The following is a 228,530-nucleotide window of genomic DNA, read 5'->3' as shown; positions in this document are numbered from 1 at the left end:
GGGCGGCCCTGGACCGGGTGGCGGTGCTGCCCCGGATGCTGGCCGGGGTGGACACCCCGTCCACCGAGGCGGCCCTGCCCGGCGGCCGGTTCGCCCTGCCGGTGGCGGTCGCGCCCATGGCGTACCAGAAACTGCTGCACCCCGACGGCGAGGTGGGGCTCGCGGCGGCGGCCCGCGCGGCCGGCGTGCCCTACGTCGCCAGCACCCTGGCCAGCACGCCCGTCGAGGACATCGCCGCGGTCGGTGGCACGGTCTGGTTCCAGCTCTACTGGCTGCGCGACCGCGGCATGGTGGCCGACCTGGTGGGCCGGGCCCTGGCGGCCGGCTGCGCCGGGCTCATGGTGACCGTCGACGTGCCCGTGCTCGGCCGGCGGCTGCGCGACGTGCGCAACGGCTTCGCGCTGCCGCCGCACGTCGCCGCCGCGAACCTGCCCGGCGGCCGGGACGACCTGGCCCACCAGGGCACCCCCGGGGTGTCGGCGGTGGCCGTGCACACCGGCGCGGTCTTCGCCCCGGCGCTGAGCTGGGCCGACCTCGCCTGGCTGCGGGAGCGTACCCCGGTGCCGCTGCTCGTGAAGGGCATCCTGGACCCGCGCGACGCAGTCCGCGCGGCGGAGCTCGGCGTGGACGCCGTGGTGGTCTCCAACCACGGCGGCCGGCAGCTCGACGGCGCGCCGGGCAGCGCCGCCGTGCTGCCCGAGGTGGTCGCCGCGGTGGGGGAGCGCTGCGCGGTGCTGCTGGACAGCGGCGTGCGTGGCGGCACGGACGTGCTGCGTGCCCTCGCCCTCGGCGCGGCCGGCGTGCTGGTCGGCCGGCCGCTGCTCTGGGCCCTGGCGGCCGGCGGGCGGGCCGGCGCGGAAGCGGCCCTGGCGCTGCTCGCCGCCGAGCTGCGCGACGCGTTGATCCTCAGCGGCTGCGCCGACCCGGCCGCCGCCCGCGAGCTGCGCACCCTGATCGGAGGCTGACGTGGAGCCGGTGGACCTGGCCGTCGCGGCCCTGCACCCGAGCGTGGACGACCCCGCGTTGAACTCGATGAACTTCCTCAACGAGGTGGCGCAGCACTACCCGGACGCGGTGTCGCTGGCCGCCGGCCGGCCGTACGAGGAGTTCTTCGACTCGGCCGTGCTGCACCGGCACCTGGACACCTTCCGCCGGCACCTCGCCGAGGATCTGGGCCTGAGCCGCGAGCAGGTCGACCGGACGCTGCTGCAGTACGGCCGGACCAAGGGCATCGTGCACCACCTGATCGCGCGTCACCTCGCCGCCGACGAGCGGCTCACCGTCGACCAGGAGGCGATCGTGGTGACCGTCGGCTGCCAGGAGGCCATGTTCCTGGTGCTGCGGGCGCTGCGGGCCGGGCCGCACGACGTGCTGCTCGCGGTCGCGCCCACGTACGTGGGGCTGACCGGCGCGGCCCGCCTCGTGGACCTGCCGGTGCGCCCGGTCACCGGCGGCCCGGAGGGCGTCGACCTGGCCGACCTGCGCGCCCAGGTGCGGCGCGCCCGGGCCGAGGGGCTGCGCCCGCGCGCCTGCTACGTGATGCCCGACTTCGCCAACCCGTCCGGCGTCAGCATGGACCTGGCGCAGCGGCGGCGGCTGCTCGACCTGGCCGCCGAGGAGGACCTGCTGCTCGTCGAGGACAACCCGTACGGGCTCTTCCCGGCCGCCGGTGTCGAGCGGCTGCCCACCCTCAAGGCGCTGGACACCCGCCGCCGGGTGGTCTACCTGGGCTCGTTCGCCAAGACCGTGCTGCCCGGCGCCCGGGTCGGCTACGTGGTCGCCGACCAGCGGGTGGCCGGCTCCGACGGCACGGTCGGCCCGCTCGCCGACCAGCTCGCCAAGATCAAGAGCATGGTCACCGTGAACACCTCGCCCATCAGCCAGGCGGTGATCGGCGGCGCGCTGCTGGCCCACGACTGCTCGCTGGTGGCGGCCAACGCCCGGGAGCGGGCCGCGTACGCCCGCAACCAGCGGCACCTGGCCGACGGGCTGGCCCGGCGGTTCCCGGCCGGCGGGCCGGTGCGCTGGAACGTCCCGGCCGGCGGCTTCTTCGTGGTGGTCACCGTGCCGTTCGGCGTGGACGACGCGCTGCTGCACCGCTCCGCCCGGGAGTACGGGGTGCTCTGGACCCCGATGGCGCACTTCTACGACGCCGGCACCCCGGTCAACGCGCTGCGGCTGTCGGTGAGCGCGGTCACCCCGGAGCAGATCGACCTGGGCCTGGACCGGCTCGCCGCCCTGATCACCGACGAACTCGCCGCGGTGGGCGCCCCGGCCTGACACCGCACTGTCGTCGTTCCGCCACCACCCGTGTTCCCGTGCGGAACGGCCACCGTTGATAATGGACGGATGGTTGCCTGGGAATACGCGTTGCTGGTCCGCCGCTATCAGGGGCAGGGCCGCAATTTCCACGTCACGTTCGTCTGGTACGGCCCGGACGGGTCCCGCAACGACGTGACCGCCTACGGCGACACCGCGATCGCGCACCTCAACCGCGTCGGCCGGGAGGGCTGGGAGCTGGTCTCCGCCGCCGAGGACGTCAACAACGTGCAGGGCAGCACCGAGGTGCACCGCTACCACCTCAAGCGCCCGCTGCGCTGACCGGTTAGCGTGATCCTCCCAGTTCAGGGGGAGGAGCAGCGGGTGGGCCGGTACGTCGTCGGGGTGGACTTCGGCACGCTCTCCGGCCGCGCCGTGGTGGTCGACGTGGCCGACGGCGCCGAGCGGGGCAGCGCCGTGCACGCGTACCGGCACGGCGTGATCACCGAGCGGTTGCCCGGCGGGCCGGCGCTGCCGCCCGGCTGGGCGCTCCAGGACCCGGCCGACCACGTCGAGGTGCTGCGCTCCGCCGTGCCCGCCGCCGTCCGCGCCGCCGGGATCGACCCGGCCCGGGTGGTCGGCATCGGGCTCGACGCCACCTCCTGCACGGTGCTGCCCACCCGCGCCGACGGCACCCCGCTCGCCGAGCTGCCGGAGTTCCGGGCCCGGCCGCACGCCTGGCCGAAGCTCTGGAAGCACCACTCGGCGCAGCGGCAGGCCGAGCGGATCAACAGCCTCGCCGCCGCCCGCGGCGAGCCCTGGCTGGCCCGCTACGGCGGCCGGGTCTCGGCCGAGTGGCAGCTCGCCAAGGCCCTGGAGGTGCTGGAGGAGGACCCGGAGGTCTTCCGCCACGCCGAGCGCTGGGTCGAGACCGCCGACTGGCTGGTCCGGCGGCTCTGCGGGCGGGAGACACGCAACGCCTCGGCCGCCGGCTTCAAGGGGCTGCGCCAGGACGGGCGCTCACCGGCGCCCGGCTTCCTCGCCGCGCTGCACCCCGAACTGCCCGACCTGCTGCCCAAGGTGGACGGCCCGCTGCTGCCCCCGGCGGCCCGGGCCGGCGCGCTGAACGCCGAGGCGGCCGGCTGGACGGGCCTGCCCGCCGGCATCGCGGTGGCCGCCGGGGCGATCGACGCCCACGTCACCGCGGCAGCGGCCCGCTCGGTCACGCCCGGTCGGATGCTCGCCGTCCTCGGCACCTCCACCTGCCTGATCATGAACGCGGACACCTGCCACGAGGTGCCGGGCGTCTGCGGCGTCGTCGAGGGCGGCGTCACCGCCGGCCGGTGGGGCTACGAGGCCGGCCAGAGCGGGGTCGGTGACATCTTCGCCTGGTACGTCGACCGCGCCCTGCCCGCCTCGTACACCGAGAAGGCCGCCCGGCGCGGGATGTCCGTGCACGAGCTGCTGGACTCGCTCGCCGCCGACCAGCCCGTCGGCGGCCACGGGCTGCTCGCGCTCGACTGGCACAGCGGCAACCGGTCGGTGCTCATGGACCACGAGCTGAGCGGCGTGCTCGTCGGTCTCACCCTGGCCACCCGGCCCGAGGAGATCTGGCGGGCCCTGCTGGAGGCGACCGCGTTCGGCGCCCGGACCGTGGTCGAGGCGTTCGAGGCCGCCGGCGTACCCGTCGACGAGCTCACCGCCGCCGGCGGGCTCACCGCCAACCGGCTGCTGCTGCGCATCTACGCCGACGTGCTGCGCCGCCCGCTGCACGTGGTGGACGCCGCGCACCCGGCGGCGCTGGGCGCGGCGATCCACGCGGCGGTGGCCGCCGGGGCGTACCCGGACGTGGAGAGCGCCTCGGCGGCGATGGGCGCGGCGCGCCGCGAGACCTGGCACCCGGACCCGGCCCGCGCCGACGCCTACGACGAGCTGTACGCCGAATACCGCGCCCTGCACGACCACTTCGGCCGCGGCGGCACCGACGTCCTCCACCGCCTGAACGCCCTCCGCCACCGCACCCGTCCGACCCCCTGACCCGGCGCCGCCGGCCGCGCCCGCCCCGCGTCGCCCGCCCCCGCGGCGTTGATCAAGAGCTTTGCGTCAGGGAACGCGCTTGCCCCAGACGCAAACTTCTTGATCAACCCGGGGGAGGGGCGCTGCCGGCTGTCGGGCAGGTTGATTCACCCCAGCTCGGCGAGGTGGCGGCTACGTGGGCCCATTGGCGGGTTGATCATGAGGTTAGCGGCAGTGGAAAGCGCGTTCCAAGGCGCTAACTTCATGATCACCGGGGCGGGGCGGGGCGGGGCGGGGCGGGGCGGGGCGAGGGGAGGCGGGGCAGGGTGGGGCGGGGCAGGGTGGGGACGGGGACGCCCCGCTCGGCTCGGCCGGGCGGGGCGTCGGGGCGAGCGGGCGGGCCGTCAGCCCAGGTCCACCGCCGGGTAGAGCGGGAAGCCGGTCAGCAGGTCGCTGGCCTGCTTGCTGATCGTTTCGGCCAGGGCCGGGTCGAGCACGTACTTGGCCTTGGACGGGGTGCCGTCCGCGTTCGCGCCCGGGGTGGTCTGGCTGAGCACGGTGTGGATCAGCTCGGCCGTGGTGTCCATCTCGGTGCCGCGGAGGCCGCGGGTGGTCAGCGCCGGGGTGCCGATCCGGATGCCGGAGGTGTACCAGGCGCCGTTCGGGTCCTGCGGGACGGCGTTGCGGTTGGTCACGATGCCGGAGTCGAGCAGCGCCTGCTCGGCCTGCCGGCCGGTGAGGCCGTAGCCCGAGACGTCGATGAGCACCAGGTGGTTGTCGGTGCCGCCGGTGACCAGCTTCGCGCCCCGGCGCAGCAGCCCCTCGGCGAGCGCCTGGGCGTTGTCGACGATGCGCTGGGCGTAGTCGGCGAAGTCGGGGCGGCGGGCCTCGGCGAGGGCGACGGCCTTGGCGGCCATCACGTGCGGCAGCGGGCCGCCGAGCACCATGGGGCAGCCCCGGTCGACCTGGTCGGCCAGCTCCGGACCGCAGAGCACCATGCCGCCGCGCGGCCCGCGCAGCGACTTGTGGGTGGTGGTGGTGACGATGTGCGCGTGCGGCACCGGGTCGAAGTCGCCGGTGAAGACCTTGCCGGCGACGAGGCCCGCGAAGTGCGCCATGTCGACCATGAAGGTCGCGCCGACGGAGTCGGCGATCTCCCGCATGATCCGGAAGTTGACCTTCCGGGGGTACGCCGAGTAGCCGGCGACCAGGATCAGCGGCTTGAACTCGCGGGCCGCCTCGGCGACCTTGTCGTAGTCGATCAGGCCGGTGGCCGGGTCGGTGCCGTAGCTGCGCTGGTCGAACATCTTGCCGGAGATGTTCGGCCGGAAGCCGTGCGTGAGGTGGCCGCCGGCGTCCAGCGACATGCCGAGCATCCGCTGGTTGCCCAGCTCGCGGCGCAGCGCGAACCAGTCCGCCTCGGTGAGTTCGTTGACCTGGCGCACCTGGGCCTTCTTGAGCGCCGGGGACTCGACCCGGTCGGCCAGGATCGCCCAGAAGGCGACCAGGTTGGCGTCGATGCCGGAGTGCGGCTGCACGTAGGCGTGTGCGGCGCCGAACAGCTCCTTGGCGTGCTCGGCGGCGAGCGCCTCGACGGTGTCGACGTTCTGGCAGCCGGCGTAGAAGCGGCGGCCGATGGTGCCTTCCGCGTACTTGTCGCTGAACCAGTTGCCCATGGCCAGCAGGGTGGCCGGGGAGGCGTAGTTCTCGCTGGCGATGAGCTTGAGCGACTCGCGCTGGTCGGCGAGTTCGGCGCCGATGGCGTCCGCCACCCGCGGCTCGACGGCGCGGATCACCTCCAGCGCGCTGCGGAAGGCGGTGGATTCGGCGTTCAGCGACATGCGACCTCCTGGTGACGTGCGGAAGGCCCAGGCGCTCGGCGTGCGTCCTCATGACGGGACCGCTTCCCGATGGTTCTCCATCCCCACGCGCCAGTCACGGCCCGCGCCGATCCTACCGGGTGGCCCCGGGGCGGGGCGGGTGCACCTCCGGCGCGGTTGGGCGGCCCGGGGCTGGGCAAACCCTGGGGGAGGGGCCGGGCCGCGCGGTCCGCGTCCGGGAGAGGAGACACGAGGATGAGCACACCGACCACCGACCGTCCGCTCGCCGTGGTGACCGGCGCGTCCAGCGGCATCGGGTACGAGTTGGCCGCGCAGTTCACCGAGCACGGGTACGACGTGGTGGTGGCCGCCGAGGATCCGGAAATCGCGACGGCGGCGCGGAACCTGCGGCGCGACAGCGGCCCGGAGGCGTACCCCGTGCGGGTGGACCTGGCCACGCCCGACGGGGTGGAGCAGCTGGCGCGGGCCGTGACGGAGCTGGGCCGCCCGGTCGAGGCCCTGGCGCTGAACGCCGGGCGGGGCGCGGGTGGGGACTTCGTGGGCGGGACCGACCTGGACGACGAGCTGAACATCGTCGACCTGAACGTGCGCTCGACGGTGCACCTGGCCAAGCGGCTGCTGCCGGGCATGGTCGAGCGGGGCCGGGGGCGGGTGCTGCTCACCTCGTCGATCGCCGCGACCATGCCGGGGCCGTTCCAGGCGGTCTACAACGCCTCGAAGTCGTTCGTGCAGTCGTTCGCCGAGGGGCTGCGCAACGAGCTGAAGGACAGCGGGGTCACGGTCACCTCGCTGATGCCCGGACCGACCGACACCGAGTTCTTCGAGCGGGCCCACATGGAGGACACCCGGGTGGGCCAGGGGAAGAAGGACGATCCGCGCGCGGTGGCCGAGGACGCCTTCGAGGCCCTCATGAACGGGGAGCACAAGGTGTCGGCCGGCTCGTTCGTGAACAAGCTCCAGACCACGGCCGGCAAGATCGTCCCGGACCGGCTCAAGGCGGAGCAGCACCGGAAGATGGCCGAGCCCGGCTCGGGCAGCTGAGCGGGCGGGAACGGCGGCGGGACCCGGCCCCGGCCGGGTCCCGCCGCCACGTGGTGCCGGGTCAGGCGACGACGGCGTCCAGCGACTTCTTCAGCGCCTTCGGTGCGGTCGGGGTCTTCGGCGCCTTCGGGCGCAGGTCGATCATCCGCTGGCCGATCTCCTGGAGCTGGTTACGGCCGAGGGCCTCGCGGACCTTGGGGAACCACTCCTGCTCCTCCTCCTCGACGTGGTGCAGCACGTTCTCGATCAGCACCGTCGTCTTGGCGTTGTAGCGCTCGTCGTCGGCGTCCATGGTGAACAGCTCGAAGCAGAGCACGTCGGCGACGTGGTGCTCCTCGTACGACTCCAGGATGTCGTCCTCGACGTCCGGCACGAGCTTGCGGACCTCGGGGTACATCACCTCGTTCTCGAGGTAGGTGTGCACCGTGAGCGCCTCGAGGATCTGCGTCACGAGCTTCCGCCGCTCGCTCGCCGGGCCCTCCTCGGCGTCCTGGAAGGCCTTGAACAGGCGGCGCATCTCCTTGTGGTCCTCCTTGAGCAGGACGATCGCGTCGGTGGACACCGGTTACCTCCTAGGGTCGGCTGATGGCGGACCCCCTACCCGGCTCCCGACCAGCACAAACAAGTGGGGCCCGGCGACAATGTCGCCGGGCCCCGCGTGCTGGTGCCGTCCTTACTTCACCACGTTGTACGCGTCGACCATGCCGGCGCCGTAGAACCCGTTGCGGGCCCCGCCGGAGCAGGTGGCGTCGTACAGGTGCGGGTCGGTCGCCGAGATCAGCGGCACCGGGTTGTAGACGCCCGCCGGGCAGGCCTGGGCCACCGACGTGCGCTCCAGGAACGACGCCAGCTGGCCCGGGGTCATCCCCGGGTGCGCCGACAGCGCCAGGGCCGCGACGCCGGTGGCGTGCGGGCCGGACATCGAGGTGCCCTGCTTGTATCCCCACCCGTTGGTGCGGGTGGCGGTGTTGAAGGTGGTCGACAGGATGGCGTCGGTGGTGGTCGAGCGCGCACCCTGGGTCCGGTACCGGGTGTCGCCACCCGGCGCCGTCACGTCGATGACACCCTGGCCGTAGGACGAGTAGTAGCTCTTCGCCCCGGTCGGGCCCACCGCAGCGACGGTCACCACGCCCGGCGCCTCGGCCGGCAGGTCGAGGCAGGCGTTGGTGAGGTTCTCACGGTTCTCCGGCGTCCCGTTGTTCGGGCTGCCGGTGTCGGTGATCTTGTGGGCCAGGTCGTAGTTGGAGTTGCCCGCGGACGCCACGTTGAGCACGCCCTTGGACTGCGAGTAGCGGATCGCCCGCTGCACGGCCTGCCACACCGGACGCTGGCGCGGGTCGTTCTTGCAGTTCAGCTCCCACGGGTCGATGTAGTAGCTGTTGTTGGTCAGCTGCATCCCGTGGTCGGCGGCCCAGATGAACCCGCAGACCGCAGCCTCCGGGAAGATGTAGCCGGCGTCGTTGACCACCTTGACGGCGGCGACCTTGGCGCCCGGCGCGATGCCGGTCACCCCGACGCCGTTGACGGCGGCGGCGATGGTACCGGCCACGTGGGTGCCGTGGTCGCTGGTGGTCGGGTTCCACGCCGCCTCGGTGGTGTCGGTGACACCGCCGATGCAGGACGTGCTCTTGTCCTTGGCGATCTGGGTCGCCAGGTCCGGGTGGCTGCTGGAGATGCCGCTGTCCAGCACGCCGACGACGACGTTCGCGCTGCCGTTGTTCACCGCGTGGGCCTGCGGCACGTGGATCATGTTCATGTCCCACTGCTGGCCGTAGAGCGGTTCCTTGGTCGGGTCGCCGGTGGCGGCGGCGACGTCGGCCGCGGAGACCTCCACGGTCTCGCCCTCGTCGAGGGCGGTGCCCAGGCCGGCGGTGGACGCGACCGACTCGACGCCCGCCCCCGCCACCTGGGTGGCGAAGTCCGGGTTGGTCGAGCGGACGACGAGCACGCCGATCTGGTCGTAGGAGGCCACGACGGTGCCCTTGGCGGCCGCCACGCGGGCGGCGGCCTTGCTGGTGTTGGCGCCCTGCGGGGCGAGGACCAGGTACGAGGTGTCCGGTCCGGCGGCCGCCGCCGGTGCCAGCCCGCCGGTGAGGGCGAGGCCGACGCCGAGCGTCGCGGCGGACGCGGCGGCCAGTGTCTTGCGACGGAGGTTCTTCACACAGACTCCCAGGGGGCCGATCTAATCGGACCCGCTCCCTGGCGGGAAGCGGGCCGGCGGAAGACGAGCAGGTTGCTTGCCTTCGGTCAACCAGCGTAGGAGTGGGGTGTGGTGTTACACACACCCGAACGGATGAACAACGACCGTCAGACGGTGGCCACCGTGTAGGGAATCTCGTCGAGCAGCTCACGGGCCAGGAAGCCGATCCGGCCGTAGCGGGGGACCAGGCGTTGCCCGCTCACCGCGTGGGCGAACGCGGCCCAGCAGGCGGCCTGCGCCGGCTCGGCGCCCCGGGAGAGCAGCCCCGCGAGCAGGCCGGCCCGGACGTCGCCACTGCCCGAGGTGCCCAGGCCGGCGTCGCCGCTCTCCTCGCGCCAGGCCCGCCCGTCCGGGGTGGCGATGTGGCCGTAGAGGGACACCACCGCGTCGTACCGGCGGGCCAGGTGGATCGCCTCGGCGTCCAGGTCGTCGCCGGGTTCCCGGCCGAGCAGGTGCCGCGCCTCGGTGAGGTTCGGCGTGAGCACCACCTTGCGGCCCGAGCCGACCAGCAGGTCCGGCTCGTGGCTGAGCGCGCCGAGGGCGTACGCGTCGAGCACCAGCGCGGTCTCCGGGCCGGCCGCGTCGAGCACGGCGTGCAGCAGCGCCCGGGTGCTGTCGATGTCCTTGAGGCCGGGGCCGACCGCCACCACGTCCGCCTCGCCGACCAGGCCGCCGAGCAGGTCGCCCGGGTCGCCCCGGACCGCGCCGTCGGCGGTCTCGGGCAGGCCGACCACCAGCGCCTCGGGCACCTGGATGCTCAGCGCGGCGGCGGTGGACTCGGCGGCGGCCAGTTGGAGCACGCCGGCGCCGGCCCGCAGCGCGGCCACCCCGGCGAGCAGCACCGCGCCGGGGGTGAACCGGGAGCCGCCGACCACCAGCACGGTGCCGCGGGCCTCCTTGCCGCCGGTCGGCACCGGCAGCGCCCAGTCCCGCAGCAGCGCGGGGGTGATGACGTCAGACCGGCTCGGCATGGACCTCGTCCTCCCTGGTGGGTCGCGCTCCCTGCCGGTGCAGGTGGGCGACGTCGTTGAACACCTCCGGGATCAGCCGGCCGGTGGCGTCGGCCGACCAGCCGGTGACCGAGCAGTTGGCGATGACGTGCTCCCGGGTCAGCGCCATGAGCTCGGCCTCGGTGAGCCCCTCCACGAGGTAGCGCAGCAGGAACACGAGCGCGTCGTGGCCGAACAGCAGCACCCGGCCGCCGGCGTGGTCCCGGCGCAGGTCACCGAGGAGGGCGCGCAGCCGCAGCGCCACGTCGGTCCAGGACTCACCGCCGGGCGGGCGGTAGTAGAACTTGCCGAGCCGGGCCCGGCGCGCCGCCTCGCCGGGGTACCGCCGCGCGACGCCGTGACCGGTCAACCCGTCGAGGATGCCCAGCTCGCGGTCGCGCAGCCGTTCGTCCCGGCTGGCCGGCACCCCGGTGTCCGCCAGGGCCAGCTCGGCCGTGCGCACCGCCCGCAGGTACGGCGACACCACCGCCACGTCCGGCCGCCGCGCCTCGGGCAGCCCGGCCAGCCAGCGGCCGGTCGCCCGGGCCTGCTCCTCGCCGGTGGGCGACAGCGGCACGTCCGCGTCCCGGTGGGTCAGCTCGATCAGCTCGGCGCCGGACGTCTCGGCCGCCGTGGCCGCGACGTTCGCCGTGCTCTCGCCGTGCCGGACGATCCAGAGGGCTGCCAGTTCCGCCATGCGGCCTCCGGTACCCGGGCGGTCCGGTGGGTAACCGTGCCGGCCGGCGCACCCGCGGGGCGTGAACGACGGCCGGGTGGGTAAGCGCGGTCGGCTAGGGAGGGCGACGAGGCCGACCCAGGGGAGGTGTGCCGTGGCGACGATGGTCAAGGAGCCGATGAGCCCGGTCAAGGACAAGAATTACGACCTGATCCACGCCGTGCAGATGTCACTCCAGCACGTCTGGCAGATGGAGACGTACATCGCCGACGCCGAGGACCGGGGCGACACCGAGCTCGCCACCTGGTTCCGCAAGATCCAGGAGAACAACCGCAAGGCCGGCGATCAGGGCAAGAAGATGCTCGCCGACCGGCTCCAGAAGGAAAACGGCTGACCGCACGCGCCGGTGGCCGGGTGGGTGCGCCCGCCCGGCCACGAGCCTGTCCGGAGTCCGACACGTGCCCCGGCGGGGCGGCGCGGGTGGTATCGACCGGGCACAATGTCCGGCGTACCGGGACGGGCCCGGTCCCGGGGAGGCGACGCATGGCGACGGTCATCAGGGGTCTGCGAGAAGCCCTGGTGCTCTTCCTGATCGCGGTGGTGACGATCGGGATCGCGGTGGGCATCTGGGTGGGGGTCAGCGGCGGCGACTTCGTCCACCGCCTGGGCGTGGCGTTCATGCTGGTCGGCGCGGTGATCGGGATGACCGGTGACCTCACGCTGAGCCGCATCGGCATGCTGCCGGCCCGGTCCGCCTTCGGCCTGGCTCCGGAGCGGGAGGACGGCGGCGGGGGCCGGGTGCTCACCGGCGTGGGCATCTTCCTGTTCGTCTCGGTGCCGCTGATCATCGTCGGGGTCCTGCTGATCACGTGACGAGATCCCCGCGCCGGGACCGTCCGCGTCGTACGGTGTGAGGCGTGGCGACCACGGCGGCCGAGGAGATCCGGGTGGGAGAGCGGGTCGTCCGCGTCTCCAGCCCGGACAAGCCCTACTTTCCGGAACGCGGGCTGACCAAGCTGGACGTGGTCCACTACTTCCTGGCCGTCGGCGACGGCATCCTGCGCGCGCTGCGCGACCGACCGACCATGCTGGAGCGCTGGCCGCGCGGCGTGTTCGAGGGTGCCACGATCGCCACCCGGCAGACCAACAAGGGCGACGCGTTCTACCAGAAGCGGTTGCCGGCGGGCGCGCCCGACTGGGTGCGCACCGCGCACATCACGTTCCCCAGCGGCCGCACCGCCGACGAGGTGGCCCCGAGCGAGCTGGCCGTGGTGATCTGGGCGGCCAACCTGGGCACGCTGCGGTTCCACCCCTGGCCGGTGTCGGCGGCTGACGTGGAGCGCCCCGACCAGCTCCGCATCGACCTCGACCCGATGCCCGGGGTGGACTTCGCGCAGGTGGTGCCGGTCGCCCACGAGGTGCGCGCGTTCCTCGACGAGCTGGGCCTGGTCGGCTACCCGAAGACCACCGGCGGCCGGGGCATCCACGTCTACCTGTCGATCGAGCCGCGGTGGAGCTTCGGCGAGTGCCGGCGTGCGGTGCTGGCGCTGGGCAAGGAGATGGAGCGCCGGCTGCCCGACCTGGTCACCACCACCTGGTGGCGGGAGCAGCGGGACCGGCCGGTCTTCGTCGACTACAACCAGATGGCCCGCGACCACACGGTAACCTCGGCGTACTCGATCCGGCCCACCCCGCGGGCGCTGGTCTCCGCGCCGCTGTCCTGGGCGGAGCTGGACGACGCGCGACCGGAGGACTTCGACGTGGTGAGCATGCCGGCCCGGTTCGCCGAGCGGGGCGACCCGCACGCCGGCCTGGACGAGCGCCGGTTCTCCCTGGAGCCGCTGCTGGAGCTGGCCGACCGGGAGGGCCTGGAGGCCCCGCCGGAGCGGTAGGGCCGTCACTGCCAGGGGCTCAGCGTCCCGTCGAACTCCTCGAAGACCAGCCAGGTCCGGGTCGACAGCACGCCGGCGATGCTCTGCACCCGGTCCAGCACCACGTCCCGCAGGGTGGCGTTGTCCGGCGCCCGCACCAGGGCCAGCACGTCGTGCTCGCCGCTGAGCAGCGCCGCGTGCTCGATGTAGCGCACCGTGGCCAGCTCGGCGGAGACCTCGCGCCAGGTGTTCTGCTCGATGGTGAGCGCGATGTACGCCGACGTGCCCAGCCCGGCCGGCTCCGGCGCCACCTGGGCCCGGAACCCGGTGATCACCCCGTCGCGCAGCAGCCGCTCCACCCGCGCGTACGCGTTGGTGCGCGAGACGTGCACCCGTTCGGCCAGCGTACGGATGGAGAGCCGGGCGTCCCCGGTCAGTTCGCGCAGGATCCGCCGGTCCACCTCGTCGAGCGGCCCGGCCGAACGTCCCGTTCCGCCCGCCGTGCCCGGTGCGGTTCCGGTCTCCTGGCTCATGAAGCCCGCCCTCTCGTGCCATTCGTCCCGCGTTCATCCCGGATGTTGAGTCAATCATCCGACAGCGGAAGCATAGGGCCACCACACGTCCAGGAGGTCCCCGCCGTGACGACCACACCCCAGGCGGTCCGCAGGGCATCCCCGCGCACCCGCCGGCCGGCCACCCCGGCCGCCCCCGACCCGTCGGCCGGCCTGCTGCCCGAGCGTGAGCCGGTCCGACTGCTGAACCCGGACGGCACCCCGCTGCCGGCCCGGGACGACTACCCGGAGCCGCCGGTCGAGGCGCTGCGCGAGATGTACCGCCGGATGGTCGTCGGCCGCCGCTTCGACGTGCAGGCCACCGCGCTGACCAAGCAGGGCCGGCTCGCCGTCTACCCGTCCTCGCGGGGCCAGGAGGCCTGCCAGGTCGGCGGGGTGCTGGCGCTGCGCGACACCGACTGGGTCTTCCCCACCTACCGGGAGTCGATGGCCCTGACCGCCCGCGGCATCGACCCGGTCGAGGTGCTCACCCTGCTCCGCGGCGACTGGCACTGCGGCTACGACCCGGCCGCCGTGCACACCGCGCCGCAGTGCACCCCGCTCGCCACCCAGTGCGTGCACGCCGCCGGGCTCGCCTACGGCGAGTCCTACCAGGGGCGGGACACCGTGGCGCTGGCCTTCATCGGCGACGGCGCCACCAGCGAGGGTGACTTCCACGAGGGCGTCAACTTCGCCGCCGTGTTCAAGGCCCCGGTCGTCTACTTCGTGCAGAACAACAAGTACGCGATCAGCGTGCCGCTGTCCCGGCAGACCGCCGCGCCGAGCCTGGCCTACAAGGGCGTCGGCTACGGCGTGCCCAGCGAGCAGGTCGACGGCAACGACCCGGTGGCCGTGCTCGCGGTGCTCCAGCGCGCGGTCGCGCACGCCCGCGCCGGCAAGGGGCCGTACCTCGTCGAGGCGCACACCTACCGGATGGAGCCGCACACCAACGCCGACGACCAGACCCGCTACCGGGACGCCGAGGAGGTCGAGGCGTGGCGGGACCGCGACCCGATCGCCCGGCTGGAGGCGTACCTGCGCGATCGGGGCGAACTGGACGACGCCGCCGTTGCCGCGATCGCCGAGGAGGCCGAGGCGTACGCCGCCGCGCTGCGCGACCGGATGAACGCCCAGCCCGAGGTGGACCCCCTCAGCCTCTTCGACCACGTCTACGCCCAGCCGACCCCGCAACTGGTCGAGCAGCGCGAGCAGGTCCGGGCCGAGCTGGCTGCCGCCCGCGACGAGGAAGGGGACGCCTGATGGCCACCATGACCATGGCGAAGGCGCTCAACGCCGCGCTCGCCGACGCGATGCTCGACGACGAGCGGGTGGTCGTCTTCGGTGAGGACGTCGGGCAGCTCGGCGGCGTCTTCCGGATCACCGACGGGCTCCAGGCCCGGTTCGGCGACAAGCGCTGCTTCGACACCCCGCTCGCCGAGGCCGGCATCGTCGGCTTCGCCGTCGGCCTGGCCATGTCCGGGCTGCGCCCGGTGGTCGAGATGCAGTTCGACGCGTTCGCGTACCCGGCGTTCGAGCAGATCGCCTCGCACGTGGCGAAGCTGCGCAACCGCACCCGGGGCGCGCTCAGCGTGCCGATCGTCATCCGCGTGCCGTACGCGGGCGGCATCGGCGGCGTGGAGCACCACTGCGACTCGTCCGAGGCGTACTACGCGCACACCCCGGGCCTGAAGGTGGTCACGCCGGCCACCGTCGAGGACGCGTACTCGCTGTTGCGTGAGGCCATCGACGACCCGGACCCGGTCGTGTTCATGGAGCCGAAGAAGCTCTACTTCGGAAGTGGCGAGGCGGAGCTGCCCGCCCGGACCGCGCCGTTCGGCAAGGCCGTGGTGCGCCGCGCCGGCACCGACGCCACCCTTGTCGCGTACGGCCCGGCGGTGCCGGTCGCGCTGGAGGCCGCCGAGGCCGCCCGCGAGGAGGGCTGGGACCTGGAGGTGGTCGACGTGCGCACCATCGTGCCGTTCGACGACGCCACCGTCACCGCCTCGGTGCGGAAGACCGGCCGCTGCGTGGTGATCCAGGAGGCGCAGGGCTTCGCCGGCGTCGGCGCGGAGATCGCCGCCCGCGTGCAGGAGCGCTGCTTCCACGCCCTGCACGCCCCGGTGCTGCGGGTGTCCGGGCTGGACATCCCCTACCCGGCGCCCATGCTGGAGCACACCCACCTGCCCTCGGTCGACCGGGTGCTGGACGCCGTGGCCCGGCTCCAGTGGGACGACCAGCCCGACGAGCGGTGGGTGGCGGCATGAGCGAACGCACCGCGACCGGGACCCGCGACTTCCTCCTGCCCGACCTGGGCGAGGGGCTCAGCGAGGCGGAGATCGTCGAGTGGCGGGTCGCCGTCGGCGACGTGGTCACCGTGGACCAGACCGTCGTCGAGGTGGAGACCGCCAAGGCCGTGGTCGACGTCCCCTGCCCGTACGCCGGCCGGGTCGTGGCCCTGCACGGCGCGGCGGGTGAGGTCCGCCCGGTGGGCCAGCCGCTCATCACGATCGCCCCGCTCGACGGCGACGGCGGCGACGACCCGCACGCCACCTACCGCGAGGAGGAGCGGGCCGGCTCGGGCAACGTCCTGATCGGCTACGGCACGGGCCACGGCGGCTCCGGCCGCCGGCGCCGCCGCCCCCGGCTGGCCCTGGCCCCGGAGCCGGAGCCGACGGCCGTGTCGGCCGCCGCCGGAGCGGACCGCGCGCCGGCACGCCCCGGGGCGGCTCCGGCCGTGTCCGGCGCCACCGCCGGCGCGGCTCCGCTGGTCATCTCGCCGATCGTGCGCCGGCTGGCGAAGGAGAGCGGCGTCGAGTTGGCGACGCTGCGCGGCACCGGACCGGGCGGAGTCATCCGCCGGGCCGACGTGGAGGCCGCGCTGGCCGCCCGGCCCGTCGCGGTGCCGGACGCGCCGGCCGCGCACGTGGGGCTGGCCCCCGCCGCGGACGGCGACGTGGTCATCCCGCTGACCGGCATCCGCAAGGTCATCGCCGACAAGCTCTCCCGCAGCCGGCGGGAGATCCCCGAGGTGACCATCTGGGTGGACGTGGACGCCACCGGGCTGCTGGCGACCCGGGCCGCGATCAACGCCGCCACCCCGGAGGCGCCGGTCAGCATCCTGGCCCTGCTGGCCCGGATCTGCCTCAGCGGCCTGCGGCGATATCCGCAGCTCAACGCCCACGTCGACACCGAGGGGCAGCGGATCGTCCAGTCGGCCGGGGTGCACCTGGGCATCGCGGCGCAGACCGACCGGGGCCTGATGGTCCCGGTGCTGCGCGACGCCCAGCGGCTGACCACCCGCGAGCTGGCGGCCGCCCTGGCCGAGACCACGGCGGCCGCCCGGGCCGGCGCCCTGCCCCCGGCGCGACTGACCGGCGGCACCTTCACGCTGAACAACTACGGGGTGTTCGGGGTGGACGGGTCCACCCCGATCATCAACCACCCGGAGGCGGCCCTGCTCGGCGTCGGCCGGATCGTGGACAAGCCGTGGGTGGTCGACGGTCAGCTCGCCGTGCGCAAGGTGACCCAGCTCAGCCTCACGTTCGACCACCGGGTCTGTGACGGCGGGGTCGCCGGCGGCTTCCTGCGGCACGTGGCGGACTGCGTCGAGCAGCCCGCCCTGCTGGTGGCGAACGTCTGAGCCCCGGCCCCGGCCACCGTCGTGGCCGGGGCCGCGGTTTCTCCGCCGTCGGACCGGGAAGACCAGCCCGGTCGCCGACGGGGAGGCACGGATGACGGTCCCGCACATGCCCTCGGCCGGTGGGGTGCGCCCGCATCCGGTCGCCGGCGCGCCGCTGATGTGCGACGCCCGGGAGCACGGGCTGACCGGGGACGGGACGACCAACGACCAGCCCGCCCTCGCCGCGCTGGTGGACCGGCTGGGCGACGCGTACGCCGCCGACGGGCGGGCCCGGGTGATCTACTGCCCGCCCGGGGTGTACTCGATCCGGGACGCGGGCACCGTCTGGCGGACCGGCGTCTCGCTGGTCGGCGCGGGCCCCGGCGCCACGCGGTTCGTGCTCAGCAACCCGGGCAACCGGGCCGACCCCACCCCGCTGGCGTTCCACACCGCCGGGCTGCACGGCGCGAACCGGGAGCGGCACCTGGCGTACTGCACCTTCGCCGACTTCGAGATCGACGGGTCCGGGGTGGCGATGGCCGAGTACAACCCGCTCGCCAAGGGGCTCGGCCTCCAGTACGTGGTCCGGGGCATGTTCCGCAACCTCTACATCCACCACACGGCGGCGACCGGCCTGGGCTGCGACTTCCTCCAGGACTGCCTCATCGACGGGGTGCTGGTGGTGGGGTGCGGGCGGATGGACAACGGCACCGAGATGGGCGGCGCGGGGATCGGGATCGGGATCGGCGGCTGGGGCAGCGTCGAGCGGGTCAACGTGGTGAACTGCTCGGCGGTCGGCAACGCCACCAGCGGGATCTTCTTCGAGCTGCAGTTCGAGGGCGGGCTGCGCCCGCGCGGCATCCGGGTGGTCGGCTGCCACGCCGAGGGCAACCGCTTCGGCATCGCCGACTGGGGCGCCAACGGCCTCGTCGTGTCGGCGTGCACGCTGGTCGGCAACCTCGACGCGGGCTTCCAGGTGTCGGCCAAGGGCACCACCGGCACCGCGGGCCGGGGTGGCCTCCTCAGCGACTGCGTGATCGACGCCAACCTGCGCGACGGCATCAGCATCGGCAACACCCCGGGGCCGTACACGGTGCGGGGGAACCGGATCAGCGGCAACGGCCGGTACGGCTACCACCAGCGCAGCCTGGGCGACGCGGGGCAGGAGTGCGCCCGGGAGATCGTCATCGACAGCAACGACTTCTACGGCAACAGCCTGGACGCCATCCGCTTCGACCGGCCCGTCCGGGACGCGTTCGTCGTCGACAACCGGATCCGGGCGAACGGCCGCCAGTGCGGCCCCGGCGACCGGAGCGGCGGCGACACGGTCCGGTACAGCGAGCGGTCCGTGGTGGACCGCCGGGCGAGCTGGCCGGGCGACGCGCACCGGGGCAAGACCATCCGGGTGGGCGAGCGGGTCGCGGTGGTCGCCGCGAACGACGAGAACGAGCTGCACCTGGCCCCGGTCCGGCCGGGCGCCTTCACGGCCTGGAGCGGGAACACCCCGGATCCCGGCAGCCGCTACGAGATACCCGGGCCGCCGGCGACCCGGGCCGGCATCACCGTGAACGCGGCGCTCGACTCGGCCACCATCCGGGGCAACCGGGTCTGGGACAGCCACGAGCCGACCACCCAGACGCACGGGCTCTGGGTGACCGCGGCCGGCAGCTGCGTCGGCTGCCGGGTCGAGGACAACGACCTCGCCGGGAACGCCGAGGCACCCGTACGGCTGGAGACCCCGCCGGTCGGTGGTCGCTGGGAGCGCAATCACGGGGACGACGACTGGGGCTGAACCGGTCGTCCCGGCCCGCCGGGCGCAATCCGTCGCGGCCGTGACGGTCCCGCCCGTCGGCGTCGCCAATTCCCATTTCTGTACTCCCGGCCCGAAATCGAGGCGGGACCGGTAAAAGCAATTCCGCCGAATATGCCACGGCCTCCGGAGGGCCGTACAGAATGTGAGCCATGGGGGGAGTGGAAATGGGGTGCGGAATATGGACGTGAGGCGGCGAATGACGCTGCTGGCGGTGGCCGTCGCAGCCACACCGTTGGTGGTCGGCGGGTGCACCGCCGGCCAGCGGGAGGCCGTGAAGCCCGGCCACGGCAAGGCGGCCGCCGCGCCGACGGTGAACCTGACCCCGGCGGACCGGACGAAGAACGTGCCGGTCAGCGCCGAGGTGGGGACCACGGTCAGCGGCGGCAAGGTCACCGCGGTGAAGCTCACCGACGACAAGGGTCGACCGGTGCCGGCGCAGCCGCGCGAGGACGGGTCGGGCTGGGTGCCGGACCGGCCGTTGGAGAACTCGCGGACGTACACCGCCGAGGTGACCGCGACCGGCGATTCCGGTCGGACCACCACGCAGAAGACGACGTTCACCACGATGGCGAAATCCACCAAACCGACCGTCACGAGCGAACTGTATTTCACCAGTAATCAGACGTACGGGACGGCGATGCCGGTGGTGGTCGCATTTGATCCGCCCATTCCGAAAGAGGCCAGAGCGGACGTGCAGCGCCGGTTGTTCGTGAAGACCGACCCGCCGCAGCCCGGTACCTGGTCCTGGATGTCGGACGGCAAGCAGGTCGAATACCGGGCGCCCGACTTCTGGAAGCCCGGCACCAAGATCAGCGTGCGGAGCGCCCTGCAGGGGCTGCCGGTCGGCAAGGACGCCATCGGCGACGCCGACCACAGCGCGACCGCCAAGGTCGGCCGGCAGGTCTCGCTCGAGATCGACAACGCCACCAAGCAGATGTCCGTCTTCCGGGAGGGCAAGCTGCTCCGCAAGGTGCCGGTGAGCCTCGGCAAGTCGAGCACGCCCACCTCCAGCGGCAAGATGGTGATCATGGAGAAGTTCGACCACACCACCTTCGACACCCGGGGTTCGGCCGATCCGTACGTGGTCGACGTCGATGACGCCCAGCGGCTCACCTGGGGTGGCGAGTTCATCCACTCCGCCCCGTGGTCGGAGGGGGAGCAGGGCTTCACCAACACCTCACACGGCTGCACCAACGTCTCCGCCGCCGCCGCGGACTGGCTGATGGGCATCACCCAGGTCGGCGACCTGGTGACCGTCAAGGGCACCGAGGTCAAGCTCGATCAGGGCAACGGCTTCACGGCCTGGAACGTCGGCTGGGACGAGTTCGCCAAGGGCAGCGCGCTGCCCGTACCGGCGGGGCTGAAGCCCACGCACAGCGCCACGCCGCACCCGGGCGCGGTGGCCGGCGGATCGTCGCCCGCTCCCGCCCCGTCCAAGAGCAACAGCGGCGGCTGAACCACGGGGAGGAACGGCCGGGCCGGCTCGCAGACACCGCGGGCCGGCCCCGCGCCGTTCAGTCCAGGTCGACCCGGGCCACGCCCGTCGCGGTCAGGCTGCCGAGCCAGAGGCGCCGCCCGTGCTGCCGCACGCCGGTGACCATCGGGTACGCCCCGCTCGGGCCGTGCAGCGTGCGCAGCACCCGCCCGGCGCCGTCCACCAGCGCGACCAGCCCGTAGCGGCGTGGCTGCGGCTGCACGGCACCGGGCAGCAGGGCCACGAGCTGGCGCACGCGCGGATGCGGCAGCAGCCTCTCCATGATCGGCAGCCGGGGGCTGGGCAGGGCGATCCAGTAGGTCCCGTCGCCCACGGCCGAGACGTTGTCCGGGTAGGCGGGCAGGTCGGCCAGCACGGTGGCCCGGCCGTCGGGCAGATCCACCCGGAGCAGCCGGTGGGTGGCCGTCTCGACCAGCATGAGCGCGGACTCGTCCGGGGTGAGCGCCACCCCGTTGGGAAAGTAGAGGCCGCCCGCCACGACCTCGGTGCGCCCGGTCCGCCGGTCGTACGCCAGCACCCGCCCGTTGGGCCGGTGCTCCAGCAGGTCCCGCTTCCAGTGCGAGAGCGGGAACCGGTCCGACGAGTCGGTGAAGTAGATCGTGCCGTCCCGGGCCACCGCCGCGTTGTCGGCCAGGTGCACCGGCGGCCCCGTGCCGGTCAGCTCGTGCACCGCGCCGTCCGGGGTGACCCGCAGCAACCCCCGGTACGCGTCGCAGACCACCAGCCCCCCGTCGACCGGGTCCAGCTCGATGCCGAGCGGCCGGCCGCCGGTCTCGGCGAGCAGCGTGGGGCGGGTGCCGGCCGGGGCGTCCGCCGGCCACCACCAGAGCCGGCCGTCCTCGTCGCCGCTGACCACCCGGCCGTCCGGGTCGACGAGCACGTCCTCGGGGCCGTGCGCCCCGTCGGGCAGCGGCAGCAGGTCGGCCCGGTCGAGCCGGACGTCGGCGGGGGCCCACGGCCCGTCCAGCGGCGGGGGCACGGTGGCCGGCTCACGGACCGGCCGGATCAGCAGGGGCGCGCGCGGGCGGGGGACGGCCATCCGGCCATTCTTCCCCGCCGATGCCCCGGCCGGGAGCCCCCGGCGGCGTGTCCCGCCGCGGTTGCGGCCCCGGCATCTGCGGGATGACCCGGAGCCCGCTCAGGGTCCCACCCGGGACCTACCCGGAACCCCATCGTGGACGGCCGGAACTGTCGGTGGTGGGAGATAGGTTCGGTGCATGCGAGAGGGCGGGGACCGGTTCCACGTGGCGACGAGCGTCAGCGACCACGTGGTCGACGTGCGGGCGGTCGGCGAGATCGACATCGCCACCGTGGGGGCCTTGCGGGCCGCGCTCTGGGCGGCGCCGGCGCGGCCGGTGCTGCGGCTCGACCTGTCCGGCGTGCGGCTGCTCTCCGCCGCCGGGGTGCGCGCGTTGGTCGCCGCGCACCTGCGGGTCCGGGCCCGCGGTGGCGAGCTGGTGCTGGTCGATCCCGATCCCGTGGTCGCCCGGGTGCTGCGCGCCACCGGCCTGCACCGGGTGCTGCCGGTGCGCGAGTCGGCCCACGACCCGGCCGGCGATTCGGCGCGGGAGCTCTGCGCGGCGGCCTGACCGGCCGGACGCCGCGGGGCCGCCGGCGTGCGGCCGACCGCCCCGCGCACGGTCTGCGGGTCAGCGCACGCCGACCAGGTCCACCACGAAGACCAGGGTCTCGTTCGGCTTGATCACGCCACCGGCGCCGCGGGCGCCGTAGCCCAGGTGCGGCGGGATGGTCAGCCGGCGCCGGCCGCCGACCTTCATGCCGACCACGCCCTGGTCCCAGCCGGCGATGACCTGGCCGCCGCCGAGCGGGAACTCGAACGTGTCACCCCGGTTGTACGACGCGTCGAACTCGCGGCCGGTCGAGTGGGCCACGCCCACGTAGTGCACGCTGGCCAGCTGGCCGGGGCGGGCCTCCGGGCCGTCGCCGACCGTGATGTCCTCGATGACGAGATCGGCGGGCGGCGCGCCCTCGATCGGGCCAACCTCGGGCTTCTCCATGAGCGGGTCTCCTCGGTGCTGACAAGTGCGGTCCCCGTCGATCCTGCCGGATCGCGGCCGGCCGATACGCGTCGGTCCCCGCCGCGGCGTGGCGGCGGGGACCGGTGGGTGGCACGGGAGTGGCGGGCGCCGCCTCTCGGTGACGCCCGCCCGGTGGCTACCGCCCGCGGTGACCTCACTTCAGCCAGGGCAGCCGCGCGACGAGGGGGAGCCTCGCCCACGCCCGGCCGAGGCCGAGGGTGTCACCGGCGTTGACCAGGGCCAGGCCGGCCACCAGGCCCGCGTAGACGAGGTGGTCGTCCATGAACGGGTTGTTCTCGGGGGGCAGCACGGCCGTCCACATCATCAGCAGCAGGAGCCCGCCGGCGACCGCGGCGACCCGGGTGCCGATGCCGAGCAGCAGGGCCACGCCGATGCCGAGCAGGCCGAGCATGAACAGCCAGTCCGCCCACGCCGCGCCGGCGATCTCCCGGTAGAACCCCTGGAACGGGCCGGCCGCGCCGAAGGTCAGGAACCCCTTGGTCGGGCTGCCGCCGTTGATCCAGGCGGCCTTCGCCGCGGTCTCGTGGCCGAGGCCGAACATCTTGTCGAGGAAGGCCCAGAGGAACGTCCAGCCCAGGGCGATCCGGAGTCCGGCGAAGACGTACCGGGTGGCCTTCTGGCGGGTGGTCTCGGCGTCCCGGGTGGTCTCGGCCGCCGGAGCGATGGTGTCGGCGGTGATCCGCTCGATCGTCGCGGTCATGGTCTCCACGTCCCTTCCTGTGCCTCGCACCGCGCTTCCCGGTGGCATCTTCATTCCACCTCCGTCCGGCGGTGCGGGTCAGGGCCGACCGGTGCCCTCCGGACCGGGACCTTGGTCCTCTCCCGACCCGGTCCGGTCGGCCCGGCGCGGCTCAGGTGGCCGTGGCGAGCTGGGTGGCGAGCAGGGCGGGTGCCTCGGCGAGCGAGGGCCCGTACCAGGTGAGGTGCCGGCCGGAGACCAGCGCGGCCGGCACACCGGGGAAGGCCTCCGGCCCGTCGTCGGCGGTGAACCGGTAGGGCTCGTCGGGCAGCACCACCAGCTCCGGCGCCCGGGCGCGCAGCTCGTCGAGGGCGGGCCGGGGGTAGCGCTCGGGGTGGTCGGCGTACCGGTTGGTGACGCCGAGCCGGCGGAGCACGTCACCGGCGAAGGTGTCCCGGCCGAGCACCACCCAGGGGCGCCGCCAGACCGGCACCACGGCCGCGCGCGGCGTCGCCGGTGCGGGCGGCGCGGCCCAGGCCCGGCGGGCGGCCCGCAGCCAGTCCGGCTCGCCGGCCACGCCCAGCGCGGCGACCAGCTCGCCGAGCTGGGTCAGCGCCTCCGGCACGGTACGGGGAAAGGTCACCCGCACCGGCACGCCGGCCGCCCGCAGGGCGTCCGCGTCGGCGAGGCGGTTCTCCTCCTCGTTGAGCAGCACGAGGTCGGGCCGCAGCGCGCGCACCCGGTCCAGGTCGGGGTACTTGCTCCCGCCCACCCGGGCGACGTCCAGCCCGGCCGGGTGGGTGCACCAGTCCGTGGCGCCCACGAGCACCTCGGGGCGGGTCAGCGCGACCGCCTCGGTCAACGACGGCACCAGCGACACCACGCGCACGGCGGCTCCCTCCCTCGTCCCGGCCCATCGTCGCCCATGGAGGGTCGTCGGTGGCGGGGTCAGGGACGGCCGGCCCGTCCACCAGCGCTGTCACGTCGAGGTGGGCGGGGCGGCACCCGACCGTGGCGGCGAACCGGCGTACCGCCGCGTCGACGTGCGCCCGGGCCGCGCCGACTCCGGCGGTCGGGGCCAGGCGCACCTCCACCCACACGTCCGGCCCGGTGACCGGGCCGGTCAGCACCACCCGGGCCCGGTGGATCCCGGGCGCCCGCAGCAGGTCGCGCTCCAGCGCGCCGGCCAGCACCCCGCTCGCCACCCGGGTCCGCCCGGCTCCGTCGCCGCGCCACGCGAGCGTGCCGCCGAGCCGGTGCGGCACCCGCAGCCCGGCGGCGAGCAGCCGTTGCCCGAGCAGGACGAGCAGCAGCCCGCCGACCGCCACCGCGAGGGCGCTCCACGGCGCGCCGGCCCGCCACCAGCTCAGCGGTCCGGCCCCGAGCAGCGGCAGAGCGCCGCCGGGCAGCCGGCCCGCCCCGACCGCCGAGGCCGTGCCGCCGGCCGCCACGAGCACCAGGGCGAGCACCGTCCACAGCAGCCGGTGGGCGGCGTTGCTCACGGCGCCCGCCGGGCGGGGACGAGCCGTACCTCGATGGGGCCGCGGCGGGGGGCGGTCAACCGGTCCAGCTCCCGGCGCAGCGCGAACTCCACGTCGGCCCGGGCCGCCGGGTCGCCGGTGGCGGTCACCCGGGGCCGCCACGCGTCGCCGCGCCGGCGGACGCGGACCCGGGCTCGGCGCACGCTCGGCACCGACCGGACCGCCCGGGCCAGCCGCCGCTCCACCGAGCGGCGGTGCAGGTGCCAGCCGTCGTCGTCGGCGAGCCGCAGCCGGACCGGCCGCCAGCGGCGCAGTTCGGCGCCGAGCACCAGCAGGCCGAGCAGGGTGGCGGCGGCGGCGATCCCGCGTACCGGGGCGTCCCGCCAGCGGACCGAGGTCAGCGTGGCCGACCAGCCGGCCGGCAGGGGCCCGGGGCGGTCCAGCGCGGCGAGCAGGCCCGCGGCGGCCACCAGCACCCCGCCGGCCAGCAACGCCACGGCGAGCAGCAGGGTGGCGACGCGGTTCACCGTGCGCACGGCACGCTCCGCTCACCGGCGCCGTTCACGTCGCCTCCCGCGCGTCCGCGCCGGAACCGTCCCGCCCGGCCCCCGGGCTCGGCGGCTCGCCGGGCAGGCGCAGGCCGACCACCGTGACGGTGACCGCCTCGACGGTCAGCCCGGTGTGCGCCTCGATCCGGGCGGCGACCCGGCGGCGGACCGTCTCGGCCACGCCCGCCAGCGGGGTGCCGTGCGTGACCACCAGGTCCAGGTCGACCCGGACGGCGGCGCCGTCGACGCGGGCCACGGCCACCGGGTCACTGACGGCCGGGGTACGCCGCGCCGCCTCCTCGGCGAGCCCGGCCGTCCGCTCCTCCGGCCAGGTGACCGGGGCGGTGGCGCGCCGGGGCAGGGTGCCGGTCATCGCGGGTACGCCTCAGCGTCGCCGGCCCGCGCCGGCCCGGTCGGCGAGCCCCGGCACGCTCACGTCCCCCTCGCGTACCCGGACCAGCAGCCACCCGACCAGGCCGGCCAGGGTGGCGGCGGCGGCCGCCCCGGCGCCGCCCAGCGCCCAGACCGCGACCACCAGGAAGCCGGCCAGGAAGCCGAACTGCCCGTGCGTCATGCCCCACCCCCGCTCCGTCGCGACCGACCGGACCGGCGGGGCGTACCCGTTTCCGGGCCGCGCAGTCCTCCGGTCGCGGCGGTCAGCCCGCCCCGGCGGGGACGGCCACGCGCTCCGAGGGCAGGGACGCCACGGGTACGCCCTCCCGCACCGCCCACTCCACCGCGTGCCGCAGCTCGGCGACGGGCAGCGGCCGCCGGGCGGTCACGGTGACCGCCGCGTGCACCGCGTACGCGACGAACGGGTACGAGTGGGCCAACCCGCCCACCGCCTCGCGCAGCCGGCCCACCACGGCGAGCGCCGCCGCCTCGTCCCGCCCGGGCAGGATCAGCTGGAACTCGTTGTCGGCGAGGCGGACCGCCCGGTCGACCGGGGTCAGCACGCTGGTGACGGCGGTGAGAAGAGCCTGACCCTCCCGGGCCGCGCCACGCCGGCCGAAGCGTTCCGGCGCGCCGGCCGGCTCGTCCACCCGCAGGCCCACGAGCGCCACCGGCAGGGTGCCCGAGGCGGTCACCCCGTCGACGCCGGTCCACCGGCGCAGGCCCGGCTCGTCGAGCAGGGCGTCCGCCGGCTCGACCGGGTGCGCCCGCTCGCCCCGCCGGGCCAGCAGCCGCAGCGCCGCCTCGGCGCGAGGCTCGCCCGGTGCGGCCGGGATGTCCCGGACCCGGGCCACCGCCTGCTCGAGCCCGGCCCGCGCCGGGCCGGGCAGCCGCTCGGCGAGCCGCCCGCACAGCCGGAGCACGTCGTGCAGCGCCTCGTCCCGGCGGAAGCCCCAGCGCCCGTCGAACAGGCGGCCGGCCTCCAGGGTCTCCGCGGGCGCCACCTCCGCCCGGTCGTACGCCACCAGACTCGCCCCGAAACGCGGCGTCAGCGCCACCACGCTCCACTCCCGGGCCAGGTCCTCGGTCTCCTTCAGCACCACGGGGTACGCCCCGGCGGGCAGGTCCGGCGGCGGCCCGCCGACCATCCCGACCACGGTGACCGCGGCCCGGGCGGCGATCCGCCGGTAGACCGCGCGTTCCCGGGCGAAGTACGGCAGCCGCTGGAAGAGGGCGAACACGACCAGCGGCCCGTCCTCGGCCTCGGCCAGCGCGGCCCGTTCGATGGCGTGGGAGACGGCGACGAGACTGCGTTTGGTCAGCCGCTCCGGGCTCCGTCCGCTGTGCACCCGGCCGAGCCTAGAGGCCCGGACCCCGGTGCGCACCCGACGACGGGCCGGGATCCGTGGCCGGCCGGCGCGCGGCCCACTCCGCGCGGGGCAGCGCGTATTCCACCTCGCCGTGCTCCGAGCCGGGGATCGCCTCCGGCCAGTCCTGGTGGAACGTCCGCCGGTACGCCAGCCCGGCCTTCGCCATCACCCGCCGCGACCCGGCGTTGACCGCCATGGTGGTCGCCACCACCCGCTCCACGCCGAGCGCCGTGAAGCCGTGGTCGACCAGCGCCCGCGCGCCCTCGGTGGCGTACCCGGCTCCCCAGGCGTCCCGGCGCAGCCGGTAGCCCAGCTCCACCTCGCGCGGGTCGCCGTCGCGCAGCGGCCGGAACTCGAACCAGCCGAGGAAGGCGCCGTCGGCCCGCCGCTCCGCCGCCCACCACCCCAGCCCGGGCGGCCGGCGGTACGCGGCCAGCATGGTGGGCAGCACCCGGTCGCGGACCTCGTCGGCCGGGGTGGGCCGGCCCCCGGTCAGGTAGCGCATCACCGCCGGATCGCCGTCCAGCTCGGTCAGGAGCGGGACGTCCTCCGGGGTGAACTCGCGCAGCACCAGCCGTCCGGTGGTCAGGAAGATCGCCACGGGGCCGATTCCACCGGGCCCGGCCGGTCCGGGCAACCGGATTCCGCCGCACCGCCGAGGCGCCCGCCATGATCGACGCCCTAGACTCGGGCGTCGACGGACCGACGGATGGAACGGGCGAGATGACGAGCACCGGCAGCGTGGCCACCTCCTGGCTGCGTCCGATCCCGCCCGGGGTCGCGCCGCAGCTCAACCGCGCCGGCCAGGTCGGCTATCCGGCCCGGCGGCTCGGCGAGCTGGTGCAGGGCCGGCCGCCCGGTGTCACCGGGCACCAGTGGAGCACCGCCGGGCGCGAGGGCCTCGACCAGGTGGTCTGCGCCGCCGACACCGGCCTGCCGCTGTTCGCCGTGCAGTTCGCCCCGCCCGCGCCGGCCGGGTCGCCGGCCCGCCGGGCCGAGCGGATGACCAGCGCCGTCTGCGCCGCCGTCGGGCTGCCGCTGCTGCGGGTCGAGTCGTCGACGCTGCGCGGCGCCGAGCACTCCCGCCGCCTCGTCGAGTACGTCATCGACGCGCGCGCCTACGCCGCCGGCACCGACCCGGACAGCGCCGAGGCCGTCGGGTTCCGGGACATCGTCGGCCGCCTCCCCGACGGCCGGAGCGGGCCGGTCAACGACCTCGGTGCGCTGACCCGGGCCGCCGCCGTCGAGGCCTACGTGGAGCGCCGGCTCGCCGACCCGATCGTCCGCGGGCTGCACGTGCGGTGGACGGACGGCCCGGCCGAGGGCTGGAGCTGGGTCGAGGTGCGGCCCGGGCGGTGCCTGGTCGAGCGGGTGCACCTGGTCGCCCAGCGCTTCTCCTGTGGGGTGGACCCGGGCCGGCTCGCCGAGGACCTGGCCGCCGTGGCGATCGGCGAGCGGCTGCGCGATCTGGACGCCACCGCACCGTCCGTGGTGGACCGTGACGAGGTGCGCGGGCAGATCCGCCGGCTGGCCGCCCGGCGTGCCGAGTTCGACGGCGGCTTCGCCTTCGACCACCTCTGCGCCGACTGACCCGGCGTCGCGCGGCCGCCGTCCGGCCGCACCGAAAGTCTCCTCGAATTCTCCCGATCCCCGGTTGAACCTTCGCCGCCCTCGCTCCGTACCTAAGCGGGAATGGACGCAGATCTTCCCCGCCGCGCCGGACGGCGCGGGGACGGTGCGGAAAGGGCATCGTCGGTCATCGACGTGCGACCGGAACGTCGCAGTGATCCTCACCCCGAAATCCATCGGTCCGCCGGGGTCACCAGTCAGCTACCGGATCGAGAAGGAGAGCAATTCGATGCGCAGGTCCACACGGGCGCGCCGGTCATCCGGTAACGCGCGGAGCAAGCGTCTGCTGGCCGTGGTCGGCACGCTCGCGGTCTTCGGCGGAATCGTCGCCGTCACCCAGATCTCGTCCGCCCAGGACCGGCGGACCACCGTCCGTACCGCCTCGGCGTCCTGTGTGGCGGCGAGCCCGGGGGCGACCGCGCCGGACGGTCGCGGCAGCACCACCCGGACCTGGCAGAACGGTCGCTGGGTGCGCAACCACTGGGGTGACGGGCAGATGTCGTCCGCCGAGTGCCAGCAGACCAAGGGCGGCGGCGCGGGCGCCGCGAAACCGACCGTGGCCTGCCCGGACGTGCGGAGCAAGCTGCCGGAGGTGCCCCAGCAGGCGCGCGCCGAGGTGGACCGCAATCTCGCCCTGCTGGACAGCCAGATCGCCGAGGCCAACCGGCGGCTGGCGGCCGACGGCGCCCGCAACGGCGACTTCGTGAACAACGCGATCCTGCGGCCGCTCGCCGACAAGCGGACCGCGACGTTGAACCGGATCGCGACGGCCATCGGCCGCGTCGCCGACCGCCCCGAGGGCCTGGATCAGCTGGCCCAGTGCGCCCTCGCCGACAACGCCCAGAACGGCGGCCAGAACGGCGGCCAGAACGGCGGCCAGAACGGGGGTCAGAACGGCGGGCAGACCGGCGGGAACAACAACGGCGGCCAGACCGGCGGGAACAACAACGGCGGCCAGACCGGCGGGAATAACGGCGGCCAGACCGGCGGGAACAACGGTGGCCAGACCGGCGGCAACAATGGTGGCAACAACGGCGGCAACAACGGTCTCGAGGTGCTCGCCAAGGACTGCTCCAACAGCCAACTCCAGGCGCACGACGGTTTCCAGAACGGCAACCGTTGCGTGAGCACGGCGTTCGGTGAGGTCGGCGCGGCCGCCAACAACCCCTCGCTGCTCATCACGCAGTTCCCGAACCGGGTCCAGCGCAACCAGCCGTTCACCCTCCGGGTCAGCACCCGGAACCTGGTGCGCGACCGCTTCCTCGCCGCCGGCCAGGGTGGCTACTACCTGGAGAGCTCGCTGCTCAACGACCAGGGCCTGGTCCGCGGACACTTCCACACCGCCTGCCGGATGCTGCAGACCACCCAGGCGGCACCGTCGAATCCGCAGGACGTTCCGGCGTTCTTCGTGGCGACCGAGGACGGCGGCGGTGGCAACCAGGCCGACCAGGTGACCATCCAGGTTCCCGGTCTGCCCCAGTCGGGCCTCGCGCAGTGCGCGGTCTGGGCCGGTGACGGCTCGCACCGCATCCCCATGATGGAGCGGGCCAACCAGACCCCCGCCTTCGACGCGGTGCGGATCCGGGTCAACTGAGCACCGACGGCCGGAGCCGCCCGGGGGCACGCCCGGGCGGCTCCGGCCGTTCCGCGCGCCTACCGGGTCGCCGACCTCAGCGTTTGGCTGCCGGCCCCGACGCGTCGCCGACCTTCCAGCGGGCCAGGTCGGTGCAGTGCACGACCGTGGCGTCGTCGGGGACCGGGGCGGTGGGGCCCGTGCCGATGGCGGCCTCGGCGCGCCGCACGCGGCGGACGACCTCGTCCGGCCCGCCGGCGGCGAGCAGGTCCAGCACGCCGGGCCAGTCGGTCACGCCGTAGGGGCTGACGAGGCGGCTCGCGCCGTTGCTGAGCAGCGCGACCCCGGCCAGGCCGGGCAGGGGCCGGCTGCCGGTCACCGCCTCCTCCGCCGCGTGCGGGTCGTCCTTGGCGATCCAGTACCCGCCCGGCCGGTTCCGGCGGGCGCGCAGCGCCCGGGCGCAGGCGGCCCGGACGCGGTCGTACCCGGGTGTGCCCTCGGGAACGCCGGCCAGGGGCGCGGAACAGGCGCGCCGGGCGGCCACCTCCCGCCCGTCGGTGACGACCCGCGGGCCGCCGCCGGTCTGGTCGAGGACCAGGAAGGAGTCCGCGAGCAGGAGGTGATCGAGGCGGCCCCGGCGGGCGCGGACGATCGCCACGGTCGCCTGCGGGCTGCCGGGGTCCGCGATGTCGCAGGTGCCGCCGTGCTCCGTGGCGATCTCGGCGATGGCGGCGGCGAGGATCGCCGCCAGGTCCCGGCCGTCGTCGCGCGACAGCCGGCCGAGCAGCGCGCCGCCGAGGCGGTGCGTGTACCAGGCGACACCGTGGGAGCAGAGCGACTCCGTGCCCGGGATGCCGGCGCCGTCGAGCAGGACCGCGGCGCCGGGGACGGCGCCGGCGAAGTCCTCGTTCGGCCGGCCGGCCGTGCCGGCGCTGGTCGCCATGCTGACGCGCACCGTCGACCTCCCCGGTCCGGGATCGTCGGCCGCCGGGAGGGCCGACGCGGGCTGAAGTTCGCTGCCGGGAATCCCCGCCCGGCTGAAATTTGTTAACGCCGGGAAAAGCCGATCGGGGCCACACCGATTTCTCAGCGTGACCCCGGGATGCCCGACGGTGAACCGGGAGGGCTCAGCGGTTCTTGTAGGCCTCGACCACCGACACCGGGATGCGACCCCGCTCGGAAATCTCGTAGCCGTTCTTGGTGGCCCATTCCCGGATGGCGCGGTTCTGCTCGCGATCCATTCCCGAGGTGCCCGGGCGGGCCGCGCCACGCGGCGCCCGACCGGCCTCCACCGGACCGCGCCCGATCCGCCGGCCAGCGCTGATGTACGGGTCCAGCGCCTTGCGCAGGACACCCGCGTTCTCGTCGGAGACGTCGATCGTGTACGCCACGCCGTCCAGGCTGAACTCGACGGTCCGATCGGCCTTTCCGCCGTCGAGGTCGTCGGTCAGAACAGTGATTACTTTCCTTGCCATCGCCATTACTCCCTGTGTCGGGCGGGGTGTGGCTATGAGTTTGACGTATCTCGCGGCAATTTCGCAACAATACCCGTCCTTCGCCATTCGGCGGGTCGGGCTTTTCCCGGGACGGCAAATGGGCGTTGGCCCGCGGCGGCGACTTCGGCGGCACCAGGGAGTGGCGTGGGTCACAAGCCGGAACAAGGGAGACGGTTTGTTACTTGAGTCAGACACGCTCAACCCAACGCGATAGCAGGTGTTCGATGGCAACTCTTCCGGTACTTCCCTTGACCGACGCCGTCCTGCTGCCGGGCATGGTCATCCCGGTGACCCTCGACCCGACCACCCAGGCCGCCGTCGACGCGGCCCGCGCCACCGGCGACAAGACGCTGCTCGCCGTGCCCCGCCTCGACGGCGAGTACGGCTCGGTGGGCGTGATCGCCACCATCGAGAAGGTGGGACGGCTGCCCAGTGGCGAGCCGGCCGCCGTGGTCCGTGGCCTCGCCCGGGCCCGGATCGGCTCCGGCGTGCCCGGACCGGGCGCCGCCCTCTGGGTCGAGGCGACCGCCCTCGACGAACCCGCCCCGGCCGGCCGGGCCCGGGAACTCGCCCGCGAGTACCGCGCGCTGATGACCTCGGTCCTCCAGGAGCGCGGGGCTTGGCAGGTCATCGACGCCATGGAGCGGATGACCGATCTCTCCGAGCTGGCCGACGCGGCCGGCTACGCGCCCTGGCTGACCCTGGCGCAGAAGACCGAGCTGCTCGCCGCCCCGGACGTCACGGCCCGGCTGGAGCTGCTGGTCGGCTGGGTGAGGGACCACCTGGCCGAGCAGGAGGTCACCGAGCGGATCAACAACGACGTCCGTGAGGGGCTGGAGAAGTCGCAGCGCGAGTTCCTGCTCCGCCAGCAGCTCGCCGCGATCCGCAAGGAACTCGGCGAGGACGAGCCGGACGGCTCCGCCGACTACCGCTCCCGCGTGGAGTCGGCCGACCTGCCCGAGAAGGTCCGGGAGGCGGCCCTGCGCGAGGTCGGCAAGCTGGAGCGGGCCAGCGACGCCTCGCCCGAGGCGGGCTGGATCCGGACCTGGCTCGACACCGTCCTCGAGATGCCGTGGAGCACGCGTACCGAGGACAACACCGACCTGGCCGCGGCGCGCGCGGTGCTGGACGCCGACCACGCCGGCCTGGCCGACGTGAAGGACCGCATCCTGGAGTACCTGGCGGTGCGCAACCGCCGCGCCGAGCGCAACCTCGGCGTGGTCGGTGGCCGCGGCTCCGGCGCGGTGCTCGCCCTGGGCGGCCCGCCCGGCGTCGGCAAGACCAGCCTCGGCGAGTCCGTCGCGCGGGCGCTCGGCCGCAACTTCGTCCGGGTGTCGCTCGGCGGCGTCCGCGACGAGGCGGAGATCCGGGGCCACCGGCGCACCTACGTCGGCGCGCTGCCCGGCCGGATCGTCCGTGCGCTGCGCGAGGCCGGTTCCATGAACCCGGTGGTGCTCCTCGACGAGGTCGACAAGCTGGCCGTCGGCTACTCCGGCGACCCGGCCGCGGCCCTGCTGGAGGTGCTCGACCCGGCGCAGAACCACACCTTCCGGGACCACTACCTGGAGGTCGACCTCGACCTGTCCGACGTGCTGTTCCTGGCGACCGCCAACGTGGTGGAGAGCATCCCCGGCCCGCTGCTGGACCGGATGGAGCTGGTCACCCTGGACGGCTACACCGAGGACGAGAAGGTGGCCATCGCCCGGGACCACCTGCTGCCCCGGCAGCGGGAGCGGGCCGGGCTGACCGCCGAGGAGGTCACGGTCGCCGACGGCGCGCTGGCGCTGATCGCAGGTGAGTACACGCGGGAGGCCGGCGTCCGGCAGCTCGAACGGGCCCTCGCGAAGATCCTGCGCAAGGTCACCGTGGCGCTGGCGTCTGACCCGACGCCGGTCCGCGTCGACACCGACAACCTCGCCCGCTACCTGGGCCGGCCCAAGTTCACCCCGGAGTCGGCGGAGCGGACGGCGGTGCCCGGCGTGGCCACCGGCCTGGCGGTCACCGGCGCCGGCGGCGACGTGCTCTTCATCGAGGCCACCAGCATGGAGGGCGAGCCGGGGCTGACCCTGACCGGTCAGCTCGGCGACGTGATGAAGGAGTCGGCGCACATCGCGCTGTCCTACCTGCGCTCCAACGGGCGACGCCTCGGCATCGACCCGAACGCCCTCGCCGGGCGGCGGATCCACGTGCACTTCCCGGCGGGTGCGGTGCCCAAGGACGGCCCGAGCGCCGGCATCACCATGGTGACCGCGCTGGCGTCGCTGGTGACCGGCCGGCCCGTCCGTCCGGAGTTCGGGATGACCGGCGAGGTGACCCTCTCCGGCCGGGTGCTGCCCATCGGCGGGGTTAAGCAGAAGCTGCTCGCCGCCCACCGGGCCGGCCTGACCGAGGTGATCATCCCGAAGCGCAACGAGCCGGACCTGGACGACCTGCCCGCCGAGGTCCGCGAGGCGCTGACCGTCCACACCCTCGCCGACGTCGCCGACGTGCTCGCCCTGGCGCTGCGCCCGGCCGACGTCGACGCGGAGACCCTGGGCGGCCAGCCGCTCGCCGCGGCCTGACCACCCGACACGCCGAGGCCCCCGGTCCACCCGGACCGGGGGCCTCGGCCGTGCTCACCAGCGGTCCCGGCGCTCCCGCCGCTCGCCACCGTCGCCGTCGCGGCCGCGCCGCTCCCGGCGGTCACCGTCGAAGCGGCGCTCGCCGCCGCCGTCACCGTCCCGGTCGCGGCGCACCGTGGCCTTGCGGCCCTTGATGGTGCTGCCGCGCAGCCCCTGGATCACCTCGTCGGCGACCCCGTACGGCACCTCGACCAGGGAGAACCGGTCGGCGATCTCGATCGAGCCGATGTCCCGGCCGCTGACCCCGGTCTCCCCGGTGATCGCCCCGACCAGGTCCTGCGGGCGCACCCCGGCGCGCCGGCCCAGGCCGATGAACACCTGCGTGGTGCCGCCGGAGCGGGGACGCCCGCCGCCGCGCCGGTCCCGGCCGTCGTACCCCGGTCGGGGCTCCCGGGCGGGGCGGACCGCGACCTGCGGGATCTCCTCCTCCTCGTCGGCCGTGCCGGGCAGCGTGGCCTCGTGGGCCAGCCGCACCGCGGCCAGCGCGACCTCCACGAGGTCGAACTCGTCGGTCAGCGACTCGACGATCGCCCGGAACGGGTCCAGGTCGTCCTCCAGCAGCGACTCCCGCAGCGCCGCCTGGGTCAGCTCCAGCCGCCGGGTACGCAGGTCCGCCACCGTGGGGATCTTGTCGACCGTGATCCGCTGGCCGGTGACCCGCTCGATGGTCTTGAGCATCCGGTGCTCCCGCGGCTCGGCCAGGGTGATGGCCACGCCCTCCCGGCCGGCCCGGCCCACCCGGCCGATCCGGTGCACGTACGACTCGGGGGCCGACGGGACGTCGTAGTTGACCACGTGGGTGAGCTGCTCCACGTCCAGCCCGCGGGCCGCCACGTCGGTGGCCACCAGCAGGTCGGCGGTGCCCGCCCGCAGCCGGCCCATCACCCGGTCGCGCTGCTCCTGGCTCATCCCGCCGTGCAGCGCCTCGGCCCGGTAGCCGCGGCCGTTCATCGTCTCGGTGAGCCGGTCCACCTCCTCCCGGCTGCGGCAGAACACGATCGCCGCGGTGGGCGACTCCACGTCCAGCACCCGGCCCAGGGCCGCCGGCTTGTGCGCCCGCGCCACGATGTACGCGCTCTGCCGCACCCGCGGCGCCTCACCCGCGACCGGCCGCTCGCGCTCGATCTGGATGCGCTCCGGGTCGGTCAGGTGCTTGCGGGCCAGCCCGTCGATCCGGGCCGGCATGGTGGCCGAGAAGAGCACGGTCTGCCGGCCGGCCGGAGCGTGCTCCAGGATCGCCTCGATGTCCTCGGCGAAGCCCATGTCGAGCATCTCGTCCGCCTCGTCCAGCACCACGGTGGCGAGCGCGCCCAGCCGCAGGGTGCCCCGGGCGATGTGGTCGAGCGCCCGGCCCGGCGTCGCCACCACCACGTCGACGCCGCCGTCGAGGGCGCGCAGCTGCCGGCCGATCGGCTGGCCGCCGTAGATCGGCAGCACCCGCGCGCCCAGGTCCTTGCCGTAGCGGTGGAACGCCTCGGAGACCTGCACCGCCAGCTCCCGCGTCGGCACCAGCACCAGCGACACCGGATCCCCGCCGGAACGGTCGTCGGGCATCCGCTGGAGCAGCGGCAGGGCGAACGCCGCGGTCTTGCCGGTGCCGGTCGCCGCCTGCCCCAGCAGATCCCGGCCGGCGAGCAGCGGTGGGATGGCCTCCCGCTGGATCGGGGTCGGCTCCTCGTAGCCGAGGACGGACAGCGCCTTCAGCAGCTCGGTGCGCAGTCCGAGGTCCGCGAAGGCGGCGGCGTCGTCGTCGGCGGAGTGGGCGGGATCGGTCGGGGTTGGTGCGGAACTCATGGGACAAGCCTTTCATCACCGCCACCGGGCCGTCGCGGCGACCGTCGCAAACCGTCGCCCCCGCCACGCCGGGGTGAATCCGGCCGGGTCCCTTCACCCGGCCAGGACGGCCAGCAGGGTGGTCGTGCCCACGGCCACGTCCAGCACCCCGCACCACTCCGCGTAGCCCCGGGGGACCACCCGGCCGGTGCGGTGGTGCGCGACGTCCCACGCGGCGTGCCCCAGCCAGCCGAGGCCGACCAGCACGCCGGCGAGGCCGTCCGGCCCGAGCAGTGCGCCGGCCGCCAGGCCGCCCCAACCGGCCAGCCCCGCGAGTTGCCACGCCAGGTTCCGGCGGTCGCCCCACTGCCGCCGCCAGGTGCCGATGAGCAGGTAGCCGGCCGGCAGCACCAGCAGCGTCCACGGGGCGAACACGGTCGGCGCGACCCAGAGGTCCACGGTCATGAGCAGGGCCAACCCCGTCGGCCACCGGCGCGCCACCGCCGCGGCGACCGGGTGGCGGCGGGCCGGCGCCGGGTGCGCGTGCCGGTGCCGCACCGCCACCAGCGCCATCGCCGGCAGCATCAGCAGGTGGCCGCCGAGCATCAGCGCGTCGTCCCCCACGAGCCCGCCCCACCAGGCCGGGAGCAGCAGCAGGAACGGGACGTACATGACGGCCACCATCTCGGCGGTGGCGGTCCATCCGTGGCCCCGGTGCCACATCCAGGCGGCCATGCCCAGCCCCATGTCCGTCGCCATCACCAGCGCGCCGACATCCGCCCGGGCCAGCACGTCCGCGCCGCCCAGCAGCGCCGTGCCGACCCGCCACAGCGGGCCGAGCAGCAGCATGCCGACCACCATCGCCACGACCATCCCGGCCAGGTGGCCGGCCAGCCGTCGTGCGTCCGCCCGCAGCGGTACGCCCACCGTCGTCTCGGTCATGGCCCGAGCCTGCCGGTGCCCCGCCTTCGGGACCAGGCGCGTCCGTCACGGGAAACCCGTGCGTCGCGCACGGGTACGGCGTGACATTCCGCAGGGGTGAACCGTGCGGCCCGCGGCCCTAGGATCGGCGGACATGACGGTCGACGCGGCGGACCGCCGGCTGCGCCGGGCCCGGCAGCTCACCCTGCTGTCGCTGGCGACGAACGTCTGGACCACCCTGCTGCTGCCCGGCGTCGGGCTGGCCCGGGAGCCGGACCCGCGGCGCCTGGCGCTCGGCGTGCTCGGGCTCGCCGGCTTCACCGCCGCCCAGGCCGCGGTGCTGCACGCGGCGGTCACCCCCTGGCTCGCCGGGCCGGCCCGGCGCCGCCGGCACGCCGCGCTGGCGGTGGCCGCCCTGCTCAGCCTGCCGCTGGTCGGCCCGGTCGCCGCCGGGGCCTGGCCCACCTGGGCGTGGCTGGGTGCGTCCCTGGTCGGCATGTCGCCGCTGCTGTTCCGGCCGCTTCCCGCGCTGCTCGCGGCGGCGGTGGTGCTCGGCGCCTCGGCCGCCGTGACGGGGGCGACCGGCGGGCCGCTGCCCACCGCCCTGCTCGTCACCGGCGGCGTGGGCGCCGGCATCGCCGGGGTGACCTGGCTCCAGGTCTGGTTCTGGGACCTGGTCGTCGAGGCCCGGCAGGGGCAGGCCGCCCGGGCCCGGCTCGCCGCCGCCGAGGAACGGCTGCGCTTCGCCCGCGACGTGCACGACCTGCTCGGCCACGACCTCACCGTGATCGCGCTCAAGGCGGAGCTGGCCGAGCGGCTCGCACCGGTCGACGCCGCGCGGGCGGGCCGGGAGGCGGCGGAGGTCCGGCGGCTCGCCGGGTCCGCCCTGACCCGGGTACGCGAGGCCGTGCACGGCTACCGCGCCGTCGACCTGGCCGAGCAGCTGGCCGCCGTGGGGGAGGTGCTGCGCTCCAGCGGGGTGCGCTGCACGGTGGTGCCGCCGGCCGGCGAGCTGCCCGCCCCTGTCGCCGCCGACCTGGCCGCCGTGCTGCGCGAGGCCGGGACGAACGTACTGCGGCACAGCCGGGCCGACTGGTGCCGGATCGAGCTCACCCGCGAGGACGGCCTGGTGACGATGACCGTACGCAACGACGGCGCCGGCAGTGCCGGCCCGGACGGGCTCAGCGGTGGCCTGCGCGGGCTGGCCGACCGGCTCGCCCCGGCCGGCGGCAGCGTCCGCGCGTACGCCGAGGACGGGGTGTTCCACCTCGTGGCGACCCTGCCGGTGACCGCGTGATCCGGGTGCTGCTGGCCGACGACGAGGAGCTGATCCGCCTCGCCCTCGCGGCCCTGCTCGACCTGGAGCCGGACATCGAGGTGGTGGCGCACGCCGCCGACGGCCGCGCCGCCCTCGACGCGGCGCTGGCCCACCGCCCCGACGTCGCCGTGCTGGACCTGGAGATGCCGGTGCCCGGCGGGATCCAGGTCGCCGCCGAACTGGCCCGTGTGCTGCCCGGCTGCGCCACGGTGATCCTCACGGGGCACGGCCGGCCCGCCCACCTCCGGCCGGCGCTGACCGCGGGCGCGCGGGGGTTCCTCGCCAAGGGCGCCCCCGGGGGCGCGCTGGCCGACGTGATCCGCCGGGTGCACGCCGGCGCCCGGTACGTCGACCCGGCCCTCGCCGCCGAGGCGCTGACCCTGCCCGAGTGCCCCCTCACGCCGCGGGAGCTGGAGACGCTGCGGCTGGCCGAGCTGGGCACCCCGGTCGCGGTGATCGCCCGGCGGACCCACCTGGCGGCCGGGACCGTCCGGAACCACCTGGCCGCGTGCGTGCAGAAGCTCGGCGCCGCCGATCGGGCCGAGGCGGTGCGGCGGGCCCGCGAGGCCGGCTGGCTCTGACCCGGCCGGCGACGGGTCAGGCGCGGGCGGGGCCGGTGTCCCGGGCGGGTGGCGCGAGGTCGGCCGGGTCGAGCGCGAGGGCGGCGGCCAGGGCGGGGCGGCCGGCCGGGGTGAGGCGGAGGGCCCGGCCGGTGCCGCGCGCCGTCCAGCCGAGATCGAGGAAGCGCCGGCAGAGCGCGGCGCCCAGCGCGCCGGCCAGGTGGGGGCGGCGCTCGGTCCAGTCCAGGCAGTCCCGGACCAGGGGCCGCCGGGCGGCGCGCAGCGGCTCGACGGGCACGCCGAGGTCGGTCAGCCAGGCGATCCCGGCCGGGGTCACCGCCAGGCCGCCGGCGCGGTCGAGCACGCCCCGGGCCAGCAGGGCGTCATGCAGCAGCACGCCCAGCCGGCCGGCGACGTGGTCGTAGCAGGTCCGGGCGTACGCGAGGGACGCCTGGGCGGACGCGGCGCGCAACGTGCGGGGCGGGGTCGCCGGGGCGGGCGCCCGGCCGGCCAGGTCCTCGACGAGCTGGGCCACCGACGGGTCGGCGAGGCGGACGTACCGGTGCCGGCCCTGCCGTTCCTCGGCCAGCAGCCCGCCGCGGACCAGGCGGGTGAGGTGGTCGCTCGCCGTGGACGGCGCGACCCCGGCGGACCGGGCCAGTTCGCCCGCGGTCCAGGCCCGCCCGTCGAGCAGGGCGAGGCAGAAGCCGGCCCGGGTCGGGTCGGCGAGCAGCGCGGCGAGCCCGGCCAGGGCGTGTCCGTCGGTGCGGCTGGTCATGCGGGCAATGCTGGCACGTGAATCGTTCGGTACCCACCGACGTGTGCGCGTCGCGCTTTACATCGTTGTCTCCAACGTTGTAGAAACGGGGGCACCGCAGTGACCTCCGTCTACCTCCAAGGCAGGCCTGATGGGACACCTCCACCGCCGCGGCGTGCTCGCCGCCGCACTCGCTCTGCTCCTGACGACGACCACGGCCGCGGCTGCCGCACCGGCGGCCGCGGCAGCCGACCGCTACCGGAACCCGGTCTCGGCCGGCTTCGCCGACACCTTCGCCGACCCCGCCGTCGTCCGCGGTGACGACGGCCTCTGGTACGCCTTCGGCACCTCCGACCCGCTGCGCGAGGGCGAACGCCAGGCGCACCGGGTGCCGATCGCCCGCTCGGCCGACCTGGCCGACTGGACCTACGTGGGCGACGCCTTCGCGCCCGACCAGCGACCGGCCTTCGCCGCGGCCGGGGCCGCGTTCTGGGCGCCCGACGTGCGCCGGATCGGCGACCGCTGGGTGATGTACGTGACCGTCACCGACACCACCGTCTCCGGCGACACCTTCGACACCGCGATCGGGGCGGCCACCGCGCCCACCCCGGCCGGACCGTGGACCTTCGCCGACACCCCCGTGGTCGCCCCCCGGCCCGGCGGGGGCGGCGGCTACCTGTGGACCATCGACCCGAGCCAGTTCACCGACGTCGACGGCCGGTCCTACCTCTACTTCGGCAGCTACTACGGCGGCATCTCGGTCACCGAGCTCACGCCCGACGGGCTGCGCGCGGTCGGCACGCCGAGCCTGGTCGCCATCGACAACAAGTTCGAGGGCGGCTACGTGCTGCGCCACGACGGCTGGTACTGGCTGTTCGCCTCCACGGCGAACTGCTGTGCCGGCCCGGCCACCGGCTACTCGGTGCAGGTCGGCCGGGCGCGCGACCCGCGCGGGCCGTTCGTGGACCGGGACGGCCAGCGGCTGGACGTCTCCCGGGCCGGCGGCACGCCGGTGCTCACCCAGAACGGCAACCGGTGGATCGGCACCGGGCACAACGCCGTGCTCACCGACCTGTCCGGGCAGGACTGGATCGCCTACCACGCGATCGACCGGGCCGACCCGTACCTGGACGAGCCGTTCGGGATCAACGAGCGGCCGATGCTGCTGGACCGCCTCGACTGGGTGGACGGCTGGCCGACCGTCAACGCCGGCGCCGGCCCCTCCGAGGGCGCCCGGCCCGCGCCGGTCACCACCGGCCGGGTCGACGCCCGCTTCGACACCGCCGACCTGGACGGCTGGCGGGGCGGCACGGGCCACTGGCGGGTGACCGGCGGCGTGCTGGCCGGCAGCGGCACGCTGACCGCCCGGACCGGCCTCGGCGGCGACCTGCGGGCCGAAGCCGACCTGCGGCTGACCGGCGCGGAGGCGGCCGGGCTGCGGCTCGGCCGGGTGGAGGTCACGGTCGGCGGCGGCCGGCTGACCGCGCGGGACAGCGGCGGCGCGACGGCCGGCGTGCCGCTGCCCGCCGGACTCGACCTCAGCGACCGGCACAACCTGGCCGTGGAGGTAAGCGACCGCCGGCTCGTCGCCGAGCTGAGCCCGGCCCGCCTCGGCGACCAGCTCGCCGTGGTGGCGCTGGAGCTCACGCGGCCGGCGGGCGGTCCGCTCGCCGTGCGCGCCGACGGCGGCCCGGCGGAGTTCGACAACGTCAGCGCGGCCGCGCTGTACCGCCCGGTCCGGCACGTCGTCGCCCCGCCCCGCGTCGGCCCGCTGCTCGCCCGGTACTCCGACGAGTTCACCGGCGGGCTCGACCCCGCCTGGCAGTGGATCCGGCCCAACCCGGCCGCCACCGTGACCGGCGGGGCGCTGCGCTGGCCGGTCGAGTCGACCGACCTGGTGGGCAGCGGCAACACGGCCGGGGTCCTCCTGCGGGACGCGCCCGCGGGCGACTACGTCGCGGAGACGAAGGTGACCCTCGACCTCGGCGAGGACGTCGTCCGCAACTACCAGCAGGCGGGCCTCGTGGCGTACGTGGACGATGACCGGTTCGCCCGGCTCGCCCAGGTGGCCATCTGGAACACCCGCCAGGTCGAGTACGGCTACGAGCTGCCCTTCGCCGGCCAGCCCGTCTACGGCGGCAGCATCGTCGGCACCCCGGCCACCACGACGTGGCTGCGGCTGGCGCACCACGTCGACCGGGTCACCGGCGAGCACGAGTTCCGGGCCGCCTCCAGCCGGGACGGCACGCACTGGACGTGGGGCGCGGTCTGGACCTTTCCGGCCGGCACGACGCCCCGGATCGGTCTGGTCGCGCACGGCGGCGCCACCCCGGCGGTGACCGCGGAGTTCGACTACCTGCGGTTCTACCGCTGACCCCGGCGACCGGGGCCGTCCACCGAGCCGGGCGGCCCCGGTCGGCCGGGATCGTCCCCGTCAGGCGCCGGGGTGCGGGCAGGCCGGGGTCAGCTCGCAGACCGTCCGGGTGTCGCTGTCGTAGCTGCGCGCGGCCACGAACTCCCCGCCCGGCCGGTCCGGCCCGGCGACGGCCCGGGCGCGGCGGCGGTCGGCGTCGCGGAACCGCAGCGCCAGGCTGAGGTGCGGCACCCAGCGCCCGGGCAGGTGCCACGGCTGCGGCCCGGGCGCCCCGGCGAGCACGTCCCAGACCGCGCCGTGCAGGGCGACGAGCTGCGGCGTGGGGCGGACCAGCCAGACCAGCGGCGCGCTGCCGTCGAGGACCGTCACCCGGTCCAGCCGGGCCGGCAGCGGCAGCGCCGCGTCGCAGAGGTCGGCGAGGCGCTGCTCGGCGCCGGGCGGGAACTCGTCGACCGACGCGAGGGTCAGGTGCGGCCGGTTGGTCGGGTGCTGGTGGCGGGCCAGGCTGGGCAGGCCGGCGGCGGCGAGCCGGTCCCAGGCCGCCCGTACCGCCTCCTCCAGCTCCGGCGAGCAGAGCAGTTCGACCGTACGCACGCCGTCAGGCTAGCCGCCGGCGGTGCGCGGTGCCGTCCCGTGGGAAATGCGCGTCGTGGGAGCCGGCGGCGGCGCGATCGTTCGGTCGGGGCCGAAGCGAACCGGCCCTACGGTCGGACGATGACCTGCCCGACGATCCCACCCGCCCCTCATACGCCGGCCTGCGGGCCACCGCTGCCAGTCGACGGTGGCTGGGTGGTCACCCGGCATGCCGACGTGCTCGCCGTGCTGACCGACCCCCGGTGCGTGGTGCCCACCGCGCCCGGCGGACCGTACGGCACCCTGGCCTGGCTGCGCGGCACCGTGAGCCGGTTCAGCGCGCCGGACCGGCATCCCGCCCGCCGGGCGATCGGGGTCGCCGCGTTGGCCGGCCTCGACCCGGACGAGCTGCGCGCGGCGGCCGCCCGATCCACCACCGCGCTGCTCGACGCGGTGACCGTGCCGGCCACCGCCGTGCCGGCCACCGCCGTGCCGGCCACCGCCGTGCCGGCCACCGCCGTGCCGGCCACCGCCGTGCCGGCCACCGCCGTGCCGGCCACCACCACCCGGGCCGCCGCGGCGTCGGGTGACGGCGGCGCGCAGCGGGCCGATGTGATGGCACTGCTCGCGCGGCGCGTACCCCTGGAGGTGCTGGCGGCGCGGCTCGGCCTGGCCGACCCGGCGGCGGCCGTGCCGGCGGTGACCGCGGTGGCCGCGGCCTACCACCCGGGCGCTGAGCCGGCGGCCGTGGCGCGCGCCGACCAGGCGGTGGCCGCGCTGCTGGCCCTGTCACCGCCGGCCCCGGGCGAGGCCGCCGCGAACCGGATCGGTCTGCTCGTGCAGGCCGCCGACGCCACGGCCGGGCTGATCGGCAACGCCGTCCGGCACGGGCTGGCCGCGCCCGCCACGCTCGACACCACCGACCTGCTGGCCGAGGTGCTGCGCCTGGACCCGCCGGTGCGCGCCACCCGCCGGGTCGCGACCGCTGCGCGGCGCCTGGGCGGCCAGGAGATCGGCCCGGAGAGCGTGCTGCTCCTCCGCTTCGACGCGGCCAACCGGGACCCGGCCGTCCATCCGGACCCGGATGTGTTCCGCCCCGGCCGGCCCGGCGGGGCGTTGACCTTCGGCGCCGGTCCCCGGGGCTGCCCGGGCGAACGGCACGCCATCGCCCTCGCCGCCGGCGTGGTCGAGGTGCTGCGCGACCGGTGCCGGCCCGCCGCCCCGGGCGCCGAGCCCGTGGGCTACGCCCCGCACCCCACCCTGCGTGTTCCGACCAGCCTCGAGGTGATGTTCCGATGACCGACCGCACCGCCGCCTTCCATGCCCTGCACCGGTCCGGCCGGCCGCTGCTGCTGCCCAACGCCTGGGACCACGCCTCGGCCGCGGCGCTCGCCGCCCGGGGACATCCGGCCGTCGGCACCACGAGCCTCGGGGTGGCCGCGGCCGCCGGCCGGCCCGACGGGACGGGGGCGACCCGCGACGAGACCCTCGACCTGGCCCGTCGCCTGCGGGACCTGCCGGTGCTGCTCACCGTCGACATCGAGGACGGCTTCGGCGCCGACCCGGCGGCGGTGGCCGGGTACGTCGGCGAGCTGGCCGCGCTCGGCGTGGTGGGGGTGAACCTGGAGGACGGCCGGCCGGACGGCACCCTCGCGCCGGTGGACGAGGTGGCCGCCAAGATCGCGGCGATCCGCGCCGCGGTGCCGGACGTCTTCGTCAACGCCCGCACCGACGCCTGGTGGCTGGGGACGTCCGACCCGCTGCCGGCGGCGCTGGAGCGGGCGGCGGCGTACCGGGCGGCGGGCGCGGACGGGCTGTTCGCCCCGGCTGCCCCGGACGACACCCTCGAGCTGCTGGTGGCCCAGGTGGGGCTGCCGCTCAACGTGCTGCACCGGCCGGGCGGCCCGGATCCGGCCGCGCTCGGCCGGCTCGGGGTGGCCCGGGTCAGCACCGGCTCGCTGCTGTTCCGCGCCGCCCTGGGCGCGGCGCTGCACCTGGCCGACGCGGTCCGTGCCGGCCGGGACGCCGGCCTGCCTCCCGCACCGGATTACGCCTGGGTGCAGGGCCTCGCGGCGGGATGAGGCACCTTAGGGGGGAGATAGGAGGATTGTTCGGGGAGCTGCCGATCCTGGTGATTACGGTGGGTTCAGGTTCGACTACGCCGTGTCCTGCCCGGAGAGGGGCCGACCATGCGAGTGCCCAGCCGAAGCCCCGGACATCAGCCCGGGCCCGCCGTCGCGTCCGCCGCCCCCGCCCGCCGGCTGCCCCCGCCCGCCGGCCGCCGCACCACGCCGGGTGAGCCGGACCTGGCCGCGTACCGGGGCGCCGTGGCGGAACTGCTGGTCGAGGTGGGCGCCCTCGCGGACGCCCCGTCGACCACCGCCCGCCAGGTGCTGCTCGACCAGCGGCTGCGCGAGCCGGCCATCGCCGCCGTCCTCGACGCCACCCCGCAGGGATTCGTCGGCGCCCGCGAGACCCTGCTGCTGGAGATGGCCCGCTACCAGCCCAACACCCGCAGCTCGGCGCACGACCTCACCGCGCTGGTCCGGATCTACCTGCTCTCCCGGATCGACGTGCTGTGGTGGCGGGACAGTGGCACCTTCCTCACCGACGGGCAGGTCGACACCAGCACCGACCTGGTCGACCTGGAGTGGCTGCGCCGGCGCGGCCTGCTCGCCTTCCGCTACCAGGAGCAGCCCGGCACCGTCGCCGGTCGCGGGCTGCGGGCGGTCCAGCGGCGGCTGCGCCCGGACGCCACCCCGCGTACCGCCGGGCTGCGGTTCCGCCGGGCGCGGCGCGAGGTGATCGCGCTGCTCAACGACCTGGGCCGGGAGTTCGCGGCGGCCGCCCGGCCGGGCACCCCGCCGCTCTGGGTGACCAGCCTCGCGCGCAGCGCCGAGCACCAGTACCGGCTGCGCCGGCTCGGCTACGCCGCCATGGTGCCCAGCGGGCACTGCCTCGGCTGGGCGGCCGACGTGGAGCTGGAGTGGTACGGCCGGTTCGGCGCCCGGGACCTCCTCGCCGAGCTGCTCCTGGCCCGGCAGGAGGCCGGCGAGGTCAACGTGGTCGACGAGGGCCAGGCCTGGCACCTCTGCCTCGCGCCCGGTGCCCGGATCCGGTACCGGCGGGCCTACGAGGCCGAGATGGGGATCTGAGCCGATGTGCGGCATCGCGCTGTGCATCGGCCCCGAGGCCGATCCGGCCGTCTTCCGGCGGATGCTGGCCGTCCTCGCCCCGCGCGGTGAGGTCACCGAGACCCGGCAGGAGCACGGCCTGCTCGCCGGCGTACGGCGGTTGCGGGTCGTGGACCGCGAGCGGGCGGTGCAGCCCTGGGTCTCGCCCGACGAGCGGTACGTCCTCTGCTACAACGGCGAGGTCTTCAACCACCACGAGCTGCGCGCGGAGCTGACGCGGCTCGGGCACGGATTCCGGACCAGCGGCGACACCGAGGTGGTGCTCGCCGCCTTCCGGCAGTGGGGCGAGGAGGCGGTGCGCCGGCTGCGCGGCGAGTACGCCTTCGCCGTGGTGGAACGGGCCACCGGCCGGGCGTACCTGGCCCGGGACCCGCTCGGGGTGAAGCCGCTCTACTGGTCCCGCGGCCCCGGCTGCCTGCACGTCGCCTCCGAGGTGAAGGCGCTGGTCGGGCACGGCGCGCCGATCAGCGAGGTGCCGCCGGGGCACCACGGCTGGGCCGAGCACGACGGGCTGGTCCGGCTGCGCCCGTACGTCGACCTGCTCACCCTCGGCGCCGGGCTGCCGGTGATCGACGACCCGGACGAGGCCGCCCTGCTCGTCCGGGTCGCGCTCACCGACAGCATGCGGGTACGGCTGGACACCGACCTCACCGTCGGCGTGGTGCTCTCGGGCGGCCTGGACAGCTCGCTGGCCCTGCTGCACGCCGCCCAGCTGCACCCGGACTGCGTGGCGGTCACGGTCGGCGTGCCGGACAGCCCCGACGTGGCGTACGCCCGGCGGCTCGCCGCCGACCTCGGTGTGCCGCACGAGGTGATCGAGCTGCGCCCGCGCGACATCCGGCTGGCCGACGTGCGCGAGGCGATCCGGATCTCCGAGCTGACCGAGTACGGCGACATCATCAACGCCGTGGTCTCGGTGCCGATCTTCCGGCGGCTGCAGCGGCTGGGCGTCAAGGTGGTGCTCACCGGCGACGGTTCGGACGAACTGTTCGGCGGCTATCCGATGTACCACCAGGTCGGGCCGGAGCGGTCGCGCCGCCTGTTCCTCCACCGGATCCGCAACCTGTGCCGCACCGAGCTGCAGCGGGTGGACCGGGCCAGCATGGGTTACGGGGTGGAGGCCCGGGTGCCCTTCCTCGACCTCAGCGTGGTCGAGCTGGCCATGCGGCTGCCGCTGGACCTCAAGCTGCGGGACGGGCAGGAGAAGTGGATCGTCCGGCGGGCCTTCGCCGACGTGCTGCCGGACTACATCCGGCGGCGGCCGAAGAACCCGATGTCGTACTCCTCCGGGCTGCACGAGCGGGCCCGGCTCTACAAGCCGCTCTTCGCCCGGCTGCACCGCTCCTTCGGCTACCCGCTGCTCGAACCCGTCCGGCGGGACTTCGACAGCGTGCTCACCCGGTGCGGCAACGACCTGGACCGGGCCATCGCCGACGGGTTGGCCCGTCCCGACTACACGGTGCTGGAGCACGCCCGGGACCTGGTGGGCGCGGCGAGGTGGAACGCCGTGCCGGTGGTCCGGCGGCTGGTCGGCCCGCGCGTCGTGCGTCGCGTCGCGTCCCGTCCGTGACCCCGGCGCTTGACTCTGACACCGTGTCAGGGACGAGCGTGAGGGGGCCATGTTCACCATCGGAGAGTTCGCCGCACTCGGTCGGGTGTCGGTCCGGATGCTGCGCCACTACGACGGCATCGGGCTGCTCCGTCCGGCCGTCGTCGACCCGCGCACCGGCTACCGGCACTACCGGGCGGACCAGCTCGGCCGGCTCAACCGGGTGGTCGCCCTGAAGGACCTGGGCCTCACGCTGGACCAGGTCCGGGCGATCCTCGACGACCGGCTGGACGTCGCCGAGCTGCGCGGCATGCTGCGGCTGCGCCGTGCCCAGCTCGCGGCGCAGGTCGCCGCCGACACCGCCCGGCTGGCCGCGGTCGAGGCGAGGCTCCGGATGCTCGATGCGGAGGGACGCATGACCACCGAGGACGTCGTACTGAAGGAGATTCCCGCGCTGCGGATCGCGGAGCTGACCGCGGTCGCCGCCAGCTACGAGCCGCCGGACATCGGCCCGGCCATCCAGCCGCTCTACCCGGAGCTGTTCCGCCGCCTGGAGGTCGCGCGGATCCGGCCCACCGGACCGACCATCGCCTGGTACGAGCCGGCGGGCGACAGCGAGGCGGTGGTCGTGCACGCCGGGGTGAGCGTCGCCGCCGACCCGGCGGCCGCCGGCGACGTGGCCGTGGTCGACCTGCCGGCGCTGCCCGCCGCCGCCACGCTGGTGCACCACGGCCCGATGGACGACGCGGAGGTCAGCATGCGGGTGCTCGCCCGCTGGATCGAGGAGAACGGCTGGCGGGCCGAGGGCTACGCCCGCGAGGTCTACCTGGACTACTGCCCGGACGCGCCGGAGAAGGGCGTCACCGAGCTGCAGATCCCGGTCTCCCGCCGCTGAGCCGTCCGGCCGGGCCGCCCCCGGCGGGCGGCCCGGCCGGCACGCGAGGTCCGATCGCCGCCAGCCACCGGCCGCGCCGCGAGCCAGGCTGGACGGCATGACGACGACGCGCACCAGGTACGTGATCCGACCCGTGGCCGGCGAGGTGCTGGCCGACCTGCGGCGCACCGGCCGGGACGCCTCCGGCCAGCCGCCCGAACAGTGCTGCGCCGAGGGCGGCGAGCCGCTGCGCTGCTGCCTCCGCGACGCCACCCCGGGCGAGGCGCTGCTGCTCTTCGGGTACGCCCCGCCGCTGCCGCCCGGCCCGTACCGGGAGGTGGGGCCGATCTTCGCGCACGCGGTCGACTGCCCCGGCCCGGCGGACCTGACGGCGTACCCGGCCGACTGGCGGGGGCGGCCCCAGGTGCTGCGCGCGTACGACCGGCGGGGCCGGATCGTCGGCGGCCGGCGGCACGACGGCGGCGACCCGGAGGCGGTGATCGCCGAACTGCTGGCCGACCCCACGGTGGACCGCCTGCACAGCCGCAACGTGGTGTACGGCTGTTACATGTTCGCGGTGGTCCGCGGCTGAGCCGGGCGTGACCGGCGGCGGCTGGGGTATCAGCCCGGCATGACCGGACTGGACGCGATCGTGGTGGGGCAGGTGGCCCGGGACCTCGTGCTGCGGGTGGACGAGGTGCCCGGCCCGTCCGGGACGGTCGCGGTGCGCTGCCGGCGGGAGCTGCTCGGCGGCAAGGGCGCCAACCAGGCCGTCGGGCTGGCCCAGCTCGGCGTCCGGGTCGGGCTGCTCGGCGTGGTGGGTGAGGACGAGGTCGGCGACCGGCTGCTGGGCCGGGCCCGCAGCGACGGCATCGACGTGGCCCCGGTGCTGCGCCGGCCGGACACGCCGAGCGCGCTCATCGTGGACGTGGTCGACGACCGGGCGCACTGGCGCTACCTGGAGGACATCCCCGAGGCGACCCTGCTCACCGAGGCGGACGTGACCGGCGCGGCCGGGATGCTGCGGGCCGCCCGGGCGGTGGTGGTCCAGCTCCAGCAGCCGCTGCCGGCGGCGCTCGCGGCCGCCCGGCACGCCCGCGACGGCGGCCGGCTCGTGGTGCTCGACGGTGCCCCGGACGACCCGGACGGCGCGGCGGAACTGCTGTCCCGCGCCGACGTGCTGCGGGCCGACGCGCGGGAGGCCGGCCTGCTGCTGGGCGGCGACCCACCGAAGGACGCCGAGGCGGGACTGGCCGCCGGCCGGGAGCTGGCCGCCCGGGGGCCGGCGCTGGTCGCTGTCGAGGTGGCGGGGGAGGGGAACGCCTTCGTCTGGCCGGACGGGGAGCTGTTCGTGCCGCTGAGCGAGACGCCCACGGTGGACAGCACCGGGGCCGGGGACGCCTTCGTCGCCGCCGTCACGGCCGGCCTGCTCCGCGAGGACCCGTACCCCCGGCTGGCCCGGTACGCGGTCGCGGCGGCCGGTGCGACCGTGGGTCACCCCGGCGGCCGGCCCGCCCTCACGGCGGAGGCGATCGAGGCGCAGCTGGCCCGGATCCCCGGCCGCTGAGTCCCCGATGGACAACCGCCGCCGCCTCTTCTAGCGTCGCGGGCATGCGGAGGACCCTGCTCGCCACCGGGCTCGCCCTGCTCCTCGTGACCACCGCGTGTGCCGAGAGCCGCCGGCCCGCGGCGCCGGCCGCGGCCGGCACACCGTCCGCCTCCCGGCAGGACGCCGGCCAGGTCGAGCGCACCCTGGCCAGCCTGCGCCGGGTCGACGACCTGCCGCTCTACGAGATGACCTACGACGGTGACTACGACCCGGCCGTCGGCATCGCGGGCACCCCGCAGGCGACCCCGTTCGGCTGCTCCCTGTTCGCCGCCGGCGGTGACCGGAGCCGGCCGCTGTTCGCCCGCAACTTCGACTGGGACGCGAACCCCGCGCTGGTGCTGCGCACCGACCCGCCGGACGGCTACGCCTCGATCTCCCTCGTGGACATCTCCTACCTGGGGGTCACGGCCGACCCGGCCGGCGACCGCCGGCTGCTGAACGCGCCGCTGCTGCCCTTCGACGGGATGAACGAGCGGGGCCTGGCCGTCGGGCTGGCCGCCGACGACGGCGCGACCGCGGAGCCGGTGCCGGGCCGGCCCACCGTCGGCTCGGTGCGCGTCCTGCGCCTCGTGCTGGACTCCGCCGCCACCGTGGACGAGGCCATCGCCGTGTTCGGGCGCTACAACCTGGACTTCGACGGCGGCCCGCCGCTGCACTACCTGATCACCGACGCCACCGGGGCGTCCGTCGTGATCGAGTTCGTGGACGGCCGGATGCGGGCCGAGAGGGGCCGGGGCGCCTGGCAGGCCCTGACCAACGTGCCGGCCGTCGGGGTCGCGGACCGCGACCTGCGCACCGACCACCGCTACGGGGTGCTGGCCGAGGCGCTGGACCGGGCCGGCGGCGCGGTGGACGCCCCGGCCGCGCTGCGCCTGCTCGACGCCGTCCGGCAGCCGCACACCCGCTGGTCGGTCACGTACGGGCTGCGCACCGGCGAGGTGCGGCTGGTCACCGCGGGCGGTGGCGAGCGCGGCTACCGGCTGCCGATGAGCTGAGCCGGGTCCGGCCCCCGACGGGAGCCGGACCCGGCCAGGGCGTCACCAGCTCACGTAACCGGTCTGGGTCTGCACGTTCAGCTCGGGCACGCGGATCAGCTGCGCCACCCAGGTACGCGGGTCGCGCAGCTCCAGCACGTCCAGGCCCTTCTGGATGTCACTGGAGTAGATGTGGCCGTTGTACCAGTAGGCCGACCAGGAGCCACCGGTGCGCAGCTGCTCGGCGTTCAGCGGGCCCCGCTCCCAGTAGGCGATCTCCCTGGGCTGCCGGGAGTTGGTGAAGTCCCACACCGAGATGCCGCCCTGGTACCAGGCCTGGACCATGATGTCGCGGCCGGGCACGGGCACCAGTGAGCCGTTGTGCGCCACGCAGTTCTCGGTGTCGGCGTTGGCCCGGGGGATCTTGTAGTAGCTGCGGAACGCCAGCCGCCGGTCGTCGCCACGACCGGTGATGTCGTAGATGGCGTCCGCGCCGCGGTTCGGCCCGGTGGCCTCGTTGCAGGTCGCGGCGCCGCCGCCACCCAGCTCGTCGGTGAAGACGACCTTGGTGCCGGAGTTGTTGAAGGTCGCCGAGTGCCAGAAGGCGAAGTTCTCGGTGTCGCGGACCCGCTCGATCACCCGGGGCGCCTCGCGGTCGGCGATGTCGAGCAGGATGCCGTCACCCATGCACGCGCCGGCCGCGACGTCCTTCGCCGGGTACGCGGTGATGTCGTGGCAGCCGCTGGTGGCCGACTTCTCACCCGGGATGCCCGGGTAGCCGCCGTCCGGGAACAGGTTCGGGGTGGCCACCACGGCGGCGTCGGTCGGCGACCGCAGCGGCACCTTCACGATCGAGATCGAGTCGTGCGGCTGCGGGCAGCCCACGTAGGTGTCCGACGGCCCGTACGAGGAGACGTAGAGGTAGACCGACCGGCGGTCCTTGGCGGGCACCAGGGTGTGGGTGTGCGAGCCGCAGGCTGTCTGCACGGACTTCAGGTAGCGCGGGTTGGCCTTGTCGCCGATGTCGAAGACCTTGATGCCCTCCCACCGGGTCTGCGTCCGGTCCACCGGGGTGCTGGCGCAGGAGTCGTCGCTGCGCGGCGAGTCGGTGGACAGGAACAGAAGGTCACCGTGGACGGAGACGTCGTTCTGGGAACCGGGGCAGAGCACCTGGGACACGATGGTCGGCGCGCTCGGCCGGGAGACGTCGTAGATGACGAAGCCGTCGTAGTTGCCGACGAAGGCGTACCGGCCCTGGAACGCGATGTCGGTGCCGAACGCCGCGGAGGTGTCGAACGGCGCCTGCTTCGGCAGGTTGGCGACCTGGCGCAGGTTGGGGCTGCTGGAGATCTCGTCGACTCCCGGGACGGCGCTGTCCACGGTGGCCGGCGCGGCCTGCGCCCGGGGGATCTCCTGGGCGCTGCTGGCGGGGGCGGTGGCGACGCCGGCGACGAGCAGGCCGACGGCGGCGAGGCTGACGATCCGGATTCGGGACGTGCGGATGCTGATCATCGGCGGCACCCTCCGAAAGGGGATGATGATTTTCCACACCTTACCGGCCGATGACATCCATCAATGTGACCCCGGTCACATGTAAGCGGGTTTGTCTATGGATAGGATCGCTGTCACCTCGACCGGAGGGAGTGCCCTATGACCGGCCGGCAGGGACGTGTCTGGCTCGCCGTCACAGCGCTGGTGGCGCTCGCGGTCATGGTCGGCGTGGTGCTTGCCGGGTGGGGTGGCAGCCGACCGGCGGCCGCTCCGGCGGGTCCGTCCGCCACTGCCACGCCGCCGGTCGACGCGCCGCCGGTCGTCGTGCCCGGCCGGCCGGGGGAGCCGGCGGCCACCCGCGCCGCCCAGGAGGTCCGGGACGGCGCGCCGCCCCGCTACAACGGCCTCGACGTCTGGTATGTCCGCATGATGATCCCGCACCACCAGCAGGCCGTGGAGATGGCGAGCCTCGCCCCGGACCGGGCCGCCGACCCCCGGGTGCGTGCCGTCGCCGACCGCATCCGAGCCGCCCAGGGGCCCGAGATCGGGGTGCTGCGCGGCTGGCTCGGCGCGCGAGACCTGCCCGCCGAGGTCGCCGGGCACGACCACGGCACCATGCGCGGCATGCAGTCGGCCGAGGCCGTGCGGCAGCTCGCCGCCGCCCGGGGTGCGGACTTCGACCGCCTCTTCGTGCGGATGATGACGGCGCACCACGAGGGCGCGGTGATCATGTCCACCGACCTGCTCAAGGTCGGCGCGGATCAGACCCTCCAGGAGTTCGCCAACGCCGTCGCCGTCGAACAGTCCGCCGAGATCGCCCGCCTCCGCGACCTGATCGGCGCCTGACGCCGGCGGCTCTGCCGAGGCCGGCCATCGTCCGCGAGCCGCTACGAACTTGATGACGTAAACGACTCACTCGGCCAGGCCCGTGCGGCGGTGCGGTGGCGATTCACCTACGACATCAAGTTTGTAGGCGCCCGCCAGGATGTCTGCTCCAGCGGGCCTTCCCGACATCGCCAACGACTCGTCGGCGCTACCCGCCGCATGGGCCGTCGTGGTCGGCCGGGAGGGGGCAGCGGATCTGGTCGGACAGCCGGGCGTCGCACCAGATCCGGGTACGCACGAACTGACGGTCCTCCTCGCTGAGCGTGGTCTCGCCGTAGTCGACGGCGGTGACGTGGCCCAGCGAGTCGCGAAGCGCGACGGCCAGCGCGGTCAGGTGCCCGCCCGAACGGATCCGCGTGTCCCCGATTCCGCTCAGCTGTAGCGACATCGCTGCGGACATCACCTCGAAGATCGACTCCGGGGAGTACCAGGCCGGAGCGAAGCTGCCTTCCTACACGCAGCTCGCCGACCTCTACTCTGTGTCGTTCTCGACGGCCGCCCGGGCGGTGGCGCTGTTGCGTGATCGTGGTGTCGTTGTCGGCTCGCCGGGGCGCGTGTCTTCGTCACTGACAGGGAGTGACGCGGTAAGCATTGCCGTGCGCGCGAGCCCGTACCCTGGGTGACCGTGAACCGCATCCTCTTCGGCCGCCCGCTGCGCAGCGTCGCCTTCGACGCCGCCGTATCCGGGCTGGTGGCGTTCTTCGCCGTCCTCGGGATCTTCGCCGAGAACGGCGGCGTCGCGTCCACGTCCGTCGGAGTGGTGATGGCGCTGGTCCTTCTGTTCCGGCGGACCCACCCGTCGGCGGTGGCCGCCGGGGTGGCCGTGCTCGCGCTGCTCCAGGTGGTCGTCGGCTGGGGCCCGCTGAGCTACGACATCGGCGTACTCATCGCGCTCTACAGCGTGGTCAAGTACGCCGACCGGCTGCGCGACGGCGTCCTGGCCGGGATCGTCGCCGCGATCGGCGTGCTGCTCGCCGCCGCCCAGATGCCCGCGCAGGCGCCCTGGTGGGCCGGCGCGCTCTACTACGGCCTGGTCACCGGCGCGGTCTGGCTGGTCGGGCTGAACGTGCGGACCCGCCGGCTCTACGTGGTCAGCCTGGAGGAACGCGCCACCACCCTGGAACGCGAGCGGGAGGCCGAGGCCCGGGCGGCGGTCGCCGAGGAGCGCACCCGGATCGCCCGCGAGCTGCACGACGTCGTGGCGCACAGCATGGCCGTCATGATCGTGCAGGCCGACGGGGTGCGGTTCACCATCGATCGCGACCCGGACACCGCGCGGGAGGCGGCCAAGGTGGTGGCGGACACCGGCCGGCAGGCGCTGGAGGAGATGCGGCGCCTCGTTGGCGTACTCCGGGAGCCGAGCCGGCCGGAGCCGGCGGACGCGCCGGCCGCGGCGGCCGAGCGCGACGGCGGCCTGTCCGCCGAGCCCGCGCACCGGCGGCCGGCCCTGGTCGAGCTGCCCGACCTGCTGGACCGCTTCCGCGCCGCCGGCCTGCGGATCACCGACGCCACCACCGGCACGCCGGTCGCCCTGCCGCCCGGCCTGGAGCTGACCGTCTATCGCGTCGTGCAGGAGAGCCTCACCAACGCGCTCAAACACGCGGGGGTGGGCGCGACGGTCGAGCTGCGCCTCGACTGGTCCGCCGGCGCCGTCGTGGTCCGGGCGGTCGACGACGGGCGCGGCCGCCCGGTGGTCCGGCCGGCGCCGTCCGGCGGGCACGGTCTGGTCGGCATGCGCGAGCGGGTCGGGGTGTACGACGGCAGTATCGCCGCCGGCCCCACGCTGGGCGGGGGCTGGCGGGTCGAGGCGCGGCTGCCGCTACCGTCGGCGTCGGGCACCGAGGAAGGGAAGGCGGCGGCATGACCGTCCGGGTGGTGATCGTCGACGACCAGGCGCTGGTGCGCGCCGGGTTCCGGATGGTGCTCGACTCCCAGCCCGACCTCGCGGTGGTGGGCGAGGCGATCGACGGCGCGGACGCCCTGCGGGTGCTGGACCGCGTCGAGGCCGACGTGGTGGTGATGGACGTGCGGATGCCGACCATGGACGGCGTGGAGGCGACGCGGCGGATCTGCGCCCGGCCGGCCGGGAACCGCCCCCGGGTGCTGGTGCTCACCACCTTCGACACCGAGGCCGACGCGTTCGCCGCGCTGCGCGCCGGGGCCAGCGGCTTCCTGCTCAAGAACGTCCCGCCGGAGGACCTGCTCGCCGCGATCCGGGTGGTCGCCGAGGGCGACTCGGTGGTGGCCCCGTCGATCACCCGGCGGCTGCTCGACCGGTTCGCCGGGCAGCTCGGGCCGGCGCCCACCGAGGACCCGCGGCTGGCCCAGCTCACCGAGCGGGAGCGGGAGGTGCTGCTGCTCGTCGCGCAGGGGCTCTCCAACGCCGAGATCGCCGCCCGGGTGCACGTCGCCGAGGCGACCGTGAAGACCCACGTGGGCCGCATTCTGGCCAAGCTCCAGCTCCGCGACCGGGTGCAGGCCGTGGTGCTGGCCTACGAGAGCGGCCTGGTGACCCCGGGCGGCTGACCCGGCGTACGACCTGGGTCGTACGGGTCCACCCGGTCGGGGGCGACCACCGGCGTACCGAGGTCGAGCGCGCAGGTGGAGATCATTCACGGGGTGCCGCCCATAGCGTCGGAAGGGTCTTCAGGACCAGTCCGACAGGAGCACCACGTTGTCCGCAACCACCACCGCCGGCGTCGCCGTCACCGCCCGCGAGCTGCGCAGGGAGTACGGCTCGGGGCTGAACCGGGTCGTCGCCCTCGACGGCGTCGACCTCGACCTGGCCGCCGCCCGGTTCACCGCCGTGATGGGCCCGTCCGGGTCCGGGAAGTCCACCCTGCTGCACTGCCTGGCCGGCCTGGACCGGCCGTCGGCCGGCAGCGTGCGCATCGGCGACGCCGACCTGGCCCGCCTCGACGACCGCCGGCTGACCCGGCTGCGCCGCGACCGGATCGGCTTCGTCTTCCAGAAGTTCAACCTGCTGCCCACCCTCACCGCCGAGGAGAACATCGTGCTGCCGCTGGCCATCGCCGGCCGGCGGCCCGACCCCGGGTGGCTGGGCCGGGTGGTGGCCGCGGTCGGCCTCACCGACCGCCTGCGGCACCGGCCCGCCGAGCTCTCCGGCGGCCAGCAGCAGCGGGTCGCCGTGGCCCGGGCCCTGGTCACCCGGCCCTGGGTGATCTTCGCCGACGAGCCCACCGGCAACCTGGACTCGCGCTCCGGCGCGGAGGTGCTGCGGCTGCTCCGCGAGGCGGTCGACACGCTCGGCCAGACCGTGGTCATGGTGACCCACGACCCGAAGGCCGCCGCCCACGCCGACCGGGTGGTCTTCCTCGCCGACGGGCGGCTCGTCGACGAGCTGCACGCCCCGACCGCCGGCCAGGTCCTCGACGCGCTCACCCGCCTCGAGGCCGGCGCGCCGCTGGTGGGGCGGTGACCGGGATGCTGCGCCAGGTCCGCGCCGACGGGCTGCGCCTGCTGCTCTCCTCGCTGGCCATCGTCCTGGGCGTCGCCTTCGTGGCCGGCACCCTCATGTTCACCGACGGGATGCGCGCCGGGGCGTACGAGCGGGCCGGCGCCTTCGACCGGCACACCGACCTCGCCGCGTACGCCGGCAAGGACCCGCTGCCCCCGTCCCTGGTCGACCGGGTGCGCGCGGTCGACGGGGTGGCCGCCGCCGAGGGGGAGCTGACCGGCACCGCCGGGGTGGTGGGGGCCGACGGGCGGCCCGTGCTCGGTTACGCCGTCCTCGCCGCGATCCCCACCGACCCGGCCCTCCAGTCGTACGACGTGGTCGCCGGGCGGCTGCCGCAGCGGACCGGCGAGCTGGTCCTCGACGAGGAGACCGTCGCCGACCAGCACTTCACCCTCGGCGCGCCGGTGCGCATCGGTGGGAACGGCGGGCCGGCCCGCCCGTACACCCTGGTCGGTACCGTCGACGTGGCCGGCAGCTCACGCGACGTCGGCGGCCCCTTCATCGGCCTGGCCGGTCCCGACGCCCTCGCGGTGAGCGGGGAGCGCGGCTACGGCCGGATCATGATGGCGGTGCGGCCCGGCGTGGACCGGGCGGCGCTCGCCGACCGGGTCCGCGCGGCGGCCGGGCCGACGGTGACGGTCAAGGACCGCGCCGCGATCCTCGACGAGGCCGTGGCGGACGCGGTCCGCGACCGGCGGCAGTTCGAGCTGTTCCTGGGCACCTTCGCCGCGGTGGCGGTGGTGGTCGCGGGCTTCGTGATCGCCAACACCTTCGCCATCGTGCTGGCCCAGCGGTCCCGCCGGACCGCGCTGCTGCGCCTGGTCGGCGCCACCCGGGGCCAGGTCTACCGGGCCACCCTCGGCGAGGCGGCGCTGACCGGGCTGCTCGCCTCGGCGGCCGGGGTGCTGGCCGGGGTGGGGCTGGCCGCGGGCCTCGGCGCGCTGCTGTCGATCCTGGACGCGCCGGTCGGCGGCGGGGTCACCGTCACGGCCCGGACGGTGCTGCTGTCCCTCGGTCTCGGCACGCTGCTGACCCTGGTGGCCGCCGCCGTGCCGTCCTGGCAGGGCACCCGGGTCGCGCCGATCGCCGCGCTGACCGACGCCGCCGTGCAGCCGGCCCGGCGGGCCGGGCGGGTCCGGCTCGCGGCCGGCGCGCTGGTCCTCGCCGCCGGGGCCGCCGCCCTCGTCGGCGCCGGGATCGTCGGCCAGGTGCCGCTGGTCGCGGCGGGCGGGGTGCTGGCCTTCCTGGGCATCGTGCTGTTCGGCCCGGTGCTGGTGCCGGCCCTGGTCCGGGTGCTCGGCCTGCCGATGCGCCGGCTGCTCGGCGTCCCGGCCGGGCTCGCCGTGGCGAACGCCGTGCGCAACCCCCGCCGGGTGGCGGCCACCGCCACCGCCATGGTCATCGGCATCGGCCTGGTCTCCGCGTTCGTGGTCGGCGCGGGCAGCGCCAAGGCCGGCATCGAGCGCGCCGTGGACGCGCAGATCGGGGTGGACTTCCTGGTCACCGGCATCGGTGGGGACCTGCCGGCGCCGCTGGCCGGTGAGCTGGCCGCCCGGCCGGAACTGGGCGTGGTGCACGAGCAGCGCAGCCGGGTGGTGGACGGCATCGAGGTGCGCGCCGCGCACCCGGCGCTGATCCGGCGGACGCTGTCCGCGGTGGACGCCGGTGACCCCGCCGCCCTGGGGCCGGGCACGGTGCTGGTGCACCGCGAGCTGGCCGCCGCCCGCGGGTGGTCGGTGGGCAGCAGCGTCCCGCTCGCCGGCCGGTCGTTCCGGGTGGCCGCCGTGGTGGCCGACGACAGCCCCGCCCTGGCCGGCAGCCCGGTGCCCACCGGACACGTGCTGGACGTCGCCGACGCCGACTTCAGCCGCCTGTTTCCGACCGAGCGCGGCTACCTGGCGGAGGTGGACCCCGCCGAGGGGGTCTCCACCGACGCCGCCCGGGTCGCCGTGGAGTCGGTGCTCACCCGCTATCCGACGGTCAACCTGCTGGACCAGGCGGCCTACAAGAAGATGCTCACCGGCACCGTGGACCTGGTGCTCGGCTTCGTCACCGCGCTGCTCGGCCTGGCCGTGGTCATCGCGCTGGTCGGGGTGGCCAACACACTCACCCTGTCGGTGGTGGAGCGGACCCGGGAGAACGCGGTCCTGCGCGCCGTCGGCCTCACCCGGGGCGGGATGCGTGCCGTGCTCGCCGTCGAGGCGGTGCTCACCGCGCTGGTCGGCACGCTGCTCGGCATCGCGCTGGGCACCGGCGTGGCCGCCGGCGGGATGGCCGTGCTGGCCCGGATCGGCGGGGACTTCACGCTGGTGCTGCCGTGGGGGCGGCTCGGCCTGATCGTCGCGGTGGCGGTGGTCGCCGCGCTGGCCGCGTCGGTCCTGCCGGCCCGGCGGGCGCTGTCCCGGCCGGTGGTGGCGGCCCTCGGCGCGGAGTGAGCGCCGGACGCCCGAGACGCGTCGAGCCGGTCCCGCGACAGCCGCGGGGCCGGCTCGTCCGGGTGGGGCAGGTCAGCGGCCCGACGCCGGCTGGACCTCGCCGCCGTCGCCTCCACCGCCATCGGCGGGGGCGGTAGTGGTCGTGGTGGTCTCGGTCGGCGCGGTGGTCTCCACCGGCGGCGAGCTGGTGGTCGGGGCCGTGCTCGGCGCGGTCGGCTGGGTCGACGGGACGCTCGACGGGGTCGGCTCGGCCGTGCCGCTCGTGGAGGCGCTCGGCGTCGCCGAGGTCGAGGCCGACGGCCGGCCGGTGGGGCCCACCGGGCGGTAGCTGTGGCCGCCCGCGTCCGTCGGCGGGGCCTCGGTGACCGCGGCGTTCGCGACGGAGTTGCTCGGGGCAACGGCCGGTGCCGTCGTGTCGATGTGGGTGGCCGGCGCGTCGGCGTTCTTCGCCGCGCCCAGGGCGGCGCCCAGCGCGGTCAGCGCCACCAGCACCGCGGCCAGCGCGCCGACCAGCGTGCCGCGGCGACCCGGCCGGCGGGCCGGAGCCACGAGAGCCCCCGGCGCGGCGGCGGTCAGGTCGTCCCGGGTGCGGCTCGAGCCGGTCGCGGTGCGCAGCGTCACCGGCACCATCGCCGTCGGCGACTCGGACGCGGCCGCCCGGGCCGCCTCGGCCATCGCGGCGGCGGTGGGGAAGCGGTCCGCCGGGTCCTTGGCGAGGGCGCGGGCGACCAGGTCCCGGACCGGCTGCGGGATCTCCACCGGCAGCTCCGGCGGCTCGTCGTCGAGGTGCCGGACGGCCACCTGCAGCGGGTTGTCACCGGTGAACGGCGGGCTGCCGGTGAGGCAGCAGTAGGCCACGGCCCCGAGCGCGTAGATGTCGGTCGCGCCGGAGACGGGCCGGCCGGCGGCCTGCTCGGGGGCCATGTAGAGGGCGGTGCCGGGCACCGCGTTCGTGCTGGTGATGCTGGTCACGTTGGTCGACCGGGCCACCCCGAAGTCGACCAGCACCACGGTGCCGTCGTCCTGCACGAGCAGGTTGCTGGGCTTCACGTCCCGGTGGACGATGCCCCGGGTGTGCGCCGCCTGCAGGGCCTGGGCCACCTGCGCCACGATCGACATCGTCTCGCCGACGTCGAGCTGCCCGGCCGCCTCGATCCGGCGGGAGAGCGGCTCGCCCGCCACGAACTCCATCACCAGGTAGTCGGCCCGGCTGCCGTCGGGCAGCTCGTCCTCGCCGCAGTCGAAGACCTGGACCACGCCCGGGTGGCGCAGGGACGCCATGATCCGCGCCTCGGCGCGGAAGCGGGCGATGAAGTCGGGGTCGGAGACCAGCGCGGGCAGCAGGACCTTCACCGCGACCGGCCGGCCGAGCACTAGGTCCGTGGCACGCCAGACGTCGCCCATGCCGCCGGTGGCGACACGGTCATCCAGGCGGTACCGACCGCTGAGTACGACGTCGGAAGTCAACACGTCAATACCGTACCCAGAGCGGCCGCGGAGTATTTCCCGCGATCTCTCCCGTCACGACCGGCGGGCGGCCCGACGGGCCTGGGCCGAACGGTCAACGGCCCCCGCGCCGATCGGCTGACCGTGACGAATCGCGTACGATCGGGCAGGAAAATGTGCCCGGAGGTTCATGTGTCCGGGTCTGGCCTGGTGTTTCGTCCCGGTTAACCGGCCCGCAGCGTAATAGAGGTTGCATCTGTTACGCCGACGCGCCGTTCCCGGCCGTAGACAATTCTCACTCTTTTCACGGTGGGCGGCACCTTGTCGAACCCCGCGTCCGCTCGTAGCGTCGGCCCGGCTCCCGTTCGCCCCGTGACGCCGGTACGGTATGTCCGCCGACGGCCGTCCTCACGGCGGTGTCCATACGCGCGCCCGCGCCTCACGGTGCTGGCGCCGATCAGGTCAGCGGGGGACTGATGGTGCGGGTGGAGGTCCGGTCGTTCGACCGGGCGGGCGTCGGGCACACCGGCACCGGCAGGCGCCGGTCCGGGGCAACGGCACGGCGGGAACGGCGGATCCATGACCGGTGAGCTGAGCGAGGCGGTCACCGCCGCGCAGGCGGGCGACGAGGATGCCTTCCGCTTCCTCTACCGCAGCCTCCAGCCCGGCCTGCTGCGCTACCTCACCGCCCTGGTCGGCGCCGACGCCGAGGACGTGGCCTCGGAGACGTGGCTCCAGATCTCCCGCGACCTGCCCACCTTCACCGGCGGCGAGTTCCGCGCCTGGACGGTCACCATCGCCCGCAACCGGGCCATGGACCATCTGCGCCGGCAGCGGCGGCGGCCCGCCCTGCCGGTGCCCGTGCAGGCGCTCAGCGAACTGGCCGGCGACGCGGACACCGCGGAGCGGGCCGGCGAGACCATCGGCACCGAGAGCGCGCTCGCGCTGATCGCCAGCCTGCCGCCCCGCGAGGCGGAGGCGGTGCTGCTGCGCGCCGTGATCGGGCTCGACGCGGAGACCGCCGGGCGGGTGCTTGGCCGGCGGGCGGGCGCCGTGCGCACCGCCGCACACCGGGGCCTGCGGCGCCTGGCCGCGCTGCTGGAGCGCGCCGACGCCGAGCAACCGGCGGACCGGGCCGGGGGAGCGACGCCGCCCCGCCCCCGTGCCCAGCGGGGACGGCAGGCGCCCAAGGCCGAGCCGGCGGACGGTTGACGTGGAGGGAAACGGAATGAGTTCTCGCCGGTCCGACGGGCCCGCCGACCGGGCGGAGTCGGAGCGCCTCCTCGACGCGGCCCGCGCCGGGTCTCCACCGCAGGCGGCGGCCGATCCGCTGGCGCACCTGCTCGCCGCGGCGGCCGCCCCCGGCACCGCGGCGGAACTGGTCGGCGAGGAGCGGGCGCTCGCCGCGTTCCGGGCCGCGCGGGTGGACCCCGCCCCGGCCGTCGCGCCGCGGCCGCGCCACCGCTTCCGGGTCGGCGCGGTGCTGGCCGGGGTCGCCGCCGCCGCCACCGCCGGGGTCGCGTTCGCCGCCGTGAGCCTCGATCCGGGCCCGGAACCCGCGCCGCCGCCGGCCCCCACCGCGCCGGGCCACGGCACCGGTGGCCCCAGCACGGGCGCCGGCGACCCGGGCACGTCCGGCGTGACCCCGAGCGGCGCGACGCCCGGCGGCGTGCCGTCCACCGCGCCGACGCCCGGCGCCTCCGGGGGCTCCGGCAAGCCCGCGAGCGCCGGGAAGCTTGCCGGGCAGTGCGGCGCCTACCTCGCCAAGTCCGACGCGCAGCGGGCCAAGGCGCTGGAGAGTCCGGGCTTCGCCGACCTGGTGGCCGCCGCCGGTGGCCCCGAGCGGGTGGAGGGGTACTGCCTGGCGCTGGTGCCGGAGAAGTCCCCGGAGCCGAAGTCGGAGCCGAAGCCGACGTCGTCGCCCAAGCCGAAGTCGTCGCCCAAGGCGAAATCGGAGCCGAAGGCGACGCCGTCGTCCGCGGCGCGGAAGGGGACGACGGCCGTGCCCGCCGGGTCGCCTCCGCGCTCCGCAAAGCCGGGCGCCGCCACCGGTCGCTGAGCGGGCGGCGCCCGCGCCGCAACCGGATTCCGGACAAAAATTCATCTCCTCGGGCGCGCGGATCCCGTCTGCTAGACAGAAGATGGTGGGACCCGCCGACGCCCGGCCGCCACGGCCGGGCACCGGCCGACAGTGTGGTCGCCCACCCCGGGGAGAGGAGCCGTCTCGTGGTGATGTCGCCGGACCTGGACCGGGCCACCGTCCTCGGAGACGAGGCCGCGGCCCGCGGGCACATCGCCCGGATCTGCTTCAAGACCGGACCACCGACCCTGACCGGCGTCGAGCTGGAATGGACGGTGCACGACGCCGCGGACCCGACCCGCCCGGTCGACCGCGAGCGACTGCGCCGGGCGCTGGGACGGCACAGCCCCGTCACCCTCGACCCCACCAGCCCGGCCGCCGGGCTCCGGCGCGGTGGCACCGTGACCGTGGAGCCGGGCGGGCAGGTGGAGATCTCCTCGGCGCCGCGACCGTCGGTCGCCGCGCTCATCCTGGCCACCGAGGCCGATGTCGCCGAGCTGCAGGCCCTCCTGGACGCCGCCGGCCTCGTCCTGGGCCGCACCGGCATGGACCCCTGGCGCCCGCCGCGCCCCGTCGTGGAGACCCCGCGCTACCGGGCCATGCGCGACGTCTTCGACCGGCGCGGGCCGGCCGGCCGAGCCATGATGTACAGCACCGCCGGGCTCCAGATCTGCCTGGACGCGGGCCAGCCGGACCGGCTGGCCGAGCGGTGGGCAGCCGCGCACGCCGTGGGGCCGCCGCTGCTGGCCGCCTTCGCCACCGCCGACCGGCACGCCGGCCGGCCCACCGGCTGGGCCTCCACCCGGATGGCCGCCTGGCTGGCCATCGACCCGGCGCGCGTCCGCCCGGTCTGGTCCCCGGCGCGGGCCGACCGGGACCCGGTCGCGGCCTGGACCGGGTACGCGCTCGCCGCGCCCCTGCTCTGCGTCCGCGGCGACGGTCCGGACTGGACGCCGCCCGAGGGCGTCACCTTCGCCGACTGGCTGGCCGGGGCGCTGCCGCACCCGCCGACCACCGACGACCTGGAATACCACCTCAGCACGCTGTTCCCGCCGGTCCGCCCGCGCGGCTACCTGGAGCTGCGCTACCTGGACGCCCAGCCGGGCCGGGAGTGGACGGTGCCGCTGGCGGTGCTGGCCGCGCTCTTCGCCGACCCGGCCACCACCCGGGACGCGCTGGCCGTGGCCACCCCGGTCGCCGACCGGTGGTCCACCGCGGCCCGGCGCGGGCTGGCCGAGCGGCCGCTGGCCACCGCCGCGGCGGCCCTGTTCGACCTGGCCCTGGCGGCCCTGCCCCGGCTGGACCTGCCGGCCGGCATCCACGACGAGACGGACCGAGCGATCCGGCGGCGCCGCGCCGCCGCGGAGAGGGGACACCGGTGACCACGACCGAGCGGCCGGCCACGGAGGGCGAGCAGTTGCGCAGCCGGATCGCGGCCGAACTGGAGCGCACCCGCGCCCGCACCGCGCTGCTCACCGACGCGGTGGACGACGACGACCTGGTGCGCCAGCACTCGACGCTGATGTCCCCGCTGGTCTGGGACCTGGCGCACGTCGGCAACCAGGAGGAGCTCTGGCTGGTCCGCGACGTCGGCGGGCGCGAGCCGGTGCGCCGCGACATCGACGACCTGTACGACGCGTTCAAGCAGCCCCGCAGGGACCGGCCGGCCCTCCCGCTGCTGCCGCCGGCCGAGGCGCGGGCGTACGTGCGCACCGTCCGGGACAAGGTGTACGACCTGCTGGACGGGATCCGGTTCACCGACCGGAAGCTGGTCGAGGACGGCTTCGCGTTCGGCATGATCGTCCAGCACGAGCAGCAGCACGACGAGACCATGCTCGCCACCCACCAGTTGCGCTCCGGTGGCCCGGTGCTCGACGCGCCGCCACCGCCCGAGCCGCGCGCCCGGGTCGGCGGCGAGGTGCTGGTGCCGGCCGGTCCGTTCACCATGGGCACCTCGACCGACCCGTGGGCGCTGGACAACGAGCGCCCCGCGCACACGGTCGACCTGCCCGCGTACGCCATCGACGCGGCGCCGGTCACCAACGGGCAGTACCGCGCCTTCATCGCCGACGGCGGCTACGACGAGCCGCGCTGGTGGAGCGGGGCCGGCTGGCGGCACCGGGTCGAGGCCGGGCTGAGCGCCCCCATGCACTGGCGGCGCGACGGGGACGGGTGGGCGTACCGCCGGTTCGGCCGCTGGTCGCCGGTGCGCGACGACGAGCCGGTGGTGCACGTCTGCTTCCACGAGGCGGAGGCCTACGCGGCCTGGGCCGGCAAGCGGCTGCCCACCGAGGCGGAGTGGGAGAAGGCCGCCCGCTGGGACCCGGCGACCGGCCGGTCCCGCCGCTACCCGTGGGGCGACGCGGACCCGGTGGGCACGCACGCCAACCTCGGGCAGCGGCACCTGTGGCCGGCGCCGGTGGGCGCGTACCCGGAGGGCGCCTCCCCGCTCGGCGTGCACCAGCTCATCGGTGACGTCTGGGAGTGGACCTCGTCCACCTTCCGGGGTCACCCGGGCTTCGTGGCGTTCCCGTACCGGGAATACTCGGAGGTCTTCTTCGGCGACGACTACCGGGTGCTGCGCGGCGGCTCCTTCGGCACCGACCGGTCGGCCTGCCGGGGCACCTTCCGCAACTGGGACTACCCGATCCGGCGGCAGATCTTCAGCGGCTTCCGCTGCGCCCGCGACGCCCGCCCGGGGGAGGCGGCGTGACGGGTGGTGCCGACTGATGTGCCGCCACCTGGCGTACCTCGGTCCGCCGGTCAGCCTGCGCAGCCTGCTCTTCGACCCGCCGTACGGGCTGCTGCGGCAGTCCTGGGCGCCCCGCGACATGCGGGGCGGCGGCACGATCAACGCCGACGGCTTCGGGGTCGGCTGGTACCCGGGCGACGGCGACCCGGTCCGCTACCGGCGGGCGCAGCCGATGTGGAGCGACACCACCCTGCCGGACCTGGCCGGTGTGACGGTCGCGGGCGCGGTGCTGGCCGCCGTCCGCTCCGCCACGGTCGGCATGCCACTGCACGAGACGGCCGCCGCGCCGTTCGCCGAGGGGCGCTGGCTGTTCAGCCACAACGGGGTGGTCCGCGGCTGGCCGGACAGCCTGGTGCCGCTCGCCGCCGGGCTGCCGGTCCGTGACCTGGTCACCCTCGAGGTGCCGACCGACTCGGCGCTGCTCTGGGCGCTGGTCCGGCACCGGCTGCGGGCCGGCGCCGAGCCCGGTGACGCGCTCGCCGAGACCGTCGCGGCGGTATCCGCCGCCGCCCCGGGGTCGCGGCTGAACCTGCTGCTCACCGACGGCGCCACGGTGGCGGCCAGCGTGGCGGGGCACGCGCTGTCGGTGCGCCGTACCCCGGATTCGGTGCTCCTGGCCTCGGAGCCCTTCGACGACGACCCCGGCTGGCGGCCGGTGCCGGACGGCCGGCTGGTGGTGGCCACCGCCGGCGGGCTGGACACCCGGGAGTTGACGGTCGCCTGACACCCCTTTTCCCACACCGGTAGGAACAGGAAGGACTGCTGATGAGCGCGGAGCCACTGGAGATCCACCTGGAGGAGCAGGACCTCGACCGCGGCCTGCGGGAGGACGTCCGGGTCGGCCTGGCCGCGACGCCGAAGTGGCTGCCACCGAAGTGGTTCTACGACGCCCGGGGCAGCGAGCTGTTCGAGGAGATCACCCGGCTGCCGGAGTACTACCCGACCCGGGCCGAGCGGGCGGTGCTGGCCGCACACGCCGACGAGATCGCCGCGCTGACCGGCGCCAAGACCCTCATCGAGCTGGGCTCCGGCTCGTCGGAGAAGACCCGCCTGCTGCTGGACGCGTTCACCCGCCACGGCGATCTGGGCAGCTTCGTGCCGCTGGACGTCTCGGTGAGCGCGCTGCGCGGGTCCACCGCGGAGATCGCCGCCGCGTACCCGGGGCTGCGGGTGCGTGGCATCGTCGGCGACTTCACCCGCCACCTGGACCGGCTGCCCACCGGCGGCCGGCGGCTGGTGCTGTTCCTCGGCGGGACCATCGGCAACCTGCTGCCGGTGGAGCGGGCCGAGTTCCTCACCGCGATGCGCGCGGCGCTGGAGGCCGGCGACTGGTTGCTGGTCGGCACCGACCTGGTGAAGGACCCCGCGGTGCTCGTCCCCGCCTACGACGACGCGGCCGGCGTGACCGCCGAGTTCAACCGCAACGTGCTCCGGGTCATCAACCGCGAGCTGGGGGCGGACTTCGACCCGGCGGCGTTCCGGCACGTGGCGGTCTGGGACCCGGAGCACGAGTGGATCGAGATGCGGCTGCGGGCCGAGCGCCCGGTCCGGGTGCGCGTGCTCAATCTGGACGTCCGGTTCGCCGCCGGGGAGGACCTGCGCACCGAGGTCTCGGCCAAGTTCCGGCCGGAAGGGATCGGCCGGGAACTGGCCGCGGCCGGGTTCGCCCGGCAGGCGTTCTGGACCGACCCGGACGGGCTGTTCGGGGTCAGCCTGGCCCGGGCCGACTGACGCGCCGGTGACCCTGTTCACCCGCGGCGGCCCGTCCGGTGATGATCGGCTACGCTGGGCGGCGCGAAGGGGAGTAGCCCCCAATGTCGTGGTCGACATACTGGTGCGTTCCGCATCCGGCCACGCGGCCCCGGTCACCCGGGGCGGGCGAGACCTTCGACTCAGGCTGTCGCAGCCGGGTCGAGGGCGCCCCCGTACCTCCTCCCGGCCTGATCGGGAAGGTTCACATGGACGGTTTCCTCGTCGCGCTGGTGGTCAGCTTCGGCGTCATCTTCGTCGCCGAGCTGGGCGACAAGTCCCAGCTCATGGCCCTGACGTTCGCCACCCGCTTCCGGCCGCTGCCGGTGCTCATCGGCATCACCGTCGCCACCGCGATCGTGCACCTGGCCTCGGTCGCCATCGGTTACGGCCTCCACGCGGCGCTGCCCACCGGCTGGATCTCGCTCATCGCCGGCCTGGCGTTCCTCGGCTTCGGCGCCTGGACGCTGCGCGGCGACAAGCTGACCGAGGAGGAGAAGCGCAAGGCCGAGAAGAGCAGCCGCAACGCGATCGTGGCGGTCGGTGTGGCGTTCTTCCTGGCCGAACTCGGCGACAAGACCATGCTCGCCACCATCACCCTGGCCACCAAGTACGGCTGGTTCGGCACCTGGCTCGGCTCCACCCTCGGCATGGTCGCCGCCGACGCCCTGGCGATCCTGGTGGGCCGCCTGCTCGGCCGGCACCTGCCGGAGAAGGCCATCCGGTACGGCGCCGCCGTGCTCTTCGCCATCTCGGGTCTGTGGCTCGTCTTCGAGGCGATCGCCGAGCTGAGCTGAGCCCGCCGGCCGGTTCCGGCGCACGTGCCGGCGGCGGAACCGGCCGGGGATGATCGAGGACGGCGTCCGCGGGGTATGCACATCCGGGCGACGCCACGGCGGGTGCCGACCACCGCCTAGCGTGAGCCAGGAGAGGAAACCGGACGACCGGGAGGTCCGCGCATGAGCAGGCACGACGAGCCCAACGAGTACGGCTTCGCCGGGGACGCCACCGCGCCCGAGCCGCCGGCCGGCGGGCGCCCCGACGAGCAGGACCGGATCGAGGAGATCGCGGTTCCGGGCGACGACCTCACCGAGCCGTACGCCGACGCGCTGGAGGAGACCGAGGAGCACGAGGAACGCCCGGCCGACCGCCGCCGCTGAACCGCCACGCGCCGGCCGCCAGCGGGCGGCCGGCGCGGGAGCCGCGCCGGCTAGGCCCGCCGCTCCTGGTAGACGTCCGGGATGCCGTCACCGTCGGCGTCCCGGCTCTCCCGTTCGCTGATCCGCCGGTAGACCCGGTTGCGCCGGATCAGCACCGTCGAGGCCAGCCCGGCGGAGACCAGCGAGCCCAGCAGCACGGCCGCCTTCACCCGCTCGTCCTCGGGGCTGCCCGGCCCGAACGCCAGCTCGCCGATGAGCAGCGACACGGTGAAGCCGATGCCGGCCAGCAGGGCCAGCCCCGCCAGGTCCGCCCAGGTGATCTCCTCGTCGAGCTCGGCCCGGGTGAACCGGGCCAGCAGGAACGTCGAGCCGAACACCCCGACCGCCTTGCCGAGCACGAGCCCGGCGGCCACCCCGAGCACCACGGGGTCGCGGAGGACCGCACCCGGGTCGACGTCGACCAGGGACACCCCGGCGGCGAAGAACGCGAAGACCGGCACCGCGAGGCCCGCCGAGACCGGCCGCCACCGGTGTTCCAGCCGCTCGGCGAGCCCGGGCCCTCCGCCTGCGGCCGGGCGTACCGGCACCGTGAAGCCGAGCAGCACCCCGGCCACCGTGGCGTGCACGCCGGACGCGTGCACGAGCGCCCAGGCGGTCGCCGCGAGCGGGAGCAGCGCCCACCACCAGGTGTGCCGGCGGCGCACCAGCAGGGCGAAGGCGGCGATCGGCAGCACCGCGCCCAGCAGCGGAAGCGGGTGCAGGTCGCCGGTGTAGAAGACCGCGATGATGACGATCGCGAAGAGGTCGTCGACCACCGCGAGCGTGAGCAGGAAGGCGCGCAGCCCCTGCGGCAGGTGTGAGCTGACCACGGCCAGCACGGCGAGCGCGAAGGCGATGTCGGTGGCGGTGGGGATCGCCCAGCCGCGCAGCCCCTCCCCGCCGGCGGAAAGCGTCACCGTGACGTAGACCAGCGCCGGCACGACCATGCCGCCCAGCGCCGCCACCACCGGCAGCGCCGCCCGGCGCGGGTCGCGCAGGTCGCCGGCCACGAACTCCCGCTTGAGCTCCAGGCCGGCCACGAAGAAGAAGATCGCCAGCAGGCCGTCGGAGGCCCAGGCGGCCAGGCTCAGGTCGAGGTGCACGGCGGCGCCGCCCGGCCACGGCACCACGTCGCCCAGGTCGGCGTACGCGGCCCGCCAGGGTGAGTTGGCCCAGAGCAGGGCGATCAGCGCGCCGAGCAGGAGCAGCCCGCCGCCGACGGTCTCGGCGCGCAGCACGTCGGCCAGGAACCGGGCCTCGGGCCAGGACCGGCGGGAGAGCAGGCGGGGGGACGGCGGGCGGCGGTCGGTCATGCGGTGTCCGTTCCGGGAGCAGGGTCGGCGGAGTCCTCGCCGACCAGACTTCCCGGCACACCGGTTCCGACCCTATCCGGCCGCCCGCCCGCCCGCACCAGACGGCCGGGTCCGGCGTTAACAGGGTGGGCCGCCCGGATATGTGTTCTGAAATGGAAGGATTTAGACCTTCTGTGCGGTTCTGATCGTTTAGATTCGTCGAGTCACTTAGCGTGATGTATAGGCGTTTGATCCTGGCACGCGTACTGGGGTTTTTAGGGGGCTTTCGTGCAGTTTCATCGGCAGACCGGCGTGTCGCGAGGGGGAGCGTGATGGACGTTCTCGGCTACCTGCGCCTGGTCCGGCGCCACTGGTGGATCGTGCTGGTCACGGTGATGATCGCCGTCGGCGCCGCCGCTCTCGTGACGATCCGGACGGCGCCCCGTTACGAGGCCTCGGTGACCTTCTTCGTCACCACGCCGAGCCAGGGCGTCACCGACGCCTACCAGGGCAGCCTCTTCCTCCAGCAGCGGGTGAAGTCCTACGGTGACCTGCTCACCAGCGACCGGCTGGCGCAGAGCGTCGTCGCCGAGGCCCCGCTCGGGCTCACCGCCGACCAGGTCCAGCACCGGATCACCACCTCGACCGAGGCCGGCACGGTGCTGCTGAAGGCGACCGTCACCGACACCGACCAGACGCGGGCGCTGAAGACCACCGAGACGCTCTCGGCCAAGTTCATCGAGCTGGTGCAGAAGGTGGAGACGCCGCCGGACGGCAAGGCGCCGCCCATCAAGCTCGAGGTGGTCAGCGGTCCCCGGGTGACCTCCAGCCCGGTCTCGCCGCAGCCGGTGCGGAACCTGGTCATCGGCGGCCTGCTGGGGCTGCTGCTCGGTGCGGGGCTGGCCGTGCTGCGCGGCCTGGCCGACGTCCGGATGCGCGACGCGGCCGCGCTCCAGCGGGTCACCGGCAGCCCGCTGCTGGGCGAGATCCCGTTCGAGTCCGGGGCGAAGGCGGCCCCGCTGATCGTCGGCGAGGCGGCCAACTCGCCGCGCGCCGAGGCGGTCCGCAAGCTCCGCACCAACCTGCGCTTCGTCGACGTGCACGAGCCCGCCCGGGTCATCGCGGTCACCAGCGCGCTCCAGGGCGAGGGGAAGACCACGATGGCCTGCAACACGGCCATCGCCCTGGCCGAGGCGGGCTGGCGGGTGCTGCTCATCGACGCCGACCTGCGCCGTCCCAAGGTCGCCGACTACCTCGGCCTGGACGGCGGAGTGGGGCTCACCGACGTGCTGGTCGGCGACGTCCAGGTCGGCGACGTGGTGCAGCGGTGGGGCGACAAGTCGCTGCTGGTGCTGCCCAGCGGCGCCACCCCGCCCAACCCCAGCGAGCTGCTCGGCTCGAAGGCCATGGCGGACCTGCTGGTGGCGCTGCGCGAGTCGGCCGACATCGTGGTCATCGACACCGCGCCGCTGCTCGCGGTCACCGACGGTGTGGTGGTCGCCGTGCAGGCCGACGGCGCGCTGCTGGTCACCCAGCAGGGCCGGACCTCGCGCAGCCAGGTGGCCGCCGCGGCCCACGCCCTGCACTCGGTCTCGGTGCGCCTGCTCGGTTGCGTGCTCAACATGGCCAAGGTGGCCAAGGCGGACGCCTACCAGTACGAGGCGTACAAGGTGGTCGTGCCGGCCGCCGGGCCGTCGGTGCCCACCGACCGGGCCGGGGTTGCCCGGCGTGGGGAGAAGGCGCCCGTGGGCGACCACACCCAGGAACTCACCCGGCTGTCCCGATGAGCGCGAGCACCGGTCGGATCGAACGCTCGATCTCCTCGGCGCAGCGCCGGAAGTCGGCGGGCGAGCCGCCGATCGGGTCGCGCAGGTCGTCCGCGTCTCCGGTGGCGGGTTGCAGCCGCCCCCGGGCGCGGGCGGCCGCCGCGACGGCGGCCCGCAACGGGGACCCCGCGCCCGTGCCGGTCGGCCCGGTCGCCTCCGCCGCCTCGGCCGTGGCGGCGGAGGCCAGCCGGGCGAACTGGCGGAGCGTGAAGGTCCGGGGCAGCGCGGCCGGGGTCATCGCCGTGCAGACCGAGCGCTGCCGCCGGGTCGCGGTCAGCACCAGGGCGGACCGGGTCAGGTGCTCCGGTCGGAGCCGGCGGGTGCGGAACGCCCGTGGGTCCGCGCCGGTCCCGGCGGCGACCTCGACCGCGTACGGGTGCATGGCGGCCCCGTCGAGAGCGTCGGTGCCCGCGCTGGTCACCGCGACCGGCAGGTCGCGCAGCAGCCGGCGGGCGATGAACTCCGCCATCGGGGACCGGCACATGTTGGCGTGGCAGACGAAGAGCACCCCGTCGACCATCTGCACCCCTCTCGTCGGCACGGTCGCGGGAGGGGGTGCCGCGACGGCGGTGTTCCGGCGGTCGCGGCCGGACGCAGAGGGGATGTCGGCATCCTACGGGGTGCCGGGACCCGCGCGTCGGGAAGCCCCGCCCGGAGCGCGGCCATGAAGATCGGCATCCTGTCGTACCACTTCCCGCCCGAGCCCGCGTTCATCCCGGGCAGCCTGGCCGAGGAGCTGGCGGCCCGCGGCCACGAGGTGCGCGTCCTCACCGGCTTCCCCGACTATCCCGGCGGGCACGTCTACCCGGGCTGGCGGCAGCGCTGGCGGCACCAGACCCGCAGCGAGCGGCTGACCGTCCGCCGGGTGCCCCGGTACGCGGCCGGCGACGGCTCCGCGCGGGCGCGGATGGCGAGCTGGCTGTCCTTCGCCGGCAGCGTGGCGCTGAGCGGCCGGCGCTACCTCGGTGACGTCGACGCCCTCTACGTCTTCCAGCTCCCGGCGGTCACCTTCGCCGCGGCCGGCCTGCTGCGGCTGCTCGGCCGGGTGCCGAGCGTGCTGCACGTGCAGGACGTCTGGCCGGAGGAGGAGCCGTCCCGGGCCGGCGAGACGCGCCGGTGGTCCGGCCGGCTGGACGCCACCCTGCGCCGGATCTACCAGGAGGCGGGCGCCGTCGCGGTCACCGCACCGTCCATGCGGGACCTGGTCGTGGCCGGGGGCGCCGACCCGGACCGGGTGCGGGTGGTGCTGAACTGGACCGACGAGCGGATCTTCCGCCCGACCGAGCCCAGCCGGGCGGTCCGGACGCTGATCCGCCGGGACGGCCGCTGCGTGGTGATGCACGCGGGCACGATCGGCGTACGCCAGGGGCTGGAGACGGCGGTGCGCGCGGCGGCGGCGCTGGACGACCGGCTCGACCTGGTCCTGGTCGGCTCGGGAGCCGAGGAGCGGCGGGTGCGGGGGCTCGCCGCCGAGCTCCGGGCGGACAACGTGCGGTTCGTCGACCGGCGGTCCCCGTTGGACATGCCGGAGCTGTACGCGGCGGCCGACTACCAGCTCGTCATGCTGCGTGACCTGCCGGAGCTGCGGGGCATGGTGCCGGGCAAGCTCCAGGCGGCGCTCTCCTGCGCCGCGCCGGTGGTGGCGTCCGCCGGCGGCGACACGGTCGCGCTGGTGGAACGGGCGCGCGCCGGGCTGTCCTGCCCGCCCGAGGACTGGGCCGCGCTGGCCGACCGGTTCTGGCTCGCCTCCGCCATCCCACCGCCGGCCCGGGTCGACATGGGTCGCCGTGGCCGGGACGCGTACCTGCGCGAGATGTCGCTGCGGGCCGGTGTCGACCGGATCGAGGGCCTGCTGCACGAGGTCTCGGCGCGCGCCGGCAGTGCCCGCCGCTGACCGGAGCGGTCCTCGCGAAAACGCCACGCGGTAGCAAAGTGCATGATACTGCCGCGAAACGGTGGAAATTCGTGCTAGAAAGCGATCAATCGTTATTAGTGTCCGGTTTCGAGCACGGGAGAGTGGTGTGACGGAAAGCGGTGGGCCGCCCCACCGGCGGCGGCGCTCCCGGCGCCGCAGCCGGGCCCGCGTACGCCGGGTCCTGCTCGTCGGGCTGGTCGTCGTCTCGGTGCTGCTGGCCGCCGGCGGTTGGGTCGGGTTCCGTGGCTGGCAGGCCCGGGCGCACCTGCTCAACGCGGCCGGGCTGGCCCAGGAGCTCAGCACCCAGGTGGTCGGCGGCGACGTGGCCCGGGCCCAGCGGACGCTGGCCGCTCTCCAGGAACAGGCCGCCGCGGCCCGGAGCGCCACCGGCGACCCGGGCTGGTGGCTCGGCCAGCAGACCCCGTACGCGGGCGACGACCTGGCCGCGGTGCGCCAGATCGCGGTGGCCGTCGACGACCTCGCCCGGCTCGCCTTCCCCACCCTGCTCCGGGTCGACCTGGCCTCGCTGGTGCCGAAGGAGGGGAAGCTCGACCTGGGCCGGCTGCGTGCCGTCTCGGCCGAGGTCTCCGCGGCGGACCAGGCGGTGCGGCGGACCGGGGAGCGACTGCGCGCGGTCGACGCCGACGACCTCGTGGGGCAGGTCCGGGACGCGGTCTCCGGGTTGCGGACCGAACTGGACCGGCTGGGCGAACTCACCTCCGCCGCGGACCAGGGCGCCCGGCTGCTGCCGGCGCTGCTCGGCGCCGACGGGCCCCGCAGCTACCTGCTCGTCTCGCAGAACCCGGCCGAGCTGCGTGCCACCGGTGGCATGTTCGGCGCACACGCGGTGCTGCGGGCCGAGGGCGGCCGGATCCGGATGTCCGGGCAGAACAGCGCCAGCAGCCTGGGGTCGTTCACGCCGCCGCTGCCGGTGAGCCCGGAGCTGCGGCGCCTGTGGCGGAACCTGCCCGGGACGTTCCCGGCCGACGTCAACCTCAGCCCCGACTTCCCGACGGCGGCGGCGCTCTACCGGGAGATGGTCCGCCGGCGCACCGGCGCCACGGTGGACGGTGTGCTCGCGGTGGATCCGCTGGTGCTGTCCTACCTGCTCGCCGTGATCGGGCCGGTCACCGTGCCGGACCGGCCCAGCCTGGCCGGCAGCACCGTGGTCCGGACCCTGCTCAGCGACACCTACCGGACGCTCGACAACGCGGAGCAGGACGTCTACTTCGCGAGGGCCGCGTCCGCGGTGTTCGACGCGCTCTTCACCAAGGCGGTGAATCCACGGGCCCTTTTGACCGTTTTCAACCGTTCTATTGCAGAACGTCGGATATTGTTCTGGAGTGCCCATCCCGCGGAGCAGCGCGTCCTCGGCGACAGCCGGTTGGCCGGGAAGCTCCGCGAGAAGGACACCGTGCCGACCGTCGGCGTGTTCCTCAACGACGGCAGCGGCGCGAAGCTCGGCTACTACCTGAGGTTCTCGGCAACCGTGACGGTCGGCGACTGCCAGCCGGACGGGCGCCGGGAACTGCGGCTACGGGTGACGGTCCACTCCACCGCCCCGCAGTCGGGCCTGGCGAAGTCGGTCACCGGCCTCGCGCTCTCCGGCGATCCGTACACCGCCCGCACCCTGGTGTCGGTGTACACGCCGACCGGAGGGGCGGTGCTCGGCGGCCGGCTGGACGGGCGGGACACCGCGATGGGCAGCGGGACCGCCGGTAGTCGCCAGGTGACCGTGGCGACCGTGGAGGTCAAGCCGGGGCGTACCCGGACCCTCGACGTCACCCTGCTCACCGGCAAGACGAGCGCCGGCACGGCCGAGCTGGTGCTCACACCCACCGTCACCCCATGGACCACCCAAGTTGTTTCCGCACCAAGCTGTGATCAGTAGGAGGGAATCCATCATGCGGCTATCCCGCATCTTCATGGCGCTCACGGTCGGCCTGGCCGTGGCGGCCGTGCCGACCGCGGCCGGCGCGGCACAGCCGCAGCCACCGGTGTACCCACCGGCGAACCCGACGCTCACCGTCTCGCCGCCGACCATCCGTCTCGGCGGGACCTTCACCATCCGGGGCGAGGGCTTCCTGGCCGGCGCCGTCGCGATCAGCGTGGCGATCAGCGGCAACCCCAACGCCGCACCCGCACAGGGTTCGGTCCGCAGCGACGGCAGCACCGTCGCGATGGCCGCGGTCGCCTACCAGCAGCCGCAGCCGGCGCCGACCGCGTTCAGCGTGACGGCGGACGAGGACGGCGAGTTCACCATCACCTACCGGCCCACCCGGACCGGGCGGCACACCTTCACCGCCACGCAGGCCGACCGCGTGGACAGCGCCACGGGCATCGTCCTGCCGGCGCGGCCGGACCGCCCGGGGCGGCCGGGTGGCGGCAACCTGCCGGTGACCGGTGACAGCCTCAGCACGCCGGTGAAGCTCGGCGGCGGCCTGGCGGGCGCCGGTGCGGTGCTCGTGCTGCTCTCCCTGGCCTGGCGTCGGCGCGGTCGCTTCGGGATCGGCTCCCGCTGATCCTGCGGCATCCCGGGCAGCGCCCGGACCGCTCGCGACGGTGCCCGCCGGACCACATCCGGCGGGCACCGTCGCGCCTGCGGCTCCTCCGACACAATGTCCGGATGGAACCGACGCCGCCATGGACGGACCGGACCGGCCTGCTGGTGCTGCCCGGCGGCGCCACCGTACGCGGGCGGCGGATCGCCGCACCGGCCACGCCCGCCGACTTCGCCCTGCTGCTGGCGCCCGGCCCCGATCCGGCCTGGCCGGCCCGCCGGATCCGCTGGCCCGACTTCTGGCTGCCGCTCGACCGGGCCGACGCGCTCGACGCGCTGCGGGAGGCGTGGCGCCGCGCGTACGCGGGGGAGCGGGTCGAGGTGGCCTGTCACGGTGGCGTCGGCCGGACCGGCACCGCCCTCGCCGCGCTGGCCGTCCTGGACGGGCTCGCTCCCGGGGCCGCGGTGGCCTGGGTCCGTGCGGGTTACCACGCGAGGGCGGTGGAGACCCCGTGGCAGCGCCGGTGGCTGCGCCGCGTCCGTTGAGCCGCTCGGTAGGGTGCCTCCTCATGAGCGCACGGGTCCTGGCTGCCACCACCGTCGTCGCCCTGCTCGTCGCCGGGGCACCGACCCCGGCACACGCCGCTCGGCCGGTGACCGCCGCCCCGGCGGCGGTGCCCTGCCCGCGGCTGCCGGCGCCGAAGGTGACCCGGCCGCCGCGGCCCACCCCGCCCCCGTCCGTCCCCGAGGACCAGGCCGTCGGCGGGGACGGGCTGGCCACGCCGGGCCTCGTGACGCCACCCGGCAGCCCGGCCCCCCCGGCCGTCACGGCCACCACCTGGCTGGTCGCCGACCTCGACACCGGGGCCGTGCTCGGCGCCTGCGGCCCTCACGAGTACGGCACGCCGGCGAGCACCCAGAAGCTGCTGCTGGCCGCCACCATGCTGAACCGGATCGACCCGAAGCAGGTGGCCGTCGCGACCCGGGCCGACCTGGACATCGAGCGGGGCAGCTCGGCCGTCGGCCTGCTCGTCGGCGGGCGCTATCCGGTGGAGACGCTCTGGCTGGGGCTGCTGCTCCAGTCCGGCAACGACGCGGCGAACATGCTGGCCCGGCTCGGCGCCGGCAGTGCCCGCGCCGGTGTCGCCCAGATGAACGCCGAGGCGCGCCGGCTGGGCGCCCGCCAGACCCACGCCGTCACGCCGTCCGGGCTCGACGGGCCCGGGCAGTTCACCAGCGCGTACGACCTGGCGCTGATCGCCCGCGCCTGCTTCGCCGACGCGCGGTTCCGCCGCTACGCGCGCACCGAGCGGACCCAGATCCCCGCCCAGCCCGCGCTCAAGAAGGGCGGCTTCCAGATCCAGAACGAGAACCAGCTGATCTACCGGTACCCGGGTGCGCTCGGCGGCAAGACCGGCTTCACGGAGCTGGCCCGGCACAGCTACGTGGGCGCGGCCCAGCGCGGCGGCCGGCGGCTCGTGGTCACCCTGCTCGGCGCCGAGGCCCGCCCCGTACGCGGCTGGCAGCAGGGCGCCCAGCTGCTCGACTGGGGCTTCGCGCTGCCCCGGGACGCCTCGGTCGGCCGGCTGGTCCAACCCGGCGAGCCGGCCGCCGAGCCGGCCGTGCCCAGCGGCTCCCCGGCCGCGGCCCACCCGACCCCGCCGCCGGCCTGGCGGGGGCCGGCCGGGACCGCGCTGCGCCGGATGGCCGACGGCGACTGGCAGGTCATCGTGCCCACTGCCGGCCTGCTCGCCCTCACCGTCGGCGGTCTGGTGGCGGCGCTGGTCGCCCGCCGTGGCCGGTCCCGCCGGGCCGGTCGCCGCCGCGCCTGACCCGCGACCGGTCCACGTACCGGTCGGGCGGACCGGCCGCGATGCCGCCCGCCCGGCCGCCGGTCGCCCTATCGTCGGGTGATGCGGGACAGCCGGCCAGCCGACGGAACCCCGCCCCGCGCGCCCGCGGCGGTGTGCGCCCGCCCGGAGAACCACCGCTGACCCCGGCGATGCGCCGGAGTCACCCGCCCGCCGGCCGCCTGGCCCGAGCCCTGCGGATCACCCCGCGGAACGTGCTCCTCGTGGTCCTGCTCGGCCTGGGGGTGTACGTCCTGCTGCCGCAGCTCGGCCAGGCACGCGCCGCGCTGCACGCCGTGCGCCACGCCGACCCGGTCGCGGTGACCGGGGCGCTGCTCGCCGCGGCCGCCACCTATCCGCTGAGTGCCCTCGCGCTGCGGCTCGCGGTCGCCACCCCGGTGCCGCTCGGCCGCACGGTCGCCGTCCAGGTGGCCGCCGCCTTCGTCAACCGGCTCGCGCCCGGTGCGCTCGGCGGCGCCGCACTGAGCCTGCGCTACCTGCACCGGCAGGGACTGACCGTGCCGGCGGCAGCCACCGCGGTCGCCGTGAGCCGGGTCGCCGGGGTGCTCGGCGTGGCCCTGCTGCTGCCCGTCCTGCTGCCGTTCGCCCGGGGGACGCGCCGGCACCTCGTGGACGCCGTGGCCGGTCGCGGGCTGGCCGTGCTGCTCACCGTGCTCGCCGTGCTGCTGGCGGTCGCCGTGGCGCTCGCCGTACCCCGGTGGCGGTCCCGGCTCCGGGCGGCCCGGCACCAGGTCGCGGACGCCCTGCGCGCGCTGGCCCGGAGCGGCCGGGTCGTGTCGCTGCTGACCGTGAGCGTGGCGCTGACCCTCGCCTACGCCGCCGCGCTCTGGCTGGCCCTGCTCGCCGTCGGGCTGCCCGCCGCGCCGGCGCTGCTCGCGCCGGTGGTGCTGGTGTGCGTTCTCGGGGAGGGGCTGGCCACCGCCGCGCCGACCCCCGGCGGGCTCGGCGCCACGGAGGCCGCCCTCGTCTCCGGCCTGCTGCTCTACGGCGTCCGGACCGAGACCGCGGTGGCCGGGGTGCTCGTCTACCGCCTGGCCACCTTCTGGCTGCCGGTGCTGCCCGGCTACGTGGCGCTACGCCTGCTCCTGCGCCGCGGCGCGATCTGAGCGGGGAGAGGCGGCAGCCTATCGTGGACGACGGTCCGTCGGACGCGAATGGCGGAGCAGGCGACCCGATCGGGTCGGCGTGGCTACCGTGCCGGTTCATGAGGACCTGGGGAGCGCCGGTGGCGCTGGCCGCCGCCCTGCTCGTGCCGGCATCGATCCTGCCCGTGCCCGCCGCGGCGGCCGCCCGGACGGGCGGGCCGTCCGCCCGCCGGCTGCCGGCCGGGGCGCCGCCCTGCCCGAACGTGCCCGCGCCGGCGACCCGGCCCCCGCAACCGCCGCCCGCGGCCAGTCCCGCCGCGCGGGCCGTCGGCGGCGCCGCCCTGGCCACCGCCGGCCTGGTCCTGCCGCCGGCCGCGCCCGCGCCGCCGGCGGTGACCGCGACCTCCTGGGTGGTCGCCGACCTCGACACCGGCGCGGTGCTCGGCGGCTGCGGCCCCCACGAGTACGGCGTGCCGGCCAGCGTGCAGAAGCTGCTGCTGGCCGCCACCATGCTGCCGCGGCTGAACCCGGACCGCGAGGTGACGGTGACCGACGAGGACCTGGACATCGAGCCGGGAAGCTCGGCGGTGGGCCTGGCCCCGGGCGGCCGGTACCGCATCGAGACGATCTGGCTGGGGCTGCTGCTGAAGTCCGGCAACGAGGCGGCCAACGCGCTGGCCCGGCTGGGCGGCGGCCCGGACGGGAAGGCCGGCGGCATCCGCGCGATGAACGAGGAGGCCCGGCGGCTCGGCGCGCTGCAGACGCACGCCGTCACCCCGTCCGGCCTGGACGGTCCGGGGCAGTTCACCAGCGCGTACGACCTGGCGTTGATCGCCCGGGCCTGCTTCGCCGACGCGGCGTTCCGCCGTTACACCGCCACCCGGACCGCGCAGGTCCCGGCCCAGCCGGCGCTGCGGGAGAAGGCCTTCCAGATCCAGAACGACAACATGCTGCTCGACCACTACCCGGGCGCCATCGGCGGCAAGACCGGCTTCACCGACCTGGCCCGGCACACGTACGTGGGCGCGGCCGAGCGCGGCGGCCGGCGGCTCGTGGCGACGCTGCTGGGCGCGGAGATCCCCCCCCGGCGCGGCTGGCAGCAGGGGGCCGCCCTGCTCGACTGGGGCTTCGGCCTGCCCCGGGAGGCGGCGGTCGGCCGGCTGGTCGGTCCCGGCGAGCTGGACCGGGCCAACGCGTCGCCGACCGCGGCCGCGTCCGCCCTCGCCGGGGGCGCGGGGCTGGGTGGCGCCGGCACCACGGCCACCGGCGCCTGGCCGGGCGCCGGCCCGTCCGCCGCGGTCGGGGTGGTGCTGCTGGCCGGGGGATGGGTGTTGCTGGCCCGGCGCCGCCGGCACGCCGCCGCCCTCGCCGCGACGCCGCCCGGTGCGCACCTGGGCGGCGCGGAGGGCCCGGACGACGACTGAGCGGTCGCCGGCCTACCGGCCGGCGGGGCGCGCGCTGCTGTCCCGCACCACCAGTTCGGTGGCCAGCTCGACGCGGGGCGACTCGGTCTCCTCGCCCTGGGCCAGGCGCAGCACCGTGCGGGCGGCGAGCCGGCCCATCTCCACCAGCGGCTGGCGCACCGTGGTCAGCGGCGGGGAGGCCCAGCGGGCCTCCGGCAGGTCGTCGAAGCCGACGACGCTCACGTCGTCGGCGACCCGCAGCCCGCGCCGACGGACCGCCTCGTAGACCCCGAAGGCCATCTGGTCACTGGCCGCGAAGATCGCGGTCGGCGGGTCGTCGAGGTCGAGCAGCGTGCTGCCGGCGGTGAAACCGGAGGCGTGGTAGAAGTCGCCGGGTTGCACGAGCCGGTCGTCCAGCGGAACGCCGGCCGCCTCGAGCGCCGCCCGGTAGCCGTCCAGCCGGGCCCGGCTGCACAGCAGGTGGGTCGGGCCGGCCACGAAGCCGATCCGGCGATGACCCAACTCCAGCAGGTGCTCGGTGGCGGCCAGGCCGCCGGCCCAGTTGGTCGCTCCGATCGCCGGCACGTCCGTGCCCGGCACGCCGGTGGCGGGGTCGACCACCACCACCGGCACGTTGAGCCGGCGCAGCTGGGCGTGCACGGGCGGGGCCAGGTGCGAGGTCACCACGATGACCCCGTCCGAGGCGCGGGACCGCAGGTTCTGCAACCACTTCCGGGTCGAGGTCGACTCACTGTGGATCGCCGAGACCACGGTGCCCACCCCGGCGGCGTGACCGACGTCCTCCACGCCCCGGATGATCTCCACGGCCCACGGGCTGTCCAGGTCGTTGAAGACCAGGTCGACCAGCTCCGCCCGGCGTACCGTGCGGCTGCCCCGGCGCCGGTAGCCGTGGCTGCGCAGCAGTTCCTCGACCCGTTCGCGGGTGCCCGGTGCGACGTCGGAACGCCCGTTGAGCACCCGGGAGACGGTGGGCACGGAGACGCCGGCCTCCCGCGCGATCGCGGTGATGGTCACCCTGGGCTCGTCGTCCGTGTTCACCCGTGTCTCCTTCACCGGCCGGAAGTGCCGGCCGCGAACCCTGGACGGCGGGCCCGTCCCCCCGGCCATCCTGCCGCACGGGCGGGGGTTGACGACAGCACGGGCCGGCCCTACCGTTCCGAGAAGTTGCGGGCCTGTTCCGGAAGATTGTCGGCACGTGCCACCCCATCCCGAAAGGTCCGACGATGAGCAGACACGCCGTGACCGCGGGGGAGTGAGGCGTGCACACCGACCTGCCCGAGGCGGAGCTGCGCGCCCACCGCAGCGACCTGCGCGAGCCGCCGGACTTCGACGCGTTCTGGGCCGACACCCTCACCGAGGCCCGGTCCTGCGGTGACCCGATCGAGGTGACCGCGGTGGCCACCCCGCTGGCCGGGCTGGACGTCTTCGACGTGACCTTCCCCGGCTTCGCCGGCCAGCCGATCAAGGCATGGCTGCGGGTGCCCCGCGACGTGCCGGGGCCGCTCCCGGCGGTCGTGCAGTACGTCGGCTACGGCGGCGGGCGCGGGCACCCGCTGGAGAACCTGCTCTGGGCCGCCGCCGGGTTCGCCCACCTGCAGATGGACACCCGCGGCCAGGGGTCCGGCTGGAGCCGGGGCGACACCCCGGACATCGCCGGGGCCGGCCCGCAGGCCCCCGGGATGACCACCCGGGGCGTCGAGGACCCGCGCCGGTACTACTACCGCCGCTTCCTCACCGACGCGGTCCGGGCCGTCGACGCGGCACGCCTCCTGCCGGCCGTCGACCCGGCCCGGGTGGCGGTGCTCGGGCACAGCCAGGGCGGCGGGGCCGCGCTGGCCGCCGCCGCCCTCGTGCCGGAGCTGCGGGCGGCGGTGGCGTACGTGCCGTTTCTCTGCGACATCCCCCGCGCCGTGACCGTCACCGACGCTACGCCCTACCGGGAGATCCGGGACTACCTGGCGGTGCACCGGGACCGCGAGGAGCAGGTGCTGCGCACCCTCGCCTACGTCGACGGGGTCGCCTTCGCCCGCCGGGCCACCGTGCCGGCCCGCTTCTCCGTGGCGCTGATGGACGAGATCGTCCCGCCGTCCACCGTCTACGCCGCCTACCACGACTACCGCGGGCCGAAGGAACTCGCGGTGTGGCGGTACAACGGCCACGAGGCGGGCGGCATCGACGACGACGTGGCGGCGCTCGACTTCCTCCGCAAGGCGCTCGACGCCTGAACCGCCGATGCCGCCCCGGGCCCGGGCGAGGCTGGTAGACACGGCAGGGTGGGGACCGGGACACGGGTGGCCGCGGCCCTGGCCGTGCTGGCCACGGCGCTCGCCGCCGGCTGCCAGCGGCCCGCCCCGCGCCCCGCCCCGTCGGCCACCCCGCCGCCCGCGCCGTCGGCCACCCCGAGCGGCCCCCGCGCCCCGGCCGACGTCGTCGACCTGGCCTCCGTCGCCCCGAGCATCCGCACCGACCTCCGGTACGCCACCGCGCACAACTTCGTCGGCCGGCCGATCACCGGCTATGCCGAGCCGCTGTGCCTGCTCACCCGCCGGGCGGCGGAGGCGCTGCACCGGGTGCAGGCCGCCGCCCTGGCGCAGGGCCGCAGCCTCAAGGTGTACGACTGCTACCGCCCACAGCGGGCGGTGGACGAGTTCGTCGCGTGGGCCAAGCTGCCCGGCGAGCAGCAGATGAAGGGCGAGTTCTATCCGGACGAGCCGAAGAGCCGGCTCTTCGCCGACGGCTACATCGGCGCGCCGACCGCGCACAGCCGGGGCAGCACCCTGGACCTGACCCTGGTCCCGGTGCCCACCCCCGACCAGCCGGCGTACGTGCCGGGCCAGCCGCTGACCGCCTGCACCGCCCCGGCCGGCCGGCGCTTCCCGGACAACTCCGTCGACATGGGCACCGGCTTCGACTGCTTCGACCCCCGCGCGCACACCGCGGACGCGCGGATCACCGGGGCGGCACGGGACAACCGGCAGTTGCTGAAGCGGCTGATGACCGCGCAGGGCTTCGAGAACTACCCGCGCGAGTGGTGGCACTACCGGTACGTCGACGAGCCGTACCCGGACACGTACTTCGACTTCCCGGTGGCCCGCTCGGCGCTGCGGTGAGCGCCGCCCCGGCGGGGAGCGGCGCCCACCGCGGCGGTCAGAGGATGCCGCGCGCGACGAAGGCGGCCCGGGTCGCGGTCGCGGCCTGGGCGCCGTAGAGACGTTGCGCGGCGGCCACCGTGGCCAGCGCCGCGTCCCGGAACGTGACGTCCGTGGTGAAGGCGAACTGCGCCTCCACGATCAGCGTCGTGGCCCGGCGGTCACCGAGCGCGGTGCGGATGTCCCACAGCGCGCGGGACCAGATCTCGCCGTCGGCGTGCACCTCGCCCACCAGGTCGGCGGGGTAGACCTTGGCGCCGTCGAGGCGGCGCAGGCAGTGCGGGGCGGTGCGGGTGTAGGAGACCGAGTCCCAGTCGGCCACGCAGGCCTCCGGGGTCCTCGTCGGCACGCCGGTGGCCCAGCTGGTCACGGCGACCGCCAGGTAGTCGCCGAACGCCTCGCCGATCGCGCCGGACTCCAGGGTGGTGCCGAAGCCGGGCACCTGGCCGTCCTGCACCGAGTGGCCGTACTCGTGGACGATCACCTCGGCGTCCTCGCCGTCGTCGACGCCGCCCTTGCCGAGGGTGATGTTGGCCTTGTCCTCGCGGAAGAACGAGTTGTCGCCGCCGTACTGGTCGATGCGCAGCTCGATCTGCCGCTGGTTGACCGGCCGCAGCGTGCTGCCGAAACCGAGCGACTGGAGGTACGCCTGGGCGGTGTTCACCCAGTGGTAGCCCATCACCTGCTCGAACTGGTCGGCGTCGCGGTGCCGGGCCGGGTACGCGCCGTCGACGGCACGGGCCGGGGTGCCGGTCTTGCTCTTGACCACCACGTACTTCCCGGTGAGGGTGCCGGAGCCGTCCAGGTCGGTCAGCAGCACCGGCCGGTACGCCCCGGCAAGCGCCGGGTAGTCCGCGTCCTTCTGGTCGGTCAGCGACTGGTCGCCGAGCTGCTGGACCGGGTTCGGCGCGAAGACGGTGGCGGTCGCGGTGTGGCCGTAGGGGTCGCCGGCGGCCTGGACGGTGGTGCCGCCGGCCACGAGCGTCGCGGTGACCGCCGAGGCGACCAGCGCGGTACGTCGGATGTGGGGGTGCATCATGATCCCTTCGGAGGCGGATCGATCCGCTGAGACTAGGCGTCTCGCTGAGCACTGCCAAGCAACCCGGAGCAGGCCGCCCGGCCTGCGGAGAGGGACCTCTCGTCAGCCGTCGCGGCGCAGCGGCAGCCAGGCCAGCACGTCCTGGATCCGCGCGTCCCAGTACCCCCAGTCGTGGTCGCCGGGGGAGAAGTCCACGGTGACCGGTACGCCCCGGCCGCGCGCCGTCGCCACGAAGCGGGTGTTGTCCTCGTAGAGGAAGTCCTCGGTGCCGCAGGCGACGTAGAACGCCGGCAGGTCGTCGCCGGAACGCTCCAGCAGCGCCACCGTGTCGTCGTCCGGGCCGGCCACGTCCCGGTCGCCCCACACCGTGTGCCAGACGGCGGGGTCCATGGGGCTCGTCGGGTGGTGGCGCCGGTGGGCCACGTTCAGGGCGCCGGACAGGCTGGCCGCCGCCGCGAACCGGTCCGGGTGGCGCAACGCCCACTTCACGGCCCCGTAGCCGCCCATGGACAGGCCGGCCACGAAGGTGTCCTCGCGCCGGTCGGAGAGCCGGAAGAACGACCGGCACACCTGGGGCAGTTCCTCGCTCAGGAAGGTCCAGTACCGGTTGCCGTGCGCCTCGTCGCAGTAGAAGCTCCGCTGCACCTGCGGCATCACCACGGCCAGCCCCAGTGGGGCGACGTACCGCTCGATCGAGGTGCGCCGGGTCCACACGGTGTCGTCGTCGGTCAGGCCGTGCAGCAGGTAGAGCACCGGCGGATCGCCGGCCCTGGCCGCGCCGGCCATGCCGATCCCGGCCGCGCTGTCGGGCAGCAGCACGGTCATCGACGTGCCCATTCCGAGCGCCGTGGAGAAGAAGTCACACCGGATCCTGGCCATGCAGCGGGAGCGTACCGGGCCCCGGACGCGGGCCCGATGGTGGTCGAATCGACCGTTCCTATTGCCGTGGGGCGTCCAGGGGGGACAGGATGACCAGGCGCGCCGGAAACACACCCGTAACCTGCGTGCAGCTGGTCTCTGTCACAAGGAAGTGGGAGTCAGTCATGAGCGACGTTTCGACGGCACTGGGTGTGCGCCTCTACCCGGACCTGGTCGAGCCGGGCGGCCTGGCTCCCGCTCTCGTGCAGACGGCGGCCCGGCACCAGCTCGACATCGGCCGGGTGACCGCCCCCGAGCAGGGGCGCAGCCGGTTCACCTGCGCCGAGGCGACCTCCGACCGGGGCATCGTGTGCGTGAGCCTGGGCGCCCAGGCCCGTTACTTCATGATCGACCTGCGGGTCGACGGCGAGGTCCAGGCCCGGGGCGACGCCACCGACCTGCTCCAGGTCGCCCAGGTGGCCGGGGCCTGGCGGGCCGGGTGCACGCTCGCCGAGCTGACCGCGCGCTACCCGTTCATGGAGGAGATGAAGCGCCACCCGGTGGCGCACGCCTCGTAGCGCACCCACAGTTATTCGTTTGCCGGCGCCCCGCGCCGGCTGCTGGAATCGGCCACGACGCACATGGGAAGGAGGAGCTCGAGATGCGAGCCGCGTGCATGTCCCCGCAGAAGCGAACCACCGCCGACCTCAAGGACATGACGCTTCGTGAAAACCCTCAATCTCGGCATCCTCGCCCATGTCGACGCCGGTAAGACGAGCCTGACCGAACGGCTGCTGCACAGCGCCGGGGTCATCGACGAGCCCGGCAGCGTCGACGCCGGCAACACCCGCACCGACACCCTGGCGCTGGAGCGGCAGCGGGGCATCACCATCCGCTCCGCCGTGGTCTCCTTCGCCGTCGCCGGGACCACCGTCAACCTCATCGACACGCCCGGCCACCCCGACTTCATCGCCGAGGTGGAACGCGTGCTCGGCGTGCTCGACGGCGCGGTGCTCGTGGTGTCCGCCGTCGAGGGCGTCCAGGCCCAGACCCGGGTGCTGGCCCGCACCCTGCGCCGCCTCGGCATCCCCACCCTGTTCTTCGTGAACAAGGTGGACCGGGCCGGCGCCGACCCGGACGCGGTGCTGCGCCAGCTCGCCGACCGGCTCACCCCCGACGTGGTCGCCCTCGGCCGGGTCGACGCCGCCGGCACCCCGGGCGCGACGTGGATCCCGCATCCGCCCGGCGACCCCGGCCACCACGCCCGTCTTGTCGACCTGCTCTCCGCGCACGACGACGCGCTGCTGGCGGCGTACGTGGCCGACGAGCGGGCGGTCACCCCGATGCGGCTGCGGACGGTGCTCGCCGCGCAGGCTGCCCGCGCCCGGGTGCACCCGGTGCTCGCGGGTTCCGCCATCACGGGGGCCGGCGTGGCCGACCTGATCGACGCGGTCACCGGGCTGCTTCCCGCCTCGGCCGGGGACGACGACGCCCCGCTCTCCGGGGCCGTCTTCAAGGTCGAGCGCGGCCCGTCCGGGGAGAAGGTGGCGTACGCCCGGATCTTCGCCGGCACCGTGCGGGTCCGCGACCGGATCCGGCACGGCGACGGCCAGGAGGCCCGGGTCACCGCCCTCGGTGTCTTCGACGGCGGCGACGCGACGCCCGCCGACGCGGCCGGCGCCGGCCGGATCGTCCGGCTGCACGGCCTGGCCGGTGTCCGCGTCGGCGACGTGCTCGGCGTCCCGCCCGAGCGCCCGGCCGCCCGGCGCCACTTCGCGCCGCCCACGCTGGAGACCGTCGTCGAACCGGTACGCCCGGCCGACCGCCCGGCCCTGCACGCCGCCCTCACCCAGCTCGCCGAGCAGGACCCGCTGATCAACCTGCGCCAGGACGACCGCCGCCAGGAGCTCGCCGTGTCCCTCTACGGCGAGGTGCAGAAGGAGGTCATCGAGGCCACCCTCGCCGGCGACCACGGCGTCCCGGTCACCTTCCGGGAGACCACCACCGTCTGCGTGGAACGGGTCGTCGGCGTCGGGGCGGCCGTCGAGTGGATCGGCCGGGACCCCAACCCGTTCCTCGGCACCGTCGGCCTGCGCGTCGAGCCCGGGCCGGTCGGCGGCGGCGTCGAGTTCCGGCTCGGCATCGAACTCGGCTCGATGCCGCTGGCCTTCCTCAAGGCGATCGAGGAGACGGTCCGGGAGACCCTGCGGCAGGGCCTGCACGGCTGGGCCGTGATCGACTGCGTGGTCACCCTCACCCACGGCGGCTACTGGGCCCGGCAGAGCCACGCCCACGGCGTGTTCGACAAGAGCATGTCCAGCACGGCCGGCGACTTCCGGAACCTCACCCCGCTGGTGCTGATGACCGCCCTCACCCGCGCCGGGACCCGGGTGCACGAGCCGGTGCACCGGTTCCGGCTCGACCTCCCCGCGGACCTGGTCGGCACGGTGCTGCCCGCGCTCGCCGGGCTGGGCGCGACTCCCCGCAGCAGCACCCTGCGCGGCACCGGCTACCTCATCGAGGGGGAGGTCCCCGCCGGGCGGGTGCACGCGCTGGACCAGCGGCTGCCGGGGCTGACCCGGGGCGAGGGCACCCTGGAGGCCGAGTTCGACCACTACCGCCCGGTACGCGGACCGGCCCCGAGCCGGCCCCGCTGGGACCACGACCCGCTGCACCGCCGGGAGTACCTGCTGGCCGTGGCCCGCCGGGTCACCGGCCGGCCGGCGCGCTGACCCGCCGCGGATACCGGGCGCGCATCCCGTCCACGCAGGTGTCGCGGGAGGTCGGCCCGCCGAACCGGAGCCGGTCGTAGCCGGTGAACGCCGGTTCCAGCGCGTCCAGTTCGTCGACCAGGGCGTGCAGCCGGTCGAGCCAGGCCGCCGACCCGGCGTCCGGCTCGGCCGGCGCCGCCCCGATGGCCGCGGTCAGCTCGTCCTTGCGCCGGATCGACTCCGGTGTCACCGAGCGCAGGCAGACGTACTGGCCGCTCAGGTAGGTGTCCCACTCCTCGGCGCCGCGCGCCGGGTCGGCCCACTGCGCGACGAACCACCCGGGCAGCGCGTCCACCCCGCCGGCCCGCTCCGCCAGCGCGAACAGGTCCGCCGGGACCATCTCCGCGCCGTCCGAGCGCAGGTAGCCCGGCAACGGCAGCCGCCGGTCCAGCATCAACCGGCGTACGGCGTCCGGGTCGCGCCCGGACGCCGCGCACAGCGCGTCGAGCGCCACGAACTGCCCGCTGACGTACGCGTCGTCCGCCGCCGTCATCGGGTGCTCCCCGTTGACCTCCCGGAACCGCTCCGCCACCCGGCGCCGCCAGTCCATCCCGTACCCCTTCCGTCTTCTGCCTGGTCCGACGCTAGGGCCGGGACCGTTCGGTGCCCGCCGAAAGGTCCTCACGAATATTCGCTTGCGACGCTTCCGACCCCGCCCGTACCGTGAACGGGCCAACGTCAACCGGTTCCACCACCCAGGGAGCACACCGTGTCGCAGCAGAACCGCACCCAGGCCGAGCGGCCCGCGCCGCGCGGCGGTGCCCTGCTGCCCGAACCGGGCCCGGGTCGCTGCCGGCGGCAGCAGTGGCAATCGGGGTGGTGGCGCGACTAGCGCCGGCGCGACACACACACGCGCAGCCGCCCGCCCCGAGACCAGGGACCGGGCGGCTTTCTCGTCACCGGGTCCGAGGGGCGTAGCTCAACGGAAGAGCACCGGATTCCAAACCCGACGGTTGCAGGTTCGAATCCTGCCGCCCCTGCACGACCGCGTCCCGGCCGTCCGGCCGGTGGCGTCGCACCTTCTCAACTCCACAGCGGACGGCACGAGCACGACTCCCGGCCGGCGCCCGCGCGCCGGCCGGGCAACCGGGACGAGGGAGCTGGCTGACCCGCTCGCCTTGGGCGCGAGAGACACGCGGTTCGATTCCGCGGTCCCGGACACACGCGGACGGCATCCGCCGTCCCGCGGGCCGTTGGAGCAATTGGCAGCTCACCCGGTTCTCACCCGGGAGGTCACGGGTTCGAGTCCCGTACGGCCTACGCCGGTCCCGCCCCGGGACCGCCTCGCGGTTGTAGCGCAGTCAGGCAGCGCGTCACCCTGCCATGGTGAAGATCGCCGGTTCGAATCCGGCCAGCCGCTCGAACATCACCCCTGAACGAGGAGACAACGATGGGTTTCACCCCGCTGGCCGGTACCCGGGCGCCGGTCCGGGTCTGGACCGACCCCTACACGATCGAGGCGCAGGCGGCCCGGCAGCTGCGCAACATCGGCACGCTGCCCTGGGTGCACGGCGTCGCCGTCATGCCGGACGTGCACTTCGGCAAGGGCGCCACGGTCGGCTCGGTGATCGCCATGCGGCAGGCCGTGTCGCCGGCCGCGGTCGGCGTGGACATCGGCTGCGGCATGTCCGCGGTCCGCACCTCGCTCACCGCGGCCGACCTGCCCGACGACCTCGGCCCGCTGCGGAGCGCCATCGAGGCGGCCATCCCGGTCGGGTTCGCCATGCGCGCCGACGCGGTCGACCCGCGCCGGATCCGTGGGCTGGAGCAGGGCGGCTGGGACGAGTTCTGGCGGCGCTTCGGCACCCTGGACCGGAAGGTGGCGCAGCTGGAGACCCGGGCCCAGCGGCAGCTGGGCACCCTCGGCGGCGGGAACCACTTCATCGAGGTCTGCCTGGAGCAGGGCGGCCCGGACGACGGCCGGGTCTGGCTGATGCTGCACTCGGGCTCCCGCAACATCGGCAAGGAACTGGCCGAGCGGCACATGGCGGTGGCCCGTGGGCTGCCGCACAACGTGGAGCTGCCCGACCGGGACCTCGCGGTGTTCCTCGCCGGCACCCCGGAGATGGACGCCTACCGCCGTGACCTGTGGTGGGCGCAGGAGTACGCGCGCCGCAACCGGGCCGTCATGCTCGCCGTGCTCTGCGGGGTGGTGCGGGACGAGTTCCCGCAGGTCGGCTACGACGAGCCGATCTCCTGCCACCACAACTACGTGGCGGAGGAGAGCTACGACGGGGTCGAGGTGCTGGTGACCCGCAAGGGCGCGATCCGGGCCGGTCGCGGCGACCTGGGCATCATCCCGGGATCGATGGGCACCGGGTCGTACATCGTGCGTGGCAAGGGCAACCTCGACGCGTACTGCTCGGCGTCGCACGGGGCCGGGCGGCGGATGTCGCGGGGGCAGGCGAAGCGGACGTACAGCACCGCCGACCTGGCCGCGCAGACGGCGGGCGTCGAGTGCCGCAAGGACGCCGGGGTGGTCGACGAGATCCCCGGCGCGTACAAGGACATCACGAAGGTGATGGCCCAGCAGGAGGACCTGGTCGAGGTGGTCGCCCACCTCAAGCAGGTCGTCTGCGTGAAGGGTTGAACCGACCGGCGCCCCCCGAGGGGGGAGGGGCGCCGGTCGCCCGCCCCGGTGGCGCAGCGGAGAGCGCGCCGGTCTACGAAACCGGAGAGCCCAGGTTCGAATCCTGGTCGGGGCACGGTCCGCGGCATGCGGATCCCATGCGAGCTGGTGCAACCAGGCAGCACATCCGATTCTGGATCGGGGAATTGAGGTTCGAATCCTCAGCTCGCAGCGACACCTACCGGCTGCGTCGGGCGATCCGTACGCCGATCGCGACCGCGCCGATGACGAGCAGGCCGGCCAGGAGCTGGAGGCCGGGCGAGTCGTCGGCCTCCCCGTAGACGATGCCGGCGACGCCGAGCGCGACGGCGAGGACGGCGACGAGCCCGAGCAGATACTTCATCGGTCTTCTCCCTGTTCCTCGACCCATTCCAGCAGGTCGCCGGGCTGGCAGTTCAGCACCCGGCACATGGCTTCGAGGGTGCTGAAGCGGACGGCCTTGGCCCGGCCGTTCTTCAGCACCGCGACGTTGGCCGGGGTGAGCCCGACCCGCTCGGCGAACTCGCCCACGCTCATCTTGCGTTTGGCCAGCTCGACGTCGATCCGGACGACGATGGGCATCAGATCACCGCTTCCATGTCGGTCCGGAGCGTGGTGGCCTGCCGCAGCAGCGCCCGCATGACCACCATGAGCAGCCCCAGCGCGGTAACTCCGGTGACCAGCAGGAACAGCAGCAGCGGCAGACCGGGGTCGTCGGCGTTGAAGCCGACGTAGAGGAAGACGCCCACCAGCACCACCCAGGCGGCGGCGATGGCCCACACGATCGCGTCGACCCAGGCCAGCGACGCCTCGCTGAAGATCTGGTCCTTCTTGACCAGGGTGAGCAGCTTCCAGGTGCACACGATCACCACCTGCACGCAGAGCACCCAGAACACCGTCACCGCGGTCGCCGGCCAGCGCAGGTACGCGAGGTCCGGGTTCTCCCGGGCCATGTACGCGAACTGCCCGGGCAGCGACATGGTCTGGAACAGGACCAGGATCCCGAACAGCAGCACGAGGAGGAGTCTGAGCGGGAGAACCGCTCGCTGAGCTGTGAGCATGCATCGACTATCGCTTGGAACCTATCGAAAGTCAATCGGTTCGCCGTGACAACTCATGCCCCCGTGGCGCAGCGGAGAGCGCGTCGGATTCCGGATCCGAAGGTCGCTGGTTCGAATCCAGCCGGGGGCACGCACCAGCCCGACCGAATGCCCGAGCGGCCAGGGAGCGGACTGCAACTCCGCGCACCGGGGTTCGAATCCCCGTTCGGTCTCGACACCGCCGTCCGCTGTGGGTTCGCGTCACCGGGCGGCGGTCAGCTCGACCGGGACGCGGACCGCGTTGATCCGGGAGCCGTCGCGCGCCGACACCTCGTACACCTCGACGGTGCCCCGGCCGGCCGCCGCGCCCCGGTAGCGGACGTCCAGCCGGTAGGCGCCGCGGCAGCCGGAGCCGCAGGAGGCCGTGGTGAAGGCGGTGCCGATCTCCCGGCCCGCCGCGTCGAGCACCCGGACGCTCACCGTCGCCTCGTACACGTCGGCGGTACCGCTGACGGTGACCGGGCTGGCGACCCGGTCGCCGATCGCCGGGGCGGTCACCACGACGGGGGGCAGCAGGTCGGCGTAGTCGTCGCGCCCGGTCGCCGTGTCGGTCGGCGCGAAGGCGACCCGCCGGACGGTGGAGAACTGGGTGAGCGTCCAGACCACCTGGGCGCGGCGCAGCCGGGCGGTCGTCGCCCCGCCGGCGTCGAAACCGGCCGGTGGGACCAGGGTCGCCACCCCGCCGGCGATGCGGGTCACCTGCGTACCGGGCGGGACCAGGGTGGTCAGGCCGGCGGCGCTCTCGGCGGGCGACGGGCCGGCGGCCAGCTCGGTGAGCGCCAGCCGGGACGTGGCCACGGTGGCCGGCAGCGTACGCCGGGTGGGCACGAGTTTCCCGGCGCGGGCGAACCACAGCTGCACGGTCAGCGTCCCGTCCGGTCCGGTGGGCGCTGCGGCGGTCGGCGTGCCCGTCGTGGCGGGTGTGGTGGGCGCGCGGGTCGCGGGCGGGGTCGGCACGGGCGTGCCGGTCGGTGCGGCGCCGGTGGTCGGCGACGGGCCGGCCGGGGCGGGCCCGAGGGTGCCGGTGCGGGGCGGGGCGCAGCCGGCGGTGAGCAGCAGCAGCGCGGCGAGCGGCGGGATCAGGCGTCGCATGGGGTGTCCCCGGTGTCGAGCGGGAGGGTGAGGCGGAAGCGGGTGCCGTGGCCGACCTCGCTGGTCACGTCGAGCCGGCCACCGAGCAGCCGGGCGTTCTCCCGGGCGATGGCCAGGCCGAGCCCGCTGCCGGGCCCGGTGCGGGCCGGGTCCGCCTTGTAGAACCGGTCGAAGATGTGGGCCAGGTGCTCGGCCGGTATGCCCGGCCCGCGGTCGGCGACCTCGACCACCAGCGCGGCGCCGGTGTGCCGGATGTCGGCGCGCAGGTCGCCGCCGCCGTGTTCGGTCCCGTTGGCCACCAGATTGGTCAGGATCCGTTCGAGCCGGCGCGGGTCGGTCACCACGGGCGGCGCGTCGCCGTCCACGCGGGCCCGGGCGTCGGGGTGGCCCGCGACGATCCGGCGCAGCAGCGCGCCGACGTCCACGGGGCGGGTGGCGAGCACCTCCCGGCCGGCGTCCAGGCGGGAGATCTCCATCAGTTCCTCGACCAGCCGGCGCAGCCGGACCACGTCGGCCACGAGCAGCTCGGCGGCGCGGCGCGCGTCGGCCGGGAGGGCGTCGAGCTGGTCGGCGAGCAGCGAGGCCGCCGCCACCAGGGCGGTGACCGGGGTACGCAGCTCGTGCGCCACGTCGGCGGTGAACCGGCGCTCCCGCGCCTGCGCCTGCGACAGCGCCTCGATCTGGGTCTCCAGCGCCTCGGCCATCTCGTTGAAGGAGGTGGCCCAGGCGCTGAACTCGTCCCTGCCGCGCACCGGCAGCCGGGTGTGCAGCAGCCCCTCGGCGACGGCCCGGGCGGCCCGGCTGGCCCGGCCGACGGGTTCCAGGGTGCGGCGGGCGAGCGCGTTGCCCACGCCGGCGGCGAGCAGCACGACCACCGCCCAGCCGACGATCGAGGCGGTGCGGAGCTGGTCGAGCGCGTCCACGAGGTCGTCCTCGACGGTCACCACGTACAGCTCGGCGGTGGATCCGGGGATCCGGCCGCCGACGACGAGCAGGTGGGGCCGGCCGGAGGTGCGCTGGAAGCCGAGCTGCCCGGCGGCGACGGCGGCCCGCAGGTCGGGGTCGGGGGTGGGTGCGTACCGGGGGTTGGAGGCCTGGGTCTCCCCGGCGACCAGCACCACGTGCCGGCCGGACTCCTCGAAGCTGGCCAGCAGGTCGGCCCGGCGGGTGTCGGTCAGCGGCAGGAACTGCGCGGCGACCACGAGCTGGTAGCGGGCGTCGGCGTCGGCGCGTTGCAGCGAGCCGTCGAACCGGGCCTGCCGCAGCATGAGGTAGGAGCCGGCGGCCAGCGCCCCGGCGGACATGCCGGCCACGAGGACGAACGCGACGACGAGCCGGCGCCGCAACCGCCCGGGCACGACCCTGCCGGCCACCATGGCGCGCTCACCCCGGCGTGAGCTTGTAGCCGGCCCCGCGGACCGTCCGGATCAGGGTGGGCGCCCCGGGATCGTCCTCGACCTTGGCGCGCAGGCGCTGCACGGCCACGTCGACCAGCCGGGAGTCGCCCAGGTAGCTGTGTCCCCAGACCCGGTCGAGCAGCAGCTCGCGGGTGAACACCTGGCCGGGCCGCCGGGCCAGCTCCAGCAGCAGCCGGAACTCGGTGGCCGTGAGGGTCAGCTCGCGGCCGTCCCGGCGGGCCACGAAGCGGGCCGGGTCGATCTCCAGCGGCCCGGCGGTCACGGTGGTCTCGGGGGCCGGTGCGACGGTCCGGCGGAGCACGGCGCGGACCCGGGCGACCAGCTCCGGCAGGTCGAACGGCTTGCGGAGGTAGTCGTCGGCCCCGCACTCCAGGCCGACCACCACGTCGATGGTGTCGGTGCGGGCGGTGAGCATGAGGATCGGCACCTGACTGGTGCGCCGGATCTCCCGGCACACCTCGAATCCGTCCAGTTCGGGGAGCATCACGTCGAGCACGATGAGGTCGACAGGTCCGGCCCGCCACGCGGCGAGGGCGGCCGGGCCGTCGACGGCGGTGGCCACCCGGAACCCGGCCCGGCGCAGGCCGAGGGCCGTCACCTCCCGGATGGAGGCGTCATCCTCGACGACCAGCACGCGGCCCTCCATGACCACTCAGGGTAGTCCGGGGCGACGCGGTGAGGCGTGGGCGCAACGGGCGGTGGTGAGGGGCCGGTCGGCCCCTCTCACCTGGGGAAAGGTCACGCCTGCCACCGGTGGGCCACGTCGATCACGATGCGGCTGTGCGTGCCGGGGCCGCTGAGCACGAAGACCCGGAACGGCAGCCGGGCGCGGACGCCCACCGCGAAGGTGGTGTAGCCCTCGTAGCTGCCGCCGAAGACGACGTCCCGCAGCGTGCGGTAGCCCAGCACGGTCGCGGCGTGCTCACCGGCGCGGTAGGGCAGCGTGGCGACGTGCTCGTCGTCGTACGCGGGCGCCCGCAGCGACACCGACAGCAGCGCGCCCCCGGCGGTGTACGGGCTCAGCGCGAGGCCCTGCCCCTCGGTGTACGTCTCGCCGTAGGCGACGGAGTAGCCGTTGGCCGGTCCGGCGAACTCGAAGACCACCCGGTCGTAGCAGTCGTGCCGTCCGGTGCGGACCTCGCCGAGCGGGTCGGTGCTGAGGGCGCCGGCCGTCCTGGCCGTGCTGCCCCAGGTGATCCCGCAGTACGGCGCCGCCGCGGTCGCGCCGCTCGTGCCGGCGACCAGCCCGCCGAGCACGACGACCAGCGCCAGCAGTGTTCTCCTCAGTCTCATGGTGGCCTCCCTGGCGTGTGCCGGGACCCCGTCCGGTGTCCCTGCCCACACGGTCGGCCCGCCCTGCCACAGCGCCATCGCAGCCGGGTAACCGCCGCGTAACAGCCGGGCGGGTCAGCCGTGCACCGGGTGCTCGGCCTGGAAGGCGAGCCGGCGGTCCGCGTCGGCGGCCAGCGCGGCGAGCACGTCGTCGAGGTCGAGGAAGGCCTGCCAGGGCGGCTGCCCGGTGATGTCGGCGAGCCGGTCGACCACCAGCTCCTCCAGGTCGGTGACGCGCTTGCCCTTCCACACCTTGTCGGCGAGGCTGACGAGCAGGTCCTCCAGCTGCACCCCCGGTGCGTGCCAGGCGGCGTGGGTGACGGCGAAGCGGGCCCGCTCCTCGGGCACGCCGAAGCGCAGCAGCAGCTGGTAGCCCGCCTCCTCGTGCGCCGAGCCGGGCCCGGACAGCTCCTCGGGGTGCTCCACCTTGCCGAGGTCGTGGATCGCCGCCCCGAACAGCACCGCCTGCCGGTCGAACGGCACCAGCGGGAAGCGTTCGGCGAACGCGGCGGTGAGCTGCCGGGCGACGTCGTGCACGAGCCGCAGGTGCGCGGCGAGCCGGGGCGGCGCCTGCAGGGCGTCGAGCAGCTCGACGGCCACCCCGGGCAGGGGCGGCAGCGGCGGGTCGCCGGGGTCGGTGAGTGCGCGGCGCAGCGCGTCGGAGGTCACCGGGGCGAGGGTACCGGCCGCCGGGCCGGTCACCGTACGGGCTGACCGAGTGGCCGACGGTGGTCCGCCCGCTCGTCCGATGCCCGGCGGATCTTCCTTTCAGGAGGGTGGGGCGACGTCTATCACGGGGGTTGCCTTGACTGAGATGAATCGCCGGGCCCTGCTGCGTACCGCCGCGCTGGCCGGCGCCGCCGCGGCGACCGGCCTCGTTGCCGCGGCGCCCGCCGCCGCTGCGGAGACCACCGAGGTGGTCAACGGGCCCTGGCTGGTCAGCGTCGGCTGGGGCGTGCTCCAGGTCAACCCCGGGCGCACCACGCCGCAGCAGCTGCTCACCGACGGCGACCAGGCCACCACGTCGCCCGACGGCCGCTACGTGGCCTGGGTCAACAACGCCTGGTCGGGCGACGGCCGGCTCCTGCCCTACGTGTCGCTGTTCGACCGGGTCACCGGCGAGATCCGGGAGCTGCTCGCCGACCCGCCCCGCACCAACCACTACGGAGCCCCGACCTGGTCTCCGGACGGCCGGGAGATCGCCCTGGTCACCGGGACCGCGAACGACGCGCTGATCGCCGTCGACGTGGCCACCGGCGCCAAGCGGGTCCTCGTCCAGGGCCACGTCATGTCCTACCCCAACTGGTCCCGGGACGGCTCCATGATCGTCATGCGGTGGACCAGCCGCTCCGAGGGGCCGCAACTGCGCACGCTGGAACTGGCCACCGGAAAGGTGCGGCCGATCTACACCCCGGAGGCGGCCGGCGAGCTGTTCCACGGGCCGGTGTTCATGCCGAACTCCGAGCGGGTGGTGTTCTGCACGAACCGCTGGACGCGGGACACCGAGGTGCTCGGTGGGGCGGCGCTCGGCTCCGTCCGCATCGACGGCACCGGCCTCAAGCGGCTCACCGACGAGCCCCGCTACTACCAGTCCCCGGTGTTCTCGCCCGACGGGCGCTACTGCGCCGCGCTGTCGATCCCGCCGACCAACGAGGCACCGGACGGCGGCAACATCATCGTCTCGACCAGCGGCTTCGGCGAGCCGTGGTGGATCCCCGGCGACGAGTACGACGACAGCAGCCGGCTGGACTGGGCCCGCGCCATCTGACCCGACACCCACGACGCGGCGGCCGGACTCCCGGCCGCCGCGTCGGCGTACCCGGGATGGATTTCCGCGCCGCCGGCCCGGCGTGGTGCGAGGCTGGAGGCGGACGCCGCCGACGAGGGCGACGACCGCAGTGGAGGGTGCGATGGCCGAGCCGCCGACCGGGACCTCGTCGCGCAGCGCGCAGGCGCACGGCCGCCGCGCCAACCGGCGCAGCTACCACGACGGCGCGCAGGTCAACGGGTACGTCGACGACCCGTACCACCGGATCCGCCGCGCGGTCGCGGCCCGGCTCATGGTCGACGGCGTGCCGGCCGGACGTCCCGTCCTGGAACTGGGGTGCGGCCCGCGCAGCATGCTGGACCCGGCGGCGCTGCCCGGCCCGCTCGTGGTGGCCGACATGGCCGAGACCGCGCTGGGCGCGGCCCGCCGGGCCGCCGACGGCGCGGCCCTGCCGGTCTGCCTGGACGCCACCCGCGGGCTGCCGTTCCGCGCCGGCAGCTTCGCCGGCCTGCTCACCGGCGAGCTGATCGAGCACGTCTACGACCCGCTCGCGCTGCTGCACGAGTGCCACCGCGTGCTCGCCCCGGGCGGCCTGCTCGTGCTGACCACCCCGAACCTGGCGCCCGCGCAGGACCGGCTGGCGTTCCTCGCCGGCCGGGCGCCGCGGCAGGTGGACCCCCTGCACCCCTACCTCTGGCTGCACATCCGGCCGTTCACCGCCTCGCTGCTGCGGCGGGTGCTGTGCCGCGCCGGGTTCGCGCCGCTGGCGATCCGGTCCAACGAGGTCGGATGGCGGCTCCCGGGTGGACGCTGGGTCACCTCCCGCCTGCTGGCCCGCCTCGCGCCGGGGCTCGGCGGGTCGCTGATCTGCGCCGCCCGCCGGACGGCGGAGGCGCCGTCACCGAGGGGTACGGTCCACCCGAACAGCGCGTGATGGCGAGATTGACAACGGGCTATCATGGGGGTTCCGTCGTCGACCGGGGGATGTCATGGCGCGCCTGTTCACCTGGGTCGTCAACAATCTCGACGCGTTCATCGGCCTGGTGCTGGCCGTCACCGTGGCCGTCCTCGGCCTGACCAACACGGTCAGCCAGGACGTGGTCAACAGTGCCATCCTGCTGGTCCTCGCGGTGCTCGCCCAGGCCGTGCTGCGCGACCGGCTGCGCCGCGAGACCGCCCAGCACGAGGTGCGCGAGGTCATGCGGGCAACCCGTGACCGGCTCACCGAACTGGTCCCGCAGATGCACGAGATCACCGGTCCGGACGGGGCGCTCAACCGGGCCCGCGACGCGATCGACAGCGTCTCCATGGTGCGGGTGCTGCACGGCAGCGAGGTCGGCCGGGCCCTCGCCGAGGCCCGCCAGCACACCGACTCGTGGGCGTTCAAGGGCGGAACGGGCACCTTCACCCGGGCGGTCACCCTGCCGCAGTGCCTGGAGCACGCCCGCCGGCGCAACGCCACCCTGAGCTTCGCCATCGAGATCATCGACCCGACCGACGAGGACGTCTGCGAGCGCTACGCGCGGTTCCGCCGCAGCCTCGACCCCGACGCGCCCGGGGAGCGGTGGACCGTCGACCGCACCCGCAAGGAGTCGTACGCGACCGTGCTGGCCGCCTGCTGGCACCTGCAACGCTCCGGGCTGCTCACCGTCGAGGTCCGGCTCTCCGCGCAGATGACCACCTTCCGCTACGACCTCTCCTCGTCCTGCGTCATCATCACGCAGGAGAACCCGCAGACACCGGCCCTGCGGATCGACCGCAGGGAGCTCTACTACAACCGGTTCAACATCGAGCTGGACTACAGCCGCAAGCAGAGCCGGCGGGTGCCCATCGAGGCGGCCGCGACGGTCAAGCTGGACGACGAGCCCTCCGTCGAGCAGGTGCGCAAGCTGTTCGCCGCGCTCGGGCTGCCGCTGCCCCGGTCCTTCGGCGACCGCGAGGTCGCCGACATCGTGAGCCGGGCCATCCAGGCGAGGAACCCGTACGAATGATGACCTACACCGACCTCGAACGGGAGATCGACCGGGGCGCCCGGCCGGAGCTGCTGCGCGGCTGGGTGCTCGACGTCCTCCACGACGTCGCCGAGGGGCGGCGGCCGCTGCTCGCTGTCCGGCACCCGCTCGGCTTCACCTGCCTGCCCGTGGAGCGCACCGGCCCCGACGGCATCTGCGTGCACGCCTGGCCGGCCGACCCGCCGCCGGTGCGCCCGACCACCTCGACCATGCACTCGCACAGCTGGGACCTGCTCAGCCACGTGCTGCACGGCACGGTACGCAACGAGCTGATCGAGGTGACCGACGCCCCCGCCGACCCCTCCTGGCGGATCTACGAGGTGCACAGCCGGGGCGACGTCGACGAGATGGCGGCCACCGACCGGCTGGTCACCGCGGTGACCGCCACCGTGGAGACCCACTCCGCCGGCGACTCGTACGCGCTGCGCGCCGGCGGCTTCCACACCTCGGAGGTCGACGCCGGCGAGCCGGCGGTGACCGTGGCACTCGGCCGCACCACCCCCGGCGTGTGCGACCTGAGCCTCGGCGCGGTGGACGGGCGCAGCCACCGGATACGCCGGGACCGCTGTGACGCGGCGGAGACCGCACGGATGGCGCGGGAGATCGCGCAACTGGTGGCACGGGGCTGACTGGCTGGAGGAGCCATGGACGTGGAGCCGAACAGAGGCGGGCCCGACCTGCGCGACGCGCACCGGTTCGCGGTGGAGGCGGCCCAGGCGGCCGGGCGGCTGCTGCGCCGGGGCACCCGGGGCGAGCTGCACGCCCGGGCCAAGAACGACTCCGGCGACCTGGTCACCGACCTGGACCTCGCCGCCGAACGGCTCATCGTCGACCGGATCCGGTCCCGCTGGCCGGAGCACGGGGTGATCGCCGAGGAGGGCGGCGAGTACGCCGCCGACAACGCCTGGGCCTGGCTGGTCGACCCGCTCGACGGCACCAACAACGTGGCGATCGGGCTGCCCGCGTACGTGGTGGGGATCGCCCTCTGCGACCGGGGCTCACCGGTGCTCGGCGTGGTGCACGACCCGGTCGCCGGTCGCACCTGGTCGGCCGTCCGTGGGCAGGGCGCCTTCGTGCACGGGTCCGGGCCGTCGGGCCGCCCGCTGCACGCGCCCCGCCGGCCGGTGCCGACCGCGCCGGTGCTGGCCTGGACCCAGGGGCACGAGGTGGCCCGGGACGACAGCACCGCCCGGGCGCTGAAGGTGGTGCTCGACACCACCGCGCGACGGGTGCTGCAACTGTGGGCGCCGCTGCTGTCCTGGGTGATGCTGGCCCGCGGCGACATCGACGGCATCGTCGGCTACCGCCCCGAGGCGGTCGATTTGCCGGCCGGGATGCTCCTCGCCGCCGAGGCCGGCATGGCGGTCCGGGCCCTCGACGGCGGCTGCTTCGACGACCGCTACGGCTGCCCGGCCGACCGGCGCAGCTTCGTGGCCGGGCCACCGGAGACCATCGACCGGCTGGTCAAGCTGGTCACCGCGGCACAGTGGATCGAGCCCCAGGTCCGCCAGCTCACCCCCATCAGCCTCACCACCGTCGGCTGGTGAGGCGCGCCCGCACCGGCACCTGCGCAACGAGCCTCCGTGACCTGGGCGGTGTCTGACATGCTCGGGTCGATGACGACCGCCCAGCCGCCCGGACGCCGCGACCGGCGCCGCGCGCTCCGCATCGGTCTCGCGGTCGGCGCGGCCGCGGCCCTGGTGGCCGTCGCCGTGGTCGTCGTGCCGCTGCTGCCGCCGCCGGGACCGCGCCCGCTGTTCCAGCTTCCCGTGTCCTGCGGCGAGACGTGGCGGCTGGGCACCTACCCGGGCCACGACGCCTACGACGTCGACCTGTTCCCCGCCGAAGGCGAGGCGTGGGGGAGGCCGGTGCTCGCCTCGCAGGCCGGGACGGTCACCGTGGCCGGGATCAACGGGTCGCTGGGTGGGCGTACCCCGGACAACCCGAAGGGTCCGCGCGGGCGCGGCGGGGGCTACTGGGTGAAGATCGACCACGGCGGCAGGTGGGAGACGCAGTACCTGCACCTGCTCGAACCGCCGCTGGTCCGCGCCGGGCAGCGGGTGGCCCGCGGCGAGCAGCTCGGGCGGGTGGGGAGCACCGGCAATTCCGGCGCGCCGCACCTGCACTACGAGCAGCACCGGGGCTGGGAGAAGGTCGAGACCTGGTTCGACGGTTCAGCGTCGGGCATCACGCAGGACGACAGCGAATACAGCGTCACGCTGACGAGCAACAACTGCCCGGCCGGTGGGTCATAGGCGCCAGGCCACTCGAGAGTCCTTCGTGATAGCTTCGGCGTCGCTGTGCGGTGCTGCGAACTGAGGAGGTGAGACCGATCAACGCTGTGACAGGTCGGGGCTCCCTCCCTCGCATGGCCTAGGGAGTGCCCGAAGAAGGCATCCCGAAAGGCCCGAAACGCTATGCGCTTCACCTCTCAGGCGTCGTCCGACGGCGTCTCCGAACAGCTCTTCACCCTCGGTGAGATTCCCGGCGTGCTGTGGACGCCGGACGGCGCCACCGGCACGCGTCCCCTCATCCTCATGGGCCACGGCGGCGGCCAGCACAAGAAGGCCCCCGGCATCCTGGCCCGGGCACGCCGCTTCGTAACCGACTGCGGCTTCGCCGTGGTGGCGGTGGACGTGCCGGCGCACGGCGACCGGCCGGAGGTCGAGGAGTACGACCGGATCGCGACCGCGAACCAGGCTCGCGCCGAGGCCGGGAAGGACCTGGCGCCGCTGATCGCCGGGTTCCAGGCGCTCGCGGCTCGCCGGACCGTCCCCGAGTGGCGAGCGGTCCTGGACGCGGTCCAGGCCCTCGACCACGTGGGCGCCGGTCCGGTGGGCTACTGGGGTGTGTCGTTGGGGTGCGGGCTCGGCGTTCCGTTCGTGGCCGCCGAACCCCGGGTCCGTGCGGCGGTGCTCGGCCTGGGCGGGGCGCTGGCCTCGGCGGAGGCCGCCGCGCGGATCACCGTCCCCGTGGAGTTCCTGCTGCAGTGGGACGACGAGCGGGTGCCACGGGCGCAGGGCCTCGCGCTGTTCGACGCCTTCGCCTCGACCGAGAAGACCCTGCACGCCAACCCGGGCAGGCACGGGGAGATCCCGGCGTTCGAACTGGACAGCACGCTGCGGTTCTTCGCCCGGCACCTGGGCTGACACCGCCGGTCGGGCGACGCGCCGATCGGGATCCCGGTCCCGATCGGCGCGGTCGGCGGACCGGTCAGACCTGCGCGCCGGCCGCCGGCTGCCGCAGCCGTTCCGCCAGGAACGCCTCCCAGGTGCGTACGCCGAGGGTGGCCCCGGGGCGGGCGAGGTTGTCCCCGTTCCGGTAGGCCCGGCCGGCTCTGCCCGGCAGCCGGACGGGCAGCCGCGGCCGCCCGCGCCGACCGGCGGCCGCCAGGTAGCCGGCGACCAGTTCGCCCAGGCCGTAGACGCGGGGTCCGGCCAGCTCGGGCACCAGGCCGGCCGGCGCGCCCAGCGTCAGCTCGGCCATCCGGGCCGCCACCTCGCGGGCGTCGACCGGCTGCAACCGCAGGCCCCCGGGAACCGGGACCACGGGGAGCATCGCCATCCTGGCCACCACGGTCAGCGTCAGGTCGTGGAACTGGGCGGCGCGCAGCGTCGTCCACGGCACGCCGGCGCCGGCGACGGCCCGCTCGGCGTCCAGCTTGGACCGCAGCCAGGCCAGCGGCACCCGGTCCGCCCCGACCACCGAGATGTACACGAGGTGGCCCACGTCCGCGCGCCGGGCGGCGTCGACCAGGTGGCGGGTGGCCACGTCGTCGCCCTTGGGGCCGCCGGCCAGGTGCAGCACGGTGCCGACGCCGTGCACCGCCGGGTCGACGCCCGCGCCGGTGAGCAGGTCGGCGGTGACGTGCGTGACGCCGTCGCCGGGCCGGCCGCCGCGGCGGCTGAGCACGCGTACCGGGTGGCCGGCCTCGCGCAACAGCGGTACGACCAGCCGGCCGAGGGTGCCGGTGCCGCCGGTGACCAGGATGGGTGCGTTCATGTCGTCCTCCTTGAAAAGATCTTCGCTACGGTCGGGCTGCACCGGCTCGACCCGCGGCGGGCCGGACGTGTGACCGAAGTGACCGGCGTCACCTCCGGTCACACCGGCGGGCCGGTGCGGGTCGGTCAACCGGAACCCCCGCGCGGAAGGACTGGGACATGGGCGAGGACGCCGGGCTGACCGAACGGTTCGAGCGGGAGCGGCCGCGGCTGCGGGCGGTGGCCTACCGGATGCTCGGCTCGCTGAGCGAGGCCGAGGACGCCGTGCAGGAGACCTGGTTGCGGCTGGCCCGCACCGACACCGCTGAGGTGGACAACCTGGCCGCCTGGCTGACCACGGTCGTCGCCCGGGTGTGCCTGAACACCCTGCGGGCCCGCGCCACCCGCCGCGAGGACCCCCTCGAGGTACGCCTGCCCGACCCGGTCGTGGACGTCGCGGAGGGGGACGCCGATCCGGCGTACGCCGCCGTGCTGGCCGACTCGGTCGGGCTGGCGCTGCTCGTGGTCCTGGACACGCTCACCCCGACCGAGCGGCTCGCCTTCGTGCTGCACGACATGTTCGGCGTGCCGTTCGAGGAGATCGGCGCGCTGGTCGACCGGTCACCGGCCGCCGCCCGGCAGCTCGCCAGCCGCGCCCGTCGCCGGGTTCGCGGCCAGGCGCCCGCGCCCGACCCGGACCTGGCCCGCCAGCGGGAGGTGGTCAGCGCGTTCCTGGCCGCCGCCCGGGAGGGCGACTTCGACCGGCTGGTGGCCGTGCTGCACCCCGACGTGGTGCTCCGCTCCGACGGCGGGACCGCACGGGCGCGGCACTCCACGGTGCTCACCGGGGCGCGGGTGGTGGCCGCGCAGGCCACCACGTTCGGCCGGTTCTCTCCGTTCGCCCGGCCGGTGCTCGTCAACGGCGCGGCCGGGGTGCTGGTCAGCGCGGCCGGCCGGCCGCTGTCGGTGATGGCGTTCACCGTGACCGACGGGCGGATCGCCGCCATCGACGTGATCGCCGACCCGGAGCGGCTGGCCGGGCTCGACCTCGCCCACTGACCCCGACACCGGCGGCGCGGGTGGGTGTCAGGGGACGATGACCAGGTTGGCCATGTCGACCACGGGCCGGTAGCCGAGGTTGGCGTAGATCCGGTTCGAGGTCGGGTTGGCCTGGTCGGTGAAGAGGCAGACCCGGGCGCCCTCGGCCCGCAGCAGCCGGGAGACCTCCGCGACCGCGTTGCTGGCCCAGCCTCGCCCGCGCTGCTCCGGCGGGGTGTAGACCGGACCGATGCGCGCCACGCCGAACGACGGCGGGTTGGCCGCGGTGAGATGCACCCGCCGGCCGTTCTCGTCGGTCCAGAACCACAGCCGTCCGCCACGGATCCGGCGCAGCAGCTCGTCGCGGTCGGGGATCTCGTGCGCGCTGACCCCGCGCGGGCGGCCCGCCTGCTCGTCGGCGTCGGCCATGAACGCCGCGAACCACTCGGCGGCCAGGTCCACGTCGTCCTCGGTCGCGACCACCAGCGAGCCGGGCACCCGCGCCGGCTCCACGAGGTCGCCGAGCTCGTGCAGCCGGGTGTGCTGGGCGACGTCGACCCGTCCGCCGCCGAGCCGGGTCACCTCGGCGGCGCACCGTCGCGCCGCGGGCAGCGCGCCGTTGACGGCGCGAACCTCCTCCCCGCGCTCGTGGCACACCCGGGCCAGCGCCTCGGCCGCCTCGTCGGGCATCGGCAGCAGGAACGGCGGGCGCGGTGCGAAGGGCGCGGTGCGCATCCCGGCGCCGACGACCGCGCCGGAGGCGTCCCGCACCACGAGCCACCAGTCGTCCTCGGGCGGCGCGACGCCGTCGGCCTGCCGGGCCAGCTGCCGGTGCGCGACGGTGGCCACGACCGTGCCGACCACGGGATTCGCCGCGAGGTGGTCGCCGGCCGCGGCCAGGAACTCGTCGGGATCGGTGTGGAAGTGCAGGGTGGGGGCGCCGCTCATGCGCGCACGGTAGCCCGACGTCGCCGTGCGGCCGTACCGATTTCCGGCCGCGTCTCCGACCTGCGGAGCCATTTCCCGCCCGGCTCGACCGCGGTGCCCGGCCGCCGTCAGGGGCGACCGATCAGCTCACCGACGTACACGGTCGCGGCGAGCAGGTCCGGGTCACCGGTGCGGTCGTGGGACTCGACGGCCGTGTCGGCGAACTTCAGGACGTGCTCGTCGCCGTGCTCGGCGGCCCGCTGGAGCGCGTCCTCGCGAGTCGGTGCGGGCCGGCGCCGGACGATCTCTGCGGCCGGGGCCGGCCGCGCCGGGGCGTACGTGGCGACGACCGCCGCCACGGCCGCCCAGGCCGCCGCGAGGCTCGGTAGCCACTGCTCCCTGGGCAGGTCCGGGAGCACGTGCCGCACGGCGTTGGGCGCGGTCGCCGCGTGGACCAGGAGGACCGGCGAGCCGTGGCCGAGCCCGAGGTACGCCCGGGCGGCGCTGTCGACGAGCGACTCCAGCCGCGCCGGGACCCCGTCGTCGGACGCGGCGGGTGCCAGCGCCCGCAGGCTTGCCGTCCAGCCCGGGCTGCGTTCGAGCCGGTCGAGCCGGTGGGCGATGAAGCCGCTCTGATCGGTGAGCCGGGTGACCGCCGTCAGGGCCTCGCGCGGTGCGAGGGTGCCGTCCGGCACGACCACCCCGGCGAGCTCGCGGTAGCGCGCCGCCCAGAACGCCAGCCCGTGGGCCAGCTCGTCGAGGGTCTGCGGGGCGGGGACGGAGGCGCCGCGCAGGGCGCGCACCGCGTGGCCGACCCGGATCACCCCGTGGGTCGAGCCGGCCACGATGCCCGGCAGCAGCCGCGGCCACCACTCGGCGAGCACGCTCCGCCACGGGCGTTCGGTCAGCTCGTGCCGGAAGTACGCGGTCCAGTCGGGCAGCCGTCGGGCCTCGCCCAGCGCCGCGCGCCACTCACCGGGCCGGATGGCCGCGCTCGTGCCGGGCAGCTCGGCCAGGCGGTGTACGTAGCGGTCGAGCCAGCCCTCGACGTCGACGTCGAGCCCGCGCCGGACCATCACCTCCACGGCCATAGGGCCGTGGTTGGTCAGCCCGTGGTTGCCCTCCTCGTCGCCGCCGAACTCCGGCCCGTACGCGTGCAGCCGTTCGTATGCCGCGGGCAGCATGTCGGTCGTCATGGCGGGTGCCTCCTCTGCCTGTTCCCGGTGGATGTCCTCAGTCTCGGCTGGCCTCTCCGGCCCGGCCACGATTAGGCTGAGTCCTAATCGGAGGAGCGGGGCTCGTGATCCACCTGCACGTCACGGCGGCGGACCTGACCCGCGTGCGTTTCGCCGCGGCGCCCCTCACGGAGACCGTCGCCAGCCTGCGCGCGCTGTCCGCCGGCCGGCAGGGCCCACACCTGCACCGGCCCTGGATCGACCGGTTCGCCGGGCGGGCGGGCCGGCTGCGCGAGCGCGACCTCGACCTGCTGCGGGCGCTCGTGCGTCCGGAGGGCTACCTCCCCGACTTCCTGCTGCCGCCACCGGGCCGCCGCTCGGCGACCTTCGCGGACGCGCTGGCGCAGGTCGCCGACGCCGACCCGGAGACCGTGGCCCAGGAACTGGCGCACCTGGCGACCCACCGGGTCGCCCAGCGGGGGCCCGGCCGGCAGGCGCGACGGGACCTGCTCCAGACGCTGGTGGACCGGCCGGACGCGGGCCTCGGCCCGGTCACGGAGGCCCTCGACGCGTACCACCGGGTCGCGATCGCGCCCGACTGGCCGCGCATCGACGCCCTGCTCCACGACGACATCGCCTACCGGCTCGACGTCCTGGCCGACGGCGGCGTCGACCGGATGATGAGCAGCCTGCACCCGTCGGTCACGTTCGCCGACCAGACGCTCCGCATCGTCAAGTACTACGACGGCCACGCCGACTGCGGTGGGCGCGGGCTGCTTCTCGTGCCGTGCGCCTTCGCCTGGCCGGACGTGCTCGTGCGCACCGCGCACCCCGAGCCACCCACCGTCTCCTACTCCCCGCGCGGCCTCGGCCGGCTCTGGGCGGAGCATTCCGAGCAGGCCGGCTCGGCGCTCGTCGGCGTCCTCGGCCAGACCCGGGCCGCCCTGCTCGCCCAGCTGGACCTGCCGATGTCGACCAGCCAGGCCGCCACCCAGATGGCCCTGTCCGCCCCGACGCTCAGCGTGCACCTCCAGGCCCTGCGGGCCGCCGGGCTGCTCGCCTCGCGCCGGGCGGGCCGGCACGTGCTCTACTCCCGGACCGACCTCGGCGACCGGCTGCTGAGTGCGGCGGGCGCCTGAGCGTCTGCCCGGACCGCGTCGTCGGCGAGGAGGCGGGCGTCACGCCTGAGCCCGGCCGTGGGGCTGGGCCCTCCCGACCGGGCTCAGGACCCCGGGCCGATCAGCAGGGCGGCAACGGTGGCCGCGGTGGCGAGCACGGCGAGCGCGGCGCTGGTGGCCACGAACCGGCCCAGCGGCACGGCCACCCCGGCGGCCCGGCAGCGCTCGTACCAGATGAGCGTCGCCAGCGAGGCCCATGGCGTGGCCAGCGGGCCGACGTTGGTGCCGACGAGCAGGGCCAGCAACTGGGTGTGGTGATCGGTGGCGATGACCGCCTCGCCGGCCAGGTAGGCGGGCAGGTTGTTGACCACGTTGGCGAAGAGCGCGCCAGCGCCGCCGGCCCGCAGCGCGCCCTCGGCGCCCGTGTCGCCGCCGATGAGCGCGCCGAGCACGGTGTCGAGGCCGTGCCGGCCGATGGTCTGCACCACGAGGAACAGCCCGGTCACGAAGACCAGCAGCCGCCACGGCACCAGCGCGAGCCGCAGGCTGCCCCGGGCCCGCACCGCGAACCCGGCGACCAGGATCGCGGCGGCCACCCCGGAGGCGAGTCCGATCTCGACGCCGACCAGGATCCCGGCGACGAAGAGCAGGCACGCCGCGAGTGCGGTGCGGTAGAGCACCCGGTCCGGCGGCACGTGCGGCGGCGGCGGGACGAACGGGTCGGCGCCGGCACGAGCCGGCCGCCAGTACCACCACCACAGCAGCACCATGGTGATCACGATGGCCACCAGTTGCGGCCACCACATCCGGGCCGCCCACGGCACCGGCTCCAGGCCGATCCGGTCGCTGGCCAGGATGTTGGTCAGGTTGGACACCGGCAGCAGCAGGCTCGCCGTGTTGGCCAGCCAGACCGTGGTCATGGCCAGCGGGGTCGGCGGCACGCCCAGCTTGCGGGCCAGGGCGATCATCACCGGGGTGAGCAGGACGGCCGTCGTGTCCAGGTTGAGCGCGATGGTGGTGATCGAGGCGAACCCCACGCAGAGCCAGAACAGCGCCCGGTAGCTGCCCCGGGCCGTGATGGCCACCCGGGCGGCGAGCGCGTCGAACACCCCGGCCACCGCGGTCAGCTCGGCCAGCACCACCACCGTGCCCAGAAAGATCAGGATGGGCACGATCCGGCGTACGGTCTCCTCGGCGTCGGCGCGGGGGAGCAGTCCGGTGAGGACGCAGAGGACGCCCACCACGGCCAGCCCCAGCGCGATCCAGTCCAGGACGTGCAGCCGTCCCCATCGGGATCGGTCCGGCGCGGCGGACGGCGGCTCGCCCACGGTCTCCACGACGCATGATCCTCGCACACCCCCGCCCGGCCGGACCGGCCCGACGCGGCCCGGTCGGCGGCTGCCGAGGGTGTCCACGGATTGACCGTCAGTGGCCATAATGATCGGGTGGCTGTAGGCGCGCACCCGACCCGGTCCGACCGCCCCATCGACTTCTTCATCAGCTACTCGCCGGCCGACGAGCGCTGGGCGACCTGGCTGGCGTGGGAGTTCGAGGCGGCCGGCTACCGCACCCTGCTCCAGGCGTGGGACTTCGTGGCCGGCACCAACTTCATCGACTTCATGGACCGCGGGGTCCGCGAGGCCGAGGTGGTGGTGGCGGTGCTGTCCGAACGCTACCTGCACTCGACCTACGGCAAGCTGGAATGGCAGGCCGCGCTGCGCGCCGACCCGGACGGCACCGGCAACAAGCTGGTCACCGTGCGGGTCGAGGACTGCCCCATCGACGGCCTGCTCGCCACCATCACCTACGTCGACCTGGTCGGCGTGAGCGACCCGGCGCAGGCGCGGGGGCGGGTGCTCGACCGGATCCGGCAGACGCTCGACGGCCGCGCCAAACCGATGCGGCAGCCGGCCTTCCCGCACCATCCCGCCGACCCGGCCGGGGTGCTCGCCGCGCCCGCCACCGGCGCGCCGGCGCCGCGCCGCGCCCGGCGTACCCCGATCAACCCGCCGCCGTTCCCGCCCGCAGCGGCCGCGCCCACGGCGCGCGGTGCCCTGAGCGTGCTCCATGTCGCCGGGCCCCGCTTCGGTCGCGGGGTGATCGAGCCGGGCGCCCCGGTCACCCCCGGGGAGCTGCAGGAACATCTGATGGGCGACCTCACCCTGCTCATGAACGACGGGGTGCCCCGGCCGGACCTGCTGGTGGTGGCCGGCAACCTGACCGAATCGGGCAGTCCCCGGGAGTTCTCCGACGCGCTGAGTTTCCTCACCGGGCTGCGGGTGCTGCTCGGCCTGGAGCCGCACCGGCTGGTCGTGGTGCCCGGCCCGCGCGACGTCACCATGGCCGCCAGCCGGGCCTACTTCGCCACCTGCGAGGCCGACGACGTCGACCCGCAGCCGCCGTACTGGCCGAAGTGGCGGCACTACGCGCGCCTGTTCGACGAGCTCTACCAGGGCCTCGAGGACCGGATCTTCGACAGCGAGCAGCCGTGGACGCTCTTCCCGGTGCCGGACCTGCGGGTGGTGGTGGCCGGGCTCAACTCGACCGTCGCGATCACCCACCGCGAGGAGGACCGGTACGGCTTCCTCGGCGAGGCGCAGTCCACCTGGTTCGCCCAGCGGCTGCGCCACTACCAGCAGTCCGGCTGGCTGCGGCTCGGTGCCATGGCGCACGCCCCCGGCCCGCGCACCCCGTACGCCGACGAGGTGGCCGTGCCCGACCGGGTGTCGCTGCGCGACCGCGGCGCGTTCAACCGGCTGGTCGGCCCGATGCTCAACCTGCTGCTCGCCGACGCCGCGCCCGGTCCCCGGGTCGACCCGGTGGTGCCGCTGGCCACCGCCTCCCGGGACGGCCGGGCCCAGGTGCTCCAGCTCGGCGCCGACGGGATGACCCGCTGGGTGCTGGGCCGCGACGACCGGCACGAGGTGGGCGAGCCGACCCGGCTGAGCTGGCCGGGCGCCGGGGCGACGTTCGGCGCGGCCGGCCCCGCCCAGGTGCCCGATCCCCGGCAGCCCACCGTGGTCGAGGGGCCCACCCAGGGCGCCGCCGCCGACCCGCCGGCCACCACGCCGGCCGTGGCGCCGGCCCCGCCGCTGGAGCGCCTGCTCGACCGGCTCGCCGAGGTGTGCGAGGCCCGCCACGACCGGGTGGTGGTCCGCCGCGTCGAGGCCGACCCGCCGCACCTCTACGTCACCTACCGGGCCGACGGGGTGGTCCGGCAGCAGCGGGTGGGGGCGCACGTGGGCACCCCGACCCCCACCGACGTCGACGCCTTCGCCCGGCGGGTGCACGCCACCGACCCGGACATCCCCTCCGAGCTCGTCTACGACGGCGACCGGGTGCCGCGCGGGCTGGCCGAGGCGGCACAGCGACGCGGCGTGCGGCTGCTGCACCTCACCGAGTTCCAGGGCCTGCTCGACCTGCGCGACTACGTCGCCGCGCAGACCGCCCGGCTGCAGGCCGACCGGCTCTATCCGCCCGGCCAGTACGTGCCGCAGCGCTACCGGCACCTCGTCGGCGCCGACCAGCGGGTCCGCGAGGACGTGGTGGACGAGCTGCTGGAGCTGATCTCCGCGCCGGACGGCCGGTTCGTGCTGGTGCTCGGCGACTTCGGCCGGGGCAAGACGTTCGCGCTGCGCGAGGTGGCCCGCCGGCTGCCCACCGCCGCCCCCGACCTGATCCCGATCCTGGTCGAGCTGCGCGCGCTGGACAAGGCGCACTCGGTCGACGGCCTCGTGGCCGCGCACCTGGCCAACCACGGCGAGCAGGTGATCGACCTCAAGGCGTTCCGCTACATGCTCCGCCAGGGCCGGATCGTGCTGCTGTTCGACGGCTTCGACGAGCTGGTCGCCCGGGTGACCTACGACCGGGCCGCCGACCACCTGGAGACGCTGCTCCAGGCGGCCGAGGGCCACGCGAAGATCGTGGTGAGCAGCCGAACCCAGCACTTCAAGACCAACTCTCAGGTGCTGACCGCCCTGGGCGAGCGGGTGGGCCTGCTGCCGCACCGCCGGGTGCTGGCCATCGAGGACTTCACCCCCGGGCAGATCGAGACCTTCCTGCGGCACCGCTACGGGGGCGACGAGCGGGCCGCCCGCGAGCGGCTCGACCTGCTGGCCGGGGTGAAGGACCTGCTCGGCCTCTCCCGCAACCCGCGGATGCTCGGCTTCATCGCCAACCTCGACGAGGGGCGGCTGGCCGCCGTGGCGGGCGCCGGCGGCACGTTCAGCGCGGCCGCGCTCTACCGGGAGATCCTGGAGTCCTGGCTGGACTTCGAGGAGCGGCGCACCCAGGGCATCCCGGGCGCGCCGGTGAGCCTGCGGCGGCCCGAGCTGTGGCACGCGGTGAGCCGGCTGGCCTTCCAGCTCTGGGAGAGCGGCGAGTCCTACCTGCGGCTGGCCGAGCTGGCCGAGGCCGCCGGCCAGCTCGCCGGCCTGGCCGACTCCCGGTTGTCCGGGCCGCAGGCGATCCACGCGGTGGGTGCCGGCAGCCTGCTGGTCCGCACCGACGACGGGCTGTTCGGGTTCATCCACACCTCGGTGATGGAGTGGCTGGTCGCCGAGGGGGTCGCCGCGCAGCTCAACCGGGGCGAGGAGCCGGCCGCGCTGGCGGTGCGCCCGCTGTCCGCGCTGACCGTCGAGTTCCTCGGCGACCTCGCCGATCCGGCGCGCTGCACCGCCTGGACCGCCCGGGTGCTGGGTGACGAGGCGGCCGGTGAGACGGTCCGCGCCAACGCGCTGCGGCTCAGCGCCCGGCTGCGGCTGCCCGACCGGGCCGACCTGCGCGGCGCGGTGCTGCGCGGCGAGGACCTGTCCCACCGGGAACTCGCCGGGGCGGACCTGACCGGCGCCGACCTCACCGACACCCGCCTGGTCGCCACCAACCTCACCGAGGCGCGGCTGGAGCACGCCCGGCTGCGCGGCGCCCGCCTCGACCAGGCCCGCCTCGCCGGGGCGGACCTGCGCGACGCGGAGCTGGCCGGCGCCCGGCTGTTCCGCGCCGACCTGCGCGGCGCGCGGATCGCCGGCAGCAGCTGGCACCGCACCGCGCTGATCGACGTGAGCGCCGACGCGGCGCTGCTGCGCGCGCCGGAGCTGCGCGGCGCCGTGGTCGCACCGGGCCGTCCGGTCGCGCCGGGCCTCGCCCCGCCCGCCGTGGGCGTCGCGTACGGCTTCGAGGTGGGGCGGCTGCCGGTGCCGGTGGCGTACAGCCCGGACGGGTCGGTGCTCGCGGTGGGCAGCGACGACGGTGGTGTGCTCATCTGCGACACGGCGGCCGGGCTGCCGGTGCGTACCCTCCAGGGCCACCGGGGCCGGGTCTACGCGGTGCGCTTCGACGCCGCCTCGCACCAGCTGGTGACCGGGGCGGCCGACCTGACCGTACGCCTGTGGGACGCCGACCACGGCGACGTGCGGCACGTCATCGAGGACGTCTTCGACGGCTGGGTGTGGCCGCTGCTCACCGACGGCGAGCGGGGCCGGCTGGTGGTCGGCGACGCGGCCGGCGTGGTCCGGCTCTACGACACCCGGACGGCGCGGCTGCGCCACGAGTGGCCCGGCCACGCGGCGCCGATCTGGGGCACCTCGTTCAGCCCCGACGGCCGGCGGGTCGTCGTGGTCGACAGTGCCGGCGTGGTGCGGGGCTGGGACATCCCCTCCGGCCGGCTCGCGTTCGAGGTGCGCGAGCCGGAGGTGGTCTACCGGGTGGTGCACAGCCCCGACGGCCGGCTGCTGGCCGCGGTGGGCCAGCACGGCCGGGTCTGGATCCGGCGGGCCACCGACGGCGAGCTGCTGCGCCAGCCGCGCGGCCACGAGGCCGACGTGTACGCCCTCGACATCCACCCCGACGGCACGCTGATGGCGACCGGCGACACCCACGGCGCGCTGCGGCTCTGGGAGCTGGAGACCGGCCGCCCGGTCCGGGTGCTCGGCCGGCAGCGCGGCGCGATCTACAGCGTCCGGTTCAACGGCGACGGCAGCCTGCTCGCCACCGCGGCCAGCGACGGCGCGATCCAGATCTGGGAGAGCGCCGACGGCCAGCTGCGGCACGAGCTGACCCGGCACCGCGGCTCCGTCTGGCCGGTGGTCTGGCGGCCCGACCAGGTCCAGGTGGCCACCAGCAGCAACGACGGCACCACCCGGCTGTGGGACGTGCGCTCCGGGCAGCTCCAGCACACCCTGCGGGGGCACGGCCGGCGGGTCACCGCGCTGTCCTTCCGGGACGACGGCGAGGTCTTGGCGGCCTGCGGCAACGACGGTGTGGTGCGGCTCTGGGAGCCGCGCACGGGCCGCCTGGTCCGGCAGCTCGCCAGCCCGGCCGACCGGCTGCTCTCGGCGGTCTTCTGCCCGGGCGAGTCGCTGGTCGCCGCGCCGAGCGGCGACGGCGGCGTGCACCTGTGGAACACCGACACCGGCGCCGACGAGCGGGAGCTCAACGTGGACACCGACCACGTCTGGGCGACCGCGTTCAGTCCCGACGGCGACGCCCTCGCCACCGCCAACGACGACGACACCGTGCGGTTGTGGTATCGGCGTACCGGCCGGCACTTCGCCACCCTCACCCCGCACCGGGGCCGGGTGCGCGCCATGACGTTCAGCCCGGACGGCGAGACCATCGCCACGGGCTGCGACGACCAGCTCGTCCGGCTCTGGGACGCGGCCACCGCGACCTGCCGGCTCACCCTCGAACACCACACCGACCGGGTGTACGCGGTGTCCTTCAACACCGACGGCACGCTGCTCGCCAGCGCCAGCAACGACGGCGTCGCCGTGGTCTGGGACGCGGTCACCGGCGAGCGGCGCACCGTGCTCACCGAGCACACCGGCCGGCTCTGGTCCTGCGCGTTCAGCCCCAACGGCAACCTGCTCGCCACGGCCGGCGACGATCTGGTCATCCGGCTCTGGGACCCGGGCACCGGGCGGCTGCACGGCACCCTGGCCGCACACACGCGGCGGGTCTGGTCGGTGGCGTTCAGCCCCGACAGCAGCCTGCTGGCCAGCGCGGGTGACGACGGCACCGTACGGCTGTGGGACGTCGCCGATCCCGAGCACGCCCAGCTGCGGGCCACCCTGATCGGCCTGCCCGACGGCTGGGCGGCGGTCAGCCCGGACGGCCGGTACAAGCTGGACGGCGACCCGGGCGGCCAGTTCTGGCACGTCATCGGCACCTGCCGGTTCGAGGTGGGCGAGCTGGACCCGTACCTGACCCAGGTGCGGCGGCTGTCCGTCGACGCCCCGTTCTGACCCCCGGCCGACGGCCGGCGCCCGCGCGCGGTGACCATGACCAGCGCCGGCGCCGGCCGTTTCGTTACACGCGCCGACGGGTTCTGGCTGACTGCTCAGTCCGATCACGACGGTCGGCGAAACGGTGTGAGCCGATCAGTCTGACGCTCTGTCACGATCTCGACACAGAAGTTGTGGGTCCCTTCCGCGATCGATGTGCTGGCGCGGGACCAGCGCCGTCGGTGACGGCCATCGAGGAAGAGGTGGCTCATGGTGGCTCTACGGCGGCTGCTCGCCGGCCTGACCGCGGCGGTGGTGACCGCCGCGCTCGCCCTGGTGTGGACGGCGGCGCCCGCGCACGCGGACGAGGCGTGGGAGAGCGCGCTCAAGACCCTGATGTCCCGCACCGCCACCTGGGCGGAGGGCGGGCTGTCCCGGGTCGGCCTGCTCGGCCAGCCGCTGCCGCTGCTCGGCGTGAGCCCGGGTTCGCTCGTGGACACCGACAAGCTCGCCCGCAAGGCGTCCGACGCCCTGGCCGGCGGCCTGACCAAGGACGACGTGGACCTCGGCGGCGGCACCCGCCTGACCAGCACGGTCACCACCAGCGGCGGGGACCACCTGCTCGACGTGGTGGTCACCACGAAGCGGCAGGTCACCGCGAAGGACCTGGCGGTCGGCGGGGTGACGGTCGCCAAGGCGGTCGACGTCACCGGCTGGGCGACCCTGCACCTGCGGGCCCGGCACACCGCCGCGGGGGAGACCTACCTGGTCCGCGACGGGGACACCCCACGCCTCGACATCGACGCCGCGGCGACGCTCCGCGCCGACCTGGACCAGGCCACCGCCTCGGTCGGCATCCTCGGCGTCACGCTCACCGCCGGCAGCACCCTCACGGCCCGTACCCACGTCAAGGCCACCGTCACCGACCCGAACGGCGACGGCCGGCTCGCCTTCGACACCGGCGCCGGCGCCGGGACCGGTGAGCTGGGCGCGGCGGGCTCCCTCGGCGGGCTGGTCCAGGTCGCCCTGGACAACTCCGGTGGCGGCCGGATCTCCGACACCGAGACCGAGGCGGGCCCCGGCTCCGTGCACGGCCAGGTGAACCTCGGCGCGGCCACCGCCGGCGCCCCGTTCGACCTGCCCGCCGTCGCCGCGACCGTGAAGGTCGACTGGAACGACATCAGCGTGGGCAGCCCCACGGTCACCACCACCGGCCTCGACGAGACCATCGCCAAGTTCCGGAACATGAGCCCGCTGGACCTGGCCTCCGGGCTGGCCCAGCTCGCCTCCCTGCTCAGTGGGGTGCAGCAGAGCGGTCCGGCCGGCAACCTGAGCCTGCCCTTCCTGCGGGGTACCTTCGCCGACGCCGTGAAGGTCAACGAGAAGCTCACCGGCTTCCTGAAGAAGTACGTGCACCCCAGGCCGGACGACCCGGGGTTCGACCCCGCCACCGACGATCCCGCCAAGGCGGGCCAGCCGAAGTTCAGCTCCATCCAGGAGCTGGTCAAGCTGCTCGCCGCCGAGGGGCTGCCCGTCGACAACCTCTCCTTCGCCGGCGAGAAGCTCGTCTTCCGGGTGAAGCTGGAGCGGGAGTCCACCGTGGCCGTGCCGCTGGACCCGGGTGCCGCCTCGGTCTCCGGCCGCGGCGCCACCTTCACGGCCAAGGGCTTCAGCGTCGACGGGAACCGGTTCACCCCCGACGAGCTGGTCGGCCAGCGGGTCGTGGCGGGCACCTCGGCCGGCACCGTCGCCGCGAACACCGCCACCACGGTCACCCTCGCGGAGAACTGGATCGGCGGCCAGCCCGACCCGGACAGCGTCTGGGTGATCAGCGGCTCCAGCCCGAACATCGGCGCCGTCGAACTCGCCGGCACGCTCACCAAGCCGGCCGGCGGCGACAAGAAGGTCGGCCTGCGGGCCGCGAACGCCCAGGCCAGCTTCGCCACGGTGAAGCCCCGCTACAGCGCGGCGGTCACCCTCGTGCTCGACCTGCGCGACGACCTCGGCAGCCCGGAGGCCAACGCGGACCGGGTGCTGCTGCGCACCGACCCGGCCACGCCGCTGTTCGCGGCCGACTTCCCGATCGCCACCGGGGTCGACTTCTTCGCCACCGCCGGCTTCCTCAAGGTCAAGCTCGGCGGTGACCTCACCGTCGGCCCGGCCGCGAGCGGGCAGCGGATGCTCCAGGTGAGCTTCAAGCAGGCGCAGGACGTCAGCCTCGGCGAGCTGTTCCGCCGGTTGCAGTCCGAGCCGGGCAACCTGCTCGCCGTCTCCTCCTCGGTGAGGACCACCGGCCGGGTCACGGTCAGCGTGCCGGGCGCCACCGGCGCGCTCGGCGAGGGCGTCGGCGTGGACGTCAGCTGGAAGGCCGGCGAGCAGCCGGTGGTCGACACCAGCAGCCTCGACGGGATCTTCGCCGTCGACTTCAACCCGGACGACCCGAAGGCCCTCTTCGCGGTGGTCGTCGAGGCGCTGCGGCTGGTGAACGCCGCGCTCACCCAGCCCGGCGGCAGCGGGCCGCTGAACACCGAGATCCCGCTGCTCGGCCGCTCGGCCCGGGAACTGCTCGGCGCGGACGAGAGCGGCGTCGGCAAGGGCGTCACGTTCACCGCCGACGGGGCGAACTTCCTGCTCAAGGACGCCAACCGCAGCGGCGACGCGGCCTTCGACCCGCGGCTGGCCGGGCGGACCCTGGTGATCGGCAGCAAGGCGTACCGGGTGCTGGACCGGGTCGACGGCCAGACCCTGCGCGTCGACGCGGCCGGCACGCCGAAGCCGGAGAACGGCACGGCGTACGCGCTGCGCCCCGAGCTGGCCGACGCGCTGGACAAGCTGCTCGCCGCGCCGCCGGACACCCTCCAGGACGCTCTCGACCAGCTCAACAAGGCGATCGGCGCGGACAGCGGCATCCAGTTCACGCTGGACGAGCGTGCCGGCGGCCCGTACCTGCGGGTGGGGCTGGACTGGAAGCGCAACGTGCGCACCGCCGGGCCGCTCGCCTTCGCCTGGGACGGCGCGCGTGAGCTGGTCAGCCTGGACAGCTCCGGCACCTTCGCCCTCGACGTCGACGCCCAGGCCAAACTGGGCCTGCTGCTGCCGCTGAAGCTCAACGCGGCGCCGCTGCTGGACAAGAACTCCTCGGCCAAGGTCACCGTCAAGGGCGGGGTGGACGACGCGGCGCTGGCCGCCCGGGTCGGTCCGCTCGCCCTCGATCTCGGCAAGGACCCCGACTTCGCCACCGTCAAGGCGAACCTCAGCGTGGGCCTGGGCGGGCTCGCCGCCGACGGGCCGGTCACCGACCTGCTCGGCCTGACGCCGACGTTCACCACGGCGGGCGTGGACTGCGGCGGCGGGGTCGGCGGTGACACGACGCCGATCTGCGCCCGCGCGCCGCTGTTCGTCAACAACTGCGAACCCGCCGACGCCACCAACCTGCTCACCTTCACCATGGGGCTGGACCTGGCGCCGCACGCGCAGACCCCGGACCTGACCTCCTGCTTCGCCAACCTGTCGCTGCAGCTGACCGACTTCAACGTCGGCATCGACGGCTACCTGGCCAAGGTGGAGGAGGCGCTGCGGCTGGCCAGCTTCGACGGCAAGCTGCCGCTCGTCGGCGACGACCTGCAACAGGGCCAGAAGTTCGTCGCCCAACTGCGCGCGGACGTCAAGGCGGCGATCGGCCCGGTGCTGGCGAACGCCACCCTGGACAGCGCCGGCATGCAGACCGCCCTCAACGACGTGCTGGCCGACCTCGACCCGGGCGTGAGCGCGGTGGTCGGCTGCCGCAGCGGGGTGGCCACCCCCTGCCAGCCGGAGGACTTCCAGTCCATCCGGATCAAGCTGACCGCCGCGCGCGGCGCGCCCTCGGCCGCGGACGGCTGCAAGGACGCGAGCGACAGCGACAAGTGCCTCGGCGTGAACGTGCCGCTCGACCTGGGCATCCCCGGCCTGTCGCTGAAGGCGAAGAAGGGCGCACCCGACGGCATCCAGGCCAAGCTCGGCTGGAAGCTGCACCTGGACCTGGTCCTCGACCGGGACGAGGGCTTCTACGTCCCCACCCACGACGGTGACACCGCTCCCGAGGTGCAGATCGGCGCCGCCTTCGACATGACCGGCGACCTGGCCGCCCAGCTCGCCTTCATCCAGGTGAACGCCACCAAGCAGGGCACCGCGCCGCTGGTGCGGGCGTACTTCGGGGTCGACCTGAAGGGCTCGCCGGGGGAGAAGAGCTGCTTCGACCCGGCGGTCGCCGCGGACTGTGCGGCCGACGCCGACGCCAAGCTCACCCTCGCCGAGTTCGCCGACCTGGGCTCCCTGCTCGCCACCGACCTCACCGCCCAGGTCAACATCGACTGGAAGCTGGCCGCGGCGGTCAACACCGGTGACGAGGTGGGCTCCGCGCTGCCCGGCATCAGCGCCCGCTTCGGCCTGAAGTGGGGCCTGGAGCACAAGCAGGGCGGGCTGAGCGCCACCGGCGGCGGGGTCACCACCCCGCTCCAGGTGACGTTCACCGACATCGCGCTGGACGCCGGCGCCTTCTTCAGCAAGATCCTCAAGCCGGTCGTGGACAAGCTCAAGGCGGTCACCGGCCCGCTCCAGCCGGTCATCGACACCCTGTACGCGCCGATCCCGGTGCTGTCGGACCTGTCGAAGGCCACCGGCGGACCGGACATCACGCTGGTCTGGCTGGCCAAGACGTTCAGCACCCTCACCGGCGGGCCGAAGCTCGACTTCGTCGACACCGTCCGCGCAGTGATCACCTTCGTGAACCGGATACCGGACTGCGACGAGGGCGACAGCTGCTCGATCCCGCTCGGCCAGTTCCTGGTCGACCCGGCGAAGGCGCTCACCACCGAGGCGTCGCCGGCGTCCGCGGAGAGCCTGATCAAGCGGGACGACCCGTTCACCAAGGCGAAGACGGCCGCCGAGGTGAAGTCCGCCGTGGACGGCGCCGCGGGCGACGACGGCGAGAAGCTGTTCGCCGCGGGCTCCGACGGCAAGTCCAACGCCCAGAAGACCGGCTTCAGCTTCCCGATCTTCGACAACCCGGGCTCGCTGTTCGGGCTGCTCATGGGGCAGGACGTCGAGCTGGTCAGCTTCGACTCCGGGCCGCTGTCGCTCGGGTTCAGCTGGCGGCAGTCGTTCGGCCCGGTCTACGCGCCGCCGCCGGTGCTGGTCACCCTCTCCGGCAGCGCCTCGGTGACCGCCCGGTTCATCGCCGGCCTGGACACCGCGGGCATCCGGCACGCCGTGGAGGCCGCCACCGACGGCACCGACCTCGACGCGGTCAGCCTCCTCGACGGCCTCTACTTCAAGACGGCCGACAGCACCGGCAAGGCCGTCCCGGTGGTGACCCTGCGCGGCGAGATCGCCGCGGGTGCCGAGGTCAGCGTGCTCATCGTCAAGGCGGGCATCGAGGGCGGCATCCGGCTCACCGTCGGGTTCAGCTGGAACGACCCGAACAACGACGGCAAGTTCCGCACCAGCGAGTTCCTCCAGGCGCTGCTGGTGAACCCGGTCTGCCTCTTCACCACGAGCGGGCAGCTCTCGGTGTTCCTGAAGGTCTACATCACCATCGACCTGTTCCTGTTCTCCAAGACGTTCGACTTCACCCTGGTCGACGCGACCCTGCTGGACTTCCGCGCACAACCCGACTGCACACCGGAGCCACCCGAGCTGGGCGGCACGGCGGGGGACACCCTGGTGATCTTCGCCGGCAAGTTCGGCAAGAAGGAGCAGCGCGGGGACAAGGCCTGGGACAACGGCGCCGGCACCTACGCCGGTGACGTGATCAAGGTGTACGCCGTGCACTACGCCGACGGCGACGCCGACTTCGACGGCTTCGCGGTGGAGGCGCTCGGGCGCAAGCAGGAGTTCCTCGACCCGAACCTGACCCGGGTGGTCGTCGACGGGCGGGGCTACCAGGTCGCCGACGCGGACAAGATCTCCCTGTCGGTGCTGCTGCTCGGCGACGGTGACACCGGCGGCGACGGCACGAAGACCTCCGCGTTCGACAAGGCAGCCGTGGTCATCGGCTCCGACGGCCGGGACCAGATCCGCACCGGCACCGGCCCGGCCTGGGTGGACGGCCGCGGCGGCGACGACGTGATCGTCACCGCCGAGGCGGCCGGCCAGGTCAGCCGGGTCGCCGGCGGCGCCGGCCGGGACACCGTCACGACCGGCGACGGCAACGACGTGGTGGCCGGCGACAGCGACCTCGGCGCCGTGGACCGGCCCGGCACGACCACCGTGCACACCTCGGTGGGGGACAAGAGCCTGACCGGCCTGGTCGACTGGACGAAGCTCACGGCACCGACCGAGGACACCACCGGCGCGGACGACCACGTCACCGTCGGGCACGGCGCCAGCACGGTCTACGGCAACGGCGGCGACGACGTCGTCGGCGTGGTCCTCGACGACCGGCCGAACGGGACGAACCTCCTGGTCGGCGGCCCCGGTGCGGACATCCTCAACGGCGGCAGGGGTGACGACACCATCCACACCGCCGGCAGCACCGTCCCGGCCGACCCGGACGCCGCCGGCAGCGGCGACGCCGGGCTGGTCAACAAGGTCGACACCGGCTCCGGCCAGGACACCGTGCACGGCAGCGCCGGCGCCGACCTGGTCGTGTCCCACTCGGCCAACGGCCAGACCGGCCACCTGTACGGCTACGGCGGCGACGACGTGCTGGTCGGCGGCTACGGCACCGACGAGCTGTTCGGTGGCCCGGACGAGGACTACGTGATCGCGGAGCCGTCCGGCGTCGGCGACCCCGACGGCACCGACGGCTACGGCCCGGCCCGCCAGGTCGTCCACCAGCCGCTGCCGGCCGGCACCCAGTCGCAGACCAAGCTGCTCGTCGGCGGCCTGGGCAGCGACCACGTGGTCGGCGGCGACGGCGGGGCCACCGTCTTCGGTGACAAGCGGCTGGCCGCCGAGACCTGCGCCGACGGCACCCTCGCCGGCGACCAGCCGGCCGCGACCGACCAGGGCGCGGCCGACCTCATCCTCGGCGGGGCCGGGGTCGAGGTGGTCACGGCCGGCAGCGGCGACGACCGCGCCGACCTCGGCGGCGGCGACGACCGGGCCTGCGGCCAGCTCGGCGACGACACCCTGCATCTGGGCGGCGGCGCCGACCGGGCCTGGGGCGGCCCGGGCGTCGACCAGTTGCACGGCGACGACGGCGTCGACCTGCTCTTCGGCAACACCGGTGACGACGGCCTCTACGGCGGCACCGGCGTGGACACCGCCGAGGGCAACGAGGGTGGCGACCAGGTTCTCGGCGGCCCGGACGACGACGTGCTCTACGGCGGCGGCCGGGTGGCCGGCGTGGCAGACGGCCGGGACTTCGTCTACGGCGAGGACGGCGTCGACCGGATCGTCGGGGACAACGGCACCCCGCGGATCGGTGACGTCGGGCCGTACCCGCTGGACCTGGCCGGGGACGTGCCGACGGCCGGCGCCGGGGACGTGGTCTCCGGTGGCCCGGAGGGTGACGTCGCGTACGGCGGGCTCGGCGACGACCGGGTCGACGGCGACGGCGGGGACGACCGGTTGGAGGGCAACAACGGCGCCGACCTGGTCCGCGGCGGCCTCGGGAAGGACGAGATCGTCGGCGGCTCCAGCCAGGAGCCCGTCGCCGGCACCGGCCGCCCGGACACCGGGGACCAGCTCTTCGGCGACGGCGACGCCGACCTGATCGCCGGGGACAACGCCCGGTTCACGCCGGCCACGGCCGACGCGACCCGGGTGACCCAGGCCCGCACGGTGCCGTCGCGCAAGGTGACCCTGCTCGACCCCGGGTTCAGCCCGGCGGCCGGCACCAGCGGCGGTGACCTGATCTCCGGTGGCGACGCCGACGACGTCATCTTCGGCCAGGGCGGCCCGGACCGGGTGCACGCCGACGCGGGCGCGGACTTCGCCGAGGGTGGCCCGGGCTCCGACTGGGTCGAGGGCGACGCCGGCGACGACGACGTGGTCGGCGGCTCCAGCACCGCGTACGACGGGAGCGGGGCGACCACGACGGGCCAGCCGGACACCGCGGACGCCCTGTTCGGCGGACCGGGCTCCGACGCGGTCATCGGGGACAACGGCGCGGTGCTCCGCCCGCTCCCCGGTGAGCAGCCCACGGCCGTGACGGTCCGGCTCGGGGCGGACGGCAACCCGTTCGGCCCGCGGATCGTGGTGCTGCTGGACCGGGCGGCGGTCAGCCCCAACCGGTTCGGCGCGGACCGGATCAGCGGCGGCGACGGCGTCGACGCACTCTGGGGCCAGGACGGCGACGACGCGCTGACCGGCGACGGCGACGGCGACTACCTGGAGGGCAACGGCGGCGCGGACGCGCTGCGCGGCGACACCGCCCTCGGCGCGGCGGGCCGGACCACGGTGACCCCGCTGCCCGACCCGGGCTGGCCGGGCGACCCGGCGGCACCGGCCGACCTGGTCGGCGCCGGCGCGCCCGCCGGGCAGGACGACCTCATCGGCGGCAGCGCCGCCGCCGGGTTCCGGGACACCACCGACGTGGTCGAGGGCAACGGCGCCGACGACGTGCTCCTCGGCGACAACGGCTCGCTGCTGCGCACGGTGACCACGGTGAACGGGAAGCCGGCCGAGCGGGTCTACACCGAGCGGTACCCGACCGGCGCGGTGCCGGCCGACGCCACGGTGGCCCGGACCCACGACCCGGCGCTGCCCGGCCCGTCCACCCGGTTCTGCACGACGGCCCAGGCCACCTGCGAGCCGGCCGGCGCCTACGGCAACGACCAGCTCTACGGCGACGGCGGCAACGACGGCGCCTGGGGTCAGGACGGCGACGACCTGATCCGGGGCGGCGCCGGCGACGACGACCTGTTCGGCGAGCTGGGCGCGGACAGCCTCTACGGTGAGGACGGCCGGGACGCCATCCTCGGTGACCGGGGCGGCGTGGTGAACCAGTTCCTCAACGCCGACGACGTGGCGGCGCTGGGCTTCACGGCGACGCTGTCCTCGGTCCCGCAGGAGACGTTCACGGGGTTCCGGGCCGGCGGCTACGACCGCCGGGTGGACCTGCTGCACGACACCGACGGGGACGCCTGGATCGGCGGCGCCACCTCGGCGCCCATGCCGTACGCCGGGCTCACCGCCGGGGCGGCCGACCTGATCCGGGGCGGGGCCGGGGCGGACAACATCCACGGCGGCTTCGGCGACGACGTGGCCAACGGCGACAGCGGTGGCGACGAGGTGTTCGGCGGCGAGGGCTCGGACGTGCTCTGGGGCGGCAAGGGCTGCGACCCGGTGCTCGACGCGGCCAACCCGCAGTGTCTCGTGAACGGCGTGTTCAGCGCCGCCGCCCGGGGCGACCAGGACCAGTACGTCGACCACCTGTTCGGCGGCGCGGGCGCCACCAGTGGCCCGGCGGTCACCGCGGTGCTCGGGTCCGACCTGCTGGACTTCCGGCCGCGCGGCTCCTACCCGGGCAACTGCGCGGCGGGCGCCTGGCCGGTCGACCTGGCCGCCGGCACGGTCGACCCGTGCCGCTGGTTCGAGGCGACCAACCTGGACAACGACGTCCTCGCCGACAACCAGCACCACCACGGCACCGACTGGATCTACGGCGGCTGGGACCGGGACGTGCTCCAGGGCGACGTGACGCAGAACGGGCCGAACAACGGTGACCGGCTGTTCGACTGGAACGGCGCCTACAACCTGTTCACCCACTGCAACTCGGCGTACGGCGGGTTCAACGACATCCGCCAGCACAGCCCGGCCATGCAGGACTTCCTGACCCGGCTGGCCTGGGCCTCCGGGGCCGGGCGCGGCGCCGGCGACGTGACCACGGCGGGCACGTCCGCCTTCCTGGAGTTGTCCTACGTGTACCCGCGGGACAACAGGGACCAGGGGGCGGGGGCGGCGTTCCCGAGCACGCCGGGTCACTTCGACACACCGTCCTGCACCGACTGAGCGAGGCGTCCGGGGCCCGGCTCTCCCGTGGGGAGCCGGGCCCCGGCGTGTCAGCCCGGCATGACCACGGCGTTGCCGGTCACCCGGATCCCGCCGCCGGCCGGCACGTCGACCACCAGCAGGCCCGGGCGGCCCAGGTCCGCGCCCTGCTGCAGGTGCAGCGTGGTCGGCGGCTCGACCAGACCGTGGGTACGCAGGTAGCCGCCGAACGCGGCGGCGGCCGCGCCGGTCGCCGGATCCTCGACGACGCCGCCCACCGGGAACGGGTTCCGGACGTCGAAGCGCGTGCCCGAGGCGCGCCAGACCAGCGCCACCGTGGTCCAGTCCCGCCGCCGCATCAGGTCGCGCAGCCGGTCGAAGTCGTAGTCGAGGGCGGCCAGCCGCTCCCGCGTCGCCGCGGCCAGGATCAGGTGGTGCGCCCCGGCGTACGCGACGCGGGGTGGCAACGACGGATCCAGCTCGGCCGCGGCCCAGCCCAGCGTGGCGAGCGCCTCGGCGAGGTCGTCCGGCGCCACCGGCGCGTCGGAGGGTGCCACGCTGGTCAGCGTCGCGGTGGGCCGCCCGTCGGCGTCCCGGGCGGTGGCGACCGGGACCGCTCCGGCCCGGGTCCGGAAGACCAGGTCGCCGGTGCCGGTGCGCTCGGCGACGGCCACCGCGGAGGCGATGGTCGCGTGACCGCAGAAGGGCACCTCGGCCTGCGGGCTGAAGTAGCGCACGTCGAACTCGCCGGGGCCGGTGGCGGTGAGGAACGCCGTCTCGGAGTATCCGACGTCGGCGGCGATGGCCTGCATCTCCGGATCGCTGAGCCGACCCGCGTCGAGGACCACGCCGGCGGGGTTGCCCGCCGCCGGGTCGGTGGTGAAGGCGGCGTACCGCAGGACTTCCGTCATGGCGTCACCGTACGCGTCAGCCGCCGAGGGGCCGCGTCCACCGGATCTCGCCCTCGTGCCATACGTCGGTGGGGGTCAGGCCGGCGGCGGTGGCGACGGCGGCGGAGGCCCGGTGCTCCGGGTGGATGTGCGCGATCACGGTGCGCACGTCCTGCCGCCCGAGCCAGGCCACCAGCCCGCGGGCCGCCTCGGTCGCGATGCCCCGCCCCTGCCACGGGGTCCCCACCACCCAGGCGATCTCCGCGACGCGATCGTGGGCCGGGCCGCTGACGGTCGCCTGGACGGTGCCCACGAGACACCCCTCGTCGCGGAGCCGGATCACCCAGTTCCACCAGGACACGTCCGGATCCGGCGAGCCGGCGACGAGCCGCTCGTACCGGGCCCGCAGATCCGCCGCACCGGCGGGAGCCCCACCGATGAAGGCGTGCAGCGCGGGGTCCCCCAACACCACCGCCATCTCGGAGGCGTGCTCAACGCCCAACGGCACCAGAACCAACCGCCCGGTCCCCACACCCTCGATCCCACCCGCACCCATACCCGTACCCACCCCCACTCTCCCCGCCGATCATGAAGTTAGCGCCGTTGGCAAGCGCATTCCAAGGCGCTAACTTCATGATCAACCCCGGGAGGGGACGGGGGTCAGCGGCGCCACTTCTGGTTTGGGGCGCCAGTGCAGTCCCAGATCTGCAGGCGGGTGCCGTCTGCCGAGCTGGCGCCGGTCGCGTCCAGGCACTTGTTGGCCTGCGGGTTCACGATGTCGCCGCTGCCGCTGAACACCCAGCGCTGGGCGCCGGTGCCGTTGCAGTCCCAGAGCTGCACCTTCGCCCCGTTGGCGGTCGACCCGCTGCTGACGTCGAGGCACTTGCCGAGGGCGCGGACCGAGCCGTCGGCGTTCCAGGTCCACCGCTGGGCGGCGGTGCCGTTGCAGGTCCAGAGCTGGACCGCGGTGCCGTTGGCGGTGTTCGCGCCGGACACGTCCACGCACTTGTTGCCGTACCCGACGATCTGCCCGCCGGTGCCGCCGCCCCCGCCCCCGCCGTTGTCCCAGGCCTGGACCCGGACGTAGTCGATCGTCATGGTCTGCGGGAAGGTGGTGCTGCCGTCTGGCGAGCCGGGCCAGTTGCCGCCGACCGCCACGTTCATGATCATGAAGAACGGGTGGTCGAAGACCCACCGGTTGCCGCCGGCGTCGGCCGGGGTCTTGCGGGAGTACTGGACGCCGTCCAGGTACCAGGTGATCGAGTCGGGCGCCCAGTCGACCGTGTAGGTGTGAAACGCGTCGGCGAGCGCCTGGCCGCCGGGGAGCGAGGTCTGGCCGGTCAGCGGGTTGCCGCCGGAGTAGCCCGGCCCGTGCAGGCTGCCGTGCACGGTGGACGGTTCGCGGCCGATGTTCTCCATGATGTCGATCTCGCCGCTGTTGGGCCACGGGTTGGTGGCGATGTCGTTGCCGAGCATCCAGAACGCGGGCCAGATCCCCTGCCCGCGCGGGATCTTGATGCGCGCCTCGAACCGGCCGTATGCCTGGCTGAAGGTGCCGTTGGTGAGCAGCCGGGCCGAGGTGTACTGGCAGCTCCCGTACCAGCAGGAGAAGCCGGACGGGTTCTCCCGGCGGGCGGTGATGACCAGGTTGCCGTTGCCGTCGAGGGCGGCGTTGCGGGTGCTGTTGGTGTAGTACTGCAACTCGTTGTTGCCCCAGCCGCTGCCGCCGATGTCGTACCGCCAGCGGCTGGCGTCCGGCGGTGTCCCGGCCGCGCCGTTGAAGTCGTCGGACCAGGTCACCGCGCCGGGCGCGGCCGCGGCGGGGGCTGCGGTGACGGTGGTGAGCGCGGCCGTGAGGCCCACGGCCGCGAGGGCCACGGCGGCGATGGTGCGGATGCTGCGCACGGATGCCTCCCTGCTGTTAACAAACCATAAAGATAGACTTCGATGAAGTTATGAACGAAGTCCCGAGCTGTCAAGAGAGCGCTCCCCAAGCACGACGGGCGGTTCCGGAACCGGCCAGAAACATTGACGTAATGCGATGCAGTTCGGGAGGATCCGGAACCGGGACGCGGGCGGACCCGGGCCGACGGGGCACCGGGCGACCGGTCCCGTGGGGAGGCGCGACATGAGACTGCCCAGACACGCCACGCTCGGCGCGGTCGGCGCCCTGGTGGTGGCCCTGCTGCCGGCCCCGGCCGCGGCGGCCGCCGACGCCGGCACGGTCACCGTCGCGGCCGGCCGGTCGCTGTACGCGGCGGCCGAGGGAAGCCGGGTGCCCGTGGACCTCTCGGTGTCCACCTCGGACGGACGGCCCCTCGCCGGGCCGGTCACCGTGCGGTGGGCCACCGGCTCCGGCACGGCCACCCCCGGCACCGACTACACCGCCGCCTCCGGCACGCTCACCTTCCCGGCGGGCAGCCCGTCCGGCGCCACCCGGTCCGTCACGGTCGCCCTGCGGGCGGACGGCGCGGCGGAGACCGCCGAGACCGTGCCGCTGACCCTCGCCGCCGACGGCGCCACCGTCGCGACCCGGCCCACCGTGGTGGTCGCCGCGCACGGGCTGCCGTACCTCGACCGGCGGCTGCCGGTGCGGCGGCGCGTCGCCGACCTGCTGGGCCGGATGACGCTCGCCGAGAAGATCGGCCAGATGACGCAGGCCGAGCGGGCGGCCGTCGCCGACGACCCCACGGCCGTCGCCCGCTGGCAGCTCGGCTCGGTGCTGTCCGGCGGCGGCTCGACCCCGGCCAGCAACACCCCGGCCGCCTGGGTCGAGATGGTCAACGGGCTCCAGGCGCAGGCGCTGAGCACGCGCCTCCAGATCCCGCTGATCTACGGCATCGACGCGGTGCACGGCCACGGCAACGTCGTCGGCGCCACGGTCTTCCCGCACAACGTCGGGCTCGGCGCCACCCGCGACCCGAAGCTGGTCGAGCGGGTCGGCCACGCCACCGCCGCCGAGGTGCGCGCCACCGGCATCCCGTGGAACTTCGCACCCTGCCTCTGCGTCTCCCGCGACGAGCGGTGGGGCCGCAGCTACGAGAGCTTCGGCGAGGACCCGGCGCTCGTCGTGTCGATGGAGACGGTCATCGACGGCCTCCAGGGCCGGCCCGGCCGGCTCGACGACACCGACCGGGTGCTCGCCACCGCCAAGCACTACGCGGGCGACGGCGACACCGACTACGACGAGGCCGTGGCCGCCGCGAACGAGGGCAAGCCCTGGTGGGAGCAGAAGTACCCGATCGACCAGGGGGTCACGGTCACCGACCGAGCGCACTTCGCCCGCGTCGACCTGGCTCCCTACCTGCCGGCCGTGCGGGCCCACAAGGTGGGCAGCGTGATGCCCTCCTTCTCCAGCGTGGACTGGACCGAGGACGGGCTCGGCAACCCGACCAAGATGCACGCCCACCGCGAGCTGATCACCGACGTGCTCAAGGGCCGGCTGGGCTTCGACGGGTTCCTGATCTCCGACTGGGAAGGCATCCACCAGATCCCCGACCCCGCCGAGCCGGCCAACGCGGGGCTGACCGCGTACAAGGTCCGGGTCGGGGTCAACGCCGGCACCGACATGTTCATGGAGCCGTACAACGCCGAGCAGTTCGAGCAGCTGCTCCTCGCCGAGGTCACCGCCGGCCGCGTCCCCACCGCCCGGATCGACGACGCCGTCCGGCGGATCCTCACGAAGAAGTTCGAGCTGGGCCTCTTCGAGCACCCGTACGCCTCGGCCGACGACGTCGACCAGGTCGGCAGCGCGGCGCACCGGGCCGTGGGCCGGGAGGCGGTGGCGAAGTCGCAGGTGCTGCTCAAGAACAGCGGGCACGCCCTGCCGCTGCGCCGGGACGCCGCGCTCTACGTGGCCGGGCGCAACGCCGACGACCTCGGCAACCAGGCCGGCGGCTGGACGGTCACCTGGCAGGGCGTCTCCGGGGCGGACGCCGTCCCGGGCACGTCCGTCCTGGACGGCATCCGGCAGGTCGCCCCCGGCGCCCGGATCACCTACAGCGCCGACGCCTCGGCCCCCACCGACGGCGCCCAGGTCGGTGTCGTGGTGGTCGGCGAGACCCCGTACGCCGAGGGCTACGGCGACGTCGGCGGCCCGGAGTGCGGCTGGTGCAGCGTGCCGCAGCAGGAGGAGAAGTCGCTGCGGCTCCAGCCCGCCGACCGGGCGGTGGTCGACAAGGTCTGCTCAGCGCTGCCGACCTGCGTGGTGCTGGTGGTCTCCGGCCGCCCGCAGGTGCTGACCGACCAGCTCGGCGAGATCGACGCCCTGGTGGCGTCCTGGCTGCCGGGCAGCGAGGGCGCCGGGGTGGCCGACGTCCTCTTCGGTCGCCGTCCGTTCACCGGCCGGCTGCCGGTGAGCTGGCCGCGCGACGAGGCGCAGGTGCCGGTCAACGTCGGCGACGCCGACTACCGGCCGCTGTTCCCGTTCGGCTGGGGCCTGCGCACGGGTTCGGGTCGCGACGGGCTCGCCGCGGTGGCCGCCGACCGGCCGCAGGTGCGGGCGGCGCTCGCACCGGCCGGCTGGAACGCCGACGGTTCGCTGCGCGACGCGCCCCGGGTGCTGGACCGGCTCGGCCGGCAGCTCGGCGCCGACCACCGGGACACCGCGCTGGTGGAGGCGATCCTCGGGGTGGCCCGGGACGCCGCCCAGGCGGCCGTGGTGCGGGGGAGCGCGCCGGACAACTGGGCGGCGCTGATCGCGGACGCCGACCACGCCCAGCTCACCGGCGACCCGGTCCGCGCGTTCACGCTGCTGGCCCGCGTCGCGGCCTGAGCCGCCACGCCGGTCTCCCCGCCTGAGCGGTCAGCGGGGAGACCGGCGTTGCCCCCGGGCGGGTGGGGCCGCCACGCGTGGTCCCGGCTGCCAGCCGGGCGGCGGTGCCGCGGCGGGGTGACGGTGCGACCGGGGCGCCGGTTGGCGACGCGGCCGGGTCACTCCGCCGTGACGGCGGCGGGCGCGGGGCAGCGGTCCGGTTGCGGCCGCTCCGCGGGCGCCGGCCGGCGCAGGTCTCGCCACGGGCCGCCGAGCAGCGGGGTGAGCACCACCAGCAGATAGCAGGTGCCGACGGTGACCAGGGTCGCCGTGGTGCCGAACCGGTCGGCGGCCAGCCCGGCGCCGAAGGCGCCCACCGGCATGGCCGCCCAGGCGCCCGCCCCGATCACCCCGTAGACCCGGGCCCGCATGGCCGCCGGGACGCGTTCCAGCTTGACCGCGCCGATCAGCGGATTGATCGCGCCGGCGGCGAGGCCGGACACCACGCAGACCGCGGCGATCACCGGCAGCGGCGGGGCGGCCGCGAGAGCCCAGAACGGCGGTGCCCCGGCGACGGCGAAGGTGGTGACGAAGGTGGCGCGGCGGGGCAGCCGGTGCCCGACAGCGCTGAACAGCAGCGAGCCGACCAGCGCGCCGCCGCCCATGGCGCCGACCAGGACGCCGAAGGCCGTTGCCCCGCCGAGGTCCCGCGCGGCGACCACCGGCATCAGCACGTTGCTCTTGGTGGCGTCGAAGAGGTTGGTGACCAGCACCAGCAGCACCACGGCGCGCAGCAGCGGCTCGCGGGCCAGGAAGCGCAGCCCGGCGGCGAGGTCGCGCCAGTAGCCGGCCGAGGGTTCGCCGGCGTCGGCGGACGGCCGCAGGCTCGCCGGCACCAGCACCGCCACCGCCAGGGCCGAGACGGCGAAGGTGGCCGCGTCGACGGCCAGCACCGGCAGCGCGCCGAGCGCGCTGACCAGCAGGCCGGCCACCGGCGCGCCGATCAGGCGTGCGCCGCGCTCGGTGGCCTCGAACCAGCCGATGGCCCGCTCGATCGGCACCCCGGCCGCGGTCGCCGCCTCGGGCAGCAGCGCCGTCCGCGCGGTCTGGCCCGGGGTGTCGAGCAGGCCGCTCACGAAGACCAGCCCGAGCAGGAGGGGGAACGGCAGGCCCACGGTGGCGTGCAGCAGCGGCACGGCGGCGACCGTCACGCCGGAGACCAGGTCGGCCAGCACGCTCGCCCGGCGGTAGCCGATCCGGTCGACGAGGACGCCGCCGAACGCCCCACCGAGCACGACGGGTGCGGTGGCGAACGCGCCGGCCAGGCCGGTGGCGGCGGGGGAGCCCGTCTCGGCCAGCACGTAGAGCGGCAACGCGATCAGGGTGAGCATGTTGCCGGTGAGCGAGACCGTGTGCGCGGTCAGCAGCCCCGCCAAGGGACCCCACCGGCGGCTCACTGCGGCCCCCGGTAGGCCTGCCAGATCAGCGTCACGGTGCGCGCGTCCGGCCGGTCGGGGTTGCTGCGCTCCTGCCAGCGGGCGCCCAGCTCGGACAGCTCGCGGCGCAGCTCCACCAACTCGTCGGGGGTCAGGTGCAGGAAGCTGTCGCTGCTCGTGGTGCCGCGGACCCACGCCGGGTCCAGGGACGCCTCGGCGTCGAGGTAGGCCTCGAACCGCGCCACGTAGCGCTGGAGGAAGGCCCGGCGCAGCAGGTCGGAGGCGAGCCGCCGCTCCGGGTCGTCGAGCAGCTCCACCGGCTCCCAGTTGGTGCGCGCGTGCGCGGCCCGCCACCACCGCTCCCGGCGGTTGCGCGCCAGCTCGGGCGCCTCGCGCACGAAGCCGTGCTCGGCCAGCTTGCCCAGGTGGTAGCTGACCGAGCCGACCGCCTCGCCGGTGACGTCGCTCAGCATGCCCACGGTCTGCGGGCCGCGGATGCGCAGCTCGCCGAGGAGCCGGATCCGGGTCTGGTGGGCCAGCGCCCGCATGGCCCTGGGGTCGGTGAGGTGCAGGCTGCTCGGCTCGTCCGCCATGCCCTCAGGCTAGACCTACAACGAACGATGTACAAGAAGTCTTGTTATTCGGCGCGACCGGCAGCCGACGGAGGGATGAGGGGTGGGTCAGGCCGGGCGGCGGCCCTTGAGGCGGCGGCCCAGCTCGCGGGCGATCTCCCGGTTGGCGTCGCGCTCGGCGAGGGCCTGCCGCTTGTCGTACGACTTGCGGCCCCGGGCCAGGCCCAGCTCGACCTTGGCCCAGCCGTTGGAGAAGTACATCGACAGCGGCACCAGCGTCACCCCGCCGTCGCGCAGCTTCTCCAGGATCCGGGCGATCTCGACCCGGTTCAGCAGCAGCTTGCGGGTGCGCCGGGGCTGGTGGTTGGTCCAGGTGCCGAAGCCGTACTCGGCGATGTGCAGCCCGTACAGCATGATCTCGCCGTCGCGCTCCTGGGCGAACGCGTCGACCAGCGACACCCGCCCCTCCCGCAGCGACTTCACCTCGGTGCCGGCCAGCACGATCCCGGCCTCGTACGTCTTCAGGATCGTGTAGTCGTGCCGCGCCTTCTTGTTGGAGGCGACGAGCTTCCGGCCGGTCTCCCTGCCCACGCCCCTCACCTCCGCACCGGTCGACGCCGAGCAGGATACCCCGCGGCCACGGTGCGAAATTCCGGCTCGCCGCGGGTGTCGGGCCGGCCCGGCGCCCCCTAGCGTCGGGCGCATGGACCGACTCGGCGAGATCGCCTTCCGCCTGCCCCGGACACCCGCCGCCCAGACCTTCCTCGACCAGTTCCGCACGCTGCTCGCCGACGTGCCGTACGCCGACCCGGTCCGCCCGGCGGGCGCCGTCGACGGGCCGGTGGCACGCCTGGTCCTCACCCCGCCGCGGCCGGAGGGGGCCCGACCGGTGACCACCGTCGAGCTGGCCGACGTGCCCGCGCCGGTGGTCACGTTCGCCCCCGGACCGTCCCTCGCCGTGCAGGGCGCCGAGCCGCTCACCGGGCCCGTGCCCACGGTCGACGTGGCCGAGCTGGCCCGCCGCCTCGCCGGGCACGTACGGCGGGTCGACCACACCGGCGTGAACCTGCCCGCCGGCACGACCTCGGCCGAGGCGTGGCGCGGCCTCGTCCGGGCGCTCGCCGCGACCTCGGCCCTGTACCGCTACCCGACCGGCGAGGAGTGGCCGTTCGTCCTCCCGTGCACCCCGGCGGAGCTGCGCGACGACATCCGGACCTTCGTGGTCGGCCGGGAACCGCGGTTCGAGCTGGTCCACGACCCGTGGCGCAGCCGCACCGAGTGGCAGTTCGCGCTCTGGACCGACCTGACGCGGACCGAACTGGAGGAGCTGTTCCCCGAGGGGATCACCTTCCCGGGGCTCGAGGACATCTTCCGCGTGGTCCCCGTCCACCACCCGTGGTGGCCGGAGCTGGGGATCCGGTTCGACCTGTGCTACCGGGTGACGGATGGCCCGTCGGACTGGGAGACCGGCGAGTGGCTGGTCACCGAGGGCGGCCGGATCCGGTGACGCGTCTCAGGTGACGGTCCAGGTCGGCGAGCCAGCCGTCGACCTCCACGAGGGACAGCACCTCCGGCCGGTCCTCGCCGTCGCGCACCATGGCCTGCACCTGCCGGGCGATGTCACCGTCCGGTTCCGCCGGCGGGGGCGCCCGGTCGGCCCCGCCCCGCGTCACCTGGCGGGCGACGTCGGCGTAGCCGTCCGACAGCCGGGCGGCCCGCGCCACCAGCGCGGCCGCCGGGCCGGGCCAGGGGGCCAGCGCCCCGGGCCGGCGGTCGGCGAGCAGCGCCTGCCCGCCGTAGCCGGCGCGGTGGGCCGCCGCCAGGACCCGGTCCCACTCGACGTGCGACAGCCGCGGGTCGTCGCGCTCCGTGTGGTACTGGACGAAGGAGGACGTGGCGAGGGCCTCCGCGCGGCGGGCCGCCGCGACCGCGGGGCGGGCGTCGGCCCGGCCCGCGAGCGCCTCGACGATCCGCTCGGCGGCCCGCCCGCTCGCCGCCAGGTAGGCGGCGGCGTTGCGGCGCAACTCGCTCCCGCTGCCCCGCGGCCAGAGCAGCAGGCCGGCGAGGGCGCCCACCACGGCCCCGACGGCCACGTCGACCACCCGGGCGCCGGCCAGTTGCCAGGACGCCGGGTTGAGCTGGGCGAACACCACGATGAGCAGCAGGGTGAGCAGCGCCTGGGCCCAGCCCAGGCCCAGCAGCGGCCCGACGCCGAAGGCGAGCACCAGGGCCAGCGGCAGCAGGGCGGCGTACGCCTGCCGCTCCGGCGAGACGAGCAGCAGCAGGCCGCCGGCGGCGCCCCCGGCCAGGGTGCCGACCAACGCCGGCCGCAGCGTGGTCCGGGTGTCCGACGCGGAGGCCCGCATCAGGCTGAGCGTCGCCAGGAGCACCCAGAACCCGTGCTGCAGGTCGACCACCCCGGCGATCACCCGAGCGGCGGCCAGGGCCACGGCGAGGCGGACCGCTCCCTCCAGATACACCGACCGCGGGGTCAGGTGCGCCCGGAACTGCTGCCGGTACAGCGACCACGCGCTGCGCCCGGCGTACCAGAACCGGTCCGCGCCGGCCTCGGGTGGTCGCGCGGCGCGGCGACCGCGCGGACCGGTGGCGATGCCGACGGCCGTCGCGTGCGTCCCGACCTCCTCGGCGAGCGCCCGTACCGCCGCCTTCACCCGCAGCCGGGCGGGATCCGCGGCCCGCCACGACCGCGGCAGCGGGCTGACCAGCTCCGGCCCGTCCCCGGCCGGTGTGCCCGGCCGCCGCACCGCGATGTCGGCGGAGTGCCGGAGCGAGGCCGCGCACCGCCGGAGCGCCCCCGCCAGGTCGGCGTCGCCGCTGCCCGGGGCGTCGGGGCGGGAGGGGAGCGACTCGGCGACCGCGAGCACCTCCTGCGCGGCCCCCGCCGCGTCCCGCCAGGCCCGGTCGCGGCGACCGGCCGAGATGGGGCGTGCCGTCACCGGCAGCCGCGCCATCCGCACCTGGTCGAGCAGCTGTGCCGCCCGCTCGTGCCGGCGGGCCGTCTCCTCCGCCGCCCCCGGCCTCGCGACCTGCACGTCCGCCAGCGCGTCGACGAGGTCCGCGAGGCCGCCCGCCGCCGCGGCGAGGCGCCGCGGGAAGGAGACCGGCGCCGGGTCCGGCCAGAGCGTCACCTCGGCGAGCGCGACAAGGGCCACCCCCAGGGTCACGCCCGCCAGCCGGGCCGGAAGGGTGCCGGGCTGGTACGGCGGGAAGCAGGCCAGGATGTAGAACAGCTGGAGCGCGTTGGCCAGCCCGACCAGGCGGGGCCCGCCGACGCCCGCGAACGCCACCGCGAACCCGATGACGAGCATCCCGGCGGACGCGGCCGCCGTGCTGACCGCCAGCACCGTGCCGGCCGCCACGAGCGCCCAGGCCACCGGTACGGCCGCCAGCAGGGTGCGCGCCCGCACCGCGGCCGGACCGGGCAACTGGGCGAAACTGCCCGTGGCGACCGTGCCGAACAGCCCGTAGGTGGCGAGGGTGACGTTGCCCAGGCCGTAGCGGCAGCCGTAGAAGACAAGCGAGGCGACGACGGTCAGCCGGGCCGCCCGGCGGACGAGGCGATAGCCCGGATCCCGTTGACGCAGCCGGTCCCGCAGCTCCCCGACGGGCCGTCGACGCATGCCCACACCGCTCCCCAACAGGTCATCCCGGGGGCGACGGGCCGTCTGCTCCGGCCGTGCCGGCTGCTCACCGGGACTCTATCCGGTCGTCGGCCGTGCCGGTCGGAAGTGTCCGCGATCGGGTGCCGCCCGGCTCCCGTACGCCTAGGCTGCCCGGTAGGCGAGGCGGGGAGCGGCGGATGACGCGGGTGGCGGTGCTCGGGCTCGGCGGCATGGGCGCGCCGATGGCGGCGAACCTCGTCCGGGCCGGCCTGACGACGGTGGTGTGGAACCGGCACCCGGAGCCGGCCCGCGCGCTCGGCGACCGGGGCGCCGAGGTCGCCGCCGACGCGGCCGAGGCGGTACGCGGGGCCGACGTGGCGGTGACCATGGTGACCGACGCGGCCGCGGTCCGCGCGATAGCCGTCGACCAGGGCATGCTGGCCGCGTTGCCCGAGGGGGCGGTCTGGGCGCAGATGAGCACCATCGGGGTGACCGAGACCGCGCGCCTCGCCGAGCTGGTCGGCGCCGAGCGCCCCGGGGTGACCCTGGTGGACGCGCCGGTGGCCGGCAGCCGCGGCCCGGCCGAACAGGGCCGCCTCGTCGTCCTCGCCTCCGGACCGGAGCAGGTGCGGGACCGGGTGGCGCCGGTCTTCGACGCGGTCGGGCAGCGGACCGTCTGGGTGGGCCCGGTCGGCGCCGGGTCCCGGCTGAAGCTCGTCAACAACCTGCTGCTCGCGTTCGTCAACGAGGGGCTCGCCGCGGCGGTCGCCTTCGGCGACGCGCTCGGCCTCGACCGCGGCACCGTGCGCGAGGCGCTGCGGGGCAGCCCGCTGGTGTCGCCCTGGGCGGCCGAGAAGCTGGAGCGGATCGCCGGGGACGACTACACGGCGCAGTACTCGCTGGCCCTCGCACTGAAGGACGTGGACCTCGCGTTGCGCGAGGTGCCGACGGGCCGGTTCCCCGCCGCCGAGGCCCTGGCCGGCGAGTGGCGTCACGCGGTCGAGCAGGGCCTCGGCGGCGAGGACCTCACGGTCGTGACGCGAGCCCTCGCCCGGGACATGACCGACTAGGCGGGCTACAGGGGTCTGCCGTCCCAGCGGGCGAGCCCGGACGCCGCCACGCGGCGGCCGACCGCCGCGCCCACCTCGTCGGTGTGCCGGAAGTGGATGCCCGACCACACCCGGGCGTCGATGTTGTCCCGGGTCAGTTCGCGCCAGTCCGCATAGGTCAGGGTGACGTCGGTCGCGGTGGGGCTGGTGAGCGCCACCGGCCGGGCCGGCCGGCCGGCGAGCGCCCGCAGGACGACCTCGGCGGCCCCGGCGTAGGTGGTGTGCCCACTGGGATATTCCGGATGGGCGGGGGTGGTGATGAGCGGGGTCCACGCCGGGTCCGGCGCGATGACCCCGGTCCGGATCGCGGTGACCGGGCGCCAGCGCAGGTCGCGGTACTTGGCGGCGTACGTGACGATCTGGGCGTCGATGGTGGCCGCGTGGAAGAGAGCGACGAGCGCGACCCGGCGAACCCGTGCGCCGGAGGTGACGGCGGCGCGCAGCGCTCCGGTGTAGCCGTTCAGGGAGGTCTGCGCCCAGAACCGGGCCACGTCGGTCTGCCGGTCCGTGCGGCGGCTGCTCTCCACCGCACCGACCGCCCGGCTCTCGGCCAGGTCTCGGGCGTAGCGCGCGCTGTCCAGCGCCGGCGGCGGCCCGGGCAGGTACGCCCGCACGGCGTCGATCAGGAAGGGCCGACCGTCGCCCTGACCGGCCTGCACGGCGGCGGCGAAGCCGGGCGGCGTCGGCTGCCAGACGCCGGGCGCCGACGCCGGCGGGGTGAACGGCCGGTTGACCGAGGCGAGGTCGAGCCCGTCGCCGGCCCGTTCGGCGAGCACGTCGCGGGCGGCGTCCCGGCCGCTCGCCACGGCGGCCCGGACGGCCGCGGCCGGACCCAACCGGTCGAGCGTGGCCGCGAGGGCGGCGTCCAGGTCGGCCGTGCGCGCCGGCACCAGCGTGGTGAGTGCCTCGTGGACCGCCCCGGCGAGCGCGGCGTCCGCAGGGGCGGCGCCGCCCGCCCGGGCCACCGCCCGCCATGCCGCGATCCAGCCGATCGCCCAGGTGCGGCTGCTGTTGACCTGGAGCGGCCCGGTGATCACGCCGATCGTCGCCGCGGTGACGTCGTACCACTCGAGCACGGTGTCCACCTGGGACCCGCGGGCGGCGGCGACGCCGGTCAGGCCGGGCCCGGCCAGGGCGGCCGCGCCGGCCCCGGCGCCGATCAGCAGGGTCCGGCGGGTGGGCCGGGGGTACGGACGCGCGGACGGCATGCGGGCTCCCGAGGTGCGGCGGGGAAGGGGCCGCGCCAGCGTAACCCAGTAAACCTATCGGATCAATAGGGTATCCGGGGTCCGGGCGGGCCGGACCGCGGTGGCGGCGGCCCAACCGGTGGTGATCAGCAGGAGGGCCGCCGCGTAGGTGGTCATGACCAGGAGGTCCCGCCCGGCGAAGTCGCTGCCCGCCGCGCCCACGCCGATCAGCAGGTCGGAGACGAGGAAGAGGGCCCCGCCGGCCGCGGTGCGCCGGGACACCCCGGTCGCGGCGGCGGCCATGAGGGACAGTGCCAGGCTGTAGCCGAGCACCGGCAGCCGCAGCGGGCCCAGCGCGCTCCACAGCAGCGCGTTCGCGCCGGCCCAGGCCGCCAGGTAGCCGGCCACCGCCGCCACGGGCGGGCGGCGGTGGCGCAGGAAGGCGGCGAGGAAGGCGACCTGGGTGACCAGGAAGCACCCCATGCCGGCCAGGAACGCGACATCTCCCGGCACGAGCAGGGCCACGTCCCCGGCGGTCGCGGCGACCAGGCCCACCGCCACCGGGTCGATCCGGCGGCGCCGGTCCCACAGGTACGCCAGCAGCAGCGGCGCCAGCAGCGGCTTGGCCAGCCACTGCGTCGCCGTCGAGTCGAGCGCCACCCCCACCAGCTCGACGAGGGCGGCGACCCCGAACAGGGCCAGCCAGGGGCGCCTCACCGGGCCGGCTGCCAGCCGGGCCGGCCGAAGACGTAGCCGAGCCGGGACCGCCACGAGGTGGCGTGCCGGACGTCGGACCAGATCGCGGCGAACTCGTGGGTGGCCACCCGCAGCGGGTTGTAGGTCTGGATGTTCTTGGTCAGCCCGTACCGGGCCGGGGCGCGCTCGGGCTCGAAGGAACGGAAGAGCCGGTCCCAGACGATGAGGATGCCGCCGTAGTTGCGGTCCAGGTATTCGGCGTTCGAGCCGTGGTGCACCCGGTGGTGCGACGGCGTGTTGAAGATGAACTCGATGGGCCTCGGCAGCACGCCCACCCGCTCGGTGTGCAGGAAGAACTGGTAGAGCAGGCTGATCGACTGCTGCAGGAAGATCATCCATGGCGGGATGCCGAGCAGCGCCAGGGGCAGCCAGAACGGCAACGACGTCATGGGCGTCCAGCTCTGCCGCAGCGCGGTGGAGAGGTTGTAGTAGACGCTGGAGTGGTGCACCACGTGGCTGGCCCACAGCACGCGGACCTCGTGGTGCAGCCGGTGGAACCAGTAGTAGGCGAGGTCGTCGGCGAAGAACACGATCACCCAGGTCCACCAGTCGCCGGGGGAGAGGTGCACCGGCGCGACCATCCACAGTGCGGCGTAGATGCCGACCGTGAGCAGCTTCCAGGGGAAGCCGATGATCTGGCTGCCGAGGCCCATCGAGAGGCTGGTGGTGGTGTCCCGCAGCTCGTAGCCGCGCTCGTCGTCGTCGGGGAGGAAGCGGTAGGAGACCGCCTCGATGATGATCAGGAGGAGGAACGCCGGGACGGCGTAGAGCACGGCGGGGATCATGCTCGGCTCTCCCTTCCGATGGTGGGGGTGGGGGTGGGGGTGGTGACCGGGGCGGTCAGCAGGGCCCGGGCGTGCCGGGCGGCTGCCGCGCCCTGGCCGGCCGCGACGGCGGCGGCGAGCCGGCGGTGGCCCGCGACGTCGAGCAGCTCGGCGGCCCGGGCGTCCGGGGGGACGTCCCCCACGGCGAAGGTGCCGGCCACCAGGCTGTTGAACGCCAGCAGGTAGGCGGTGTTGCCGCTGCCCCGCACGATCAGCCACCAGATCGCGATGTTGGCCTCGTTCATCGCGTCCAGGTCGGGGGCGAGCGAGCCGTACTCCTCGGCGGCGCGGACCAGCGCGGCGGTGACCTCCGGGTCGCCGCGCTCGGCGCAGAGCCGGGCCGCGTCGATCCCGACGCAGGCCCGCATCTCCAGCATGTCGCGGACCAGGGTCTCGACCGGGAGTACGTCGGCCGAGCGGGCCAGCGACAGCGCCAGGTCCAACCCGGCGTGCACCCGCCAGTCGAGCACCCGGGTGGCGCCGCCCTGGCTGACCCGGACCAGTCCCAGTTGCTGAAGCCGGCGCAGCGCCTCGCGGACGGCGTGCCGGTTCACCGCGAACGTCGAGGCCAGCTCCCGCTCGCCGGGCAGTGTGTCCTCCGGCTGGTAGCGGCCGCTGACGATCGCGTCGCGGAGCTGGCCGAAGACGTGGTCGGAGACCGAGGCGCGGGGGACGGGGGCGAAGGCCATGGGCAGCAGTGTGGCCCCGCACACATCAACCCGTCAACTGGTTGGACCAGATGGAATCCCGCCACCCTGCGGTGGCCGCCCGCGTACGCCTCGTATCCTTTCCGCCGGAAGCCCGCGAAGTGGAAGGGAGTCGGTGTGAGCGATCGGGTTGAGACGTTGGAGTTCCAGGCCGAGGCCCGTCAGCTGCTCCAGCTGATGGTGCACTCGATCTACTCGAACAAGGACGTCTTCCTGCGCGAACTGATCTCGAACGCCTCGGACGCGCTGGACAAGGTGCGCCTGGAGTCGCTGGTCGACAAGGACCTCCAGGTCGACACCACCGACCTGCACATCGAGATCGAGGTCGACAAGGAGGCCCGCACGCTGACGGTGCGGGACAACGGGATCGGCATGTCCCGCGACGAGGTGGTCGGCCTCATCGGCACGATCGCCAAGTCCGGCACCGCCGAGCTGCTGCGCAGCCTGCGCGAGTCGAAGGACGCCGCCGCCTCGCAGGAGCTCATCGGGCAGTTCGGTGTCGGCTTCTACGCCACGTTCATGGTCGCCGACCGGGTCACCCTGCTGACCCGCCGCGCCGGGCAGGCCGGCGGCACCCGGTGGGAGTCCACCGGCGAGGGCACCTACTCGGTCGAGACCGTCGACGACGCGCCGCAGGGGACCTCCGTCACCCTGCACCTCAAGCCCGCCGACGCCGAGGACAACCTGCACGACTACACGGCCGAGTGGACCATCCGCGAGATCGTGAAGCGCTACTCGGACTTCATCGCCTGGCCGATCCGGATGACCGTGGAGAAGCCGGGCGAGGACGGCGCCACCACCCGCGAGGAGCAGACGCTCAACTCGATGAAGGCGCTCTGGGCGCGCGCCCGGGACGAGGTCGACGAGGCGGAGTACAAGGAGTTCTACCGGCACGTCGCGCACGACTGGGCCGACCCGCTGGAGACCATCCACATGCGCGGCGAGGGCACCTTCGAGTACGAGGCGCTGCTCTTCCTGCCGTCGCACGCCCCGCTCGACCTCTTCTCGCCGCAGGGCCGCCGGGGCGTGCAGCTCTACGTCAAGCGCGTGTTCATCATGGACGACTGCGACGCGCTGATGCCCAACTACCTGCGCTTCGTCAAGGGCGTGGTGGACGCGCACGACCTGTCGCTGAACATCTCCCGGGAGATCCTCCAGCAGGACCGGCAGATCCGTGCCGTGCGCCGCCGCCTGGTCAAGAAGGTCCTGGCCACGCTCAAGGACCTCTCCGCCGAGTCGTACCGCACCTTCTGGAGCGAGTTCGGCGCGGTCGTCAAGGAGGGCCTGCTGGAGGACCCGGACAACACCGAGGCCCTGCTGGACCTGGTCCGGGCGGCCAGCACCCACGACCCCGCCGAGCTGACCACGCTGCGCGACTACGTGGAGCGCATGCGCGACGGCCAGACCGAGATCTACTACGCCACCGGAGAGAACCGGGCCACCATCGAGAACTCCCCGCACCTGGAGGCGTTCCGGGCCAAGGGCTACGAGGTGCTGATCCTCACCGACCCGGTCGACGAGGTGTGGGTCGAGCGGGTCGGCGCGTACGACGGGAAGACGCTGCGCTCGGTCGCCAAGGGCCAGGTGGACCTGGAGACCGACGAGGAGCGGGAGAAGGCCGCGGCCGAGCGGCAGGAGTACGCCGACCTGCTCACCTGGATGAGCGGCGCCCTCGCCGACAGCGTCAAGGAGGTCCGGCTCTCCACCCGGCTCACCACCTCTCCGGCCTGCGTGGTGGGCGACGCCCACGACATGACGCCCACGCTGGAGAAGATGTACCGGGCCATGGGCCAGGAGGTGCCCCGGGTCAAGCGGATCCTGGAGCTGAACCCGACCCACCCGCTCGTCACCGGGCTGCGCAAGGCCCACGAGCAGGGTGGCGACGGCACCGCGCTGACCGAGACCGCCGAGCTGCTGTACGGCATGGCGCTGCTCGCCGAGGGCGGGGACCTGGCCGACCCGGCCCGGTTCACCCGGATCCTCGCCGACCGGCTCGCCCGGAACCTCTAGCCGGTGCCCGCCGGCCGTGGCCCAGAGTGGCGACGGCCGGCGGCCCGGACGGGACCGGCCGCCGGTCCGTGGCTGTCCTGCCACGTCCCGGCGGCCGGTCAGCCGCGGATCAGCCGGTCCAGGTGTGCCACCTCATCCGGCGACGGCTCGCGCATCCCGCTGCGGAGCAGCCGCCACCGGGTCGTCGCGCCGTCCGGGCCGGTGAGTTCACCGTGGCCCAGCGCCCGGTCGATGTCCCGCCGCACCCGCGGTTCGAGGTGCGGCTCGGTGGCGAAGAGGATGCGCAGGCGCAGCTCGTCGCCGGCCCGCTCCACTGCCGTGTGATGGGCCGCCACCGGGCAGGACGGCTGGTGCTCCCAGTGCCCGCAGAGCGCCACGGTGACCGCCGCGCCGGGCGCGCCGTCGTCGGCGTCCGGCGCCATGGCCAGGACGGCGTCGTGGGCGTACCCCTCTCGCATCCGGTCATTGTGCCGCGGGGCGGCGCCGGATCAGGGCAGGGCCGGGTAGAGGGCGGCGACGCCGCCGGAGAGGCCGGCGAGGACCTGGCGGGAGGTCTCGTCCGCGACGATCTCGTACCGGTCGGCCTCAATCCCGTCGACGGCGATCCGGGCGATCTCGGCCGGGTCCGACTTGGGCGCCGTGACGTGCGCCGCCATGTCGGTGTCCATGTAGCCGACGTGCAGGCCGGCGACGCGGACGCCCCGGTCGGCCAGCTGCGCGCGGAGCGCGTTGGTCATCGACCACTCGGCCGCCTTGGCCGCGCCGTAGGCGCCCACCTGGGGGAACGTGATCCAGGACAGGGCGGAGAGGATGTTCAGCACGGTACCGCCGCCGTTGGCCGCGATCCTCGGCGCGAAGGCCCGCACCACGGACAGCGTGCCGAGGTAGTGGGTCTCCAGTTCCCGCCGGATCTCCGCCAGGTCGCCGTCGAGCAGGTCCGCGCCGGTGCTCACACCGGCGTTGTTGACCAGCAGGGTGACGTCGCCGGCCAGCTCCGCGGCGGCGGCCACCGAGGCCGGGTCGGTGATGTCGAGCCGCACCGGCACGGCGCCCGGCAGGTCGACGGTGTCCGGGTTGCGGGCGCCGGCGTAGACGGTGGCGCCCCGGGCCAGCAGTTCGGCGGCGAGGTGCCGGCCGAAGCCCCGGTTGGCCCCGGTCACGAGCGCGGTGCTTCCAGCGATCTTCATGGTGTGCTCCAGAGGGTGGGGAAGGGGTGGGTCGTCAGGACGGCAGCAGGCCCGGCCCGGGCAGCAGGTCCACCTGGCCGGCGGGCACGTCGTGGCCGGCCGCGCAGCGCAGCGCCACGTGCACCGCCGCGCCGCAGTCGTGGTGGGCCAGCCGGACCGACGGCTCCTCGACGGCGTACGTGTCGCCCCACTCGCGCAGGGCGGCGAGCACGGGCAGCAGGTCCCGGCCCTTGGCGGTCAGGACGTACTCGTCGCGGGTGCGCTGGCCCGGCTCCCGGTAGGGCCGCCGATCGAGCAGCCCGTCGGCGACGAGCTGCTTCAGCCGGGCGGCGGCCACCGGCTCGCTGACGCCGACGCGGCGGGCGAAGTCGTCGAAGCGGCGGGTGCCGAACGACGCCTCGCGCAGCAGGAGCAGCGTGGTGCGGTTGCCGACCACGTCGAGCGCACCGGCGATCGAGCAGTTGGCGGTGGACCAGGAGTCGCGCCGCGCGAGGAAGTCCGTCATGGGACCGACGCTACACCGGCTGACGTAGGAAACCCAAAGCCAGCTACGTCACTCCCCAGCCGGGAATATCCGCGCTCAGAGCTGGCCGGCGTAGAAGCCGTGCCGGGCGAGCGGCTCGACGATTTCCCGCTCCTCGTACGACAGGTGCGACAGCAGGGTGTCGGTGAGCAGGTCCACGGCCGCCTGAAGCGCGGTGAAGTCGCCCGGCTCGCGGATGAGGTCCACCAGCGCGCGGTCCACGCTCTCCACCACCCCGTGGATCACCACGTGCTCCTCCTCGAGGCGGTCCAGCACCGCCGCCAGCCCGGCGTCCGCCTGCCGCAGGTGCGGGAAGATCGAGTTGTCCTCGAGGCCGTGGTGCTGGGTCACGACCGTGCAGTACGCCGCGCAGTAGGCCCCCAGCGTCCAGTTGTTCTGCCGCATGGTCATCTCGTTCAGCACGGCCCGGGCGGCGCCCGGCGCGACGGCGCCGCGCTTGACCTGTTCCAGCAGGTCACGCACCTGGGCGAGCTCCTGGCGCAGGTGATCGTGCACATCCACCAGGTGCTGCCCGGCGGCCTGCCCGCGGGGCGTGTAGACGTGCCCGGCCGGTGCCGGCGGCGCCACGGGCCGGGTGGACTCGTCCCAGGGCCGGCGCGGGCTCAGCCGTACCCCCGGATCGGGCGTCGGGGTGACCGCGAGGGCGGTCGACCCGCCGGCCTCGACGGCGGCCAGCTGCTCCTCGACGGCGCGGGCGCGGCTACCCGGCGTGGTGCGCTCGGCGGCGACCAGCTCGCGCACCGCGGGCGCCACCTCCTGCGCGAAGAGCTGCACGGCCCGCGGCTCGTCGCTGCCGAGGATGAACGTGGCGATGCCGTGGTCCAGCGCCAGCCCGGCCAGCTCCTCCACCCACTGCTCCGGCGGGCCGTCCAGGAAGCCGCCCGACGACCGCGAGAAGCTGCCCGTGACGTTGAGCAGCCGGCGCACCGCGCCGGGATCCCGTCCGCCCTCGGCGGCGGCCTCGTCGATCACCGCGTTCAGCGCCGGCAGCTCCGCCGGCCCCTTGGGCAGGTACGCCAGCGAGGGCAGCCAGCCGTCCGCCGCGCGGCCGACCAGCCGCAGCATCCGCGGCTTGTACGCGCCGACCCAGACCCGCACCGGGTGCGCCGGGGCCGGCCCGCGCTTCGCCCCGACCACCCGGTAGTGCTCGCCCTCGACCCGGACCATCCCGCGCCGGTCGGTGTCCCAGACCTCGCGGATCACCCGGATCCCCTCGTCGAGGGCGTCCACGGCCGCGCCGGGGGAGAGCCGCCGGCCGCCGACCGCCTCGATGGCCTCCCAGAAGGCGCCGGCGCCCAGCCCCAGCTCGACCCGGCCGCCGGTGAGCAGGTCCAGGCTGGCGACGCTGCGGGCCAGCACCACGGGCTGGCGCAGTGGCAGGTTGAGCACGTTGCCGGCGAGCGTGATGCGGCTGGTGGCGGCGGCCACGAAGGACATGAGCGTCCAGGTGTCCAGGAACCCGGGCTGGTACGGGTGGTCCTGGAAGGTCACCAGGTCCAGGCCGACCTGCTCGCAGAGCTTGGCCCGCGCCACCACCTGATCGGGCCGCCCGGCGCTGGGGGTGAGGAAGCCGCCGAAGGCCAGCTCGTGTCCGTGGTCGCTCATCCTCGCCACCTCTTGCCGATCTTGCGGGAACCCTGCCACCGTAGCCCCCGCCGGCGCCGGCCCGCCCGGCGGTTCCGGAACCGGCAAGGATTGCTCACAGTCGATGCCTGCGGGCATGTGGACTGCGCTGCTGGCTTCCTGGCTGCCCGGCGCCGAGGGCGGCGTGGCCGACGTCCTCTTCGGTGGGTGGGCGCCACCGGCAGACTGTCCGATAAGCCCTCTTCGGACAGTGCGCAACTCGAACGGTGTGGCCTTCGCTCGGCCGGGTGAAGAACTTCACAAGAAGTGGGCGTTCGTCGCAAAACGTTCCTAACGTCTATTCCGTTCGCGATCGCGGACACCACGGCCCGGCAACGCCTAATCCCGCCGCCGGCCCGGTGGTACCTGGACCTCGGCGGGAGCGGGGGACCCACACGTTCCTCGGTGCACGACACCTCGGGGTGAAGCCGCCTCCGGCGGCCGGGCTCCTCGGCCCGAACCCGACAGCTCACCTCGTCGGCGTGGAGGAAACCCACATGGCAACTGATCACGTCGCCCGTCACCGACGGACCGCGCCGCGTCGCACCGCCGTCGGAGCGCTCGTCGTCGGCGCGGCCACCGGCGCCGCCGCCCTTCTCGGCCCGGCCGCGCCGGCCAGCGCCGCCGGCGTCAACTGGGACGCCGTCGCCCAGTGCGAGTCCGGCGGCAACTGGCACATCAACACCGGCAACGGCTACTACGGCGGGCTCCAGTTCTCCCGGAGCACCTGGAACGGCTACGGCGGCCAGAAGTACGCCAGCCGGGCCGACCTGGCCAGCCGCAGCGAGCAGATCGCCATCGCCGAGAAGGTCCTCGACGGGCAGGGCTTCGGCGCCTGGCCGGTCTGCGGCAAGAAGGGCGGCTCCACCAAGAAGTACGCCAGCAAGGACTCGGGCGCGAAGAAGTCCACGAAGAGCCCGAGAAAGTCCACCAGGAAGGCCACCTCGGAGGGGTCGTCGCGCGGCTACCGGCCGAACACCCGCGGCGACCGGCGCGCCGCGCCGAGCACCGGCGGCGCCGGCAGCTACCTGGTCCGGCCCGGGGACACCCTCTCCGAGATCGCCGCCGCGAGGCACGTCGCCGGCGGTTGGCACGCCCTGTACGAGCGCAACAGGAGCGTGGTCGGCGGCAATCCGGGCCTCATCTTCCCGGGCCAGCGCCTGCGCCTCCGCTGACGCCACACCGGTGCTCCGCACCACGAAACGCCCGGCCGGGGTTCCTGGCCGGGCGTTCGGCGTTGGCGCCGGTTGCTATCGTCACGGTGCTCGGAAAGACGTGAAGAAAGCGCGGATATGACCAACGATTCGTTCTCCGCGGCCGCGAGCCTCGACGAGCTGCTGACCAGGACGCAGCAGGCGCTGTCCGCGATGCGGTCCCGGGCCGCCGAGCACGCCGACGGCGCGCCGGACGAGCTGCTCCGGGCCGAGGGCGGCGCGGCCGGCGGCCGGGTCCGGGCCGTCGCCGTCCAGGGTGGCCGGCTGGAGTCCGTCACCGTCGCCCCGGAGCTGGCCGGGGAGCCCCTGGACACCCTGTGCGGGCACGTCGTGGCGGCCGTGAACGCCGCCCTCACCGAGCTGGACGCCCGGGTGAGCGCCTCGGCCCGGGCCGACGTGGACGCCCTCGCCGCGCGGCTCGGTGCCCTGCCCGAGCAGTCCGCGCGGGACATGGAGCGCTTCAGCCGGGCCATGGAGGGCGTCGCGGCCCGCATCCGCCGCGACGGCGCCGGGTCCGGCGCGCCCCGCCCGGCCTGACCGGGCCCGCACCGCCCCCCGGCGGAAACGACGAAGCGGCCGGCCGTCGGGAGGACGACGGCCGGCCGCTCCGGTGGGGTCAGCTCAGCGTGACCGCGGTGTCGTCGACGACGAAGGAGGTCTGCAGGGAGCTGTCCTCCACGCCGCTGAACGAGATGGTGGCGGTCGTGCCGGCCAGCGACGAGATGTCGAAGGACCGCTGCACGTAGCCGGTGGCCTTGTTGAGGTTGGAGTAGGTGGCCAGGGTCGTGCTGCCCGCCTTCACGGTCAGCTTGTCGTAGGCGGTGGTCGTGGTCGACTCCGCGCTGTCGATGTGCAGCCAGAAGCTCAGCGTCGCCCGGCAGCCGGCGGGGATCGTCACCGACTGCGTGAGGGTGTCGGTGTGGGTCGAGCCGTAGCCGTCGAGCCACGCCTTGTAGGAGCCGCCGTGCGCCGCCTGGCTGCTGGAGTTGGTGATGACGCCGGAGGAGGCGGTCCAGCTCACGTTGCCCGACTCGAAGCCGGGGTTGGCCAGCTTCTGGCCGGTGCAGCTGCCCGACGGCGGGGTGGTCGTGGTGGTCGGGGTCGGCGTCGGGGTGCCGCCCGTGCAGGTCGCCTCACCGGTCTGCGCCGGCACGCTGATCGCGTTCCAGGCGGCCTTGACCGCGTCGAACTCGGTGCAGCTGGTCGGGTAGAGGTTCTTCGCCGCCTGCAGCGTCCAGACCCGGTACTTCAGGTACGACGAGGACGAGGTCTTCAGCAGCATGGCGTTGTACATGATCTTCATGGCCTTCTGGATGCCCAGGCCGGTGACGCTGCTGCCGTTGCAGGTGGAGCTGGCCGGCTGCCCGTTGGTCGGGCTGCTGCCGTTGGCCAGCAGGTAGAACCAGTGGTTGCCCGGGCCCGCCGCGGCGTGCACCTCGGTGCCGGGGATGCTGCTGGAGTAGCAGTTCGGGTCGCCGAGCGCCGACGGGTTGTACATGTTGCGGATCGGGCCGCTGCCCACCAGGTTGACCTTCTCGCCGACCAGGAAGTCGGGAGCGTCGTAGGTGGACGGCTCGTCGGCGAACCACTCGGTGGCCGCGCCGAAGGTGTCGGCGACGAACTCCTGGGTGCCGCCGCCGGAGATGCCACCCGGCGTGTGGTCGTCGATGCCGTGGCCGATCTCGTGGGCCACCACGTCGAGCGAGCCGATCCACTGGCCCGAGGTGTTCTTGCCGATCTGGACCTGGGTGCCGTCGTAGTAGGCGTTCTGGTCGTTCAGACCCACCCGGATCGGCCAGTAGCCGCCGTTGCCGTCGGCCCCGTTGCGGCCCAGCCACTGGGCGAGCATCTTGTGCTCGGTCTGCGCGGCGAACAGCGCGTCGACGCAGCCGGTCTCCCGGTTGGTGGCGGTGCCGTTGCCCCACACGTCGTCGGAGCCGCTGAACGTCGTGTTGGTCGCGGCGTCCTGGCAGCTCAGGTTGGTGACGGTCGGGTCCTTCATGGAGTACGTGGTGCCGGACTGCGTGGTGTTCAAGGTCAGCGGGCTGGGCCCGTTCCACGCGCCGGTGCCGGTGCCGTGCACGACGTGCTCCTGCGTGCGCAGCACCGCGCCGCTGACGGCGTCGACGTCGACCGTGAGCCGGCTCGGGCCCTCGGCGCCCGTGCCGCGCACCGTGGTCTCCCAGGCCAGCGCCGGCTTGGCGCCGAGGGTGTAGACGACCAGGTTGGTGCCCTCGACGGCGGTGACCTTCGTGAGCTGGGCGCGCGCGGTCTTCGCGGCGGCGGCCGAGGTCAGCTTGGGCGTGGTGGCGAGGCTGCCGATGGCCTGCTGCTGGGCGACGGAGGCGTACTTCAGGTTGCCGGCCGTGTCGGTGGCCAGCACGAAGTCGCCGCCGACCACGGGCAGGCCCTTGTAGGTGCGCTCGTAGGGCACGTACTGGGTGCCCTCGGAGGAGATGACGGCCTTCTGCACGAAGGCGTCGTCCGCGCTCGCGTGCAGGTAGGCGGGCCGGTTGGCGACCAGCGCACGGGCCGAGTCGGCGGCGATCGCGCGGGCCTGGGCGGCGTCGGGGGCGGCGGGGCCGGGTGGCGCGGCCTGCACGGCCGCAGCGGTGCCGGCGGCGATCAGACCGGCCGCCGCCGCGCCGGAGAGCGCGACGAGGCGAGGTGAGAGCTTCAAGGGGGTTCGCTCCTGTTCCTAGGCGCGCCGCACGGAGCCCGGTGGGGACGGGCGGCGCGATGTGGCGAGGCGGGTGGCGGCCGATCTCCGAGGCTGCCGGCGTGGCCCCGGTTCGACAGATCGACCGTCGTGAGCCGCCGGGGGTCGGCGACTCGCTGGGGGCACAATCACACGGGCCCGGGCCGGGATCAATGGGTGACCCGGGCAACCGACTCCCCCCGGTCGTCGCGTCGTCACCGCGCATTCAGGAAGCCATGATCTTCAATAGCCCCTGATCAGGGCGAATGTTCGCGACGGTGAACGGGCCCGCGCCCGATCCGTGGCGATTGCCGCAGTGTGCTCATGGCGCACATTGATCCTCGTCTCGGTCCGCCGCGCCCGCGACGCCGGGCACGGGGTCCACCCCGTGCCCGGCGTCCGCGTGCTCAGCCCCCGACCGTGGCCTTGCGGAAGTTCCGCCCGTTGCCGTCGGGACGGTAGTTGTTCTCCACGTTGCCGGCGGCGTCCACCGAGAACCAGTGGATCCGGGTCCCGACGGGCAGGGTCAGCGTCTCCCCGCCCTCCCGGATGCCCGCGGAGCCGTACCGGGTGGACGCGTAGGTGGGCGCCGCGCCGTCGAGGGTGTAGAAGACCGCGGCGGGCTCGCTCACCGTGAACGTCACGTCCACCATGCCCGGCGTGTCGCCCGGGGTGGTCGACAGGCCGCTCGTCGGCCGCTGGTGGTCGGTGTCGAGGTCCCGGGCCACCCGCATCAGCTCGACCAGGCCGTTGGCGAACTCCATCGTCTCCTGGTGCGCCTCGTCCCAGTCCGGCTGGAACGACGTGCCGACCTCGAAGTTCCAGGCGTAGATGCCGTACTTGTACCAGAGCATGTCGCCGGAGTTGCCGGCCGCCGAGTAGAGCACGTCGGAGATCGGGCCGGTGCGGGCCGGCGTCACGGCCATGTTGCGGTGCCGCTTGATGGCAGTGAGGATCCGCGACGAGGCGCCCCAGAAGAACGACTCCTGGTCGAGGGTGGGACGGGGCGCGGAGACCCGGCCCGGGACGGCGTACGCCCCCGGCGACCACATGAAGTAGTTGCCCGAGGAGTGCAGGTTCATCGAGAACCTGATGTTCTCGTGCTGGGCCAGCCAGTCCAGGTTCCTGTTCTCCGGCTCGGACAGCTCGCTCGGCCCGGCGTAGGTGTCGCCGGTGCAGCTGCTCGACGCGCCCGAGTAGCCGTCGAACAGGCTGTACTCGGTGTAGTTGCGGTTGTTGTCGACGCCCCACGAGTTGCGCGCCAGGGCGTCGGCCGCGCCGGTCAGCGGGCAGTGGTTGGTCATGTTCCGCCGCTGCGAGGCGAAGTCGTAGAACGAGTAGTGGCCGCCGTCCGGGTTGACCGACGGGGCGATCCAGATGTCCAGGTTGTTGACCAGTTGCTTGGTCCGGCCGTCGTGGCCGTAGTTGCGCAGCAGTCGCTCGGCGCTCTCCACGGCGACCAGCGGCGGCACCCACTCACGGGCGTGCTCCTGGGCGTACGCGAGGACGCCCGGCCGGGAGCCGTCGCGGTGCTTGCCGATCCGGATCGCGTACACCGGGTGCGGTTCGCGGGAGACGGTCGCGGGTGCCCGCAGGCCGTCGGTGAGCACGGTCCGCGCGGCCGGCGCCACCACGCCCGCGCCCGCGTTGCCGCGATAGGTGTACGCCCGGACGAGCGAGCCGGCGCCGGCGTTGAGCGCGGCGACGACCTGCGCGGCGGTGCTGGTCACCGTGCCGGCGGCGTCGGTCGCCAGGCCGACCCGGATGTCCCGGCCGGTCACCGTCACCGTGAGCGGCCGGCTCGCGGCGCCCGGGTCGGCCAGCTCGACGGAGATGCCGTTGCCGCCCTCGTGGCCCCAGGCCAGCGTGTCGACCGCGACCCGGCCGGCGTTCGCGGTGCCGAGCACCGCCTGCGCCTTGCGGCGGTAGCCGTTCGTCTTGTACGGCAGTTCGACGACCTCGGCCAGGTCGGGGAACTCGGCGGCGAGCTGGTGGATCCGGGCGTACAGGTCGGTGGGCGTCAGGTAGCTCGTGACGAAGTCCTTCTGGTAGCCCGGGCCCTCCGGGTCGTCGGCCGGGGTCGGCAGCCACTCCGTGACCCGCGCCTCCGCGACGTCGCCCGTGGGGCTGGTGATCCGGATCCGGTCCGGCCGGGCGGTCACCGTCGCCGCGCCCCGGTGGTAGAGGTAGACGCCGGCGTCCACGAAGCGGGAGATGGTCTGGCTGCCGCCCGAGCCGATCTCGGTGCCGGGGCCGCTGTCCCGCTGCACGGTGAGCGTGCTGGTCGACGTCTGGCCCTGGGCCCACTTCGCCTCGACGGAGAGGATCTGGTTGGTGCCGGAGGTGTAGTAGTCGGCGCGGATGATCCGCACGTCCGCGGCGTCGGAGGTGGCCAGGGCCGCGGTGAAGGCGCGGTTCTCCGCGGCGTGCGCGGCGATCGTCGCGGCGCGCTCCTCGACCCGGTCGGCCGAGTCCGCGGGCCGGAGGACGACCTCGCCGAGCCGGTAGCCCCGGGCGCGCAGGGCCGCCGCCTCGCTGGGCGTGACCACCGCGTGCGCGACGATGCCGTCCTCGGTGCGGGAGACGTCGTGGTCGAGGTCGACGCCGGTGGCGACGAGCCGGTCCAGCTCGGTGGAGTCGGCGAGCAGGACCTCCACCACGCTCGCCGCCTCGTCGGGCAGGCGGTTCAGTTCGGTGCTGCCGCCGGCCGGTTCGGCCGGCGGGGTGACCGCGGCGGCCGGGCTGACCAGGAGCAGGGCGGAGACGGCCGCGATCGCGACGACGGGTGCCGGCCAGCGACGGGCACCGGGTGTGGGTATGCGCATCGTTGCCCCTTTTCGTTCATGGGTGGGAACTGCGGGCTTCGACGGTCGGCGGAATCGAGGTCGGGGTGCCCCGTGGGTCCGGTGCGACCAACGGATGAGGGTGGACGGATCGACGGGCCGTGCCGGTGCGGCGGCGGGCGGCCCGGTGCCGCGAGATCACCTCGAAGCGGGTCGGTAACGGGCGACTGGCCAGGGATTGGCCAAATCGTGTGCCCACCCACCGTGTTCTGTCAACGACTCTGCGCGGTTGCCGGGCGACCTGCGACAGGCGTAGGAGCCGGGGCCGGCCATCTCCCACAGCTGTCCGATGACCGCCGCGTCCGTCGATCCGTAGGTTCGGGGCGACCGTCGCGGCGGCGTGTCCCCTGTGTACGCCGCCAGCCGGCGTGGGGAGGAGGAGCACGCGCATGCGAAGCGGAAGACATGCCTGGCGGGCCTCGGTGGTGGCCCTGGTGGTCGCCGTCACGGGGCTGCCGGCGACCGGCGCCCTGGCCCAGCCGGGCGCGGACGAGCGGGCCCGGCTGGTGGTCGAGGACGGCGTCACCCAACCGGTGTTCGGCTACGCCGACGCGGTCCGGGAACGGATCTTCGTGACCTCGGACGTGGACACCGACGACGACGGCGCCCGCGACGTCGTGGCCATGGACATCATCCGGCCCCGGGCCAGCGAGAACGGGCTCAAGGTGCCGGTGGTGATGGACGCCAGTCCGTACTACTCGACGGTCTGCCGGGGCAACGAGAGCGAGTGCAAGGCCGACGTCGACGGCGACGGGCTGAACGACACCTGGCCGCTGTTCTACGACAACTACTTCGTCCCGCGCGGCTACGCGGTGGTGCTGCTCGACATGATCGGCACCAACAACTCGACCGGCTGCCCGGTCACCGGTGGCCGGGCGGACAACATCAGCGCGCCGACCGCCATCGACTGGCTCAACGGGCGCCGGCCGGGCGTCGACGCCGCCGGCCGGCCCGTCGTGGCGGACTGGCACAACGGCCGCACCGGCATGATCGGCAAGTCGTACGACGGCACGCTGGCCAACGCCGCGGCGGCCGACGGGGTGGCGGGGCTGACCACCATCGTGCCGATCTCGGCGATCTCCAGCTGGTACGACTACTCCCGGAGCAACGGCCTCGTCACCCGGGCCAACAACTACTCGGGCAGCCTCGCCAACACGGTCACCAATCCGGCCCGCCGGGCGCACTGCGCGGCGGTGCGGACCGCCCTCGGGCAGGGCGGCGACGACGTCACCGGCGACTACAACGACTTCTGGGCCGAGCGGGACTACGTGCCGCACGCCGACCGGGTCCGGGCCAGCGTCTTCGTGGTGCACGGCATCAACGACGACAACGTCCGGGCGGACCACTTCAGCAAGTGGTGGACCGCGCTGGGCGAGCAGGGCGTGCCGCGCAAGCTCTGGCTGACCGGCACCGGCCACGTCGACCCGTTCGACTTCCGGCGGGGCGCCTGGGTGGACACCCTGCACCGCTGGTTCGACCAGTGGCTCCAGGGCCTCGACACCGGGATCATGCGCGAGCCGGCCGTCGACATCGAGCGGGCGCCGGACGTCTGGGAGACCGCTCGCACCTGGCCGCTGCCGGACGCCCGGCCGACCCAGGTGTTCCTCCGGGCGCCGACGACCGGGAACGCCGGTGGGCTCGGCGTCCGCTCCGGCCCCGGAAACGGGTCGGCGACCTTCCAGGACACCCCCACCATGAGCGCCGCCAACGCCATCCGGCACCCGTCTGACCCGGCGGCGAACACCGAGAACCGCCTGGTGTTCCTGTCCGCGCCGCTGACGGCGCCGCTGCACATCTCGGGCACGCCGGTCGTGAAGATCAACGCGACCGTCGACGGCGAGGACACCAGCTTCGCCGGGCTCCTCGTCGACTACGGCACCCGCCCGCGGTTCAGCACCAGCGGCGACGGCATCCGGACGCTGACCGAGGAGGACTGCTGGGGCGCGACGGCGACCTGGGGCGGCTTCGCCGAGAACGCCTGCTACCGGAAGACGGAGAAGACCGTCGCGACCAACCCGCAGGAGCTGGTCACCAAGGGCATCATCGACGGCCTCAACCTCGACTCGCCGTCGGTGTCCACGCCGCCGGTGCCCGGCCAGAAGACGGCGGTCGACGTGAACCTGCTCCCCGAGGACTACGTCTTCGCCGCCGGCCACCAGATCGGCGTGGTGCTGCTCGGCTCGTACTCCGGCTACAGCAGCCGGGCCAAGCAGAACCGGGCCCACATCACCGTCCACTTCGACCGCAGCCGGATCACCCTGCCGGTGGTCGGCGGCCGGAGCGCGGCGGTGGCCGCCGGCCTGTAGGAGGGTCCGGGGCGGGGCGCCGACGACGTCGCCCCGCCCCGGTCACCGGTCCGGCTGGTATCCACCGGTGAGCCGGCCCAGCTTCAGCGCCAGGTGCAGGCAGAGCCGCTCGTTGCCGTCCTTGAGGTCGGTGCCGGCGAGCAGCTCCACCCGCTGGAGCCGGTAGTACAGGGTGGTCCGGTGCAGTCGCAGCCGTTCGGCGGTGGCATGAGCGTTGCCGGCCAGGTCCAGGTAGACCTCCAGGGTCTCCAGCAGCACCTGGTGCGCCTCGTCGCCGAGCAGCCGGCCCAGCCCCGGGTGCACCCGCGCGACGTCCAGGTGCCGGGTGTCCACCCCGGACAGCAGCCGGTAGATGCCCAGGTCGGCCCAGGGCACGACCGGGCCCAGGGCGGGCAGTTGCACGCCCACCCGGGCGGCCTGGAACGCCTCCTGGTAGGACAGGACGCTGTCGTACAGCCGGGGCCGGCCGTCCCCGACGCCGAGCACGGTCCGGCTCACCGACACCAGCCCCCGGGTCGCGGCCCGCAACGCCTGGTCGAGGTGCGCGGCGGCGTCCTCGGCCGCCACCAGGCCGGTGGCCCGGCCGCCACAGAGCAGCAGCACCCCGTGGTCGTGCCGGACCAGGTGCAGGGTCTCGCGCGATCCGACCCACTGGCGGGTGGCCACCAGCGCGTGCTCCAGGGCGATCCGGGCCGCGTCGTCGAGCACGTCGTCCCGGGCCGTCGCGAGCTGGGCGACCACCGCCCTGACCTCACCGTCGCGGGCCACCACGCCGTCGGTGAGCAACGACCGCACGGCCTCCCGCCGGGCCTCCGGGGACTCGACCAGCAGCGTACGGGTCGCCTCCGCCTCCCGCTGCGAGGTCAGCTCGCCGAGCAGGTTCTCCCGGTAGAGGGCCAGCGACAGGTCCGGCATCGCCTCGGTCACCACGGAGATGTCCTCGTCGGACATCCCCTCCGCCGCGTCGATGAACCACACGAAACCCAGCAGCAGGTCCTGGTGCCGGATGGGCACGCAGACCCGGGGCAGCAGGTCCAGGTCGGGGCAGGCCGGGGTACGCACCGGCTGCCGGGCCTCCATGACGCCGATCTCCCGGGCCCAGGCGATGATCTCCGGGGTGTTGTGCCGGCGCAGGATCGCGCTGCGGCGTACCCCGTCGATCACCCCGGTGTGTTCGCTGTAGACCACGACACGCTGGCGCCGGTCCTCGATGAGTGCCGGACGCTTCACCCGCGCCGCGACCCGGTCGACGATGCGTTGCAGCTCCATGCGCATGCGCTTCCCCCGGACCGGCCCGGGTCCCGGCGGGTTCACCGCGCGGGGCGGGCCGGACGTTCGCTGGTAAGGACCCCTGGGCCTACCCTCCGATGATGTTGGCCGGGCGCGCAATACCCGCGAGAGCCGTACAAGGTAACAGTGCGCGGTTCCGGCATCTGTCGGAAGACCGCGGGCCGGGACGCCACCTAACGTGTGCGGGGCCGGTTCCACTGAGAAGGGAACACCGTCGTGGCCGCAACCACGCCGTGGCAGGGTGTCGTCGTCGCCCTCCCCACGCTGTTCCGGAACGACCTCTCCGTCGACTACGACCGGATCCAGGAGCACGTGCGATGGCTCGGTGACGCCGGCTGCCGGGGCGTGGCGCCGTGCGGGCCGCTGGGGGAGTACCCCGCCCTGTCCGAGGGGGAGCGCGCCGACGTGGTCCGCGCCGCCGTGGAGGCGGCGCCGCCGGGCTGCGCGGTGCTGCCGGCCGTCGGGGGGTACGGCAGCCGGCAGGCCTGCCAGTGGGCCGAGCAGGCGCTGTCGGCCGGGGCGCGGGCGGTGCTCGCCCCGCCGCCGGTCGGCTACCCGGGCGGCCCCGCCGAGGTGGTCGCCCACTACCGCGAGGTGGCCGCCGTCGGGCTGCCCGTGGTGGTGTGCCGCGACCCGGCCGAGGCCACGGTGGACCTCACGCCGGACCTGCTGGCCCGGATCGCCGAGACCGACGGCGTGGTGGCGGTACGGGAGGACGACGTCCGCCGGCTGCACCGGGTGCGCGACCTCTGCCCGCACCTCGACGTGCTGGCCGGCGCCGACGACGTGCTGCTGGAGCTGACCGTGTGCGGCGCGGCCGGGTGGCTCGCGCGCTGCCCCAACGCCCTGCCCCGGCTCTGCCTGCGCCTGCACCGGCTCTGCGCGGCCCGCGACCTGGCCGCCGCGCTGCCGCTCTACGCCCGGCTGCACCCCCTGCTCGGCTGGGGCGCCCGCACCGAGGGGGTGCAGGCGGTGAAGCTGGCCATGGGCCTGGCCGGCCGGTACGGCGGCCCGTGCCGCCCGCCCCGGGGCCCGCTGCCGCCCGATCTGGAGGAGCGGCTGTGCCGTGACCTGCGGCGGGCCGAGCGGGCCGAGACCGGGCCGGTGCCCGCGGCGTGAGCGTCCTGCACGTGTCGGAAGTCGCCGGTCCACCTGCCGACATCTGCACGGTGACCGCCGCGCCGGCCGGCTCCTAGGGTCGGAATCGGGGGTGATCAATACGGACGGCGAGCGCCTCCTGATCGCCCCGCCCCCACCCGCCCCCGACCTGAGAGGTGACTCGATGCGCCTTCTGCCCACGAGGCGTGCGGTGTGGCGCTCGGTGCTGGCGGCCGCCGTCACGACCGTCCTGGTCGCGACCGGCTCTGCCGGGCCGGCCTCCGCCGCACCGGGCGACCCGCCGGCCGGGCCCGCCCCGTTCCAGCCGCTCGACCCCCAGCGCTGGCAGAACCCCGACACGATGACCTGGGACGACTACCGGCAGGTGCCGGGCCGGAACTGGGCCGACCCGACCGTGCGCGGCTCGGTCCGCAACTTCAACATCGCACTGGTCACGCTGGACTACGTGGACCAGCCGTTCGTCATCACCCAGCCGGCCGGCTCGACGGTCTTCGGCAACCCGCAGGCGACCGCCGCGAACGTGCCCCGCGACCAGGTCGCGGGGTTCTACACCGACTTCCTGAACAAGCCGGGCGACCTCAACCGGGGACACACCCTGCACGAGTACTGGATGCAGGACTCCAACGGCCGGTACGGGGTGGACCTGAGCGGCTTCGGCCCCTACCGGATGCCGGCGAAGTCCTACCAGTACGGCATCGACAACGGCTTCAACCCCGGCGCCTGCCCGGCCGGGGAGGCGTGCGCGAAGAACATCCGCACCGACGGGCTGGGCGCCTGGCGCGCGGCGGTCGGCGACGCCGTGGCCGACAGCTTCGAGCTGGTCTTCATCCTCTCCGCCGGCCAGGACGAGTCGTCGACCTGGCAGGAGTTCGGCCAGATGATGTTCCAGACCAAGGAGGACGTGCCGGACGCGTGGGGCCCGCCGGACCCCGCCCTGCCCAACTACGCGAAGACCCGGTACGTCGAGTGGACCTCGTGGAAGGCGGCATCGACCATCTGGCCGAACGCCGGGGGTGGCTCCTCCACCCAGGCGGAGAGCTCCGGCCAGGGCGTGTACGCCCACGAGCTGAGCCACCTGCTGAGCATCGGGGACAACTACAACAACCCGTACGGCACGCCGTTGCGCCGCGCGTACACCGGCATCTGGAGCATGATGTCGCGCGGGTCGTTCAACGGGCCGGGCGGGCCGCACACCCGCTGGCAGATCCCACCGACCAACGGCGGCTCGATGGGCTCGCTGCACATGCTGCGGGACAAGCTGAAGATCGGCCTGCTCGGTGAGGAACACGTGCTGCGGCTGTCCCGGGAGGGGCTGGCCACCTCGGGGATGGTGGTCGCCGACGTGACCGCCCGGGCCGTGGACGCCGGACCCGGCGGGCTGACCGGCCTCAACATCGCCATGAACACCGACCGCTCGCCGGCGTGCAGCGTCACGACCGACCCGCTCTGCGACGGCGGCCGCTACAACAACTACACGGTCGAGGTCGTCGACCGGCTGGGCGCGGACTCGTTCACCCCGGACGACGGCGTGCTCATCAGCAAGACGAAGAACACCGACAGCGCACCGTTCGTGTGGGTGGTCGACGCCAACCCCCAAGACATCGACATGGTCGACTTCTACCAGCCGAACGGCACCCCGCAGAAGATCACCATGGGCGACTACCGCCAGCTGTCCGACGCGCTGTTCCACGCCGGGGCCAACTCCGGCAGCGAGTACGAGTACGTGGACGAGGCCAACCGGCTGCACTTCTACGTGCTCAACCTGCGCCGGGACGGCGACGGGGTGCTGTCGTACACGGTGGCCGTCCGGTCGCTGGACGGCGCCGGGCCGAGCACGCACGGGGTGGCGCTGTCCAAGGGTCACCTGGAAACCCGGGGCAAGCCCACCGGCAAGGGCGCCACCTGCACGTTCGACCTGACCAACACCGGGACGTACGTGGCCGGCGGGCAGCCGCACCCGGAGGACGCCGGGGCGTACCTGCGCTCCGACGTCTACCGGCTCTCGGCCACCGTCGGCGGCCAGGGCTGGCGGGTGGAACTGCCGAACGAGCTGGCCACGGCCGAGTTCGGGGCCAGCACCCCGGTCGCCGTCTCGGTCGGCGCCGGCTCCGGCGCGACCGCGACCACCCTGGTGACGCTCACCGCCACCTCGGAGAGCGACCCGAGCCGGACCGTGACCAGCCAGTGCCGGGTCGAACGGCCCCGCGCGCAACTCGGCTGACCGCGAACCGGGGCGGTGCGGCCCGCGTGGCCGCGCCGCCCCGGACCCGCCCCGACGACCAGGAGGACAGATGCGTCGCCTGCTGGCAGCGTTGGTGCTGCCGTCGCTGCTCACCGGCGCGCTCACCGCGTGCGGTGACGCCGAGGAGGCCCGGACGGCGATGACCGTGCGGGTGCTCGTCCGGGACATCAACATCCGGCCGGTGGGCGTCGAGTGCGCCGGCACCGGCCCCTACACCCACTTCCACAACCGGTCGCCGTTCCGGGTGGTCGACACCGCCGGCCGGACGCTCGCCGAGGGCGCGCTCGCCCCGGGCCGGTCGGTGGCGACCTTCGCCGAGGACCTGGAGGTGCCGCGGGTGCCCACGTACTGCGAGTTCGCCGTGCCGGTCGACCTGGCCGCGCGGGACGCCTACCGGCTGGTCGTCGACGGCCACCCGCCGGTCGACCTCACCCCGAACGACAGCGAGGGCCCGGCGCTGGTCGCCGTGGTGCCGTCATGACCCGGGGGTACGCCGGCCGCCTGGCCGCCGTCGCCCTGGCGGCGGCGCTCACCGTGACCGGCTGCTCGGGCGGGGACGAGCCGCCCGCCCGGCCGGCGCCGGTCGCCGGCGGGGCCGCCGCGCTGCCCGGCCCCGCACCGGCGGGCCTCGCGCTGCGCCCGGCGCCGGCCGGGGCGCCCGGCGCGCCGGCCGTCACCGGCGCGCTCACCGACGGCAGCCCGGTCGCCCTCGCCGACCTGTGGGCCGACCGACCGGTCGTGCTCGTCTTCTTCACCTCCTGGTGCACGCTCTGCGCCGACCGCCAGGCGGCCCTGAGCGAATTGGCCCGCCGCCACCGGGACGAGGTCGTCCTCGTCGGGGTGGCCACCGGGGACCGGCCCGAGGACGTCCAGGGCTACCTGCGGGAGCACCGGGTCGAGTACCCGGTCGTGCTCGACGCCGACGGCACCATCTGGCGGTCGTACGCGGTCCGCGAGCCCCCGGCCGTGGTGGTCGTCGCCAAGGGCGGCGCGCTGCTACGCGGCTGGCCGGGCGGCGTGGACGCGGCCACCCTCGACGCCGAGCTGCGCCGGCTCGTGCTCGCCGGCTGACCGGCGGATCAGTCCGCCGCGGGGGGCCGGCGCTTCTGCGGGTACGGGGTCTCGCCCCGGGCCAGCATGTCCACGAACTCGGTGATCCGCCGTGCCCGGGTCTCCGCCCGCTTGAGACTGGCGAGCCGGTAGATGATCGACCACCGGTTCTGGGCCGTGAGCACGTCGAACATGGCCTGGGCGCGGGCGTTCCCGGCCAGCGCGGCGGTCAGCTCCGCCGGCACCTCTGCGGTGGCCTGCCCGGCGTACGCGGCGTCCCACCGGCCGTCGGCCCGGGCGCGCTCCACCTCCGCGAGCCCGGGCGGCCGCATCCGGCCCTCCTCGACGAGCCGGGCCACGATGCCGACGTTCCGCGCGGACCAGGGGCTGCGCGCCCGGCGCGGGGTGAAGCGCTGCTGGAAGGTGACCTCGTCCCGGCGCCGCTTCTGGCCGTCGATCCAGCCGTGGCACAGCGCCTCGTCCAAGGCCTGGTCGTAGGTCAGGCTGGTGGGTGTGGTCGTGCCCCGCCTGGCCAGCACCAGCCACACGCCCGCCGGCTCGTCGTGGTGGGCGGCGAGCCAGTCCCGCCAGGCGTCCGCGTCGGGCACCACCAGCTCCGGCGGTTCCTGCGCCATCGGTTCCTCCTCCGTGCTCAGCGGGCCGGCCAGGCCGGCGGGTCGCCGCCCCAGCGCGTCGGCGGGGTCGCCCACGTGCGTCGGCCGCCGGGCAGCGTGAGGGGCGGCAGCGCGTACCGGAGGCGGCCCGCGGGGGCGTCTCGCTCGGCGCACCAGGGGGCCGGATCGGGCGGGGTGCCCGCCGGGGCCGCACCGGCCGGCAACTCGTGCCGCAGCCACCGGGCCGTACGCGCCAGCGACAGCTCCGCCGTCCAGGCGCCTCCGTCGCGCGCCCGCCGGGCCAGCGCCCGGAGCACCGCCGCGGCGAGCAGGTAGCCGGCGCCGTGGTCGAGCGCCTGGGCGGGCAGCACGCCGGGTACGCCGTCCGGCTGCCGCTCGATCTCGGCGATGCCGGTGGCGGCCTGCACGAGGCTGTCGAAACCGCGCCGCCCGGCCCACGGGCCCGTGCCGCCCCACGCCGACAGCCGCGCCACCACCAGGTCGGGGCGGTGCCGGCGCAGCGCCTCCGGGTCGAGTCCCCACCGGTCCAGCGCCCCCGGCCGGTAGCCGGTGACCACCACGTCGGCGTCGGCGACCAGGGCCGCGAACCGGGCCCGGTGGGCGTCGCGGCCCAGGTCGAGCAGGGTGGAGCGCTTGCCGGCGTCGGTGTCCAGGTGCTGCGGCTCCAGCTCCGGCAGGCCGGGGGAGTCGACGCGCAGCACGTCGGCGCCGAGCAGGGCGAGGAACCGGGTGGCCACCGGACCGGCGATCACCCGGGTCAGGTCGAGCACGCGTACCCCGGCGGCCGGGAGCCCGCGTGGCGCGGGCGGCGCCGGGCGGGCCGCCGCCGGGGCGTCGGCGCGCAGCCGGACCAGCGGTTCCGCCGCGACGGCCCCGGCCTGTGGGTGGGCGTCCCACTCCTCGGGGCTGCGGGCCGCGACGGCGAGGCCGTGGGCCGCCGTGACCCGCTGTTCGAGCTCGACCGCCGGGCGGGCGCCGATCCGCTCGCCCACGGCCGCCACCAGCGCCTCGTCGTCGGGGCGCGCCGGGTCGAGGTCGAGCGCGGCCAGCAAACGCCGCCGGTGGTGCGGGTAGTTGGCGTGGGTACGCACCCAGCCGTCAGCGGCCGGCCAGTATCGGGACAGCGGGGCGAAGCCGCTGAACGCCTGCCCGTCCACCCGCAGGTGCCGCTCGCTGGTGAAGGAGACGGCCACGGCGCGGCGGTCGACGGTCAGCGGGCCGTCCGCCGCGGCCCCGCGGGCCCGGGCCAGCTCCAGGGCGGCCAGCCCGGCGGCGGCCACGCAGGCCACGGCCAGGTCGGTCACCGGCAGCCGGGCCGGCAGCACGCCGTCGGGGCCGGCCGGCCGCACGGCCGCGACGTCGGCGGGGTCGCCGCCCAGTGCCGCCCAGGCCGTTGCGATCGCCGCCGTCGTCGGGTCCACCACGCCGTCGATCATCGCACCGCCCCCCGACGGCCCGACGCTCAACGGGGTCGCTTGGTCTTCGACGGCGACAGGCTCGGCAGCGGGCTGAGCGAGGGAGAGACGGTCGGCAGCGAGGTCGGCCGCTTGCTCGGGGTGGGGCTCGGACTGGACGGGGTCTCGGTCGGCGTCGGCCGGGCGGACGGCGTGGGCGAGGAGGTCGCCGGCGGCGGCGACGGGGTGGTGGTCTCCGGGGCGTCGTCCGGGAACGCGGGCTCGGCGAACTGGTACTTGTCCGGGTCCAGCTTCATGGCCGCGGTCGCGTCCGCCATGAACTGCCGCCAGATCGGCCCGGGCCCGGTGGAGCCGTAGACCTCGTAGCTGCCGTCCTTCGTCTTGAGCGGCTTGCCGTCGGTGGTGCCCAGCCAGACGGCGGAGGCGAGGGCCCCGGTCCAGCCGACCATCCACGTGTGCACGTTCTGGGTGGTGCTCTGCCCGGCCTGCCAGGTGCCGGTCTTGCCGGCCGAGTCCCAGTCGTTGTCCAGCTTGGCCGCCTTGACCCGGCGCAGCGTCCAGTCGAGCTGGTTGATCGCCTCCTGGTCGAGGCCCAGGTCGGTCGTCCTGAGCTGCTCGCCCCACACCTTGTCGTCGCCCTTGGTCACCGACCGGACGAAGTGTGCGTCCGCCCGCTTGCCGCCGGCCGCGAACGTCGCCATCCCGTTGGCGTGGTCCTGGACGCTGATGCCGTACTGGCCGATGCCGACCTCGGTGGAGAACCGCCGGGCCACCTCGTCGGCGGGCTCGCTCCGCAGGTCCACCCGCTGGGGCTGCGGGTTGCCCTTGACGGTTTCCCACATCGACTCGACCCCGGCCCGCTTCGCCATGTCGATGACCTTGGCGGTGCCGAGCTTCTCGGTCAGCTCGAAGTAGGTGACGTTCAGCGAGGCGACGGTCGCCTCCCAGAGCGCGCAGTTCGGCTGGCAGGGCGCGTGCTCGGCGTTGCGGATCGGGCCGGCCGCGCTGCCCTTGGTGCGCCCCGACTCGGGGAACTCCTTGGTGTCGGGCGAGTCGAACCGCTGCTTCACCGAGATGTCGTTCTCGACGGCGGCGGCCAGGTCGTACACCTTGAACGACGAGCCCGGGGGGTGCTGGCCGAACCCGCGGGCCTGGCCGTTCTCGTCGCGGTACCAGCCGGCGTAGTCGGCGCCGGAGCCGCTGTTGCCGCCGTAGTAGCCGAGCACCCGGCCGGTGCCGGGCTCCACCGCGACGAGCGCGGCCTGCCAGTTCTTCGGCTGGCCGCGGACGGCCTCCGGCGCGCTGTCCCGGCGGATGTCGGCGGCGGCCTCCGCGGCGTCCTGCACCCGCTTGTCGATGGTGGTGACGATCTTGTAGCCGCCGTCGCGGATCACCTCGTCCGGCTTGCCGCGGAACGGCTCGGTCTCCCGCAGCTCGCTGAGCACGTGGTTGACCACCAGGCCGGTCGGCCGGTCCAGGCCCGAGCGGCCCGCGTTCGGGTCGATGGGCCGCACCGAGTCCGGGTACGCCAGGTTCGCCGCCTGCTCCGACGTGAGGTAACCGAGCTTCACCATGCCGTCGCGGATGTAGTTCCAGCGGTCGATCGAGTTCTGCTTGGCGAGGGCGTTGCGCCGGGGGTCGTAGCCGGGGGAGCCCTCGGGGTCGGCCGGGTCCGCCTCCGGCTGCTTCACCATGGCGCAGAGCACCATGGCCTCGGCCTGGGTGAGCTGCTGCTGCGGCGGGGCGTCCCGGCGCACCGTCTTGCCGAAGAAGGTCTGCGCGGCGGCCTCGATCCCGTAGGCGCCCCGCCCGAACGGGACGGTGTTCAGGTAGAAGCCGAGGATCTCCTCCTTGCTGTAGGTGTCGTCCAGCTTCCAGGCGACGACCGCCTCGCGCAGCTTCCGGGAGTAGGTCACCCCGCGCAGGTCGGCGGCGACCCGCGCGTACTGCTGGGTGAGGGTGGAGGCGCCCTGCCGCTGCCCGCCGGTGACGTTCGCCCAGGCCGCCCGGAGCACGCCCTTGAAGTCCACGCCCTTGTTGGTCCAGAAGGTGCGGTCCTCGGCCGCCACGATGGCCTGCTTGGCGGAGTCGTTCATCTGGTCGTACGGGACGATGGTGCGGTTCTCCGCGCCCAGCTTCGCCATGGGCGTGCGCCCGTCGGCGTAGTAGACGGTGGTCGACTCCGGCAGCTTGAGGTCGGTGGGGGTCGGCACGCTGTCGAAGTAGTAGCCGCCCGCCACCAGGCCCGAGCCCGCCAGCAGCGCGAACACCGCCAGGAAGACCAGCAGGCGGTGCCGTCGACGCCTGCGCCCCGGGGTGGGGGTCGCGGAAGCGTCGTCGTGGTCACCGGTCTGATACATCCGCACCCGATACCCTCCGACTCCTCGCCCGAATCGTTCCCTGCCCGGCTCGCAGGCTAGCGGAGCTGCGGCGACGGCACCGGCCTCCGGCGTCATCCGGTCCGGCGCCGGTCGCCCGGGCCGGCGCGGGACATTGACAGTCGCGGCTGCGCCGGGCACGCTCGGACGAGCTGCGGGAACGCTCCCATCGCCCGTTCCCCCGTCCCCTTCAGGAGCAATGACGTGGCCCTGACTCCCTTCCGGCGGCGCGCCCTGACCGGTGTCGCCGCCGTCGCCGCCACCCTCGCCGCGGCGGTGCCCCTCGCGCCCGCGCCGGCCGGCGCCGAACTCCGCGACGGCGTGCGGTTCTACACGCCCCGGCCCGACCACGGGGCGGTGGCCCAGATCGCCGAACTGACCGCCGCCGGCCAGCACCGGCAGGCCGCCGGCCTGCGCACCATGATCCGGACGCCGCAGGCGGTCTGGGTGACCGGCGGCTCCGCCGCCGCCGTGACCCGGACGGTCAACGCCGAGGTTCGCCGGGCGGCCGGCAAGAAGACCGTGCCCGTGCTCGTGGCCTACAACATCCCGTTCCGCGACTGCGCGCAGTACTCGGCCGGCGGCGCCACCTCCGTGGCCGAGTACGAGCAGTGGATCGACGCCTTCGCCCGGGGCATCGGCGGCCACGAGGTGGCCGTCATGCTGGAGCCCGACGGCCTCGGCATCATCCCCTGGTACACCACGATCAACGGCACCCAGGACTGGTGCCGCCCGGCCGAGGCGGACCCGGCGACGGCCGCCGCCGACCGGTTCGCCATGCTCACCTACGCCGTCGACAAGCTCGCCGCCCTGCCCCGCACGAGCGTCTACCTCGACGGCACGCACAGCGCCTGGCTCGGCGTCGGCGACGCGGCCGACCGGCTGGTCAAGGCCGGCGTGGGCCGGGCCGACGGCTTCTTCCTCAACGTCTCCAACTACGAGACCACCGAACGTCAGCTCAAGTACGGCAACTGGATCGCCAAGTGCGTCCACTACGGCACCGAGGGTCCCGAGTGGGCGCGCGGCCACTTCGAGTGGTGCGCCAGCCAGTACTACCCGGCCGACCCGGCGGACTTCAGCACCTGGGGCCGCACCGACGCCTGGTACGCCGAGAACGTCGGCGACGTGCCGGCCGACCGGCTGGCCCACTTCGTGGTGGACACCAGCCGCAACGGGCAGGGGCCGTGGACCCCGCCGGCCGGGACGACCTGGCCGGACCCGCAGACCTGGTGCAACCCGCCGGACCGGGGGCTGGGCCTGCGTCCCACCACGGCCACCGGTGACCCGCTCGCGGACGCGTTCCTCTGGGTGAAGACGCCCGGCCAGTCCGACGGGCAGTGCGACCGGGGCACCGGCACCGGTCGGGACCCGGCGCGTGGCGGCATCGCCGATCCGGCCGCCGGCGCGTGGTTCGACGAGCAGGCCCTCGAACTGGTGCGGTACGCCAACCCGCCGCTGCGGTGAGCCGACCCGGGCCGGGGCGGTCTCCCGCCCCGGCCCGGATCCTGGTCAGCGCAGGGCCCACCCGGTGGCCCGGCCGTTGCGGGTCGGGCTGCTGAGCCGGCGCACCGGCCAGCGCCCGTTGCCGCCGGACCGGCCCGCCCAGAACGGCGAGAGCCGCCACATCGGGTGGGTGGTGGTGTCGCCCGGTGCCGCGAAGGCCTCCCGGTCGGCGTACCCGTGCCGGCGGAACAGGTCCCGGTCGGTCTCGGTGAACGCCTCCGCGTACGTCGGCAGGCTCAGCGTGTCCATCCACCGCTGCGCCCCGGCGAGCACCGTGGCGGCGCGGCGGGCGGCCGCCGGGCCGGGCGCGGCGAGCAGCGCGAGGTGGTTGTGCGCCTCCGCCGGCCGCCGGGCCGCGAGCGCCTCGTCGAGCCGCAGGAAGCGCTCCTCGTCGGGGCCGGCGGCCGCGGCCAGGCGGTCGGCGTACCGGGTCGGCGGCGGGATGGGCCGGTAGCGGTGGAACCAGACGGTCGCCGCCGTGCCGTCGTGCAGCAGGAACGCGTCGCCGAAGAGCATCGCGTGTTCGGTCCAGATCCGGGCCACGGCCGCCAGCACGGCGGTGCGGCGCTGCGTGTCGGGGACGAGCCACGCCGCGAGGGCGGTGGGGGAGAGGGCTTCGGCGACGAGATCGGCGATCCGGCCGATGTCGCACCATCGGGCCCGGACGACGGGTGTGGCTGTGCTCATGAAAACTCCTGGTGACCAGGGCGATCGCGTAGGTGAAAGGGCGCCGGGAGCGGTCCTGGGCTCGGCGCTGGCCGAGAGCGGCCGTGCAGCTGTCGCGGGATGGAGGCCGGGGCGCCGTGCGCGCCGGCGGGTTGCTACCGCGGGCCGGTCAGGCGGGCCGGGTGCCCGGGCGGGGCCAGCGCGACGACGGCGCCGGGTCGTCGGCCGGGCCGGTGCGGTGGCCGGCCAGCGTGGGCGGGTTCCAGGGGGTGGTGGCGCCGGCGACGGCCGCCTCGGTGTGGCCGGTGCCCGGCGACCCGGCCACCCCGTTGCCCGACGGGGCCGGCCGGACCGGGATCCGGTCCAGGTCCGAGCGGGACGGGCGCGGGCGGGAGGACTCGCCCGAGTCGGCCTGACCCGGCCGGGCGGCGCGGGAGGCGCCCCAAGGAGCGCTGGTGGCCGGGCCCGCGTCCGGCGCGGCGGCGTGCTCGGCGGCGGGGGCCGGAACCTCGGGAGCGTCGGCCGGCCCGGTCGGGGCCGGACGATCGGCGGGGCCGGCAGCTGGTGGCGAGGTGCCGGGTGGCTCGCCGGGCTTGCCCGGTGGGTCGGTGGCGGGCGGTGGCGTGGTCACCGGACCCGTGGGCGGGTGCAGCAGGTCGCTCACCGGCGTCAGCGGCGCAAGGACCGGATCCAGCGGCCGGCGCACCGGCTCCACGGCTCGCCACACGGGGGACAGAGCCGGGCCGAGCGGCCGGGTGACCGGGGCGAGCACGCCGGCCACCGGGGCGAGCACACGGTCCCGCACCGGGTCGGTGACCGGCCGCAGCCCGCCGGCGACGGGCGCGAGCACGGCGTCGCGCAGCGGGTCGGTGACCGGCCGGAGTGCCCCGGCCACCGGGTCGAGCAGCCGCGCGCGGACCGGAGTCAGGGCCTTGTCGAGCCCGCCGCCGCCAGCTCGCCGCTCCGGCGCGGTCGCGGCGCGCCGTGGATCGGCCGATCGCCGCGTGTCGTCGCGGCCCGCCGCACCGGACCGCCGACCGTCGTGGCCGGCATCCGGCGCGGATCGCCGGCCGTCGGGGCGGGCGTCCGGCGCGGGCCGCCGGTCGGCCGGTCGCCGTCCGCCGTCGCGGACCGATCCGGGCCGGGTGGCGGGAGCGGCGGTGCGGCCCGCCGGCCGGGTGGCGACCGGCTGGCCCGCCGGTGCGTCGGCGCGGCCTGGAACGGGTCGGGCGCCGGCCGTGGGCGGCGGCGCGGCGGACGGTGGCGTCACCGCGTCGACGACGGGGCTCAGCGAGGCGGTGAGCAGGTCGACGACGGCGGTGAGCGGGGCGGCCGGCGGGCGCTCGGCCGCGTGCGCGGCGCTGCCGGAGGCGGCCTCGTGGACGGCCCAGACCGCCGCGACCCCGCCGAGCAGCAGGCCGAGACGCAGCGTGACCCGCGTCAGCCGTCCGCCGCGTCGAGTCATCCCGGGCACCCCTCCGATCACCGGGCAGCGCCGACGATCGCCCGTACTCTACCGAACGAGGTCGGTCGATCACAGTACGCCGCTGATCCGAATCGGGCGCGTCGCCGGGCCGGCAGGCGTGGGAGAGCCGGCCGGGGGGTACCAACGGGAGCCATGAGCACGAGCACGGCCGACCGCCCCACCACCGACACCGGCGTGCCGCCGACCGGCGTGGTCGCGGTCGTCGCCCACCGGAAGAAGACCTTCGGCGGCGGTCTCGACGAGCTGCGCGCCGGCCTGGTCGCCGCCGGGGTCGAGCGGCTCCTCTGGTACGAGGTGCCGAAGAGCCGCAAGGCGCCGAAGAAGGTCCGCAAGGCGCTCGGCAAGGGCGCCGAGCTGGTCCTGGTCTGGGGCGGTGACGGCATGGTGCAGCGCTGCGCCGACGCCCTGGCCGGATCGGACGTGCCCATGGGCATCCTGCCCGCCGGCACCGCCAACCTCTTCGCCACCAACCTCGGCATCCCCGCCGACCTGCCCGAGGCGCTCCGGACCGCCCTGCGCGGCCGGCGGCGCGAGCTGGACCTGGGCCGGCTCAACGGGGAGCACTTCGCGGTGATGGCCGGCGCGGGGTTCGACGGCGACCTGATCCGCGACGCCGACCGCAAGCTCAAGGGCAGGCTCGGCCGGATCGCGTACGTCTGGACCGGGCTGCGGCACGTCCGCGGCGAGTGCGTACGGACCCGGATCCGGGTCGACGGCGCGGACTGGTTCGACGGCGAGGCGAGCTGCGTGCTCTTCGGCAACGTCGGCACCATCACCGGCGGCATCCCCGCCTTCGACGACGCCCGCCCCGACGACGGCGCGCTGGAGATCGGCGTCTCCACCGCCAGCGGGGCCGTGGACTGGGCCCGCACGCTCGGCCGGATGGCCGCCGGCCGCTCCGACGAGTCGCCGTTCGTCCGGATCACCCGGGGGCGGAAGGTCATGGTCCGCTTCGCCGAGCCGAAGACGTACGAGCTGGACGGCGGCGCGCGGGGCACGGCGAAGAAGCTCAAGGTGAAGGTGGTCCCGCGCGCCCTGACCGTCTGCTGCCCCGACCCGCCGGACTGACCCCGGCACGCGGCGCCGCGGCACCGACCGGCAGGATGCCGGCATGGACGACGACGTGCGCCGCTACCTCGACGAGCTGGTCGGGCGGGCCCGGGCCGTGCTCGGTGACGACCTGGTCGGCGCGTACGCGGCCGGCTCGGTGGGGCTGGGCGTCTACCAGCCGGGGCGCAGCGACGTGGACGTGGCCCTCGTGGTCGCCCGGCCGGTCGACGGGCCGGCGAAGCGGGCGCTGGTGGACCGGCTGCGGCACGAGGCGCTGCCCTGCCCGGCGCGGGGTCTCGAACTCGTGGTCTACCGGCGGGACGTGGCCGCCTCCGGCACCCCCGAGCCGGGCTTCGAGGTCGAGCTGAACACGGGCGCCACCATGCCGTTCCGGGCCACCTACGACCCGGCCGACCGGCCCGCCGCCGACGGGCGGTTCTGGTACGCGCTGGACCGCAGCATCCTGCGCCAGTCGGGGCTGGCCCTGCTCGGCCCGCCCGCCGCCGAGGTCTTCGCCGACCCGGGGCCGGCGGAGCTGCGGCGGCTGCTGGTCGAGGCGCTGCGGTGGTGGCTGACGCTGCCCACCCCGCCCGGCGACGCTCCCGCCCCCGGCGCCGAGGACGCGGTGCTCGGCGCCTGCCGCGCGCTGGTCCGCTGCCGCGACGGCGTCTGGCTGGGCAAGGTGGACGCCGGACGGCGGATCGAGGCCGACGACCCGGACGGCGAGCTGATCCGCCGGTCGATCGCGGCGCGGCGGGGCGGCCTTCCGCCGGCCGGCCCGGAGGCCCGCGCCTTCCAACAACGGGTGCTGGACCGGATCGCCGCAACGCATTGACGCAGGTCGTCGCCCTACTGTAAACAAGGCGTACTGAACAGTCGGGGAGGTCCCCATGCGACGCTCGGTACTCCTGGCCGCGTTCCTGCTCGTCCTCGGCACCACGGGCCCGGCCGTCGCGGCGCCCCCGCCCGCGCCGCTGGCCGCCACCCCCGTCCAGGTCTACGGCGCCTGGCACTGCGGCGACGACTTCTGCACCTGGGGCACGGCCCGCACGGTGGCCCAGTTCGACAGCCAGAACCACTGGCTGGTCGACCGCGGCGACGGCCGGCCCTCGGTCAACCTCGTGGTGCTGAGCTTCGTCAACCCGCTCGACCTGCTGCACCAGACCACCGACGCCACCACCCTCGACGGGGTGCCGCGCGGCATGACCAGCGAGATCGTGCAGTACTTCACGACCCGGGGCGTCCGGGTGATGCTCTCCATCGGCGGCATCACCTACACCGACGACTGGGACACGGCGCTCGCGGAGAACCCCACCCTGCTCGGGCAACGGGCCGCCGCGGCGGCCACCCGGCTCGGCGTCGGCATCGAGATCGACTACGAGCAGAACACCGACCCGAACCTGGCCGGCCTCCAGTCCTTCATCGACGCCTACCGGGCCGTCCACCCCTACGACGCCACCGGCGCCCGCCCGCCGGCCCGCCTCACCATCGACGTGGCCGCCGGCGACCGCTGGCTGATCGACCTCAACCGCAAGGCCACCGCCGACTGGCTGCGCACCGACGCCCCGGTGCTCGACTACGCCAACGCCATGGTCACCGCCCGGCCCGTCGCCGCCGGCACCGCCCAGGCGAACTGGCAGGAGCACGTCGACGGCAAGGCGCAGTACAGCCCGCCCGTGCCCCCGCTCGCCCCGGCCAAGTTCACCGGCGCGGTCTACCTCGCCTACGGCGGCAAGCCGCTGCCCGAGTGCGTCGACTACGCCACCTCGGTGCAGAAGGCCGCCGCCCCGTACGTGCAGAGCGTCGCGCCGCACGGCGCGGGCAGCACGGCCGGCATGCTGGGCTTCATGTTCTGGGCCGCGGAACGCCCCGCCACCCGGGGCATCGGCACCGTGCCGCCGAACACCTGCGAGAGAGGCGCGGGCGCGGGGGCCACCGCGCTCGCCGTGCCGGTGCCGATGCCGGCCCTGCGGCAGGGCTGACCGGGTCCCGCCCGGTCAGTAGGTGATCCGCACGCCCATCTGCCCCCAGGTGAGCCGGCCGACGACGCCGTCGTCGTCGAGCCCGCGCATCCGCTGGTACCAGCGGACCCCGGCCTCGGTGGAGGCGTCGAAGTCGACCTCGGCCGGGCCGCACCGGCGGGTGCCGATGAACCGCTTGACGAACGCCACGTCCTCGCCGGTGCTGCCCCGCTTCAGCGTGCGGCACCCGGGCGCCCGTCCCGGCTGCGGCTGCGGCCGGGCGGTGGCCTGCCGCAGGGCGGCCAGGGTGGCCGGGCCGACGATCCCGTCCACGGTCAGCTTCCGGGCCTGCTGGAACACGCGGACCCAGGCCGCCGTGCGCGGGCCGAAGGCGCCGTCGACGGTGAGCCGGGCGTTCAGGCGGTTGGCCAGGGTCTGCAACTCCCGGACGTCGCTGCCCCGGCACCCGTTCTTGAGCGCCCGGTCACCCAGGCGGGTCGCCGCCGCGGTGGCGATGCCCCAGGCCCGGTGGCTGTCCTCCAGGGACCGCTGGTGGCTGACGCTGACGTGCAGGTGCTTCTGGTGCGGGTTGCTGCCCGTGTAGCGGGCGGGGGTGAACCCGCGGGTCCGGCTCCAGATCGTCCGGTTCCAGATCACGTACTGGCAGGACGGGTGGGTGATGGCGTGCCGCACCACCAGCAGCGGGTCGATGCCGTCGACGTCCACGTCGAGGGCGTTGACCGAGGCGTCGTCGCCGTCCGGGTTGTGGTCCGAGCGGCGCGCCTGGTGCGCGGCGTCGCCGATCCAGCCGTCCGAGCTGTGGTCCCGGTGCGGCCACCGGGTGTTGATCTCGTCGCGCAGCACCCGCAGCACGGGTGCCAGGTGGGCGCTCACGTCACTGCTCCTCGTCCGCGGCGAGGTCGAACTCGATCTCGTCGCCGATCAGGGCCTCCGGGTCGTCGTCCTCCTCGAAGACGGTCACCTGGTAGTCGGGGTCGATGGTCGAGGTGTCCATCGCGGTGCCTCCGCTTCCTGCTCGGGCCGGCGTCGCGCGGCGGCGCGAACTCGCCGGCGGGGTCTGCGTCCACTGTCGAAACCCCACGTCACCTGGGGCAACACCTGAGTCGGCTATCAGCGCCACACCGATCCGGGCGGCTGCCGCGCCCCGCCGATCGTGCGAGCCGCCCGCCGATCGGGCGGCCGGCCCGAGGACGGGCGTAGCCGGCCGCTCCGCCGCCCGGGCCGCCCGCTCACCCGGTCGGACGAGCCGCCAGGTCCGCCAGCGCGGCCCGGAGCGCGGCGGTCAGCTCCTCGCCGGGGACCCCGGAGGCGTGCGCCGGCAACGCGGCGAGCACCCGCGCCGCCACCGCGTCGGCGAGCGCGTCGACCTCGCCCGGGTCACGCGGGAGCCCGGTGGGGGCGTCGCCCGCCGGGCGCGGCTCGGGCAGCCGGGCCACCGCCGCCCGGACCGGGGCCGGGTCGGCGGCCTGCCGGGCCACGGTCTCGCCGATGACCCGTACGGCCTGCACGATCTCGTTGAGCACGCCGAGCGTGGACATGCCCTTCGGGATGCCGCCGCCGACGTACTGCCAGGGCAGCGCGCGCAGTTGGAGCGCCACCGCCGGGTCCTTGATCAGCGCCAGGAACCGGGTGGCGTCGGACCCGGTCTCCGCGACCAGACCCCACGGGCGCTGGTCCCGCTCGGCCGCCTCGGTGGACCGGATACCGAGGTGCAGGCGGTCCTTGCCGGGGTCGGCCCCGGCGTACGGTCGCCGGGTCCAGCCGTCGTCGGCGCGGGCCGTGGTGCCCGCGTGGATCCAGTGCGCCGCCGACGGGTGGCTCTGGAACGCGGCCAGCAGCGCCGCGGTGTCCACGCCGGTGACGTCGACGTCGAGCGCGTCGACCGCGTCCCGGGCGTTCGGCCGGTGGTCGGCGTGGTGGGCCGAGTCGACAACGGTGCGGGTGGCGCCCGGCCAGCGCCGGGTCAGCTCGGCGCGCAGCGTCTCCAGGGCCGGGGCGAGCCGGCGGGGCGCGGCCGCCTCGGCGGCGATCAGCTCCCGCAGCGCCTGCTGCTCGGTCTTCCGCTCGGTGAGGTCGCCCTCGTCCCGGTGGTAGTGCGACCAGACCTGGCAGCCGTTCGCCTTCGCCCAGGCGTGCATCCGCCGGTACCACGCGGCGCAGCGGCTGCCGTCGGCGTCCAGGTCGGCCGGGTAGCCGCCCGCCGTGGTGATCCGCGGGTGGTCGATCTCGGCGATGCCCCACGGCTTCCCGGTCGCCCGGGACAGCTCCAGCATGATCGCCAGGGCGGAGGCGGGCTCCTCGTAGGTGGCCGGGCGGAACGGGTTGCGGGCCGTCGGGTCGTACGGGTACCAGTCGGCGAGCACCAGGTCCACGGCGCCGGCCTCGTGTTCGGGCCACCAGGTGCGCCAGTCGTTGACCCGGCGTCCGGCGGCGTCGACCCGGCGTACCCACTGCAGGGTCCAGCAGACCGCGAGCCGCAACCGGCCGTCGTGCCGGGCCGGATGGTCGCCCACCTGCTTGCGGGTCCGGGTCCACGAGGCGCGGAACGCGGCCGGGGCCGGGTCGCCGCCGGTCTGCTGCTCCGGCTCGTGGTGCGGCACCAGGATCAGCCGGCCGGTGCGGCCGGTGGCCTGCCAGGCGGCGACGAACGCGGCGGCGTCCACCTCCGGATCCTTGTGCGACACGATCACGTCGGCGTCGGCGGGCGCCTGGGCCAACCGCTGCCGCATGTCGGTCCACGCCGCCGCGGGCAGCCCGTCGCCCGGCCCGAAGAAGATCCGCACGCAACTCGTCCCCGGGTAGGTGCCGACCATCGCGGTCACGGTGCGGGTGCCCGGGCACCAGCCGGTCGGCATCATGCCGGCACCTCCACGGCGAGCGGCTCCAGGTCGGCGCGGATCGCGGTGACCTGCCAGCAGAAGGCGTGCGAGGCGGGGGAGCCGTCGACCGTGCGGACCCGGAACGCCCCGTCCCGGACCCGGCCGGCGGCCAGCGCCGAGACCGGCTCGTCGTCCTCGAAGACCGGGGTGAGCTGCACGGTCCGCCCCTCCGCCCGGGTCAGCGCCTCGAAGTACGCGGGCAGCTCCACCGTGGCCGTGCCGTTCTCCAGGCGGCCCTCACCCCGGTAGTAGACGCCGTTCTCCGGCCCCTCCAACGCGGCGTGGATGAGCTGCCGGCGCTGCGTGGCGTCCGGCGCGTCCAGCGGGTGGTCGATGGCGAACTGCTTCGACTTGCCCTTGATGACGCCGGTGCCGGCGTTGAGGCTGATCGTGTAGCCGCTGGCCTCGCTGTTGCCGAGGTAGATGGCGCCGGAGGCGAACAGGTCGAAGGTGCTGATGCCGCCGCCGCTCCACGACGCCAGCGGCGGCGTGGCCGGGCCGACGACCATCTTGCCGGTGACCCGCATGTCGCCGCCGAAGGAGCTGCGGTTCTCGACGAACAGGCAGCCGCTGTCGGCGCCACCGACGCCGCCGAAGCCGATGTGCACGCCGGCGGCGTTGAGCAGGTACAGCCGTTCCGGGCCGCCGATGTGCAGTCGGGTGCCGCCGTTGATCCAGGTCCAGTTCGGCATGTTCAGGTTCCCGGCGACCGTCAGCACGCCCCCGACGCTCAGGTCGCCGTTGCCGCTGCCGTCCTTGACGACGCTGACCCCGCCGGTGGCCCGCAGGCCGAGGGCGCCCTCGGCGACCACCGACAGACCGCCGCGCCCGCGCAGGGTGGCCGCCTTCAGTTCCCTGACCGCCAGGTCGGCGTACGGCTTGCTGTTTTCGGTGTAGGCCAGGTTCGGGCCGTCGGCGCTGCGGTCGACCAGCTCGAAGCCCTTGCCGGCGCGGAACGAGAACTGGGCGTGCTGCACGCCCGGCCCCCAGAAGCCGAGCGCGCTGACCACCTGCCCGGGGCTGACGTTGGCGCCCTCCAGGCTGCCCAGGTGCAGCATTCCGCCACCGATGCGCAGCCGGTCCGCGCCGTACTGGGTGAACGCGATCAGGTCGTCCGGGTCGTTGTTGTTGGCGATCCGCAGGATCGTGTTCTCCCCGCTGTACGGCCAGTAACGGACGTACGCCTCGTCGCCGGCGCCGCCGCCCGGGTCGGTGGGGAACGTGATGCCGGCCTGCGACCCGGCGCCCACGGCCGGCACGATCGCGCCCACCGGCACCCGCAACCCGGCGACCTGCCGGCCGGTGCCCTGCACGGTGACCGTCCCGCCGGTGCGGGTCACCTTGCCGAGCAGCACCGCGTGCGCCGTGTCGGTGGGTGCGGTCGCGCTGACCTTGACCAGCCCCTCCTCGGTCCACCGGGTCTCCGCGGCCACGCCGCCCTCGTCGCGCCGGTCGGTCAGGAACTCGTGGTACTCGATCCAGACGAAGAACGTGCCGTCGCCGGGCAGCGTGGTGCGCCGGTTGTCCGGCAGCACGATCACGTTGCCGTCGCCGTCGATCGCCACGCCCTGTACGACCGTCACGTCGCTGCCGGTGGCGGTGAGGTCGAGGCCGCTGACCACGCCCGTCGGGCGCAGCAGCCGGGCGGCCAGGTTCTGCCGGGCCAGCAGGTAGTCCAGCGCCTGGGTGAGGTCGTCGGCGCGCAGGTATTCGTAGTCGTAGTACCGGGGCCGCGCCATCGGCAGCGGCAGGTCCTTCTTCCAGATGATCGTCATGAGCAGTTCTCCGCTGTCTGTGTCGGTCGCGGGCGGGATGGTCAGCGCGGTTGGACGGTGTCGTAGCGCAGGCCGCTGGAGACCTCGCCCGCGCCGCCGTGCCGGGTACGGCCGAGCCAGAGGTGCACCGACCCGTCGGCCCACCGGGCCAGCTGCCAGCGGCGCAGCAGCCGGCTGCCGGCGCGGGGCACCTCCTCCTCGGGGAAGGCCAGCTCGACGAGGTGGCCGTCCCGCTCGCGCCAGTCGAGCAGCCGGCTGTGGCCGGTCACCGCGACCGGCGCGCCGTCCCGGTTCGGCTGTTGCAGGGGAACCCGGCGCAGCCGGACCACGTCGGGGCGGTCCTGCGTGGGGCCGGGCAGCAGCGGCACCCAGTTCTCCGGCACCGTGGTGGCGAAGGCGTACGACAGCGCGGGCACGTCCGCGTCGGGGTCGGCCGGCGGGCGCGGCGGCACGGCGGCCCGGCCCACCTGGGCGGTCCGGTCGATCGGCCGGCCGGTGGCGCCGGTGACCGTCCGCTCGATGGCCCAGGCCAGGTTGGCCGTCTCGTCCCGGCCGAGCCGGACCTCCTCCACGGGCGCCGAGTCCAGGGTGGCGGCCGCGGTGGCCGGCAGGACGAGCACGTCGGCCGCCCCGCCACCGGTCGCCCCGGCCGGGCGGAACAGGGCCACGCCCTCGGGGGCGGCCGGCACCAGCGTCTGGGTGCCGAAGGTGTCGGTGACCAGCAGCGAGCGCACCCGGGTGGCCGAGCCGACCGGCAGCTCGAGCGGGAGCAGGAAGTGGTCGTTGGCGTAGACCAGGCCGTACTCCAGCACGAACATGCGGGCCAGGTCGCCCGCGCCGGCGCCGATGCCGGCCAGGTTGACCCGGGCGTCCTCCAGCTCCCAGAACCGGGTGGACGGCATGCCGGCGTACGCGACCGGGGTCGGCAGCAGCACCTTCACGACGTCCTGGACGGCCGGACGGGCCTCCAGCGTGGTGCCCGGCTCGTGGTCGAAGTGGTACCAGTCCAGCCGGTTCCCGTCGTACTCGTGGGCGGTGAGGACCAGTTCGGCCCGCCCGTCGTGCGCGGCGACGGCCGCCTCGTGCTCCAGCCGCTCCCGCAGCCACGCCGGCCCCTCCAGCCCGGGGGTGCTGTACAGCGGCGTGAAGTCGGCCGGCGGCCACGGCGGCGCGGCCGGCCGGGTAGCGCCGGGCGCCAGCACGGCGGGCAGCTGCAGCAGGTAGCCGGGGCGGGGACCGGCGGGCCGCGCGGGGACGCCCAGCCAGGCGTACCAGTCGGCGACGGCGCGGTCCACGGCGGTGGCGAGCGCCGCCGGCACCGCGACCTCGCGGGCGAACCGCCCCTCGGCGCAGGCCCGCAGCGCGAGGTCGCCGTGCGGCACCCGGCCGGCGGCGATGCGCAGGTAGCCGACGGTCTCCGGGTCGGCCGCCGAGGCGCCGTCGGGCGGTGTCGCCGGCACCGGGTACGCCGCGCACACCCGGCCGGCCAGCTCGCCGGCTCCGGCGGCGGCCAGCAGCCGCAGCAGTTGCTGGCCGCTCTCCACGGCGTGGCGCAGGTCCCCGGCGGTCGCCGCGGGCTCCCGCTCCACCAGCGCCTCCCACGGCACCCCGGCGGGCAGCCCCACAGCACCGGCGTACGGGCCGGGCCGGTAGCGGGTGAACCGGGCGACCTCGGCGTGCACCCGGGCCGTGACCGGGGAACCGGCGTCCTCCCCGGTGAACTCGCCGAGCTGCCACTGCCGGGCGAGCAGCCAGAGCGGGTCGGCGATCCGGGCGTCCACGGCCGGCGCCAGGTCGGCCCGGCGGGTCCGCGGCTCCAGCCGGGTCCAGGTGGTCACCGAGGGAGCCTCGGTGACCGTGCGCGGCTCCTCGACGGTGGTCATCGGTTGGCCTCCTGTCCGCCCTGCGGGGTCAGCGTCGCGTCCGGCACGAAGTCGGTGGTGGTCGTCGTCTCGGCCACGTTGGTGGGGAGGTAGAGCGCGGGCAGGAACTGCCCGGCCGCGCCGAGCGAGTCGAGGTCGACGGCCCGGGCCAGCGCCAGGTCCAGCGCCTCGTCCAGCACCTGGACGAGGCCCGCCGGCTGCCAGGTCGTCGCGTTCTGCGGGGCCAGGCCGAGCAGCACGGCCTGCGGGGCGGCCGCGCCGGGCGCGTCGTACTCGAACGTGAGCCCGGTCTGCACCTTCTCGGCCGGCACCACCTCGGTCCACTCGTCGACCACGACGCCCTGCACGGGGCGGGCCGGGTCGATCCCGCCGGGGGCGACCACCACGAGCGACAGCGGCTCGGCGCCGGCCCTCGGCGCCGCCTCGCCGACCCAGCGGTCACCCGAGGTGTACGGCAGTTGCGCCACCGTGACCGTGGCGGGCACCTTCACGACGCCCCCGGCGTCCAGCGCGTCGGCGCTGGTGAGCACCTCCTGCAGCCGGCCGACGGCGGGGCGGACCCGGCCGTAGCGGGACAGCCAGCGGCGTACCGGATGGGGTGACCCGCCCTGGAGCGCGTCGCTGGCGGCCAGGGCGGTGGCGAGCCGGGCCGGCTCCGGCGCGAGCGCCTTGGGCAGCACCGGCAGGTCCGGGCCGAGCAGGGCGCGCAGCCGGGCGATCTGGGCCTCAAGGCGGCGGGTCGGCGGGACGTCGGGCCGGTCGAAGTCGGTGGCCGGGTCGCAGGTGCAGCCGCCGGGCGGGCAGGGGACGCGGTCGTGCAGGTCGGCGACGACCCGGCAGTGCGCGGCGAGCCGGCGGTCCAGCTCGAACCGGGCGGCGGCCGCGGTGTCCGCGACGGCGCCCGCCGCGCCCGGCCGGGCGGGCGGGGGCACCGCGCCGACGACGCCGAGGCCCGCGGCCACGGTGAGCAGGGTCCGCGCTGCCGCCTCGTCCCAGCCGGCCGCGTCGGGCGCCGGCAGCGCGGCCAGCCCGGCGACCGCCTGCCGGGCCGCCTGCCAGGTCTCGTCGGCCTGCGCCTTGGTGGTGGCGTCCATCTGGGGCGGGACCGACGGGTCGTCGCCGAGGTCCGCGGCGGCCGCCGGACGGGACCGGCCGAACAGGTCGCGCAGCACGGTGACCGCGTGCAGGAACTCGGCGAGGCTGACCCGCTCCAGCGGCCAGCCGGGATCCCGGTCGTAGTCCAGTTCGAGGGTCCAGTCGTCGCCGACGTCGGCCGGGCGCAGCGGGCCCCAGGCGTCCAGCGCGATCCGCCGGTCCAGCTCGGCGTCGTCGGGCCGGCCGGGGTGCGGCGGCGCGGCCAGCAGGTCCACCGCGGGAATCTGCATCCGGTCCAGGCTGGCCGGCCGCCAGACGGTGGCGGTGACCCCGTCCGGAGCGTGCCACCGGTAGCGCCAGAACACCCGGAAGGAGGGCGGCAGCAGCATGCTGGCGAGGGCGTCCAGGGCGGCGCCGGCGAGCCGCGGGTGGTGGCCGCGGGCGGCCGGCCAGTCCTGGCGGAGCCGGTCGAAGCGGGTGTCCACGTTGACCAGCAGCAGCACCCGGTGGGTCAGTGCCGTCCCGGTCGCGGGGGTGCGGGTGACGTGCAGCTCGGGTGGGTTGGTGGCGGCGCCGGAGGCGGCGTCCACGGCCGCGGCGGCCCGGTTCGCGTCGCCCAGGGCGAGCTGGTGCACGCTCTCGGCGAGCAGGGTGTCGGAGACCGCGTCGACCGCGTCGGCCAGGTCGGCGAGCACGTCCCGGACGGCGGCGCGTTCGCCGGCCGGCCGGGCAGCCAGCCAGCCGTCGAGCCCGCCGGCGGTGTGCAGCCGGTGCAGCTCCAGGCCGTCCACGGTGGCCGTCGACTCGACGGTGACCGCGACCCGGGTGCGGCCGTCGTCGGCGGGGTCCACCCGGTGCGCGCGGACCGGGGCGAGCCGGCGCAGCACCGGCAGCAGCTGGTCCCACGGGCCGGCGGGGTGGTCGTGCAGGCCGCGCTCGAAGCGGTAGCCGAGCAGCGCCCCGAGGCTCTGCCCAGCGCGGACGCCGTCGAGGAGCTGTTCGGCGAGGCGGACCCGGCGGGAGGAGAGTTCCACCGCGAGGGCCTTGTCACCGCCGTGGCTGCGCGACGCGCTGCGCAGCACCGCGGCGGTCACCGCCTGCGCGGGGGAGGGCGCGTGCACGTGGCCGGCCCCGGCGGGGGCGAGCGGCAGGGTCGGCGGGGCCACCGACTCCGGGATGTCCGCCGGCCGGGCCACCATGGCCGGCTTGCCGGCCGGCGTCAGGTCGACCACCCAGCCGTAGCCGCCGACGTGCACGCCGGGTGCCGGGCCGGCGGCCACCTGGGCGAGCCGGCGGGTGGCCAGCGAGGTGATCCAGGCGTCCAGGCGGTGGCTGGCCAGCCCGAGCGTGCCGGCCACGTGCCGGTGCAGGCCGGCGGCGGGCAGGCCGTCGTCGAGGGCGTCGCGCAGCCCTGTCAGCGCGGTGCGGAAGTCCCGCAGGTCGGCGGTCGCCCGCACCTGCCGCGGGTCCGCCGAGGTGCCGGCCAGGTAGGCGCCGACGGTCTGGTCGGTGCCGGGCACCGGCAGGGCGAGCCGCCGGCGCAGCACGGGGGTGCGCTCGCGCGGGCGGATGTCGACCAGTTCCGGCTCGGGCAGCTCCGCCGCGCCGGGCAGGTTCGCCTCGGCGGCGAAGGCGTCCGCGGCGGCCGAGTGCTCGGCGATCAGGGCGGCCCGCAGCAGCCGGTGGAACAGCGGCACCGGCCCGTCACCGGGTGCGGCGGGCACCTGGTCGCCGCGCAGCCCGACCGCGGCCAGCGCGTCCAGGTACGCCCGCACCCGCCCGGCCCGGGGCGCGCCCGGCCCGTCCAGCAGCGGGGTGCCCAGCGCGTACGCCTGCTTCGCGAAGACGGCCAGGGACAGCCGCGGGTCCGTGGGTCCGCCCAGCCCGAGCGCGGCGAGCAGGTCGCGGGCCGGTTCGACCACCTGCTCCCGCCAGTCCGGGCCGAGGCCCAGCCGGGCGAAGCGCCACAGCCAGCTCACGTACTCGTTGCCGAGCATGCTGCGGGCCCGCACCTCCAGCACCCGGGCGTCGGTGCCGAGGATCTCCAGCAGGGTGGCCTCCGGGTCGGCCAGGCCGGGCACGATGCGCGGCACCGGGGAGGCGAGCCAGACCTTGCGCCACAGGTTGGTGAGCAGCGCGACGGCCTTCGCCTCGCCCGGACCGGCCGGCTGCCAGTCCCGCAGGCTGGCCACCGGCAGCAGCCCGTACGGCTGCCGGCCGATCCGCAGCGTCGGCAGCGGGCCCTCGGCGTGGACGTGCTCCACGAAGTGCGCGCGGACCGCGGCCCGCTCGGCCGGGGTGGCCACCGGCAGCAGGTGGCGCAGCAGGCTCCCGAAGCTGGCGGGCCAGAGCAGCCGGCGGACCAGCCGCCCGGCGGGCCGCTCGACGGCGGTGGCGCCGCCGCCGCGGGCCAGTCCGGTGGGCGCGCCGGCGCGGGCCGGGGCCCGGCGGGCCGCGGCGAGGGCGTCGTCCGGCGCGGCGGTCAGCGGGACGCCGAGCGCGGCGGCGGCCAGCGCGGCGGCCGCCTCGGGCGCGGCGGCCCCGGCGGCGCTGTCCGCGGTGGACACGGCCCCGGCGGTCGGCGCGGCGGCCGGCGCGTCCGTGCCGGTGTTGTTGGTCGGGCTGTCGGGCGCGAGGAAGGCCAGCCCGTCGGTGGCGGCGTGCGCCTCCAGCAGCCGGGCCAGCGCGCGGGCCGAGCCGGCCGGGCCGGTGGCGGCGTCGAGGCCGAACACCACGAGCCGCTCGATCCGCTCCGGCACGCCCTTGGCGTCCAGCGGCACGGTCACGGTGAACGCCATGCCGGCGGCCTTGGCGGCGGCGAAGTCGACCGTCCAGCGCATCCCGCCGTCGATCGGCAGCGCCTCGTCCGAGGGATCGATGGTGCCGGCCGCGGCGGCGGGCACCGGGCTGGGGCCGACCGCCAGGTCTCGGGTCACCGGGTCGGACGTGCCGCTGAAAAGCGTGCCGCCGGCGGTGCGGCCGACCGCGTACCACTGGGTGGGCAGCAGCCGGGCCCGGGCCGGCTCGCACCAGGGGCCGGTGCGGGTCAGCGGGTCGGGGAAGACCCCGCCGACGGGTTCGAGGACCCGGGCGATCCAGCCGGCCCGGGGCGCGCCGAAGCGGCGGACGAGGTCGGTCCAGGCCGCCTCGTCCGGGGTCCCGGTCGGCCCGTCCGGCAGCCCGTCCCCCCAGTACGCCCGGCCGGCCGTGATCTCCTCGGCGGTCAGCCCGGGCTCGTGGTCGTCCACGTGGATCTGGTCCGGGTAGACCCGGATCTTCAGGGTGGCGCCGGCGAACCGGGTCTCCAGGCGCACCGGCAGCAGGACGGCCGGGGCGGCGGCGGTCAGCGTCCACGGGGTTCCGGTCAGCGCGCCGGACAGCGGCGGCCGGTCGGCGGCGTACGTCGAGGTGCTCATGACTGGCTCTCCGGCGTCGGTAGCAGGTCACTGGCGTGGCGGGCCAGGAGGACGGGGCGTTGCAGCACCGCGCGGGCGGTGTCGGCGGCGTTGCGGCCCTGCCGGGCGGCGAACACCACCGCGTCCGGCGGCGGCGGGTCGCCGGTGAGGTCCACCCCGAAGCGGGGCGCGGCGGGCTGCTCGCGGAGCACGAAGAAGTGCCCGGCCGCGCCGTCGGCCTTGCGGTTCGCCCCACGGGCCACCTCGGCGGTGTACGGGAAGCCGAACAGGAGCAGGTCGGGGGAGAGCCAGGCGTTGAAGATGGGCAGCACGTCCGGCCCGGTCGGGGTGCGCTCCTCGGGGCCGGTCCAGGTGGCCGCCCGCATGGTGACCACGGTGGAGGGGTAGCGGCGTAGCAGTTCCCCGCGGATGACCAGCACCAGCGACTGCTCGCCGGGCGCGCCGACAGCGGTGAGGTGACTGCCGAGCGGCCCGTTGCGCCAGGCCTCGTCGGTCAGCGGCGGGATGTCGGTCAGCGGCGCGCCCGCGGACACCGCGCCCCGGACGTCCCAGAACTGCCGGAACCAGGTCTGCCTCGGGTCGGCGGGGAACTCCCGCCACAACATCTCCCGGCTCATCTCGTGGTTGAGCCCGACCAGGAACGCCTCGATGAAGCGCGGGTTGGCGGCCAGCGCGGTCATCGTCTCCGGCGCGACGGCCGGCAGGTTCGGCACCACGTGCTCCTGGGACAGCCCGCGCAGCAGCTCGTAGGCGGGCACGTCGAAGGTGACCCCGGCGAGCAGCCGGCGCAGCGGGTCGCCGCTGTCCGGCAGCGCGTCGACCAGGTCACCGTCGCCGAGGGTGAGCCCGGCCAGCACCTCGCCGGCCACGGCGGTCTCCGGGCGGACCGTCTCGCGGACCGCCGCGGCGGCGCCGTCCAGCGCCACCGGGGCCGGGTGGTGGTCGCGGGCCAGCGCCTGGGCCGGGGCGAGCCGGCCCTGGTGGTTGGCGGCCGCGGCCATGAAGTCGTCGCCCATCTTCGCCCGGTCGGCGACCAGGTCGGCGCGCAGGTCCGCGATGGTGACCGCGCAGCCCCGGGCGCCCGCGTCGGCGGCGCCGGTCGCCGTGAGGGCGGCGGTCCAGCTCACCGGGACACCGTCCGGGTCGAGGTCGAAGGCGGCCCGCCAGGTGAGGGTGGCGCCCTTGCGCCGGGCCACCACGAGGTCGGGACGGCGGGTGCCCGTGATGTCGGCGACCGCCACGCCGGCCCCGTCCGCGGTCGCGAAGGCCGCCTCGTCCGGCACCGGCCGCGCGGCGGTCCACCCGCCGACGACGCGGCCCCGCCGGTTGACGCCCTTCCCGGTGAGGTAGCGGGCCACCGGCGCGCCGCCCACCGCACCGGTGGCGAAGACCAGCAGGTCGGGGGTCTGGTCGCCGGTCAGGTCGACCACGTCGACGCCGACCGCGTTGACGTTGCCGAGCTGCATCGGGGTGGGCAGCGAGTCGGTCCAGCCGTCGGCGACCGCGCCGGTCTCGTCCAGCCGCCAGCCGATCCGGTAGAACACCGTGTTGTCGGTGCGGCCGGCGCGGTTCACCGCGTAGGCGACGATCAGCTCGGGCCGGCCGTCGCCGTCCAGGTCGGCCAGGGCCACGTCGAGCCCGGCGGTCTCGGCGCTGACCGGGTCGGGCAGCTCGAACGGGCCGGTCCAGCCGCCGGCCGCCGCCCCGTTCGCGTCCGCCTCGCGGCCGATCCAGTAGGCGATCCGGGCGGTGCCGGCCGTCGTGCCGGGCAGCAGGGCCGCGGTGACCAGGGTGGGCCGGGCGGTCGGCAGCACCGCGCCCAGGGTGGTGGCGGTGGCCCGGGCGACCGCCGGGACGGCCGGCCCGTCCACCGCGGCGGTCAGCGCCGGCTCGCGGACCGCGCCGTCCTCGGCGAGGCTGTGCGCGACCTGGGTACGCGGCCGGCTGCCGGCGCCCTGGGTGACGGTGTGGGTGAAGACCAGCGAGGACAGCAGCCCCACCTTCGGGGCGAACCGCACGTGCGCCGGGGCGGGCGCGTCGGCGGGTCCGCTGCCGCGCGGGTCGGCCGGGGTGCCGTGGTCGACCCAGGCGGTCGGCGCCGGGTAGCCCCAGCGCCACGAGGTGAGCCGGCCGTCCGCCGTGATCGCGAACAGCTCGCCGTTGCGCGAGTCGCCGACCAGCGGCCCGGGCCGGTGCGCGCCGAACCCGCCGGGCGGCACCTGCGTGGTCTCGGTGCGCCACGCCCAGAGGTAGCGCTCCTGGATGTCGTGGTACCAGAGGTAGCGGGTCATCAGGCGGACATCGGCGGAGTTGGCGGTGCTGGCGGCGAGCGTCACGATCGCCAGCTCCTCCTCGTTGCCGAACGGCGCCGCCTCCTGCGCCAGCGACACCACCCGGCGGCCGTCGGGTGCCGGGTCGTGCAGGTACGTCGACCCGTCGGAGAACAGCGACACCAGCCGGCCGTCCGGCGTGACGTACTCGATCCCGTACTGCCGGTTGGGGTAGAGGTGCTCGGCGGCCGGGGAGCCCCAGGTGGCCGGGCCGGTGAACCCCCGCCACTGCCCGTTGTGGGCGAACAGCCGGTTGCTGCTGGTGGCGACCAGCACGCCGACGAAGGACGGCCGGGGTGTGCCCCAGAGCCGTTCGTTGCCGCCGACCGGGGTGCCCAGCGAGGTCCAGGAGCGGGCGGTCGGGTCGAACCGCCACAGGGCGGTGTCGCCGCCGAGCACGTAGATCAGTCCGCCGCCGGCCGCCGGGCGGCTGTGCACGCCGCCGGCCGGTGCGCCGCAGTCCGCCCACACCCACCGGTCCCCGTCCCAGCTCCGCTCGAACAGCCGGCTGTCGTGGGTCCGCACGTACACCCGGCCGGGGGCCAGGACGGCGCCGGAGGTGGCGACCGCGGTGCCGGGCGGGGCGCCGTGGTCCCGCCACACCCAGCGGTCCGGGCCGAGCCGGCGCCGCTCGAACAGCCGGCCGTCGGCCGCGCCGACGAAGAACCGGTCCCCGGTGAGCAGGTCACCGCCGTTGGTGACCACCCGGGTGACCGGGTCGTCGGCGGCCAGCGCGGTGGCCGGGGCGGCGAGGGCGCGCACGCCGGTGCCGCCGGTGTGCCACCACGGGTTCGCGGCGGCCGCCTCGATCACCGCCCGGGTCAGGTCGCCCACCCCGCGCCCGTCGCTGACCAGCGTGTCGAGCACGGCGCCGCCCGCCGGCACCCGGGCGGCCGGGACCGCGCTGGCGCCGCCGGCCAGCCGGGTCAGCGCCGCCGCCCCGTCGGTGTCGACCCGCCGGGCGAGCGGACCGCGCGGGCGCAGCAGCCGGCGCACCGACGCGGAGGTGGCCGCCGCCGCGCCCGGGTTGCCGGCGAGGCGCCGGTCCAGCGGCTCGGCGGCGTCGGCCGCCAGCCCCGGCTGCGGCACCTCGACCAGGTCGTGCACCGGCCGGGTGAGGGCGACCAGCCGGTCGTCGCCGACCGTGGCGCCGGGCGCGTCCGGGTCGACCCGGCGGGCGTACAGGGCCTCGGCGGTGTCGCGGGCGGCCTGGCCGCGGCGCAACTGCTCGTTGGCCTCGCGGATCTCGGCGGCCCGCTGCCAGGCCGCCGCCGCCAGGTCCTCCTGGTGCCGCTGCACGACCTGGGTGCCGAGCGCGGCGGCGGCGCGGTGCCGCGGGTCCAGGTTCAGGCCGGCCAGCCAGCGCGGTTCCGCGCCGGGCGCGGGAAGCTGGGTCTCCTGGCTGTGCAGGTCGCCGTAGAGCGGCGGGGTGAGCCGGTCGGCGGAGTGCCGCAGCAGCCCGGTCAGGGCGCCCTGCCAGGCGGTGCGGACGTCGTCGGCCCAGGCGGTCGGGGTCATCGCGGGCGAGGCCAGCGCGCCCTCGAAGCCGAGCACCGAGCGGCCCTCGACGCCCTCCTGCGCCTGCGCCGGCAGGCCGCCGCCGGGCGCGGCGATGTCCACCGGCTGCCGGCCGACGTCCGCCGGCAGCGGCCGGGCCCGCAGCCGGCGCGCGAGGGACTCGAAGTCGCCGTCGGGCCCGGTGCGGAACGTCCAGTGGTGGTAGACGGGCAGCAGCACGGCGTCGTCCGGGCCGGGGTGCGCCGACCCGGGTCCCCAGGCCGGGGCGAGGGGACCGCTGTCCGCCACGGGCTCGCCGAGTCCGGCCCGCACGCCCGCCTCGAACGCCGGGACCACGGCGGCCAGGTACTCGGCGCCCGCGGCGAGCCGGCGGGGGCAGACCAGCCGGGACAGGGTCCGCTCCGGCGCGGTGGCGATCACCGCGGCGACGTCCTCGTCCTCGGTGATGACCAGCACCTGGGCGTGCGCCCAGGCCCACGACTCGGCCAGCGCCGGCAGCTGGCGGACGGTGGTGGCCAGCCGGGGCAGCGCCTGACCGGCCTCGGTGCGCAGCTCGCCGCCCCCGTCCACGGGCACGACGACCAGCACCAGCCAGGGGCGCAGCCCGCCGTTGGCGTCCGGCCGAGCCGGGGTGTAGAGCCAGGGCAGGTCGGGGCGGTCGAACTCGACGGCCGCGAACATCGACACCTCGACGTTCTCCGCGCCCGGTGCCGGGAAGCTGCGGATCACCTCGTCGGGGTCGACGCCGACGACGTCGCCGGGGCCGTGCAGCAGCGCTGTCGAGGTGCCGGTGATCTCCCGGGTCGCCCCGGTCGCGGTCTCGGTGCCCAGCGCGGTGACGGTCAGGTCGACCGCGGCGCGGGCCCGGGGGAGGGCCCCGGCGAGCGGGTCCGTGTCGGCGACCACGCGGGCGACGCCGTCGCGTACCCAGGGCAGGAAACGCAGGCCACCCATGTCAGCGGACCTCCAGTTCGGCGGGGACGAGCCGGGGGCGCGGCACCCGGACCCGGGGCCGGCGCAGCGTGCCGGCACGGCGGGACGGTTCGGTGGCCCCGGCCGCGGCGCGCGGTGCCGGGACCGGCCCGCGGTCGGCGGCGCGGCGCGGCGCGGGCGGCGTGAATCCGGCGTCGCCGGGGCCGGCGTCGGCGAGGCCGAGGGCCGGGCCGGTGAACCGGGCGGGCCCGGCGCGGCGGCTGCCGGCGAAGGCGGCCGGCGCGGTGGCCGCGAACCGGGCCAGCAGGTCGCCGCCGCGGGTGGCGGCGAGGCCGCGTGCCGCGGGCAGCGGCCGGCCGGCGGCGTCCGGGTCGTCGATGACGATCCGGTCGTACGCCGAGTCGTCGCTCAGCGGGGCGAACGCGGTGAGCGCGGTGTCGGGCAGCGCCGTGCCGTCGGGCAGCGCCACCGTGCGGCCGGCGGCCAGGCGGACGAACCCGGGGGTGGTGAGCTGCTCCTCGGGCGACAGGTCCCGGAACTGGCCGGGGGCGAAGTCGTCCTCGACCGGCTCGCCCAGCGCGCCGGCCAGCTTGTCGTCGCCGGCGCCGACGCTCACCCCGGTCAGGGTGAACCGGTTCGGGCCGCTGATCCGGGAAGTGCCCATCCGGGACAGCTCGGTGTCCAGCGGCAGCACGTTCTCCCGCACCGAGAGCAGGGCGCCCGGTTGCAGCAGCACGGGGCCGCTCCAACCGGCCAGGTCGCGCAGGGTGACCGGCTCCCCGGCGGTGATGGCGGGGCGGACCTCCCACGCCTCGGGGGCGGACAGCGCCGCGCGCAGCGCCTCGCCGGCGTCGACGTAGGTGGGCTCGTCGGCCGCGGCGGTGTCCCCGTCGGTCCAGGTGAACTTCGCCGACACCTCCCAGAACAGGAACTTGATCCGCGCCTCGCCCCACGCCTTCCACGGGCCGGGACCGCTGATCCCGACCAGCAGGTTGACCGCCAGCAGTTCCTTGTCCTTGAACTTCAGCGACACCGTGGCGCCGATCTCGGCGGTGAACCAGAACGGCTTGAACTGGAACATCACGTCGAGCCAGGCACGCCCGTCGATGACGAAGCCGCCGCCCTCGAAGTGCAGCTTCAGCTCGGCCCCGAACTGGGCCGTGTTGCTGGTCACCGCGAGGTAGGCGCTGAGATTCAATCCCTTGCCGGACTTCTGCAGGGCGATGGTGAACCGCTTGACCGGCGGGAAGCCGGGCGGCGGGTCGTAACGCGGGTGGAAGCCGCCTATCGAGACCGCGAAGGTGCTGCCCTCGCCCCACCGGGCGCGCAGTGCCATCTCCCCGGAGACCGGCCGGCCGAACAGCTTCGAGTCGATCAGCGCGGCGTCGACGCTGATCTCCCGCTTGGCGAAGTCGACGATGCCGGCCGAGTCGAGCCGGAACTTCCCCGCGTCCTTGAAGTCGATGACCAGTTTGCCGAGCAGCAGGATGCGCACCGGGTCGGGGAACTCGACCAGCACCGCGAGGTCGGCGACGACCTGACCGCCGAGGAAGTTGAGCCGGACCATCGCGCCGAGCACGGTGCCCGTGGTGTCGACCGGGAAGATCCGGCTCAGCGTGGCGATGACCGCGGGCGCGTTGCCGACCGGGTCCGCCGGGAAGAGCAGCGCGTCCAGGGTGCCGGCGCGGGCGGCGTTGCGCACCTCCTCCGGGTTGGTCCGCCGGTTCCAGCCGACGACCAGGCCGAGGCCGGTGATGGAGATGCCCCAGAACAGCATCAGCCCGGGGAACCACTCGTACGTGCCGGCCAGCAGCAGCGAGAAGGTGTGCCCGCCGTCGGCCTCGGTGAGCCGGCTGCCGTCCGGGTTGCGGGTGTTCAGGATGGCGGTGGCCTGGAGCCGGAAGCCCTTCATGGGGGCCAGCGGCGTGGTGGAGGTCATGCCGAGCTGGAGCACCCCGGCGTACATGCCGCGGGCCTCGTCGACGAAGAGGTAGCCGCCGCCGGAGACGATGCCGTTGTCCATCCGCAGCCCGACGCCGTCCGGGCCCTTGAACCGGGGGCGCAGGTTCGCCGCACCCAGGTTGCCGCCGGTGGCCCGGTCACCGGATTCGGCGGGCAGCGCGGGCGGGAAGGTCAGGTCGGCCGCGACACCGATGTTCTGCACGACGACGTGCAGCGGGCCCAGCGCGGCCCGGACCGTGGTGGTCAGGGTCAGGCTCAGCGCCCGGGTGGCGGTGGACGCCTCCAGCGCGATCCGCAGCCCCTCGATGCCCAGCCCGTGCCAGGACAGGTGCACCGGGTACTCGGCGGCGAGCGCGGCCGCGCCGGACAGGTGCAGCCCGCCGCGCATCGACCAGGCGAGGCCGAGGTCGAGGCCGACCCGCAGCCCGTCGGCGGGAAGCAGCTTGGCCAGCAGGCCGTCGCCGTCGCCGGCCCGGACGACCAGTTCGGCCCGTCCGGCGCGGATGCTCAGCTCGACGTCGTCGCGGCCCGCGCCCAGGGTGGCCCGGCCGTCGATGACGAGCTGCTCGACGGCGAGGTGGGTGCCGCCGGGCGCGCCGAGGATCCAGCCGGGCTGCCCGGCCGGGGCGATCCGGGCGACCTCGGCGGCCCACTTCACCACCGCGGCGTCGCCGCTGAAGGTCACGCCCGCGCTGTTGATCGCCAGCGCCGGCCCGGCGCCGCTCAGCTCGGTGGCGACCGTCCACTTGCCGATGGCGCCGTCCAGGCGCGCCTCGCCGGTCGGGGCGAGGATCACCGTGAACCGGCCGTCCCAACTGGCCAGCCCGAGGGTGGCGCCGAGACCGAAGGTGGGGGTCCAGGGCGCCAGCCCGGCACCGGGCGGCGGCGTGCCGTCGGGGGTGCGCAGGCCGCTGAACCGCAGCCGCAGCAGGCTGTCCGCCAGCCGCCGGCCCACCTCGCCCTGGTCGGGTCCGAGGTCGGGCCGGACGCCCTGATCGGCGTCGAGGCCGAGGGCCCGCAGCGCCCGGGCCAGCCGCGGCAGCAGCCGGGCGGAGAACTCGGCCACTCCCTCGGGGGTGTCCAGACCCTGCGGCGCGTACCGGTCCCGGAAGTACGCGCCGGGGTCGCGGACCAGGTCGACCACCCGGTCCAGGTGCAGCTCGTCGCGGCGCTTCGGCAGCCGGACCGGCGAGTCACCCGGCGGCATCGGTGCGCTGGGCGGGTTGGCGGCGGCCGGGTCGACCAGGCCGAGCAGGTCGAGCAGCGGCACCACCCAGGGCGCCCGGCGCAGCAGGTAGGTCAGCACCAGCAGGTCGACCAGATCGTCGGCCAGTTCCTCGGCGAGGCCGGGCACGTCCGGCAGGCCGTTCTTCACGGTGGGCAGGTCGCCGATCTTGCCGACCACCCCGCCGACGGCCTCGCCCAGCTTGGTGAGGCCGGCGATGCTGTCGAGCTTCGCGTCGTCGCGCACCGCCGCGAGCGCCTCCAGGGCGTCCCCGACGGTGGCCGCCCACTCCTCGAAGCGCGCGGCGTCGAAGCCGCTGACCGCCTCCAGGTCCCAGCCCAGCGCGCGCATCAGCCGCGCCCGCCGCCACGGGTCGTACGCGGCCAGCACCGGCTCGGCGAACAGCTTGATCTCGTCCCAGAGCAGGGCGAGCACGTTCTTCGGCTCGGTCATCGCAGCTCCCGTCCTCGCGTACCGCCGGTCATGCCGTCACCCGCGGCAGGTCGCTCAGGTCCAGCCGCAGCGAGCCGCGGGCGGCCGAAAGGGCCCGCTCGCCCGCCGGCAGCGCCGACAGGGGCAGCGTGTAGCGGTGCCCGGTCGGCCAGACGGGCCAGTCGACAAGCCGGGCCAGCGCGGTGGCCACCGGCGCGTCGGCACCCACCACCTGCCGGATCGCGCTGACGAGCGCGGTCTCGTGGGCGTCGGTCCACCCGGTGGGCGGGCCGTCGAAGTTCTGCAGCGCCCTCGCCCGGGTCAGCACGGTGTGCAGCTCGCTGGCCGCCCGGGGCCGGGAGCGGAACTCCGGCTTCTCACCCACCGAGGCGGGCGGGCCGACCGCGACGAGCTGGTGCGCCCGGTACTGCTGCCAGCACGCGAGCAGCGCGACCGACCGCTCGGAGGTGAACAGGTCGCCGATCCGGGCCCGGCGGGGCTGCCCGTCGGCGCCGGTCACCCCGGGCACCGTCGGGGTGGCCGCCGGGTCCGGCGAGTCCCAGTCGGTGACGAGCAGGTCGTGCAGCCGCTGCCGGGCGACCGTCCACATGCCCCGGCGCACCCCGTCGTGGCCGCGCAGGGCCAGCGCGTACCGGTGCATCCAGTGCCAGGAGCGCAGCCCGAGCAGCTCCAGCGTGGTGCCCACCGATTCGCGGGCCGCGCCGGTCGAGTCGGTCTCCGCCGGGCGGGCCCGCAGCACCCGCAGCTCCGGGTGGAGCAGCCCGCCGCCGTCCTTGCCCCAGCCGGGCACCGCGTTGATCCCGCCGAGCCCGCCGAGCGCGTCGTACGCGTCCCGGTCGGTGGCCCGCAGCCAGGCCAGGTACGCCCACATCTCGCCGGGCTCGGCACCGATGTCCAGTGCCGGGGGCAGCGTGGTGGGCGCGGTCCGCGGCCCGTCGGCGCGCCAGCCGAACGGGCCGAACCGGAGCACCGCCGGGTCGTCGGCCGACACGGCGTCGAACCAGCCGCCGGCCGCGTCGGGCACCCGGTTCTCGGCGACCGCGCGGAGCACCTTGAAGGTGGAGAGCTGCCGGGCGGCGCGGGCGCCGGGGTCGCCGCCGGCCGCGATCGCGGCGGCCAGCGCGGTCAACGTGGGCCCGGTGCCGTGGTCCTGCGGGCGGGGCAGCAGCGCCTCCGGCAGCAGCTCCGACTCCGGGTCGAGCACCGGCCCGCTCCACTCGGCGTCGGTGGCGTGCCCCCGGTACGCGCCGAGCCGGATCAGCTCCGGGTGCCCGGGCGGCGGGTTGCCCGCCCCGGCTGGCCGGCCGGTCACCACCCGCGAGTAGAGCCGCTGGTCGGTGGCCGTGACCTCGTCGAAGAGCCAGACGTTCGGCTGGGTCAGCCGCTGGAGGGTGTCCCCGGCGACCTGCCAGGACTCCACCACCACGGGGCAGCGCCAGCGCTTGTCCAGCCAGTGCTTGATGGCGACCTGGGTGGCCAGGTCGGCCACCCCGCTGATCGGCCCGAGGTAGCGCTCGGACTCCGGCACGTCGACCGGTTGCAGCCGGTCCGACCACCGGGGCGCGGTCGCTCCCGCCGGCTCGACGGCCGCGCGCTCCCCCCGGGCGTACGCCTGGAACTCCCGCACCGCCCAGTAGGTGATGAGGCCGTAGCTGCCGTCGGTCGCGCCGGGGGTGCGGAAGCCCAGAGTGGCGAGGTCCTGCTGGAGCCGGCTCACCCAGCGCTCGGTGACCAGCGCCGCCGGGCGCTCGACCCCGTCGTAGCGGGCGAGCGCCGTGCCGGTGGCGTCCTGGTCGCCGGCGCGCAGCACGAACCCGCCGTACGGCGCCGGCGTGGTCAGGGAGCAGCCGAAGGACAGGTCCACGGTGTACGTGGTGAGCGCCGCGGCCCGGTTCTCCCCGGGCAGGTGCCACCAGAGCCGCTGGGTGGCCGTCTTGCACTCGCCGGCCGGCCAGTCGAAGGTGATCTCGCCGAGGTTGTTGCGGCCGACGATCTCCTTCCCGTTGCCCCAGGAGCCCTTGTAGTGGTCCAGGTTGCGGGCCGCCGCCAGGTACTGGGCGAGCGCCTGGTCGCGTGGCAGCCCGGCCGGGTCCACCACGGCCGCCGGGGTGCCGTCCCGGTGGACCTCCGGGTCGGCCTCGTCGTGCCGGAGGAACTGCACGTACACGTTCCACTCGGGCTGCCGGCCGAGGATCTTCAGGGCGTCGTAGTCGCTGACCGAGGGCCGGCCGGACACCCACCAGCCGGTGGTGGCGTCGGCCCCGACGGTCACCTGCACGCCGGCCTGCATCCGCTGGCCCTCCTTGTCGGGCCGCTCGTTGGCCCAGCCGACGAGGTCGATCCGGCCGGTCCCGTCGAGCAGCGGCACGTAGCCGACGTCGTGCAGGGCCCGCGTCGCCATGTCCTCGTTGCGGAACGCGCTGGCCACGAAGCCGGCGAGCACGCCCTCGGTGCGGTTGACCCCCTCGTACGGCTTCGCGCGGTCTGGCCCGCAGGTGTAGGGGAGCGTCGCCGAGTAGCGGATCCGCTCGGCCGAGCCGAAGTGGATGTCCCCGCCGAGCATGACGATCCGCCGGCGGCGTACCCCGTCGGGGCCGGGCGGCGCGGCGGCGAAGAGCCGGGCCAGCACCTTGTGCACGGCGGCGTCGCTGGCCACCCAGGCGTCCTCGGCGTCGGCCGTCCAGCGGCCCGCGATGGCCTTGGCCAGCGGCTGGGCGAACTGTTCCAGGATCGGCACGCCGAACAGCGCCACCGGCTGCGCGACCACGGTGACCCCGTCGTCGCCGAGCACCCCGCCGCCGGTGAGCATCGCGTCGAGCGGGTCGTCGTCCAGCAGCAGGCCGCCGGGGTGGCCGGGACCGCCCGGATACTGCCGCCAGGTCCGGGTGTCCAGCGCGATGAGCTGGTACCGCGGCCAGGTGACCGTGTAGTGGTAGGTCAGCGCGCCGGCCGGGCGGACCAGCCTGCCCTCCGGGGTGACCCCGGTGGGCAACCCCAACCGGGTACGCAGGGCCAGGTCGTCGGCGTCGTTCGGCGCGGCCGACCAGCCGCGCAGCGCGGTGAGCGCGGCCCGGCCGGCCTCCCCGGCGGCGCCGCTCTCGGCGAACCGTTCCGGGGTGTTGCCCCAGGCCTGGAAGACCACGAAGGCGGCCATGGCGTTGCGCACGATCCGCCGGCCCAGCGGCGAGGTGACCACGGCGGCGTCCACCCACGACCGGGTCATGTTCCAGTCGTCGGTGACCTCGTGGTCGTCGGCGACCATGTACGTCGTCACGTTGGCGAGCTGCCGGCGCACCGCGGCCAGGCCGGCCCGGAAGCCGGTGAGCGCGAGGGCCTGCCGCTGCCACCGTTCCCAGCGCTCGATGATCTCCTTCTGCTGGGCGCTCGGCGAGTACGGCCGGCCGGCGCGCATCAGGTCGTAGACCGTCTCGCCGGGCCGGCGGTCCTGCGGGTCCTTGAGGATGCGGGTGTCCGCGGGCAGCACGTGCTCGAAGGTCGGCCAGCTCGCCGGCCAGAGCACGTCCGACCAGGCCAGCAGGTACATGCACAGGTATTCGCGCAGCGACATGAGGTGGCTGTCGGCGGCGCCGGAGGTGAACTTCGCGTCCCGGGCCATGGCGGTGGCCCGCTTTCCCGGCAGGTACGTCAGGTCGGTCGGCGGCGAGCTGGTGCCGACCGGCATCGCCTCCGGGGCGAGCCCCAGCCGCGCCGCGACCCCCTCGTACGCCGGGACCGCCGGCTCGCTGCCGACGGCCGGCAGCGCGTCGTGGCCGTGGATGATGCCGAGCAGCGGATCCGCCACGTCGTCGGCGTAGATCTGGTCGCCGCCGAGGACGAGCTGGTGCGGGCGGCGCGCCGGGTCGCCGCCCGCGGCCGCGATGATCGGGTCGAGGACGGGGAACGCGTCCTGGCCCTCGCCGTGCGGCTTGCGGCACGAGCCGTGGAAGATCCGCAGCTGGTTGGGGTCGCTCGGCGGGGTGACGAAGGTGGGCACCGCCGGCACCGCGGCCGGCGCCTGCGGGTGGCCCTGGTAGGTGAGCGCGGTGCGGGCGGCGGCGGCGGTGGCGGCCACCACGTCGGGCTCGAACAGGCTGCCCGCGCTCATCCCGCCCGCGAACGCCAGGTCGTAGCCGTAGAGGGTGCCCGGGGCGAGGGTCACCCCGGTGACGGTCACCGCGGCCACGTGCAGCCGGTCGGCGAGCTTGACGGTGGCCCGGGTCCCGGTGCCCACGGTGGCGCCGCGGGCGTAGCCGGGGGCGGCGCCGAGCGCGAAGACGGTCAGCGTCACCGCGCACTCGGCGCGCAGGGCGACGAAGACGGTGACGCCGGTCGGGTCGGCGCGGCGCACGATCGGGCCGCAGAGTACGAGGGGCAGGCCGGTCGGAGCGGTCATGCGGTGTCCCTTCACCCACGGCCGGTGGTTGTTCCGGCCTTGATTGAAGTCACTGCGTAACCGCGCGAACACCCTCGCAACAGCGCGAAGGTTCGACCTTGCCGGATGACAACCATCGGGCCGACGACGGGTGGGCCCGCCTGACCGTCCAGGCTGAACGTCCACTCAGGTCGTTTCACTGACGGAGACCCGACGCCCGCTTGCCCGCGCTGTCGGGGCAGGCTAGGGCCGCCGGCTGCGGGACATCCCTGAGCGAACTCGACTATCCGCCGGCCTTTCGGGCAAAGTGTTCCGGGTGGGCGACGTACGGGACGGGACGGTCTCCGCGCCGGTGCGGGTGGCGGTGGTCGCGGAGCCGGGGCTGCTGCGGACGGCCGTGGTCGCGGTCCTCGCCGCCACGCCGGACTTCGCGGTGGTCGGCGACACGGAGCCGGCCGGGAGCGTGCCGGCGCTGCTCGCCGCCTGCCGTCCCGACCTGCTGCTGGTGGACCTCGACGCGGTGGACGACCCCGCCGTGGTCACCGGACCGGCCGCCGACGGGTGTGCCGTCGTCGTGCTGACCGCCCGCCGCACCGCCCGGGCGCTGCGGCGGGCCCTCGGCGCCCGGGTCCGCGGGGTGGTCGCCACGGACGTGCCGCCGGAGGAACTGGTGGACCTGCTGCGGGCGGTGGCCCGCGGGCAGCGCATGATCGACCCGTTGACGGCGCTCGCCGCCCTTGACGCCGCGGTGAACCCGCTCAGCGAACGGGAGCGCGAGGTCGCCGCGGCGGCGGCTGAGGGGCTGCGGACCGCGGAGATCGCGAAGCGGCTCCACCTCGCGCCGGGCACCGTGCGCAACCACGTGTCCAGCCTGTTGCGCAAGACCGGCGCGCGGAACCGCTGGGAGGCGGCCGAGCGGGCCAGGGACGCGTGCTGGATCTGACGACACGCGGATCACAGGGGTGTTGCGTAACGGTCACCTTCGATTAAGTTCCCTGACGGTGCGTCATCGGGCGCACACGTCAGGTCAGGATCGGGGGGTCATGTCCGGGAGTCGCCATGGTCCGCACGCTGCTCGCGCTCAAGGGTCGACTGGTTCGGGGGGCCCTCGCCCATCTGCTGGACGCCGAGGACGACATCGCCGTCGTCGGCGAGGCGGCCACGTCGCACGCCCTGCGTGAGGCGCTGCGGGACGACCGTCCGGACGTCGCCGTCGTCGACGCCGACCTCGTACCCCTGCACCAGCTCGCCCGGATCGCCGCCGGGGGCGACCCCGACGGCGGCGGGCGGCTGCTGGTCCTGGTGGAACGGCGCCGCGCCGCCCGGGTCCGCCCGGTGCTCGCCGAGCACGGGCGACGGGTCGGCTTCCTCAGCCGGGAGGTGCCCCCGCAGCGGATCGCCGAGGGCGTGCGGCTGCTCGCCCGCGGTCAGGTGGTGCTCGATCCGGAGCTGGTGGTCGCGGCGCTGGAGGTGGCCGACAGCCCGCTGACGCCCCGCGAGCGGGAGGTGCTCGACGTGGCGGCCGAGGGGCATCCGGTCCGGGACATCGCCGAGAAGCTGGCGGTGTCGGCCGGGACGGTACGCAACCACCTCTCCCGGATCATGGCGAAGACCGGCGCGCGGACCCGGTTGGAAGCGGTGCGGATCGCCCGGGAGTCGGGCTGGATCTGACCGGCTCCGCCCCGGCCTCCCAGTAACCGACCAGCTCCCGGTACGCGGCCGACCGGGCCAGCAGACCCGAATGGCTGTCGAGCAGCGCGTGCCCGCCGTCGAGCAGCAGCACCCGGCGGGCGCGCAGCGCCGAACTGACCCGGTGTGCGATCACCACGAGCGTGCCGGGCCGCTCGGCGAGGACGGTCTCCAGCCGCGCCTCGGTGGCCGGGTCGAGGTGGCAGGTGGCCTCGTCGAGGATCACCAGGGGCGCGGGGGAGAGCCAGGCGCGCAGCAGGGCCACCTGCTGGCGCTCCCCGGCGGACAGGCCGGCCGGGCGCAGCGTCGCGTCCAGCCCGCCGAGCCTGTCCACCAGCTCGGACAGGCCCAGCCGGGCCGCCGCCCGGACGATCTCCGGGTCCGCCAGGTCGGGCCGCAGGTAGCGGAGGTTGTCCCGGACGCTGCCGGTGAAGACGTAGGCCTCCTGCGGGATCAGCACCCGCCGCCGCGCCAGCTCGGCGGCCGTCGCGCCGGCCACCGGTGTCCCGCCCACCTCGACCGTGCCGGCCTGCGGACGCAGCACCCCGGCGATCACCGCGGCCAGGGTGGACTTGCCGATCCCGCTGGCGCCCACCACCACGAGGTGGTCGCCGTCGGGCACGTCGAGGTCGAAGCCGTCGAGCACCGGGTCGGCGTGCGGCCCGTACCGAAACGTCACACCCCGCAGGGACAGCGCCGGCGGGCCCGGCGGCGCGGGCCGCGCCCTGCCGGCCGGCACGGCCTCGCCGGGCGCCGGGACGGCCGTCCGCAGGAGCCGGTCCAGGGTCACGGTGAACCGCAGCCCCCCGGCGGCCACGCCCTGGACGAGGGTGTGCAGGGCGGGTTGCACGCCCCGAACGACGTAGACCAGGGCGCCCAGCACCGCGCCCGGCCCGAGGCCCTGCCGGACCAGCCACGGGGTGGCGAGCACGACCACCGGCACCGGCAGCCAGCCACCGACGGCCAGGCTCAGGCCACGGGTGACCGCCATGGCGGCGAGCCGCCGCTCCACCCGCGCCTGTACGTCGACGTGCCGGCCCACCCAGTGCGTGACCTGCTCCCGCGCGCCGCTCACCGACACGTCGCGGTGGCCGGTGATCGCGGTGACCGCGACCCGGGTGAGGCGTTCGTCGGCGAGCACGTACTCCCGCTGGCGGGCGATCATCGCGGGCACGGCGGCCGCGAACAGGCCGAGACCGGCCAGCACCGGCACGGTGACCAGCAGGGCGACCGGGGCCGCGAGGGAGAACAGCCCGACGGTCGCGGCGCACGCGGCGAACAGGAAGCCGCGGACCACCGTCAGGAGGCCGGCCCAGGTGTCCCGGACGATCTCCACCTGGTGGGTCAGGCGGCCCACCGCCGCGTCGTCGACCCGGCCGCCCGTCGCGCCCGCCAGCGCGCCGGCCACCACCCGGCGCAGCAGGTCGTCGCGGAACGGCTCGACCACGCCGCCGAGGCACGCGTACGCCCGGTTGGTGCCCACGGCGCCGACCAGCACGGCGGCGGCCAGCAGCCCCAACCAGAGCAGCCCGACCGCCGGGCGCCCGGCCAGGAAGCCGGCGTCCACGGCCCGGGCGGTCAACAGCCCGGTGAGCGCCGCCGGCAGCGCCTCGGCCGCCGACCACGCGGCCAGCCGCACGAGCGCGGCCCGCCGTGCCCGCAGCGCGGCCCGGGTCACCGCATCGACCGTGGTCACGAGCGGAACACCGCCCGGTAGGCGGGGTCGTCCCAGAGCACGGCGTGCGTGCCGACCGCGCGGATCCGTCCGGCCGCCACCCAGGCCACCAGGTCGGCCCGGGCGGCCGTGCCGATCCGGTGGCTCACCACCACCCGGGTACGCCGGTCCGCCCGGTCGGTCAGCGCCCGGTTCACCCGGTACTCGGTCACCGTGTCCAGGCTGGACGTGGCGTCGTCGAGGACGAGCAGCCGCTCGGCCCGCAGCGCGCGGGCCAGGCCGAGCCGCTGGCGTTCCCCGCCCGACATGGCGACCTGGGCCAGCGGCGTGCCGTACCGGTTGGGCAGCCGCTCGACGAAGTCGTGGATGGCGGCGGCCCGGGCCACCGGCACCGGGTCGCCGCCGCACCCGACGGCGGCGCCCACCGTCTCGCCGACCAGCACGGGCCGTTCGAACCCGTAGCCGACCGCCGCGTGCAGCGCCGCCGCCGACAGGTCCGGCAGGGGCGTCCCGTCCAGCCGCACCTCCCCGGCGTCCGGGTCGCGCAGCCGGCCGGCGACGGCGGCGAGCAGCGACTTGCCGGCGCCGGACGGGCCGACGACGGCGAGCAGGGCGCCCCCCGGCACCCGCAGGTCCACCCCGTCGAGCAGCGGCCGGCCGTCGTCGGCCCGCACGATGACCCCGCGCAGTTCCAGGCAGCCGGGGCCGGGCGGCAGGGTCCGGTCGCCGTACCGGCGGGCCGGTTCGGTGAGCACCTCGGCCGCGCGACGGCAGCCGGCGCGTACCCGGACGGCCTTGTTGAGGGCGCTGACCACGGTGCCGAGGCCGGCGCCGAGCGCGGCGTACTGGAGGGCGGCCAGCAGGTCTCCCGGAGTCAGCCGCCCGGCGGCCAGGGAGAGCCCGCCCACGGTGACCACGGCCAGTTGCAGCATCGGGCTCAGCACGGCGCCCCGGGTCGCCGCCCCGGCCAGCACGGTCCACGTCCGCGTGCCGTGCCGCCGCAGCTCGGGGACCGGGGCCAGGACGCGGTCGACCTCCCGCCCGGCGGTACCGGCGGCGGCGATGGTCCGCGCGCCGGCCAGCGCCTCCACCATCAGCCCGGCGAGGTGCCCCTGGGCCCGCTGGTAGCCGGCGACCGCGGCGGACGCGCCGGCGACGAACCCGCGCAACAGCACGCCCAGCAGCACCAGCCCGACGACGAAGGTCGCGCCGAGCCACGGATCGATCATGGTGAGGGCCACCAGGCTGCCCACCGGTGGCAGCAGGACAGTGCCGGCCAGCACGAGGGTCGGTGCGGCCTGCCCGGCGTCGGCCACCTGGCCCACGAGGCGACCGACCAGGTCACCCACCGGGTGGCGGGCCGCCGTGCGGGGATCGAGCGCGAGGATGTGGCGGATCAGCGTGTGGCGCAGGCCGGCGACGGAACGGGCGCTCGCCGCGCCGGTGCCGTAGTCCCGCACCACGCCCGCGCCGACCAGCAGGACGACCAGCCCGCCCACCGCGGCCAGCCAGCGGCCGGCGGACTCCCCGCCGGTGGCGCCGACGGCGGCGTCGACCGCGCGGCCCAGCGCCGCGGGCAGGGCCAGCTCGGCCGCCGCCCCGGCCACGGTGGCCACGAGCAGCACCGGGGTCCACCAGCCGGCGGACCCGACGGCGCGCCACAGGAGCCGGTCGGCCGGGGTCATGGCACCTCCACGGGCGCGGCCCCGGACCGGCGTGAGCCGGCCCGGGGCCAGGCGGACTGTCCGTCAGTTGCAGGTGGTGACGCTCAGCGAGCTGTCGCCGCAGAGCAGCAGGCTCGCCTGGCTGCCCCCGCCGTGGTTCTCGGTCGTCGGCAGTTCCATCGCCTGGAGGTCGAGCAGAGCCATGATCCTTCTCCTTCTGTCGTGACGGGTGTGTCGGTCGTGGCCGTCGTGGGTGGACGGCCGGGTCACTTGCAGGTGGTGAGGCTCAGCGAGCTGTCGCCGCAGAGCAGCAGGCTCGCCTGGCTGCCCCCGCCGGTACGCTCGGCGGCCGGCAGCTCCATTCCCTGGAGGTCGAGCAGGGCCATGTCGTGTCACCTCCTTCGGTGCGCGTCGGGTCGGACGCCCCGGGGTGACCCCCGGGGAGCTGGTGGGGCCGGTCAGTCGCCGGCCGGTGGGGTGGGCCGGGCGGATGCCGCGCCGGGCAGTGGCGTGAGGAACGGCAGCCGGCCGGGGCTCGCCGGCCGGGTCGCCGCGAGGGCGCTCAGCACGCCCGCGGTGCCCGTGGCCAGGTCCATGGACAGCCGCAGCAGCTGCTCGCCGGGGAAGGCCGTCCCGTCCCGGTAGGGCAGGGCGTGCCAGCTCAGCAGCCGGGCCTGCCGGCGGGCCGGTTCCCGCTCACCTCGTCCGGCCAGGTAGGTCACGATCCCGGCGCGGCCGGCGAACAGCCCGGACTGGGCGTAGAACGGGAAGTCGGCGCAGCGGCGGATGTCCTCGGCCGCGGCGCGGAAATCCTCGTCGCCGCGGTGGCGCAGGTACTGGTGGAGCACCAGGCCGATGCCCACGCTGCCCTCGGCGAGGTAGGGCATGGTCCGCCAGCCCTCGTTGACCTCCAGGTGGCCGGCCTCACGCCGGACGCACCGGCGCAGGTCCTGCCGCAGCGCGGTCTCGGCGCGGTCGAGGAGGCTCTCGTCGTGGTGCAGCTCGTACATCCGCAGCAGCATCAGCGCGGTGCCGGCGCCACCCCGGAGCAGTCCCGCGTACGGGTGGCGGCCACCGCTGACCTCGGCGACCGATTCCACGTCGCCGAGCCGGCCGACGACCACGTCGACCGCTCGCCGGGCGGCGTCGGCGTACCGCCGGTCGCCGGTGCGTCCGGCGAAGTGGGCCAGGTTGAGCGCGATGCCGGACAGGCCGCTCATGAGGTCGTCGCCCAGGTCGGTCCACGGCTCGTCGAGGCAGCGGTCCAGCAGCCGCAGCGCCTCGCCGCGGTGCCCGAGCAGGTCCAGCACGTACGCGACGCCGTGCAGCCCGTCGTAGAAGCCGAGCCGGCTGCCCGACGCGGGTTCCCGCACCCGGTCGATCAGCCATCGCTCGTGCGCGGGGTCGGTGCCGGCGCCGCTGGTGTGCAGCGCCCAGAGCACCCCGGCCGCGCCGTGGGCCAGGTTCAGCCCGCCGTCGGGGCCGGCGAACTGCCGGATGTCGCCGGGGAAGAGCCGGTCGACGCGGTGCGGGGTGGCGCTCGCGCCGATCGCGGCGGCGAGTCGGTCCCGCAGTGCCGGCCAGTCCTCCGGGTCGGTCCGCGGCCCGACCGGGTGGCCGGGCGTGTGGCCGGTCGCGGCCCCGCCGAGGATCACGGCGACCGACTCGTCGAGCAGATGGCGGGGGACGGGGAAGTGCTCCGCCACCACCTCGGCCAGGTGGGCCGCCTTCTCGGGCGCCAGCCGGAGCATCGCGGTCAGCGGCAGGAAGAGGGCCAGCCGCAGGCAGGCCAGGGCGTACCGGTCCACGTCGAAGCCGGTCCGGTCGCGGGGCGCGGCGAAGGCCTGGTTGCGCAGTGCCGGCCGGGCGGCCGCCGCGGCGGGGGTCGCGACCTCGAAGTCGACGAGCGTGACGTTCCCGTCGTCGCCCACCATGATGTTGAACATGTGCAGGTCGCCGTAGACCACGCCGTGGGCGTGGATGGCGTCCACCGCCTCGGCGACCTGCCGGTGCAGATCCAGGGCCCACCGGGTGTACGCCTCCCGGTCGGCGTCGAGGTGGACCAGCGGGTAGCGCTCCACCACCAGCCTGTTCAGGGGGCGGCCCTCGACGAACGTCAGCGCCAGGAACTCGTGCCCGCCGAAGCTGAACTCGTCGTGCACCCGTACCAGGTGCGGCACCCCGGCGAGCCGGCGCAGCGTCTCGGCCTCCCGGCGCAGCCGGGTCACCGCGTCCGCACCGGTGGCGTCCAGCCCGGCGTGCGGGCGGGCCTCCTTCAGCACCACCCGGTCCCCGGTGCGGGTGTCCCGCGCCTCGTAGAGGCCGCCGCCGTTGGAGAAGTGGATGACCTTCTCGATCCGGTAGGGCAGGTCGGCGGTGGTCGCGGCGTTCCGGGCGGCCAGGTGCGGGGCGAGGAAGTCGGGCAGGGTGACCCAGTCGGGGACGTGGAAGACCGGGTCGCGCCGGTCGGGCACCAGGGTGCCGGTGGCGTCCTCGACGGCCGGCACCACCTGGCCCTCCGGCGAGATGCAGTACCGGGCGGCGAAACCGCCGTAGCGCAGGTACACCGGGCCGTCGCCGTACCGCAGGTCGCTCAGGATGTACGGCCCGGTCTCGCCGTCGAGCAACGCGGCCAGTTCCTTGGCGGTCAGCTCCAGCTCCGCGTCGTCGCGGGGGTAGACGGTGACGAACTTGCCACTGGCGGCCCGGCGGGCGTACTTGCTGTTGCGCATGAGCAGCATCCGCGGACCGCGCAGGTGCTTGAACGGGATGCCGCGGGGCTCGCAGTAGTCCATCACCCGGGCCAGCACCCGCTCGGCGTTGTCCAGCCGGGCCGACACGTGGATCTTCCAGCCCTGGGAGGGGAGTGAGCCGGCGACCGGACCGTGGACCAGCCAGTCGTCCTTGACCTCGCGCTCCCAGCCGGGCGCCGGCGGGCGGTCCGCCGCGTAGCCGGGGGCTTCGACGTCCGAGCTGGCGAGCGAGTCGTAGAACAGCGGATCGACCGCGCAGTACGAGTCGTACCGTTCGTCCATGTCGTCTGCCTCCACCGGCTGATCGGGTGAGGTCAATCCTGCGGACGGCGGAGGGGTGGGCAAAGTGTGATGAGTCATGACCGGCGCGTGATTTTCGCACCCCGAAATCGTGACAACGGCGGAGTTTGAAATCGTGAATGCCGCGCCGCCAGTGCGGGCGTGTGCCGCCGGTGCCGCGGGAACGAGCGAGGACCCGCACCGACCGAGCCGGTGCGGGTCCTCTGGTGTCGCCGCTGCGGCCGGCGACTGCCGGCCGCGTCGTTCTCAGTAGACGGTCACGCCGTACGCGCTCGCCGCCTCGGTGACGGGCTGGAAGAAGGTGGTGCCGCCGGTCCGGCAGTTACCGCTGCCGCCGGAGGTGATGCCGAGCGCCTTCGTGCCGTCGTAGAGCGGGCCGCCGGAGTCGCCCGGCTCGGCGCAGACCGTGGTCTGGATCATGCCGCGAACGGTGCCGCTGCCCTGGTAGCGGACCGTCACGTTCAACGCGGTCACGGTGCCGCTGTGGGTGCCGGTGGTCGACCCGGTGCGCTTGACCGCCTCGCCGACGAACGCGTTCGCCGCGGTGTAGCCGCCCGGGTGGCTGAGCGCGGCGTTGTCGTAGCGGACCAGCGCGTAGTCGTTGCCGGGGAAGCTGGAGTTCGTGGTCGGGCCGATGAGGGTGGTCTGGCCGGAGTTGGTGTACCAGGTGTTGGCCACGTCGCCGCAGTGCCCGGCGGTGAGGAAGTAGTACACGCCGGACTTGACCACGTTGAAGCCGAGCGAGCAGCGGTAGCCGCCGCCGTAGATGGCGTCACCGGCGGAGAGCAGCGGACGGAAGACCCCCTTGGCCCGGTCCACCCGGATCGCGCCGGCCTGGGCTCCGGCGCTCTTCTTGAGCGTGGCGAGCTCGGCGGCCGAGACGCTCTCGTCGGCGGTCACCACCACGCGGCCCGACGCCGCGTCCACGCGCCAGGCGATGCCGTCGACGCCGGAGGCCGCGACGGCGGAGTCGACCCGGGACAGCTGGTCGGTGGTGAAGCTCGGCGCGGCGGCCGAGGCGGCACCGGGCACGGCGAAGGCGCCGGCGGCCACCAGGCCGACGGTCGCGGCGAGCAGGGGGGTGAGTCGGCTTCGGCGGATTCTCACGGTCTTCTCCTCGGACGGTGAAGGCCGCCGGTTGCGTCGGCGTCCATGCCGTGTCGCCGGGGTCGGCTCGGGGTGTGACCTCGACGAACGCTGTAGCGGCGAGTATCTACCCAGATCGATGCCAGGACAAGGGGTCGGTGGCGCGTCGCCCGGTCCTGACTAGGGTGGGCTCGGGGAGGTGCGGCGATCATGGTGGAGCTGAACGGCGACGCGCGGGCCGGACTGGAGGCGGCGGTACCCGGCGGGGTGGCCACCCGGGCCGCGGACCGGCTCCGGCTGGCCCACGACGCGTCGCACTACCTGCTGCATCCGAGCGCGGTGATCACCCCGGCCGACGCCGACCAGGTAGCCGCCCTGCTGCGGCACAGCCGCCGCACCGACACCCCGCTGACCTTCCGCTCCGGCGGCACGAGCCTCAGCGGCCAGGCGGTGACCGACCGGCTGCTCGTGGACACCCGGCGGCACTTCCGCGAGCTCGACGTCCTCGACGACGGCCGGCGGGTTCGGGTGCAGCCCGGGGTGGTGCTGCGGCAGGTCAACGCCCGGCTCGCCCCCTACGGCCGCAAGCTCGGCCCGGACCCGGCCAGTGAGTCCGCCTGCACGGTCGGCGGGGTGGTCGCCAACAACTCCAGCGGGATGACCTGCGGCACCGAGTTCAACACCTACCGCACCCTGGAGTCGCTGCTGCTGGTGCTGCCCAGCGGCACCGTGCTCGACACCGGCGCCCCGGATGCCGACACCCGGCTGCGCGCCGCCGAGCCGGACCTGCACGCCGGCCTGCTGCGGCTGCGCGACCGGGTGCGCGGCAACCCCGACTCGGTGCGCCGGATCCGCGCCCAGTACGCCATGAAGAACACCATGGGGTACGGGGTGAACGCGTTCCTCGACCACGACGAGCCCGCCGACCTGCTGACCCGGCTCGTGGTGGGCAGCGAGGGCACCCTCGCGTTCGTCGCGGCGGCGACCTTCCGCACCGTACCCGTGCACCGGCACGCCGCGACCGGCCTGCTGGTCTTCGACACCCTGGGCGCGGCGATGGCCGCCATGCCGGCGCTGGTGGCCGCCGGGCCGGCGGCGGTCGAGCTGCTCGACGCGGCCGCCCTGCGGGTCGCCCAGCGGGACCCGCGGGCGGACGCCGCGCTGCGCGGCCTGGCCGTGCGCGACCACGCGGCGCTGCTGGTCGAGTGGCAGGAGTCCGACCCGGAGGCGCTGGCCGAGCGCGTCGCCACCGCCCGGCCGGTGCTGGCCGACCTGCCGTTGACCACCCCGGCCCGGCTCAGCGGCGAGGCCGCCGCCCGCGCCGCGCTCTGGCACATCCGCAAGGGCCTGTACGCGGCCGTGGCCGGCGCCCGCCCATCGGGCACCACCGCCCTGCTGGAGGACGTCGCCGTCCCGGTCGACGCCCTCGCCGGCACCTGCGCCGCCCTCGCCGGCCTCTTCGACCGGCACCGGTACGAGGAGAGTGTCATCTTCGGCCACGCCAAGGACGGCAACCTGCACTTCATGCTCAACGAGCGGTTCGCCGACGGCACCGCCCCGGCCCGCTACGCCGACTTCACCGAGGAGATGGTCGACCTGGTGCTCGGCCACGGCGGCACGCTGAAGGCCGAGCACGGCACCGGCCGGGTCATGGCCCCCTACGTGCGCCGCCAGTTCGGCGACGAGCTGTACGCGGTGATGCGCGAGGTCAAGACGCTCTGCGACCCGGACGGGGTGCTCAACCCGGGCGTGCTGCTCAGCGACGACCCCGAGATCCACATGCGGCACCTGAAGACCGTGCCGACCGTGGAGGAGGAGGTCGACCGCTGCGTCGAGTGCGGCTACTGCGAGCCGGTCTGCCCGAGTCGCGACCTGACCACCACCCCCCGGCAGCGGATCGTGCTGCGCCGGGAGATCACCGCCGCCCGCGCCGGCGGCGACCCGGCCCTCGCCGAGGAACTGGAGCGCGCCTACGACTACGACGCGGTGGACACCTGCGCGGTGGACGGCATGTGCGCCACCGCCTGCCCGGTCCTCATCAACACCGGCGACCTGGTGAAGCGGCTGCGGGCCGACCGCAACGGCGGGGTCGCGCAGGCCGGCTGGCGGGGCGCCGCGCGCCGCTGGGGCGCCACCACCCGGGGCATGTCCCGCGGGCTGGACCTGGCCGGCGCGCTGCCGCCCGCGCTGCCCGAGGCGGCCACCCGGGCCGCCCGTGCCGTCCTCGGCGCCGAGCGGGTCCCGCAGTGGCAACGCGATCTGCCCCGGGGCGGCCGGCCGCGCCGGCCCCGCCCCGTCGGCGAGCCCGACGCCGTCTTCGTCCCGTCCTGCCTCGGCACGCTCTTCGCCCCGGCGCAGGGCGGCTCCGGCGTGGCCGCCGCCCTGCTCACCCTCGCCGACCGGGCCGGCGTCCGCCTGCTCGTGCCCGAGGGGATCGGAAGCATGTGCTGCGGCACGCCCTGGTCCTCGAAGGGCCTCACGGCCGGCTACGAGGCGGTGCGGGACCGGGTGCCGTCGGCGCTGCGGGCGGCCAGCCGCGAGGGCGCCCTGCCCGTGGTCAGCGACGCCGCCTCCTGCACCGAGGGCTTCGCGAAGCTGGTCGCCGGCGCCGGCGACCTGCGGGTGGTCGACGCCGTCGCGTACGCGGCCACCGAGCTGCTGCCCCGGCTCACCGTGCGCCGCCGGCTCGGCTCCCTCGCGCTGCACCCGACCTGCTCGTCGACCCGGCTCGGGCTGGACGACGCGCTGCTCGCCGTGGCCCGCGCCGTCGCCGACGAGGTGGTGGTGCCCGAGGGCTGGCAGTGCTGCGGGTTCGCCGGCGACCGGGGGCTGCTGCATCCCGAGCTGACCGCCTCGGCCACCCGCGCCGAGGCCGCCGCCGTCGCCGGCCGCTCCTTCGACGGGTACGCCTCGGTGAACCGCACCTGCGAGATCGGCATGGCCCGGGCCACCGGGCAGCCGTACCGTCACCTGCTCGAACTGCTGGCCGAGGCGACCGCCTGACCCGGGCGGGTAGCATCCCGCGACGTGCTGCGAAACTGGTGGTTGGCCGGCCTGATGCTGGCGGTCGGGGTGGTCGTCGCGGTCCGGGCGTACCACCCGGTGGTGGGTGCCGTCGAGTTCCTGGCCTTCGCGGTTCTGGCGGCCCTCTTCTCGCCGCTGGTGTTCCCGCCGTCGCTGACCGCCGCCGAGGCGCGGGAGCGCAGCGCGCGCGACGGGCGGCCGGTGGTCTACTGGCGGCCCGGCTGCCGCTACTGCCTGCGCCTGCGCCTGCGGCTGGGCCGCCGCGCCGGGCGGGCGTACTGGGTGAACATCTGGCGCGATCCTGCCGGGGCGGCGGCGGTCCGGGCGGTCACCGGCGGCGACGAGACGGTCCCGACCGTGGTGCTGCCCGGCGAGGCCGTGGTCAACCCGGATCCGGCCTGGCTGCGCGAACGCCTGCCGTCCTGACGGACCGGGCGGTGGACCGGCAGACTGGTGCCGTGGACGGGTTGCGGGAACTACTCGGAGTGGACGTGCCGGTGGTCGCGGCGCCGATGGCCGGTGGGCCGACCACCGCGGGGCTGGCGACGGCGGTGGGCGCGGCCGGAGCCTTCGCGTTCCTCGCCGCCGGCTACAAGACGCCGGAGGTGATCGCGGGGGAGATCGCCGAGCTGCGCGCCGCCGGGCGACCGTTCGGGGTGAACGTCTTCGTGCCCACGCCGGTGCCGGTGACGGAGGCGGACTTCCGCCGCTACGCGAGCCGGATCGCACCCGAGGGCACGGCCTACGGGCTCGACCTGGCCGCCGCCGCGCGCACTGAGGACGACGACCACTGGGCGGCGAAGCTCGATCTGCTGCGCGCCGACCCGGTACCGGTCGTCAGCTTCACGTTCGGCCTGCCGCCGGAGCCGGTGGTCCGCGACCTGCGGCGGGCCGGTAGCCGGGTCCTGGTCACCGTGACGAACCCGGCCGAGGCGGCGGCCGCGGCCGACCTCGGGGTCGACGGGCTGGTCGCGCAGAGCGGCGCCGCCGGCGGCCACCTGGGCACCTTCACCCCGGCCGCCCCACCGCCGCTCCGCCCGCTGCCCGAGCTGGTCGCGTCCGTGGCCGGCGGCCCCGGACTGCCCGTACTCGGAGCCGGCGGGATCGGTGGTTCCCAGGACGTCCGGGCGGCGCTGGCCGCCGGCGCCACCGGCGTGCTGGTCGGCACGCTGCTGCTGCGGGCCGACGAGGCCGGCACCGGCCGCACCCACCGCGACGCGCTGGCCGACCCGCGCCGGGACCGGACCGTGGTCACCCGCGCCTTCACCGGCCGCCCGGCGCGGGGGCTGCGCAACGACTTCATCGACCGGCACGAGGCGGCCGCCCCGCTCGGCTACCCGGCGCTGCACCACCTGACCCGGCCGCTGCGCGTCGCCGCCGCCCAGTCCGGCGACGCCGACCGGCTGCACCTGTGGGCCGGCACCGGCTGGCGCGGCGCCCGGGACGCGCCGGTCGCCGACATCCTCACCGACCTGACCCGCACGCTCTGACCACGCCACCGTCGCGCGGCACGCGCCCGAGATCAACACCAGCTCGCGGGAGGTGGCGGTGTCCGGGCCCACGGAAACCGCCACCTCGCCGATGTCGCGGCGGGTGGGCGGGCGAGATCGACGCCGGCGCTCGGGAGATTGCGGCGTCCGGGCCGGCGGGGACCACCACCTCGCCGAGTTGGCGTCAGTCTCGCCTGTGCCCCGGGGCGGCTGGCGGTCACGGTGTCGATCCGTGGGCGGGGCGGGGCGGGACCGGTCTACGGTGCGAGGAGAGGAGAGGGTGCCGGCGGAACGGGGGTGGGTCGGATGGCCGCAGCGGCGCTACCGCTGTCCGGGCGGGTCGCCGTGGTCACCGGCGCGGCGCGCGGGATCGGCCGGGCCGCCGCCGTGGCGCTCGCCGAGGCCGGCGCGGATGTGGCCGGGATGGACGTGGCCGGTCCGGTGAGCCCGATCCTCGACTTCCCGCCGGCCACCCCGGACGACCTGGCGGAGACCGGCCGGCGGGTCGCCGCGGCCGGCGCGCGCTGGTCCGCGCACGTCGCCGACCAGCGGGACATCGGGGCGGTACGCGCGGTGGCCGGAGCGGTCGAGCGCGAGCACGGCGGCGTCGACGTGCTGTTCGCCAACGCCGGCATCCAGGCGTTCAAGCCCCTGCTGGAGATGTCCGACCCGGACTGGCACGACCAGATCGACGTCAACCTCACGGGCACCGCCAACGTGCTGCGGGTCTTCGCGCCGCTGCTGGTCCGCCGGGGCGGCGGGCGGATCGTGGTGACCTCCTCCACGCAGGGGCACCACGGCACGACGAACGGTGCGGCCTACTCGGCGTCGAAGTGGGGGCTCATCGGGCTGGTCAAGTCGGCGGCGCTGGAACTGGGGGCGCACGGGATCACGGTGAACGCGGTGATTCCCGGCCTGGTCGACACCGCCCTGACCCGCCACCAGGACCGCTACGCGCAGGCCATCGTCGAGGGCGGGAAGACGCCGTCCGGTGACCCGGCCGCCGACGAGCGGAGCGCGGTGGAGGCGCTGCGGGCGAAGACCCCGCTGGGCGTGCCGTGGGTGCAGCCGGAGGACGTGGCGCCGCTCGTGGTGTTCCTCGCGTCGGACGGCGCGCGGATGGTCAGCGGCACCTCGTTCGCCGCCACGGCCGGCGACAGCGCCCACGTGACCGCCTGACCGGCCGGGACCGGGCCGGGAACCGCCCGGGGGCGGCTCCCGGCCGGGATGCGGTCAGCCGGCGACCGAGGCCAGGTAGCGCTCGGCCGCCTCCGGGGTGAGGAACCAGTCCCGGAAGTCGTTCGGGTCGCCGAAGCCGTTGGCGAACCGGCGGGCCACCACCGGGTTGCCGGCGGCCGCACCGAGCACCTGCTGCACGTGCGGCGGCAACGGTTGCAGCATGGCGTTGGTCCAGCCGGTGACGGCCTCCCCGGTCCCGGCCCAGAAGCGCTCGAAGGTCCGCGTCATCCAGTCCCGGTCGAAGGGCCGGTCGCCGTGCTCCAGGATCGCGCCCAGGTAGGTGTACGCGCACTTGGCGGCCGTGTTGCTGCCCTGGCCGGTGATCGGGTCGTTGGCCACCACCACGTCGGCCATGCCGAGCACCAGCCCGCCCGAGGGCAGTTCCGCCACGGCGTGGCGGACCGTCGGGGTGTACCGCCCCGACAGGGTGGCCCGCCCGTCGGTCAGCTCCACCTCGGTGCACCGCTCGTAGATCCACGGCGTGTAGCGGCGGGCCAGGTCGAGGGTGAGCTTCAGGTGCTCGGCCGGGTCGCGCCGCTCGGTCCACAGGTCCAGGGGCCCACCGGGCACGGCCTCCCAGAACAGGATCTCGCAGGGACCGGAGTGGGTCAGGGCGGGGATGACGAACAGCTCGCCCAGCCCGGGCACCGCGTTGAAGCTGACGTGCGGCACGGGCAGCAGCGGGTCCGGGGTCATCCCGTGGACGTACGCCACGGCCAGGCCGCGCTGCGGCGCGTCGTACACCGAGCGGGCCGGGTCGCGGTCGAAGACGCCGACCAGGTCGCCCTTGCCGGCGGCCACCACGGTCAGGTCGTAGCGGCCGAGCCGGGCCAGGCCGTCCAGGTCGCTGGTGGTCACCGTCTGGTAGAGCACCGTGCCGCCGCGCTCCTCGAACAGTTCGAGCCAGTCAGCCATCTTGATCCGCTGGTCGGTGCTCTGCGCCGGCTCGTCGAGCGGGCACGGGATGCGCAGCGCCCGCTCGCCAGGGGGCGCGGAGAGCGAGACGTGCAGCCCCTCGATCCGGGGCGCCCGGTCCTGCCACCGGTCCAGGCCGTACCGGCGTTCGGTGGCGAGCGCGGGACCGAACATGGCCTGGGTGCTCATCACCCAGCCCCGGCGGATCTCGTCGGGCGTGCGGGCCGACATCACCGTGACGTCGTATCCCTCGGCCTGCAGGCTCAGGGCGAGCTGGAGGCCGGACTGTCCGGCCCCGACGATCAGGATTCTGCGCATGGTTCCTCCAGGGTTGAGCTACCGCGCCGCGAGCGCGCCCGCGGTGGGCCGGGGGGTGCGGGACATGGCGTGTTCGACGACCGTGAGCAGCGCCCGCGCCACCGACGACGGGTCGCGGGCGTCGCAGGCGGTCAGGGGTACGTGGGCCGGCAGTGCGAGCGCGGCGCGGACGTCGTCGAGCGGGTGCTGCAGCACCCCGTCGAAGAGGTTCACGCAGACCACGAACGGCACGTCGCTGTCCTGCTCGAAGTAGTTGACCGCCGGGAACGAGGCCGCCAGGTCGCGGGTGTCGGCGAGCACCAGCGCGCCGACGGCGCCCCGGCACAGGTCGTCCCACATCGGCCAGAACCGGGGCTGGCCCGGCGTGCCGAACAGGTAGAGCACCAGGTCGGGGCCGATGGTGAGCCGGCCGAAGTCCATGGCCACGGTGGTGGTCGTCTTGTCGATGCCGGGGTCGAGCCGGTCGACGGTCTCGCTGGCCGCCGTCATCCACGCCTCGGTGTTGACCGGCGGGATCTCCGAGATCGCCCCGACGCAGGTGGTCTTGCCGACCCCGAAACCGCCCGCGATGACGATCTTCGCCGAGGTCAGCAGCGGGCTGTCAGGCAAGCTTGCGGAGGCCATCGCGCAGTCTCTCCAGGAGGCGGAAGTCGACGTTGTCGTGGTCGCTGTGGACCAGCAGCCGGTCGGTGGCGGCCAGGTCGTCCACGACCACCCGGGTGACCCCCAGCGAGATCCCGCACACCGCGGAGAGTTCGGCCACCGAGCGCGCCGCCCGGCGGGCGTTCTCGTACAGGGAGCGGGCCTCGGGCAGCAGCCCGGCGGCGAACACGGCGTCGTAGTAGGGCACCGACACCAGGGTGTGCACCAGCAGCGGTGTGCGGGTGCGGGTGCGGCCGGCGGTCAGCACGTACGGCCGGACCTTCCAGTACCTCAGCGGCATGATCGTTGTCCTCCGGCCGGTCAGCGGGCCTGGGCGGCCGTCATGCGGTGCAGCTCGTGCCGCACGGCCGGCGTGAGGGCGTGCCACACGGCTCCCACGAACTGCGTCATCCGGTACGACACGACCCGCAGGTCGCAGCCGGGCGCGGCGGCCACCGCGAGGCCCGCGGACTCGCCCACCCGCATGAACAGCAGGTGCCCGCGGGGCAGCCGGACGGTCAGGTACTCGGCGGAGCCCAGCTCCAGCAGGGCGGCGCTGCGGTCGGCCATGCTGAGCAGGCCGGCGGTCAGCGCGGCGAGCTGGTCGCCCAGGTCGCGGCCGACGCCGCGCGAGGCGGCCAGCTGAAGGCCGTCCAGCGACACCAGCATCGCGTGGTTGACCCCGGGCACGTCCTCGACGAACTGCCGGATCAGCCAGGCGCAGTCGGGCAGCCCGTTGCTCGTGCCGCTTCCCGGGTACGCGTGGGTCATCACTGCCGTCCTTCTTCGTCGGTGGGGGTGCGCGCGTCGCTGACACCGGCCGCGAAGGCCGCCGTCTCGTCCGGCCACGCCTCTGGCGGGGAGCCCGGGGCGGTCCCGACCGGGGGTCGGGGCGCCGGGGCCTGGTCGCGGACGCTCTCGGGCACCCGTCGGGGCAGCCCGGTGGTGGGCGGCGGGTCGCCGGCCGGCCCGTCGATGGTGGTCAGCCGGACGGTCGGCCCGTGGGCGCCGTCGTGGGGTGCGGCCATCGGCGTACTCCAGGGGTCGGTCCCGGGCCGGGCGGGTGGCCAAGCCGCCGGCGGCGCGGGCGCGGGCGCGGCCGGTGCGGGGATCTCGCACAGCAGCCCGCCGGGTACGGCGACGGTCGCGGTGGTCCCGCCGGCGGGCCGGGTGGTGAGGGCGACCCGCAGCTGGTGGGCGACGGCCAGGTGCGCCACCACGGCGAGGCCGAGGTGGGCCGCGGGGTCGAGGGCGACGGGGGTGGCCGGCCGGCCGCTGAGCAGCGCGTTGAGCTGGGTGAGGTGGTCGGGGTGCAGGCCGACTCCGGCGTCCTCGACCCGCAGCAGGACGCCACCGTCCTCGGTGACGAACGCCGACACGGTCACGGCCGCGGTGGGCGGGGAGAACCGGGTGGCGTTGTCGAGGAGTTCGGTGAGCACGCGGATGACGTCGTCGGCCGCGAACTCGACCACGGCCAGTTCGACGACGTGACCGACCCGGATGCGCGGGTAGTGCTCGACCGCGGAGGCGGCGGCCCGGACGACGTCGACCAGGGGGACCGTCTGCGGGTCGGCGTCCTCGACCCGGCGGCCCAGCAGCACCTGCAGGTTCTCGGCGTGCCGCCGGATCCGGGTGTTCGCGTGGTCGATGCGGTAGAGCCGCTCCAGGCGTTCCGGGTCCTGCTCGTCGGCCTCGACGGCCTCCAGGTGACTGCCCATCTGGTACGCCGCGGCCAGGATCCGCAGGGCGAACTGGTCGCAGATGGCGGGCCACGGGCCGGGCCCGGGTTCCTCCCGCGGCGGCGGTTCGGGCGTCTCCGGCGGCGCGACGTCCCAGCGGGCGACGGTGGGATCCAGCCAGCGGGCCGCCCGCTGCCGCCAGGTGGTCCGCCGGGTGATGTCCGTGCTTCTCACGAAAAAACCGGCCTGTCCATGATCTTCGGCTCTGGCATGGTGCAGCAGTCAACCACCGGTTGTGCGCCGATTGCAACGTTGCAGGCCAACTTGGTGAGGTTTTCACACACCGGTCGCCGCGCTGCCACGGATGTGTGATCGTTCCCGGGCCGCGAAACGCAACAGCCGGACGGCGGACTTTTCCCGGCGGGTCGGCCGGCGCTCTGGCCACGACCGGCCTACGGCATGATCATGAAGAAGCCGGGACGCGGGGAAGGGGACGGGCGGATGACGGTGGAGGTGCCGCGCGGCGGCCGGGTGCTCTTCATCGGCGACAGCATCACCGACGCCGGCCGGGACCGGTCCTGCGTCGACGACCTCGGCACCGGGTACGCCATGATGGCCTCCGCCTGGTTCACGGCCCGCCACCCGCGCCACGGGGCGACCTTCCTCAACCGCGGGATCAGCGGCGACCGCGTACGCGACCTGCGGGCCCGCTGGGAGTCCGACTGCCTGGCCCTCGCCCCGCAGGTGGTGTCGGTGCTGATCGGCATCAACGACACCTGGCGGCGCTACACCCGCGACGACCCGACCAGCGCCGCCGACTTCGCCCGCGACTACCGGCACGTGCTCGAGGCCACCCGGCCGCTGGGCGCCCGGCTGGTCCTCGTCGAGCCCTTCGTCGTCCCGCTGGACGACGCGCAGCACACCTGGCGGGAGGACCTCGACCCGAAGGTCGCGGTGGTCCGCGAGCTCGCGGCCGAGTTCGGCGCGACCCTGGTGGCCGTCGACGAGCTGTTCCAGGCCGCCGGCGTGGACGGCCGGGTGTGGACCCGCGACGGGGTGCACCCCACCCCGTTCGGCCACGCCCTGATCGCCCAGGCCTGGCTGCGCGCGGTCCGCCCCTCGGCCTGATCCTGCCATCGACGCCCGTCGTGGCTAGGCTCGGCGGATGCACCGATCCCGGCTCTATGCCCTGATCCTCGACGCGCCCCGCGACGCCGCGGCGCCGGCGACCGCGTTCTGGTCCGCGGCGCTCGGCGCGCCGACCCGCACCGACCCCTCCGAGCCCCAGTTCACCAACCTGGTCGACGTGGTGCCCGGGCTGGTCACCGCCGTGCAGTCGGTGGACGACGCGCCGCGCCACCACCTGGACATCGAGACCGACGACGTGGCCGCCGAGGTGGACCGGCTGGTCGCCCTCGGCGCCACCCCGGTCTCCCGCTGGCTCGACTGCCACGTGCTGCGGGCACCGGGCGGTCACCTGCTCTGCGTGATCCCGGTGGCCGGCGATCCGGAGCTGTTCGCCGCGACGGCCACCCGCTGGGACTGACCCCATCCGGGTAGCACCGGTGGTCCGGGGTGTCGCCGCCCGCCCTCCGGGTAAGCGCCCGGGATGAAGTTCCTCATCACCGCCTCCGACACCGGCACCCACGGGTTCACGCTGCTGGACGACGACGGCCAGGTCATCGCCACCGGCCGGCAGTATCCCGACAAGGCTGCCGCGCTCGCCGTCGTCGCGGACATGATGCGGGAGATCGGCAGCGCCGAGATCGAGGAGCGGACCGAACCGGCCGAGCCGACCGGGCCGGGCGGGACGCCGCCCAGCCGGACGGTTCGCGGCGAACCCGACCTGGCCCGGATCGGGCGGTCCGGCATCCCGCCCGTCTGATCGCCCGGGCGCTCAGGCGTCGAGGGTCCGGGCGGCCAGTTCGTCAAGGACCGCCCGCACGTCCCCGTCGGTGTCGGCCAGGATCCGCCGCTGCCGGGTCGCCCCGTTGCCGTCGCGGCGCAGCCGGTCGAGCTGGTGGGTCACCACATCCAGGTCGCCGTAGCGGGCCAGCGCGGGCGTCACGGTGGCGATCAGCTGGTCGATCAGCTCCCAGGCGGGTCGGGACCCGCCCGCCCGCAGGTCGACCAGGTCACCGTCCACCCCGTCGTGCGCGGCGCGCCAGTGCGCCGCCGCCACCAGGCAGTCCCGGATCCGCGGCGCGGACCGGCCGGCTCGCACGTCGTCGGCCGCCGTGGCGACCAGCCCCCGCAGCAGGCCGGCGACCAGCACCGTGTCGTCCACCGTCGGGCAGACGTCGCCCACCCGGATCTCGACCGTCGGGTACGCGACGGACGGGCGGGCGTACCAGTAGACCATCTGGGGGTCCAGCATGATGCCGGCGTCGACGAGGTCGCGGACCGTCCGGTCGTAGTCGGCGGCGGACTCGAAGTGCGGGGTCGGCCCGACGCTCGGCCACCGGTCGAACTGCATGGCGCGCCAGCTCGCGTGGCCGGTGTCCCGCCCGTCGTGCAGGGGGGAGTTGGCGGTGAGCGCCTGCACCACCGGCAGCCAGGGCCGCAGGTGGTTGCAGACCTGCACGGCGAGTTCCCGGTCCGGCACCCCGACGTGGACGTGACAGCCGCAGACCGCCGGGTCGTGCGCCACCGGCCCGAAGCGGTGCGACATGGCACGGTAGCGGTCCTTGTCCGGCACGGAGCGGTGCGGCTCGCACACGGGCGTCGCCGCGACCGCCACCAGCCGTGCCCCCGCCGCCTCGGCCGCCTCGGCCGCGGCCCGGCGGAGCACCACCAGGTGTTCCCGCAGCTCGGCCAGGTCGGTGCAGATCGGCGTCACCATCTCGACCATGCTGTGCCGGAACTCCTGCCGGCTCTGCCCCCGGCTCGGACCGGAGAGCGCGGCGAGCACCCGGTCGGCCACGGGCAGGCTCTGCCCGGTGACCGGATCCAGGAGCAGGTATTCCTCCTCCACGCCGAGCGTGCGGACCGCCGGGACGGGCGCCACGGGCTCACCTCCGGGTGCGGCAGGCACGCGACGCGGTGGACGCGAGCCGGCGTACCGCTCGGGGCAGGTCGGCAACGGCGCACCGCAGGGTGCGCCCACCGCCTCCTTTCGACGGTACGACCCGGCCGGGCACCCGGTGGCCGTTTTCCCTGGCCCGCCGCCGGGTGACCGGCCGCCCGGGACACCCGTCAGGCGGCGGTGACGGCGAGCCGCTCCGTGCGGTCCGCCGGCACGAGGTCCGTGGACCACCCGGTCAACGGGTCGTCCCGGCCCGGCTCCGCGGTCGCGGCGTGGGCCGGCTCCGGTCCCGCCGCGTCGGCCTGCGGGACCGGGCGGCCGCCCCGGGCGGCGCGCAGCCCCTCCTGGGCGTTGTTCCAGGCGGCGCACGGCCAGGCCGCGCCGGCGCAACTCGGGCTGACGCAGATCCGGTCCTCGTCGGGCTGGTGGGCGTCGGCAACCGCCGCGGACAGCCCCCACAACAGCGGATCGGTCACCTCGGCCGGCCGGTCGGCGCGGTCTGTGCTGGTTTCGGACATGGTCAGGTCCCCCCTCTTCGAGCCGCCCCTCTGTTTCCAGAACGCCCGTACGCCAAACCTGGTCACGCCGATCTTTCCCCGTTCCCCCCGCCCGGCCGGCGGCATAGGCTGACCGGCGTGGCGAGGTACTACGACCTGCACCCCGACAATCCCCAGCCCAGGGTGCTCCGACAGGTCGTGGACCTGTTGCGCGCCGACGGCCTGATCGCCTACCCCACGGACTCCTGCTACGCCCTCGGCTGCCAGCTCGGCAACCGCGCCGGGGTCGAGCGGATCCGGGAGATCCGCCGGCTCGACGAGCGGCACCCGTTCACCCTGGTGTGCCGCGACTTCGCCCAGCTCGGCCAGTTCGTCAAGCTCAGCAACGCGGTCTTCCGGCAGGTGAAGGCCGCCATCCCGGGCAGCTACACGTTCATCCTGCCGGCCACCCCCGAGGTGCCCCGGCGCCTGCAGGACCCGCGGCGGCGGGCCGTCGGGGTCCGCGTACCGAAGCACACGGTGACCCAGGCGCTGCTGGCCGAACTCGACGAGCCCCTGCTGTCCAGCACCCTGCTCCTGCCGGGGGAGGAGGAGCCGCTGACCCAGGGGTGGGAGATCAAGGAACGGCTCGACCACCTGGTCGACGCCGTGGTCGACGCGGGGGACTGCGGCCTGGAGCCGACCACCGTGGTCGACCTGTCCGGGCCGGAACCCGAGATCCTGCGCCGCGGCGCCGGCGACCCGTCCCGCTTCGAGTAGCGATCGGCCGTTCCACCCCGCCGCGGCCCGGCCGTGCGGCACCGTGGGATCCGGCGAACGGTGACGGGGGTACGGCGTGGGCGCACTCGTGCTGATCTCGGTGCTCGGCGCCACCGTGCTCGTCGGCACCACCATCGGCGGCCGGTACAGCGTTGCCCCGCCCGTGCTGCTCATCGCCATGGGCGCGGGGCTCGGTCTGCTGCCGCCGTTCGACAACGTGATCCTCGAACCCGAGGTGGTGCTGCTGCTCTTCCTCCCGGCGATCCTCTACCGGGAGAGCCTGGTCATCAGCCTCCGCGAGATCCGGGCCAACGTCGTGGTGATCTCCCTGCTCGCCGTCGCGCTGGTGATCCTCACGATGGTCGCCGTGGCGTACGCGGCCCAGGCGCTCGGCGTCGAGCCGGCCGCCGCCTGGGTGCTCGGCGCGGTGCTCGCGCCCACCGACGCCGCCGCGGTGGCCGGCCTGGCCAAGCGGATGCCCCGCGGCATCCTCACCACGCTGCGCGCGGAGAGCCTGGTCAACGACGGCACGGCGCTGGTCCTCTTCGCGGTGACCGTCGGGGTGATCGCCGGTGGGGCGGTGCCCAACGCGCTCGAGCTGGGTGGCCAGTTCGTCGGCAAGGCGCTCGGGGGGATCCTCTCGGGCCTGCTCGTCGGCGGCGTGGTCGTCCTGATCCGCAAGCATGTCGACGACCCGCTGCGCGAGGGCGGGCTGAGCATCCTCACCCCGTTCGTCGCCTTCCTGCTCGCCGAGGCGGTGCACGCCAGCGGGGTGCTCGGGGTCGTGGTGGCCGGCCTGCTGCTCTCCTACGCGGGGCCCCGGGTGATCCGGGCCCGCTCCCGGATCACCGCGTACGCGTTCTGGGACGTCTCCACCTTCATGATCAACGGCAGCCTCTTCGTGCTGCTGGGCATGCAGGTGCCCCGGTCGCTGCGCAGCATCACCAGCCACTCGCCGCTGGAGTCGTTCGGCATCGCGGTGCTGATCGTCCTGGTGGTGACGGCCACCCGCATGATCTGGGTGCACCTGTCGGTGGCCGGCTTGCAGGGCCTGGACCGCCGGGAGTCCCGCCGGGCCCGCCGCTTCGACGCCCGGGTCCGCACCGCCGCCGGCTGGGCCGGGTTCCGGGGCGCGGTCTCGCTCGCCGCCGCGCTGGCCGTGCCGGTCACCGCGCACGACGGATCCCCGGTGCACGAACGCGACCTGATCATCTTCGTCACCGTGGTGGTGATCGTGCTGATCATGGTGGTGCAGGGCACCACCCTGCCGGCCGTCGTGAGCTGGGCCCGCCTGACCGGGGACCGGGAACGGGAGCACGAGGTGCGCTGGGCCCGGATCCGGGCCACCGAGGCCGCCCTGGACGCGCTGCCCCAGGTCGCCGCCGAACTGGGCGCCGACACGGACACCGTCGACCGGCTCCGCGCCGACTACCAGGACCACCTGGCCGACGTCCGCTCGCCGCCCAGCGACCGGGCCGACGAGGAGCGCGAGATGGCCCGGCGGTTGCGCCTCGGCGTGCTGGACCGCAAGCGGCAGGAGGTCACCCGGCTGCGCAACAGCAACCAGATCGACGACGCGGTGCTGCGGCAGCTCCAGGCGGCCATCGACATCGAGGAGATCCGGCTGCTCGGCCCGGAGCCGGAGGACTGAACACCGGCCACCGGGCGGCGGTGGCCCGGCGCGGCCGCACCCGCGCCGGGCCCTGTGTCGGTCAGCCCGCGGTGCAGGTGGGGGTGCCGGAGGGGGCGGTGCCCACGCCCTGGAAACCGAACTCGGTGCTGCCGCCCGCGCCGACCTGGCCGTTGTAGGCGACGTTGCGGAAGGTCAGCCCGCCGCTGGTGCCGCTCGGCTGGGCGTTCCAGGTGTTGACCAGGCTCGCGCCGGCCGGCAGCGTCAGCGCGACGGCCCACCCGTTGAGCGGGGCGGCGCCGGCGGTGACCCGGACGGTGGTGACGAAGCCGCCCTGCCACTGGTTGGTGGTGAACGACGCGGTGCAGCCGTTGCCCGACGGCGGCGGCGTGGTCGGCGGGTTGCTGGTGGGCGGCGTGCTCGTCGGGGTGGTGGGCGGTGGGGTGGTGCCGCCCGCGTTCAGCGTGTCGAGCACCGCCGTGTACGCCGGCTTCTTGTTGCCGTTGCCGTCGAAGAGCAGCGGGGTGCCGCTGGCCCGCCACGAGTCGGTGTCCCGGATGCCCCACACGGTGATGCCGGTGCAGCGGGACACGGCCAGGCAGTCCTTGACGACGTTGCCGTAGGTGGTGGCCTGGGTGGTGCCGGAGCCCTCGATGTCCAGCTCGGTGATCTGCACGTCGACGCCGAGGGCGGCGAAGTTCTGCAGGGTCGTGCGGTAGTTGCCCGGGTACGGCGAGCCGCTGTTGAAGTGCGACTGCAGGCCGACGCAGTCGATCGGCACGCCACGTGCCTTGAAGTCCTTGACCATGTTGTACACGGCCTGCGTCTTTTCCCAGGTCCAGTTGTCGGTGTTGTAGTCGTTGTAGCAGAGCTTGGCCGCTGGGTCGGCGGCGCGGGCGGTGCGGAAGGCGACCTCGATCCAGTCGTTGCCGGTGCGCTGGAGGTTGGAGTCCCGCCGGCCGCCGCCGCTGTCGGCGAACGCCTCGTTCACCACGTCCCAGGCGTAGATCTTGCCCTTGTAGTGGGTGGCGACCTGGGTGATGTGGTTGACCATGGCCTGCCGCAGGGCGGTGCCGGACAGGTTCTGCGCCCAGCCCGGCTGCTGTGAGTGCCAGGCCAGCGCGTGGCCGCGGACCCGCATGCCGTTGGCCTGGGCGTGGCTGACGATGCGGTCGGCGTTGGCGTAGTTGAACTGGCCCTGGGACGGCTCGGTGGCGTCCCACTTCATCTCGTTCTCGGGCGTGACCATGTTGAACTCGCGGTTCAGGATGCCGACGTACGTGGCGTCCGACAGCTTGTTCGCGGCCACCGCCGTGCCGAAGTAGCGGCCCTTCTCGGCCGCCGACGCCCCGAGCGTCGTCCCGGCGCTGGCGCCGGTCGCCACCGCCACCGTCGTGGCCACCATCGCCACGCCGGCCAACATCGACAGCACCGCGGTACGCGGGCGCGACCGGGCCACCGCGCTCCCGCTGCCGCGGGCGAGCACCTTGTCCATCTGAAAGCCTCTCCTAGCCGTTTCGGTGTGGACGGTCGCCCCGATCGCTGCCCGCCACGGTGGTCGGCTCGTGCGCGGCCGCCCGGAGGCCGCGCGGGGTGGGGAGGGGTGCTCCCCGCCACCGTGAGTTGATCGAAGCGAATCTCTGGAGCGAGACTACCGGAACGGTTCCGAAAACTTAACTACGTCGATTGCCATCTGCTGCTCCCGTGCGCACTCGGTGGCGTGCCGACTCGGCTCGCGGGGAGGCGGCGAAACTTTCGGACCGGGTTGAACCGGGGGCGACGGGCGCGGATGCTGGACACGCATCGATCCATAACGATATAGGAGGGATCCCGGATGCGCCGATCACTCGCCGTCCTCGCCCTGGCCACCCTGCTCGCCGGCACGCCGTCGGCCGCCCGGGCCGCCGCCGAGCCCGCGCCCGCCGGCCTCGCCGCGGTGCGTACCGCCGGGACCGCGTGGGGAACCGACCCGGCCAGCGGCCGGATGACGCTCACCGTCGACGACACCGTCACCGGCGCCGAGCTGGCCGCGCTGCGGCGCACCGCGGCCCGGGCCGGCGCGGTGCTCCGCCACGAACCCGGCCGGCTGCGCACCCTGATCGCGGGCGGCCAGGCCATCTACGGCGGGGGCGGTCGCTGCTCGCTCGGCGCGAACGTGCGCAGCGGTGGCACGTACTACTTCGTCACGGCGGGACACTGCACCAACCTGGCCGGCACCTGGTACGCCGACAGCGCCCGCACCACGGTGCTCGGCAGCCGGACCGGCAGCAGCTTCCCCGGCAACGACTACGGCGTGGTCCGCTACACCGGCACGGTGGCCCACCCCAGCGCCGTGTACACCTACCCGGGCCAGGTCGCCATCAACGGCGCCGGCAACGCGTACGTCGGTCAGGCGGTCTGCCGCAGCGGCGCCACCACCGGCGTGCGGTGCGGCTCGGTCACCGGCCTGAACCAGACGGTCAACTATGCCGAGGGTTCGGTCACCGGGCTGATCCGCACCAACATCTGCGCGGAACCGGGGGACAGCGGCGGCCCGCTCTACGTGAAGTCGACCGGCACGGTCATCGGGATCCTCTCCGGCGGCAGCGGCAACTGCACCACCGGCGGCACCAGCTACTACCAGCCGATCACCGAGATCCTCGCCGCGTACGGCCTCACCGTTCCGTGACACGTGCCGGGCGGGGGTGCGCGCGACACCCCCGCCCGGCCCGCCGGGTCAGCCGGCGCAGTTGTTGTTGCGCACCGGCTGGGTGAGCTTCTCCTGCGTGCCGAACTTCGCGTACACCCGCAGGTAGCACGGCAGGTCGACATCGCCGTAGTAGTTGCCGACCTGGTTGTCGTAGTGCGTGGTGCCGCTCTCGGTGACCTGCCAGCCGCCGCTGTCGCCCGACTGGATCTCCCAGTAGACGTCGCCCGAGCAGCCCTCCAGGCCCCGGGCCCAGGCGATCAGGTTGGCCCCGTTGTAGATCTCGGACTGCACCAGGGTGCAGGTCGCCGCCTGCGCCGGTGCGGCGCCGACGAACAGTCCTGCCGTCAGCAACGCCCCCGCACCGACCGCCGACATGAGCTTGCGCATGGTCCGACCCCTCCAAGGTGGATAGTGGATCACTTCCCCGGAGGGTAGCCGCTCACGCAAACAAGCTTCAATGGGAGCGGGGCCTGTCGTCGGAAATTTTCAGGGCTTGAGCACCACCTTCAAGCAGTCGTCCTGCTTGTTCTTGAAGATGTCGTAGCCGTGCGGCGTGTCGTCGAGCCGCATGGTGTGGGTGATGATGAAGCTCGGGTCGATCTCACCCTTGCGGATGCGCTCCAGCAGCGGGCGCATGTAGCGCTGCACGTGGGCCTGCCCGGAGCGCAGGGTCAGCGACCGGTTCATGAACGAGCCCATCGGGAACTTGTCGATGAACCCGCCGTACGCCCCGATCGCCGAGACGGTGCCGCCGTTGCGGCACGCCAGGATCGCCTCGCGCAGCGCGTGCGGCCGGTCGGTCTCCGCCTTCACGGCCTGCTTCGCCCGGTCGTACGCGTGCAGCGCGGCCGAGGGGTGGTGCCCCTCCATGCCGACGGCGTCGATGCAGACGTCCGGCCCGCGGCCGGCGGTCATCTCGCGCAGCGTGTCCAGGACGTCGGTCTCCTCGTAGTTGATCGTCTCCGCGCCGGCCCGGTCCCGAGCGATCCGCAGCCGGTACGGGAACCGGTCGATGACCACCACCTGCTCGGCGCCGAGCAGGAAGGCGCTCACCGCCGCGAACTGGCCGACCGGGCCCGCGCCCCAGATCGCCACCACGTCGCCGGGCTTCACGTCGCCCATCTCGGCGGCCATGTAACCGGTGGGCAGCACGTCGGACAGGAACAGCACCTGCTCGTCCGGCAGGCCGTCCTCGATCTTCAGCGCGCCGACGTCGGCGTACGGCACCCGGACGTACTCGGCCTGCCCGCCCGCATACCCGCCCATGAGATGCGAGTAGCCGAAGATGCCGGCGGGGGTGTGGCCCATGGCGGTCTCCGCGATCGCCGCGTTCGGGTTGGAGTTCTCGCAGACGGAGTAGAGGCCGCGTTGGCACGAGGCGCAGTCCCCGCAGGCGATGGGGAAGCCGACGACCACCCGGTCGCCGACGCGCAGGCCGTCCCGTGCTCCCGGGCCGAGCTCGACGATCTCGCCCATGAACTCGTGGCCCAGCACGTCGCCGCGCTTCATGGCCGGGATGAACCCGTCGAGCAGGTGCAGGTCGGATCCGCAGATCGCCGACGAGGTGACCTTGACGACCGCGTCTCGCGGGTTGAGGATCTTCGGGTCCGGTACCTCCTCGACGGCCACCCGGTTCGGCGCCACCCAGCAGTTGGCCTTCATGGTGCCTCCCTCACGCGATCCGGTAGGTCGCCAGCGGGCGGGCCGGACGCTGCTTCGCCTGGGTCTGGATGCTCGTGCCGTCGGGTGTGCCGTCCGACCGGGTCAGCTCGCCGGTCTCGATGACCTGCTTGAACCGCCGCAGGTCGTCGCAGATCTGCTGCTGCGGGTTCTCGCCGAACGCCTTCGCGACCAGCGAGCCCACCCGGCGGCCGGGCACCGCGTACTCCAGTTCCACCCGCACCTCGGTGCCGTTGCCGCCGGCCGCCGGGGCGAACCGGACGGTGCCCGAGTTGGGCACCCGGGAGCCGTCGACGGAGCGCCAGCGGATCAGCTCGTTGGGGCGCTCGTCCACGATCTCCGCCTCCCACTCGACGGTCCGGCCGGCCGGCGCCTTCGCCGACCAGCGGGAGCGCCGGGGGCCGGTGGTGATCACCGACTGGAGGTGGTACATGAACCGCGGCAGGTTCTCGAGGTCGTGCCAGAAGCGGTAGACCTCCTCGCGCGTGCGGTTGACCGTCACGGAGCCGTGCGCGAAGCCCTCCGGGCTGCCCCGCCGGTTGCGTGTCGCGCGCACCGAGGCGTAGAGGTCGACGGCGGTGATCCCACCGAGGGCGGCGAGGGTGAGACCGGCCCGCCGGCGCCGCTCGCCGCTCCGGTTGCGGTACGCGCGGCCGGTGGCAACCAGGTCCAGCACGTCGCCCGCCACCCGGGTCCACGGCCCCAGCCCGGCCCGGCGTGGCACCAGCAGCACCGCGGCGTGGCCGATCTCCCGGATGCCGGCGGCCCGCAGCACCGTCCGGGCGGTACGCGAGTCGTCAACGCCGGCCGCCCGGGCCACCCGGGACCCCGCCGCGAGCGCGGTCACGCCGAGGCCGAGGCTGAACCAGCCCAGGAAGCGGGCGAGCCCCTCCGGCCCCTGGTCCCGGGTCGCCCGCTGGATCCCGAGATTGTCGGTCACCGAGCGGACCCCCATGGTCGTCTCTCGTGTCATCCGTCCTCACTCCGTGTCCGAGAAGGTGTCGGTGGCCGGGCCGAGCAGGCGGCCGGATACCGACAGGCCGGCGTGCCTTTCCCGCTAATCCCGGCCGCACACCCGGGTGGCCGGCCGGAGTGTGGAACGGGCGCCGGTGGGAACCCGGCGGCGGCACCGGAGCGCGGACCCGCGCCGGGCGCCGACACGGGGGAGAGGCATGGGACGGTGACCGCCACCACGGACGCCACCGCCGAGCAGTCGTTCTCGGCCTGGTCGCCCCTGCGCACGGCGGTCTACCGCAACCTCTGGCTCGCCCTGCTCGCGGCGAACATCGGCACCTGGATGCAGACGGTCGGCGCCCAGTGGCTGCTGGTGCACCAGTCCAACGCCTCCACGCTGGTCGCCCTGGTGCAGACCGCCAGCCTGCTGCCGATGCTGCTGCTCGCGCTGCCGTCGGGCGCGCTCGCGGACACGTTCGACCGCCGGCACCTGCTGATCTCCGTGCAGCTGTTCCTGGTGGCGGTGGCCGTGGCGTTGACGCTGCTCACGGCGGCGGGGCACATGCCGCCGGCACTGCTGCTCACCCTCACCTTCGCCTTCGGCGTCGGGCAGGCGCTGACCCTGCCGGCCTGGGCCTCGATCATCCCCGAGCTGGTGCCCCGCGAGCAGCTCCGGGCGGCCTCCGCGCTCGGGGCGATCAGCGTCAACGCGGCCCGTGCCGTCGGGCCGGCCGCCGCCGGTGTGCTGATCGCGCGGGTGGGCGCGGCCCCGGTCTTCGGACTCAACGCGGTGGCCTACCTGATCTTCGCGCTGGCGCTGTTCCGGTGGCGTCCCGGCGGCGCCCGGGCCGTCGAGGTGCCCGAGCGGTTCACCGCCGCCCTGCGTGCCGGCGGCCGCTACGTGCGGCACTCGCCCACCGTGCGCCGGCTGCTGCGCCGGGCGCTGGTGTTCATCATCCCGGCCAGCGCCCTGTGGGCCCTGCTGCCGCTGGTGGCGAACCGCCGGCTGGGCCTGGGCTCCGGCGGGTACGGCCTGCTGCTGGCCGCCCTGGGCGTGGGCGCCATCCTGGGTGGGCTGCTGCTGTCGTGGACCCGGAACGCCATGAAGCCCAACCAGTTCCTGCTGCTGGCCGGCGCGGTGTACGGGGTGACGCTGATCCTGGTGGGCACGGTCCGGAGCGTCCCCGTGGTGCTGGTCGCCCTGCTGCCGGCCGGGGTGGCCTGGGTGACGGTGCTCTCCAACGTCAACGCCGAGATCCAGCTCTTCCTCCCCGGCTGGGTACGCGCCCGCGGCCTGGCCGTCTACCAGGTGGTCCAGGGCGGGGGACAGGCCGTCGGGGCGCTGCTCTGGGGTGTGGTGGCGGACCTCACCGGCCTGGTCGCCGCCTTCGGAGTGGCGGCCGTCCTCATGCTGGTCGGCGCGGTGACCTCGCAGATCTGGCCGCTGCCCGACCTGCGCGGGCTGACCCGGGACCCGGCCGCCTACCGGCCGCCCCTGGCCCTCGCGCTCCAGCCCGACCCCCGGGTGGGACCGGTGCTGGTGACGGTCACCTACACGGTCCGGCCCGAGCGGGAGGCGGAGTTCCTCGCCGCGATGGACCACGTGCGCGGGTCGCGGCAGCGTACCGGCGCGATGCGGTGGGGTCTCTTCCGCGCCGGCGAGACGCCGGACCAGTTCAGCGAGGTCTACCTGGTGCCCTCCTGGGACGAGCACCTGCGCCAGCACGGTGGCCGGCTCACCGAGGCCGACCGGCAGGCGGAGGCCCGGGCGCGGGAACTGTCCGACGGCACGCCGGCGGTGCGGCACCTGCTGCCGGCGGCCGTGGGCCGGGCCGAGGCGGCCGGCGAGCAGGTGTGCTGACGGGGCGTCAGTCGCCCTCGGGGACGGCCATCTCGCCGAGCCGCGACCAGTCCTGCTGCGGCACGGTCGTGTTCACGATCCGGGGCGTTTCGGCCAGGTGCGGCGGCAGGGTGCGCTGCGCCTCGCGGAAGTGCGCGGACTGCACGTGCGCCGCGCCGGCCTCGTCGTCGCGGAACGCCTCGACAAGCACGTACTCGGTCGGGTCGGCCAGGCTGCGGGACCAGTCGAACCAGAGGCAGCCGGGCTCGGCCCGGGTGGCCTCGGTGAACTCGGCGGCGATCTGCGGCCAGCGGTCGGCGTCCTCGGGCCGGACCCGGAACTTCGCGGTAATGAAGATCATGCGCTTCAGGCTACCCACCGTCCGGTGACCTGCGGCCGTCGCCGGTCAGTCCTTCGTGACCGGGGTGAGCAGCTCCGACGCGCGGCGGTCGGCGAACGCGGTGACCGCCTGCTGGCCGGCGCCGAAGACGATGGCGACGCCCAGCAGGGCGGCCGTGCTGTTCACCGTGGTCTCCACCAGGCCGCCGATCACCAGCATGATCCCGACGACCGCGACGAGCGGGCCGATCGCCAGCTTCAGCAGGCCCTGCTGGAAGGGCAGTTTGTAGGGCAGGCCGCCGGAGCGCGAAGTGATCATCGAGGGCAGGGCGCTGATGAACGCCCCGAGCGCCCCGGCGATGAGCACGAAGGAGAGCAGCCGCCAGGCCGGCACGCCGCCCGCGTCGGTCGGCGCCTTGAGCAGCTGCACGTCCCGGCTGCGCCACTGCACCAGCACCATGAGCGCCTCGGCGACCAGCGCGAAGATCGACAGCCCCAGCATGCGGTTGCGCAGCCGGCGCACCGACTCGTGGAACTCGTCCGACGCCGAGTGGTAGCGCAGCAGCAGCGCCTGCACCTTGGCCTGGAACCGCGCCGGCGCGTTGGCGTCGGCCGTCGCGTCGAAGTCGGTCAGCACCTTGTCGTCGGCCTTCAGGAACTGGGCGGCCGCGCCCTGGTAGGCCGGCAGCAGGCCGAGCAGTTCCTCCGGCGTCCGCAGCTCCACCATGGCCCGCTCCACCGAGTGGATGGTCTGCCAGGCGTACTCCAGCCTGCCGCCGCGCAGCCACTCGACCACACCGCTACGGCCGAGCACGGCCTCCACGCCGGACAGCTGGGCGCGCAGCGCGGCGACCCGGGCACCGGTCGCGGCGTCGCGCGCCGCCAGGCCGATCAGCTGCTGGTGCAGGTCGTCGAGCTTGGTGCGTACCCGCACCTGCCACACCGCGGTGGGCACGGTGGACCCGCCGCTCCCGCCGCTCCCGCCGCTCCCGCCGCTCCCGCCGCTCCCGCCGCTCCCGCCGCTCCCGCCGCTCCCGCCGCTCCCGCCGCTCCCGC

Annotated in this window: 187 protein-coding genes, 8 tRNA genes and 2 riboswitches (1 of these 197 only partly in view); of the genes, 103 read left to right on the top strand and 92 right to left on the bottom strand. The window is 75.1% G+C overall.

Going from position 1 to position 228,530, the window contains the following annotated elements:
- The 4 genes from GA0070214_RS03165 to GA0070214_RS03150 all read left to right on the top strand — a co-directional run.
- Nucleotides 1-965 carry the 3' portion of an alpha-hydroxy acid oxidase gene (locus GA0070214_RS03165; RefSeq protein WP_091258768.1) on the top strand. 259 nt of this gene lie to the left of the window's left edge, so 965 of the gene's 1,224 nt are visible here — the last part of the coding sequence; its start codon lies beyond the left edge, outside the window; its stop codon occupies nt 963-965.
- 1 nt (nt 966) lies between these two features.
- Nucleotides 967-2,280, top strand: a complete 1,314-nt coding sequence (locus tag GA0070214_RS03160) for an aminotransferase-like domain-containing protein (protein ID WP_091258766.1) — start codon at nt 967-969, stop codon at nt 2,278-2,280.
- A gap of 69 nt (nt 2,281-2,349) precedes the next feature.
- The gene (locus GA0070214_RS03155; protein ID WP_091258764.1) at nt 2,350-2,601 is read left to right on the top strand and encodes a hypothetical protein; all 252 of its coding nucleotides are present in this window, start codon (nt 2,350-2,352) and stop codon (nt 2,599-2,601) included.
- 42 nt (nt 2,602-2,643) lie between these two features.
- Complete coding sequence (locus GA0070214_RS03150; RefSeq protein WP_091258762.1) at nt 2,644-4,296, top strand: ribulokinase; 1,653 nt, start codon at nt 2,644-2,646, stop codon at nt 4,294-4,296.
- Nucleotides 4,297-4,679: 383 nt separating this feature from the next.
- On the opposite strand, the gene GA0070214_RS03145 is transcribed toward GA0070214_RS03150, so the two are convergent.
- On the bottom strand, nt 4,680-6,116 hold the full coding sequence (locus tag GA0070214_RS03145; protein WP_091258760.1) for a glycine hydroxymethyltransferase: 1,437 nt from the start codon (nt 6,114-6,116) through the stop codon (nt 4,680-4,682).
- An 18-nt stretch (nt 6,117-6,134) separates the two neighbouring features.
- Nucleotides 6,135-6,224, bottom strand: a riboswitch (ZMP/ZTP riboswitch).
- A 126-nt stretch (nt 6,225-6,350) separates the two neighbouring features.
- Here GA0070214_RS03145 and GA0070214_RS03140 point away from each other — a divergent pair.
- Nucleotides 6,351-7,157: an SDR family NAD(P)-dependent oxidoreductase gene (locus tag GA0070214_RS03140; RefSeq protein WP_091258758.1), complete on the top strand. Its 807-nt coding sequence runs from the start codon at nt 6,351-6,353 to the stop codon at nt 7,155-7,157.
- A 61-nt stretch (nt 7,158-7,218) separates the two neighbouring features.
- On the opposite strand, the gene GA0070214_RS03135 is transcribed toward GA0070214_RS03140, so the two are convergent.
- The 4 genes from GA0070214_RS03135 to GA0070214_RS03120 all read right to left on the bottom strand — a co-directional run bounded on the left by GA0070214_RS03135 (nt 7,219) and on the right by GA0070214_RS03120 (nt 11,043).
- The gene (locus GA0070214_RS03135) at nt 7,219-7,719 is read right to left on the bottom strand and encodes a hemerythrin domain-containing protein (protein WP_091258756.1); all 501 of its coding nucleotides are present in this window, start codon (nt 7,717-7,719) and stop codon (nt 7,219-7,221) included.
- 111 nt (nt 7,720-7,830) lie between these two features.
- Nucleotides 7,831-9,318: a S8 family peptidase gene (locus GA0070214_RS03130; protein ID WP_091258754.1), complete on the bottom strand. Its 1,488-nt coding sequence runs from the start codon at nt 9,316-9,318 to the stop codon at nt 7,831-7,833.
- A 146-nt stretch (nt 9,319-9,464) separates the two neighbouring features.
- The gene (locus tag GA0070214_RS03125; protein WP_091258752.1) at nt 9,465-10,328 is read right to left on the bottom strand and encodes an NAD(P)H-hydrate dehydratase; all 864 of its coding nucleotides are present in this window, start codon (nt 10,326-10,328) and stop codon (nt 9,465-9,467) included.
- Complete coding sequence (locus tag GA0070214_RS03120; RefSeq protein ID WP_091258750.1) at nt 10,312-11,043, bottom strand: histidine phosphatase family protein; 732 nt, start codon at nt 11,041-11,043, stop codon at nt 10,312-10,314. The genes GA0070214_RS03125 and GA0070214_RS03120 overlap by 17 nt, the downstream gene beginning before the upstream one ends.
- A gap of 142 nt (nt 11,044-11,185) precedes the next feature.
- Here GA0070214_RS03120 and GA0070214_RS03115 point away from each other — a divergent pair, with 142 nt between their 5' ends.
- The 3 genes from GA0070214_RS03115 to GA0070214_RS03105 all read left to right on the top strand — a co-directional run bounded on the left by GA0070214_RS03115 (nt 11,186) and on the right by GA0070214_RS03105 (nt 12,914).
- A complete protein-coding gene (locus tag GA0070214_RS03115; RefSeq protein WP_091258747.1) occupies nt 11,186-11,416 on the top strand; it encodes a hypothetical protein in 231 nt (76 codons plus the stop codon).
- 149 nt (nt 11,417-11,565) lie between these two features.
- A complete protein-coding gene (locus GA0070214_RS03110; RefSeq protein WP_091258745.1) occupies nt 11,566-11,895 on the top strand; it encodes a hypothetical protein in 330 nt (109 codons plus the stop codon).
- Between the two features lie 44 nt (nt 11,896-11,939).
- The gene (locus GA0070214_RS03105) at nt 11,940-12,914 is read left to right on the top strand and encodes a DNA polymerase domain-containing protein (protein ID WP_091258743.1); all 975 of its coding nucleotides are present in this window, start codon (nt 11,940-11,942) and stop codon (nt 12,912-12,914) included.
- A gap of 5 nt (nt 12,915-12,919) precedes the next feature.
- Here GA0070214_RS03105 and GA0070214_RS03100 read toward each other — a convergent pair whose 3' ends face one another.
- Nucleotides 12,920-13,426, bottom strand: coding sequence for an Lrp/AsnC family transcriptional regulator (locus GA0070214_RS03100; protein WP_091258741.1), 507 nt, complete (start codon nt 13,424-13,426; stop codon nt 12,920-12,922).
- Between the two features lie 72 nt (nt 13,427-13,498).
- Between GA0070214_RS03100 and pdhA the strand changes: the two genes are divergently transcribed.
- From pdhA to GA0070214_RS03075, 5 genes are all read left to right on the top strand, one after another.
- Complete coding sequence (gene pdhA, locus GA0070214_RS03095; RefSeq protein WP_091259853.1) at nt 13,499-14,704, top strand: pyruvate dehydrogenase (acetyl-transferring) E1 component subunit alpha; 1,206 nt, start codon at nt 13,499-13,501, stop codon at nt 14,702-14,704.
- A complete protein-coding gene (locus GA0070214_RS03090) occupies nt 14,704-15,708 on the top strand; it encodes an alpha-ketoacid dehydrogenase subunit beta (RefSeq protein WP_091258739.1) in 1,005 nt (334 codons plus the stop codon). Before pdhA ends, GA0070214_RS03090 begins: the two co-directional genes overlap by 1 nt.
- The gene (locus GA0070214_RS03085; RefSeq protein WP_091258737.1) at nt 15,693-17,084 is read left to right on the top strand and encodes a dihydrolipoamide acetyltransferase family protein; all 1,392 of its coding nucleotides are present in this window, start codon (nt 15,693-15,695) and stop codon (nt 17,082-17,084) included. Before GA0070214_RS03090 ends, GA0070214_RS03085 begins: the two co-directional genes overlap by 16 nt.
- 91 nt (nt 17,085-17,175) lie before the next feature.
- Nucleotides 17,176-18,855: a right-handed parallel beta-helix repeat-containing protein gene (locus GA0070214_RS03080; RefSeq protein ID WP_091258735.1), complete on the top strand. Its 1,680-nt coding sequence runs from the start codon at nt 17,176-17,178 to the stop codon at nt 18,853-18,855.
- A 199-nt stretch (nt 18,856-19,054) separates the two neighbouring features.
- Nucleotides 19,055-20,332 carry a L,D-transpeptidase gene (locus tag GA0070214_RS03075; RefSeq protein ID WP_091258733.1) on the top strand — a complete coding sequence of 426 codons (1,278 nt, stop codon included), beginning with the start codon at nt 19,055-19,057 and terminating at the stop codon, nt 20,330-20,332.
- Between the two features lie 58 nt (nt 20,333-20,390).
- Here the strand turns inward: GA0070214_RS03075 and GA0070214_RS03070 are convergent, their stop codons facing one another.
- Nucleotides 20,391-21,410 carry an SMP-30/gluconolactonase/LRE family protein gene (locus GA0070214_RS03070; protein WP_091258731.1) on the bottom strand — a complete coding sequence of 340 codons (1,020 nt, stop codon included), beginning with the start codon at nt 21,408-21,410 and terminating at the stop codon, nt 20,391-20,393.
- A gap of 178 nt (nt 21,411-21,588) precedes the next feature.
- Between GA0070214_RS03070 and GA0070214_RS03065 the strand changes: the two genes are divergently transcribed.
- Nucleotides 21,589-21,960 (top strand): STAS domain-containing protein, encoded by a 372-nt coding sequence (locus GA0070214_RS03065; RefSeq protein WP_091258730.1) that lies wholly within the window; start codon nt 21,589-21,591, stop codon nt 21,958-21,960.
- Between the two features lie 60 nt (nt 21,961-22,020).
- Here GA0070214_RS03065 and GA0070214_RS03060 read toward each other — a convergent pair whose 3' ends face one another.
- The 8 genes from GA0070214_RS03060 to GA0070214_RS03025 form a co-directional block, all read right to left on the bottom strand.
- A complete protein-coding gene (locus GA0070214_RS03060; RefSeq protein ID WP_091258728.1) occupies nt 22,021-22,389 on the bottom strand; it encodes an FKBP-type peptidyl-prolyl cis-trans isomerase in 369 nt (122 codons plus the stop codon).
- Nucleotides 22,390-22,564: 175 nt separating this feature from the next.
- Entirely contained in the window at nt 22,565-23,140 is a 576-nt protein-coding gene (locus GA0070214_RS03055; protein ID WP_208602624.1) for a DoxX family membrane protein, read from the bottom strand.
- A gap of 142 nt (nt 23,141-23,282) precedes the next feature.
- Complete coding sequence (locus GA0070214_RS03050; RefSeq protein ID WP_091258725.1) at nt 23,283-23,999, bottom strand: helical backbone metal receptor; 717 nt, start codon at nt 23,997-23,999, stop codon at nt 23,283-23,285.
- A 609-nt stretch (nt 24,000-24,608) separates the two neighbouring features.
- Nucleotides 24,609-25,127, bottom strand: a complete 519-nt coding sequence (locus tag GA0070214_RS03045; protein ID WP_091258723.1) for a hypothetical protein — start codon at nt 25,125-25,127, stop codon at nt 24,609-24,611.
- Between the two features lie 25 nt (nt 25,128-25,152).
- Complete coding sequence (locus tag GA0070214_RS03040; protein ID WP_091258721.1) at nt 25,153-25,512, bottom strand: Asp23/Gls24 family envelope stress response protein; 360 nt, start codon at nt 25,510-25,512, stop codon at nt 25,153-25,155.
- Between the two features lie 12 nt (nt 25,513-25,524).
- On the bottom strand, nt 25,525-25,713 hold the full coding sequence (locus GA0070214_RS03035) for a hypothetical protein (protein ID WP_091258719.1): 189 nt from the start codon (nt 25,711-25,713) through the stop codon (nt 25,525-25,527).
- A gap of 82 nt (nt 25,714-25,795) precedes the next feature.
- Nucleotides 25,796-26,881, bottom strand: a complete 1,086-nt coding sequence (locus tag GA0070214_RS03030; RefSeq protein ID WP_091259850.1) for a DICT sensory domain-containing protein — start codon at nt 26,879-26,881, stop codon at nt 25,796-25,798.
- A gap of 10 nt (nt 26,882-26,891) precedes the next feature.
- Nucleotides 26,892-27,503, bottom strand: a complete 612-nt coding sequence (locus tag GA0070214_RS03025) for a GNAT family N-acetyltransferase (RefSeq protein ID WP_091258717.1) — start codon at nt 27,501-27,503, stop codon at nt 26,892-26,894.
- Nucleotides 27,504-27,625: 122 nt separating this feature from the next.
- On the opposite strand from GA0070214_RS03025, the gene GA0070214_RS03020 reads away from it, so the two are divergent.
- The gene (locus tag GA0070214_RS03020) at nt 27,626-28,492 is read left to right on the top strand and encodes a DUF2726 domain-containing protein (protein WP_091258715.1); all 867 of its coding nucleotides are present in this window, start codon (nt 27,626-27,628) and stop codon (nt 28,490-28,492) included.
- A gap of 268 nt (nt 28,493-28,760) precedes the next feature.
- The gene (locus GA0070214_RS32065; protein WP_208602623.1) at nt 28,761-30,125 is read left to right on the top strand and encodes a hypothetical protein; all 1,365 of its coding nucleotides are present in this window, start codon (nt 28,761-28,763) and stop codon (nt 30,123-30,125) included.
- 76 nt (nt 30,126-30,201) lie between these two features.
- Here the strand turns inward: GA0070214_RS32065 and GA0070214_RS03010 are convergent, their stop codons facing one another.
- Together GA0070214_RS03010 and GA0070214_RS03005 are read right to left on the bottom strand one after the other, a co-directional pair.
- On the bottom strand, nt 30,202-31,059 hold the full coding sequence (locus GA0070214_RS03010; RefSeq protein ID WP_244167520.1) for a hypothetical protein: 858 nt from the start codon (nt 31,057-31,059) through the stop codon (nt 30,202-30,204).
- Between the two features lie 172 nt (nt 31,060-31,231).
- Nucleotides 31,232-31,579, bottom strand: coding sequence for a histone-like nucleoid-structuring protein Lsr2 (locus GA0070214_RS03005; protein WP_091259848.1), 348 nt, complete (start codon nt 31,577-31,579; stop codon nt 31,232-31,234).
- A gap of 245 nt (nt 31,580-31,824) precedes the next feature.
- On the opposite strand from GA0070214_RS03005, the gene lon reads away from it, so the two are divergent.
- Entirely contained in the window at nt 31,825-34,161 is a 2,337-nt protein-coding gene (gene lon / locus GA0070214_RS03000; RefSeq protein WP_091258712.1) for an endopeptidase La, read from the top strand.
- Between the two features lie 54 nt (nt 34,162-34,215).
- On the opposite strand, the gene GA0070214_RS02995 is transcribed toward lon, so the two are convergent.
- Both GA0070214_RS02995 and GA0070214_RS32715 read right to left on the bottom strand, forming a co-directional pair.
- A complete protein-coding gene (locus GA0070214_RS02995; RefSeq protein ID WP_091258710.1) occupies nt 34,216-36,015 on the bottom strand; it encodes a DEAD/DEAH box helicase in 1,800 nt (599 codons plus the stop codon).
- Between the two features lie 93 nt (nt 36,016-36,108).
- Nucleotides 36,109-36,936, bottom strand: a complete 828-nt coding sequence (locus tag GA0070214_RS32715; protein WP_091258708.1) for a hypothetical protein — start codon at nt 36,934-36,936, stop codon at nt 36,109-36,111.
- A 133-nt stretch (nt 36,937-37,069) separates the two neighbouring features.
- Between GA0070214_RS32715 and GA0070214_RS02985 the strand changes: the two genes are divergently transcribed.
- Both GA0070214_RS02985 and GA0070214_RS02980 read left to right on the top strand, forming a co-directional pair.
- On the top strand, nt 37,070-38,212 hold the full coding sequence (locus GA0070214_RS02985; RefSeq protein WP_091258706.1) for a sensor histidine kinase: 1,143 nt from the start codon (nt 37,070-37,072) through the stop codon (nt 38,210-38,212).
- Entirely contained in the window at nt 38,209-38,814 is a 606-nt protein-coding gene (locus GA0070214_RS02980; protein ID WP_091258704.1) for a response regulator transcription factor, read from the top strand. The genes GA0070214_RS02985 and GA0070214_RS02980 overlap by 4 nt, the downstream gene beginning before the upstream one ends.
- Nucleotides 38,815-38,830: 16 nt before the next feature.
- On the opposite strand, the gene GA0070214_RS02975 is transcribed toward GA0070214_RS02980, so the two are convergent.
- Nucleotides 38,831-39,571: an ArsR/SmtB family transcription factor gene (locus GA0070214_RS02975; protein ID WP_091258702.1), complete on the bottom strand. Its 741-nt coding sequence runs from the start codon at nt 39,569-39,571 to the stop codon at nt 38,831-38,833.
- Between the two features lie 130 nt (nt 39,572-39,701).
- Here GA0070214_RS02975 and GA0070214_RS02970 point away from each other — a divergent pair, with 130 nt between their 5' ends.
- Nucleotides 39,702-41,924 carry a glycoside hydrolase family 43 protein gene (locus GA0070214_RS02970; RefSeq protein WP_091258700.1) on the top strand — a complete coding sequence of 741 codons (2,223 nt, stop codon included), beginning with the start codon at nt 39,702-39,704 and terminating at the stop codon, nt 41,922-41,924.
- 60 nt (nt 41,925-41,984) lie between these two features.
- On the opposite strand, the gene GA0070214_RS02965 is transcribed toward GA0070214_RS02970, so the two are convergent.
- On the bottom strand, nt 41,985-42,518 hold the full coding sequence (locus tag GA0070214_RS02965) for a 2'-5' RNA ligase family protein (protein WP_091258699.1): 534 nt from the start codon (nt 42,516-42,518) through the stop codon (nt 41,985-41,987).
- A 195-nt stretch (nt 42,519-42,713) separates the two neighbouring features.
- Between GA0070214_RS02965 and GA0070214_RS32210 the strand changes: the two genes are divergently transcribed.
- The 8 genes from GA0070214_RS32210 to GA0070214_RS02925 all read left to right on the top strand — a co-directional run bounded on the left by GA0070214_RS32210 (nt 42,714) and on the right by GA0070214_RS02925 (nt 50,718).
- Nucleotides 42,714-43,796, top strand: coding sequence for a cytochrome P450 (locus tag GA0070214_RS32210; RefSeq protein WP_244167519.1), 1,083 nt, complete (start codon nt 42,714-42,716; stop codon nt 43,794-43,796).
- Nucleotides 43,793-44,578, top strand: coding sequence for an isocitrate lyase/PEP mutase family protein (locus GA0070214_RS02955; RefSeq protein WP_091258697.1), 786 nt, complete (start codon nt 43,793-43,795; stop codon nt 44,576-44,578). Before GA0070214_RS32210 ends, GA0070214_RS02955 begins: the two co-directional genes overlap by 4 nt.
- 108 nt (nt 44,579-44,686) lie before the next feature.
- Nucleotides 44,687-45,652 carry a hypothetical protein gene (locus GA0070214_RS02950; protein ID WP_091258696.1) on the top strand — a complete coding sequence of 322 codons (966 nt, stop codon included), beginning with the start codon at nt 44,687-44,689 and terminating at the stop codon, nt 45,650-45,652.
- A 4-nt stretch (nt 45,653-45,656) separates the two neighbouring features.
- Complete coding sequence (locus tag GA0070214_RS02945) at nt 45,657-47,261, top strand: asparagine synthetase B family protein (protein ID WP_091258694.1); 1,605 nt, start codon at nt 45,657-45,659, stop codon at nt 47,259-47,261.
- Nucleotides 47,262-47,310: 49 nt separating this feature from the next.
- Entirely contained in the window at nt 47,311-48,135 is an 825-nt protein-coding gene (locus tag GA0070214_RS02940; RefSeq protein ID WP_091258692.1) for a MerR family transcriptional regulator, read from the top strand.
- Between the two features lie 97 nt (nt 48,136-48,232).
- A complete protein-coding gene (locus GA0070214_RS02935; protein WP_091258690.1) occupies nt 48,233-48,706 on the top strand; it encodes a DUF1203 domain-containing protein in 474 nt (157 codons plus the stop codon).
- A 39-nt stretch (nt 48,707-48,745) separates the two neighbouring features.
- Complete coding sequence (locus tag GA0070214_RS02930) at nt 48,746-49,681, top strand: PfkB family carbohydrate kinase (protein WP_091258688.1); 936 nt, start codon at nt 48,746-48,748, stop codon at nt 49,679-49,681.
- A gap of 44 nt (nt 49,682-49,725) precedes the next feature.
- Nucleotides 49,726-50,718: a linear amide C-N hydrolase gene (locus tag GA0070214_RS02925; RefSeq protein ID WP_091258683.1), complete on the top strand. Its 993-nt coding sequence runs from the start codon at nt 49,726-49,728 to the stop codon at nt 50,716-50,718.
- A 42-nt stretch (nt 50,719-50,760) separates the two neighbouring features.
- Here the strand turns inward: GA0070214_RS02925 and GA0070214_RS02920 are convergent, their stop codons facing one another.
- Nucleotides 50,761-52,209: an LVIVD repeat-containing protein gene (locus tag GA0070214_RS02920; protein ID WP_091258681.1), complete on the bottom strand. Its 1,449-nt coding sequence runs from the start codon at nt 52,207-52,209 to the stop codon at nt 50,761-50,763.
- A 138-nt stretch (nt 52,210-52,347) separates the two neighbouring features.
- Between GA0070214_RS02920 and GA0070214_RS02915 the strand changes: the two genes are divergently transcribed.
- Nucleotides 52,348-53,034 carry a DUF305 domain-containing protein gene (locus GA0070214_RS02915; protein ID WP_091258678.1) on the top strand — a complete coding sequence of 229 codons (687 nt, stop codon included), beginning with the start codon at nt 52,348-52,350 and terminating at the stop codon, nt 53,032-53,034.
- A 187-nt stretch (nt 53,035-53,221) separates the two neighbouring features.
- Here the strand turns inward: GA0070214_RS02915 and GA0070214_RS02910 are convergent, their stop codons facing one another.
- A complete protein-coding gene (locus GA0070214_RS02910) occupies nt 53,222-53,461 on the bottom strand; it encodes a hypothetical protein (RefSeq protein WP_091258676.1) in 240 nt (79 codons plus the stop codon).
- On the opposite strand from GA0070214_RS02910, the gene GA0070214_RS02905 reads away from it, so the two are divergent.
- From GA0070214_RS02905 to GA0070214_RS02885, 5 genes are all read left to right on the top strand, one after another.
- Nucleotides 53,361-53,696, top strand: coding sequence for a winged helix-turn-helix domain-containing protein (locus GA0070214_RS02905; RefSeq protein WP_425255430.1), 336 nt, complete (start codon nt 53,361-53,363; stop codon nt 53,694-53,696). The genes GA0070214_RS02910 and GA0070214_RS02905 overlap by 101 nt on opposite strands.
- Nucleotides 53,693-54,937, top strand: a complete 1,245-nt coding sequence (locus GA0070214_RS02900; RefSeq protein WP_091258672.1) for a sensor histidine kinase — start codon at nt 53,693-53,695, stop codon at nt 54,935-54,937. The genes GA0070214_RS02905 and GA0070214_RS02900 overlap by 4 nt, the downstream gene beginning before the upstream one ends.
- Nucleotides 54,934-55,599, top strand: a complete 666-nt coding sequence (locus GA0070214_RS02895) for a response regulator (protein ID WP_091258670.1) — start codon at nt 54,934-54,936, stop codon at nt 55,597-55,599. The genes GA0070214_RS02900 and GA0070214_RS02895 overlap by 4 nt, the downstream gene beginning before the upstream one ends.
- Before the next feature lie 148 nt (nt 55,600-55,747).
- Complete coding sequence (locus GA0070214_RS02890) at nt 55,748-56,512, top strand: ABC transporter ATP-binding protein (RefSeq protein ID WP_091258669.1); 765 nt, start codon at nt 55,748-55,750, stop codon at nt 56,510-56,512.
- A 5-nt stretch (nt 56,513-56,517) separates the two neighbouring features.
- Nucleotides 56,518-58,986 carry an ABC transporter permease gene (locus tag GA0070214_RS02885; RefSeq protein WP_091259846.1) on the top strand — a complete coding sequence of 823 codons (2,469 nt, stop codon included), beginning with the start codon at nt 56,518-56,520 and terminating at the stop codon, nt 58,984-58,986.
- Between the two features lie 72 nt (nt 58,987-59,058).
- On the opposite strand, the gene GA0070214_RS02880 is transcribed toward GA0070214_RS02885, so the two are convergent.
- A complete protein-coding gene (locus GA0070214_RS02880; RefSeq protein WP_091258667.1) occupies nt 59,059-60,456 on the bottom strand; it encodes a serine/threonine-protein kinase in 1,398 nt (465 codons plus the stop codon).
- A 555-nt stretch (nt 60,457-61,011) separates the two neighbouring features.
- On the opposite strand from GA0070214_RS02880, the gene GA0070214_RS02875 reads away from it, so the two are divergent.
- From GA0070214_RS02875 to GA0070214_RS02840, 8 genes are all read left to right on the top strand, one after another.
- A complete protein-coding gene (locus GA0070214_RS02875) occupies nt 61,012-61,644 on the top strand; it encodes an RNA polymerase sigma factor (RefSeq protein WP_091258665.1) in 633 nt (210 codons plus the stop codon).
- A 16-nt stretch (nt 61,645-61,660) separates the two neighbouring features.
- On the top strand, nt 61,661-62,491 hold the full coding sequence (locus GA0070214_RS02870; protein ID WP_208602622.1) for a hypothetical protein: 831 nt from the start codon (nt 61,661-61,663) through the stop codon (nt 62,489-62,491).
- 167 nt (nt 62,492-62,658) lie between these two features.
- Nucleotides 62,659-63,894, top strand: a complete 1,236-nt coding sequence (egtA, locus tag GA0070214_RS02865; protein WP_091258662.1) for an ergothioneine biosynthesis glutamate--cysteine ligase EgtA — start codon at nt 62,659-62,661, stop codon at nt 63,892-63,894.
- Entirely contained in the window at nt 63,891-65,225 is a 1,335-nt protein-coding gene (egtB, locus tag GA0070214_RS02860) for an ergothioneine biosynthesis protein EgtB (RefSeq protein WP_091258660.1), read from the top strand. The genes egtA and egtB overlap by 4 nt, the downstream gene beginning before the upstream one ends.
- Before the next feature lie 16 nt (nt 65,226-65,241).
- Nucleotides 65,242-65,988, top strand: coding sequence for an ergothioneine biosynthesis protein EgtC (gene egtC, locus GA0070214_RS02855; protein WP_091258658.1), 747 nt, complete (start codon nt 65,242-65,244; stop codon nt 65,986-65,988).
- A gap of 41 nt (nt 65,989-66,029) precedes the next feature.
- Complete coding sequence (gene egtD / locus GA0070214_RS02850; RefSeq protein ID WP_091258656.1) at nt 66,030-66,995, top strand: L-histidine N(alpha)-methyltransferase; 966 nt, start codon at nt 66,030-66,032, stop codon at nt 66,993-66,995.
- Nucleotides 66,996-67,222: 227 nt separating this feature from the next.
- Nucleotides 67,223-67,810, top strand: coding sequence for a TMEM165/GDT1 family protein (locus tag GA0070214_RS02845; protein WP_091258654.1), 588 nt, complete (start codon nt 67,223-67,225; stop codon nt 67,808-67,810).
- Nucleotides 67,811-67,972: 162 nt separating this feature from the next.
- Entirely contained in the window at nt 67,973-68,173 is a 201-nt protein-coding gene (locus GA0070214_RS02840; protein WP_091258652.1) for a hypothetical protein, read from the top strand.
- 50 nt (nt 68,174-68,223) lie between these two features.
- Here the strand turns inward: GA0070214_RS02840 and nhaA are convergent, their stop codons facing one another.
- Entirely contained in the window at nt 68,224-69,525 is a 1,302-nt protein-coding gene (nhaA, locus tag GA0070214_RS02835; RefSeq protein ID WP_091258651.1) for a Na+/H+ antiporter NhaA, read from the bottom strand.
- A gap of 311 nt (nt 69,526-69,836) precedes the next feature.
- Between nhaA and GA0070214_RS02830 the strand changes: the two genes are divergently transcribed.
- Nucleotides 69,837-71,291: a tyrosine-protein kinase domain-containing protein gene (locus tag GA0070214_RS02830; RefSeq protein WP_091258649.1), complete on the top strand. Its 1,455-nt coding sequence runs from the start codon at nt 69,837-69,839 to the stop codon at nt 71,289-71,291.
- Here GA0070214_RS02830 and GA0070214_RS02825 read toward each other — a convergent pair.
- Nucleotides 71,272-71,850 (bottom strand): arsenate reductase/protein-tyrosine-phosphatase family protein, encoded by a 579-nt coding sequence (locus GA0070214_RS02825; RefSeq protein WP_091259844.1) that lies wholly within the window; start codon nt 71,848-71,850, stop codon nt 71,272-71,274. The genes GA0070214_RS02830 and GA0070214_RS02825 overlap by 20 nt on opposite strands.
- A 144-nt stretch (nt 71,851-71,994) precedes the next feature.
- Here GA0070214_RS02825 and GA0070214_RS02820 point away from each other — a divergent pair, with 144 nt between their 5' ends.
- The 7 genes from GA0070214_RS02820 to GA0070214_RS02790 all read left to right on the top strand — a co-directional run bounded on the left by GA0070214_RS02820 (nt 71,995) and on the right by GA0070214_RS02790 (nt 80,125).
- Nucleotides 71,995-73,224, top strand: a complete 1,230-nt coding sequence (locus tag GA0070214_RS02820) for a glycosyltransferase family 4 protein (RefSeq protein ID WP_091258647.1) — start codon at nt 71,995-71,997, stop codon at nt 73,222-73,224.
- A gap of 127 nt (nt 73,225-73,351) precedes the next feature.
- The gene (locus GA0070214_RS02815) at nt 73,352-75,136 is read left to right on the top strand and encodes a DUF4012 domain-containing protein (protein ID WP_091258643.1); all 1,785 of its coding nucleotides are present in this window, start codon (nt 73,352-73,354) and stop codon (nt 75,134-75,136) included.
- A gap of 13 nt (nt 75,137-75,149) precedes the next feature.
- Nucleotides 75,150-75,767 (top strand): hypothetical protein, encoded by a 618-nt coding sequence (locus GA0070214_RS02810; RefSeq protein ID WP_091258641.1) that lies wholly within the window; start codon nt 75,150-75,152, stop codon nt 75,765-75,767.
- A 104-nt stretch (nt 75,768-75,871) separates the two neighbouring features.
- On the top strand, nt 75,872-76,291 hold the full coding sequence (locus GA0070214_RS02805; protein WP_091258639.1) for a protein-tyrosine phosphatase family protein: 420 nt from the start codon (nt 75,872-75,874) through the stop codon (nt 76,289-76,291).
- Between the two features lie 23 nt (nt 76,292-76,314).
- Complete coding sequence (locus tag GA0070214_RS02800; protein ID WP_091258637.1) at nt 76,315-77,577, top strand: D-alanyl-D-alanine carboxypeptidase family protein; 1,263 nt, start codon at nt 76,315-76,317, stop codon at nt 77,575-77,577.
- Nucleotides 77,578-77,810: 233 nt separating this feature from the next.
- Nucleotides 77,811-78,722, top strand: a complete 912-nt coding sequence (locus GA0070214_RS02795; RefSeq protein WP_244167518.1) for a flippase-like domain-containing protein — start codon at nt 77,811-77,813, stop codon at nt 78,720-78,722.
- Between the two features lie 98 nt (nt 78,723-78,820).
- Nucleotides 78,821-80,125: a D-alanyl-D-alanine carboxypeptidase family protein gene (locus GA0070214_RS02790; RefSeq protein ID WP_091258633.1), complete on the top strand. Its 1,305-nt coding sequence runs from the start codon at nt 78,821-78,823 to the stop codon at nt 80,123-80,125.
- Nucleotides 80,126-80,137: 12 nt separating this feature from the next.
- On the opposite strand, the gene GA0070214_RS02785 is transcribed toward GA0070214_RS02790, so the two are convergent.
- The gene (locus tag GA0070214_RS02785) at nt 80,138-81,163 is read right to left on the bottom strand and encodes a LacI family DNA-binding transcriptional regulator (protein ID WP_091258630.1); all 1,026 of its coding nucleotides are present in this window, start codon (nt 81,161-81,163) and stop codon (nt 80,138-80,140) included.
- A gap of 221 nt (nt 81,164-81,384) precedes the next feature.
- On the opposite strand from GA0070214_RS02785, the gene GA0070214_RS02780 reads away from it, so the two are divergent.
- Entirely contained in the window at nt 81,385-82,350 is a 966-nt protein-coding gene (locus tag GA0070214_RS02780; protein WP_091258629.1) for an acetylxylan esterase, read from the top strand.
- A gap of 48 nt (nt 82,351-82,398) precedes the next feature.
- On the top strand, nt 82,399-83,235 hold the full coding sequence (locus GA0070214_RS02775; protein ID WP_091258627.1) for a M15 family metallopeptidase: 837 nt from the start codon (nt 82,399-82,401) through the stop codon (nt 83,233-83,235).
- Nucleotides 83,236-83,272: 37 nt separating this feature from the next.
- Here GA0070214_RS02775 and GA0070214_RS02770 read toward each other — a convergent pair whose 3' ends face one another.
- Together GA0070214_RS02770 and GA0070214_RS02765 are read right to left on the bottom strand one after the other, a co-directional pair.
- Nucleotides 83,273-84,310 carry a M36 family metallopeptidase gene (locus tag GA0070214_RS02770; RefSeq protein WP_208602621.1) on the bottom strand — a complete coding sequence of 346 codons (1,038 nt, stop codon included), beginning with the start codon at nt 84,308-84,310 and terminating at the stop codon, nt 83,273-83,275.
- Between the two features lie 105 nt (nt 84,311-84,415).
- Entirely contained in the window at nt 84,416-85,192 is a 777-nt protein-coding gene (locus GA0070214_RS02765) for an alpha/beta hydrolase (protein ID WP_091258623.1), read from the bottom strand.
- Between the two features lie 164 nt (nt 85,193-85,356).
- Here GA0070214_RS02765 and GA0070214_RS02760 point away from each other — a divergent pair, with 164 nt between their 5' ends.
- Both GA0070214_RS02760 and GA0070214_RS02755 read left to right on the top strand, forming a co-directional pair.
- Nucleotides 85,357-85,749, top strand: coding sequence for a hypothetical protein (locus tag GA0070214_RS02760; protein ID WP_091258622.1), 393 nt, complete (start codon nt 85,357-85,359; stop codon nt 85,747-85,749).
- Between the two features lie 147 nt (nt 85,750-85,896).
- Complete coding sequence (locus GA0070214_RS02755) at nt 85,897-87,903, top strand: elongation factor G (RefSeq protein ID WP_091258620.1); 2,007 nt, start codon at nt 85,897-85,899, stop codon at nt 87,901-87,903.
- Here the strand turns inward: GA0070214_RS02755 and GA0070214_RS02750 are convergent.
- Complete coding sequence (locus GA0070214_RS02750; RefSeq protein ID WP_091258617.1) at nt 87,881-88,492, bottom strand: DUF6058 family natural product biosynthesis protein; 612 nt, start codon at nt 88,490-88,492, stop codon at nt 87,881-87,883. The genes GA0070214_RS02755 and GA0070214_RS02750 overlap by 23 nt on opposite strands.
- Before the next feature lie 159 nt (nt 88,493-88,651).
- On the opposite strand from GA0070214_RS02750, the gene GA0070214_RS32710 reads away from it, so the two are divergent.
- The 8 genes from GA0070214_RS32710 to GA0070214_RS02720 all read left to right on the top strand — a co-directional run bounded on the left by GA0070214_RS32710 (nt 88,652) and on the right by GA0070214_RS02720 (nt 90,743).
- Nucleotides 88,652-88,774: a hypothetical protein gene (locus tag GA0070214_RS32710; protein WP_279615638.1), complete on the top strand. Its 123-nt coding sequence runs from the start codon at nt 88,652-88,654 to the stop codon at nt 88,772-88,774.
- Nucleotides 88,775-88,850: 76 nt separating this feature from the next.
- Nucleotides 88,851-88,922 (top strand) — tRNA-Trp (locus GA0070214_RS02745).
- Between the two features lie 106 nt (nt 88,923-89,028).
- Nucleotides 89,029-89,101, top strand: a tRNA-Pro gene (locus GA0070214_RS31705).
- A 28-nt stretch (nt 89,102-89,129) separates the two neighbouring features.
- Nucleotides 89,130-89,202, top strand: a tRNA-Glu gene (locus GA0070214_RS02740).
- Between the two features lie 26 nt (nt 89,203-89,228).
- Nucleotides 89,229-89,302: transfer RNA gene (locus tag GA0070214_RS02735), tRNA-Gly, on the top strand.
- Between the two features lie 30 nt (nt 89,303-89,332).
- On the top strand, nt 89,333-90,532 hold the full coding sequence (locus tag GA0070214_RS02730) for an RtcB family protein (RefSeq protein ID WP_091258615.1): 1,200 nt from the start codon (nt 89,333-89,335) through the stop codon (nt 90,530-90,532).
- Nucleotides 90,533-90,574: 42 nt separating this feature from the next.
- Nucleotides 90,575-90,647 (top strand) — tRNA-Arg (locus tag GA0070214_RS02725).
- 23 nt (nt 90,648-90,670) lie between these two features.
- Nucleotides 90,671-90,743 (top strand) — tRNA-Gln (locus GA0070214_RS02720).
- Between the two features lie 6 nt (nt 90,744-90,749).
- Here GA0070214_RS02720 and GA0070214_RS31700 read toward each other — a convergent pair.
- Genes GA0070214_RS31700 through GA0070214_RS02710 form a run of 3 tightly spaced genes read right to left on the bottom strand, consistent with a single transcriptional unit; the run spans nt 90,750 to nt 91,566 of the window.
- A complete protein-coding gene (locus tag GA0070214_RS31700) occupies nt 90,750-90,914 on the bottom strand; it encodes a hypothetical protein (protein ID WP_167364179.1) in 165 nt (54 codons plus the stop codon).
- Nucleotides 90,911-91,132: a helix-turn-helix domain-containing protein gene (locus tag GA0070214_RS02715; protein ID WP_091258612.1), complete on the bottom strand. Its 222-nt coding sequence runs from the start codon at nt 91,130-91,132 to the stop codon at nt 90,911-90,913. Before GA0070214_RS02715 ends, GA0070214_RS31700 begins: the two co-directional genes overlap by 4 nt.
- A complete protein-coding gene (locus GA0070214_RS02710) occupies nt 91,132-91,566 on the bottom strand; it encodes a DUF2975 domain-containing protein (RefSeq protein WP_244167517.1) in 435 nt (144 codons plus the stop codon). Before GA0070214_RS02710 ends, GA0070214_RS02715 begins: the two co-directional genes overlap by 1 nt.
- Nucleotides 91,567-91,668: 102 nt before the next feature.
- Between GA0070214_RS02710 and GA0070214_RS02705 the strand changes: the two genes are divergently transcribed.
- Both GA0070214_RS02705 and GA0070214_RS02700 read left to right on the top strand, forming a co-directional pair.
- Nucleotides 91,669-91,741, top strand: a tRNA-Arg gene (locus tag GA0070214_RS02705).
- A gap of 11 nt (nt 91,742-91,752) precedes the next feature.
- Nucleotides 91,753-91,823: transfer RNA gene (locus tag GA0070214_RS02700), tRNA-Cys, on the top strand.
- Between the two features lie 28 nt (nt 91,824-91,851).
- Here the strand turns inward: GA0070214_RS02700 and GA0070214_RS02695 are convergent.
- From GA0070214_RS02695 to GA0070214_RS02675, 5 genes are all read right to left on the bottom strand, one after another.
- Complete coding sequence (locus tag GA0070214_RS02695) at nt 91,852-92,742, bottom strand: Gmad2 immunoglobulin-like domain-containing protein (RefSeq protein WP_091258608.1); 891 nt, start codon at nt 92,740-92,742, stop codon at nt 91,852-91,854.
- Nucleotides 92,730-94,118, bottom strand: coding sequence for a sensor histidine kinase (locus GA0070214_RS02690; RefSeq protein ID WP_091258606.1), 1,389 nt, complete (start codon nt 94,116-94,118; stop codon nt 92,730-92,732). The genes GA0070214_RS02695 and GA0070214_RS02690 overlap by 13 nt, the downstream gene beginning before the upstream one ends.
- 7 nt (nt 94,119-94,125) lie before the next feature.
- Nucleotides 94,126-94,806: a response regulator transcription factor gene (locus GA0070214_RS02685; protein ID WP_091258604.1), complete on the bottom strand. Its 681-nt coding sequence runs from the start codon at nt 94,804-94,806 to the stop codon at nt 94,126-94,128.
- 92 nt (nt 94,807-94,898) lie between these two features.
- Nucleotides 94,899-95,453 (bottom strand): AMIN-like domain-containing (lipo)protein, encoded by a 555-nt coding sequence (locus tag GA0070214_RS02680; RefSeq protein WP_091258601.1) that lies wholly within the window; start codon nt 95,451-95,453, stop codon nt 94,899-94,901.
- A gap of 114 nt (nt 95,454-95,567) precedes the next feature.
- Complete coding sequence (locus GA0070214_RS02675; protein ID WP_091259841.1) at nt 95,568-96,161, bottom strand: HD domain-containing protein; 594 nt, start codon at nt 96,159-96,161, stop codon at nt 95,568-95,570.
- 145 nt (nt 96,162-96,306) lie between these two features.
- Here GA0070214_RS02675 and GA0070214_RS02670 point away from each other — a divergent pair, with 145 nt between their 5' ends.
- The 7 genes from GA0070214_RS02670 (at nt 96,307) to GA0070214_RS02640 (ending at nt 102,421) form a co-directional block, all read left to right on the top strand.
- Nucleotides 96,307-97,260 carry a hypothetical protein gene (locus GA0070214_RS02670; RefSeq protein WP_244167564.1) on the top strand — a complete coding sequence of 318 codons (954 nt, stop codon included), beginning with the start codon at nt 96,307-96,309 and terminating at the stop codon, nt 97,258-97,260.
- Nucleotides 97,261-97,402: 142 nt separating this feature from the next.
- Nucleotides 97,403-98,194 (top strand): class I SAM-dependent methyltransferase, encoded by a 792-nt coding sequence (locus GA0070214_RS02665; RefSeq protein ID WP_091258597.1) that lies wholly within the window; start codon nt 97,403-97,405, stop codon nt 98,192-98,194.
- A gap of 55 nt (nt 98,195-98,249) precedes the next feature.
- A complete protein-coding gene (locus tag GA0070214_RS02660; protein ID WP_091258595.1) occupies nt 98,250-99,251 on the top strand; it encodes a hypothetical protein in 1,002 nt (333 codons plus the stop codon).
- Nucleotides 99,248-99,901: a hypothetical protein gene (locus GA0070214_RS02655; protein WP_091258594.1), complete on the top strand. Its 654-nt coding sequence runs from the start codon at nt 99,248-99,250 to the stop codon at nt 99,899-99,901. Before GA0070214_RS02660 ends, GA0070214_RS02655 begins: the two co-directional genes overlap by 4 nt.
- Nucleotides 99,902-99,916: 15 nt before the next feature.
- Entirely contained in the window at nt 99,917-100,819 is a 903-nt protein-coding gene (locus GA0070214_RS02650) for an inositol monophosphatase family protein (RefSeq protein WP_091258592.1), read from the top strand.
- 69 nt (nt 100,820-100,888) lie between these two features.
- Nucleotides 100,889-101,527, top strand: a complete 639-nt coding sequence (locus GA0070214_RS02645) for a M23 family metallopeptidase (RefSeq protein ID WP_091259839.1) — start codon at nt 100,889-100,891, stop codon at nt 101,525-101,527.
- A 162-nt stretch (nt 101,528-101,689) separates the two neighbouring features.
- Nucleotides 101,690-102,421: a dienelactone hydrolase family protein gene (locus tag GA0070214_RS02640; RefSeq protein WP_091258590.1), complete on the top strand. Its 732-nt coding sequence runs from the start codon at nt 101,690-101,692 to the stop codon at nt 102,419-102,421.
- Between the two features lie 64 nt (nt 102,422-102,485).
- Here the strand turns inward: GA0070214_RS02640 and GA0070214_RS02635 are convergent, their stop codons facing one another.
- Complete coding sequence (locus tag GA0070214_RS02635; protein ID WP_091259836.1) at nt 102,486-103,274, bottom strand: SDR family oxidoreductase; 789 nt, start codon at nt 103,272-103,274, stop codon at nt 102,486-102,488.
- 158 nt (nt 103,275-103,432) lie between these two features.
- On the opposite strand from GA0070214_RS02635, the gene sigJ reads away from it, so the two are divergent.
- Nucleotides 103,433-104,311, top strand: coding sequence for an RNA polymerase sigma factor SigJ (sigJ, locus tag GA0070214_RS02630; protein ID WP_091258588.1), 879 nt, complete (start codon nt 103,433-103,435; stop codon nt 104,309-104,311).
- A gap of 27 nt (nt 104,312-104,338) precedes the next feature.
- On the opposite strand, the gene GA0070214_RS02625 is transcribed toward sigJ, so the two are convergent.
- Together GA0070214_RS02625 and GA0070214_RS02620 are read right to left on the bottom strand one after the other, a co-directional pair.
- Nucleotides 104,339-105,238 (bottom strand): GNAT family N-acetyltransferase, encoded by a 900-nt coding sequence (locus GA0070214_RS02625; RefSeq protein WP_091258584.1) that lies wholly within the window; start codon nt 105,236-105,238, stop codon nt 104,339-104,341.
- A 107-nt stretch (nt 105,239-105,345) separates the two neighbouring features.
- The gene (locus GA0070214_RS02620; protein WP_091258582.1) at nt 105,346-106,413 is read right to left on the bottom strand and encodes a questin oxidase family protein; all 1,068 of its coding nucleotides are present in this window, start codon (nt 106,411-106,413) and stop codon (nt 105,346-105,348) included.
- A gap of 104 nt (nt 106,414-106,517) precedes the next feature.
- On the opposite strand from GA0070214_RS02620, the gene GA0070214_RS02615 reads away from it, so the two are divergent.
- Nucleotides 106,518-107,531, top strand: a complete 1,014-nt coding sequence (locus GA0070214_RS02615; RefSeq protein WP_208602620.1) for a DUF5937 family protein — start codon at nt 106,518-106,520, stop codon at nt 107,529-107,531.
- Between the two features lie 83 nt (nt 107,532-107,614).
- Here GA0070214_RS02615 and GA0070214_RS02610 read toward each other — a convergent pair whose 3' ends face one another.
- Nucleotides 107,615-108,847 carry an ArsB/NhaD family transporter gene (locus tag GA0070214_RS02610; protein WP_091258578.1) on the bottom strand — a complete coding sequence of 411 codons (1,233 nt, stop codon included), beginning with the start codon at nt 108,845-108,847 and terminating at the stop codon, nt 107,615-107,617.
- 108 nt (nt 108,848-108,955) lie between these two features.
- Between GA0070214_RS02610 and GA0070214_RS02605 the strand changes: the two genes are divergently transcribed.
- Nucleotides 108,956-114,751: a WD40 domain-containing protein gene (locus tag GA0070214_RS02605; protein WP_091258577.1), complete on the top strand. Its 5,796-nt coding sequence runs from the start codon at nt 108,956-108,958 to the stop codon at nt 114,749-114,751.
- 249 nt (nt 114,752-115,000) lie between these two features.
- A complete protein-coding gene (locus tag GA0070214_RS02600) occupies nt 115,001-124,669 on the top strand; it encodes a calcium-binding protein (RefSeq protein ID WP_091258569.1) in 9,669 nt (3,222 codons plus the stop codon).
- Between the two features lie 50 nt (nt 124,670-124,719).
- Here the strand turns inward: GA0070214_RS02600 and GA0070214_RS02595 are convergent, their stop codons facing one another.
- The 3 genes from GA0070214_RS02595 to GA0070214_RS02585 form a co-directional block, all read right to left on the bottom strand.
- A complete protein-coding gene (locus GA0070214_RS02595; RefSeq protein WP_091258567.1) occupies nt 124,720-125,559 on the bottom strand; it encodes a PhzF family phenazine biosynthesis protein in 840 nt (279 codons plus the stop codon).
- Between the two features lie 16 nt (nt 125,560-125,575).
- Nucleotides 125,576-126,046 (bottom strand): GNAT family N-acetyltransferase, encoded by a 471-nt coding sequence (locus GA0070214_RS02590; RefSeq protein ID WP_244167516.1) that lies wholly within the window; start codon nt 126,044-126,046, stop codon nt 125,576-125,578.
- 152 nt (nt 126,047-126,198) lie between these two features.
- Nucleotides 126,199-127,443, bottom strand: coding sequence for a glycoside hydrolase family 16 protein (locus GA0070214_RS02585; protein WP_091258563.1), 1,245 nt, complete (start codon nt 127,441-127,443; stop codon nt 126,199-126,201).
- A gap of 223 nt (nt 127,444-127,666) precedes the next feature.
- Here GA0070214_RS02585 and GA0070214_RS02580 point away from each other — a divergent pair, with 223 nt between their 5' ends.
- Nucleotides 127,667-130,312, top strand: coding sequence for a glycoside hydrolase family 3 N-terminal domain-containing protein (locus GA0070214_RS02580; protein WP_091258560.1), 2,646 nt, complete (start codon nt 127,667-127,669; stop codon nt 130,310-130,312).
- Between the two features lie 158 nt (nt 130,313-130,470).
- Here GA0070214_RS02580 and GA0070214_RS02575 read toward each other — a convergent pair whose 3' ends face one another.
- From GA0070214_RS02575 to smpB, 3 genes are all read right to left on the bottom strand, one after another.
- Entirely contained in the window at nt 130,471-131,727 is a 1,257-nt protein-coding gene (locus GA0070214_RS02575; RefSeq protein ID WP_244167515.1) for an MFS transporter, read from the bottom strand.
- 17 nt (nt 131,728-131,744) lie between these two features.
- The gene (locus GA0070214_RS02570; protein ID WP_091258557.1) at nt 131,745-132,320 is read right to left on the bottom strand and encodes a winged helix-turn-helix domain-containing protein; all 576 of its coding nucleotides are present in this window, start codon (nt 132,318-132,320) and stop codon (nt 131,745-131,747) included.
- Nucleotides 132,321-132,407: 87 nt separating this feature from the next.
- Nucleotides 132,408-132,890, bottom strand: coding sequence for an SsrA-binding protein SmpB (smpB, locus tag GA0070214_RS02565; protein ID WP_091258555.1), 483 nt, complete (start codon nt 132,888-132,890; stop codon nt 132,408-132,410).
- Between the two features lie 112 nt (nt 132,891-133,002).
- Between smpB and GA0070214_RS31695 the strand changes: the two genes are divergently transcribed.
- The gene (locus tag GA0070214_RS31695) at nt 133,003-133,806 is read left to right on the top strand and encodes a hypothetical protein (protein ID WP_167364177.1); all 804 of its coding nucleotides are present in this window, start codon (nt 133,003-133,005) and stop codon (nt 133,804-133,806) included.
- On the opposite strand, the gene GA0070214_RS02560 is transcribed toward GA0070214_RS31695, so the two are convergent.
- Nucleotides 133,781-135,940 carry an FUSC family protein gene (locus GA0070214_RS02560; protein WP_167364176.1) on the bottom strand — a complete coding sequence of 720 codons (2,160 nt, stop codon included), beginning with the start codon at nt 135,938-135,940 and terminating at the stop codon, nt 133,781-133,783. The two genes, GA0070214_RS31695 and GA0070214_RS02560, sit on opposite strands and share 26 nt — an antisense overlap.
- 56 nt (nt 135,941-135,996) lie before the next feature.
- Between GA0070214_RS02560 and GA0070214_RS02555 the strand changes: the two genes are divergently transcribed.
- Nucleotides 135,997-136,992: an NAD(P)-dependent oxidoreductase gene (locus GA0070214_RS02555; protein WP_341845050.1), complete on the top strand. Its 996-nt coding sequence runs from the start codon at nt 135,997-135,999 to the stop codon at nt 136,990-136,992.
- Nucleotides 136,993-136,997: 5 nt separating this feature from the next.
- Here the strand turns inward: GA0070214_RS02555 and GA0070214_RS02550 are convergent, their stop codons facing one another.
- The 4 genes from GA0070214_RS02550 to GA0070214_RS02535 are packed head-to-tail and all read right to left on the bottom strand — an operon-like array spanning nt 136,998 to nt 140,487.
- Nucleotides 136,998-138,239, bottom strand: a complete 1,242-nt coding sequence (locus GA0070214_RS02550; protein ID WP_091258551.1) for a vanadium-dependent haloperoxidase — start codon at nt 138,237-138,239, stop codon at nt 136,998-137,000.
- Nucleotides 138,240-138,293: 54 nt separating this feature from the next.
- Nucleotides 138,294-138,935: a lysoplasmalogenase gene (locus GA0070214_RS02545; RefSeq protein ID WP_091258549.1), complete on the bottom strand. Its 642-nt coding sequence runs from the start codon at nt 138,933-138,935 to the stop codon at nt 138,294-138,296.
- Nucleotides 138,932-139,759 (bottom strand): sterol desaturase family protein, encoded by an 828-nt coding sequence (locus GA0070214_RS02540; RefSeq protein WP_091258546.1) that lies wholly within the window; start codon nt 139,757-139,759, stop codon nt 138,932-138,934. The genes GA0070214_RS02545 and GA0070214_RS02540 overlap by 4 nt, the downstream gene beginning before the upstream one ends.
- Nucleotides 139,756-140,487 carry a FadR/GntR family transcriptional regulator gene (locus GA0070214_RS02535; protein ID WP_091258544.1) on the bottom strand — a complete coding sequence of 244 codons (732 nt, stop codon included), beginning with the start codon at nt 140,485-140,487 and terminating at the stop codon, nt 139,756-139,758. The genes GA0070214_RS02540 and GA0070214_RS02535 overlap by 4 nt, the downstream gene beginning before the upstream one ends.
- A gap of 135 nt (nt 140,488-140,622) precedes the next feature.
- On the opposite strand from GA0070214_RS02535, the gene htpG reads away from it, so the two are divergent.
- A complete protein-coding gene (gene htpG / locus GA0070214_RS02530) occupies nt 140,623-142,515 on the top strand; it encodes a molecular chaperone HtpG (RefSeq protein ID WP_091258542.1) in 1,893 nt (630 codons plus the stop codon).
- A 98-nt stretch (nt 142,516-142,613) separates the two neighbouring features.
- Here the strand turns inward: htpG and GA0070214_RS02525 are convergent, their stop codons facing one another.
- The 4 genes from GA0070214_RS02525 to GA0070214_RS02510 all read right to left on the bottom strand — a co-directional run bounded on the left by GA0070214_RS02525 (nt 142,614) and on the right by GA0070214_RS02510 (nt 145,851).
- Complete coding sequence (locus GA0070214_RS02525) at nt 142,614-142,973, bottom strand: hypothetical protein (RefSeq protein ID WP_091258540.1); 360 nt, start codon at nt 142,971-142,973, stop codon at nt 142,614-142,616.
- 30 nt (nt 142,974-143,003) lie between these two features.
- Complete coding sequence (locus GA0070214_RS02520; RefSeq protein ID WP_091258538.1) at nt 143,004-143,702, bottom strand: SDR family oxidoreductase; 699 nt, start codon at nt 143,700-143,702, stop codon at nt 143,004-143,006.
- A 34-nt stretch (nt 143,703-143,736) separates the two neighbouring features.
- Nucleotides 143,737-144,207 carry a winged helix-turn-helix transcriptional regulator gene (locus GA0070214_RS02515; protein WP_091258536.1) on the bottom strand — a complete coding sequence of 157 codons (471 nt, stop codon included), beginning with the start codon at nt 144,205-144,207 and terminating at the stop codon, nt 143,737-143,739.
- 75 nt (nt 144,208-144,282) lie between these two features.
- Nucleotides 144,283-145,851, bottom strand: coding sequence for an LLM class flavin-dependent oxidoreductase (locus GA0070214_RS02510; protein WP_091258534.1), 1,569 nt, complete (start codon nt 145,849-145,851; stop codon nt 144,283-144,285).
- Nucleotides 145,852-146,195: 344 nt separating this feature from the next.
- A riboswitch (cyclic di-AMP (ydaO/yuaA leader) is annotated at nt 146,196-146,367 on the top strand.
- Here GA0070214_RS02510 and GA0070214_RS02505 point away from each other — a divergent pair.
- Together GA0070214_RS02505 and GA0070214_RS02500 are read left to right on the top strand one after the other, a co-directional pair.
- Nucleotides 146,367-147,044 carry a LysM peptidoglycan-binding domain-containing protein gene (locus GA0070214_RS02505; RefSeq protein ID WP_091258532.1) on the top strand — a complete coding sequence of 226 codons (678 nt, stop codon included), beginning with the start codon at nt 146,367-146,369 and terminating at the stop codon, nt 147,042-147,044. (Overlaps the previous riboswitch by 1 nt.)
- Before the next feature lie 117 nt (nt 147,045-147,161).
- Nucleotides 147,162-147,620, top strand: a complete 459-nt coding sequence (locus tag GA0070214_RS02500) for a YbaB/EbfC family nucleoid-associated protein (protein ID WP_091258530.1) — start codon at nt 147,162-147,164, stop codon at nt 147,618-147,620.
- A gap of 79 nt (nt 147,621-147,699) precedes the next feature.
- On the opposite strand, the gene GA0070214_RS02495 is transcribed toward GA0070214_RS02500, so the two are convergent.
- Nucleotides 147,700-149,763, bottom strand: a complete 2,064-nt coding sequence (locus GA0070214_RS02495) for a M4 family metallopeptidase (RefSeq protein ID WP_091258528.1) — start codon at nt 149,761-149,763, stop codon at nt 147,700-147,702.
- Between the two features lie 425 nt (nt 149,764-150,188).
- Nucleotides 150,189-152,606: a M14 family metallopeptidase gene (locus tag GA0070214_RS02490; protein WP_091258527.1), complete on the bottom strand. Its 2,418-nt coding sequence runs from the start codon at nt 152,604-152,606 to the stop codon at nt 150,189-150,191.
- Between the two features lie 407 nt (nt 152,607-153,013).
- On the opposite strand from GA0070214_RS02490, the gene GA0070214_RS02485 reads away from it, so the two are divergent.
- The gene (locus tag GA0070214_RS02485) at nt 153,014-154,930 is read left to right on the top strand and encodes a CocE/NonD family hydrolase (RefSeq protein ID WP_091258524.1); all 1,917 of its coding nucleotides are present in this window, start codon (nt 153,014-153,016) and stop codon (nt 154,928-154,930) included.
- A 42-nt stretch (nt 154,931-154,972) separates the two neighbouring features.
- Here GA0070214_RS02485 and GA0070214_RS02480 read toward each other — a convergent pair whose 3' ends face one another.
- Nucleotides 154,973-156,199, bottom strand: coding sequence for a PucR family transcriptional regulator (locus GA0070214_RS02480; RefSeq protein WP_091258522.1), 1,227 nt, complete (start codon nt 156,197-156,199; stop codon nt 154,973-154,975).
- 237 nt (nt 156,200-156,436) lie between these two features.
- On the opposite strand from GA0070214_RS02480, the gene GA0070214_RS02475 reads away from it, so the two are divergent.
- From GA0070214_RS02475 to GA0070214_RS02460, 4 genes are all read left to right on the top strand, one after another.
- Nucleotides 156,437-157,339 (top strand): dihydrodipicolinate synthase family protein, encoded by a 903-nt coding sequence (locus GA0070214_RS02475; RefSeq protein WP_091258520.1) that lies wholly within the window; start codon nt 156,437-156,439, stop codon nt 157,337-157,339.
- Between the two features lie 163 nt (nt 157,340-157,502).
- Nucleotides 157,503-159,560 (top strand): M6 family metalloprotease domain-containing protein, encoded by a 2,058-nt coding sequence (locus GA0070214_RS02470; RefSeq protein WP_091258518.1) that lies wholly within the window; start codon nt 157,503-157,505, stop codon nt 159,558-159,560.
- 70 nt (nt 159,561-159,630) lie between these two features.
- A complete protein-coding gene (locus tag GA0070214_RS02465; protein ID WP_091258516.1) occupies nt 159,631-160,062 on the top strand; it encodes a hypothetical protein in 432 nt (143 codons plus the stop codon).
- Nucleotides 160,059-160,652 (top strand): TlpA family protein disulfide reductase, encoded by a 594-nt coding sequence (locus GA0070214_RS02460; protein WP_091258515.1) that lies wholly within the window; start codon nt 160,059-160,061, stop codon nt 160,650-160,652. The genes GA0070214_RS02465 and GA0070214_RS02460 overlap by 4 nt, the downstream gene beginning before the upstream one ends.
- Before the next feature lie 8 nt (nt 160,653-160,660).
- On the opposite strand, the gene GA0070214_RS02455 is transcribed toward GA0070214_RS02460, so the two are convergent.
- Genes GA0070214_RS02455 through GA0070214_RS02445 form a run of 3 tightly spaced genes read right to left on the bottom strand, consistent with a single transcriptional unit; the run spans nt 160,661 to nt 165,041 of the window.
- On the bottom strand, nt 160,661-161,266 hold the full coding sequence (locus GA0070214_RS02455; protein WP_091259834.1) for a YdeI/OmpD-associated family protein: 606 nt from the start codon (nt 161,264-161,266) through the stop codon (nt 160,661-160,663).
- A 17-nt stretch (nt 161,267-161,283) separates the two neighbouring features.
- Entirely contained in the window at nt 161,284-162,702 is a 1,419-nt protein-coding gene (locus GA0070214_RS02450) for a CoA transferase (RefSeq protein WP_091258512.1), read from the bottom strand.
- 26 nt (nt 162,703-162,728) lie between these two features.
- On the bottom strand, nt 162,729-165,041 hold the full coding sequence (locus GA0070214_RS02445; protein WP_091258510.1) for a transglycosylase domain-containing protein: 2,313 nt from the start codon (nt 165,039-165,041) through the stop codon (nt 162,729-162,731).
- A gap of 222 nt (nt 165,042-165,263) precedes the next feature.
- Here GA0070214_RS02445 and GA0070214_RS02440 point away from each other — a divergent pair, with 222 nt between their 5' ends.
- Entirely contained in the window at nt 165,264-166,523 is a 1,260-nt protein-coding gene (locus GA0070214_RS02440; protein WP_377463505.1) for a glycoside hydrolase family 6 protein, read from the top strand.
- 45 nt (nt 166,524-166,568) lie between these two features.
- Here the strand turns inward: GA0070214_RS02440 and GA0070214_RS02435 are convergent, their stop codons facing one another.
- On the bottom strand, nt 166,569-167,249 hold the full coding sequence (locus GA0070214_RS02435; RefSeq protein ID WP_091258508.1) for a hypothetical protein: 681 nt from the start codon (nt 167,247-167,249) through the stop codon (nt 166,569-166,571).
- A gap of 148 nt (nt 167,250-167,397) precedes the next feature.
- Nucleotides 167,398-168,693 carry a hypothetical protein gene (locus GA0070214_RS02430; RefSeq protein ID WP_091258505.1) on the bottom strand — a complete coding sequence of 432 codons (1,296 nt, stop codon included), beginning with the start codon at nt 168,691-168,693 and terminating at the stop codon, nt 167,398-167,400.
- 153 nt (nt 168,694-168,846) lie between these two features.
- Between GA0070214_RS02430 and GA0070214_RS02425 the strand changes: the two genes are divergently transcribed.
- The 3 genes from GA0070214_RS02425 to GA0070214_RS02415 are packed head-to-tail and all read left to right on the top strand — an operon-like array spanning nt 168,847 to nt 171,746.
- Nucleotides 168,847-169,782 carry a diacylglycerol/lipid kinase family protein gene (locus GA0070214_RS02425; RefSeq protein WP_091258503.1) on the top strand — a complete coding sequence of 312 codons (936 nt, stop codon included), beginning with the start codon at nt 168,847-168,849 and terminating at the stop codon, nt 169,780-169,782.
- A gap of 43 nt (nt 169,783-169,825) precedes the next feature.
- Complete coding sequence (locus GA0070214_RS02420) at nt 169,826-170,599, top strand: nucleotidyltransferase (RefSeq protein ID WP_091258502.1); 774 nt, start codon at nt 169,826-169,828, stop codon at nt 170,597-170,599.
- Between the two features lie 55 nt (nt 170,600-170,654).
- On the top strand, nt 170,655-171,746 hold the full coding sequence (locus GA0070214_RS02415; protein ID WP_244167514.1) for a glycoside hydrolase family 18 protein: 1,092 nt from the start codon (nt 170,655-170,657) through the stop codon (nt 171,744-171,746).
- A gap of 15 nt (nt 171,747-171,761) precedes the next feature.
- On the opposite strand, the gene GA0070214_RS02410 is transcribed toward GA0070214_RS02415, so the two are convergent.
- The 8 genes from GA0070214_RS02410 to GA0070214_RS02370 form a co-directional block, all read right to left on the bottom strand.
- Complete coding sequence (locus tag GA0070214_RS02410) at nt 171,762-172,619, bottom strand: peptidoglycan-binding domain-containing protein (protein ID WP_091258499.1); 858 nt, start codon at nt 172,617-172,619, stop codon at nt 171,762-171,764.
- 356 nt (nt 172,620-172,975) lie between these two features.
- On the bottom strand, nt 172,976-174,604 hold the full coding sequence (locus GA0070214_RS02405) for a hypothetical protein (protein WP_091258497.1): 1,629 nt from the start codon (nt 174,602-174,604) through the stop codon (nt 172,976-172,978).
- Complete coding sequence (locus GA0070214_RS02400) at nt 174,601-176,400, bottom strand: hypothetical protein (protein ID WP_091258495.1); 1,800 nt, start codon at nt 176,398-176,400, stop codon at nt 174,601-174,603. The genes GA0070214_RS02405 and GA0070214_RS02400 overlap by 4 nt, the downstream gene beginning before the upstream one ends.
- A gap of 41 nt (nt 176,401-176,441) precedes the next feature.
- Nucleotides 176,442-178,283 (bottom strand): hypothetical protein, encoded by a 1,842-nt coding sequence (locus GA0070214_RS31690; protein ID WP_167364175.1) that lies wholly within the window; start codon nt 178,281-178,283, stop codon nt 176,442-176,444.
- Nucleotides 178,280-182,794 carry a hypothetical protein gene (locus GA0070214_RS31685; RefSeq protein WP_091258487.1) on the bottom strand — a complete coding sequence of 1,505 codons (4,515 nt, stop codon included), beginning with the start codon at nt 182,792-182,794 and terminating at the stop codon, nt 178,280-178,282. Before GA0070214_RS31685 ends, GA0070214_RS31690 begins: the two co-directional genes overlap by 4 nt.
- Nucleotides 182,791-187,596 (bottom strand): FG-GAP-like repeat-containing protein, encoded by a 4,806-nt coding sequence (locus tag GA0070214_RS02380; RefSeq protein WP_091258485.1) that lies wholly within the window; start codon nt 187,594-187,596, stop codon nt 182,791-182,793. The genes GA0070214_RS31685 and GA0070214_RS02380 overlap by 4 nt, the downstream gene beginning before the upstream one ends.
- A 1-nt stretch (nt 187,597) precedes the next feature.
- Nucleotides 187,598-191,215, bottom strand: coding sequence for a DUF6603 domain-containing protein (locus tag GA0070214_RS02375; RefSeq protein ID WP_091258483.1), 3,618 nt, complete (start codon nt 191,213-191,215; stop codon nt 187,598-187,600).
- Nucleotides 191,216-191,243: 28 nt separating this feature from the next.
- A complete protein-coding gene (locus GA0070214_RS02370; RefSeq protein ID WP_091258479.1) occupies nt 191,244-195,608 on the bottom strand; it encodes a peptidoglycan-binding protein in 4,365 nt (1,454 codons plus the stop codon).
- 295 nt (nt 195,609-195,903) lie between these two features.
- On the opposite strand from GA0070214_RS02370, the gene GA0070214_RS02365 reads away from it, so the two are divergent.
- Complete coding sequence (locus tag GA0070214_RS02365) at nt 195,904-196,530, top strand: response regulator transcription factor (protein WP_139141735.1); 627 nt, start codon at nt 195,904-195,906, stop codon at nt 196,528-196,530.
- A gap of 116 nt (nt 196,531-196,646) precedes the next feature.
- The gene (locus tag GA0070214_RS02360; RefSeq protein WP_091258475.1) at nt 196,647-197,258 is read left to right on the top strand and encodes a response regulator transcription factor; all 612 of its coding nucleotides are present in this window, start codon (nt 196,647-196,649) and stop codon (nt 197,256-197,258) included.
- On the opposite strand, the gene GA0070214_RS02355 is transcribed toward GA0070214_RS02360, so the two are convergent.
- The 6 genes from GA0070214_RS02355 to GA0070214_RS02330 form a co-directional block, all read right to left on the bottom strand.
- The gene (locus GA0070214_RS02355) at nt 197,188-198,972 is read right to left on the bottom strand and encodes an ATP-binding cassette domain-containing protein (protein WP_091258473.1); all 1,785 of its coding nucleotides are present in this window, start codon (nt 198,970-198,972) and stop codon (nt 197,188-197,190) included. The genes GA0070214_RS02360 and GA0070214_RS02355 overlap by 71 nt on opposite strands.
- Nucleotides 198,969-200,636 (bottom strand): ABC transporter ATP-binding protein, encoded by a 1,668-nt coding sequence (locus tag GA0070214_RS02350; protein ID WP_091258471.1) that lies wholly within the window; start codon nt 200,634-200,636, stop codon nt 198,969-198,971. Before GA0070214_RS02350 ends, GA0070214_RS02355 begins: the two co-directional genes overlap by 4 nt.
- Nucleotides 200,637-200,699: 63 nt before the next feature.
- Nucleotides 200,700-200,819 (bottom strand): SapB/AmfS family lanthipeptide, encoded by a 120-nt coding sequence (locus GA0070214_RS02345; RefSeq protein ID WP_091258469.1) that lies wholly within the window; start codon nt 200,817-200,819, stop codon nt 200,700-200,702.
- Between the two features lie 62 nt (nt 200,820-200,881).
- Entirely contained in the window at nt 200,882-201,001 is a 120-nt protein-coding gene (locus GA0070214_RS02340) for a SapB/AmfS family lanthipeptide (protein WP_091258467.1), read from the bottom strand.
- 72 nt (nt 201,002-201,073) lie between these two features.
- Nucleotides 201,074-203,650, bottom strand: coding sequence for a class III lanthionine synthetase LanKC (gene lanKC, locus GA0070214_RS02335; protein ID WP_091259829.1), 2,577 nt, complete (start codon nt 203,648-203,650; stop codon nt 201,074-201,076).
- A 264-nt stretch (nt 203,651-203,914) separates the two neighbouring features.
- A complete protein-coding gene (locus tag GA0070214_RS02330) occupies nt 203,915-204,775 on the bottom strand; it encodes a S1 family peptidase (protein ID WP_167364174.1) in 861 nt (286 codons plus the stop codon).
- 189 nt (nt 204,776-204,964) lie between these two features.
- Between GA0070214_RS02330 and GA0070214_RS02325 the strand changes: the two genes are divergently transcribed.
- From GA0070214_RS02325 to GA0070214_RS02310, 4 genes are all read left to right on the top strand, one after another.
- Entirely contained in the window at nt 204,965-207,757 is a 2,793-nt protein-coding gene (locus GA0070214_RS02325) for an FAD-binding and (Fe-S)-binding domain-containing protein (protein WP_091258465.1), read from the top strand.
- Between the two features lie 24 nt (nt 207,758-207,781).
- Nucleotides 207,782-208,204: a glutaredoxin domain-containing protein gene (locus tag GA0070214_RS02320; RefSeq protein WP_208602619.1), complete on the top strand. Its 423-nt coding sequence runs from the start codon at nt 207,782-207,784 to the stop codon at nt 208,202-208,204.
- 32 nt (nt 208,205-208,236) lie between these two features.
- Entirely contained in the window at nt 208,237-209,268 is a 1,032-nt protein-coding gene (locus GA0070214_RS02315) for a nitronate monooxygenase (protein ID WP_244167513.1), read from the top strand.
- Nucleotides 209,269-209,574: 306 nt separating this feature from the next.
- Nucleotides 209,575-210,447 carry an SDR family NAD(P)-dependent oxidoreductase gene (locus GA0070214_RS02310; protein ID WP_091258463.1) on the top strand — a complete coding sequence of 291 codons (873 nt, stop codon included), beginning with the start codon at nt 209,575-209,577 and terminating at the stop codon, nt 210,445-210,447.
- A gap of 54 nt (nt 210,448-210,501) precedes the next feature.
- Here GA0070214_RS02310 and GA0070214_RS02305 read toward each other — a convergent pair whose 3' ends face one another.
- From GA0070214_RS02305 to GA0070214_RS02285, 5 genes are read right to left on the bottom strand one after another with little or no spacing between them, the layout of a single operon-like run.
- Nucleotides 210,502-211,740, bottom strand: a complete 1,239-nt coding sequence (locus tag GA0070214_RS02305) for a styrene monooxygenase/indole monooxygenase family protein (protein ID WP_091258461.1) — start codon at nt 211,738-211,740, stop codon at nt 210,502-210,504.
- Nucleotides 211,741-211,758: 18 nt separating this feature from the next.
- Nucleotides 211,759-212,364, bottom strand: coding sequence for a GTP-binding protein (locus GA0070214_RS02300; RefSeq protein WP_208602618.1), 606 nt, complete (start codon nt 212,362-212,364; stop codon nt 211,759-211,761).
- On the bottom strand, nt 212,342-212,683 hold the full coding sequence (locus tag GA0070214_RS02295) for a DUF742 domain-containing protein (protein ID WP_091258457.1): 342 nt from the start codon (nt 212,681-212,683) through the stop codon (nt 212,342-212,344). Before GA0070214_RS02295 ends, GA0070214_RS02300 begins: the two co-directional genes overlap by 23 nt.
- Before the next feature lie 20 nt (nt 212,684-212,703).
- Nucleotides 212,704-213,153 (bottom strand): roadblock/LC7 domain-containing protein, encoded by a 450-nt coding sequence (locus tag GA0070214_RS02290; RefSeq protein WP_091258455.1) that lies wholly within the window; start codon nt 213,151-213,153, stop codon nt 212,704-212,706.
- A complete protein-coding gene (locus tag GA0070214_RS02285; RefSeq protein ID WP_091258453.1) occupies nt 213,153-214,295 on the bottom strand; it encodes a sensor histidine kinase in 1,143 nt (380 codons plus the stop codon). Before GA0070214_RS02285 ends, GA0070214_RS02290 begins: the two co-directional genes overlap by 1 nt.
- Nucleotides 214,296-214,526: 231 nt before the next feature.
- Between GA0070214_RS02285 and GA0070214_RS02280 the strand changes: the two genes are divergently transcribed.
- From GA0070214_RS02280 to GA0070214_RS02270, 3 genes are all read left to right on the top strand, one after another.
- Complete coding sequence (locus GA0070214_RS02280; protein WP_244167511.1) at nt 214,527-215,189, top strand: SGNH/GDSL hydrolase family protein; 663 nt, start codon at nt 214,527-214,529, stop codon at nt 215,187-215,189.
- A 37-nt stretch (nt 215,190-215,226) separates the two neighbouring features.
- Nucleotides 215,227-215,607: a VOC family protein gene (locus GA0070214_RS02275; RefSeq protein ID WP_091258449.1), complete on the top strand. Its 381-nt coding sequence runs from the start codon at nt 215,227-215,229 to the stop codon at nt 215,605-215,607.
- A 63-nt stretch (nt 215,608-215,670) separates the two neighbouring features.
- A complete protein-coding gene (locus GA0070214_RS02270; RefSeq protein ID WP_091258447.1) occupies nt 215,671-215,946 on the top strand; it encodes a YegP family protein in 276 nt (91 codons plus the stop codon).
- Between the two features lie 12 nt (nt 215,947-215,958).
- Here GA0070214_RS02270 and GA0070214_RS02265 read toward each other — a convergent pair whose 3' ends face one another.
- On the bottom strand, nt 215,959-217,068 hold the full coding sequence (locus GA0070214_RS02265) for a carboxylate-amine ligase (RefSeq protein ID WP_091258445.1): 1,110 nt from the start codon (nt 217,066-217,068) through the stop codon (nt 215,959-215,961).
- A 188-nt stretch (nt 217,069-217,256) separates the two neighbouring features.
- Nucleotides 217,257-217,604 (bottom strand): hypothetical protein, encoded by a 348-nt coding sequence (locus GA0070214_RS02260; RefSeq protein ID WP_091258442.1) that lies wholly within the window; start codon nt 217,602-217,604, stop codon nt 217,257-217,259.
- Nucleotides 217,605-217,721: 117 nt separating this feature from the next.
- Here GA0070214_RS02260 and GA0070214_RS02255 point away from each other — a divergent pair, with 117 nt between their 5' ends.
- Together GA0070214_RS02255 and GA0070214_RS02250 are read left to right on the top strand one after the other, a co-directional pair.
- Nucleotides 217,722-218,342: an L-threonylcarbamoyladenylate synthase gene (locus GA0070214_RS02255; RefSeq protein WP_091258440.1), complete on the top strand. Its 621-nt coding sequence runs from the start codon at nt 217,722-217,724 to the stop codon at nt 218,340-218,342.
- Between the two features lie 76 nt (nt 218,343-218,418).
- Nucleotides 218,419-219,993, top strand: a complete 1,575-nt coding sequence (locus GA0070214_RS02250) for a Na+/H+ antiporter (RefSeq protein ID WP_244167510.1) — start codon at nt 218,419-218,421, stop codon at nt 219,991-219,993.
- A 61-nt stretch (nt 219,994-220,054) separates the two neighbouring features.
- On the opposite strand, the gene GA0070214_RS02245 is transcribed toward GA0070214_RS02250, so the two are convergent.
- The gene (locus GA0070214_RS02245) at nt 220,055-221,467 is read right to left on the bottom strand and encodes a glycoside hydrolase family 10 protein (RefSeq protein ID WP_091258438.1); all 1,413 of its coding nucleotides are present in this window, start codon (nt 221,465-221,467) and stop codon (nt 220,055-220,057) included.
- Between the two features lie 339 nt (nt 221,468-221,806).
- On the opposite strand from GA0070214_RS02245, the gene GA0070214_RS02240 reads away from it, so the two are divergent.
- Entirely contained in the window at nt 221,807-222,640 is an 834-nt protein-coding gene (locus GA0070214_RS02240; RefSeq protein ID WP_091258436.1) for a S1 family peptidase, read from the top strand.
- 48 nt (nt 222,641-222,688) lie between these two features.
- On the opposite strand, the gene GA0070214_RS02235 is transcribed toward GA0070214_RS02240, so the two are convergent.
- From GA0070214_RS02235 to GA0070214_RS02225, 3 genes are all read right to left on the bottom strand, one after another.
- On the bottom strand, nt 222,689-223,048 hold the full coding sequence (locus tag GA0070214_RS02235) for a hypothetical protein (protein ID WP_091258434.1): 360 nt from the start codon (nt 223,046-223,048) through the stop codon (nt 222,689-222,691).
- A gap of 99 nt (nt 223,049-223,147) precedes the next feature.
- Complete coding sequence (locus tag GA0070214_RS02230) at nt 223,148-224,323, bottom strand: zinc-dependent alcohol dehydrogenase (protein WP_091258432.1); 1,176 nt, start codon at nt 224,321-224,323, stop codon at nt 223,148-223,150.
- A gap of 10 nt (nt 224,324-224,333) precedes the next feature.
- Nucleotides 224,334-225,314 (bottom strand): SRPBCC family protein, encoded by a 981-nt coding sequence (locus GA0070214_RS02225; protein WP_244167509.1) that lies wholly within the window; start codon nt 225,312-225,314, stop codon nt 224,334-224,336.
- A 207-nt stretch (nt 225,315-225,521) separates the two neighbouring features.
- Between GA0070214_RS02225 and GA0070214_RS02220 the strand changes: the two genes are divergently transcribed.
- Entirely contained in the window at nt 225,522-227,156 is a 1,635-nt protein-coding gene (locus GA0070214_RS02220) for an MFS transporter (protein ID WP_091258428.1), read from the top strand.
- A gap of 7 nt (nt 227,157-227,163) precedes the next feature.
- Here GA0070214_RS02220 and GA0070214_RS02215 read toward each other — a convergent pair whose 3' ends face one another.
- Entirely contained in the window at nt 227,164-227,496 is a 333-nt protein-coding gene (locus tag GA0070214_RS02215; RefSeq protein ID WP_091258426.1) for a putative quinol monooxygenase, read from the bottom strand.
- Between the two features lie 45 nt (nt 227,497-227,541).
- Complete coding sequence (locus tag GA0070214_RS02210) at nt 227,542-228,429, bottom strand: hypothetical protein (RefSeq protein ID WP_244167508.1); 888 nt, start codon at nt 228,427-228,429, stop codon at nt 227,542-227,544.
- Between the last annotated feature and the right edge of the window lie 101 nt (nt 228,430-228,530).

Source organism: Micromonospora chaiyaphumensis, assembly GCF_900091435.1.
In the GTDB taxonomy this organism is placed as follows: domain Bacteria; phylum Actinomycetota; class Actinomycetes; order Mycobacteriales; family Micromonosporaceae; genus Micromonospora; species Micromonospora chaiyaphumensis.
Note: the sequence above shows the minus strand (reverse complement) of the source record. Positions and strands in the feature narration are given on the sequence as shown.

Coding starts and splice junctions, on each gene's coding strand:
- egtC (WP_091258658.1), top strand. CDS start 65,242: ATGTGCCGCCACCTGGCGTACCTCGGTCCGCCGGTCAGCCTGCGCAGC.
- GA0070214_RS03090 (WP_091258739.1), top strand. CDS start 14,704: ATGGCCACCATGACCATGGCGAAGGCGCTCAACGCCGCGCTCGCCGAC.
- GA0070214_RS03145 (WP_091258760.1), bottom strand. CDS start 6,116: ATGTCGCTGAACGCCGAATCCACCGCCTTCCGCAGCGCGCTGGAGGTG.
- GA0070214_RS02915 (WP_091258678.1), top strand. CDS start 52,348: ATGACCGGCCGGCAGGGACGTGTCTGGCTCGCCGTCACAGCGCTGGTG.
- nhaA (WP_091258651.1), bottom strand. CDS start 69,525: ATGACCGACCGCCGCCCGCCGTCCCCCCGCCTGCTCTCCCGCCGGTCC.
- GA0070214_RS02800 (WP_091258637.1), top strand. CDS start 76,315: ATGAGCGCACGGGTCCTGGCTGCCACCACCGTCGTCGCCCTGCTCGTC.
- GA0070214_RS02430 (WP_091258505.1), bottom strand. CDS start 168,693: ATGACTCGACGCGGCGGACGGCTGACGCGGGTCACGCTGCGTCTCGGC.
- GA0070214_RS02520 (WP_091258538.1), bottom strand. CDS start 143,702: ATGAAGATCGCTGGAAGCACCGCGCTCGTGACCGGGGCCAACCGGGGC.
- GA0070214_RS02460 (WP_091258515.1), top strand. CDS start 160,059: ATGACCCGGGGGTACGCCGGCCGCCTGGCCGCCGTCGCCCTGGCGGCG.
- GA0070214_RS02515 (WP_091258536.1), bottom strand. CDS start 144,207: ATGACGGACTTCCTCGCGCGGCGCGACTCCTGGTCCACCGCCAACTGC.
- GA0070214_RS03040 (WP_091258721.1), bottom strand. CDS start 25,512: ATGACCGGCACCCTGCCCCGGCGCGCCACCGCCCCGGTCACCTGGCCG.
- GA0070214_RS02820 (WP_091258647.1), top strand. CDS start 71,995: ATGAAGATCGGCATCCTGTCGTACCACTTCCCGCCCGAGCCCGCGTTC.
- GA0070214_RS02270 (WP_091258447.1), top strand. CDS start 215,671: ATGAAGTTCCTCATCACCGCCTCCGACACCGGCACCCACGGGTTCACG.
- GA0070214_RS02215 (WP_091258426.1), bottom strand. CDS start 227,496: ATGATCTTCATTACCGCGAAGTTCCGGGTCCGGCCCGAGGACGCCGAC.
- GA0070214_RS02350 (WP_091258471.1), bottom strand. CDS start 200,636: ATGACCCCGGCCGACCGGCTCCTGTGGCGCGCCGTCGGGTCCGCCGGC.
- GA0070214_RS02950 (WP_091258696.1), top strand. CDS start 44,687: ATGCGAGTGCCCAGCCGAAGCCCCGGACATCAGCCCGGGCCCGCCGTC.
- GA0070214_RS02730 (WP_091258615.1), top strand. CDS start 89,333: ATGGGTTTCACCCCGCTGGCCGGTACCCGGGCGCCGGTCCGGGTCTGG.
- GA0070214_RS31685 (WP_091258487.1), bottom strand. CDS start 182,794: ATGAGCACCTCGACGTACGCCGCCGACCGGCCGCCGCTGTCCGGCGCG.
- GA0070214_RS02340 (WP_091258467.1), bottom strand. CDS start 201,001: ATGGCCCTGCTCGACCTCCAGGGAATGGAGCTGCCGGCCGCCGAGCGT.
- GA0070214_RS03120 (WP_091258750.1), bottom strand. CDS start 11,043: ATGGCGGAACTGGCAGCCCTCTGGATCGTCCGGCACGGCGAGAGCACG.
- GA0070214_RS02645 (WP_091259839.1), top strand. CDS start 100,889: ATGACGACCGCCCAGCCGCCCGGACGCCGCGACCGGCGCCGCGCGCTC.
- GA0070214_RS02625 (WP_091258584.1), bottom strand. CDS start 105,238: ATGAGCGGCGCCCCCACCCTGCACTTCCACACCGATCCCGACGAGTTC.
- GA0070214_RS02935 (WP_091258690.1), top strand. CDS start 48,233: ATGACGACGACGCGCACCAGGTACGTGATCCGACCCGTGGCCGGCGAG.
- GA0070214_RS03065 (WP_091258730.1), top strand. CDS start 21,589: ATGCGAGAGGGCGGGGACCGGTTCCACGTGGCGACGAGCGTCAGCGAC.
- GA0070214_RS31700 (WP_167364179.1), bottom strand. CDS start 90,914: ATGAAGTATCTGCTCGGGCTCGTCGCCGTCCTCGCCGTCGCGCTCGGC.
- GA0070214_RS02305 (WP_091258461.1), bottom strand. CDS start 211,740: ATGCGCAGAATCCTGATCGTCGGGGCCGGACAGTCCGGCCTCCAGCTC.
- GA0070214_RS02405 (WP_091258497.1), bottom strand. CDS start 174,604: ATGATGCCGACCGGCTGGTGCCCGGGCACCCGCACCGTGACCGCGATG.
- GA0070214_RS02825 (WP_091259844.1), bottom strand. CDS start 71,850: ATGGTCGACGGGGTGCTCTTCGTCTGCCACGCCAACATGTGCCGGTCC.
- GA0070214_RS02360 (WP_091258475.1), top strand. CDS start 196,647: ATGGTCCGCACGCTGCTCGCGCTCAAGGGTCGACTGGTTCGGGGGGCC.
- GA0070214_RS02920 (WP_091258681.1), bottom strand. CDS start 52,209: ATGATCAGCATCCGCACGTCCCGAATCCGGATCGTCAGCCTCGCCGCC.
- GA0070214_RS31690 (WP_167364175.1), bottom strand. CDS start 178,283: ATGACCACCGTCGAGGAGCCGCGCACGGTCACCGAGGCTCCCTCGGTG.
- GA0070214_RS03020 (WP_091258715.1), top strand. CDS start 27,626: ATGACGAGCACCGGCAGCGTGGCCACCTCCTGGCTGCGTCCGATCCCG.
- GA0070214_RS02695 (WP_091258608.1), bottom strand. CDS start 92,742: ATGCGACGCCTGATCCCGCCGCTCGCCGCGCTGCTGCTGCTCACCGCC.
- GA0070214_RS03060 (WP_091258728.1), bottom strand. CDS start 22,389: ATGGAGAAGCCCGAGGTTGGCCCGATCGAGGGCGCGCCGCCCGCCGAT.
- GA0070214_RS02690 (WP_091258606.1), bottom strand. CDS start 94,118: ATGGTGGCCGGCAGGGTCGTGCCCGGGCGGTTGCGGCGCCGGCTCGTC.
- GA0070214_RS02895 (WP_091258670.1), top strand. CDS start 54,934: ATGACCGTCCGGGTGGTGATCGTCGACGACCAGGCGCTGGTGCGCGCC.
- GA0070214_RS02620 (WP_091258582.1), bottom strand. CDS start 106,413: ATGACGACCGACATGCTGCCCGCGGCATACGAACGGCTGCACGCGTAC.
- GA0070214_RS02970 (WP_091258700.1), top strand. CDS start 39,702: ATGGGACACCTCCACCGCCGCGGCGTGCTCGCCGCCGCACTCGCTCTG.
- GA0070214_RS02655 (WP_091258594.1), top strand. CDS start 99,248: ATGATGACCTACACCGACCTCGAACGGGAGATCGACCGGGGCGCCCGG.
- GA0070214_RS02500 (WP_091258530.1), top strand. CDS start 147,162: ATGACCAACGATTCGTTCTCCGCGGCCGCGAGCCTCGACGAGCTGCTG.
- GA0070214_RS03110 (WP_091258745.1), top strand. CDS start 11,566: ATGGCGACGGTCATCAGGGGTCTGCGAGAAGCCCTGGTGCTCTTCCTG.
- GA0070214_RS02470 (WP_091258518.1), top strand. CDS start 157,503: ATGCGCCTTCTGCCCACGAGGCGTGCGGTGTGGCGCTCGGTGCTGGCG.
- sigJ (WP_091258588.1), top strand. CDS start 103,433: ATGGGCGAGGACGCCGGGCTGACCGAACGGTTCGAGCGGGAGCGGCCG.
- GA0070214_RS02875 (WP_091258665.1), top strand. CDS start 61,012: ATGACCGGTGAGCTGAGCGAGGCGGTCACCGCCGCGCAGGCGGGCGAC.
- GA0070214_RS02425 (WP_091258503.1), top strand. CDS start 168,847: ATGAGCACGAGCACGGCCGACCGCCCCACCACCGACACCGGCGTGCCG.
- GA0070214_RS02715 (WP_091258612.1), bottom strand. CDS start 91,132: ATGCCCATCGTCGTCCGGATCGACGTCGAGCTGGCCAAACGCAAGATG.
- GA0070214_RS02845 (WP_091258654.1), top strand. CDS start 67,223: ATGGACGGTTTCCTCGTCGCGCTGGTGGTCAGCTTCGGCGTCATCTTC.
- GA0070214_RS02885 (WP_091259846.1), top strand. CDS start 56,518: ATGCTGCGCCAGGTCCGCGCCGACGGGCTGCGCCTGCTGCTCTCCTCG.
- GA0070214_RS03075 (WP_091258733.1), top strand. CDS start 19,055: ATGGACGTGAGGCGGCGAATGACGCTGCTGGCGGTGGCCGTCGCAGCC.
- GA0070214_RS02275 (WP_091258449.1), top strand. CDS start 215,227: ATGCACCGATCCCGGCTCTATGCCCTGATCCTCGACGCGCCCCGCGAC.
- GA0070214_RS32065 (WP_208602623.1), top strand. CDS start 28,761: ATGCGCAGGTCCACACGGGCGCGCCGGTCATCCGGTAACGCGCGGAGC.
- GA0070214_RS02240 (WP_091258436.1), top strand. CDS start 221,807: ATGCGCCGATCACTCGCCGTCCTCGCCCTGGCCACCCTGCTCGCCGGC.
- GA0070214_RS03070 (WP_091258731.1), bottom strand. CDS start 21,410: ATGGCCGTCCCCCGCCCGCGCGCGCCCCTGCTGATCCGGCCGGTCCGT.
- GA0070214_RS02225 (WP_244167509.1), bottom strand. CDS start 225,314: ATGACACGAGAGACGACCATGGGGGTCCGCTCGGTGACCGACAATCTC.
- GA0070214_RS02540 (WP_091258546.1), bottom strand. CDS start 139,759: ATGATCCCCGCCGTGCTCTACGCCGTCCCGGCGTTCCTCCTCCTGATC.
- GA0070214_RS02325 (WP_091258465.1), top strand. CDS start 204,965: ATGGTGGAGCTGAACGGCGACGCGCGGGCCGGACTGGAGGCGGCGGTA.
- GA0070214_RS03155 (WP_091258764.1), top strand. CDS start 2,350: ATGGTTGCCTGGGAATACGCGTTGCTGGTCCGCCGCTATCAGGGGCAG.
- GA0070214_RS02670 (WP_244167564.1), top strand. CDS start 96,307: ATGAATCGCCGGGCCCTGCTGCGTACCGCCGCGCTGGCCGGCGCCGCC.
- GA0070214_RS02910 (WP_091258676.1), bottom strand. CDS start 53,461: ATGTCGCTACAGCTGAGCGGAATCGGGGACACGCGGATCCGTTCGGGC.
- GA0070214_RS02300 (WP_208602618.1), bottom strand. CDS start 212,364: ATGGCCTCCGCAAGCTTGCCTGACAGCCCGCTGCTGACCTCGGCGAAG.
- GA0070214_RS02310 (WP_091258463.1), top strand. CDS start 209,575: ATGGCCGCAGCGGCGCTACCGCTGTCCGGGCGGGTCGCCGTGGTCACC.
- GA0070214_RS02445 (WP_091258510.1), bottom strand. CDS start 165,041: ATGTATCAGACCGGTGACCACGACGACGCTTCCGCGACCCCCACCCCG.
- GA0070214_RS02260 (WP_091258442.1), bottom strand. CDS start 217,604: ATGTCCGAAACCAGCACAGACCGCGCCGACCGGCCGGCCGAGGTGACC.
- GA0070214_RS02985 (WP_091258706.1), top strand. CDS start 37,070: ATGACGGTCGACGCGGCGGACCGCCGGCTGCGCCGGGCCCGGCAGCTC.
- GA0070214_RS02600 (WP_091258569.1), top strand. CDS start 115,001: ATGGTGGCTCTACGGCGGCTGCTCGCCGGCCTGACCGCGGCGGTGGTG.
- GA0070214_RS02840 (WP_091258652.1), top strand. CDS start 67,973: ATGAGCAGGCACGACGAGCCCAACGAGTACGGCTTCGCCGGGGACGCC.
- GA0070214_RS02975 (WP_091258702.1), bottom strand. CDS start 39,571: ATGACCAGCCGCACCGACGGACACGCCCTGGCCGGGCTCGCCGCGCTG.
- egtD (WP_091258656.1), top strand. CDS start 66,030: ATGAGCGCGGAGCCACTGGAGATCCACCTGGAGGAGCAGGACCTCGAC.
- GA0070214_RS02760 (WP_091258622.1), top strand. CDS start 85,357: ATGAGCGACGTTTCGACGGCACTGGGTGTGCGCCTCTACCCGGACCTG.
- GA0070214_RS02510 (WP_091258534.1), bottom strand. CDS start 145,851: ATGAGCGACCACGGACACGAGCTGGCCTTCGGCGGCTTCCTCACCCCC.
- GA0070214_RS02490 (WP_091258527.1), bottom strand. CDS start 152,606: ATGCGCATACCCACACCCGGTGCCCGTCGCTGGCCGGCACCCGTCGTC.
- GA0070214_RS02635 (WP_091259836.1), bottom strand. CDS start 103,274: ATGAACGCACCCATCCTGGTCACCGGCGGCACCGGCACCCTCGGCCGG.
- GA0070214_RS03035 (WP_091258719.1), bottom strand. CDS start 25,713: ATGACGCACGGGCAGTTCGGCTTCCTGGCCGGCTTCCTGGTGGTCGCG.
- GA0070214_RS02570 (WP_091258557.1), bottom strand. CDS start 132,320: ATGGCGGACGAGCCGAGCAGCCTGCACCTCACCGACCCCAGGGCCATG.
- GA0070214_RS02650 (WP_091258592.1), top strand. CDS start 99,917: ATGGACGTGGAGCCGAACAGAGGCGGGCCCGACCTGCGCGACGCGCAC.
- GA0070214_RS03100 (WP_091258741.1), bottom strand. CDS start 13,426: ATGAGCCAGGAGACCGGAACCGCACCGGGCACGGCGGGCGGAACGGGA.
- GA0070214_RS02230 (WP_091258432.1), bottom strand. CDS start 224,323: ATGAAGGCCAACTGCTGGGTGGCGCCGAACCGGGTGGCCGTCGAGGAG.
- GA0070214_RS02245 (WP_091258438.1), bottom strand. CDS start 221,467: ATGGACAAGGTGCTCGCCCGCGGCAGCGGGAGCGCGGTGGCCCGGTCG.
- GA0070214_RS02420 (WP_091258502.1), top strand. CDS start 169,826: ATGGACGACGACGTGCGCCGCTACCTCGACGAGCTGGTCGGGCGGGCC.
- GA0070214_RS02465 (WP_091258516.1), top strand. CDS start 159,631: ATGCGTCGCCTGCTGGCAGCGTTGGTGCTGCCGTCGCTGCTCACCGGC.
- GA0070214_RS02750 (WP_091258617.1), bottom strand. CDS start 88,492: ATGGACTGGCGGCGCCGGGTGGCGGAGCGGTTCCGGGAGGTCAACGGG.
- GA0070214_RS03080 (WP_091258735.1), top strand. CDS start 17,176: ATGACGGTCCCGCACATGCCCTCGGCCGGTGGGGTGCGCCCGCATCCG.
- GA0070214_RS03115 (WP_091258747.1), top strand. CDS start 11,186: ATGGTCAAGGAGCCGATGAGCCCGGTCAAGGACAAGAATTACGACCTG.
- GA0070214_RS02525 (WP_091258540.1), bottom strand. CDS start 142,973: ATGCGAGAGGGGTACGCCCACGACGCCGTCCTGGCCATGGCGCCGGAC.
- GA0070214_RS02280 (WP_244167511.1), top strand. CDS start 214,527: ATGAAGAAGCCGGGACGCGGGGAAGGGGACGGGCGGATGACGGTGGAG.
- GA0070214_RS02435 (WP_091258508.1), bottom strand. CDS start 167,249: ATGAGCACAGCCACACCCGTCGTCCGGGCCCGATGGTGCGACATCGGC.
- GA0070214_RS02680 (WP_091258601.1), bottom strand. CDS start 95,453: ATGAGACTGAGGAGAACACTGCTGGCGCTGGTCGTCGTGCTCGGCGGG.
- GA0070214_RS02685 (WP_091258604.1), bottom strand. CDS start 94,806: ATGGAGGGCCGCGTGCTGGTCGTCGAGGATGACGCCTCCATCCGGGAG.
- GA0070214_RS02560 (WP_167364176.1), bottom strand. CDS start 135,940: ATGCGTCGACGGCCCGTCGGGGAGCTGCGGGACCGGCTGCGTCAACGG.
- GA0070214_RS02450 (WP_091258512.1), bottom strand. CDS start 162,702: ATGATCGACGGCGTGGTGGACCCGACGACGGCGGCGATCGCAACGGCC.
- GA0070214_RS02380 (WP_091258485.1), bottom strand. CDS start 187,596: ATGGGTGGCCTGCGTTTCCTGCCCTGGGTACGCGACGGCGTCGCCCGC.
- GA0070214_RS02945 (WP_091258694.1), top strand. CDS start 45,657: ATGTGCGGCATCGCGCTGTGCATCGGCCCCGAGGCCGATCCGGCCGTC.
- GA0070214_RS31695 (WP_167364177.1), top strand. CDS start 133,003: ATGGACCGACTCGGCGAGATCGCCTTCCGCCTGCCCCGGACACCCGCC.
- GA0070214_RS02640 (WP_091258590.1), top strand. CDS start 101,690: ATGCGCTTCACCTCTCAGGCGTCGTCCGACGGCGTCTCCGAACAGCTC.
- GA0070214_RS02295 (WP_091258457.1), bottom strand. CDS start 212,683: ATGCCGCTGAGGTACTGGAAGGTCCGGCCGTACGTGCTGACCGCCGGC.
- GA0070214_RS02370 (WP_091258479.1), bottom strand. CDS start 195,608: ATGACCGCTCCGACCGGCCTGCCCCTCGTACTCTGCGGCCCGATCGTG.
- GA0070214_RS02770 (WP_208602621.1), bottom strand. CDS start 84,310: ATGCACCCCCACATCCGACGTACCGCGCTGGTCGCCTCGGCGGTCACC.
- GA0070214_RS02660 (WP_091258595.1), top strand. CDS start 98,250: ATGGCGCGCCTGTTCACCTGGGTCGTCAACAATCTCGACGCGTTCATC.
- GA0070214_RS02400 (WP_091258495.1), bottom strand. CDS start 176,400: ATGACGATCATCTGGAAGAAGGACCTGCCGCTGCCGATGGCGCGGCCC.
- GA0070214_RS02955 (WP_091258697.1), top strand. CDS start 43,793: ATGACCGACCGCACCGCCGCCTTCCATGCCCTGCACCGGTCCGGCCGG.
- GA0070214_RS02930 (WP_091258688.1), top strand. CDS start 48,746: ATGACCGGACTGGACGCGATCGTGGTGGGGCAGGTGGCCCGGGACCTC.
- GA0070214_RS02550 (WP_091258551.1), bottom strand. CDS start 138,239: ATGCCGTCCGCGCGTCCGTACCCCCGGCCCACCCGCCGGACCCTGCTG.
- lanKC (WP_091259829.1), bottom strand. CDS start 203,650: ATGGACGAACGGTACGACTCGTACTGCGCGGTCGATCCGCTGTTCTAC.
- GA0070214_RS02665 (WP_091258597.1), top strand. CDS start 97,403: ATGGCCGAGCCGCCGACCGGGACCTCGTCGCGCAGCGCGCAGGCGCAC.
- GA0070214_RS02870 (WP_208602622.1), top strand. CDS start 61,661: ATGAGTTCTCGCCGGTCCGACGGGCCCGCCGACCGGGCGGAGTCGGAG.
- GA0070214_RS02830 (WP_091258649.1), top strand. CDS start 69,837: ATGGACGTTCTCGGCTACCTGCGCCTGGTCCGGCGCCACTGGTGGATC.
- GA0070214_RS02940 (WP_091258692.1), top strand. CDS start 47,311: ATGTTCACCATCGGAGAGTTCGCCGCACTCGGTCGGGTGTCGGTCCGG.
- GA0070214_RS02375 (WP_091258483.1), bottom strand. CDS start 191,215: ATGACCGAGCCGAAGAACGTGCTCGCCCTGCTCTGGGACGAGATCAAG.
- GA0070214_RS02415 (WP_244167514.1), top strand. CDS start 170,655: ATGCGACGCTCGGTACTCCTGGCCGCGTTCCTGCTCGTCCTCGGCACC.
- GA0070214_RS02595 (WP_091258567.1), bottom strand. CDS start 125,559: ATGACGGAAGTCCTGCGGTACGCCGCCTTCACCACCGACCCGGCGGCG.
- GA0070214_RS32715 (WP_091258708.1), bottom strand. CDS start 36,936: ATGACCGAGACGACGGTGGGCGTACCGCTGCGGGCGGACGCACGACGG.
- GA0070214_RS02925 (WP_091258683.1), top strand. CDS start 49,726: ATGCGGAGGACCCTGCTCGCCACCGGGCTCGCCCTGCTCCTCGTGACC.
- GA0070214_RS03125 (WP_091258752.1), bottom strand. CDS start 10,328: ATGCCGAGCCGGTCTGACGTCATCACCCCCGCGCTGCTGCGGGACTGG.
- GA0070214_RS02995 (WP_091258710.1), bottom strand. CDS start 36,015: ATGAGTTCCGCACCAACCCCGACCGATCCCGCCCACTCCGCCGACGAC.
- GA0070214_RS02810 (WP_091258641.1), top strand. CDS start 75,150: ATGCGGCTATCCCGCATCTTCATGGCGCTCACGGTCGGCCTGGCCGTG.
- GA0070214_RS02485 (WP_091258524.1), top strand. CDS start 153,014: ATGCGAAGCGGAAGACATGCCTGGCGGGCCTCGGTGGTGGCCCTGGTG.
- GA0070214_RS02290 (WP_091258455.1), bottom strand. CDS start 213,153: ATGACCCACGCGTACCCGGGAAGCGGCACGAGCAACGGGCTGCCCGAC.
- lon (WP_091258712.1), top strand. CDS start 31,825: ATGGCAACTCTTCCGGTACTTCCCTTGACCGACGCCGTCCTGCTGCCG.
- GA0070214_RS02765 (WP_091258623.1), bottom strand. CDS start 85,192: ATGGCCAGGATCCGGTGTGACTTCTTCTCCACGGCGCTCGGAATGGGC.
- GA0070214_RS02535 (WP_091258544.1), bottom strand. CDS start 140,487: ATGGCCTTCGCCCCCGTCCCCCGCGCCTCGGTCTCCGACCACGTCTTC.
- GA0070214_RS02805 (WP_091258639.1), top strand. CDS start 75,872: ATGGAACCGACGCCGCCATGGACGGACCGGACCGGCCTGCTGGTGCTG.
- GA0070214_RS02580 (WP_091258560.1), top strand. CDS start 127,667: ATGAGACTGCCCAGACACGCCACGCTCGGCGCGGTCGGCGCCCTGGTG.
- GA0070214_RS02790 (WP_091258633.1), top strand. CDS start 78,821: ATGAGGACCTGGGGAGCGCCGGTGGCGCTGGCCGCCGCCCTGCTCGTG.
- GA0070214_RS02480 (WP_091258522.1), bottom strand. CDS start 156,199: ATGGAGCTGCAACGCATCGTCGACCGGGTCGCGGCGCGGGTGAAGCGT.
- GA0070214_RS03005 (WP_091259848.1), bottom strand. CDS start 31,579: ATGGCAAGGAAAGTAATCACTGTTCTGACCGACGACCTCGACGGCGGA.
- GA0070214_RS02345 (WP_091258469.1), bottom strand. CDS start 200,819: ATGGCTCTGCTCGACCTCCAGGCGATGGAACTGCCGACGACCGAGAAC.
- GA0070214_RS02505 (WP_091258532.1), top strand. CDS start 146,367: ATGGCAACTGATCACGTCGCCCGTCACCGACGGACCGCGCCGCGTCGC.
- GA0070214_RS02455 (WP_091259834.1), bottom strand. CDS start 161,266: ATGGCGCAGGAACCGCCGGAGCTGGTGGTGCCCGACGCGGACGCCTGG.
- GA0070214_RS02235 (WP_091258434.1), bottom strand. CDS start 223,048: ATGCGCAAGCTCATGTCGGCGGTCGGTGCGGGGGCGTTGCTGACGGCA.
- GA0070214_RS03140 (WP_091258758.1), top strand. CDS start 6,351: ATGAGCACACCGACCACCGACCGTCCGCTCGCCGTGGTGACCGGCGCG.